The sequence below is a fragment of the Stenotrophomonas sp. TWI1149 genome (assembly GCF_039673155.1).
GTDB lineage: Bacteria > Pseudomonadota > Gammaproteobacteria > Xanthomonadales > Xanthomonadaceae > Stenotrophomonas > Stenotrophomonas maltophilia_AA.
In genome coordinates, this window is sequence record NZ_JBDJLB010000005.1 from 56,175 (window position 1) to 285,691 (window position 229,517).

General features: G+C 67.3%; 196 protein-coding genes (2 of these 196 cut by a window edge). 82 read left to right on the forward strand and 114 right to left on the reverse strand.

The window, feature by feature from the left end; translation table 11 throughout:
• From ABE424_RS07255 to gdhA, 6 genes are all read left to right on the forward strand, one after another.
• Positions 1–183 carry the 3' portion of a threonine dehydratase gene (locus ABE424_RS07255; protein WP_176988490.1) on the forward strand. Its footprint begins 915 nt before the window's first position, so only the last 183 of its 1,098 coding nucleotides appear in the window; the start codon falls outside the window, past its left edge; it ends in the stop codon at positions 181–183.
• 2 nt (positions 184–185) lie between these two features.
• A complete protein-coding gene (locus ABE424_RS07260) occupies positions 186–1,733 on the forward strand; it encodes a 2-isopropylmalate synthase (RefSeq protein ID WP_176988269.1) in 1,548 nt (515 codons plus the stop codon).
• A 39-nt stretch (positions 1,734–1,772) separates the two neighbouring features.
• Positions 1,773–3,194: a 3-isopropylmalate dehydratase large subunit gene (leuC, locus tag ABE424_RS07265; RefSeq protein ID WP_346491636.1), complete on the forward strand. Its 1,422-nt coding sequence runs from the start codon at positions 1,773–1,775 to the stop codon at positions 3,192–3,194.
• Positions 3,194–3,772, forward strand: coding sequence for a 3-isopropylmalate dehydratase small subunit (gene leuD, locus ABE424_RS07270; RefSeq protein WP_346478899.1), 579 nt, complete (start codon positions 3,194–3,196; stop codon positions 3,770–3,772). The genes leuC and leuD overlap by 1 nt, the downstream gene beginning before the upstream one ends.
• The gene (leuB, locus tag ABE424_RS07275) at positions 3,762–4,823 is read left to right on the forward strand and encodes a 3-isopropylmalate dehydrogenase (protein WP_346491635.1); all 1,062 of its coding nucleotides are present in this window, start codon (positions 3,762–3,764) and stop codon (positions 4,821–4,823) included. The genes leuD and leuB overlap by 11 nt, the downstream gene beginning before the upstream one ends.
• Positions 4,824–4,934: 111 nt before the next feature.
• A complete protein-coding gene (gdhA, locus tag ABE424_RS07280) occupies positions 4,935–6,278 on the forward strand; it encodes an NADP-specific glutamate dehydrogenase (RefSeq protein ID WP_346491634.1) in 1,344 nt (447 codons plus the stop codon).
• 27 nt (positions 6,279–6,305) lie between these two features.
• On the opposite strand, the gene ABE424_RS07285 is transcribed toward gdhA, so the two are convergent.
• From ABE424_RS07285 to ABE424_RS07295, 3 genes are all read right to left on the reverse strand, one after another.
• Positions 6,306–7,346 carry a hypothetical protein gene (locus tag ABE424_RS07285; RefSeq protein WP_346491633.1) on the reverse strand — a complete coding sequence of 347 codons (1,041 nt, stop codon included), beginning with the start codon at positions 7,344–7,346 and terminating at the stop codon, positions 6,306–6,308.
• 114 nt (positions 7,347–7,460) lie between these two features.
• Positions 7,461–10,631, reverse strand: coding sequence for an efflux RND transporter permease subunit (locus ABE424_RS07290; protein WP_346491632.1), 3,171 nt, complete (start codon positions 10,629–10,631; stop codon positions 7,461–7,463).
• Between the two features lie 4 nt (positions 10,632–10,635).
• The gene (locus ABE424_RS07295; RefSeq protein WP_346491631.1) at positions 10,636–11,772 is read right to left on the reverse strand and encodes an efflux RND transporter periplasmic adaptor subunit; all 1,137 of its coding nucleotides are present in this window, start codon (positions 11,770–11,772) and stop codon (positions 10,636–10,638) included.
• A gap of 122 nt (positions 11,773–11,894) precedes the next feature.
• On the opposite strand from ABE424_RS07295, the gene ABE424_RS07300 reads away from it, so the two are divergent.
• The 5 genes from ABE424_RS07300 (at position 11,895) to mgtE (ending at position 17,323) form a co-directional block, all read left to right on the forward strand.
• Positions 11,895–12,560: a TetR/AcrR family transcriptional regulator gene (locus tag ABE424_RS07300; RefSeq protein ID WP_346491630.1), complete on the forward strand. Its 666-nt coding sequence runs from the start codon at positions 11,895–11,897 to the stop codon at positions 12,558–12,560.
• Between the two features lie 131 nt (positions 12,561–12,691).
• Positions 12,692–13,339, forward strand: coding sequence for a protein-L-isoaspartate O-methyltransferase (locus ABE424_RS07305; protein WP_179460114.1), 648 nt, complete (start codon positions 12,692–12,694; stop codon positions 13,337–13,339).
• Positions 13,340–13,355: 16 nt separating this feature from the next.
• Positions 13,356–14,714 (forward strand): TolC family outer membrane protein, encoded by a 1,359-nt coding sequence (locus ABE424_RS07310; protein ID WP_176988260.1) that lies wholly within the window; start codon positions 13,356–13,358, stop codon positions 14,712–14,714.
• A 462-nt stretch (positions 14,715–15,176) separates the two neighbouring features.
• Positions 15,177–15,845 carry a hypothetical protein gene (locus ABE424_RS07315; RefSeq protein ID WP_346491629.1) on the forward strand — a complete coding sequence of 223 codons (669 nt, stop codon included), beginning with the start codon at positions 15,177–15,179 and terminating at the stop codon, positions 15,843–15,845.
• Positions 15,846–15,940: 95 nt separating this feature from the next.
• Positions 15,941–17,323 carry a magnesium transporter gene (mgtE, locus tag ABE424_RS07320; RefSeq protein WP_346491628.1) on the forward strand — a complete coding sequence of 461 codons (1,383 nt, stop codon included), beginning with the start codon at positions 15,941–15,943 and terminating at the stop codon, positions 17,321–17,323.
• A 48-nt stretch (positions 17,324–17,371) separates the two neighbouring features.
• Here the strand turns inward: mgtE and waaA are convergent, their stop codons facing one another.
• Complete coding sequence (gene waaA, locus ABE424_RS07325) at positions 17,372–18,670, reverse strand: lipid IV(A) 3-deoxy-D-manno-octulosonic acid transferase (RefSeq protein WP_346489634.1); 1,299 nt, start codon at positions 18,668–18,670, stop codon at positions 17,372–17,374.
• Positions 18,671–18,765: 95 nt separating this feature from the next.
• Between waaA and ABE424_RS07330 the strand changes: the two genes are divergently transcribed.
• Complete coding sequence (locus ABE424_RS07330; protein WP_346478890.1) at positions 18,766–19,686, forward strand: LpxL/LpxP family Kdo(2)-lipid IV(A) lauroyl/palmitoleoyl acyltransferase; 921 nt, start codon at positions 18,766–18,768, stop codon at positions 19,684–19,686.
• A 214-nt stretch (positions 19,687–19,900) separates the two neighbouring features.
• On the opposite strand, the gene ABE424_RS07335 is transcribed toward ABE424_RS07330, so the two are convergent.
• The 3 genes from ABE424_RS07335 to ABE424_RS07345 are packed head-to-tail and all read right to left on the reverse strand — an operon-like array spanning position 19,901 to position 22,529.
• Positions 19,901–21,223: an O-antigen ligase family protein gene (locus tag ABE424_RS07335; protein WP_346491694.1), complete on the reverse strand. Its 1,323-nt coding sequence runs from the start codon at positions 21,221–21,223 to the stop codon at positions 19,901–19,903.
• Positions 21,204–22,316, reverse strand: a complete 1,113-nt coding sequence (locus ABE424_RS07340; RefSeq protein ID WP_346491627.1) for a glycosyltransferase — start codon at positions 22,314–22,316, stop codon at positions 21,204–21,206. The genes ABE424_RS07335 and ABE424_RS07340 overlap by 20 nt, the downstream gene beginning before the upstream one ends.
• 15 nt (positions 22,317–22,331) lie before the next feature.
• Complete coding sequence (locus ABE424_RS07345) at positions 22,332–22,529, reverse strand: zinc-finger domain-containing protein (protein ID WP_019183790.1); 198 nt, start codon at positions 22,527–22,529, stop codon at positions 22,332–22,334.
• A 388-nt stretch (positions 22,530–22,917) separates the two neighbouring features.
• On the opposite strand from ABE424_RS07345, the gene ABE424_RS07350 reads away from it, so the two are divergent.
• Both ABE424_RS07350 and ABE424_RS07355 read left to right on the forward strand, forming a co-directional pair.
• Complete coding sequence (locus tag ABE424_RS07350; protein ID WP_346491626.1) at positions 22,918–26,268, forward strand: GH92 family glycosyl hydrolase; 3,351 nt, start codon at positions 22,918–22,920, stop codon at positions 26,266–26,268.
• Complete coding sequence (locus ABE424_RS07355; protein WP_346491625.1) at positions 26,265–26,963, forward strand: basic secretory protein-like protein; 699 nt, start codon at positions 26,265–26,267, stop codon at positions 26,961–26,963. The genes ABE424_RS07350 and ABE424_RS07355 overlap by 4 nt, the downstream gene beginning before the upstream one ends.
• A gap of 541 nt (positions 26,964–27,504) precedes the next feature.
• On the opposite strand, the gene ABE424_RS07360 is transcribed toward ABE424_RS07355, so the two are convergent.
• Together ABE424_RS07360 and ABE424_RS07365 are read right to left on the reverse strand one after the other, a co-directional pair.
• Positions 27,505–29,796, reverse strand: coding sequence for an NADP-dependent malic enzyme (locus ABE424_RS07360; RefSeq protein ID WP_346478886.1), 2,292 nt, complete (start codon positions 29,794–29,796; stop codon positions 27,505–27,507).
• Between the two features lie 199 nt (positions 29,797–29,995).
• Complete coding sequence (locus tag ABE424_RS07365; protein ID WP_346478885.1) at positions 29,996–31,345, reverse strand: dicarboxylate/amino acid:cation symporter; 1,350 nt, start codon at positions 31,343–31,345, stop codon at positions 29,996–29,998.
• A 263-nt stretch (positions 31,346–31,608) separates the two neighbouring features.
• Between ABE424_RS07365 and ABE424_RS07370 the strand changes: the two genes are divergently transcribed.
• A complete protein-coding gene (locus ABE424_RS07370) occupies positions 31,609–32,775 on the forward strand; it encodes a porin (protein ID WP_346491624.1) in 1,167 nt (388 codons plus the stop codon).
• 75 nt (positions 32,776–32,850) lie between these two features.
• Positions 32,851–35,496, forward strand: a complete 2,646-nt coding sequence (locus ABE424_RS07375; protein WP_346492797.1) for a PAS-domain containing protein — start codon at positions 32,851–32,853, stop codon at positions 35,494–35,496.
• A 10-nt stretch (positions 35,497–35,506) separates the two neighbouring features.
• Here ABE424_RS07375 and ABE424_RS07380 read toward each other — a convergent pair whose 3' ends face one another.
• The 4 genes from ABE424_RS07380 to ABE424_RS07395 all read right to left on the reverse strand — a co-directional run bounded on the left by ABE424_RS07380 (position 35,507) and on the right by ABE424_RS07395 (position 39,382).
• The gene (locus ABE424_RS07380) at positions 35,507–36,157 is read right to left on the reverse strand and encodes a response regulator transcription factor (RefSeq protein WP_176988249.1); all 651 of its coding nucleotides are present in this window, start codon (positions 36,155–36,157) and stop codon (positions 35,507–35,509) included.
• A gap of 105 nt (positions 36,158–36,262) precedes the next feature.
• Positions 36,263–37,315: an ABC transporter substrate-binding protein gene (locus tag ABE424_RS07385; protein WP_346478882.1), complete on the reverse strand. Its 1,053-nt coding sequence runs from the start codon at positions 37,313–37,315 to the stop codon at positions 36,263–36,265.
• A complete protein-coding gene (locus ABE424_RS07390) occupies positions 37,312–38,694 on the reverse strand; it encodes a sensor histidine kinase (RefSeq protein WP_346492799.1) in 1,383 nt (460 codons plus the stop codon). Before ABE424_RS07390 ends, ABE424_RS07385 begins: the two co-directional genes overlap by 4 nt.
• Entirely contained in the window at positions 38,684–39,382 is a 699-nt protein-coding gene (locus ABE424_RS07395; protein WP_346492796.1) for a response regulator transcription factor, read from the reverse strand. The genes ABE424_RS07390 and ABE424_RS07395 overlap by 11 nt, the downstream gene beginning before the upstream one ends.
• Before the next feature lie 156 nt (positions 39,383–39,538).
• On the opposite strand from ABE424_RS07395, the gene ABE424_RS07400 reads away from it, so the two are divergent.
• The 3 genes from ABE424_RS07400 to phbB are packed head-to-tail and all read left to right on the forward strand — an operon-like array spanning position 39,539 to position 42,855.
• Entirely contained in the window at positions 39,539–40,720 is a 1,182-nt protein-coding gene (locus ABE424_RS07400) for a porin (protein WP_346492795.1), read from the forward strand.
• 40 nt (positions 40,721–40,760) lie between these two features.
• Positions 40,761–42,089 carry a CitMHS family transporter gene (locus tag ABE424_RS07405; protein WP_070473693.1) on the forward strand — a complete coding sequence of 443 codons (1,329 nt, stop codon included), beginning with the start codon at positions 40,761–40,763 and terminating at the stop codon, positions 42,087–42,089.
• 25 nt (positions 42,090–42,114) lie between these two features.
• Positions 42,115–42,855 (forward strand): acetoacetyl-CoA reductase, encoded by a 741-nt coding sequence (phbB, locus tag ABE424_RS07410; protein ID WP_088432597.1) that lies wholly within the window; start codon positions 42,115–42,117, stop codon positions 42,853–42,855.
• Between the two features lie 671 nt (positions 42,856–43,526).
• Here phbB and ABE424_RS07415 read toward each other — a convergent pair.
• The 3 genes from ABE424_RS07415 to rsgA form a co-directional block, all read right to left on the reverse strand.
• Positions 43,527–45,818: a TonB-dependent receptor gene (locus ABE424_RS07415; protein WP_346492794.1), complete on the reverse strand. Its 2,292-nt coding sequence runs from the start codon at positions 45,816–45,818 to the stop codon at positions 43,527–43,529.
• 177 nt (positions 45,819–45,995) lie between these two features.
• A complete protein-coding gene (locus ABE424_RS07420; protein WP_346492793.1) occupies positions 45,996–47,249 on the reverse strand; it encodes a flavohemoglobin expression-modulating QEGLA motif protein in 1,254 nt (417 codons plus the stop codon).
• 19 nt (positions 47,250–47,268) lie between these two features.
• On the reverse strand, positions 47,269–48,375 hold the full coding sequence (gene rsgA, locus ABE424_RS07425; protein WP_176988242.1) for a ribosome small subunit-dependent GTPase A: 1,107 nt from the start codon (positions 48,373–48,375) through the stop codon (positions 47,269–47,271).
• 175 nt (positions 48,376–48,550) lie between these two features.
• On the opposite strand from rsgA, the gene ABE424_RS07430 reads away from it, so the two are divergent.
• The 5 genes from ABE424_RS07430 (at position 48,551) to ABE424_RS07450 (ending at position 51,939) form a co-directional block, all read left to right on the forward strand.
• Positions 48,551–49,825, forward strand: a complete 1,275-nt coding sequence (locus ABE424_RS07430) for a pyridoxal phosphate-dependent aminotransferase (protein WP_346478876.1) — start codon at positions 48,551–48,553, stop codon at positions 49,823–49,825.
• Positions 49,825–50,445: a GDSL-type esterase/lipase family protein gene (locus tag ABE424_RS07435; protein ID WP_346492792.1), complete on the forward strand. Its 621-nt coding sequence runs from the start codon at positions 49,825–49,827 to the stop codon at positions 50,443–50,445. Before ABE424_RS07430 ends, ABE424_RS07435 begins: the two co-directional genes overlap by 1 nt.
• Positions 50,446–50,462: 17 nt before the next feature.
• Positions 50,463–51,146 (forward strand): class I SAM-dependent methyltransferase, encoded by a 684-nt coding sequence (locus ABE424_RS07440; RefSeq protein WP_346492798.1) that lies wholly within the window; start codon positions 50,463–50,465, stop codon positions 51,144–51,146.
• Positions 51,147–51,215: 69 nt separating this feature from the next.
• On the forward strand, positions 51,216–51,581 hold the full coding sequence (locus tag ABE424_RS07445) for a hypothetical protein (RefSeq protein ID WP_346492791.1): 366 nt from the start codon (positions 51,216–51,218) through the stop codon (positions 51,579–51,581).
• Positions 51,582–51,615: 34 nt separating this feature from the next.
• Complete coding sequence (locus ABE424_RS07450; RefSeq protein WP_346492790.1) at positions 51,616–51,939, forward strand: hypothetical protein; 324 nt, start codon at positions 51,616–51,618, stop codon at positions 51,937–51,939.
• Positions 51,940–51,969: 30 nt separating this feature from the next.
• Here the strand turns inward: ABE424_RS07450 and ABE424_RS07455 are convergent, their stop codons facing one another.
• A complete protein-coding gene (locus tag ABE424_RS07455; protein ID WP_346492789.1) occupies positions 51,970–52,746 on the reverse strand; it encodes a polysaccharide deacetylase family protein in 777 nt (258 codons plus the stop codon).
• Between the two features lie 58 nt (positions 52,747–52,804).
• Between ABE424_RS07455 and grxD the strand changes: the two genes are divergently transcribed.
• Entirely contained in the window at positions 52,805–53,731 is a 927-nt protein-coding gene (gene grxD / locus ABE424_RS07460; protein WP_176988236.1) for a Grx4 family monothiol glutaredoxin, read from the forward strand.
• Between the two features lie 72 nt (positions 53,732–53,803).
• On the opposite strand, the gene ABE424_RS07465 is transcribed toward grxD, so the two are convergent.
• The 3 genes from ABE424_RS07465 to ABE424_RS07475 all read right to left on the reverse strand — a co-directional run bounded on the left by ABE424_RS07465 (position 53,804) and on the right by ABE424_RS07475 (position 58,878).
• Entirely contained in the window at positions 53,804–54,343 is a 540-nt protein-coding gene (locus ABE424_RS07465) for a DUF924 family protein (RefSeq protein WP_176988235.1), read from the reverse strand.
• A 52-nt stretch (positions 54,344–54,395) separates the two neighbouring features.
• Positions 54,396–55,172 (reverse strand): AMP nucleosidase, encoded by a 777-nt coding sequence (locus ABE424_RS07470; protein ID WP_088432404.1) that lies wholly within the window; start codon positions 55,170–55,172, stop codon positions 54,396–54,398.
• A gap of 109 nt (positions 55,173–55,281) precedes the next feature.
• The gene (locus ABE424_RS07475) at positions 55,282–58,878 is read right to left on the reverse strand and encodes an autotransporter domain-containing protein (protein WP_346492788.1); all 3,597 of its coding nucleotides are present in this window, start codon (positions 58,876–58,878) and stop codon (positions 55,282–55,284) included.
• Positions 58,879–59,128: 250 nt separating this feature from the next.
• Here ABE424_RS07475 and ABE424_RS07480 point away from each other — a divergent pair, with 250 nt between their 5' ends.
• From ABE424_RS07480 to ABE424_RS07500, 5 genes are all read left to right on the forward strand, one after another.
• Positions 59,129–60,535, forward strand: coding sequence for an amidohydrolase (locus tag ABE424_RS07480; protein WP_346492787.1), 1,407 nt, complete (start codon positions 59,129–59,131; stop codon positions 60,533–60,535).
• Entirely contained in the window at positions 60,532–61,812 is a 1,281-nt protein-coding gene (locus tag ABE424_RS07485; RefSeq protein ID WP_346492786.1) for an amidohydrolase family protein, read from the forward strand. The genes ABE424_RS07480 and ABE424_RS07485 overlap by 4 nt, the downstream gene beginning before the upstream one ends.
• 76 nt (positions 61,813–61,888) lie before the next feature.
• Positions 61,889–62,518, forward strand: coding sequence for a DsbA family protein (locus ABE424_RS07490; protein ID WP_346492785.1), 630 nt, complete (start codon positions 61,889–61,891; stop codon positions 62,516–62,518).
• Between the two features lie 89 nt (positions 62,519–62,607).
• Complete coding sequence (locus ABE424_RS07495; RefSeq protein WP_346478867.1) at positions 62,608–63,552, forward strand: DegV family protein; 945 nt, start codon at positions 62,608–62,610, stop codon at positions 63,550–63,552.
• Between the two features lie 112 nt (positions 63,553–63,664).
• Positions 63,665–64,003, forward strand: a complete 339-nt coding sequence (locus tag ABE424_RS07500; RefSeq protein ID WP_176988228.1) for a hypothetical protein — start codon at positions 63,665–63,667, stop codon at positions 64,001–64,003.
• Positions 64,004–64,066: 63 nt separating this feature from the next.
• Here ABE424_RS07500 and ABE424_RS07505 read toward each other — a convergent pair whose 3' ends face one another.
• Both ABE424_RS07505 and ABE424_RS07510 read right to left on the reverse strand, forming a co-directional pair.
• Positions 64,067–65,488, reverse strand: a complete 1,422-nt coding sequence (locus tag ABE424_RS07505) for a diguanylate cyclase (RefSeq protein ID WP_346492784.1) — start codon at positions 65,486–65,488, stop codon at positions 64,067–64,069.
• 114 nt (positions 65,489–65,602) lie between these two features.
• Positions 65,603–66,508, reverse strand: coding sequence for a LysR family transcriptional regulator (locus ABE424_RS07510; protein ID WP_346492783.1), 906 nt, complete (start codon positions 66,506–66,508; stop codon positions 65,603–65,605).
• Between the two features lie 119 nt (positions 66,509–66,627).
• Between ABE424_RS07510 and ABE424_RS07515 the strand changes: the two genes are divergently transcribed.
• The 3 genes from ABE424_RS07515 to ABE424_RS07525 all read left to right on the forward strand — a co-directional run bounded on the left by ABE424_RS07515 (position 66,628) and on the right by ABE424_RS07525 (position 68,967).
• Positions 66,628–67,497: a pirin family protein gene (locus ABE424_RS07515; RefSeq protein WP_346492782.1), complete on the forward strand. Its 870-nt coding sequence runs from the start codon at positions 66,628–66,630 to the stop codon at positions 67,495–67,497.
• A gap of 64 nt (positions 67,498–67,561) precedes the next feature.
• Positions 67,562–68,242 carry an isochorismatase family protein gene (locus tag ABE424_RS07520; protein ID WP_346478863.1) on the forward strand — a complete coding sequence of 227 codons (681 nt, stop codon included), beginning with the start codon at positions 67,562–67,564 and terminating at the stop codon, positions 68,240–68,242.
• An 86-nt stretch (positions 68,243–68,328) separates the two neighbouring features.
• Complete coding sequence (locus ABE424_RS07525; protein WP_346478862.1) at positions 68,329–68,967, forward strand: hydrolase; 639 nt, start codon at positions 68,329–68,331, stop codon at positions 68,965–68,967.
• A 42-nt stretch (positions 68,968–69,009) separates the two neighbouring features.
• Here the strand turns inward: ABE424_RS07525 and fghA are convergent, their stop codons facing one another.
• The 5 genes from fghA to ABE424_RS07550 form a co-directional block, all read right to left on the reverse strand.
• Positions 69,010–69,840: an S-formylglutathione hydrolase gene (fghA, locus tag ABE424_RS07530; RefSeq protein WP_346492781.1), complete on the reverse strand. Its 831-nt coding sequence runs from the start codon at positions 69,838–69,840 to the stop codon at positions 69,010–69,012.
• Positions 69,841–69,888: 48 nt separating this feature from the next.
• Complete coding sequence (locus ABE424_RS07535) at positions 69,889–70,998, reverse strand: S-(hydroxymethyl)glutathione dehydrogenase/class III alcohol dehydrogenase (protein WP_346492780.1); 1,110 nt, start codon at positions 70,996–70,998, stop codon at positions 69,889–69,891.
• Between the two features lie 55 nt (positions 70,999–71,053).
• A complete protein-coding gene (locus tag ABE424_RS07540; RefSeq protein WP_179460080.1) occupies positions 71,054–71,329 on the reverse strand; it encodes a metal/formaldehyde-sensitive transcriptional repressor in 276 nt (91 codons plus the stop codon).
• Between the two features lie 194 nt (positions 71,330–71,523).
• The gene (locus ABE424_RS07545; protein ID WP_346492779.1) at positions 71,524–71,910 is read right to left on the reverse strand and encodes a hypothetical protein; all 387 of its coding nucleotides are present in this window, start codon (positions 71,908–71,910) and stop codon (positions 71,524–71,526) included.
• Positions 71,911–72,033: 123 nt separating this feature from the next.
• On the reverse strand, positions 72,034–72,918 hold the full coding sequence (locus tag ABE424_RS07550; protein WP_121039764.1) for a LysR family transcriptional regulator: 885 nt from the start codon (positions 72,916–72,918) through the stop codon (positions 72,034–72,036).
• 106 nt (positions 72,919–73,024) lie between these two features.
• On the opposite strand from ABE424_RS07550, the gene ABE424_RS07555 reads away from it, so the two are divergent.
• Positions 73,025–74,083 carry an NAD(P)-dependent alcohol dehydrogenase gene (locus ABE424_RS07555; protein ID WP_346489664.1) on the forward strand — a complete coding sequence of 353 codons (1,059 nt, stop codon included), beginning with the start codon at positions 73,025–73,027 and terminating at the stop codon, positions 74,081–74,083.
• A 415-nt stretch (positions 74,084–74,498) separates the two neighbouring features.
• On the opposite strand, the gene ABE424_RS07560 is transcribed toward ABE424_RS07555, so the two are convergent.
• Entirely contained in the window at positions 74,499–75,863 is a 1,365-nt protein-coding gene (locus ABE424_RS07560) for a glutamate--cysteine ligase (RefSeq protein WP_176988216.1), read from the reverse strand.
• Between the two features lie 164 nt (positions 75,864–76,027).
• Between ABE424_RS07560 and ABE424_RS07565 the strand changes: the two genes are divergently transcribed.
• The 3 genes from ABE424_RS07565 (at position 76,028) to ABE424_RS07575 (ending at position 78,637) form a co-directional block, all read left to right on the forward strand.
• The gene (locus ABE424_RS07565; RefSeq protein WP_346492891.1) at positions 76,028–76,726 is read left to right on the forward strand and encodes a VIT family protein; all 699 of its coding nucleotides are present in this window, start codon (positions 76,028–76,030) and stop codon (positions 76,724–76,726) included.
• Between the two features lie 3 nt (positions 76,727–76,729).
• Complete coding sequence (locus ABE424_RS07570) at positions 76,730–77,563, forward strand: helix-turn-helix domain-containing protein (protein ID WP_346492890.1); 834 nt, start codon at positions 76,730–76,732, stop codon at positions 77,561–77,563.
• Between the two features lie 96 nt (positions 77,564–77,659).
• A complete protein-coding gene (locus tag ABE424_RS07575) occupies positions 77,660–78,637 on the forward strand; it encodes an MBL fold metallo-hydrolase (RefSeq protein ID WP_346492889.1) in 978 nt (325 codons plus the stop codon).
• Between the two features lie 153 nt (positions 78,638–78,790).
• Here the strand turns inward: ABE424_RS07575 and yihA are convergent, their stop codons facing one another.
• Positions 78,791–79,414 (reverse strand): ribosome biogenesis GTP-binding protein YihA/YsxC, encoded by a 624-nt coding sequence (gene yihA / locus ABE424_RS07580; protein WP_176988212.1) that lies wholly within the window; start codon positions 79,412–79,414, stop codon positions 78,791–78,793.
• A 156-nt stretch (positions 79,415–79,570) separates the two neighbouring features.
• On the opposite strand from yihA, the gene ABE424_RS07585 reads away from it, so the two are divergent.
• From ABE424_RS07585 to betA, 7 genes are all read left to right on the forward strand, one after another.
• Positions 79,571–80,368 carry a c-type cytochrome gene (locus tag ABE424_RS07585; protein WP_346492888.1) on the forward strand — a complete coding sequence of 266 codons (798 nt, stop codon included), beginning with the start codon at positions 79,571–79,573 and terminating at the stop codon, positions 80,366–80,368.
• Positions 80,369–80,497: 129 nt separating this feature from the next.
• Positions 80,498–81,142, forward strand: a complete 645-nt coding sequence (locus tag ABE424_RS07590; RefSeq protein ID WP_346492887.1) for a thiol:disulfide interchange protein DsbA/DsbL — start codon at positions 80,498–80,500, stop codon at positions 81,140–81,142.
• Positions 81,143–81,264: 122 nt separating this feature from the next.
• Positions 81,265–82,092: a thiol:disulfide interchange protein DsbA/DsbL gene (locus tag ABE424_RS07595; RefSeq protein WP_346490495.1), complete on the forward strand. Its 828-nt coding sequence runs from the start codon at positions 81,265–81,267 to the stop codon at positions 82,090–82,092.
• Positions 82,093–82,142: 50 nt separating this feature from the next.
• On the forward strand, positions 82,143–82,880 hold the full coding sequence (locus tag ABE424_RS07600; RefSeq protein WP_346478937.1) for an endonuclease/exonuclease/phosphatase family protein: 738 nt from the start codon (positions 82,143–82,145) through the stop codon (positions 82,878–82,880).
• Between the two features lie 121 nt (positions 82,881–83,001).
• The gene (betT, locus tag ABE424_RS07605) at positions 83,002–84,981 is read left to right on the forward strand and encodes a choline BCCT transporter BetT (protein ID WP_179460069.1); all 1,980 of its coding nucleotides are present in this window, start codon (positions 83,002–83,004) and stop codon (positions 84,979–84,981) included.
• Between the two features lie 34 nt (positions 84,982–85,015).
• Positions 85,016–86,488, forward strand: coding sequence for a betaine-aldehyde dehydrogenase (gene betB / locus ABE424_RS07610; RefSeq protein WP_346492886.1), 1,473 nt, complete (start codon positions 85,016–85,018; stop codon positions 86,486–86,488).
• 26 nt (positions 86,489–86,514) lie between these two features.
• Positions 86,515–88,185, forward strand: a complete 1,671-nt coding sequence (gene betA / locus ABE424_RS07615) for a choline dehydrogenase (protein ID WP_346492885.1) — start codon at positions 86,515–86,517, stop codon at positions 88,183–88,185.
• A gap of 62 nt (positions 88,186–88,247) precedes the next feature.
• On the opposite strand, the gene ABE424_RS07620 is transcribed toward betA, so the two are convergent.
• From ABE424_RS07620 to ABE424_RS07635, 4 genes are all read right to left on the reverse strand, one after another.
• The gene (locus ABE424_RS07620; protein ID WP_346492884.1) at positions 88,248–89,126 is read right to left on the reverse strand and encodes an EamA family transporter; all 879 of its coding nucleotides are present in this window, start codon (positions 89,124–89,126) and stop codon (positions 88,248–88,250) included.
• A 55-nt stretch (positions 89,127–89,181) separates the two neighbouring features.
• On the reverse strand, positions 89,182–90,270 hold the full coding sequence (locus ABE424_RS07625; protein WP_346492883.1) for an alpha/beta hydrolase: 1,089 nt from the start codon (positions 90,268–90,270) through the stop codon (positions 89,182–89,184).
• Positions 90,261–91,112, reverse strand: coding sequence for an AraC family transcriptional regulator (locus ABE424_RS07630; protein WP_346492882.1), 852 nt, complete (start codon positions 91,110–91,112; stop codon positions 90,261–90,263). Before ABE424_RS07630 ends, ABE424_RS07625 begins: the two co-directional genes overlap by 10 nt.
• Before the next feature lie 103 nt (positions 91,113–91,215).
• A complete protein-coding gene (locus tag ABE424_RS07635) occupies positions 91,216–91,695 on the reverse strand; it encodes a VOC family protein (protein ID WP_346490522.1) in 480 nt (159 codons plus the stop codon).
• A 444-nt stretch (positions 91,696–92,139) separates the two neighbouring features.
• Between ABE424_RS07635 and fhuE the strand changes: the two genes are divergently transcribed.
• Positions 92,140–94,305 carry a ferric-rhodotorulic acid/ferric-coprogen receptor FhuE gene (fhuE, locus tag ABE424_RS07640; RefSeq protein WP_346492880.1) on the forward strand — a complete coding sequence of 722 codons (2,166 nt, stop codon included), beginning with the start codon at positions 92,140–92,142 and terminating at the stop codon, positions 94,303–94,305.
• 144 nt (positions 94,306–94,449) lie between these two features.
• Here fhuE and ABE424_RS07645 read toward each other — a convergent pair whose 3' ends face one another.
• From ABE424_RS07645 to ABE424_RS07655, 3 genes are all read right to left on the reverse strand, one after another.
• Positions 94,450–95,076: a LysE family translocator gene (locus ABE424_RS07645; RefSeq protein WP_176988199.1), complete on the reverse strand. Its 627-nt coding sequence runs from the start codon at positions 95,074–95,076 to the stop codon at positions 94,450–94,452.
• Positions 95,077–95,293: 217 nt separating this feature from the next.
• The gene (locus ABE424_RS07650; protein WP_346492879.1) at positions 95,294–98,167 is read right to left on the reverse strand and encodes a TonB-dependent receptor; all 2,874 of its coding nucleotides are present in this window, start codon (positions 98,165–98,167) and stop codon (positions 95,294–95,296) included.
• A 241-nt stretch (positions 98,168–98,408) separates the two neighbouring features.
• Positions 98,409–98,813 (reverse strand): biopolymer transporter ExbD, encoded by a 405-nt coding sequence (locus ABE424_RS07655; RefSeq protein WP_346492878.1) that lies wholly within the window; start codon positions 98,811–98,813, stop codon positions 98,409–98,411.
• Positions 98,814–98,957: 144 nt separating this feature from the next.
• On the opposite strand from ABE424_RS07655, the gene ABE424_RS07660 reads away from it, so the two are divergent.
• Positions 98,958–100,934 (forward strand): transglycosylase SLT domain-containing protein, encoded by a 1,977-nt coding sequence (locus ABE424_RS07660; protein ID WP_346492877.1) that lies wholly within the window; start codon positions 98,958–98,960, stop codon positions 100,932–100,934.
• A 13-nt stretch (positions 100,935–100,947) separates the two neighbouring features.
• A complete protein-coding gene (locus tag ABE424_RS07665; RefSeq protein WP_346492876.1) occupies positions 100,948–102,174 on the forward strand; it encodes a multifunctional CCA addition/repair protein in 1,227 nt (408 codons plus the stop codon).
• A 57-nt stretch (positions 102,175–102,231) separates the two neighbouring features.
• On the opposite strand, the gene ABE424_RS07670 is transcribed toward ABE424_RS07665, so the two are convergent.
• From ABE424_RS07670 to ABE424_RS07700, 7 genes are all read right to left on the reverse strand, one after another.
• Positions 102,232–103,320 (reverse strand): S41 family peptidase, encoded by a 1,089-nt coding sequence (locus tag ABE424_RS07670; protein ID WP_346492875.1) that lies wholly within the window; start codon positions 103,318–103,320, stop codon positions 102,232–102,234.
• A 156-nt stretch (positions 103,321–103,476) separates the two neighbouring features.
• Positions 103,477–106,470, reverse strand: a complete 2,994-nt coding sequence (locus tag ABE424_RS07675) for an autotransporter domain-containing protein (RefSeq protein WP_346492874.1) — start codon at positions 106,468–106,470, stop codon at positions 103,477–103,479.
• A 154-nt stretch (positions 106,471–106,624) separates the two neighbouring features.
• Complete coding sequence (locus tag ABE424_RS07680; RefSeq protein WP_346492873.1) at positions 106,625–107,692, reverse strand: heparan-alpha-glucosaminide N-acetyltransferase domain-containing protein; 1,068 nt, start codon at positions 107,690–107,692, stop codon at positions 106,625–106,627.
• Positions 107,689–108,837, reverse strand: a complete 1,149-nt coding sequence (gene nagA / locus ABE424_RS07685) for an N-acetylglucosamine-6-phosphate deacetylase (protein ID WP_346479260.1) — start codon at positions 108,835–108,837, stop codon at positions 107,689–107,691. The genes ABE424_RS07680 and nagA overlap by 4 nt, the downstream gene beginning before the upstream one ends.
• Entirely contained in the window at positions 108,837–109,865 is a 1,029-nt protein-coding gene (locus ABE424_RS07690; RefSeq protein ID WP_346492872.1) for an SIS domain-containing protein, read from the reverse strand. The genes nagA and ABE424_RS07690 overlap by 1 nt, the downstream gene beginning before the upstream one ends.
• A gap of 6 nt (positions 109,866–109,871) precedes the next feature.
• Positions 109,872–110,939: a LacI family DNA-binding transcriptional regulator gene (locus ABE424_RS07695; protein WP_176988192.1), complete on the reverse strand. Its 1,068-nt coding sequence runs from the start codon at positions 110,937–110,939 to the stop codon at positions 109,872–109,874.
• 42 nt (positions 110,940–110,981) lie between these two features.
• Positions 110,982–112,274 (reverse strand): sugar MFS transporter, encoded by a 1,293-nt coding sequence (locus ABE424_RS07700; RefSeq protein ID WP_346492870.1) that lies wholly within the window; start codon positions 112,272–112,274, stop codon positions 110,982–110,984.
• A gap of 413 nt (positions 112,275–112,687) precedes the next feature.
• Here ABE424_RS07700 and ABE424_RS07705 point away from each other — a divergent pair, with 413 nt between their 5' ends.
• The 3 genes from ABE424_RS07705 to ABE424_RS07715 all read left to right on the forward strand — a co-directional run bounded on the left by ABE424_RS07705 (position 112,688) and on the right by ABE424_RS07715 (position 118,958).
• Positions 112,688–113,659 (forward strand): glucokinase family protein, encoded by a 972-nt coding sequence (locus ABE424_RS07705; protein WP_176988483.1) that lies wholly within the window; start codon positions 112,688–112,690, stop codon positions 113,657–113,659.
• A 154-nt stretch (positions 113,660–113,813) separates the two neighbouring features.
• Positions 113,814–116,528 carry a TonB-dependent receptor gene (locus tag ABE424_RS07710; protein WP_346492869.1) on the forward strand — a complete coding sequence of 905 codons (2,715 nt, stop codon included), beginning with the start codon at positions 113,814–113,816 and terminating at the stop codon, positions 116,526–116,528.
• Positions 116,529–116,621: 93 nt separating this feature from the next.
• A complete protein-coding gene (locus ABE424_RS07715) occupies positions 116,622–118,958 on the forward strand; it encodes a family 20 glycosylhydrolase (protein ID WP_346492868.1) in 2,337 nt (778 codons plus the stop codon).
• 156 nt (positions 118,959–119,114) lie between these two features.
• On the opposite strand, the gene ABE424_RS07720 is transcribed toward ABE424_RS07715, so the two are convergent.
• Together ABE424_RS07720 and ABE424_RS07725 are read right to left on the reverse strand one after the other, a co-directional pair.
• On the reverse strand, positions 119,115–119,504 hold the full coding sequence (locus tag ABE424_RS07720; RefSeq protein WP_346492366.1) for a VanZ family protein: 390 nt from the start codon (positions 119,502–119,504) through the stop codon (positions 119,115–119,117).
• Between the two features lies 1 nt (position 119,505).
• A complete protein-coding gene (locus tag ABE424_RS07725) occupies positions 119,506–120,690 on the reverse strand; it encodes a class I SAM-dependent methyltransferase (protein ID WP_241696369.1) in 1,185 nt (394 codons plus the stop codon).
• A gap of 56 nt (positions 120,691–120,746) precedes the next feature.
• On the opposite strand from ABE424_RS07725, the gene ABE424_RS07730 reads away from it, so the two are divergent.
• Positions 120,747–121,484, forward strand: coding sequence for a pteridine reductase (locus tag ABE424_RS07730; protein ID WP_176988186.1), 738 nt, complete (start codon positions 120,747–120,749; stop codon positions 121,482–121,484).
• Positions 121,485–121,610: 126 nt separating this feature from the next.
• Here ABE424_RS07730 and folK read toward each other — a convergent pair whose 3' ends face one another.
• Positions 121,611–122,102, reverse strand: a complete 492-nt coding sequence (folK, locus tag ABE424_RS07735) for a 2-amino-4-hydroxy-6-hydroxymethyldihydropteridine diphosphokinase (protein WP_176988185.1) — start codon at positions 122,100–122,102, stop codon at positions 121,611–121,613.
• 84 nt (positions 122,103–122,186) lie between these two features.
• On the opposite strand from folK, the gene ABE424_RS07740 reads away from it, so the two are divergent.
• Positions 122,187–122,921, forward strand: coding sequence for a 20S proteasome subunit A/B (locus ABE424_RS07740; protein WP_179460048.1), 735 nt, complete (start codon positions 122,187–122,189; stop codon positions 122,919–122,921).
• On the opposite strand, the gene ABE424_RS07745 is transcribed toward ABE424_RS07740, so the two are convergent.
• The 4 genes from ABE424_RS07745 to ABE424_RS07760 all read right to left on the reverse strand — a co-directional run bounded on the left by ABE424_RS07745 (position 122,922) and on the right by ABE424_RS07760 (position 127,324).
• A complete protein-coding gene (locus ABE424_RS07745; RefSeq protein ID WP_346492367.1) occupies positions 122,922–124,436 on the reverse strand; it encodes an ATP-binding protein in 1,515 nt (504 codons plus the stop codon). It lies immediately after the preceding gene.
• Between the two features lie 4 nt (positions 124,437–124,440).
• The gene (locus tag ABE424_RS07750; protein ID WP_346477703.1) at positions 124,441–124,881 is read right to left on the reverse strand and encodes a response regulator; all 441 of its coding nucleotides are present in this window, start codon (positions 124,879–124,881) and stop codon (positions 124,441–124,443) included.
• Positions 124,878–126,698 (reverse strand): ATP-binding protein, encoded by a 1,821-nt coding sequence (locus ABE424_RS07755; RefSeq protein ID WP_346492368.1) that lies wholly within the window; start codon positions 126,696–126,698, stop codon positions 124,878–124,880. The genes ABE424_RS07750 and ABE424_RS07755 overlap by 4 nt, the downstream gene beginning before the upstream one ends.
• A 248-nt stretch (positions 126,699–126,946) precedes the next feature.
• Complete coding sequence (locus tag ABE424_RS07760; RefSeq protein WP_346492369.1) at positions 126,947–127,324, reverse strand: BON domain-containing protein; 378 nt, start codon at positions 127,322–127,324, stop codon at positions 126,947–126,949.
• Between the two features lie 170 nt (positions 127,325–127,494).
• On the opposite strand from ABE424_RS07760, the gene ABE424_RS07765 reads away from it, so the two are divergent.
• Positions 127,495–128,535 carry an oxidoreductase gene (locus tag ABE424_RS07765; RefSeq protein WP_346492370.1) on the forward strand — a complete coding sequence of 347 codons (1,041 nt, stop codon included), beginning with the start codon at positions 127,495–127,497 and terminating at the stop codon, positions 128,533–128,535.
• An 85-nt stretch (positions 128,536–128,620) separates the two neighbouring features.
• Here ABE424_RS07765 and gnd read toward each other — a convergent pair whose 3' ends face one another.
• The 7 genes from gnd to ABE424_RS07800 all read right to left on the reverse strand — a co-directional run bounded on the left by gnd (position 128,621) and on the right by ABE424_RS07800 (position 136,016).
• Complete coding sequence (gene gnd, locus ABE424_RS07770; RefSeq protein ID WP_179460043.1) at positions 128,621–129,523, reverse strand: phosphogluconate dehydrogenase (NAD(+)-dependent, decarboxylating); 903 nt, start codon at positions 129,521–129,523, stop codon at positions 128,621–128,623.
• Between the two features lie 3 nt (positions 129,524–129,526).
• On the reverse strand, positions 129,527–130,825 hold the full coding sequence (locus ABE424_RS07775; RefSeq protein WP_346492371.1) for a hypothetical protein: 1,299 nt from the start codon (positions 130,823–130,825) through the stop codon (positions 129,527–129,529).
• Positions 130,826–130,847: 22 nt separating this feature from the next.
• Positions 130,848–131,465 (reverse strand): DUF2242 domain-containing protein, encoded by a 618-nt coding sequence (locus ABE424_RS07780; RefSeq protein WP_346492372.1) that lies wholly within the window; start codon positions 131,463–131,465, stop codon positions 130,848–130,850.
• 130 nt (positions 131,466–131,595) lie between these two features.
• Complete coding sequence (locus ABE424_RS07785) at positions 131,596–133,773, reverse strand: carboxy terminal-processing peptidase (RefSeq protein ID WP_346492373.1); 2,178 nt, start codon at positions 133,771–133,773, stop codon at positions 131,596–131,598.
• A 237-nt stretch (positions 133,774–134,010) separates the two neighbouring features.
• On the reverse strand, positions 134,011–135,024 hold the full coding sequence (gene lipA, locus ABE424_RS07790) for a lipoyl synthase (RefSeq protein ID WP_176988175.1): 1,014 nt from the start codon (positions 135,022–135,024) through the stop codon (positions 134,011–134,013).
• An 18-nt stretch (positions 135,025–135,042) separates the two neighbouring features.
• The gene (gene lipB / locus ABE424_RS07795; protein WP_176988174.1) at positions 135,043–135,750 is read right to left on the reverse strand and encodes a lipoyl(octanoyl) transferase LipB; all 708 of its coding nucleotides are present in this window, start codon (positions 135,748–135,750) and stop codon (positions 135,043–135,045) included.
• Positions 135,738–136,016 (reverse strand): DUF493 family protein, encoded by a 279-nt coding sequence (locus tag ABE424_RS07800; protein WP_121041243.1) that lies wholly within the window; start codon positions 136,014–136,016, stop codon positions 135,738–135,740. The genes lipB and ABE424_RS07800 overlap by 13 nt, the downstream gene beginning before the upstream one ends.
• 193 nt (positions 136,017–136,209) lie before the next feature.
• On the opposite strand from ABE424_RS07800, the gene ABE424_RS07805 reads away from it, so the two are divergent.
• Positions 136,210–137,274, forward strand: coding sequence for a lipid A deacylase LpxR family protein (locus ABE424_RS07805; RefSeq protein ID WP_179460039.1), 1,065 nt, complete (start codon positions 136,210–136,212; stop codon positions 137,272–137,274).
• A 111-nt stretch (positions 137,275–137,385) separates the two neighbouring features.
• On the opposite strand, the gene ABE424_RS07810 is transcribed toward ABE424_RS07805, so the two are convergent.
• The 9 genes from ABE424_RS07810 to ABE424_RS07850 form a co-directional block, all read right to left on the reverse strand.
• Positions 137,386–138,603, reverse strand: coding sequence for a D-alanyl-D-alanine carboxypeptidase family protein (locus tag ABE424_RS07810; RefSeq protein ID WP_179460038.1), 1,218 nt, complete (start codon positions 138,601–138,603; stop codon positions 137,386–137,388).
• 105 nt (positions 138,604–138,708) lie between these two features.
• A complete protein-coding gene (locus ABE424_RS07815) occupies positions 138,709–140,031 on the reverse strand; it encodes a septal ring lytic transglycosylase RlpA family protein (protein ID WP_346492374.1) in 1,323 nt (440 codons plus the stop codon).
• Positions 140,028–141,227 (reverse strand): lytic murein transglycosylase B, encoded by a 1,200-nt coding sequence (mltB, locus tag ABE424_RS07820; RefSeq protein WP_346492375.1) that lies wholly within the window; start codon positions 141,225–141,227, stop codon positions 140,028–140,030. Before mltB ends, ABE424_RS07815 begins: the two co-directional genes overlap by 4 nt.
• 599 nt (positions 141,228–141,826) lie before the next feature.
• A complete protein-coding gene (gene rodA, locus ABE424_RS07825; protein WP_176988169.1) occupies positions 141,827–142,927 on the reverse strand; it encodes a rod shape-determining protein RodA in 1,101 nt (366 codons plus the stop codon).
• Positions 142,928–143,092: 165 nt separating this feature from the next.
• Entirely contained in the window at positions 143,093–144,205 is a 1,113-nt protein-coding gene (gene rodA, locus ABE424_RS07830) for a rod shape-determining protein RodA (protein ID WP_019186040.1), read from the reverse strand.
• On the reverse strand, positions 144,202–146,271 hold the full coding sequence (gene mrdA, locus ABE424_RS07835; RefSeq protein ID WP_346492376.1) for a penicillin-binding protein 2: 2,070 nt from the start codon (positions 146,269–146,271) through the stop codon (positions 144,202–144,204). Before mrdA ends, rodA (ABE424_RS07830) begins: the two co-directional genes overlap by 4 nt.
• 1 nt (position 146,272) lies before the next feature.
• On the reverse strand, positions 146,273–146,758 hold the full coding sequence (mreD, locus tag ABE424_RS07840; RefSeq protein WP_019186042.1) for a rod shape-determining protein MreD: 486 nt from the start codon (positions 146,756–146,758) through the stop codon (positions 146,273–146,275).
• Positions 146,755–147,849 carry a rod shape-determining protein MreC gene (mreC, locus tag ABE424_RS07845; RefSeq protein ID WP_346492377.1) on the reverse strand — a complete coding sequence of 365 codons (1,095 nt, stop codon included), beginning with the start codon at positions 147,847–147,849 and terminating at the stop codon, positions 146,755–146,757. Before mreC ends, mreD begins: the two co-directional genes overlap by 4 nt.
• Positions 147,850–148,005: 156 nt before the next feature.
• Entirely contained in the window at positions 148,006–149,052 is a 1,047-nt protein-coding gene (locus ABE424_RS07850) for a rod shape-determining protein (protein WP_019186044.1), read from the reverse strand.
• 275 nt (positions 149,053–149,327) lie between these two features.
• Here ABE424_RS07850 and ABE424_RS07855 point away from each other — a divergent pair, with 275 nt between their 5' ends.
• Entirely contained in the window at positions 149,328–150,266 is a 939-nt protein-coding gene (locus ABE424_RS07855) for a carbohydrate kinase family protein (RefSeq protein ID WP_346492378.1), read from the forward strand.
• Positions 150,267–150,478: 212 nt separating this feature from the next.
• On the opposite strand, the gene ABE424_RS07860 is transcribed toward ABE424_RS07855, so the two are convergent.
• The 3 genes from ABE424_RS07860 to ABE424_RS07870 form a co-directional block, all read right to left on the reverse strand.
• Positions 150,479–151,051 carry an HAD family hydrolase gene (locus tag ABE424_RS07860; RefSeq protein ID WP_346492409.1) on the reverse strand — a complete coding sequence of 191 codons (573 nt, stop codon included), beginning with the start codon at positions 151,049–151,051 and terminating at the stop codon, positions 150,479–150,481.
• 35 nt (positions 151,052–151,086) lie between these two features.
• Positions 151,087–151,818 carry a hypothetical protein gene (locus ABE424_RS07865; RefSeq protein WP_346492379.1) on the reverse strand — a complete coding sequence of 244 codons (732 nt, stop codon included), beginning with the start codon at positions 151,816–151,818 and terminating at the stop codon, positions 151,087–151,089.
• A gap of 94 nt (positions 151,819–151,912) precedes the next feature.
• Positions 151,913–152,959: an MBL fold metallo-hydrolase gene (locus tag ABE424_RS07870; protein WP_346492380.1), complete on the reverse strand. Its 1,047-nt coding sequence runs from the start codon at positions 152,957–152,959 to the stop codon at positions 151,913–151,915.
• Positions 152,960–153,089: 130 nt separating this feature from the next.
• Here ABE424_RS07870 and ABE424_RS07875 point away from each other — a divergent pair, with 130 nt between their 5' ends.
• Complete coding sequence (locus ABE424_RS07875; RefSeq protein ID WP_346492381.1) at positions 153,090–153,710, forward strand: TetR/AcrR family transcriptional regulator; 621 nt, start codon at positions 153,090–153,092, stop codon at positions 153,708–153,710.
• A gap of 71 nt (positions 153,711–153,781) precedes the next feature.
• Here the strand turns inward: ABE424_RS07875 and ABE424_RS07880 are convergent, their stop codons facing one another.
• Together ABE424_RS07880 and ubiE are read right to left on the reverse strand one after the other, a co-directional pair.
• Positions 153,782–155,722 (reverse strand): M1 family metallopeptidase, encoded by a 1,941-nt coding sequence (locus ABE424_RS07880; protein WP_346492382.1) that lies wholly within the window; start codon positions 155,720–155,722, stop codon positions 153,782–153,784.
• A 101-nt stretch (positions 155,723–155,823) separates the two neighbouring features.
• A complete protein-coding gene (gene ubiE, locus ABE424_RS07885) occupies positions 155,824–156,585 on the reverse strand; it encodes a bifunctional demethylmenaquinone methyltransferase/2-methoxy-6-polyprenyl-1,4-benzoquinol methylase UbiE (RefSeq protein WP_019186052.1) in 762 nt (253 codons plus the stop codon).
• 78 nt (positions 156,586–156,663) lie between these two features.
• On the opposite strand from ubiE, the gene ABE424_RS07890 reads away from it, so the two are divergent.
• From ABE424_RS07890 to ABE424_RS07905, 4 genes are all read left to right on the forward strand, one after another.
• The gene (locus tag ABE424_RS07890; RefSeq protein WP_176988159.1) at positions 156,664–157,116 is read left to right on the forward strand and encodes a nucleoside deaminase; all 453 of its coding nucleotides are present in this window, start codon (positions 156,664–156,666) and stop codon (positions 157,114–157,116) included.
• Positions 157,117–157,370: 254 nt separating this feature from the next.
• On the forward strand, positions 157,371–157,649 hold the full coding sequence (locus tag ABE424_RS07895) for a hypothetical protein (RefSeq protein WP_346492383.1): 279 nt from the start codon (positions 157,371–157,373) through the stop codon (positions 157,647–157,649).
• A gap of 62 nt (positions 157,650–157,711) precedes the next feature.
• The gene (locus ABE424_RS07900) at positions 157,712–158,044 is read left to right on the forward strand and encodes a hypothetical protein (RefSeq protein WP_346492384.1); all 333 of its coding nucleotides are present in this window, start codon (positions 157,712–157,714) and stop codon (positions 158,042–158,044) included.
• A gap of 76 nt (positions 158,045–158,120) precedes the next feature.
• A complete protein-coding gene (locus ABE424_RS07905; RefSeq protein ID WP_346477721.1) occupies positions 158,121–158,540 on the forward strand; it encodes a low affinity iron permease family protein in 420 nt (139 codons plus the stop codon).
• Between the two features lie 39 nt (positions 158,541–158,579).
• On the opposite strand, the gene ABE424_RS07910 is transcribed toward ABE424_RS07905, so the two are convergent.
• From ABE424_RS07910 to smeD, 3 genes are read right to left on the reverse strand one after another with little or no spacing between them, the layout of a single operon-like run.
• Positions 158,580–159,977, reverse strand: a complete 1,398-nt coding sequence (locus tag ABE424_RS07910; protein WP_176988156.1) for an efflux transporter outer membrane subunit — start codon at positions 159,975–159,977, stop codon at positions 158,580–158,582.
• Positions 159,970–163,116 carry a multidrug efflux RND transporter permease subunit SmeE gene (gene smeE, locus ABE424_RS07915; RefSeq protein WP_346492385.1) on the reverse strand — a complete coding sequence of 1,049 codons (3,147 nt, stop codon included), beginning with the start codon at positions 163,114–163,116 and terminating at the stop codon, positions 159,970–159,972. The genes ABE424_RS07910 and smeE overlap by 8 nt, the downstream gene beginning before the upstream one ends.
• 12 nt (positions 163,117–163,128) lie before the next feature.
• Positions 163,129–164,307, reverse strand: coding sequence for a multidrug efflux RND transporter periplasmic adaptor subunit SmeD (gene smeD, locus ABE424_RS07920; RefSeq protein ID WP_070425967.1), 1,179 nt, complete (start codon positions 164,305–164,307; stop codon positions 163,129–163,131).
• A gap of 231 nt (positions 164,308–164,538) precedes the next feature.
• Here smeD and ABE424_RS07925 point away from each other — a divergent pair, with 231 nt between their 5' ends.
• Positions 164,539–165,207: a TetR family transcriptional regulator gene (locus ABE424_RS07925; protein ID WP_346477724.1), complete on the forward strand. Its 669-nt coding sequence runs from the start codon at positions 164,539–164,541 to the stop codon at positions 165,205–165,207.
• Positions 165,208–165,967: 760 nt separating this feature from the next.
• On the opposite strand, the gene ABE424_RS07930 is transcribed toward ABE424_RS07925, so the two are convergent.
• The 11 genes from ABE424_RS07930 to ABE424_RS07980 form a co-directional block, all read right to left on the reverse strand.
• On the reverse strand, positions 165,968–166,516 hold the full coding sequence (locus ABE424_RS07930; protein WP_346492386.1) for a hypothetical protein: 549 nt from the start codon (positions 166,514–166,516) through the stop codon (positions 165,968–165,970).
• Positions 166,517–166,937: 421 nt separating this feature from the next.
• Positions 166,938–167,447, reverse strand: a complete 510-nt coding sequence (locus ABE424_RS07935) for a hypothetical protein (protein ID WP_346492387.1) — start codon at positions 167,445–167,447, stop codon at positions 166,938–166,940.
• Complete coding sequence (locus ABE424_RS07940) at positions 167,444–167,764, reverse strand: hypothetical protein (protein ID WP_346492388.1); 321 nt, start codon at positions 167,762–167,764, stop codon at positions 167,444–167,446. The genes ABE424_RS07935 and ABE424_RS07940 overlap by 4 nt, the downstream gene beginning before the upstream one ends.
• Before the next feature lie 223 nt (positions 167,765–167,987).
• Positions 167,988–169,361, reverse strand: a complete 1,374-nt coding sequence (gene hslU / locus ABE424_RS07945) for an ATP-dependent protease ATPase subunit HslU (protein ID WP_346477728.1) — start codon at positions 169,359–169,361, stop codon at positions 167,988–167,990.
• A gap of 148 nt (positions 169,362–169,509) precedes the next feature.
• Positions 169,510–170,061, reverse strand: a complete 552-nt coding sequence (hslV, locus tag ABE424_RS07950; protein ID WP_019183676.1) for an ATP-dependent protease subunit HslV — start codon at positions 170,059–170,061, stop codon at positions 169,510–169,512.
• A gap of 91 nt (positions 170,062–170,152) precedes the next feature.
• Positions 170,153–171,043, reverse strand: a complete 891-nt coding sequence (xerC, locus tag ABE424_RS07955) for a tyrosine recombinase XerC (protein ID WP_346492389.1) — start codon at positions 171,041–171,043, stop codon at positions 170,153–170,155.
• A 22-nt stretch (positions 171,044–171,065) separates the two neighbouring features.
• Positions 171,066–171,743: a DUF484 family protein gene (locus tag ABE424_RS07960; protein WP_176988152.1), complete on the reverse strand. Its 678-nt coding sequence runs from the start codon at positions 171,741–171,743 to the stop codon at positions 171,066–171,068.
• Positions 171,740–172,594: a diaminopimelate epimerase gene (dapF, locus tag ABE424_RS07965; protein ID WP_176988151.1), complete on the reverse strand. Its 855-nt coding sequence runs from the start codon at positions 172,592–172,594 to the stop codon at positions 171,740–171,742. The genes ABE424_RS07960 and dapF overlap by 4 nt, the downstream gene beginning before the upstream one ends.
• Complete coding sequence (locus ABE424_RS07970) at positions 172,587–172,832, reverse strand: lipoprotein (protein ID WP_346492390.1); 246 nt, start codon at positions 172,830–172,832, stop codon at positions 172,587–172,589. Before ABE424_RS07970 ends, dapF begins: the two co-directional genes overlap by 8 nt.
• Before the next feature lie 156 nt (positions 172,833–172,988).
• Positions 172,989–173,372, reverse strand: a complete 384-nt coding sequence (locus tag ABE424_RS07975; RefSeq protein WP_346492391.1) for a YbaN family protein — start codon at positions 173,370–173,372, stop codon at positions 172,989–172,991.
• A gap of 97 nt (positions 173,373–173,469) precedes the next feature.
• Positions 173,470–175,587: a S9 family peptidase gene (locus ABE424_RS07980; protein WP_346492392.1), complete on the reverse strand. Its 2,118-nt coding sequence runs from the start codon at positions 175,585–175,587 to the stop codon at positions 173,470–173,472.
• Positions 175,588–175,698: 111 nt separating this feature from the next.
• Here ABE424_RS07980 and ABE424_RS07985 point away from each other — a divergent pair, with 111 nt between their 5' ends.
• The gene (locus ABE424_RS07985; protein WP_346492393.1) at positions 175,699–176,895 is read left to right on the forward strand and encodes a pyridoxal phosphate-dependent aminotransferase; all 1,197 of its coding nucleotides are present in this window, start codon (positions 175,699–175,701) and stop codon (positions 176,893–176,895) included.
• 84 nt (positions 176,896–176,979) lie between these two features.
• Here ABE424_RS07985 and ABE424_RS07990 read toward each other — a convergent pair whose 3' ends face one another.
• Entirely contained in the window at positions 176,980–179,076 is a 2,097-nt protein-coding gene (locus tag ABE424_RS07990; protein ID WP_346492394.1) for a prolyl oligopeptidase family serine peptidase, read from the reverse strand.
• 34 nt (positions 179,077–179,110) lie between these two features.
• Positions 179,111–179,437, reverse strand: coding sequence for a hypothetical protein (locus ABE424_RS07995; RefSeq protein WP_319211450.1), 327 nt, complete (start codon positions 179,435–179,437; stop codon positions 179,111–179,113).
• A gap of 203 nt (positions 179,438–179,640) precedes the next feature.
• Here ABE424_RS07995 and ABE424_RS08000 point away from each other — a divergent pair, with 203 nt between their 5' ends.
• A complete protein-coding gene (locus ABE424_RS08000) occupies positions 179,641–180,252 on the forward strand; it encodes a lipocalin family protein (protein WP_176988144.1) in 612 nt (203 codons plus the stop codon).
• Between the two features lie 59 nt (positions 180,253–180,311).
• Here the strand turns inward: ABE424_RS08000 and ABE424_RS08005 are convergent, their stop codons facing one another.
• The 3 genes from ABE424_RS08005 to ABE424_RS08015 all read right to left on the reverse strand — a co-directional run bounded on the left by ABE424_RS08005 (position 180,312) and on the right by ABE424_RS08015 (position 183,044).
• Entirely contained in the window at positions 180,312–181,001 is a 690-nt protein-coding gene (locus ABE424_RS08005) for a methionine ABC transporter permease (RefSeq protein ID WP_179460011.1), read from the reverse strand.
• Entirely contained in the window at positions 180,998–182,005 is a 1,008-nt protein-coding gene (locus ABE424_RS08010) for a methionine ABC transporter ATP-binding protein (protein ID WP_346492395.1), read from the reverse strand. The genes ABE424_RS08005 and ABE424_RS08010 overlap by 4 nt, the downstream gene beginning before the upstream one ends.
• Before the next feature lie 142 nt (positions 182,006–182,147).
• Positions 182,148–183,044, reverse strand: coding sequence for a DMT family transporter (locus ABE424_RS08015; protein WP_346492396.1), 897 nt, complete (start codon positions 183,042–183,044; stop codon positions 182,148–182,150).
• 78 nt (positions 183,045–183,122) lie between these two features.
• Here ABE424_RS08015 and ABE424_RS08020 point away from each other — a divergent pair, with 78 nt between their 5' ends.
• Positions 183,123–183,605 carry a YajQ family cyclic di-GMP-binding protein gene (locus ABE424_RS08020; protein WP_176988139.1) on the forward strand — a complete coding sequence of 161 codons (483 nt, stop codon included), beginning with the start codon at positions 183,123–183,125 and terminating at the stop codon, positions 183,603–183,605.
• Positions 183,606–183,962: 357 nt separating this feature from the next.
• On the opposite strand, the gene ABE424_RS08025 is transcribed toward ABE424_RS08020, so the two are convergent.
• The 3 genes from ABE424_RS08025 to ABE424_RS08035 form a co-directional block, all read right to left on the reverse strand.
• Entirely contained in the window at positions 183,963–185,063 is a 1,101-nt protein-coding gene (locus tag ABE424_RS08025; RefSeq protein WP_346492397.1) for a helix-turn-helix domain-containing protein, read from the reverse strand.
• 88 nt (positions 185,064–185,151) lie between these two features.
• Positions 185,152–186,279: an NAD(P)-dependent alcohol dehydrogenase gene (locus ABE424_RS08030; RefSeq protein WP_346492398.1), complete on the reverse strand. Its 1,128-nt coding sequence runs from the start codon at positions 186,277–186,279 to the stop codon at positions 185,152–185,154.
• Between the two features lie 14 nt (positions 186,280–186,293).
• Positions 186,294–187,757, reverse strand: a complete 1,464-nt coding sequence (locus ABE424_RS08035; protein WP_346492399.1) for a benzaldehyde dehydrogenase — start codon at positions 187,755–187,757, stop codon at positions 186,294–186,296.
• A 212-nt stretch (positions 187,758–187,969) separates the two neighbouring features.
• Between ABE424_RS08035 and ABE424_RS08040 the strand changes: the two genes are divergently transcribed.
• A complete protein-coding gene (locus ABE424_RS08040; protein ID WP_123730129.1) occupies positions 187,970–188,548 on the forward strand; it encodes a DUF1415 domain-containing protein in 579 nt (192 codons plus the stop codon).
• Complete coding sequence (locus tag ABE424_RS08045; protein WP_179460006.1) at positions 188,539–189,339, forward strand: SDR family oxidoreductase; 801 nt, start codon at positions 188,539–188,541, stop codon at positions 189,337–189,339. Before ABE424_RS08040 ends, ABE424_RS08045 begins: the two co-directional genes overlap by 10 nt.
• Positions 189,340–189,467: 128 nt before the next feature.
• Here the strand turns inward: ABE424_RS08045 and ABE424_RS08050 are convergent, their stop codons facing one another.
• Positions 189,468–191,501 (reverse strand): M3 family metallopeptidase, encoded by a 2,034-nt coding sequence (locus tag ABE424_RS08050; RefSeq protein WP_346492400.1) that lies wholly within the window; start codon positions 191,499–191,501, stop codon positions 189,468–189,470.
• A gap of 118 nt (positions 191,502–191,619) precedes the next feature.
• Complete coding sequence (locus ABE424_RS08055) at positions 191,620–192,732, reverse strand: PLP-dependent cysteine synthase family protein (RefSeq protein WP_346492401.1); 1,113 nt, start codon at positions 192,730–192,732, stop codon at positions 191,620–191,622.
• A 109-nt stretch (positions 192,733–192,841) separates the two neighbouring features.
• On the opposite strand from ABE424_RS08055, the gene gloA reads away from it, so the two are divergent.
• Entirely contained in the window at positions 192,842–193,369 is a 528-nt protein-coding gene (gene gloA, locus ABE424_RS08060) for a lactoylglutathione lyase (RefSeq protein ID WP_179460004.1), read from the forward strand.
• A 46-nt stretch (positions 193,370–193,415) separates the two neighbouring features.
• On the opposite strand, the gene ABE424_RS08065 is transcribed toward gloA, so the two are convergent.
• A complete protein-coding gene (locus tag ABE424_RS08065) occupies positions 193,416–193,892 on the reverse strand; it encodes a hypothetical protein (protein WP_346492402.1) in 477 nt (158 codons plus the stop codon).
• A gap of 68 nt (positions 193,893–193,960) precedes the next feature.
• On the opposite strand from ABE424_RS08065, the gene ABE424_RS08070 reads away from it, so the two are divergent.
• The 3 genes from ABE424_RS08070 (at position 193,961) to ABE424_RS08080 (ending at position 197,239) form a co-directional block, all read left to right on the forward strand.
• On the forward strand, positions 193,961–194,395 hold the full coding sequence (locus ABE424_RS08070) for a VOC family protein (protein WP_319211429.1): 435 nt from the start codon (positions 193,961–193,963) through the stop codon (positions 194,393–194,395).
• Between the two features lie 74 nt (positions 194,396–194,469).
• A complete protein-coding gene (locus ABE424_RS08075) occupies positions 194,470–195,789 on the forward strand; it encodes a putative DNA modification/repair radical SAM protein (RefSeq protein ID WP_346492403.1) in 1,320 nt (439 codons plus the stop codon).
• Between the two features lies 1 nt (position 195,790).
• Positions 195,791–197,239, forward strand: a complete 1,449-nt coding sequence (locus ABE424_RS08080) for a UdgX family uracil-DNA binding protein (protein WP_346492404.1) — start codon at positions 195,791–195,793, stop codon at positions 197,237–197,239.
• Between the two features lie 59 nt (positions 197,240–197,298).
• On the opposite strand, the gene ABE424_RS08085 is transcribed toward ABE424_RS08080, so the two are convergent.
• Positions 197,299–197,730: a CBS domain-containing protein gene (locus ABE424_RS08085; protein ID WP_176988126.1), complete on the reverse strand. Its 432-nt coding sequence runs from the start codon at positions 197,728–197,730 to the stop codon at positions 197,299–197,301.
• A 329-nt stretch (positions 197,731–198,059) separates the two neighbouring features.
• A complete protein-coding gene (glmS, locus tag ABE424_RS08090) occupies positions 198,060–199,901 on the reverse strand; it encodes a glutamine--fructose-6-phosphate transaminase (isomerizing) (protein ID WP_346492405.1) in 1,842 nt (613 codons plus the stop codon).
• Between the two features lie 203 nt (positions 199,902–200,104).
• Here glmS and ABE424_RS08095 point away from each other — a divergent pair, with 203 nt between their 5' ends.
• From ABE424_RS08095 to ABE424_RS08120, 6 genes are all read left to right on the forward strand, one after another.
• Entirely contained in the window at positions 200,105–201,370 is a 1,266-nt protein-coding gene (locus tag ABE424_RS08095; RefSeq protein ID WP_346481605.1) for an efflux RND transporter periplasmic adaptor subunit, read from the forward strand.
• 43 nt (positions 201,371–201,413) lie between these two features.
• On the forward strand, positions 201,414–202,139 hold the full coding sequence (locus ABE424_RS08100; RefSeq protein WP_176988123.1) for an ABC transporter ATP-binding protein: 726 nt from the start codon (positions 201,414–201,416) through the stop codon (positions 202,137–202,139).
• An 8-nt stretch (positions 202,140–202,147) separates the two neighbouring features.
• The gene (locus ABE424_RS08105) at positions 202,148–203,452 is read left to right on the forward strand and encodes an ABC transporter permease (RefSeq protein ID WP_313209108.1); all 1,305 of its coding nucleotides are present in this window, start codon (positions 202,148–202,150) and stop codon (positions 203,450–203,452) included.
• Between the two features lie 16 nt (positions 203,453–203,468).
• Entirely contained in the window at positions 203,469–204,689 is a 1,221-nt protein-coding gene (locus ABE424_RS08110) for an FtsX-like permease family protein (RefSeq protein WP_346492406.1), read from the forward strand.
• A gap of 129 nt (positions 204,690–204,818) precedes the next feature.
• Entirely contained in the window at positions 204,819–206,159 is a 1,341-nt protein-coding gene (locus ABE424_RS08115) for a sigma-54 dependent transcriptional regulator (protein ID WP_346492407.1), read from the forward strand.
• Complete coding sequence (locus ABE424_RS08120; protein ID WP_176988119.1) at positions 206,156–207,523, forward strand: ATP-binding protein; 1,368 nt, start codon at positions 206,156–206,158, stop codon at positions 207,521–207,523. The genes ABE424_RS08115 and ABE424_RS08120 overlap by 4 nt, the downstream gene beginning before the upstream one ends.
• Before the next feature lie 64 nt (positions 207,524–207,587).
• Here the strand turns inward: ABE424_RS08120 and glmU are convergent, their stop codons facing one another.
• The gene (glmU, locus tag ABE424_RS08125; RefSeq protein ID WP_346492408.1) at positions 207,588–208,952 is read right to left on the reverse strand and encodes a bifunctional UDP-N-acetylglucosamine diphosphorylase/glucosamine-1-phosphate N-acetyltransferase GlmU; all 1,365 of its coding nucleotides are present in this window, start codon (positions 208,950–208,952) and stop codon (positions 207,588–207,590) included.
• Positions 208,953–209,037: 85 nt separating this feature from the next.
• Between glmU and ABE424_RS08130 the strand changes: the two genes are divergently transcribed.
• Complete coding sequence (locus tag ABE424_RS08130; protein WP_179459987.1) at positions 209,038–209,421, forward strand: GtrA family protein; 384 nt, start codon at positions 209,038–209,040, stop codon at positions 209,419–209,421.
• A gap of 85 nt (positions 209,422–209,506) precedes the next feature.
• Here the strand turns inward: ABE424_RS08130 and ABE424_RS08135 are convergent, their stop codons facing one another.
• From ABE424_RS08135 to ABE424_RS08175, 9 genes are all read right to left on the reverse strand, one after another.
• Positions 209,507–209,929: a F0F1 ATP synthase subunit epsilon gene (locus ABE424_RS08135; protein ID WP_019183637.1), complete on the reverse strand. Its 423-nt coding sequence runs from the start codon at positions 209,927–209,929 to the stop codon at positions 209,507–209,509.
• A 115-nt stretch (positions 209,930–210,044) separates the two neighbouring features.
• Positions 210,045–211,451 (reverse strand): F0F1 ATP synthase subunit beta, encoded by a 1,407-nt coding sequence (atpD, locus tag ABE424_RS08140; protein ID WP_121040078.1) that lies wholly within the window; start codon positions 211,449–211,451, stop codon positions 210,045–210,047.
• A gap of 37 nt (positions 211,452–211,488) precedes the next feature.
• Positions 211,489–212,352 carry a F0F1 ATP synthase subunit gamma gene (gene atpG, locus ABE424_RS08145; protein WP_176988116.1) on the reverse strand — a complete coding sequence of 288 codons (864 nt, stop codon included), beginning with the start codon at positions 212,350–212,352 and terminating at the stop codon, positions 211,489–211,491.
• Positions 212,353–212,434: 82 nt separating this feature from the next.
• Positions 212,435–213,982, reverse strand: a complete 1,548-nt coding sequence (gene atpA, locus ABE424_RS08150) for a F0F1 ATP synthase subunit alpha (protein ID WP_176988115.1) — start codon at positions 213,980–213,982, stop codon at positions 212,435–212,437.
• Between the two features lie 44 nt (positions 213,983–214,026).
• Positions 214,027–214,554 carry a F0F1 ATP synthase subunit delta gene (locus ABE424_RS08155; protein WP_346477757.1) on the reverse strand — a complete coding sequence of 176 codons (528 nt, stop codon included), beginning with the start codon at positions 214,552–214,554 and terminating at the stop codon, positions 214,027–214,029.
• Between the two features lie 3 nt (positions 214,555–214,557).
• Positions 214,558–215,028 (reverse strand): F0F1 ATP synthase subunit B, encoded by a 471-nt coding sequence (locus tag ABE424_RS08160; protein ID WP_176988113.1) that lies wholly within the window; start codon positions 215,026–215,028, stop codon positions 214,558–214,560.
• A 111-nt stretch (positions 215,029–215,139) separates the two neighbouring features.
• The gene (atpE, locus tag ABE424_RS08165) at positions 215,140–215,442 is read right to left on the reverse strand and encodes a F0F1 ATP synthase subunit C (protein ID WP_088433762.1); all 303 of its coding nucleotides are present in this window, start codon (positions 215,440–215,442) and stop codon (positions 215,140–215,142) included.
• A 66-nt stretch (positions 215,443–215,508) separates the two neighbouring features.
• Positions 215,509–216,303 carry a F0F1 ATP synthase subunit A gene (gene atpB / locus ABE424_RS08170; RefSeq protein WP_176988112.1) on the reverse strand — a complete coding sequence of 265 codons (795 nt, stop codon included), beginning with the start codon at positions 216,301–216,303 and terminating at the stop codon, positions 215,509–215,511.
• 31 nt (positions 216,304–216,334) lie between these two features.
• On the reverse strand, positions 216,335–216,703 hold the full coding sequence (locus tag ABE424_RS08175) for a hypothetical protein (protein ID WP_172407534.1): 369 nt from the start codon (positions 216,701–216,703) through the stop codon (positions 216,335–216,337).
• Between the two features lie 537 nt (positions 216,704–217,240).
• Between ABE424_RS08175 and ABE424_RS08180 the strand changes: the two genes are divergently transcribed.
• Positions 217,241–218,059 carry a hypothetical protein gene (locus tag ABE424_RS08180; protein ID WP_346477758.1) on the forward strand — a complete coding sequence of 273 codons (819 nt, stop codon included), beginning with the start codon at positions 217,241–217,243 and terminating at the stop codon, positions 218,057–218,059.
• A gap of 494 nt (positions 218,060–218,553) precedes the next feature.
• On the opposite strand, the gene lpdA is transcribed toward ABE424_RS08180, so the two are convergent.
• The 4 genes from lpdA to ABE424_RS08200 all read right to left on the reverse strand — a co-directional run bounded on the left by lpdA (position 218,554) and on the right by ABE424_RS08200 (position 223,155).
• Positions 218,554–220,368: a dihydrolipoyl dehydrogenase gene (gene lpdA, locus ABE424_RS08185; protein WP_346492918.1), complete on the reverse strand. Its 1,815-nt coding sequence runs from the start codon at positions 220,366–220,368 to the stop codon at positions 218,554–218,556.
• A gap of 17 nt (positions 220,369–220,385) precedes the next feature.
• Entirely contained in the window at positions 220,386–221,000 is a 615-nt protein-coding gene (locus ABE424_RS08190) for a hypothetical protein (protein WP_346492919.1), read from the reverse strand.
• A 29-nt stretch (positions 221,001–221,029) separates the two neighbouring features.
• Positions 221,030–222,433 (reverse strand): dihydrolipoyllysine-residue acetyltransferase, encoded by a 1,404-nt coding sequence (gene aceF / locus ABE424_RS08195; protein ID WP_346492917.1) that lies wholly within the window; start codon positions 222,431–222,433, stop codon positions 221,030–221,032.
• Between the two features lie 200 nt (positions 222,434–222,633).
• Complete coding sequence (locus tag ABE424_RS08200; protein ID WP_346492916.1) at positions 222,634–223,155, reverse strand: DNA-deoxyinosine glycosylase; 522 nt, start codon at positions 223,153–223,155, stop codon at positions 222,634–222,636.
• A gap of 192 nt (positions 223,156–223,347) precedes the next feature.
• Here ABE424_RS08200 and ABE424_RS08205 point away from each other — a divergent pair, with 192 nt between their 5' ends.
• The 3 genes from ABE424_RS08205 (at position 223,348) to glpK (ending at position 227,168) form a co-directional block, all read left to right on the forward strand.
• A complete protein-coding gene (locus ABE424_RS08205) occupies positions 223,348–223,980 on the forward strand; it encodes an OmpW family outer membrane protein (protein ID WP_019183623.1) in 633 nt (210 codons plus the stop codon).
• Between the two features lie 147 nt (positions 223,981–224,127).
• A complete protein-coding gene (gene glpD / locus ABE424_RS08210; protein WP_346492915.1) occupies positions 224,128–225,621 on the forward strand; it encodes a glycerol-3-phosphate dehydrogenase in 1,494 nt (497 codons plus the stop codon).
• Between the two features lie 47 nt (positions 225,622–225,668).
• Positions 225,669–227,168, forward strand: a complete 1,500-nt coding sequence (glpK, locus tag ABE424_RS08215) for a glycerol kinase GlpK (protein WP_346492914.1) — start codon at positions 225,669–225,671, stop codon at positions 227,166–227,168.
• Between the two features lie 85 nt (positions 227,169–227,253).
• On the opposite strand, the gene ABE424_RS08220 is transcribed toward glpK, so the two are convergent.
• Positions 227,254–228,048, reverse strand: coding sequence for a MetQ/NlpA family ABC transporter substrate-binding protein (locus ABE424_RS08220; protein ID WP_176988106.1), 795 nt, complete (start codon positions 228,046–228,048; stop codon positions 227,254–227,256).
• A 113-nt stretch (positions 228,049–228,161) separates the two neighbouring features.
• The gene (locus ABE424_RS08225) at positions 228,162–229,127 is read right to left on the reverse strand and encodes a YafY family protein (RefSeq protein ID WP_346471288.1); all 966 of its coding nucleotides are present in this window, start codon (positions 229,125–229,127) and stop codon (positions 228,162–228,164) included.
• Between the two features lie 90 nt (positions 229,128–229,217).
• On the opposite strand from ABE424_RS08225, the gene ABE424_RS08230 reads away from it, so the two are divergent.
• Positions 229,218–229,517, forward strand: the beginning of a protein-coding gene (locus ABE424_RS08230) for a hypothetical protein (RefSeq protein WP_346492913.1). The gene runs 312 nt beyond the window's last position; only the first 300 of its 612 coding nucleotides appear in the window; it begins with the start codon at positions 229,218–229,220; the stop codon falls past the right edge of the window.

Genomic DNA, 229,517 nt, shown 5'->3' on the forward strand with positions numbered 1-229,517 from the left:
GCGCTGGTGCTGGCCCAGCTGCTGGCCGACATCCGTCCCCGTCCCCCGCGCAAACCGCGCCGCCGCGCCAGCGAGCGAACACGCCCGCCCCTACCAACCGTGCTCGCGACACCCCCGATATCCGTTTCGATTCCTACCTCTGCCATTCCATCCGACATTGCTGTCGAGGAGACCTCCTGGTGACCATGCCCAACTCCCCCCGCATTAGAATTTTCGACACCACCCTGCGCGATGGCGAGCAATCGCCCGGCTGCAGCATGAGCCCGCAGCAGAAGCTGGTGATGGCCCGCGCACTGGACGAACTGGGCGTGGATGTCATGGAAACCGGCTTCCCGGCCAGCTCCCAGTCCGACCGCGAAGCCATGGCGATGATCGCCCGCGAAGTGCGCCGCCCGACCCTGGCCGTGCTGTCGCGCTGCCTGGCCGCCGACATCGAAACCTCGGCCAAGGCGCTGGAGGCCGCGGCGAACGCGCGCCTGCATGTCTTCCTGTCGACCAGCCCGCTGCATCGCGAGCACAAGCTGCGCATGAGCCGCGAGCAGGTGCTGGAATCGGTGCACAGGCACGTCAGCCTGGCCCGTGGCTATGTGGATGACGTCGAGTTTTCCGCAGAAGACGCCACCCGCACCGAGGAGGACTTCCTGATCGAGGTCGCCCGCGTGGCCGTGGCCGCCGGCGCGACCACCATCAACCTGCCCGACACCGTGGGCTTCACCACGCCGGAAGAGATCCGCGGGATGTTCCAGCGCGTGATCGCCGGCGTGCCGGACAGCGACCGCATCATCTTCAGCGCACACTGCCACAACGATCTGGGCCTGGCCGTGGCCAACTCGCTGGCCGCCATCGAAGGCGGCGCGCGCCAGGTCGAATGCACCATCAACGGCATCGGCGAGCGCGCGGGCAACTGCTCGCTGGAAGAGATCGCCATGGTGCTGAAGGTACGCAACGCCTTCTACGAAGAAGACACGCGGATCAATACGCCGCGCATCGTCGGCACCTCGCAGCTGCTGCAGCGCCTGGTCGGCATGCCGGTCCAGCGCAACAAGGCGATCGTCGGCGCCAACGCCTTCGCGCATGAATCGGGCATCCACCAGCACGGCATGCTGCGCCACCGTGGCACCTACGAAATCATGCGCCCGGAAGACGTGGGCTGGGAGTCCTCGCAGATGGTGCTGGGCCGCCACAGTGGCCGCGCTGCGGTCGACCAGCGCCTGCGTGCGCTGGGCTTCTGGCTGGAAGAGGAAGAACTGAAGCTGGTCTTCGAGCAGTTCAAGGCGCTGTGCGAGCAGCAGCGCGTGGTGACCGATGCCGACCTGCAGACCCTGATGCAGGGCAGCGCCACCCAGAACGGCTACCGCCTGGCCTCGATGACGATCAGCGATGTCGGCAGCCGCGCCAATGCGCTGGTCGAGCTGTCCGACCCGGAGGGCAACCGCGTCGCCGAGACGGCGCAGGGCGATGGTCCGGTGGATGCGTTGTTCGGTGCACTGTCGGCCGCCACCGGCGTGCAGTTGATGCTGGACAGCTACCACGTGCACAGTGTGGGCATCGGCGCCGATGCGCGCGGCGAAGCCAACCTGAGCGTGCGCCACGAGGGCGTGGAGTACGAAGGCACCGGCACCAGCCGCGACATCATCGAAGCCTCCGCGCTGGCGTGGCTGGAAGTGGCCAACCGCCTGCTGCGCCAGCGCAACGCGACGACCGAACAGCCCGCGGCGACCGCCGCGGCCTGAGCACCCATGAAGCACCCCGAACCGCAGCAAGGCCAGTCCATGACCCCAGCTCCCCGCACCCTGTACGACAAACTGTGGGATGCCCACGTCGTCGTTCCCGAGACCGACAGCGCGCCCGCCGTGCTGTACATCGACCTGCACCTGATCCATGAAGTGACCTCCCCGCAGGCCTTCACCGAACTGCGCGAGCGCGGCCTCTCCCCGCGCCGGCCGGACCGGACCAAGGCGACGATGGACCACTCCACCCCGACCCTGCCGGCCGGTGCCGACGGCAAGCTGCCCTACGCCAGCGCCGCCTCCGAAGCACAGGTGGCGATGCTGGCCGCCAACTGCGCGGAACATGGCATCGAGCTGTTCGACCTGCAGTCGGCCAGCCGCGGCATCGTGCACGTGATCGCCCCCGAGCAGGGCTTCACCCAGCCGGGCATGACCATCGTCTGCGGCGACAGCCACACCTCCACGCATGGGGCGTTCGGCGCACTGGCCTTCGGTATCGGCACCAGCGAGGTCGGCCATGTGCTGGCCACCCAGTGCCTGCTGCAACGCAAAGCCAGGACCATGGCGATCACCGTGGATGGCGTGCTGGCCCAGGGCGTCGGCGCCAAGGACGTGGTGCTGCACATCATCGGCGTGATCGGCGTCAACGGTGGCACCGGTCATGTGCTGGAGTTCCGCGGCAGCGCGATCGAAGCGATGGACATGGAACAGCGCATGACGTTGTGCAACATGTCCATCGAAGCTGGCGCGCGAGCCGGCATGGTCGCCCCCGACCAGATCACCTTCGACTGGGTGGCCGCCACCCCGCGTGGTCCCAAGGGCGCCGACTTCGATGCCGCCGTCAACGCGTGGTCGCGGCTGCGCAGCGATGCCGGTGCGCGCTTCGACGTGGAGGTCCACATCGATGCCGCCGACATCCGCCCGACCCTGACCTGGGGCACCCACCCCGGCACCGCCATCGCCGTGGACCAGCCGATTCCGGCGGCCAACGACGCTGCCGCGCAGAAGGGACTGGACTACATGCACTTCCACGCCGGGCAGACCCTGGCCGGCACGCCGGTGGATGTGGTCTTCGTCGGCTCCTGCACCAACGGCCGCCTGAGCGACATGCGCGAAGTGGCGCAGGTGCTGCAGGGCCGCCGCGTCGCTCCGAGCGTACGCATGCTGGTGGTGCCGGGCTCGGAAATCGTCAAGCGCCAGGCCGAAGCCGAAGGCATCGATGTGGTCGTGCGCGCGGCCGGTGCCGAATGGCGCGAGCCGGGCTGCTCGATGTGCATCGCCATGAACGGCGATCTGGTCGCGCCGGGGCAACTGGCGGTCAGCACCAGCAACCGCAATTTCGAAGGCCGCCAAGGGCCCGGCTCGCGCACCCTGCTGGCCTCGCCGATGACGGCCGCCTGGGCCGCGGTGAACGGCCGCGTGGCCGACCCACGCGAACTGTATGCCACGCTGGAGGTGGCCTGATGAGCGGCTTCCGTACCCTGACCTCGACCAGCGTGGTGCTGCGCGAGACCAACATCGATACCGACCAGATCATTCCGGCGCGCTTTCTGTCCACCACCGAGCGCGTCGGCCTGGGCAAGTACGCCTTCAATGATTGGCGCTGGCAGAGCGAGGGCGTGCCGAACCCGGCGTTCGCCTTCAACCAGCCGCACAACGCCGGCCGCAGCATCCTGCTGGCCGGGCGAAACTTCGGCTGCGGCTCCTCGCGCGAGCATGCACCGTGGGCACTGACCGACCTGGGCCTGCGCGCCATCGTCAGCAGCGAGATCGCCGACATCTTCCGCGGCAATTCGCTGAAGAACGGCCTGCTGCCGATCGTGCTGGACGAAGCCGATGTGCAGACGCTGATGCAGCGCCCGGATGACGCACTGACCATCGATGTGGCCGCGCGCGAACTGCGCACGCCCGATGGACGCGTGTATGCCTTCCCGCTGGACGGCTTCTCGCAGACCTGCCTGCTGGAAGGCGTGGACCAATTGGGGTATCTGTTGGGCCGTACCCCTGACATTGAACGTTACGAGAGTGAACATGCACGCTGAGATTGTCGTATTGCCGGGTGACGGCATCGGTCCGGAAGTCGCCGCCGCCGCCGTGGCGGTGCTGGAGGCCGTCGCCACCCGTTTCGGGCACACCTTCGGGTTCCAGGAACACGACATCGGTGGCATCGCCATCGATCGCCACGGCGAGCCGCTGCCGGCCACCACGCTGGAGGCCTGCCGCAAGGCGGACGCCATCCTGCTCGGTGCGGTGGGCGGGCCGAAGTGGTCCGATCCCAACGCCAAGGTCCGGCCGGAACAAGGCCTGCTGGCGATCCGCAAGGCGCTGGGGCTGTACGCCAACCTGCGCCCGGTGCGCACGCACGCGGCCGCGCTCGGCGCCTCGCCGATCAAGGCCGAACTGCTGGAAGGCGTGGACTTCGTCGTCGTGCGCGAACTGACCGGCGGCATCTATTTCGGTGAGAAGACCCGCACCGCCGACACCGCCAGCGACCTGTGCAGCTACAGCGTGGGCGAGATCGAGCGCGTCATGCGCACCGCGTTCCGGCTGGCACAGACCCGCCGCGGCAAGCTCACCTCGGTGGACAAGGCCAACGTGCTGGAAACCTCGCGCCTGTGGCGCGACGTCGCCGCGCGGATCGGCCGCGAGGAATTCCCGGAGATCGCGCTGGAGCACCAGCTGGTCGATTCAATGGCCATGCACCTGCTGGCCAAGCCGCGCGAGTACGACGTGATCGTGACCGAGAACATGTTCGGCGACATCCTCACCGATGAAGCCTCGATGCTGGCCGGCTCGCTCGGTCTGCTGCCCTCGGCCTCGCTGGGCGAGCCCGGTGCGGTCGGCATCTACGAACCGATCCACGGCTCGGCGCCGGACATCGCCGGCAAGGGCATCGCCAATCCGTATGCCACGATCTTCAGCGCGGCGATGCTGCTGCGCCATTCACTGGGGCTGGACGAAGAGGCTGCTACGGTCGAGGCAGCGGTATATGCCGTGCTGGATGACGGCGTGTTCACCGCCGATCTCGCCGCCAAGGGTTTTGCGGTGAGTACCGCCGCAGCCACCGACGCGGTCCTTGCCAAGCTGCAATGACCGTACGAACGCGGCCTGAGGCCGCGTTCCTGTCTGTACAACATCCCGCACGGCCTCCCTGTCCCGTCGGCCACGTCGCTGCCAGCGGCTGGCCCCCAACAAGGAAAGCCTTTGAACCCTCGTTCCGCTGCCGAATTTCTCAACCACGTGGCCCAGCGCGATCCGCATCAGCCGGAATTCCTGCAGGCCGTGAAAGAAGTGATCCAGAGCCTGTGGCCGTTCCTGGAGCGTCATCCCCGCTACCTGGACCACGGCCTGCTGGAGCGGCTGGTGGAGCCGGAGCGGGTGATCCAGTTCCGCGTGGCCTGGGCTGATGACGCTGGCAGGACCCATGTGAATCGCGGCTGGCGCGTGCAGCACAGTTCGGCGATCGGCCCGTTCAAGGGCGGCATGCGCTTCCATCCGTCGGTCAACCAATCGATCCTGAAGTTCCTTGCCTTCGAGCAGACCCTGAAGAACGCGCTGACGACCCTGCCGATGGGCGGTGGCAAGGGCGGCGCGGATTTCAATCCGAAGGGCCGCAGCGATGCCGAAGTGATGCGCTTCTGCCAGGCCCTGATGCTGGAACTGCACCGCCACCTCGGTGCCGATACCGACGTGCCGGCCGGCGACATCGGCGTCGGCGCGCGCGAGGTCGGCTACATGACCGGCATGATGAAGAAGATCACCAACGATGCCTCCTGCGTGTTCACCGGCAAGGGCCTCTCCTACGGTGGCAGTCTGATGCGTCCGGAGGCGACCGGCTTCGGCACCGTCTACTTCGTCGAGCAGATGCTGCACCATGCCCGTCGCGATACCGATGGCGCGAAGGTGCTGATTTCCGGCGCCGGCAACGTCGCCCAGCATGCCGCGATCAAGGCCATCGAGCTGGGCGCGTCAGTGCTCACGCTCTCCGATTCCGGCGGCACGCTGTACGCCCGCGATGGCTTCGATGAAGCGGCCCTGCAGGAGGTGGTGGAACTGCGCAACGAGCGCCGTGGTTGCTTGGCCGAGCTGGCCGACGACAAACGCTTCGAGTACCTGGACGGCAAGCGTCCCTGGCACATCCCGGCCGAGATCGCCCTGCCCTGCGCCACCCAGAATGAACTGGACGAAGATGATGCCCGCGCCCTGGTCGACAACGGTGTGCTGTGCGTGGCCGAAGGCGCCAACATGCCCGCCACGCTGGAGGCGGTGGACGTCTTCCTCGCGTCCGGCACCCTGTACGCACCGGGCAAGGCCAGCAATGCCGGCGGCGTGGCCACATCGGGGCTGGAAATGAGCCAGAACGCGCAGCGCCTGTCCTGGCATCACGCCGATGTCGACGAGCGCCTGCACGGGATCATGAAGGACATCCACGCCAACTGCGTGCGCCACGGCAAGCGCGCCGACGGCAGCGTGAACTATGTGGACGGCGCCAACATCGCGGGTTTCGTCAAAGTGGCCGATGCGATGCTGGCCCAGGGCGTGTACTGAGGGCAGACCGATGAACGGGCGCAGCGATCAGTCCGCCGAGCGGACCTCGCTCGTCATGCAGCCGGCCAGCACGGCACCGCTGTCGGTGGGTATCACGCTGAATGCCCGCACGCGCGCGTATCCGGAGGATGCCTCCCGCGTTCCTTCGCGCATCCAGTACCCTTCCGCCTGACGATCCGCCGCGCCCAGGCCAGTGGCATCGAGCACCGCCTTCAGCGGCGCATCGCCCATGTCCGCGAAATAACCCCCTTGGGCGATGCCGAGCGACTGCACGGGCAGCCCCTGCAGCATCACAGGATGGTCCAGCGTGACGGCGAGGAGAGACATTGTCTGCCCGCCGACAGCGTAGTCACGCGAGGCCACCGCGCTGACATTGGCCGGCCACGCCAGCGGCGACAGTTCGGAAACACGCTCCCACATGTTCGCGATGCGCTGCATGGCAGCGTCGTCCGCCCGACATTCGAGCGCCGCGCCAACATCACTTGCCGAGGCCGTCTCGCGCAGTCGGGGTGGAACACGCGCCTCGCGCATCGGACCGGGATAGTCACATCCCACCCGATAGCCCTTTCCATCGCTGCGCACCACGAGTGCGGCAGGCAATGACGCATCGCCGGATGCCTCGGGTGGCGACCAGACCTGGAACGGCTCACGCAGGCTGCTTGACCGCAGCCGCAGCCCATTCCCGCTGACGATGCGCACACGCTGACCGGCATCGACGGGAATCGAGAAGCCCATGTCATCGGCCACCACGCGGTGCGTTGTGATGCCGTGCACCGTCAACGCGTCCGGCATGTCGATGAACGTCGTCGTGTCGTCCCCGTCACCGCTGCGCGTGAAATCCCAACCCTGCAGATGGGCCGGACGCTCCCGCGGCGTGCCGTACCGTGCGCCACGCAGCGCCGTCGTCACCGCCTGCATTGCCGCCGGTGAGGCGCGGCATTCGAGCAGCTCGATGAGATCGCGCTGGAAGCTGGCAGCGGTGTTCGCCTGCGCCGGCGGCGCACCGGCCATCAACATGGCGACGGCCGCGGCAGCAGCGAGCGGAGAGAAAAAACGTAGCAGCATCATGCGCGACCGAAGAGAATCCGATGTGCATTTTACGCTTGCAACTATCGCGAAGACGGCAGGCAGTCACGTCGCGCCGAAAGAATGAAGCCGGCCATCGGCCGGCTTCATCGTCCCTCAGCCTTCGCTGGTCTTCGCCTCGTCCGGCCTCACCCGGAACCACGCGGCATACAGCGCCGGCAGGAACACCAGGGTCAGCACGGTGCCGACGATCAGGCCGCCCATGATCGAGATCGCCATCGAGCCGTAGAACGCACTGCGCGACAGCGGGATCATCGCCAGCACCGCGGCCAGCGCGGTCAGCACGATCGGGCGGAAGCGGCGCACGGTGGCATCGATGATCGCGTGCCAGCGGTCATGCCCGGCATCGATGTCCTGCTGGATCTGATCGATCAGGATCACCGAGTTGCGCATGATCATGCCGGCCAGCGCGATCGTCCCCAGCAGCGCTACGAAGCCGAACGGCGCGCGGAACAGCAGCAGGAACAGGGTCGCGCCGATGATGCCCAGCGGCGCGGTGACCAGCACCATCGCCGCACGCGAGAAGCTGCGCAGCTGCAGCATCAGCAAGGTCGCCACCACGATCAGGAACAGCGGCATGCCGGCCTTGATCGAATCCTGGCCACGGGTGGAATCCTCCACCGTGCCGCCGGTTTCAAGCAGGTAGCCGGACGGCAGCTCGGCACGGATGCCCTCCAGTGTCGGCAGGATCTGCTGCACCACGTCCAGCGGCTGCTTCGCGTCGGCAATGTCGGCGCGCACGGTCACCGTCGGCAGGCGGTTGCGGTGCCAGATGATGCCGTCCTCGAACACGTACTCCAGGCGCGCCACCTGCGACAGCGTTACCGAGGTGCCGCTGGCGGTCGGAATGGCCAGACTGCCCAGCATGTCCAGCCGCACGCGTTCGTTGTCCGGGCCACGCAGCAGCATCTCGATCAGGCGGTTGCCCTCCCGGTAGGTGCTCACGCTCATGCCCGACAACGAGGTGCCCAGCAACTGGCTCACCTGCGCACTGCTCACGCCCAGTGCGCGTGCACGGTCCTGGTCGATCACCAGCCGTACCACTTTGCTCGGCTCGCTCCAGTCCAGGTTGACGTTCATCACGTGCGGGTTTGCGCGCACCTTGGCTTCCACCTGCCGGGCAATAGCCTGCACCTGCGCGATATGCTCGCCGGAGATGCGCATCTGCACCGGGTAGCCGACCGGAGGGCCGTTCTCCAGACGGGTCACGCGCATCTGCACGTCCGGGAACTGCGGAATCACGTCCTTGAGCAGCCAGTCGCGGGTCGCCTCACGTGCTGTTGCATTCTCGGTCAGCACCACGAACTGCGAGAAGTTGGTGGCCGGCAGCTGCTGGTCCAACGGCAGGTAGAAACGCGGCGAGCCGGTGCCGACGTAGGCCACATAGTTGCTGATGCCCGCGCGGTCCTTGAGCAGCTTTTCCAGCTTGGTCGCCTGCGCCTGGGTCGCCTGCAACGAGGCACCCTCGGCCAGTTCGATGTCCACCATCAGTTCCGGGCGGGTCGAATCCGGGAAGAACTGCTGGGGCACGAAGCGGAAGATCAGCAGCGAGAACACGAACAGCGCGGCCGTGGCAGCGATCACCCACCAGCGATGGCGCAGGCAGACATCGAGGAACCCGCGGAAGCGCACGTAGAACGGACGCTGGTACGGATCGTGGTCGTGCGCATGCACCTTCGGCGCGATCCAGCGCGCGAACGCGGGATGGCGGTCGGCCCACCGGAGGCGACGGGCATGCCAGCGCCCCGCCAGGCTGTCCGGCTTGGGCGGCTGCGGGTTGAACAGGTCCGGCAACATCTTGTCGCCCAGGTACGGGATGAACAGCACCGCGGCGATCCACGACACCACCAGCGCGATGGTCACCACCTGGAACAACGAGCGGGTGTATTCGCCGGTGCTGGAGGCGGCCGTGGCGATCGGCAGGAAGCCGGCCGCGGTGATCAGCGTACCGGTCAGCATCGGGAAGGCGGTCGACTCCCACGCGAAGCTGGCCGCGCGCAGGCGGTCGTAGCCCTGCTCCATCTTGGTGGCCATCATCTCCACCGCGATGATCGCATCGTCCACCAGCAGGCCCAGCGCCAGCACCAGCGCGCCGAGGGAAATCTTGTGCAGGCCGATGCCGAAGTAATGCATGACGAAGAACGTCATCGCCAGCACCAGCGGAATGGTCACGCCCACCACCAGGCCGGTGCGCAGGCCGAGCGAGAAGAAGCTCACCAGCAGCACGATCACCACCGCTTCGGTCAGCACCTGCACGAACTCGCCGACGGACTCCTCCACCGCATGCGGCTGGTCGGAGACCTTGCGCAGCTGCATGCCGGCCGGCAGTGTCTTCTGCAGTCGTTCGAACTCGGCATCCAGGGTACTGCCCAGTTTGAGGATGTCGCCGCCGTCCTTCATCGCCACGGCGATGCCGATCGCGTCCTCACCCATGAAGCGCATCTTCGGCGACGCCGGATCGGCGAAACCGCGTTTGATCTCGGCGATGTCGCCCAGGTGCACGGTGCGGTCGCCGGCCTGGATCGGGAAGCTGCGGATGTCCTCCACGCTCTGGAACTGGCCGGTGACGCGCAGCTGCACCCGGTCGGTCGGGGTTTCAAAGAAGCTGGTGGCGGCAATGGCATTCTGGTCGGCCAATGCCTGCTGCACCTGCTGCAGCGACACGCCCAGGGTGGCCAGCTTGGTGTTGGACAGCTCGATCCAGACCTTCTCGTCCTGCAGGCCTTCCAGCTCGATCTTGCCCACGTCGGGCACGCGCTGCAGTTCCAGCTGGATGCGATCGGCGTAGTCGCGCATCACCGCGTAGTCGAAGCCCTGCCCGGTCAACGCGTAGATGTTGCCGAAGGTGTCGCCGAACTCGTCGTTGAAGAACGGTCCGACGATTTCGCGCGGCAGGGTCGGCTTGATGTCGCCCACGCGTTTGCGCACCTGGTACCACAGGTCGGGAATCGCCTTGGAACGCAGGCTGTCGCGCGCCACGAAGATCACCTGCGATTCGCCCGGGCGCGAGTAGGAACGGATGAACTCGTACTGCCCGGTGTTCAGCAGTGCCTTCTCGATCGGTTCGGTGACCTGGCGTGAGACCTGTTCGGCGGTCGCGCCGGGCCAATTCGTGCGCACCACCATCACTTTGAAGGTGAACGGTGGATCCTCGGACTGGCCCAGGTGCTTGTACGACCACGCGCCGATGATCGCGAAGGCCAGCATCGCAAACAGCACCAGTGGCCGGTTGCCCAGCGCCCATTCGGAGAGATTGAAGCGGCGCACGGGATCAGTTCCCCTTGCCAGCGGCAGGCGCGGCAGGCTTGGCCGCCGGTGCCAGCACCGGGCGGTTCTGACGGTCCACCGCCGTCACCGGCTGGCCCTCGCGCAGCAGATGACCGCCGGCCGCCACCACCCAGTCGTTCGCGTTCACCCCGCTCAGCACCGGAACGGATTCCACGGCGTACGCCCCGACCGTCACCGGCGTGGCTTTCAAGGTGCGCTTGGCCGGATCGACCACCCACACGCTGCTGCGTCCATCGGCGCCGCGCTGCACCGCCGCCAGCGGCAGCTGCAGCGTGCCCTGGCGGCCGGCCGCGGCGAACACGCGTGCGCTCTGGCCCAGCTCTACTTCGGTCAATGCTTCCGGCGCCAGGCTGACGCGGGTGGCGTAGGTCCGCGCCTGCGCATCGGCGGCCGGGGCGATCTCACGGATCGTGCCGGCCAGCAGCTGGCCCGGGCGGTTCCACAGTTCCACCTGCACAGGCTGGCCGACCTCGTAATCGCGGATGGTACTTTCCGGCAGCGCGATCACGACTTCGCGGCCGCCATCAGCGGCCAGGGTGAACACGGTCTGCCCGGCACTGACCACCTGCCCGGCTTCGGCCTGGCGGCTGGCGATCACGCCGTCGGCCGGCGCACGCAGCTGCGCGTACTCGGCCTGGTTGCGGGCCACGGCCAGATTGGCGCGGGCGGCATTGGCCTGGCCCTGCGCGGCCTTGAACGCGGCGGTCTGGCTGTCCAGCGCGGACTGGCTGACCAGCTGCTGCTCGGCAAGTGTCGCGTAACGCTTCTGATCATCGCGGGCGCGGATCAGATCGGCTTCGGCGGCAGCGAGCTGGGCCTGCGAGGCACTGGCCTGGGAGGCGTAGTCGGCGGCATCCAGCTCGGCCAGCAGCTGCCCCTTGCGCACGCGCTGGCCGGCATCGACATGGCGCTTGATCAGGTTGCCCCCGACCCGGAACGACAGCGGGCTCTCCTGGCGGGCCCGGATCTCACCGGGATACGCGGCCAGTTCCTGCCCGGCCACGGTCCCGGGGTGGACCACCAGCACCGGGATCGGCGCCACCGGCTCGGCGTCCTGCTTGCCACATGCTGCCAGCGCGATCGCCAGCAACCCACCACCCATCCATCGCATGTTGTTCATGAGGTCCTGGACCTGAAAAGTAACCCGGGAAAAGCGGCTGGAAACGCTCTGTTCCAAACGCTTCAATATTGAACCAGCCGGTATAGTATAAATATCGAACCGATTGGTCTAGTATTGATTGGATGACTGATCCGACCTCCTCCACATCGCCCTCCAAGCCGGCCGCCAAGGCCGCCGGACCGGGGCGCCCGAAGGATCTGGGCAAGCGTGCGGCCATCCTCGAGGCGGCGAAATCCCTGTTCGTCGACCAGGGCTACAACGGCGTGAGCATGGACAGCATCGCGGCCCAGGCTGGCGTCTCCAAACTGACCGTTTACAGCCATTTCGGCGACAAAGAGACCTTGTTCACCGAAGCTGTGCAGTCCAAGTGCGCCGAGATGCTGCCTGACGAGCTGTTCGTCACCGACATCGAAGGCCCCCTGCGCGACCAGCTGATGGGCATCGGCCACGCCTTTTTCGGCCTGATCACCTCCGATGCGGCGGTGGCCGTGCAGCGGGTGATGATGTCGCCCGATACCGACGACCGGATCCGCGAGATGTTCTGGCTGGCCGGCCCGCAGCGGACCACCGATGCGCTGGCCGAGTTCCTGCGTGCCCGTACCGCCCGCGGCGAGCTGGAGATCACCGACTTCCCGACCGCCGCGATCCAGTTCCTGACCTTGATCAAGGGCGAGCTGCATACGCATATGATGTGCGGGTTGCGGCCGGCCCCGGCCGAGTGCGATGCCGACGCCCACGTGAGCGCCAGCGTCGACTTTTTCCTGCGGGCGTATGCCCGGCGGCACTAAACTGAATGGACCGGAGGTCGCGGTGACTTCCGGCACTGCGACCCCGGCGCGACGGCAGCGATGCTCTCAGCGCGCCGCCGGCTCCCGGCACCGGTAAAATGGCCGGCCCACTGCGCTGGATATAGAACCTCATGACGATCGATTACTCCCACGCCCGCGAACTGATGGTCGAACAGCAGATCCGCCCCTGGGATGTGCTGGAAATCCGCGTGCTCGATGTACTGGCACGCTTGCCGCGGGAGGCGTTCGTCGCTGAATCGCACCGGGCCTTGGCCTACGCCGATATCGAGCTGCCGCTGGGCAACGGCCAGAAGATGATGAAGCCGGTCATCGAAGGCCGCACCCTGCAGGCGCTGGATCTGCAGCCGGGTGATGAAGTGCTGGAAATCGGCACCGGCAGTGGCTACCTGAGCGCCTGCATGGGCGAGCTGGCCCGCGAAGTGCTGAGTCTGGAAATCGACGCCGACCTGGCCACGACCGCGCGCGCGCGCCTGGACGCGGCCGGCCTGGGCAACAACGTCCGCATCGAAACCGCCGACGCCCTGACCTGGGACACCGAGCGACGCTTCGATGCGATCTGCGTCACCGGCGCGGTGGATGTCATCCCGTCACGTTTCACCCAGTGGCTGCGTCCCGGCGGTCGACTGTTCGTGATCCGTGGCCTGTCGCCGGTCATGGAAGCGGTGCTGGTCAAGGCGGACGGCACCACTGAATCGCTGTTCGAAACCGATATCGATTACCTGCGCGGTGCCGCCCCGGCACCCCAGTTCCAACTCTGAGTCCAAGGAAGCCGCAATGATCCGCCGATCCCTCGCCCTTGCGCTGGCCGCCGCCCTGCTGCCGATGACCGCCTCTGCCGCCGACCTGCTGCAGGTCTACGAAATGGCGCGCAATGGCGATCCGCAGCTCTCGGCTGCCGAGTCGACCCGCCTGTACGACAAGGAAGGCGCCGTGCAGGCGCGTGCCGCCCTGCTGCCGCAGCTCAACGGCGAGGCCTCGCTCAACCGCACCCGCACCAACCCGAACCATGATCTGACCTCCAGCTCGTTCACCACCAAGAGCCGGAACTACACGATCAACGGCAGCCAGACGGTCTTCAACTTCACCCAGTTCGCCAACCTGCGTTCGCAGCGCGAGCTGAGCCAGGCGGCCGACTTCACCCTGGATTCGGCCAACGACGACCTGATCGTGCGCACCTCGGCGGCGTACTTCAACGTGCTGGTGGGCATCGAATCGCTGTCGGCCGCGCAGACCAACGAAGCGGCGGCGAAGAAGCAGTTCGACTTCGCCGACAAGCGCCTGGAAGTGGGCCTGGCCCCGATCACCGACGTGCACGAAGCCCGCGCCCAGTACGACCAGGCACGCGCCAACACGATCATCGCGCAGAACACGCTGGCCGACGCCTACCAGGCGCTGACCGAGCTGACCGGCCAGCCGGTCACCGACCTGCGCGCCCTGCCCGCCGATTTCCGTCCGGAGCTGCCGGCCAAGTACGCCACCATCGATACGCTGGTGTCCGAAGCCGTCGCGCAGAACCCGGCGCTGAAGGCGCAGGAACTGAAGGTCAACGCCGCCGAATCCGGCGTCTCGGCCGCCCGCGGCGCGCACTACCCGACCCTGTCGCTCGGTGCCACCGCCGGCAAGTCGGCCAGCTGGGGTGATGTGGTCGGCGCTGACAGCTTCAGCCCGGACCGTCGCACCAACAGCGTCGGCCTGACCTTGAACGTGCCGATCTTCTCCGGTGGCGCCACCCAGTCGGGCGTGCGCCAGGCCCTGGCCCAGCGCGACATCGCCCAGGACGGTTACGAGCAGCAGAAGCGTGCCCTGGACCGCAACACCCGCAATGCCTACCAGACCCTGGTCGCGGGCATCAGCGAAGTGGAAGCGCGTCGCCTGGCGGTGGTCTCGGCGCAGAGCGCCTATGACGCTTCGCAGGTCGGCCTGGAAGTCGGTACGCGTACCGTGCTCGACGTGATCCAGAACCAGCGCATCCTGTTCTCCGCGCAGCTGGACTACGCCAACGCCCGCTACACCTTCCTGCAGAACCGCCTGCAGCTGGGCCAGGCCGTCGGCACGCTGGACATCGCCGAACTGCAGGACATCAACCGCCTGCTGACGCAGAAGGCGGCCACGCCGAGCACCACCGTCAACTGATCGACGGCGCACGGCGAGACAGAAAAACCACCCGCTTGCGGGTGGTTTTTTTTTGCGTGCAATATGCCGATCGCGACACACTGCACGCGGCGCACACGCGGTCACTGCCACGCAGGACGCCGCGTGCAACGCCTGCCCGTGCACACTCTCCACCGTGAACCGGTCCACCGTCCGGCACCTGTCGTGGAAAATGGCTTGACCCTTCGGCGGGGGACGACTATGGTCCGCCCCGCACCACCTTCCCTTTCCCTCCAGAGGCTCCCTCCTTGGACAGTCATAGTCGATCTCGTTGCTGCTCCTGAGCCGACGGACCCACTGACCCCAAGGTCGGTTCCGTCCGCACAGGACGGGGCCTTCCGGCGCAGCTGACACGCTCGCCCGCCTCGCATCATCCGCACCGCAGTTCCATCCGACCCCAAGAGAGGGGTGCCGCTGGCGTTTCCGATTGCCTGGAGATTGCCCATGCACGCTTCCCGTCTGTTCGCCCTGCCGCTCGTGGTCGTGGCGATGCTTCCGTTCGACACCCGCGCCGCCGCCAGCCTGATGGTGGACGACGCCTCCATCACCGATGCCGGTCGTTGCCAGCTGGAAAGCTGGGGCCGTCATACCCATGCCGGGGCCGAGTGGACCGCCGTACCGGCCTGCACCTTCGCCGATACCGAGTGGTCGCTCGGCCTGAGCCATCAACATGCTGCTTCGTCCACGCAATGGGCGCTGGGTGCCAAGCGCGTGCTGCGCGACATCGACCAGCGCCGTTGGGGCCTGGCGCTGAGTGCCGGTGTCGGCAGCGACTGGCGCCACCTGCGTGGCGATGACTGGGGCATCAACGCGCCCCTGACCATCGCCCTTGGCGCCAGCGATCGCACACTGCTGCACCTCAACCTGGGCTGGGCCCGCACCGCCGGCGCACGCGGCCGTACCGATGGCATCGGCCTGGAAATCGTCACCGCGCCGCACTGGTCGCTGCTGGCCGAAACCGCGCGTGACGCCACACGCCAGCGCAGCAGTCAGTTCGGTGTGCGCCACGCGCTCTGGCGGGGCGCCAGCGTGGACCTGCTCGCTGGACGCGTCCATCACCAGCGCGATGGCCACTGGATCACGCTTGGCATCACTCTCGCCGCTGCGCCGTGACGCCGTGCCTGCCGGCTGACCTCATCGACTGACACAACCGCATCCGTGTTTACCGCGCATCGCTACTGCACTGCGCCGCCTGTAGGAGCACCACCATGAACCGCGAAGACCTCCTGTTCTCGATCCGCACTTTCTCGCTGTCGCTCGACGCGGCTGGCTTCGTCAGCATCGCCGCGACCACGCACCCCTCCGATCTGGTCGATGCATTCGATGCACTGAGCGTGGAGAAGACACTGCCATTGCTGATGCTGCTCGACCCGCAGCCGCGCGCCGAGCTGTTCGCGCACTTCGCCGAGATCCGCCAGGATCAGCTGCTGGCCGCGATGACGCGCGAGGCGGTGGTGCAGTTGTTCGAGCACATGCCATCGGATGATCGCGCCGATCTGTTCAACCGGCTGGGGGATGACGCCAAGCAGAAACTGCTGCCCGCGCTGACCAAGGCGGAACGCGATGACATCCTCAAGATGGCGTCCTATCCCGAAGGCACGGTCGGCTCGGCGACCACCTCCGACTATGTCTGGGTATCTCCGGAAATGACCGTGGCGCAGGCTCTCACGCATATCCGCGCCACCGCGCTGCACAGCGAAACGGTGAACACCCTGTTCGTGCTCGACCGCACGCTGCGCCTGCGTGGTACCGTGGCGCTGCGCGACCTGGTACTGGCCAACGAGAACAGTACGGTCGCCTCGATCATGCAGAAGCAGCCGGTGTCCGCGCAGGCGCACTGGCCACGGCTGCAGGCCGCCGAGCTGATCCGCCGCTACGATCTGTTGGCCCTGCCGGTGACCAACGGCGGCGATCGCATGATCGGCATCGTCACCGTCGACGATGCGATGGACATCGAGAAGGAACAGGATGCTTCGCAGCTGGCCCGCTTCGGCGGCACGGTGAGTGCGCATGGCAATGATCTGGATGTGCGCAGCACGCCGCTGAAGCAGATGTTCCGCGTGCGTGTGTTCTGGCTGGCGATCCTGACCTGCTTCGGCATCGTCACCAGCACCTTTGTCGCCGCGCAGGAGGAACTGCTGTCGCAGGTGATCGTGCTCGCCGCCTTCATCGCCCCGATCGTGGACATGGGCGGCAACACCGGCAGCCAGTCGGCGACGCTGGTGATTCGCAGCATGGCGCTGGGCGAGCTGAAACTGCGCTGGCGCGACGTGGGCGTCGTCATCAAGCGCGAACTGCCGGTGGCCGCGACGCTGGGCATCACCATCGCCCTGCTCGAAGCGATCCTGGCGTACTTCAGCAAAGGCGTGGGCATGGACGTTCTGCTGGTGGTGGGCTCGAGCATGCTGGTGTGCACCGCGCTGGGCGGCCTCATCGGCGCGCTGCTGCCGTTCGCCGCACGCCGCATCGGCGCGGACCCGGCCACGCTGTCGGCACCGATGATCACCTCGGTCATGGATCTGATCGGGGTGTTCATCTACTTCGGCTTTGCGTACGCCTTCCTGGGCGACCTGCTGGTCGCGGCGGGCTGAGGCGTGGTCAGGCGGGGTCGCCCGGCAGGGCGATCAGGCCTGCGCCGGTCAGGCCACCGGCGGCGGCAGCTGCGGCGCGATCAGGGCCACGGTGCGCTTCAACGCGCCGCGGCCGTTGCTTACCAGGGCACAGCCGGCGCGGGCCATGTCTTCGCGCGCCTGGGGATCGCGCAGCAGGGTCAGCAACGCGTCGCCGACACCGTTGGCATCCTCCGCGATCACCACGGCCCCTGCTTCGCGCATGCGCCGGGAAATCTCGGCGAAGTTGTGCAGGTGCGGCCCGGTGACCGCAGCGGTGCCCATCGCCGCCGGTTCCAGCAGGTTGTGCCCGCCGATGGCCTGCAGGCTGCCACCGACGAAGGCCACCTGTGCGCAGCCATAGAACGACATCAGCTCACCGAGCGTATCGATCACGAATACATCGGTATCGGCCTGCGGCCACTGCTGCTGGCGGCGTGTGGCGACCTTCCAGCCCTGCTCGCGGGCCAGCGCTTCCACCCGCGGGAAGCGCTCGGGATGCCGTGGCGCCCACAACAGCAGCAGCCCCGGCACCGCCTCGCGCAGGCGGCGATGCAGATCGATGGTGGCCTGCTCCTCGCCCTCGTGCGTGCTGGCGGCAATCCAGACCGGGCGCTCGGCGGGCACCAGGTCGTGGAAGCGCGCGATGAACTCCTGCACGTTCGGCGTGGCGATATCGAATTTCAGATTGCCCAGCGGCTGCACCTGATCCGGACGGGCGCCGAGCTGGATGAAGCGATCGGCATCGTCGGCCGACTGCGCGGCCACGCAGGTCACGGTGCGCAGCGCGCGACCGATCAACGGCCGCAGCAGGCGATAGCCGCGCAGCGAACGCGCCGACAGCCGGGCGTTGAGGATGTAGACCGGAATCCGGCGGTCGCGGCAGCCGAACAGCAGGTTCGGCCACAGTTCGGTTTCCAGGATCAGGGCCAGGCTGGGCTTGAAGTGGCCCAGGAAACGACCGACGCTGCCCGGCACGTCGTAAGGCAGATACACGTGGTCGACCGCATCGCCCCACAGCGCGCGGACGCGCTCGGAGCCGGTCGGGGTGATGGTGGTGATCACCCAGCGGATGTCCGGACGCAGCGCGCGCAGGGCGTTCACCAGTGGCGCAGCGGCGTTCACCTCGCCCACCGAGACCGCGTGCAGCCATACCCGCGGCTGGCCGCTGGAGTGCGGATAGGAGGCATAGCGCTCATCCCAGCGCTGGAAGTACTCGCGCACCCGGAAGCCCCGCCAGACCAGGTGGTACACGGTGATCGGCAACAGCAGGTACAGCACGGCCGAGTACAGGCCGCGCAGGATCCATTCGACAGGGCTTTTACGCATGCGCAAAGGATACGGGAGCGGCGCGGGGAAGACACGCCGCGCCGCCGTGAGGGCCCCGCCGGGACGCATCCGGGCGCATCCATTAGAATCGAGGCATGTCCGATAACGCTTCCACCGCCACCCGGCCGTCCCTGCGCAACCCGCGCCACTGGCCGACCTTCGCCTTCATGCTGTTCGCCTTCGCGATCGCCCGCCTGCCGTGGATGCTGCAGCGCGCGCTCGGCCGGGGTGTCGGCACGGTCGCCTACCGGCTGGCCAGCAGCCGCCGGCGCGCCGCCGAGGTCAACCTGAAGCTGTGCTTCCCGGAGAAGGACGACGCCTGGCGCCAGCGCCTGCTGCGCGACTCCTTCGACGCCCTGGGCGTGGGCATCTTCGAGTTCGCGCGGGCCTGGTGGGGCAGCATCGACAGCATCCGCCCGCAGGTGCAGATCGAAGGGCTGGAGCACCTGCACCGCATGCAGGCCGAGGGCCGCGGCGTCCTGCTGGTGTCCGGCCACTTCATGACGCTGGAGATGTGTGGCCGCCTGCTGTGCGACCACGTCGAGTTGTCCGGCATGTACCGCAAGCACCGCAACCCGGTGTACGAGTGGGCGGTGAAGTTCGGCCGCCTGCGCTATGCCAAGGCGATGTACGCCAACGAGGACATCCGCGCGACGGTGCGGCACCTCAAGAAGGGCGGCTTCCTCTGGTATGCGCCGGACCAGGACATGCGCGGCAAGGACACCGTGTTCGTGCCGTTCTTCGGCCACACCGCTTCGACCATCACGGCCACGCACCAGCTCGCCCGGATGACCGGCTGTGCGGTGATCCCGTATTTCCACCGTCGCGAAGGCGGGAAGTATTTCCTGAAGATCGGCGCACCGCTGGAGAATTTCCCCAGCGAGGATGTCGAGGCCGATACCGCGCGCGTCAACCAGGCCATCGAAGCGATGGTGCGCGAGGCGCCGGACCAGTACCTGTGGATCCACCGCCGGTTCAAGCGCCAGCCCGGTGGGCGGAGCGATTACTACCGGTAAAGCCACCCCATGGGTGGCTGCACGCCCCCCCTCGGTAGAGCCACCCCATGGGTGGCTGCAGGGTTGCCAGACCGCGAACAGCCACCCATGGGGTGGCTCTACGCTTCCGCACGAGAGTGCGTTGACCGGGGCGCGGAGCCCATCGGTGGATGGCGCGCATGTGCGTCGGTATGTCCCCATACCCGGGCCACAAGCAGCCACGCATGGCGTGGCTCTACCCGTCGTCGCGTGCCAACAGACTGCCCGCGTACAGCGCGGCCAGCAGCAGCGTGAGGCCGCCCCAGAAGGTGGAGTAGAACGCCAGATGGGTGTTGAGCGGGAATACGGTCACCGCCAGCGCCAGCATCGCCGGGCGCGCACGTTCGCGGGCCTCGGGCGGTGCGAAGCGCCACGCACGCCATGCCTGGGCCACGGCTGCCAACCACAGCAGCAGGCCGAGGATGCCGGTTTCGGAGAGGATCTCGAGCAGAATCTGGTGCGCATGCAATGCCGGCCCGGCGCCCCAGACTTCCTGCGCGGCCGGGTCCGGGTTGCAGCCCGGGTAGGCATCGCGGAACCCACGCGCGCCGACACCGTTGATCGGGTGCGCCTCGATCATGCAGGTGGCCGCCGACCAGATCTGCGCGCGCCCGGACAGCGCCTGGTTGACGCCATCGCTCTCGCCTTCCCAGGCCATGGCAGTCCGCGCCACGCGGTCCCCGACCTGCGGCACGCTCACGGTCAGCACGACCGCCGCCACCGCACCGACGGCGAGGCAGGCCAACAGCCCGCGCACGCCGATCAGGCGCCAACCGGAGAACACCAGCACCAGCGCATAGGTCAGCCACGCCGCGCGTGAGCCGGCCAACACCAGCACCACACCGACCGCGGCCGCCACCAGCGACCAGCCGAGGATGCCGGCGCGGCGTGAGGCGGCGAACAGCAGGAACGGCGACAGACTGGCCAGCACCTGGCCGAACTTGAGATTGCACGGGCCGAGGACGCCGCTGAGGCGATCGACCAACGCCATCTCTTCGGGCGCGCACAGGCCGTGCCCGCTGAACGCCCACTTGAGCTGGTCCATCGACCAGAACAAGGGGCTGGTGCCGACGATTGCCTGGGCCAGTGCATCCACTGTCCACAGCCCGGTGATCAGCGCCAGACCGCCCAGTGTCAGCGCACGCCGCTGCGGGGTCGCCACGGCAATCGCGACCAGCCACATGAAGGGCAGATAGCGCAGGCCGGCGGCCGCTTTGCGCCATGCGGTGCCGGGATCGATCGCATCGAAGGTGGAAAATGCCTGCGGCAGCCAGTAGCCCAGGAACAGGATGCTGGTCAGGGCCCACGCGGGGCTGCTGAGCAGACGCTGTTTACCCTGCAGGCGGAGCTGCACCATGCGTACCGCCGCGTACAGCGCGCCTAGCACGAGCACGCCCTCGGCGATGCCGGGCAGCGGCCACAACGCGACAAACGCAATCACCCACCACGGGGCCCAGCGGCCCGCGCGGGAGCCCGGCGAACCCGGTGCGAGGGTGGGCTCAGCCGATGAGGGAGGTATAGAGCTGGAGCGTGTCACGCTGCATTGCCTGCAAGGTAAACGGGATCCGCGTCGGCAGTGAGGGCGGCTGCAGCAGCAACTGCTGCGCGCGCGCCAGCAGTGCATCGGCGTCGCCCAAGGGTACCGCGCCGGAGGGTTGCAGCTGAGTCAACAACTCGCCGACGCCGCCATGGTTCCAGCCCAGCACGGGGCGGCCCACCGACAGCGCTTCGACCACGGTGCGGCCAAAGGCTTCGGCCTTGTCCGAGAGCTGCAGCACCAGATCACTGGCCGCATAGGCCTGCGCGATGCGCGAGGTCGGCGCGGTCATCAGCACCGCATCGAACACGCCAAGGGTGCGCGCCTGCGCTTCCAGCTCGGCCACATAGGATTCGCGGCCCGGCTCGCGCGTGCCCGGCATCCACAGCCTGGCCGGCACACCGGCGGCGTGCAGCCCGGCGAGCAGCGTCAGCGCGTGGCGATGCCCTTTCAGGCGGGTGCCACGGCCAGGCAACAACAGCAACGGTGCGTCGCCCGCCAGTGCGGGGTGCTGCTCGGCCACGGCCAGGCGCGCACGCCGATCCTGCCGACCCACGCGCGGGAACTGCGCGACATCGACACCGCGCGGTATCACCTGCAGGCGCTCGGCCGGAACGCCGGGGTAATGCGTCTGCACGAACTCACGCACGCTGTTGGACACGCAGATCACGCGCTCGCCACTGGTCATCACCGCGCTGTAGCGGCCGGGCGAGTTGAGCCCGTGCACGGTAGTGACCCAGTGCGGGCGGGTGGCGGCCGGCAGGTTGCGCACGGCATACAGCCCCAGCCAGGCCGGCAGCCGCGAGCGCGCATGCACGATGTCCGCGCCCACCTCGTTGAACAGATTGCGCAGGGTCAGCACGTGACGCAGCGTCAGCAGCGATTTGCGGCCGATGTCCAAGGTCAGGTGCTCGGCGCCACTGGCGAGCAGCGGCTCGACCAGGCGCCCACCGGCGGACACGACAATGGCCCGGTGGCCGGCGGCAACCAGGGCGGAGGCGATCTCAAGGGTGGAGCGTTCGACCCCGCCGGAGTGCAGCGCCGGCAGCAGCTGCACCACGGTCAGTCGGCGCACAGTGTGGTCCGCAGATCAGTCGGCGAGCACGAACACGGCGCCGCAGTACGGGCACGCGGCCTCGCAGTTGGGCTCGTCTTCGATCGGCAGGTACACGCGCGGGTGCGAGTTCCACAGCGCCATTTCCGGCGTCGGGCAGCTCAGCGGCAGGTCGCTGCGGTGCACGGTGTAACGCTTCTCGGCATTGGCGGGCGCGGTGGCGGTATGGCTCATGGCGTGGACACACAAAGGGGGTTGCGAGACCGCCGATTCTAGCATCTGGCGGCCGGGGAAGGCCGCCGGACCCGGCATGCCGCGGTGCAGGACCGGGCGCAGCGCCCGCACGGACCACCGTTGTTTTTAAATCGATCCAAATCCATTGTCAACAATTCGATATGAAACGAATTTGCCGGATTTAGATCGAACTAATTGCACTTGTCAGGGCCAGTTGTCGTGATGCAGGATCAGCCGGGTACCGATCATCGACCCGATCGCCTGCCCGACCCCCACCGGACATGCATCGCCTCTTTCCTGCCGTCTGCCGATGGCTGGGGCGACGCCGTCCGCCGTGGCCATCGATGCGGGTCCTGCCTGCCGCCTGCCCTTCCCGGGAGACCCTTGCATGACCCTGTCCGACCTGCGCCCCGCCCGCCGCGCCCTTCCCCTCGCCCTGGCGCTGGCCTGCGCATCGATCGCCCTGCCGGCCGCCGCGCAGGGCCTGCAGACCTCCTTCGAGCCGGGCCAACCGGCTCCGGCCGCCAGCGACGGCGCGCTGCAGGTGCGGATCGGCAATGGCCCCACCTCCCCCTACGCCGCCAAGCCCGGCGTCGGCTACAGCGGGCTGCACGCGCTGCACTACGCCAGTGCCGGGGGCGCGGCGCGTCGCGCGCTGTTCCAGACCGACCTGACCATCGACGCCGATACCACCCTCTCCTGGCTGGTGCTGCCCGAGATCGTCGGCAAGGACACCGTGGCCTCCACCTACGTCTCGCTCGACCTGGTGCTCGATGACGGCACCCGCGTCTCGGCCAGTGCCGCGCGCGATCACCACGGCGTCGCGCTGGGTGCGCGCGCACAGGGCGACTCGAAGACGCTGTACCCGCAGCAGTGGGCACGCAAAGCCGTCCGTCTGGGCGATGTCCCGGCCCTGCGCGGTCGCCGCGTGGTCGCGCTGGAGCTGGAGGTCGCCAGCGCCGACGGCGCACCGGTGGCCGGCTGGATCGACGATGTCCGCCTGGAAGCGCAGCCGCGCAGCACGCCACAGCGGCCCTCGGACTGGGTGCTGACCACCCGCGGCACGCAGGCCAACGGTACCTTCTCGCGCGGCAACAATTTCCCGGCCACGGCCGTGCCGCACGGCTTCAATTTCTGGACGCCGGTGACCGATGCCGGCTCACTGACCTGGCTGTACCGCTGGAACGAACAGAATGATGCCGCCAACCGCCCTCGCCTGCAGGCGCTGGCGCTGAGCCACCAGCCCAGTCCGTGGATGGGCGACCGCCAGACCTTCCAGGTGATGCCGTCGGCTAGCCGCGGCGTGCCCGAGGCCGACCGCAGCAAGCGCGCCCTCACGTTTTCCCGCGACAACGAGCAGGCCCGCCCGTACCGCTATGACGTGCGCTTCGACAACGGCATCGCCGCCGCGATCGCACCGACCGACCACGCCGCGATCTTCCGCTTCGAGTTCCCCGAAGGCGGTGATGCCAACCTGCTGTTCGACAACGTCGACGCACGCGGCGGGCTGACCCTCGATGCGGCGACGCAGACGCTCTCCGGCTACACCGACACGCGCAGCGGCCTGTCCACCGGCGCCACCCGCATGTACGTGGTGGCCAGCTTCGACCGCCCGTGGCGCAGCAGCGGGACGGTGAAGACCGGCCGCCCGACCGGCTACATCAAGTTCGACGCCGGCACCGACCGCCGCGTCGCGATGCGCATCGCCACCTCGCTGATCTCGGTCGAGCAGGCCCGCCACAACCTCGCGCTGGAACTGGCCGCCACCGACGATGTGGATCGCGTGGCGGCGCGCGCGCAGGATGCCTGGGACCAGCGCCTGGCCCGCTTCGACGTGGGCGATGCCACCGACGACCAGAAAACCACCCTGTACTCCAACCTGTACCGCCTCTACCTCTACCCGAACTCCGGGCACGAGAACGCCGGCACCGCGGCGGCGCCTGACTGGCGCTACGCCAGCCAGGCCAGTGCCTCGGATGAAAACACCGACGGCAGCGCCACGCGCAGCTTCGCGCCGGTGCGCGATGGCAAGGTCTACGTCAACAACGGCTTCTGGGACACCTTCCGTACCACCTGGCCGGCCTACGCACTGTTCACCAAGGACGATGCCGGCGCACTGGTGCAGGGTTTCCTGGAGCAGTACCGCGCCGGCGGCTGGGTTGCCCGCTGGTCCTCGCCCGGCTATGCCGACCTGATGGTGGGCACCAGTTCGGACGTGGCCTTCGCCGATGCGTGGCTTAAGGGCATCGGCGGCTTCGACGCGCAGGAGGCCTATGCGGCCGCACTGAAGAACGCGACCGTGGTCCCGCCCGACCGCCATGTCGGGCGCAAGGGCATGGACCGCTCCACGTTCCGCGGCTACGCCACCGCCGATGTGCATGAAGGCATGTCGTGGACGATGGAAGGTGCGCTCAACGATTTCGGCGTGGCCAACATGGCCGAGGCGCTGGCCAGGCAGGCCGATGCGCCGGCCGCGCGCGAGCGCTATGCGACCGAGGCGGATTATTTCCGTCACCGCGCCGGCACCTACGCCACGCTGTTCGACCCCGACGCCGGTTTCTTCCAGGGCCGCAAGCCGGATGGCAGCTGGCGGCTGGCGGCCAAGGACTACGACCCGCGCGTGTGGGGCCATGACTACACCGAATCCAACGGCTGGACGTTTGCCTTCACCGCCGCGCACGACGGCGAAGGCCTGGCGGCGCTGTACGGCGGCCGCGATCAGCTGGCGGCCAAGCTGGACACGTTCTTCGCTACGCCGGAAACCGCAGACGCTGCGTTCTCCGGTTCCTACGGCGGCACCATCCATGAAATGACCGAAGCGCGCGATGTGCGCATGGGCATGTACGCGCACAGCAACCAGCCGGCGCACCACATCCCGTGGATGTACCTGTATGCCGGGCAGCCGTGGAAGACCCAGCAGCATGTGCGCGAGATCCTGTCGCGCCTGTACCTGGGCAGCGAGATCGGCCAGGGCTACCCGGGCGATGAGGACAACGGCGAGACTTCGGCGTGGTATCTGTTCGCCTCGCTGGGTATCTACCCGCTGCGCATGGGCGCGCCGGAGTACGTGATCGGTTCGCCGCTGTTCCGCCACGCCCGCGTCGAGCTGCAGGGCGGCGCGGTGTTGACCGTGAACGCACCGGAGAACTCGGACCGCAACATCTACGTGCAGTCGCTGAAGGTCAACGGTAAACCGTGGACCAGGACCTGGCTGCCGCACGACCTGCTCGCCAAGGGCGCCACGCTGGACTTCGTCATGGGCCCGGAACCCTCGCGTTGGGGCACCGGTCCCGACGATGCGCCGCGCTCGCTCACCGCGCGCGGCCAGCAGCCGGCCCTGCTGCATGATCTGCTGGGCAGTGGTGCCACCGCCCAGCTCGGCGATGGCCGCGCGGCGGAGGCCCTGATCGATGACGATGCCGCCACGGCGCTGCCGCTGGGCGGAGCAAGCACGATCACCTTCAGCAACGTCGCCGCGGGTACGCCGTCGATGTACACGCTGACCAGCGGCAATGGCCCGGTCCGTGGCGGTGAATGGACCCTGGAGGCGCGCACCGCCGGTGGCCGCTGGGTGCAGGTCGACCAGCGCCGCGGCGAGGCGTTCGCGTGGGCGATGCAGACCCGTCCGTTCCGCATCGCCCAGCCGGGACGCTACGCCGAGTACCGGCTGCGCATCGGCGCACCGGGGCGCCTGCAACTGGCGGAAGTCGAGCTGCTCGCGCCGGTGCCGGCACGATGAGGACCGCCCTGCCGATCACCCGTGGCCTGCTGGCCGCCCTGCTCGTCACCGCCGGGGTCGCCGATGCGCAGGCATTCGAGACCACGCAGACCCGCGACGGCGTGACCCTGCACTACCGCGACGCCAGCGATGCGCTGGCTGCGCCGGTGCGGGAGCGCATCATCGAGACCTTCTTCGGCGCGTATCTGCGCGAACGTGCCGACTTCCATCCGGCCGCGCCGACGCAGGTCGGCATCGTCATCGATCCGGCGTACGACGGCATCGCTTTTGTCGGTGAGAAGGCGCAGGCGGCGACGATCACGATCAACCCGGCCTGGTTGCACACGCACCCGGGCGACATCGATCTGGTCACCCACGAGGCGATGCACATCGTGCAGGGCTACCCGGAATACGCCAATGCGCGCGTGCCGGGTTGGCTGGTCGAAGGCATCGCCGATTACGCCCGCGACCGCTACGGCAAGGACAACGCCGGGGCGGGCTGGGCGCTGCCGACGCAGGTCAAGCCGGACCAGAACTTCGATACCGGCTATCGGGTGACCGGTGCGTTCCTGGCCTGGAGCGAGGCGCAGCATCCCGGGCTGGTAATGGCGCTTGATGGCGCGCTGCGCGAGGGGCGCTATACGCCGGCGCTGTGGGAAACACTCAGCGGCGTGGCGTTGCCGGCGTTGTGGGAACAGTACGTGCGGGCACGCTGATTGCAGGTGGTGGTCCGGCATCCGGGAGGAGCCGGCCAGCGGCCGGCACTACCGGTGCCATCGGTGCCCACGGTGCCCACGGTGCCCACGGTGCCCACGGGGCGATGGCAGGTACCGATCGTGGGTCGGTACGCTTTCGTGGGTCAGCGCGCGCCGACCAAGCCGGCGTACAACGCGAACAACTGCTGGAAGTACCGCTTCGTGCGTGGATCGCGCATGACACCGTTCCCGTGGCTGACCGTGGAGGATATGGTCGGGCCCAGGGTGGCGACGCCCCCACCGGAGCGTCGCCACGGCCGGGCCGCGTGGGGGTATTGGGCGCTTGGGAGGTTGCAGGGTGGTGACGGCTGCGCGGCGCGCGTGTGGCAGATGCAGGTGCCACAACGGCCGCACGGCAAAGGCAAAAATGGACCGGCGCGTCGCGCCGGTCCATTTCACTGATGCCTGCCGACCAACGGTCGGCAGCTACCCGTTTCGCTGCGCGAAACGAGAACGCGCCCCGAAGGGCGCGTTCTGGCGACTGAGAGGGGGAAAGAACGCCTTACGCGTTCTTTTCCGCCTCCAGTTGCTTGCGGATCTGCGCATCCACGGCCGCGATGGCGGTCATGTTAAGCACGCGGCGCGAGGTCGCGCTGGTGGTCAGGATGTGCACCGGCTTGGCCACGCCCATCAGGATCGGACCGATCGCCACGCCGTCGGTGAACACGCGCACCAGGTTGTAGGCGATGTTGGCCGCTTCCAGGTTCGGCAGCACGAACAGGTTGGCGCGGCCCTTCAGCGTGCTGTTGGGCAGCAGCTTCTGGCGCAGGGCTTCATCCCATGCGGTATCACCCTGCATCTCGCCATCCACGTTCAAGCGCGGGTTGCGCTTGAGCAGCATCTCGCGGACCGCACGCATCTTCAGCGCGTCACGGGAATCGTGGCTGCCGAAGTTGGAGTGCGACAGCAGGGCCACCTTCGGCTCGATGCCGAACAGCTTCATGCGGTACGCCGCCTGCAGCGTGGCTTCGGTGATCTGCTCGGCGGTCGGATCTTCCTGCACGTGGGTATCCACGAAGAAGAACACGCCCTGCTGGTTGATCACGCCGGTCATCGCCGAGGTGGAGGTCACCTTCGCTTCCAGCGGCAGCACGCTGCGCACGTAGCCGAGCTTCTTGTGGAAGCGGCCGACCACGCCGGTCAGCATGGCGTCGGCTTCGCCGCGCGCCACCATCACCGCCGCGATCAGCGTCGGGCGCGAGCGCATCAGGTTCTTGGCGGCGGCCACGGTCACGCCGCGACGGCCGGTGAGGTTGTGGTAGTACTGCCAGTACTCGTTGAAGCGCGGGTCGTCGTTGATGTTGGTGATGTCGAAGTCGACACCGGCCTTCATGCGCAGGCCCAGGCGCTCGATACGCGATTCGATCACGTCCGGGCGGCCGATCAGGATCGGCTGCGCCAGGCCCTCGTCGACCACGTTCTGCACCGCGCGCAGCACCACTTCTTCCTCGCCTTCGGCGTACACCACGCGCTGCTTGTCCGACCGCGCGCGGTCGTAGACCGGCTTCATCATCAGGCTGGTGCGGTAGACGAACTGGGCCAGTTTCTCGCGGTACGCGCCCATGTCGGCGACCGGACGGGTGGCCACGCCGGAATCCATCGCGGCCTGCGCCACGGCGGCCGACAGCTCCACCAGCAGGCGGCGGTCGAACGGACGCGGAATCAGGTAATCGCGGCCGAAGCTCGGCGTCTCATCGCCATAGGCCGAGCCCAGATCGCTGGCTTCGCGGCGCGCCATCGCGGCGATCGCGTGCACGCAGGCGATCTTCATTTCTTCGTTGATCGCGGTCGCGCCGACGTCCAGCGCACCACGGAACAGGTACGGGAAGCACAGCACGTTGTTGATCTGGTTCGGATAGTCCGAACGACCGGTACCGATCAGCGCATCCGGGCGGACCGAACGGGCCACTTCCGGCATGATCTCCGGCGTCGGGTTGGCCAGCGCGAAGATCACCGGATCCTTGGCCATGGTCTTGACCATGTCCGCGGTCAGGATGCCCGGTGCCGACAGGCCCAGGAAGATGTCCGCGCCGTCGACGATCTCGGCCAGCGTGCGCTTGTCGGTATCACGCGCGTAACGCGCCTTCTCCGGGTCCAGGTCGGTGCGGCCGGTGTGGATCACACCATCGCGGTCGAAGGCGAGGATGTTCTCTTTCTTCAGGCCCAGCGAGACCAGCATGTTGACGCAGGAAATACCCGCGGCGCCCATGCCGGTGGTGGCCAGCTTCACGTCTTCGATCTTCTTGCCGGTGACCAGCATGGCGTTGAGCACGGCCGCGCCCACGATGATCGCGGTGCCGTGCTGGTCGTCATGGAACACCGGGATGTTCATCCGCTCGCGCAGCTTGCGCTCCACGATGAAGCACTCCGGTGCCTTGATGTCTTCCAGGTTGATGCCACCGAACGTCGGTTCCAGCGAGGCGATGATGTCGACCAGCTTGTCCGGGTCGTTCTCATCGATCTCGATGTCGAACACATCGATGCCGGCGAACTTCTGGAACAGCACGCCCTTGCCTTCCATCACCGGCTTGCCGGCCAGCGGGCCGATGTTGCCCAGGCCTAGCACGGCGGTGCCGTTGGAGATCACGGCGACCAGGTTGCCGCGGGCGGTCAGTTCACTGGCCTGCTGCGGGTCGGCCATGATCGCCTCGCAGGCGTGTGCCACGCCCGGGGAGTACGCCAACGACAGATCGCGCTGGGTCAACATCGGCTTGGTCGCGGTGACCTTGATCTTGCCGGGCGGCGAGAGCCGGTGATAGTCGAGGGCTGCCTGTTTGAAATCTTCGTTGGACATCGCTTTCTGCAGATGAATGGGCGAGAGGAACAGGGGATCATACCCCCGTTGGCGTGGACGGACCTGTCGCTACGCTGTCGCGGTCATGCTGCAACCGCACATAATCCAGCACCGCGTACCGGGCCTTCAAAACAAAACATGGCCGTCCCGCCCCGGCAGGAACGGCACGACCATGCACCACACAATCAGGCCATCGGGCTCAGTGCGCCGGGGCCGGCAGGCTCGACGGCAGGTCGTCGACGACCAGCGGCGGCAGCTCGGCTTCGCGGCCGTCGAGCACCATCGCCAGGCGGTCGCGATCCAGCGCGTTTTCCCAGCGCGAGACCACCACGGTGGCCACGGCATTGCCGATGAAGTTGGTCAGCGAGCGGCATTCGCTCATGAAACGGTCCACGCCCAGGATCAGTGCCATGCCGGCCACCGGCACTTCCGGCACCACGGCCAGGGTGGCGGCCAGGGTGATGAAGCCGGCCCCGGTGACGCCGGCCGCGCCCTTGGAGCTGAGCATCGCCACCAGCAGCAGGGCGATCTGGTGGCCCAGGGTCAGCTCGGTATTGGTCGCCTGGGCGATGAACAGCGCCGCCAGGGTCATGTAGATGTTGGTGCCGTCCAGGTTGAACGAGTAGCCGGTCGGGACCACCAGGCCCACCACGGACTTGCTGCAGCCGGCCTTTTCCATCTTCTCCATCAGCGAGGGCAGCGCCGATTCGGAAGACGAAGTACCCAGCACCAGCAGCAGCTCGGCCTTGAGGTAGCGGGCCAGCTTGAACACCGAGAACCCGCACAGGCGGCAGACCACGCCCAGGATCACCGCCACGAACAGGAAGGCGGTCAGGTAGAACGAGCCGACCAGCCAGGCCAGGTTGACCAGCGAGCCGACCCCGTACTTGCCGATGGTGAAGGCGATCGCGCCGAACGCACCGATCGGGGCGGCCTTCATCAGGAGGTGGACCAGACGGAACACCGGCGCGGTCAGCGCCTCCAGGAAGGTCAGCACCGGGCGGCCCTTCTCGCCGGTCAGGGCCAGCGAGATGCCGAACAGCACCGCCACGAACAGCACCTGCAGGATGTTGCCCTCGACGAAGGCACTGACCAGCGTGGCCGGGATGATGTCCATCGCGAAGCCGACCAGGGTCAGCTCATGCGATTTCTGCACGTAGCCGTTGACCGCGGTCTGGTCCAGGTCGGCCGGGTTGATGTTCATGCCCGCGCCCGGCTGCACCACGTGCGCCACCACCATGCCGACCACCAGGGCCAGCGTGGAGAAGAACAGGAAGTAGGCCATCGACTTGGCGAACACCCGGCCCACGGTGCGCAGGTGGGTCATGCCGGCGATGCCGGTGACGATGGTCAGGAAGATCACCGGGGCGATGATCATCTTCACCAGCTTGATGAAGGCGTCGCCGAGCGGCTTGAGCGATTCGGCGAAGGCCGGCTCGTAATGGCCGAGGATGGCACCGAGGACGATCGCCACCACCACCTGGAAATACAGTTGGCGGTAGAACGGCAGCGGCTTGGCCGCCAGCGGGGCGGTGGTGGGAACGTGCATGGGAAGCTCCGGCAGTGTCACGATGGATGCCGGCCGCGCTGGGCGGCATCTGGCGTGGCCTTTTTACGCCCGCATCTCGCCAACGCAGATAACCTATTGGTACTAGCCCCCCGGTTCAGCTGGCCGGACTGCCTACACTGGCCCGGCACCGCGCCCCCACGGCGGCGGGTGGCCCAGCGGCGGATCAGGGGACGACAGCCCCTCAGATTTGCCGTCCGCGGCCGTTGTTGTTCTGCCCCACCCTTATCTAGCAGCTACCGCCCATGCGCCCTACGCCCCTGTTCATCGCCCTGGCCCTGACCACCGCCCCGCTCGCCGCCACCGCGGCCGACTGGGACAACTGGCCGACCAAGACCACCTTCAGTGACGGTACCGAGCTGGCAGCGACTGCCAACATCGCCTACGACCTCAACGACTTCTCCGGCAACAGCGGCATCGAAGACGCCGACGCCGTGCGCCGCAAGGAATTCGGCGCCACCCTGAAGAAGAAGGGCGTGTACGACGCCATGGTCTATTACGACTTCCAGGCCGACACCTGGCTGGACGTGTTCGTCCGCTTCGAAAGCAAGGCCTTCTTCGGCAGCGACATCGGCCGCTTCCGCTTCGGCTACATGAAGACCCCGGTCGGCCTGGACGCGGGCACCTCCTCGCGCGCCGGCAGCTTCCTGGAGACCGCCCTGCCCGTGCAGGCGTTCTACGAAGGCCGCCGCACCGGTGCCGAATGGGTGCTGGAGCGTCCGCAGTACCTCCTGCAGGCCGGCGCCTATGGCGGCAAGGACCTGCAGGGCGACAATCCCGGCACCACGCAGGCCGTGCGTGCCGTGTGGACCCCGGTCAAGGCCGCAGGCGACGTGATCCACCTGGGCCTGGCCTATTCGCAGGAAAATCCGCGCGGGTACCGCGATGGCCGCGATGTCTCGCACCCGGCCAGCGCCCGCCTGCGCGCACGCCCGGAAGCCGGCCTGACCGACATCCGCCTTGTCGACTCCGGTGCGCTGACCACCGCCGACAAGATCGTGCGCACCGGCCTGGAAGGCATCTGGATCCGCGGCCCGTTCTCGCTGCAGGGCGAAGCGCTGCAGACCACGGTCAGCCGGGACGGCAAGCCGGACTACACCGGCAACGGCCAGTACGCGATGGCCAGCTGGATCCTGACCGGGGAATCGCGCCCGTACACCGCCGGCGCCGTAGCCAACGTCAAGCCGGCCCACGACTACGGTGCGGTCGAGCTGGTCACCCGCTACAGCCGCATCGATCTGGATGATGCCGACGTGTTCGGCGGTCGCCAGCACGACTGGACCCTCGGCGCCAACTGGTACCTGACCTCGCACTTCAAGTTCCAGGCGAACTACGTCAAGGTCGATGCCAGCCGTCGTGGCGTGCGCAGCCAGCCGGAAATCTTCGAACTGCGCGCGCAGATGCACTTCTGAGCCCTGCGCCGCCGACCGCAACCGGCGCGTCGGGCGTGCACACCACGCCCGACGCGCGATCGTAGACTGCCGCCCATGTACTGGCTCGGCCGCCACCGCACCCTGCTGTTGACCCTGCTGGTGATGATCGGCGGTACCGTGCTGTGCGCGGCCGCGGCCGGCCACTACGCCTGGCGCCGCGCGCTGGCCACCGAGAGCGGCCAGGTGCAGCGTCAGCTGGAGCTGTACGCCCAGGGCCTGCAGCAGCGCATCGACCGCTTCGGCACGCTGCCGCAGGTGCTGGCGCTGGACCCGGACCTGCGTGGGGCGCTGCAGCGGCGCCCCGATGCCGCCGCCCGCCAGCGGCTGAACCTGAAACTGCAGCGCGCCAACCAGGTCACCCGCGCCTCCACCCTGACCCTGGTCGGGCGTGACGGCGTGGCCGTGGCCGCCAGCAACTGGGACCAGCCCAGCAGCAACGTCGGCGAGGACTACAGCTACCGTCCCTACTACCGCCAAGCGCTGGCCAGCGGCCACGGCCGCTTCTACGGCATCGGCATGACCACCGGCGTGCCCGGCTACTACCTGTCGCAGGCGATCGAGGAAGACGGCGCGCGCATCGGCGTGGTGGTGATCAAGATCGAACTGGCCGCGCTGGAGCAGGAATGGCTGACCAGCCCCGACGTGGTGCTGGCCAGCGACGAGCACGATGTGGTGTTCCTGGCCAACCGCGACGCCTGGCGCTACCGGTTGCTGCGCCCGCTGGGCGCCGCCGAACGCAGCGAGATGCTCGACAGCCGCCAGTACGCCGACCGCTCGCTGCAACCGCTGCGGGTACGCACCGGCAGCGTGCTCGACGATGGCGGCCGCATGGTCCACCTGCTCGATCCGGTGCTGCCGGGCGAGATGCTCTGGCAGACCCTGGCGCTGCCCGAGGAGCAGTGGAACCTGCACCTGCTGCACGATGCCGGCGCTGCCACCAGCGCCGGGCGCAGTGCCGCCATCGGAGGCGGTGCGGCGTGGCTGGCACTGGGCTTCCTGGTGTTGTTCATCCAGCAGCGGCGGCGCCTGGCCGCCCATCGCCAGCGCAGCCGGCGCGAGCTGGAAAGCGTGCTCAAACAGCATGCACAGGAGCTGCGTACCGCGCAGGACGGCGTGCTGCAGGCCGCCCAGCAGGCCGACAGCGGCCTAAGCCGCAGCCTGGCGCACCTGCCGCAGGGCGTGGTGGTGATCGACAACGAGCAGAAGCTGGTGGCGTGGAACGCGCGCTATCTGGAGCTGTTCCGGTTTCCGTCCGGCCTGATCCAGGTCGGGCGGCCGATCGAAGAGATTTTCCGCTTCAACGCGCGCCGTGGCCTGCTCGGGCCCGGGCCGATCGAAGAAGCGATCGAGCGTCGCCTCAACCATCTGCGCAGCGGCCGCCCGCACATGCGCGAGAGCGAGAAGGACGACGGCACCGTGCTGGAAATACGCGGCAATCCCCTGCCCGACGGCGGCTTCGTGACCAGCTACGCAGACATCACCAGCTACAAGAACACCGCGCGCGAGCTGCGCTCGCTGGCCGATGCCCTGGAGCATCGCGTGGCCGAGCGCACCCGCGATCTGGACGAAGCACGGCGCGAGGCCGAGCGCGCCAACCGCTACAAATCACGGTTCGTGGCCTCGGCGGTGCACGACCTGCTGCAGCCGCTCAATGCGGCGCGCATGTTCGTCTCGGTGCTGCGCGGCAAGCTGGGCGGCGATGCGCGGGAACTGACCGAGCATGTCGACGCCGCGCTGGCCGCGCAGGATTCCATTCTCAACAGCCTGCTGGACATCTCGCGGCTGGAGTCCGGCACGTTGCAGACCCAGGTGCATGCATTCGCACTGTCGCCACTGCTGGAAACGCTGGCGCGCGAGTTCGGCATTGCCGCCGAAGGCCGTGGTCTGAAGCTGGACTGGGTGGACACCCGCGCGGTGGTGGTGAGCGACGAAGCCCTGCTGCGCCGCATCCTGCAGAACTTCCTGTCCAATGCGCTGCGATATACCCCGCGCGGGCGCGTGCTCATTGGCTGTCGGCGCGTGGGCGATCAGCTGCGCATCGAAGTGCACGACCAGGGCCCGGGCATTCCCGAGAGCCTGCAGGGCGAAATCTTCGAAGAGTTCCGCCGCCTGGATGACGGCGTGGACCAGGAGCGCGGCGCCGGGCTGGGCCTGGCGATTGTCGAGCGCATCGGCCGCCTGCTGGGGCACCGCATCCACCTGCGTTCCACCCTGGGCAGCGGCAGCGTGTTCGCGGTCGACGTACCGCTGGGCGCCGCCGGCGACGTCCCCCTGCCCGCCGCCGCCCCGGTGCCGAACGCCGAGCCGGGCGACGACAGCCCGCTGCGCGGCTGCCGGGTATGGAGCATCGACGACGACCCGCGCGTCTGCGCGGCTACCCGTGCGCTGCTGGAACGCTGGGGCTGCGTGGTGGAGCTGGCCGATGGCCCGCAGCCGGCGCTGGAGATCGCCTCGGCCTTCAACCCGCCGCAGTTGCTGCTGCTGGACGTGCGCATGGGCCAGTGGCACGGCCCGGACCTGTACGAAGCACTGTGCACGCTGTGGCAGGCACGTCCACCGGTGATCCTGGTCACCGCCGAGCGCGACGATGCGCTCAAGGCGCAGGCGATGGAGAATGGCTGGGGCTTCCTGTCCAAGCCGGTACGCCCACCGGCGTTGCGGGCGTTGATGACACAGCTGCTGGTGCGGCATCGCAGCTGAGGGTGCGCCTCTACAGCCCTGCGCCGGCATCTCCTTCCGGCTCCAGCGCTTTCACCAGCACTGCCGCCTGGGTGCGGCTGTGGCACTCGAGCTTCTTCAGGATCGCGGTGACGTGCACCTTGACCGTGTTCTCGGCCAGGCCCAGCTCGTAGGCGATCTGCTTGTTGAGCAGGCCGTCGGCCAGGCTCAGCAGCACCCGGAACTGCTGCGGGGTGAGCTGGGCCAGGCGCGCGGCCAGCAGGGCATCGGACTCGGAGCGTTCCGCAGCCATGGCCGGGAACCACACGCCGCCGTCAAGCACGGCGGCCACGGCCTGGCCGATGGTCTCGGCGGGCGCCGATTTGGGGATGAAGCCGGCGGCGCCGAACTGCTGCGCGCGGCGGATCACGCGCGGGTGGTCGTTGGACGAGACGATCACGACCGGGATGTCCGGGTGCGATCCGCGCACATGCAGCAGCGAGGAGAACCCGCGTGCGCCGGGCATGGTCAGGTCCAGCAGGACCAGCTCGATCTCCGGGTGCTGGCCCAGCGCGCTTTCCAGCGTCGCGGCACTGGCCACTTCGATCACATTGACCTGCGGCAGCGCCTGGCGCAGCGAATGCACGACAGCGGCACGCAGCAGGGGATGGTCGTCGGCGACCAGAACGGTGATGTCACTCATGGGGTCGATTGTAATGAGGTTGACGGCCAGCGGCCGTCACTACCGGCATCCTGGCAGCGCAGATGGAATGCGCGGGCAGCAGGAGCGGTGAGGCCGCTGGCAGCCTCACCGCTCCTGCTGCATGCTGCCGCGCCACGCTTCCAGGAACTGGCGGCGCTTGAGTCCGTCCAGGTACACCAGCAGGCCCGGGCCGAGCTGGATCGGACGGTAGCTGCGCTCCGGCGAAGCGCCACGGCGCTGGCCCGCCGCCGGCAGGATCGGCATCAGCCGCGCCTCGCGGGAGAGCACCTGCTGCCCGCGCGGTGACAGCAGATAGTCGAGGAAGCGGCGGGCTTCTTCCGGATGCCGGCCACCGCGCGGAATTACCGCGGTGCGCAGCATCACCAGCGTGTAGTCCTCCGGTTCGATGATGCCCAGCGGCGCACCCGCATCGATCCGGGCCTGCGCATAGGAGCCGAGCACGTTGTAGACCAGCGAGAGCTGGCCGCTGCTGACCTTGTCGAGCAGCACGCCGGTGCGCTCCTCCAGCTGCACCCGGTTGTCGCCCAGCGCTCCGAGCAGGGCGCCGGCCATGCTGCCGCGTTGGCCGTCCTGGGTCGCCAACAGATAGCCGACGCTGCTGCGCTGCACATCGTAGGTTCCCACCCGGCCCAACAATGGCGCATCGGGCGCCCGCAGCAGCTCCAGCAGCTGCCGGCGCGTATGCGGCACCCGGGCCGCCGGCAGCGTACGGGTGTTGTAGACCATCGCGACCGGCTCATAGCTGATCCCGAATGCTTCGTGCCGCCACTGTGCCCAGCCGGGCAGCGCATCCGTCTGCGCCGAGCGGTGCGCCAGCGCATGGCCATCGTTGACCAGCTTGGCCTGCAGATCCATGCCACTGCTGATCAGCATGTCCGGTGAAGCCGGACCGCTGCGATCCCGCAGGTAGCGCGCATACATGTCCTGCGTGATGATGTCTTCGTAGACGATCTCCGTGCCGGGATGCAGCCGCTGGTAATCGGCGATCACCGTGGCGAAGACTTCGATGTCGGTCGAGCCGTGGATGCGCAGCTGCGCGGTGGGAGCGCCCTGCGCCGGGAAGCGCTGCACATCGCCCGGATCAGCGAAGACCGTGGTGGTGAACAGCAACAGCAACAGGCCATGCCAGCGTTTCATGCGTGCCTCCTCGGCATCCGGATGGTGGCGACCAGCCCGCCACCCACACGGTTGGCCAGATCGATGTGGCCGCCATGACTGTCGACCACGCGCTTGACGATCGCCAGACCCAGTCCGGCACCGCCGGCCGCGGCGCCTTCGCCACGTGCGAAGCGCTCGAACACGCGTTCGGCATCGGCCGGTGCGATGCCCGGGCCGTGGTCGGCGATGGTCAGCACGCAGTGGCTGTCATCGGTGGTCAGCGCCAGCTGCAGTACGCCGTCGCCGCCGTATTTGAGCGCATTGTCGATCAGGTTCTTGATCGCTTCGCGCAGCAGCAGTGCATCCCCGTTGACCCAGGCCGGATCGCTGGTCACCGCCAGCTGTACGCGAGGTGCGGGCAATGCCTGCGGCAAGGCCTCGTGCAGGGCCTGGTGCACGATCTCGGCCAGGTCGACCAGGGCGAAGCGCTGCAGGTTCGCGCGATGGATCACGCTGGCATCGCTGAGCAGCTGGTTGAGCAGGCGGCTCATGTGGGTGGCATTGCGCTCGATCGCCTGCAGGCTGCGCCGCATGTCTTCCGGATCTTCATCGTCCAGCGCCAGCTGGGCCTGCGCACGCAGTGCCGCCAAGGGGGTGCGCATCTGGTGCGCGGCCTCGGCCATGAAGGCACGCAGGGTTTCATTGCTGCTCGAGAGTCGGCCCATGAAGTGGTTCAGCGCGCCGACCATCTGGTCCATCTCCTGCGGCGTGGCGGCGTCCAGTGGCCGCAGGTCGGACGGTTCGCGCCGGGACAGCTCGCGTTCGACCCGCACCAGCGGCCGCAGCGCGCGGTGCACGCCGAGCGCGACCAGTGCCAGCGACAACAGCGAGAGCACCACGATCGCGACCAGCGCGCGGGTCACCATGTCCTGCGCGAGCGCCTCGCGCGCCCGTCGCGTCTGCCCCACCTGCACGCGCACTTCGGCCTGGGCGGACGGCGAGGAGACCCGGCGCGACACCACCACGAAGCGCACCGTCTCCCCGCTGTAGGGCGCGTCGAACAACTGCGGGCGATCGCTCGGCGCGCGCGGCGGCGCGGGCAGATCGCCGTAGCCGGTCACGGTCTGGTTGCGCGCATCGGAGACGCGGTAGAACACGCGGTCCTCCGGCGCCATCGCCAGCAGGTCCAGCGAGGCGTACGGCAGATCGACCTGCCACTGCGCATCCACCAGCGCCACCGAATCGATGATCGACAGCGCCGAGGACACCAGCAGGTGATCGTAGGAACGGTTGGCGGCGCGCTGGCCGTAGTCGCGCGCGCCGAAGAACAACGCCACGGCGAACAGCGCCATCAGGCCGCCCAGGTACAGCCACAGCGTGCGCCGGATCGACGTCGGCGTGCGGGCCTCAGCCGCCATCGGCGCCGCCGTCGGGCGTGGCGTCATGCGCTTCGAGCAGGTAGCCGCTGCCACGCACGGTGACGATCCGCAGCGGCGCGTCGGCCAGCTTGCGGCGCAGGCGGCCGACATAGAGCTCGATCGCGTTGGGACCGGCCTCGTCATCGAAGCCGAACAGGCCATTGCCGATCTCGTCCTTGCCGACCACCTGCCCCAGCCGCCCCATCAGAATCTCGAGCAGGCGGTACTCACGGTTGGGCAGCTCGATCGGCTGGCCGTCCAGGCTGACCCGGTGCGCGGCGTTGTCGAACTGGAACCCACCGATCTGCACCACCTCGCTGGCCTGGCCCCGGGTACGCCGCAGCAGCACGCGGCAGCGCGCTTCGAATTCGCGGAAATCGAATGGTTTTCCCAGGTAATCGTCCGCGCCGACATCCAGCGCCTGCACGCGGTCCTCGATCCCGTCGCGCGCGGTCAGCATCAGCACCGGGGTGCTGTCACCGCGCTCGCGCATGCCGGCCAGCACGCGCAGCCCATCCAGTTTGGGCAGGCCGATATCGAGCACGACCAGATCGAAGCTCTGGTAGCGCAGCACGCTCGCCGCGGCCAGCCCGTCACTCTGCCAGTCCACGGCGTGGCCGCTGCGGCGCATGCGACGGACGATCGCGTCGGCCAGGTCCGGGTTGTCTTCCACCAGCAGGATGCGCATCGGTCGGGATCGGGAAAGGTGCGGGAATGCTAGCGCGTGCAGCCGCATCCGTGCGTTTCGCTGCGGCGCAGCAATGGCTGACAGGTGGATGACAGCATCCCGGCACTAGGCTGCGCCATCGCGTCACCCCCGAACATCCGGTACCTGGGAGGGTCCATGGAACTGAACGCCTTGCGCTGGTGCATGCCTGCCGCCTGCACCCTGTTGTTGGCCGCGCCGGCCTGGGCCGCCGACGACGGTGATGAGGACCGCCCGGTCACGGCCAGCCTCGGCGGCCGCCTGCACCTGGACTTCGCCGATTTCCACAACGACAGCCGCGGCACCCCGAACAAGGACGACACTGAGATCCGCCGCGCGTGGCTTGACGTGTCCGGCAAGTTCTTTGCCGTCGACTACAAGCTGGAAGCAGATTTTTCCGGCGACCGCGTCGAAGCCAAGGATGTCTTCGTCAGCCGCAGCTTCGGCGAGGCCGGCAAGCTGACCGTGGGCCAGTTCAAGCAGTTCTTCTCGCTGGATGACCGCACCAGTTCCAACTACGGCACCTTCCTGGAGCGCGGCAATGCCGGCACCACGCTGGCCCCGCTGTACCGCCTCGGCGCCTCCTGGCAGGCTGCACGCGGTGACATGACCTGGGCCGCCAGCGCCTACAGCCTGGAAAGCATCGATGCGTGGCAGGTCAAGGGCCGCGCCGCCGGTGGCCGCGCGACCTGGGCCCCGGGCGCCACCGCCGGTGATGTGCTGCACCTGGGCGTGTCGCTGGCGCATGAGCGCTACGACAACCCCGGCGCCAGCGGCGTGCCCGGGCTGAAGATCCGCCCGCGCCCGGCCGGTCACCTCTCCGACAACAGCCGCCTGACCCTGGTGGACTTCTCGGCCGGCCGCGATACCGACGTCAACAAGTGGTCGCTGGAGTACGCCCAGGTCCGTGGGCCACTGTCGTGGCAGGGCGAATTCAGCGGCGCCACCTTCGACGACGGCAGCCAGCGCGGCAAGGTGCTGGCCGGCTACGGCCTGCTCAGCTGGTTCGTCACCGGCGAATCGCGCGTGTACGACGGCAAGACCGGCCGCTTCGGGCGGGTCAAGGATTTCCAGCACAGGGCCGGCGCGTTCGAACTGGCGCTGCGCTATGACCAGATGCGCGGCGACCAGCACCTGATCGGCCAGCCCGATCTGCGCGATGGCCAGACCGAGGCGTGGACGCTGGGCGGCAACTGGTACATGCGCCCGAACCTGCGCTTCATGCTCAACCTGATCGAAAGCCGCAACCGCGACCGCCTGGCCGACGCCACCGTGGATCGCACCCGCGCGGTCACCGGCCGCCTGCAGTACGACTTCTGACCCCCTCTTTCCGCCCCGTTGCTTCTGGAGAATGCAGATGATGCTGAGCATCCTCGGCTTTGGCATGGTCATTACATTCATGTACTTGATCATGAGCAAGCGGCTCTCGCCGCTGGTCGCCCTCATCACCATTCCGATCCTGTTCGCGCTGATCGGCGGCTTCGCGGCCGGCATCGACGACATGATGCTGGAAGGCATCAAGAAGATCGCGCCGACCGGCGTGATGCTGATGTTCGCCATCCTGTACTTCGGGGTGATGATCGATGCCGGGCTGTTCGATCCGCTGGTGCGGATCATCCTGCGCTTCGTCAAGGGCGACCCGATGAAGATCGTGCTCGGCACCGCCATCCTGGCGATGCTGATCTCGCTCGACGGCGACGGCTCGACCACCTACATGATCACCGTCTCGGCGATGCTGCCGTTGTATCAGCGGCTGGGCATGAACGCGTTGAACATGACCTGCGTGACCATCCTCGCCGGCGGCGTGATGAACCTGACCCCGTGGGGCGGCCCGACCGCACGCGCCGCCACGGCACTGCATGTGGACCCGGCCGACGTGTTCGTGCCGCTGATTCCCTCGATGGTGATCGCCTGTGCGGGCGTGCTGGTGCTGGCCTGGTACCTGGGCATGAAGGAGCGCCGTCGCCTGGGCGTGGTGACCCTGCCGCAGGGCGGCAGCTGGATGGACAACAGCGTCTCCGATGACGGCAACACGCTGCCGACCGTGGAAGATGCCGAGGACACCAAGCGTCCGAAGCTGCTGTGGGTGAATCTCGGCCTGACCATCGCGCTGATGACCGCACTGATTCTGGGCGTGCTGCCGATGCCGGTGCTGTTCATGGTCGGCTTCGCGATCGCCCTGGTGATCAACTACCCGAACCTGGCCGAGCAGCGCCGCCGCGTGGTCAACCATGCCGGCAACGTTCTTTCGGTGGTGTCGCTGATCTTCGCGGCCGGCATCTTCACCGGCATCCTCAACAACACCGGCATGGTCGAGGCGATGTCGCACAGCTTCCTGGCGATCATCCCGGACAGCTGGGGCCCGTACCTGGCGGTGATCACCGCCCTGGCCTCGATGCCGTTCACCTTCTTCATGTCCAACGATGCCTTCTACTTCGGCGTGCTGCCGATCCTGTCCGAGGCGGCCGGCAACTACGGCATCACCCCGGTGGAAATGGCACGCGCCTCGCTGGCAGGCCAGCCCGTGCATCTGCTCAGCCCACTGGTGCCCTCGACCTATCTGCTGGTCGGCCTGGCGAAGGTGGAATTCGCCGACCACCAGAAGTTCACCCTGAAGTGGGCCATCGCCATTTCGATGTTGCTGATGTTCGGCGGGCTGCTGTTCGGCCTGTACCCGCTTGCGTCCTGATCCGTCTCCCAAGGAGCGTTCCGCCATGACTCTTCGCATCGCCTACGTCACCAGCGCCATGGGCAGTGTCGGCACTGCCATCTGCCAGAAGCTGGCCCGCAACGGCCATACCGTGGTCGCCGGCTGCGCCCCGAATTCACCGCGCAAGGCCGCCTGGCTGCGCGAGCAGCGCGAGCTCGGCTTTGATTTCATCGCCTCGGAAGGCAACGCCGCGGACTGGTCTTCGACGGTGGCCGCATTCGCCAAGGTGAAGGCCGAGGTCGGCGAGATCGATGTGCTGGTGAACAATGCCGGCGGCAGCCGCGATGTGTTGTTCCGACAGATGAGTCCGGACGACTGGAACGCGGTGATGGGCTCGAATCTGCATGCGCTGTTCAACATCACCAAGCAGGTGATCGATGGGATGAGCACGCGCGGCTGGGGCCGGATCGTGAACATCGGTTCGGTCAGTGCGCACAAGGGCCAGATCGGCCAGGTGAACTTCGCGACGGCGAAGGCGGCGATGCATGGGTTCAGCCGGGCGCTGGCCAATGAGGTGGCGACACGGGGCGTGACGGTCAATACGATTTCGCCGGGGTATATCGCGAGTCAGTCGATCAGCAGTTTCCCGCCGGATGTGCTGGATCGTCTGGCGGGGTCGGTGCCGATCCGTCGTCTGGGCAAGCCGGAGGAGGTGGCGAGTCTGTGTGCGTGGTTGGCGTCGGACGATGCGGCGTATGTGACGGGTGCGGATTATGCGGTGAATGGTGGTCTGCACATGTTCTGATGTTTTTGCGCATCCCGTTTGATGCGTGACCTCCCCCACGGGGTGAGCCGCGATGCTGAGAGGCGTCGCGGCTTTTTTTTGGCTTTTTTAGCGCAACAGCAACGGCGACAGCAGGTCAAAAGCTGGTGGGCAGGTTCGTGTCGCGCTGGGCAGGCACGGGTGGGTTGGCGGGACCCGCTGCAAGTACGTCCATGTAAGCTCATGTGTTGCCATCCATGGCAACACATGGTCCCGCCAACCCACCCGTGCCCACCCTTTGACAGGGGGCTGGTGCGCAACGAAAGAGCTGGCTCTTGGTGACGCCGTCGCTTTGGCGTGCCTTGGCGTGCTTTAGCGTGCTTGTTTGCCGGTGTGCTTCGCTTGCTTTGACTTGCCTGCTTGCCTCGTCTGCTCTGGCGTGGCTTGTTCGGCTTGGAGCGTTCAGCCCACCACGGATCCGCTCCGCTCGGCACCGGCTCTTCATTTCCATGGCCACCAGCCAACTGTCAGAGGCGTGGGGTGTGTGGGTTGGCGGGACCGTTGTGCCGCATGGATGCGGCTCACGAGCCCCCATGGATGGGTTTACGGCGCGTCCCGCGAACCCACACACCCCGCGCCTGGCCCAGCCATCTGGGAGGCGTTGCGCCCACCGACCAACGGTCGGTGGCTACCCTTGCCCTTGCAGGTGGCGGTCAGAACTCCGCAGCGACCGTCATGAACAGCTGGCGCGGCGCGCTGGCGTGGATCGCGTAGCGGGTGCCGGTCGGATCGGTCGGGGCGAACGAACTGAGCTGGCCGGCGTAGCGCTTGTTGGTCAGGTTGGTCGCGTTGAGCGACACCTTGATGTCGCGCAGGCCCATCCCGGGCCCGAACGAATACCCCATGCCCGCATCGAACGTCGTCACGCCCGGCACCGACTGGTCGTTGGTGTAGGTGTAGTAACGCTTGCCCGTGTACTTCGCGCGCAGGCTGGCGAAGAAGCCATCACGGTTCCAGCTGATCTCACTGGAGGCCATGCGCTCGGGCGTGTCCACCGTGATCTTGCCGGCCACCGGCACGATCGCACCGCCCGAGGTGTAGTTGTCCTCGTAGGTGGTCTTGTTCCAGGAGAGCGCGTTGTACCACTGCAGGCCATCGATCGGCTTGAGGATGAAGGTCAGCTCCGCACCACGGCTCTTCACCGAACCCACGTTGATGAAGCGCGTGATGCACTCCGGGCGCGTGCCCACTTCGATGCTGGTGCAGGGATTGAGCGAGAGCAGGCGGTTGTCGAACGTCACATGGTAGGCCGCGATCGACGCCTGGTATTTCTCGCCGAAGGTGCGGAAGCCGGCTTCCAGCGTCTTCGACTTCTCCGGCTCCAGCCCGGCGCTGGCCGCGAAGGATTCCGGCGAGACCTGCAGCGGGCCGCCGCTGCCGCCGCCGACGAAGGCTGCGATGTTCTCCGAGTACGAGGCGAACACTTCCTGGTTCGGGCTCAGCTTGAAGCCGATACCGGCCTGCGGCAGCACCGATTCCTTGGCGGTCAGCGTGCCCGAGGCGTAGCTGGCTTCGGTACCCGGCTTGGCGTTGGCGGTCATGCGGGTGTTCGGGCTCTTGATGCCCACGTCCACAGTCAGGCGGTCGTCCAGGAAGCGCATGCGGTCCTGCACGTAGAACTGGCGCGTGCGGATGTCGAAGTCCTGATCGAACAGACGACGGTCCGGATGGTTGAGATAGCCATCATCGAGGAACGGACCGGTGATGTAGTAGAAGTTGCGCTCGACGTTGTGGTCGTTGCGCTCGTACCACAGGCCGGCTTCCAGCGAATGGATGCCCCACTGCCAGCTCAGCGCGGCGGTGATGCCCTGGCGGTTGATGGTGTAGTTGGTGCTGCGGATCGAGATCGGCAGCATCTCCGGGGTGCCGGGATTGGACGGCTGGCCCGGTGCCCACCAGTGGCCCTGGCCACGGTTCTCGTGGTGGTAGCCGAGCAGCTTCAGGCGGGCGTTGTCGCCCAGCGCGAGGTCGGCATCCAGCGAGTACAGGTTGTCGTCGCGCAGTGCGCGGCTCTGGTAGTACGCATCGTCGATGCTGTTGACGCCACCGGTGAACGCACACTTCTGCGCGTTGTAGGTGCCCGGTGCACAGTACGCTGCGGCGACCGCGCGGTCCCAGTCCGGCGCGTAGATGTTCCAGTCCCAGCCCAGGCCACGCGCGAGCATGCTCTTGGAGAGATAGGCGTAGTTGGCCTGGCTCACGCGCGAGGTGGCGGCAAAGGCACCGAAACGATTGTCGCCGACGTTCCAGATCGCCTTGGCATTGAACTGGCGGGTGGTCTGGTTCTGGTTCGGCTCGGCCCACATGTCCGAATCCTGGTGCACGCCGGAGACATACGCCGAGAAGCCGTTGAGGTCGCCGGTGTCCACCCGCAGGTAGCCGCGGCGCTGATTGTCATCGCCGACGGTGACGCTGGCCTTGCCGCCGAACTCGGTGGACGGGTCCTGCGAGAAGTACTGGATGGTGCCGCCGAGGTTGCTGGTGGACGCCACGCCCAGCGAGCCGATGCCCTGCGACAGCTCGGCACCGGCCAGGTTTTCGGCGATCAGCGCGCGGGCGATGCTCAGGCCGTTGTAGTTGCCGTAGCTGTTGTCGCCCAGCGGGATGCCGTCCAGCGTATAGCCCAGTCGGCTCTTGTCGAAGCCGCGCAGGCTGATCGTCTGCGATTCTTCATTGGCGCCGAAGGCATCGTTGGACTGCACGGACACGCCGGGCAGGCGATCAAGAATCTTCTGGCCACTGGTACCCGGCGGCAGCACCTCCTTGTCCACTGCCGTGATGCGCTGCACCTGGCGGGTCTCGCCCTGGCCGATCACCGAAACGGTATCGAGTGTCTGCGCGCTGAGCGCGACATTGGCAGCGGCGGTGGCGTCTACATCGGCGGCGTGGGCGTTGGCGGCGCACAGCGCGAGCGCCACCGCGATCGTCAGGGGTCGGGTAAGCATGGTCGTCCGTTACATGGGGGAAGATGACCTGCGCAATGCAGGTGCATGACCAGCATGCGAGCGGAACATGAAAGGATGTTGACGGTGAGAGTAATCGCAGATGAAATGCGATGCAGTGCTCACGAACGCACTGGGCGCACGTGGAAGGTGCGCGAGCTTGCCGGCCAGCGGCCGGCACTACTCGGGGGCGAGCTGATCCATGCGGATGCGGTTGGCGAACAGCGAGAACGCCAGCATGCCGGCCAACCCATTCGCGCGGCTGACCCAGTGCGGCAGCCAGCGTGGTGGCCGCAGGATGCCCTCTTCGAACAGGGGCGCGAAGGCGATCGCATCGGTCAGCGACATCTTGCCGGCGAACAGCCAGCGGCAGACCTGCAGGCGGTCTTCGGCCAACATGTGCCGGAAGAAGGTGTGCACCGAGACCAGCCCGCGCAGATACACGGTGTCCTTGGTGAAGGCGGCGCCGCCGCTCGGCGGCACGCCGCGGAACACGCGCTGGGCGGAGGCGAAGCTCTCTTCGTTGTTCTGCCCGGCTTCGCAGAAATAGCGGAACACCGCGATGAAATCGGCGCCCTCGCGTGCCATCGCGATCGCTTCGGTGCGCAGGCTGATGCGCTTGAGGCGCTCGATGTCGATGCTGCCGGTGATCTGCTCGGCGAACGTGGCCAGCCCTTCCTGGGTCGCGGTGACCCGCGGCGAGGACAGCGCCAGGCTGGGCAGGTGGGGCTGTTCGCGGCCGTTGAGTGCGGTCAGTGAGTGGACCAGCGCCTCGTGGTGGAACAGCTGCGCGCGATCGTAGGCGCTGAAGCGGGCGCTGGTGCGCAGGCGGATCCGGTTGGGGCCGGCGGCGGCCTTGGAGATCAGCTCCGGATCCAGCTGCACGGTGATGATGCGCGACTCGAAGAAGGCATCCAGATCGCTCTGCAGCTGCAGCTGCAGGGCCGTGGCCGAGACCGGCACCTGTTCTTCGGGCGCGAGCAGTTCGTGGTCCAGCTCCTGCGCGATCTGGATGAAGTGGCGGGCCGCATCGCGGGTGCTGGGGCCGTTGCCGGGCAGCGGCTGCTCGGGCGCGCCGAACAGCTCCACCGAGTAGCGGTCCACGTCGGCCGTTCCCAGCGATTCGAGCAGACCGGCGGCCTGGTCCCAGCTGTGCGCCGAGCGCTGCACATACAGGCCGATGGGATGGTCGGGATCGCATTGGGCGCTGATCGCGGCCAGCCGATGGCGGGTATCGGCGAAATCGAGCCGGGGGTAGTCGACCTGCGGCAGGACCGGCTGGCCCCGGGCGACGCTGGCCAGGAACGGCGCCTGCAACGCGGCCGGCCAACTGGTCAGCCCGAGCAGTTTGATCCCGCCCACCGCCTCGACCAGTTGGGCATCGAGCGCGGTGTGGTGGGCAACGTCACGATCCACGGTCATTGGCGTGTCCATGGACGGACAGTAGCAAAAGCTATCGCCGGCCGCCCTTCCCGCCCGGGCGCCACTGGGCGCCCTTGCCGACGTGCTTGCGCTCGATGGCCTGCTGCGCCTGGCGCACGGCCAGCTTGGCGGCGGCGGCGGCGACTTCTTCCTTCAGCTTGAAGTAGTTGAGCAGGCGCTCTTCATCCAGCGTGCCGTCATCGATGGCCGCGCGGATCGCACAGCCCGGCTCACGCTGGTGCGCGCAGTCGCGGAAACGGCATTGCGCCGACAGCGCTTCCACGTCGGAGAAACCGCCTTCGCTCAGGGCCTCTTCACCGGTCGGCTTCAGCTCGCGCATGCCGGGGGTGTCGATCAGGCAGGCGCCGGCCGGCAGCGGAATCAAGGCACGATGGGTGGTGGTGTGGCGGCCACGCGAGTCGTTGACGCGCACATCGGCGGTCTTCATGCGCTCGTGGCCGAGCAGCGTATTGGTCAGGGTCGACTTGCCGGCACCGGACGAGCCGACCAGCACCACGGTCTGGCCGGCGGCGAGCCACGGCAGCAGGGCCGAGGCGCTGGCCGGGTCCTTGCCGTTGATGGCCAGCAGCGGGATGTTCTGCGCGGCCAGTTCTTCCAGCACATCCAGGGCATCCTGGCTGTACTCGGTCTGGTCGGCCTTGGTCAGCACCACCACCGGCTGTGCACCGCCCCCGCCGACCAGCAGCAGGTAGCGCTCGATCCGGCGCGGGTTGAAGTCGGCGTCCAGGCCACACACGATGAACACCGTATCGATGTTGGCCGCGATCACCTGCTGGTGGTAATGCTCGCCGGCGGCGCCACGCTTGATGGCGGTGCGCCGCGGCAGCAGGGCGACGATCTTGATGCCGTCCAGCAGCACCCAGTCGCCGACCGCCGCGCGCTCGTGGCTGGGGAAGCGCGGCCGCTGCCACTCCGGCGGGGATTCGGTCTTGATCGCCGCTTCCGGTGCATCGGAGACGATGTACCCGGTGCGATGCTGCTCGATCACCCGGCCGGGGCGCGCCTGCGGGAACTGTTCGAACAGGGCCTGCCAGGCCGGCAGCTCCGGGCCGCCTGGCCAAGGCCAGCCAATGGTCTGCAGGGCAAGGTAATCAGTGGGTTCGCTCATCGTGCCCATTCTAAAGGGTGTGGCGACCGGCCGTCGCCGCAAGGGCGCGGCAGGGTTCTGGACACGCGGAAATCCTTTCATCTGCAACTGCCTTGCAGGGCCGGGCATGGGGCCGGAAACGCTTGCCCTGCAACGCAACAATTCCGCTACCATGCGGTTTCCATGCCTGAATGACGGCCCGTTCATGTCCACGCCCCCGCTGAAGCCGCTCGCCACCCGCGAGCGCCTGTCCGAAGTCCGCTACGAGATCCGGGGCGAACTGGCGCGACGAGCGCGGGAGCTGGAGGCCCAGGGCCGCAAGCTGATCAAGCTCAACATCGGCAACCCGGGCAACTTCGGGTTCCGTGCGCCCGAGCACCTGCAGCGCGCGATCGCCGACGACATGGGCCGCACCGATCCCTATACCCACCAGCAGGGCCTGCCGGAGGCGCGCGAAGCCATCGCCGCCGCCTACGCCCGGCGCGGCGCACCCGATGCGCACCCGGACCGGGTATTCATCGGCAATGGCGTGAGCGAGCTGATCGACCTGTCGCTGCGCGCCCTGCTCAACCCGGGCGACGAAGTGCTGGTGCCGTCGCCGGATTACCCGCTGTGGTCCGCCGCGACCATCCTCAACGACGGTCGCCCGGTGTATTACCGCTGCGCGCCGGAAAACGGCTTCCAGCCCGACCCGGTCGAGATCGAGGCCCTGGTCTCCTCGCGCACCCGCGCGATCGTGCTGATCAACCCGAACAATCCCAGCGGCGCCAGCTACTCGCGCGAGCTGCTGGAACGCATCGTCGCCATCGCAGCCAAGCACAACCTGCTGCTGATGGTGGATGAGATCTACGACCAGATCCTCTACGACGACGCGCAGTTCCATGCCGTCGCGCCGCTGGCCGGCGAGCATCCGTGCATTACCTTCAGCGGCCTGAGCAAGGTGCATCGCGCCTGCGGCTGGCGCGTGGGCTGGGCGATGCTGTCCGGCGCGGGCGAGCGGCTGGGCGAGTTCCGCGCGGCGATGGACCTGCTCAGTGCGTTGCGCCTGTGCGCCAACGTGCCGGGCCAGTACGCCATCGATGCCGCCGTGAACGGGCCGGACACCATCTCGCCGCTGTGCGCACCCGGTGGCCGCCTGTATGAAACCCGCCGCGCGGTGATCGAGGCCTGCAACGCCAGCGAGCATCTGTCGCTGGTGGCACCGGCCGGCGCGCTGTACGCGTTCCCGGCGGTGGTCGGGGCCGCTGCGCGCAGCTTCGATGACCATGATTTCGCGCTGGAGCTGATGAACGAGGAAGGCGTGCTGGTAGTGCCGGGCTCGAGCTTCAACGTGCCTTACCGCCACCACTTCCGCGTGACCCTGCTGCCCGAGCCGGAGGTCATGCGCGATGTGTTCGCGCGCATCGACCGTGCCCTGGCACGCCGCGCCGAAGCCAATACCAAGGTGGTCCCGATCAAGCCGCGCAGCGCGGTCGCCTGATGGGCCTGCCGTATCTGGCCCTGGGCGATTCCTACACGATCGGCGAAGGCGTTGACCCCGCCGGGCGCTGGCCGATGCAACTGGCTGCGGCCCTGCGCGATATCGGCGTGGCGCTGGACGATCCAACGATCATCGCCACCACCGGCTGGACCACCGATGAGCTCGAGGCCGGCATCGATGCGGACGCACCACAGGGTCCGTTCGACCTGGTGAGCCTGCTGATCGGGGTCAACGATCAATACCGTGGGCGCAGCGTGGACGAGTACCGCCCGCGCTTCACCGCCCTGCTGCAGCGCGCGCTGGCCTTCGCCGGCGACCGTGCACCGCGCGTGCTGGTGCTGTCGATCCCGGATTGGGGCGTGACCCCGTACGCCGTGGCGTCCGGCCGCGACCGCGTGCAGATCGGTCATGAGCTGGATGCCTACAATGCCGCCGCCGCGGCGATCTGCGCCGAGCACGACGTGGCCTTCGTCGACATCACCGACCTGAGCCGCCAGTGGGGCGGTGAGACCGTCATGCTGGCCGAGGATGGCCTGCATCCGTCCGCGGCGATGTACACGCTGTGGCACCAGCGCGCGTTCGACGTGACGCGCGTGCTGTGTGCGGAGCCGACCCGCTGAGCGAGGCCACGCTGCCGCTGGCCAGGGAGCAGGCCCGCCGGATCGCCACGGCGTTCCTGCCGGCGCAGCGGCTCGGCAACCGTCGCGACTATTACTACAGCCGCGGCAAACTCGGCAGCGATCCGCTGTATCCCGGCGTGCTCGCCGCGCTGGACGAGGCGCCTGCCCTCCCGTTGCTGGATATCGGCTGCGGCCTGGGCCTGCTGGCCCACGTGCTGCGCCAGCACGGCAGCGCACTGGCCTACCACGGGCTGGACATCGACGCCGACAAGATCGCGCGGGCCGAGCGCGCCAGCACACGCGCCGGGTTGCCGCAGGCTACCTTCTCCTGCGTGGATGCCAGCGCCACCCTGCCCGCCCACCATGGCAACGTCGCCCTGCTCGACGTGCTGCAGTACCTGCCCGCAGCCGCACAGACGCAGTTGCTGCACGCTGCCGCCACACGCGTGGCCCCCGGCGCGCGGCTGGTGATCCGTACCACGCTTGCCGACCAGAGCGGTCGCGACCGCACCACGCGGATCACCGACATGCTTGCGCACCTGGTCGGCTGGATGGGCACGCGCCCCTGCCACTACCCGGACGCCGCGAGCCTGCGCGCGCCACTGGACGCCGCCGGCCTGCACCTGCGGATGACGCCGCTGTATGGCAACACGCCCTTCAACAACTGGCTGATCGTCGGCGTGCGCCCCGTGGCCGCCTAGGCGCCACGACTCGCGCCACCGGCCGCACGCGCGCATACTCGCGCCCCCCTTTCCGGCAAGGAGCCGCCCATGCCCCGACAGACCCGACATTCCGCGCTGGGCATCGCCGCGCTGATCGTCAGTGCCTGTGGCCTGGTGATGCTGCTGCTGAGCATGCATTACGCGCATGCGCCCGAACATGCGGCCATGCGCGAGCTGCCGTGGTCGCTGGCCGCCCTGCTCGGCAGCAGTATCGGACTGGCCATCCTGGCCCTGCTGCTCGGCCTGGGCAGCGTGCTGCAGCCGCGCCGGCGGCGCCTGTTCGGGATCATCGCGCTGCTGGTGACGCTGGGCGTGTTGATCGCGCAGCTGTCGCTCGGCGGCTGGATCCGCGACCAATGGCATGCCTCGCATCCGCCGTCGGACGCCGCGGTCGCGCAGCCCCTCGCCCCCTGATTCCTCCGTTTCACCGCATCGACAAGGAGCCCTGATGCACACCCCTCATTCCGGCATGGGTATTGCCGCGTTCATCACCGCCCTGTGCGGCGCCCTGCTGATGCTGGGCCTGATCGTCATCGCCGGCATCATCGAGACCACCACGCCGGGCGGCATGGAGGAGACCTCGATGTCGGCGATCCTGGTCGGGCTTGGCCTGATGTGCACCGCCCTGATGCAGCTGGTGGCCTTCGGCCTGGGCGTAGCCGGCGCATTTCAGACGGACCGCCGCCGCGTGTTCGCGATCCTCGGCCTGGTGATCTCGGTCGGCAGCATGCTCGGCGTGGTCCTGCTGATGATCATCGGTGCCCTGAGCTGAGCCCGGCCTGCGCCGGCCGACGGCCCGGCGTCAGTCCGGCAGACCTGCGTGCAGCCCGCGTGCCTGCACCGCCTGCAGTACCGCTTCGATGATGGCGAGGTTGTGGCCATGCGCCGCGCCCTCATGCAGCAGCACGATGCTGCCTGGCGCCAGGTCACGCGTGATCCGCTCGACCACCTGCTCGGGTCTGCACTCCACCCCGTCGAAGCCACGCGCGCTCCAGCCGACCCGGGTCAGCTGCCACTGCTTCAACGCGGGGGCCACGAACGGGTTGGTCATCCCGACCACCGAGCGGTACCAGCGTGGCGGGGTGCCGGCGATCGCGGTGAGGGCCTGCTGGCACTGTGTGATTTCGGCCGCCATCGCCTGCCGCCCGAGCCGCCAGAAGCGGGTCTGCGGGTGACGGTGGCTGTGGTTGCCCAGGCTGTGCCCGCGGGCCAGCATCGCCTGCACCAGCTCCGGCCGCGCCTGCGCGCGTTCACCCACCAGGAAAAAGGTTGCCTTGGCCTCATAGCGGTCCAGCAGGTCGAGCACCGCCGGGGTTTCTGCCGAGGGGCCGTCATCGATGGTCAGCCAGACCTTGCGGGCATCGCCGGGCAGGCGGCTGAGCACCGGGGCATAGAAGCGGCTGTTGGGCAGGAATACCGGGACCATGAACAGGGCGTGGGTCGCCACCATCAGCGGCAGGCCGTAGCGCCAGCCCCAGGCGGCCCAGACCAGCACCACCAGCAGCTGCGACAGCACCAGCCACGGCAGCCAGCGCCAGGGGCGCCGGGGAATGCGATACAACGTTTCCGGTACGGTCATGCCCCATGATGCCATGCCGCGTAGAATACGCGGTTCGCATATCCGGACCCCGACCGCCATGTCCCTTGAACCCGCCCTGCGCTCGCGCATCGAATCCATTCTCAACGCCAACCGCGTCGTGCTGTTCATGAAGGGTCAGCCGAGCATGCCGCAGTGCGGTTTCTCGGCCAAGGCCGTCGGCGCCCTGCAGGACCTCGGCGTGGAATTCGACCACGTCAACGTGCTGGCCGACGCGGAAATCCGCGAAGGCATCAAGGCCTACGGCGAGTGGCCGACCATCCCGCAGCTGTACATCGACGGCGAGCTGGTCGGCGGCAGCGACATCATCCTGCAGATGGCCGGCAACGGTGAACTGAGCAGCGTGCTCGGCCTGGCCGCGCCGGACCGCACCCCGCCGCGCATCACCGTGACCCCGGCCGCCGTGGAAATGCTGCGTGGCGCGCTGGCCGATTCCCCGGGTGCCTCGCTGCAGCTGGGCATCGACGCGCGCTTCCAGCCGAACTTCCAGCTCGCCCCGCACGACGACAACGCGATCGCCGCCGAGTCCAACGGCCTGCGCGTGCAGTTCGACCTGGCCAGCGCCCGCCGCGCCGAAGGCATCACCATCGACTGGGTCGACGACATCCGCGGCAAGGGCCTGGCGATCGACAACCCGAACGCGCCGAAGGCCGTGCAGGAACTGAGCGTGCGCGACGCCGACGACCAGCTGCGTGCCGGCAGCATCACCGTGGTCGACGTGCGCCCGGCCGACGAGCGTGCGATCGCGGCGATCAACGCCCCGTTCGAGACCTTCGACGGCGACAACCGCGCCCGTCTGGAAGCCCTGCCGAAGGACACCGCGCTGGCCTTCCTGTGCCACCACGGCGGCCGCAGCGCGCAGGCCGCCGAGCAGTTCCGCGCCCTGGGCTTCACCAAGGTCTCCAACATCACCGGCGGCATCGATGCCTGGTCGAACGAGGTGGACAACGGCGTGCCGAAGTACTGATCTTCAGCACGTTGCGCGATACAAAAAACGCCGGCATTGCCGGCGTTTTTTTGTTGGTGGCAGCGGGGGCGTTCATCCCGCAAACCCACCTTCGGCCAGGTAATCCAGCTCTTCCGGCGTCGGCATCCGCCCCAGCACCGCGTTGCGGTGCGGGAAGCGGCCGAAGCGCCGGATGATGTCGCGGTGCAGTTCGGCGTACTGCAGGTATTCCTTGTCACCCAGCGCATCGAACATCGCCACCGAGCGCTCCTGGTCCTGCGGATCCTCGGAGTGCTCGAACGGCAGGTAGATGAAGGCCCGCAGCTTGGGGACCAGCTGCAGGTCCAGGCCCTCCTCCACCGCACGCATGGCGTAGTGACGCGCCAGGCCATCGGTGGCGTAGGAATGCGCCGTCTCGCGGAAGCAGTTGCGCGGGAACTGGTCGAGCAGGATCATCAGCGCCAGCGCGCCATCGGCACTGCCGAGCCAGTGCTCGCGCGCGCGGCGGGCGGCGGCGAAATGCTCTTCCTGGAACTGCTGGCGAAACCGCGCATCGAACGCGTCATCGCGCGCGAACCACTGCTGCGGTCCGGCGTCGCGCCAGAAGTCCACTACTTGTGCCGCCACGTCCATTCACTACCCCTGTGGATGGCACGCCCCAAGACGTCCATCCGTTCCATTGCCGTTACTCGTCAAAACGCAGGTGGCGGACCGACTTGCCGTTGCGCCGTATCAGCTTAAGCGCCTCGATACCAATCTGGATATGGTTCTCGACGAACTGGGAGCTGACCTTGGCATCGGAGACCTCGGTCTTCACGCCGTCGGGAATCATCGGCTGGTCGGACACCAACAGCAAGGCCCCGATCGGGATGTGGTTCGCGAAACCGGCCGCGAACAGGGTCGCCGTCTCCATGTCGATGGCCATGCAGCGCATCACCCGCAGCTTTTCCTTGAAGGCCTCGTCGTGCTCCCAGACCCGCCGGTTGGTGGTGTAGACGGTGCCGGTCCAGTAGTCGTGGCCGAGGTCGCGGACCATGGTCGAGACCGCCCGCTGCAGGGCAAAAGCCGGCAGGGCCGGGACTTCCGGCGGCAGGTAGTCGCTGGAGGTGCCCTCGCCGCGGATCGCGGCGATCGGCAGGATCAGGTCGCCCAGCTGGTTCTTGCGCTTGAGCCCCCCGCACTTGCCCAGGAACAGCACCGCCTTGGGCATCACCGCCGACAGCAGGTCCATGATGATCGCCGCGTTCGGGCTGCCCATGCCGAAGTTGATCAGGGTGATGTCATCGCTGGTGACGCTGGCCATCGGCCGGTCCGCGCCCTGGATGGGGGCCCCGGTGAGTTGGGAAAACGTATGCAGGTAGCCACCGAAATTGGTCAGCAGGATGTGCTGGCCGAACTGCTCCAGGGGCACGCCGGTGTAACGCGGCAGCCAGTTTTCTACGATGTCCTGTTTGGTTTTCATGGGGGATTGCCTGCGGTCGTGCTGAGGCTGCAATTTTGAGCGAGATCAACGAATACGCAAGAAAAAGGCGGCCAGTGGCCGCCTTTTTCGGTTTACCGGTACCGCTGGATCAGAACTGCACGGACCAGCGCGCGGTGACGCTGCGGTCGCGGGCGTCATCACCGAAGGTGCCGTTGTAGCCCAGCTCCAGCTGGTTGCGCGGGCTCAACCAGGCCGACAGGCCCAGCTCGGCGACCACGGCGTTGTCGGCGATCGCCGCGCCGCTGACCGCGAAGCTGCTGCCACCGGTCCAGGCCAGCTCGGCGACCTGGCTGCGGTCGCCCGAGGCACGGCGGTAGCCGACGCCACCGCGGACATGCAGCCAGCTTTCCTGCTGCCACGAGGTCTTCAGGCCCTTGTCGAACCGAACGCCGGCGGTCGCCACGTTGGTGCGGGTGTCGGCGACCTGGCCGTTCAGTGCAGCAGCGCCGCCCTGTTCGGTGATGCCGTCCACGTCCACTTCAACACGCGCGAACTGCAGGTACGGCTCCAGGCCACCTTCGCGACCACCGAAGCGGTACGCGCCTTCGATGAAGCCCTGGCGGGTGGTGGCGTCGTACGTGGCCGACAGCGCGTCCTGGTAACCGGCAAACGTCAGCTGACGCTTGCTGTCCACGTCATGACGGGAATAACCCAGACCGGCGCGCAGACCGAACGCCCCCCACTGGTTGCCCACGTAGGCACCGAAGTGGGTGTTGTCGATCTCCGAACGGGCGCCGCGACCGGCCGCCTGCTTGATGTCGGTCCGGCCGGTACCGACCAGCCCACCGACCTGCCAACCACCGCCGAACACATGATCGGCACCGACCAGCAGACCATTGCTGTTGGAATCGGTGCGCGCGGCATTGGCATCGCCGTCGAGCTTGCCGCTGCCACCGATCGCCTGCACCCACGCGCCGCCACCGGCCGCCTCATCCGCGGCCCCCGGCGAACGCACGCCCACGGCACGGCTCAGCGCCGCATCACGCAGGTAACGGCTGCTTTCCACCAGCGCCATCGGCGTGGCGGCATGGATCTCACCACTCAGCGCATCCAGCGCCGCACCGACCTGGGCCGGGAACAGCTGGGTCAGCGGCCTGGGCAGGCCCTGGTTGATGGCCAGGCCGTCGGCGCTGGTGGCCACGGCGATCTGGTTCGGCGTGACCGCGGCGCTGGCCAGCGCGTTGCCGCGGGCGACGTCGATGCGCACGCCATTGGCGCTGTAGCCCAGGCTGAACGTCAGGAACGGCGAGAAGGCCGAGAAGTCGGTGGTGGCGAACTGCCCGTTGACGCCACCGGCAGCCTGCAGGAAGTTGAACTGCTCACCAAGGTAGTACACGCCGGCTTCCGGCAGTGCCTTCAGGGCGCCATCCAGCGTGGCCGTACCGGTGACGCGCAGCAGATCGCTGCGGCTGCCCGGGGCCAGCTCGGCCTGGTAGATGCCGCTGGCGGTCTGCACGTAATCGCCGTTGATGGTCAGCGTGCCGATCGAGTTGCCCGGCGCGATGATGCCCTCGACGCGGGTGCTGCCCAGCGTGCCTACGCCTTTCAGCGTGCCCTTGGCGCCTACCACGGTCGAGCCGCCCTGCTGCACGCCGTTGAACGACACGGTGCCGGCGGTGACGAACAGGTCCGACCCGTCCAGCAGCGCACCGGCATTGACGCCGGTGGTGCCGGCCGAGGTCAGCGTGCTGTCGACCAGACGGCCATTGAGCACGAAGCTGCCGCCACTGCCGACGGTCGTGTCAGCGTCCTGCTGCAGGCCGTTGAAGGTGACCGAACCGCCGGTCACGTTGAGTGCCGAACCTTCGAGCACGCCGGTGGTGGAGATCAGGCTGCTGCCACCCAGGCTGTTGAGCGTGGTGGACACCAGGCTGCCGTTGAGCAGGAACTGACCGCCCTGCACGTCGACCGAGGCGGTCAGTGCGTTGGCGCCGTCCAGCTCCAGCACACCCTCGCGCACGATGGCACCGTTGAAGCTGTTGTCGCCGCTCAGGCGCAGCCAGCCGATGCCCGACTTGGTCAGCTTGCCCGGGCCGCCGATGTCATTGGTCCAGTCGTCCCACGCATCGCCCTCCCACACCTTCAGGCCACCGGCCTTCTGGTTCATGACCACGTCGGTGTCGACCCGCAGCAGGCCGTAGCCTTCGATGGCCTTGCGCAGGTCGAGCAGGCCCCAGCCGTAGATCTCATCGATGCCAGGCGCACCGAGATCACGCGCCGTGGTCAGCATGACGTCGCGCACCTGGGCGTTGGTCAGGTACGGGAAGCGCTCGAACAGCAGGCCGAGCGCGCCGGTCACATGCGGCGCCGCCATCGAGGTACCACTGTTGAGGCCGTAGGCGTACGTCGGGACCCGGGAAATGACGTCAAGCAACAGGTTGCCGTCCGCATCAACGAGCAGCTCGGCGTTGATCTGGGAATCATCACCGTAGACGGTGGAGGCGATATTGGTCCCCGGCGCCGCCAGGCACCAGTTGGCACTCAGCCCACACTTGTTGGAGCGGTTGCTGAGCAACGCATTCTGGTCGACGTTGACCACGCTCACCCAGTACTGCTCGATATCGGCAAACGCGCGCGGCAGCGTGGCGTACAGACCGGCAATCGGGCTGGCCTGGGGACTGGCGTTCGGGCCGCTGTTGCCCGCCGCCCACACCTGGATCATGCCGTTGGCGCGCGAGCCGTCCGCGAAGGTACTCAGGTACTCCAGGGTTTCCTCATCACCGTAGTACAGGTCGATCAGTGCGGCGCCCGGCTCGGTGGCCAGGCCCCAACTGTGGTTGACGGCGCGGACACCCTGGGCGTTCATCTGGTCATACATGTCGGCGAAGGCCGTCGAATCCGGACCGACGCCCGCCAGCGATACCACGGAATAGCCCGTGGCCGTCCGCTGCCACTCACTGGCCGAGTTGAAGAACAGCTTGGCCGCGGTCAGGTCCGCACCGAACGCAACGCCATGCATGCCATTGCCATCGCGGTTGGCGACCATGGTCCCGCCCACGTGCGTGCCGTGGGTGCCATAGGAAATGCCGGGCTGTACGTACGGACCATTGCGGATGACGTCGCGGATGTTCTCGGGAACGTTGTCGTTGAACCCGACGTAGGTGATCTGGACCTCGTCGCCGTCGCTGGCAAAGCAGGCGCCTGCGCCGTCGATGGCCGTGGTGTTCGTGCATCGGGTGCCATCCGGCAGCAGATCGGCGATGCGGATGCTCCGGTGATCCTTGCCGGCAAATTCAGGGTGGTCCAGCCCGGTACCGGAATCGAACACGCCGAGGCGGATTCCCTGGCCGGTCAGGCCGCGCGCATAGGCGTAGTCGGCATTGATCGCCGCCAGACCCCAGTCACCAGCGAACTCGTCACTGCGCCAGCTTTCCAGATCGCCCGGCTCGCCCATGGTCGGGCCATCGGGACCGGCGCTGACGCGCGGGCTGGTGAGGGAAACGGTCTGGCCAAAGGAGGCGGTCGGCGCGGCGAATGCCGTCGCCAGCGAGACGCTCTGCAGATCACGGCCGAATGCGGCGGACTGCTCGGCGCGCTGCTGCTGGTAGCGCTGGAGGGCATCGCTGGTGGGGCTGGCCAAGGCCGGGACGGCAATGGCGGCGAGCAGGGTGCCGGTGATGGCAGAAGCCAACAGGGTTGGCGACAGGCGGCGGGCGGCCGCGCGGGACGTCGATTTCTGGTTCATGTACTCAGAACTTCCTTGATCGGGTTCGAAATTCGGCAAGGGGCGAGCTGACATAACGCATTTCGATCAGCTATCGGTGGCGCCAACTAGCCCGCACTCAGCCTATCGCAAAATTCATGGAAAGTTCACAATTGTTTCGCATAAGGATGCTAGGTCCCATTTGATAAAAATAGGTAAAAGGTCACTTGGCAACCCGCCCCTCTCCCGGATAGCGTCGAGGAATTGTGTCCATGCGGCATCGGGGAGAACCATGCAGAAGTTGTTGAGCGTCGGCGTTGGCCTGGCGTTGATGTCGATCGTGTCCGGGCCGGCGCCTGCGGCCTCCCGCTTCGTCCAGGATCCCTATCCCAGCACGTACGCGCCGATCCGCTCGGCCCCGGTGCTGATCCGCAATGCCACGGTGCTCACCGGCACCGGCGTGCGCATGGACAACGCCGATGTCCTGCTGCAGGACGGCCGCATCGCGGCCGTGGGTACCGGACTGAGTGCGCCGGCCGATGCGGTCCGCGTCGACGGCCAGGGCAAGTGGGTCACCCCCGGCATCATCGACGTGCACTCGCACCTGGGCGTGTATCCCAGCCCGGGCGTGAGCGCGCACAGCGACGGCAACGAGATGACCGCGCCGGTCACCGCCAACGTCTGGGCCGAACACTCGGTGTGGCCGCAGGACCCGGGCTTCGCCGCGGCGCTGGCCGGTGGCGTGACCTCGATGCAGGTGCTGCCCGGCTCGGCCAACCTGGTCGGCGGCCGCGGCGTGACGTTGAAGAACGTGCCCGCCACCACCTACCAGGCGATGAAGTTCCCCGGCGCGCCGTGGGGCCTGAAGATGGCCTGCGGCGAGAATCCCAAGCGCGTCTACGGCGGCAAGGGCACCGCGCCGGGCACGCGCATGGGCAACGTCGCCGGCTACCGCGCGGCCTTCATCGATGCCAGCGAATACATCGCCAAGAACACCCCGAAGCAGCCGAAGAAGAAGCGCTGGTTCAGTGGCGACGACAAGGGCGACAGCGCCGGTGACAGCGGCGGCAAGCGCGATCTGAAGCTGGATACGCTGGCCGGCGCGATCCAGGGCGACATCCGCGTGCACATCCACTGCTACCGCGCCGATGAAATGGCCACGATGCTGGATCTGTCCAGGGAATTCGGCTTCAAGATCGCCGCCTTCCACCACGCAGTGGAGGCCTACAAGCTGGCCGACCGGCTCGCCGAGGAAGGCGTGTGCGGGGCGCTGTGGGCGGACTGGTGGGGCTTCAAGATGGAGGCTTTCGATGGCATCCAGGAGAACATCGCCCTGGTCGACCGCCCGGCCAACAGCTGCGCGATCGTGCATTCGGATTCGCCCGAAGGCATCCAGCGCTTGAACCAGGAAGCGGCCAAGGTGATCGCCAACGCACGCCGCGCCGGGATCGAGATCGCCCCGGAGCGCGCCATGATGTGGCTGACCTCCAACGCGGCGCGCTCCCTGGGCGTGGAGAAGCAGACCGGCAGCCTGGAGGCGGGCAAGATGGGTGACGTGGTGGTCTGGAACGGCAGCCCCTTCAGTTCGTACGCGCTGGCCGAAAAGGTCTATGTCGACGGCCACCAGGTCTATGACCGCCAGGACGTGAGGCGGCAGCCGCTGTCGGACTTCATGCTCGGCCAGGAGGCACGCCCATGAGCCGCCGCGTCGCGATGCGCCTGCTTCCGCGGGCCCTGCTGTTGATCGCCGGTGCCTGCGTGGCACCGGCGTTGTTCGCGCAGGATCTGCTGATCCGAAATGCCACCGTGCACACCGCCGCCGCACGCGGCAGCCTGGAACACAGCGATGTGCTGATCCAGGGCGGCGTGATCCGCGCGGTCGGCCCGGGCCTGTCGGCGCCAGCCGGTGTGCCCGTGGTCGACGCCGCAGGCAAGCCGCTGACCCCGGCGCTGTTCGGCGGCATCACCGACATCGGCATCGAAGAAGTCTCCGGGGAGTCGGCCACGGTGGACAGCACGCTCAAGCTGGAAGACCAGCCGCTGCGCCCGGAGTTCGACGTCACCCTGGCCTTCAATCCGGACTCGGTGCTGATCCCGGTCGCGCGGCTGGATGGCATCGGTTTCACCCTGCTCGGGGCCAACACGGGCGGCGGTTTCATCGCCGGCCAAGGGGGCGTGATGCGGCTGGACGGCAGCGCCGATCCGATCGGCCCGCAGGCGTTGTTCATCCGTCTCGGCGCATCCGGCGCGGAGCTCACCGGCACCTCGCGCGCCGCGCAGTGGATGCTGCTGGAACAGATGGTCAGCGAGGCGCGCGGGCGCGTCCCGGCCGACTCGCCGCATGCCCTGCTGACGCCCGCCGGACGCGCCACGCTGGCGCGTTACCTGGCTGGCCAGGGCCGGATCGTGGTGCAGGTCGATCGCGCCGCCGACATCCGCCAGCTGCTGCGCTGGGCGGCGCGTGAGAAGGTCAGGATTGCCATCGCCGGCGGTGCCGAGGCCTGGCGCCTGGCCCCGCAACTGGCCCAGGCCGGCGTACCGGTGTTCGTCGATGGGCTGGGCAACCTGCCGAGCAGCTTCGACCAGCTCGGCGCGACCCTGCAGAACGCCGCGCGACTGAAGGCGGCCGGCGTCCCGGTCAGCTTCGCCCAGCGCGACGATGCCTCGCACAACGCGCGCAAGATGCGCCAGCTGGCCGGCAATGCGGTGGCCAACGGGTTGCCCTGGGATGATGGCCTGGCTGGCCTGACCCGGGTCCCGGCCCAGGCGCTGGGCGTCGGCGACCGTCTCGGCACCATCGAGCCGGGCAAGCTGGCCGACCTGGTGCTGTGGGAGGGTGATCCGCTGGATGTCGGTCACTACGCCGAGCAGGTCTGGCTGGGCGGCCGCGCGATGCCGATGCGCTCGCGCCAGACCGACCTGCGCGACCGCTACCAGGCGCCAGCCTCCGCCGAACCGCGCGCATACTCGCGCTGAGCCCCTGCACAGGGCCGCTGCCTGCGGCGGCCCCGCGTTCGGCGACCCTGTCGCCCTGCCCCGTGAGCATCCGACCATGGCCCTGCGCTGGTATTTCGATTTCGTCTCACCGTTCGCCTATCTGCACTGGCAGCAGCTCAAGGCCTTGCCGCAGTTCAAGACCATCGTGCCGGTGCCGATCGCCTTCGGTGCGGTGCTCCATCACCTCGGCAACCTCGGCCCGGCCGAGATTCCGGCCAAGCGGCTTTTCACCTATCGGCAGGCGTTGTGGCAGGCGCGCAGTGCCGGGGTGACGCTGCGTTTTCCGCCGGGCCATCCGTTCAATCCGCTGGCAGCGCTGCGCCTGTGCCTGGCCGCCGGGGCCACTCACGAGACGGTCGACCTCCTGTTCAACTGGATCTGGCGCGACGGCCATGCCGGCGACAGCGCCGCGGCCCTCGCCCTGCCCGGTGCGATGCTGGACATCGCCGATGTCGCCGCGGCGATCAGCGCGCCCTCGGTCAAGGAGGACCTGCGGCGCAACACCGACGCCGCATTGGCCGCCGGGGTGTTCGGCGTCCCGACGCTGGCGATCGGGAGCGAGCTGTTCTGGGGCAACGACGCGCACCCGCTGATGCAGGCCGTACTGGCCGATCCCAGCCTGCTCGAGCAGGGCGAATGGGCCCGGATCGTGGACCTGCCGGTGGCCGTCGAGCGCAGCCGCTGAGGTCGTTCCGCCTCCCCGGTCAGGCAAAGCATCTCGTTTTGAGATAGCGTTCACGTTTCCGAACCTACAACCTGCCGGAGGGGCACAGGATGCGCATCGGAATCGTGGTCGACTCTGCGTGCGATCTGCCGCAGGATTTCATTGAACAACACAACATCGTGCTGCTGCCGATCACCGTCCGCATTGGCGAGGCCGTGCTGGCCGACCATCGCGACGAACAGGCCACACTGAGTTTCCTGCATGCCCACGTCGCCGAGCATGGCGCCGAGGCCGAGACCATTCCCTTCAGCGTCAACCAGATCCGGGATCTGTTCCTGGGCAAGCTGGTGATCGATTACGACCATGTGTTCTGCATGACGATCACCAAGACCCGCAGCCCGATCCACGACAACGCGATGCAGGCCAGCTTCGCGATCCTCAACGACTACAAGCCGGTGCGACAGGCGGCAGGCTTCAACTCGCCGTTCGCGCTGCGCGTGCTCGATACCCAGAACCTGTTCGCCGCCCAGGGCGTGACCGCGGTCGAAGCGGTCCGGCTGCGCGACAGCGGCGCGAGCGTGCAGCAGATCCGTGAGCGGCTGGAACTGCTGGCGCACAACGTGCACGGTTACATGATCACCCGCGATCTGTACTACATGCGCGCCCGGGCACGGCACAAGGGCGACCGCAGCGTCGGCCTGATCAGCGCCGCGCTGGGCAGTGCGCTGGACATCAAGCCGGTGCTGCATGGCTACCGTGGCGAGACCGGGCCGGTGGCCAAGATCAAGGGCTTCGACAACGCGGTGCAGAAGCTGTTCGATTTCGTCGGGCAGCGGGTCAAGGCCGGCCTGATGACGCCGACGGTGTGCATCAGTTACGGCGGTGAGCTGGCCGACCTGCAGGCCCTGCCCGGTTATAGCGCGCTGCGCGAGACGTGCCAGGCGCATGGCGTGGATGTATTCGAGGCGGTGATGAGCCTCACCGGCATGGTCAACGTGGGCAAGGGCGCGGTGACGATAGGCTTTGCCGACGGCCCCCACACCTTCAGCGGCTGACCACACTGGTCAGCATCGCAGCAGCCATGCCACGATCCCGGCACGGCCGCCGGCTCTGCACGCGGATTGCACCGCCTCTCTGCCAGCCTTGCCGCATTCAATGGAGGTAACCATGCCCGTAAGTTATGACATCAGCCTGCCGGACCCGGCCAAGGCACGCGGCAACGACCCGGACCTGTCCTTCCACGCCCAGGGCGCGGCGGGACTGGCCGAAGAACTTCAGAACGCCCTGCGCACCACGGTCCTGTTCGACCGCTGGCGCGCCAAGCAGGACGATCCCGACGCAGTCGATCCGCAGTGGGGCGCGACCGATCCGGCCGCCACCGTCACCGGTGTGCAGGACGATCTGCGGATCAACCTCGTCGCCACCACCAGCATCGACAGCGACGTGTTCAAGCAGCGCCTACGCATGCTGGCCGGCAGTCACTGGGAACTGCGCAACGTCCGCTGAGTGAGGTTGCCCGCGCTGGCGGCGGCCACAGTGGCTGCCGCCAGCGACGGGCGCGAGTGTCACTCAGCCCGGTTCGCCGCTCGCTTCCACCCGATTGCGCCCACCCCGCTTGGCGGCGTACAACGCCGCATCTGCCGCTGCAAGCAACGCCTCAGGGTCGGCGTCCAGCACCAGGCTCACGGTCCCGACGCCGATGCTGATCGTCACCGGTCGTCCCGACTCGGCGGACGGCAACTGCAGCTGTTCCACCGCATGGCGCATGCGCTCGGCCAGGGCCGGCGCGCCGTCCAGTGGCGACGACGCCACCACCACCGCGAACTCCTCACCGCCATACCGGGCGACCAGATCGGTGCTGCGCACCGCGCAGCCGGCCAGCGTCGCGGCGACCAGGCGCAGGCACTGGTCGCCGGCCGGGTGACCGTAGCGGTCATTGAAGTCCTTGAAGCAGTCGATATCCACCATCAGCAATGCGATGCCCTGCCCGCTGCGTCGCGCCCGCTCCCACGCATCACGCAGGCTCTGGTCAAACTGCCGGCGGTTGGCCAGCCCGGTCAGGCTGTCGATCCGCGACAGCGCGTCGAGCTGGTCCTGGCGCGCGAACGAATGCATCTGCATCAGCACGCTGCGCAGGCCCGAGCCCAGCGTGGCCAGCACGAACCCCGCCACGGCCAGGTACGGATGGTCGCGGACCATCAGGGCCGACACCACCATCAGCGACACCGCCAGGATCAGCGGGCTGCCGGCACGCACGGCCATCACCAGCGTGCGCGGTACGCGTACGTCGCCGCGTCGCGAAGGTCGCAACGCCATCACCGCCAGCAACAGGAACGGCACATCGATCAGCAGATCGACCCGCCCGCCGTAGCTGCCCGCCGTGTCGACATGGTTGATGTACGCGGCCACGCCCAGGTACACCCAGGCGAACACGCACAGCGTGCGGAAGAACACGCGCCGCGACGCGTCCTCGCTGGCCTGCCAGCGCAGCAGCGCGAAGCCGGCGATGAAGAGGTTCTCCACGTCGAACATCAGCCGCAGGTGCTCGATGCCCTCCTCGCCCGCATCGTTGAGCGTGGCGAAGGAGAACGTGTAGACGAAGAACAGATAGCCGAGCAGCAGTGCGAGCAGCGCATCGATCAGGCTGAGATACCACGGCTCGTGCCGCGGATGGGCCATCGCGAAGGTGAGCGGCACGCCATACAGCACGTACAGCAGCATACTCAGCCCCGGCGTCGCATCGGCGTTGCCGCGGCCGACCTCCTGGTACATGTTCAACGCCATGCCCGCGGCCCAGAGCCCCATGCCCAGCGCCATCGCGTACCAGCCGACGATCGACGCGCTGCGGCGGCCCCGCCACACACAGGCCAGCGCGGCCAGCACGGGTGCCCCGATCAGGAACGCATAGGACACCGGCAGCGCATGCGCGGGCAGCAGCACCAGCGCGATGCCGTGGCACAGCAGGTACAGCACCGACAGCCAGACCACCATGCGGCTTCCATCCCGATGCGGCGTTGCGACCAACATACAAGGTTGCCCGGCACCTGGGGATCAATTCATCCCGCGTTGACGGGGCGGGTGCGGCAAGGCGGCGGGTCGCGCCGGTTACTCTTCCTCGAGCTGCTGGAAGCGTTCCGCCAGGAAATCGATCAGCGCGCGCACCGAGGGCAGCAGCCCGCGCCGCGAGGGGAACACCGCGTGGATGATTTCCCGCCGTGGCGCCCACGCGGGCAGCACATGCACCAGCGTGCCGGCGGCGATCTGGTCGCACACCATCATCCTTGGTAGCTGCACCACGCCCACGCCCGCCACCGCGGCTGCGCGCAGGGTCAGCATGCCGCGGGTGACCAGGCGCGGCCGATGATGGATGTCCGCGCGCGTGCCGTCGGGGCCGAACAGATTCCAGACGTGCTCGTTCTGCGGCAGGCCCAGCTCCATGCTTGGCAACGCGGCGAGATCGGCCGGCACCTGTGGCAGGCCCAGCCGCTCAATCAACGCCGGGCTGGCGACCAGGCACTGGCTGCGCTCGGCCAGCACCCGCATCACCAGCTCGGTGTCCTGCAGCGGCGGCGGCCGCACCCGGATCGCGATATCGATGCCTTCGGCAATCAGATCGACCCGGCGGTTGGTGGCGTCCAGCTGTATCTCCACCCCCGGGCACTGCGCCAGGAAGGCGGCAATCATCTCGCCGACGCGCGTGTCCAGCAGCGCGACCGGGCATGCCACGCGGACGATGCCGCGCGGCTCGCTGCGGGTGAGTTCGATCGCTTCCTGCGCGGCCTCGGCTTCGACCAGCATCGCCTTGCAGTGCGCGTGGAAGGTCTGGCCGACCTCGGTGACCGAGAAATGCCGCGTCGAGCGTTGGATCAACCGTACCCCCAGCCGCTCTTCGAGCAACGCCACCCGGCGGCTGAGCTTGGACTTGGGCATGCCCAGCGCCCGTCCCGCCGGCGCGAAACCCCCGTGATCCACCACTTGGGCGAAATAGAAGAGGTCATTGAGATCCTGCATGGCGCCTCCATCGTTCACAAAATAGGACTATGAGGATAGATTCTGCCGACTACCGGCGCCAGCGTCCTGAATCCATCATCTCCTCCATCAGACAGGGGCGTGCCCCGGAGGAGTTCGACATGAAGAAGATTCTCGGCATCTACAGCGCCCCGAAGGCGCATTGGGTGGGCGACGGCTTCCCGGCCCGGACCCTGTTCTCCTATTCCAGCCACGGCCAGCAGGTCAGCCCGTTCCTGCTGCTGGACTACGCCGGTCCGATGGCGTTCACGCCGGCCGCGCAGCCCCGCGGCGTTGGCCAGCATCCGCACCGTGGCTTCGAGACCGTCACCATCGTCTATGAGGGCGAGGTCGAGCATCGCGACTCCACCGGCGCCGGCGGCACCATCGGCCCCGGCGACGTGCAGTGGATGACCGCCGCCTCCGGCATCCTGCATGAAGAGTTCCATTCCCACGCCTTCACCCGCACCGGCGGCACGCTGGAGATGGTGCAGCTCTGGGTGAATCTTCCGGCCAAGGACAAGATGGCCGCGCCCGGCTACCAGACCCTGCTGGACGCGCAGATTCCGTCGGTGGCCTTGCCGGACCAGGCGGGACGCGTACGCGTGATCGCCGGTGAGTTCGACGGCCAGCATGGCCCCGCGCGCACCTTCACACCGATGGATGTGTGGGACCTGCGCCTGCTCCAGGGGCACAGCGCCCGGCTGCCGGTACCGGAGGGACGCCACGTCGTCCTGGTCGTGCTGCGCGGCAGCGTGCAGGTCAATGGCAGCCAGGCCGTGCACGAGGCACAGCTGGTGATGCTCGATCGCGATGGCGGCGCGCTTCAGATCGAGGCCAACAACGATGCCACGGTGCTGGTGCTCAGCGGCGAACCGATCGATGAGCCCATCGTGGGCCACGGACCCTTCGTGATGAACAGCCAGGACGAAATCAGCCAGGCCTTCGCCGATTTCAAGAGTGGCCGCTTCGGCCAGATCGCCCAGGCGTGATGTCCCCGTGCCGGTGCTTCCCACCGGCACGTCCTTTCCCTGCACGTACCAAGGATCCCCCGCAATGACGACTCCAGCCAACTTCAACGGCGCCGCACCGGTCATCGACCCCGACCAGGCCGCCATGCTCCTGATCGACCACCAGAGCGGCCTGTTCCAGACCATCGGCGACCTTCCCTTCACCACGGTGCGTGCGCATGCCGCGGCCCTGGCGAAGATGGCCAGCCTGGCCGGGTTGCCGGTGATCACCACCGCCTCGGTTCCGCAGGGCCCCAACGGCCCGCTGATTCCGGAGATCCATGCCAACGCCCCACACGCGCAGTACGTGGCACGGCGCGGCGAGATCAACGCGTGGCACAACCCGGATTTCGTCGCCGCGGTGAAGGCCACCGGGCGCCGCCAGCTGATCATCGCCGGCACCATCACCAGTGTCTGCATGGCCTTCCCGGCGATCGCGGCAGTGGCCGACGGGTACCAGGTATTCGCGGTGGTCGACGCCTCGGGCACGTACTCCAAGATGGCGCAGGAGATCACCCTGGCCCGCGTCGCGCAGGCCGGCGTGGTGCCGATGGACACCGCCGCGGTCGCCTCCGAGCTGCAGCGCACCTGGCATCGCGAAGATGCCGCGCAGTGGGCGGAGATCTACGGCCACATCTTCCCCGCCTACCAGCTGCTCAGCGAGAGCTATGCCAAGGCGCGCGACGTGGAGCAGCACGGCGAAGTGCTGGATTCCCAGCGAGATTGACGCACCCCTGACCTCCGTGGCGGTGGTCGTTGCCATCGCCATGACCCGGCCGCCCGGCGGCCTCCCCATGCCCAGGAGTATTTCCCATGGCAAGCGAACCCATCCGTGATCCTGTCACCGATCACCTGCTGACCCCGCAGAACGCCGCCTTCATCATCATCGACTACCAGCCGGTGCAGGTGAACTCGATCGCCTCGATGGACCGGCAGTTGCTGGTCAACAACATCGTCGGCACCGCCAAGGCCGCCGTCGCCTACGGGCTGCCGATCGTGCATTCCACGGTCAATGTGCGCAGCGGCCTCAACAAACCGCCGATTCCGCAGCTGCGCAAGGTGCTGGCCGACCATCCCACCTACGACCGCACCACGATCAATTCATGGGAAGACACCGCATTCCGCGAAGCGGTGCAGGCCACCGGGCGCCGCAAGCTGATCATGACCGCCCTGTGGACCGAAGCCTGTCTGACCTTCCCCGCCCTGGATGCCCTGAAGGAGGGCTACGAGGTGTACGTCGTGGTCGATGCCGTTGGCGGCACGTCCCTGGCCGCGCATGACGCGGGCCTGCGCCGCATAGAACAGGCCGGCGGCAGGATGATCAGCGTCCCGCAGCTGTTCTGTGAGCTGCAGCGCGATTGGCAGCGCCAGGACACGGTGCCGGCGTTCATGGATCTTTTCATCCAGACGGGCGGCACTGCCGGTATCCAGTTCTCCTACGATCGCGAATGAGCGACGCAACGGCCACGCTCCCGCGTGGCCGTTGGGCGGGCATCAATCGTGCAACGCCTTGGCGTGATGCGCGATGTGCTCGCCGATGAAGCTGCTGATGAAGTAATAGCTGTGGTCGTAACCGGGCTGCAGGCGCAGCGTCAGCGGGTGACCGGACGCGGTGCAGGCGGCCTGCAGCCACTGCGGCTGCAGCTGGCTGTCCAGGAACTCATCGCCACCGCCCTGGTCGACCAGCAACGGCAGGCGCTCGGTGGCCGTGGCGACCAGCTCGCTGGCATCCCACGCTGCCCAGCGGGCGCGGTCCTCGCCGAGGTACGCGGCAAAGGCCTTCTGGCCCCACGGCACACGGGTCGGCGCGACGATCGGCGAGAACGCCGAGACGCTCCTGTAGCGACCGGGATTCTTCAACGCGATCACCAGTGCCCCATGGCCGCCCATCGAGTGACCACTGATGCTGCGCGCGCCCGTCGTCGGGAAATGCGCCTCGATCCATGCCGGCAGTTCCTCCGCCACATAGTCGTACATGCGGTAGTGCGCGGCCCACGGCTGCTCGGTGGCGTTGAGATAGAAGCCGGCGCCCTTGCCCAGGTCATAGCCCTCGGCATCGGCGACGTCATCGCCGCGCGGGCTGGTATCCGGCGCGACCAGGATCACGCCATGCTCGGCGGCGTAGCGCTGCGCACCCGCCTTGGTGATGAAGTTCTGTTCGTTGCAGGTCAGTCCGCTGAGCCAGTACAGCACCGGCAGCTTCTGCGTTGCGGCCTGCGGCGGCAGATACACGGCGACGTTCATGTCGCAGCCCAGCACCTGCGAAGTGTGGCGGTACACGTCCTGCCAACCGCCGGACGCGGCGCGGTGTTCGATGCGTTCCATGGTGATTCTCCGTAGGGGCGGCGCGGATCACGCGCCGCCCTCAGTGATTCAGAAATGCACGACCGAGCGGATCGACTTGCCTTCATGCATCAGGTCGAACGCGTCGTTGATTTCGTCCAGGCCCATCGTGTGGGTCACGAACGGGGCCAGTTCGATGTCGCCCTTCATGGCATCTTCGACCATGCCCGGCAGCTGGCTGCGGCCCTTGACGCCACCGAAGGCGGTGCCCTTCCACGAGCGGCCGGTGACCAGCTGGAACGGACGGGTCGAGATTTCCTGGCCCGAGCCGGCCACGCCGATCACCACCGATTGGCCCCAGCCACGGTGCGCGCATTCCAGCGCCGCACGCATCACGTTGACGTTGCCGATGCACTCGAAGGTATGGTCCACGCCCCACGTGGTCATCTCGACGATGACCTGCTGGATCGGCTTGTCATGGTCCTTCGGGTTGATGCAGTCGGTCGCGCCGAACTGCCTGGCGAGTTCGAACTTGTTCGGGTTGGTATCGATCGCGAAGATGCGGCCGGCCTTGGCCTGGCGCGCGCCCTGGATCACCGCCAGGCCGATGCCACCCAGGCCGAACACCGCCACCGAATCGCCTTCCTGCACCTTGGCGGTGTTGTGCACTGCGCCGATGCCGGTGGTCACGCCGCAGCCGAGCAGGCACACGTGCTCCGGGTTGGCGTCGGGGTTGATCTTGGCCAGCGAGACTTCGGCCACCACGGTGTACTCGCTGAAGGTCGAGCAGCCCATGTAGTGGTAGATCGGCTCGCCGTTGTAGCTGAAGCGGGTGGTGCCATCGGGCATCACGCCCTTGCCCTGGGTAGCGCGCACGGCCACGCACAGGTTGGTCTTGCCCGAGGTGCAGAACAGGCACTCGCCACACTCGGCGGTGTACAGCGGGATCACATGATCGCCCGGCTTGACGCTGGTGACGCCCTCGCCGACCTCGACCACGATGCCGGCGCCTTCGTGGCCGAGCACGGCCGGGAACAGGCCTTCCGGATCATCGCCGGACAGCGTGAACGCGTCGGTGTGGCAGACACCGGTGTGGGTGATTTTTACCAGCACTTCGCCTTTCTGCGGCGGAGCGACATCGATCTCGACGATCTTGAGCGGTTCGCCAGCGGCGAAGGCAACGGCGGCACGGGATTTCATGGGGAGCACTCCAAGGCAGGGAACAAGGATGGGCAGTACGCGGTCGCCCGCATACTCATTTCAGATAGGACCGGATCAGCATGCTCATCTCGCGCACGCGCTCGTCGCGCTGCGCATCGGATTGAGCGGGCTGCCCGAACTCTTCGCGCAGATGGGCTTCCATCACTTCGGACATCAGCCCGTTGACGGCACCGCGGATCGCGGCGATCTGCTGCAGCACCGGCCCGCACTCGGCGCCGGCGTCCAGCGCGCGGTCGAGCGCATCGCACTGGCCGCGGATCCGACGGACCCGGGCGAGCACGCGCTTTTTTTCCTGCGGCGAATGGGGCATGGGAGCGAGGCCGGTTAACTATACTGGGGGTGAGTATACAGGACCGGCGGAATCGGGATCATTGACAGGCTGCCCCCCCCCCGGGCACGGAAGCATCCACGCATGGCGTGGATCTACCCGTGATTGCGGTGGTTCAACGAAGGGTTCATGGCATCGCGTGCAGCGCAGCGGAATGCGTCAGAACGCCGCCTTCCTCAGTGCTGCCGGGCCTTGCGGTCGTTTCGCCAGGCCAGGCACAACCGGACCCCCAGCAGGGCGGCGAACGCCACGACCACGCCCTTGACCAGCGGCACCGACGCTGCGCCGGGCTGCGGCCAGAACGCCAGCCACACAAAGGCGGCGGCCAGGCCGCTGTAGGCCAGCAGCAGCAACCACTTGGCGGCACGCGCGGAGAACGGCAAGGCAACGGCGGGCGCCGCCGCCAACAGAGCGGCCGCTACGGTGACCGTCCAACGGGCGCCGATCATCATGGCGATAGTGACCGCGACGCAGACCAGAACCAGTGCGCCGATGATGACGAAATACGCCAGCAGCCAGGAAACAAGCAGGTCGAACAGCTTCCGATTGTGCATCCCTTCCATGTGCCATCTCCTTCTGGTCATACCGCGATGTGATCGCTGCGGGGCGCCCACGAGGCCTCCGCTCGCGAAACCAGCCTACCCAACGGGGACGCGTGCGACCAGTGCAGGCCTCTCCCGCCGGTGTTACCCCCGCAGCAGATCAATGAACGCCCGCAGCGCGGACGACATCTGCCGCTGCCGCGGGTAATACACCGCGAAACCGGCAAACGGCTCACTCCAGTCCTCCAGTACCGCAACCAGCCGACCATCATCCAGATACGGACGCGCGGAATCCTCAAGCACATAGGCGAGGCCAAGTCCGTCCACCACCGCCTGCAGGATGGTGTTCTGATCGCCGAGGGTGAGTCGCCCCGGCACATCGATTTCCAGCGCCTGGCCATCGCGTTCGAACTGCCACTTGTACAGATGGCCGCTGGCGAAGCGGAACCGCACGCACTCGTGGCGGATCAGATCGCGCGGATGCCGGGGTATCTCGCGTCCTTCAAGATAAGCCGGCGCACCGACGATCAAGCCGCGCAGCGCAGGGCCCAGCGGCACGGCGACCATGTCTTCGGGGACCGATTCGTGCAGGCGCACACCGGCGTCGTAACCGCCGGCGACGATATCGACCAGACCGTCATCCTGGGCCAGCTCCAGACGCACATCCGGATGGGCCAGCAGGAACTTCGCCAGGCGCGGGCCGAGCTGGGTCTGGACCGCAGCGCGGGTGGCATTGATGCGCAGCAGACCGGCCGGTGCGGCACGGAAATGGTTCATCTCCTCCAGCGCGTCATGCACCTGCCCCAGCGCAGGCTGCAGGCGCTCGAGCAGGCGCTGGCCGGCTTCGGTGAGGGCGACGCTGCGGGTGGTGCGATGGAACAGGCCCACGCCCAGGCGCTCTTCCAGCGCGCGGATCGCGTAGCTGACCGCCGAGGTGGACAGCGCCAGCTCGGCGCCGGCCTTGCGGAAGCTGCGGTGGCGCGCCACGGCGGCGAAGGCGGCCAGATGGGTCAGGTTGTCAGTGGCCATGATTATCCCGTTTCACTTGATGAATCATGCCGATATCCTGACTGTCTGTGCACGGGATCGGGGCGTATTGTAAAGCGCCTTTCTACAAACCTGCCAAGGATTCCCCATGTCCCTCGCCCATGGCTATGCGGTGCACGACCAGACCGCGCCGCTGGTGCCGTTCTCCTTCGAACGTCGCCCGGCCGGTCCCGATGACGTCCGCATCGAGATTCTCTTCAGCGGCATCTGCCACTCCGATCTGCACCAGGCCCGCGACGACTGGGGCGGCGCCATGTTCCCGATGGTGCCCGGCCACGAGATCATCGGCCGCGTGACCGAGGTCGGTGCCAATGTGACCCGCTTCAAGGTCGGCGACTTCGCCGGCGTCGGCTGCATGGTCGATTCGTGCCGCCACTGCGCGGCCTGCGATGAAGACCTGGAGCAGTACTGCGAGAAGGGTGCCACCTACACCTACAACAGCACCGAGCGTGACAGCGGCCAGCCGACCTTCGGTGGCTACTCCGACCACATCGTGGTCGAACAGCGTTTCGTGGTGAAGGTGTCCGAGACGCTGGACCTGAAGGCCGCCGCGCCCCTGCTGTGCGCCGGCATCACCACCTATTCGCCGCTGCGCCACTGGAAGGTGGGCCCTGGCCAGAAGGTCGGCGTGATCGGTCTGGGTGGCCTGGGCCACATGGGCGTGAAGTTCGCCAAGGCGATGGGCGCCACCGTGGTGATGATCACCACCACCCCGGAAAAGGGTGCCGATGCCAAGCGTCTGGGCGCCGATGAGGTGCTGGTCTCGCGCGATCCGGCGCAGATGAAGGCGCATGCCGGCAGCTTCGATTTCCTGCTCAACACGATCCCGGTCGGGCACGACACCAACCCGTACATGGCGCTGCTCAAGCGCGATGCGACGATGTGTCTGGTCGGCGTGCTGACCGAGCTGGACCCGCCGCCGACCGGCGTGAGCGTGATCTTCGGCCGCAAGCACATCACCGGCTCGGCGATCGGCGGCATGGCCGAGACGCAGGAAATGATGGACTTCTGTGCCGAGCACAACATCGTCAGCGATGTGGAAGTGATCGACATCAAGACCGTCAACGAGGCCTGGGAGCGCATGGCGAAGAATGACGTGCGCTACCGCTTCGTGATCGACATGGGCACGCTGGAAAAAGCGGCCTGATCCTTCCGCACAGGCATGAAAAAACCCCGGTAATGCCGGGGTTTTTTTTCAGCTGTACGCGTGTGGTCGAGCAGTCCAGGCGCCGCATGGATCCTGCTGTGTATTCGCCCGGGTCTGTCGCGACCGTGAGGGTCCCGTAGCAGCCGGTAGCCCCCTGGCGCAAATGTCCCCCGGCCGCGGGCGGCCTCCTCCTTTATTTTGCCCAGGAGCCTACCGGCTGCTACGGGGCTCGGCTTGCGGTAAGGAGGGGAAGCCAGTTTTTTCTGGCGCTGTCGGTGGGCCGGGCGCTGGGCGCCCATGCCCTTGGAGGCGAAATACAGGAGGAGGGGGCGGCCGCAGGCCGACGCCGGAGGACATTCGCCGGAAAGGGCATGGGCGCCCAGTGCCCGACCCACCGACTACCGCTTTCGCCCACTCAGTACGCGAATTCCTTGAACACCGGATCGATGTTGCCGTTCCATTCGCCATGGAACAGCGCCAGCTTGCGATCGGCCGGGGTCAGCCCGGAATCGACGATCTCCTGCAGCACCTCCAGGAACTTGCTTTCATCCTGGCCATCGGCGTTGCGCGCGGCGCGGCGCTTGAGGCCGGCCACGGCGATCTTGAGTGCCTCGCGCGACAGATCGAGCACCGTGCCATTGCGGAACGGCAGCTTCAGCCCATGGCGCGGCACGCCATCACGCAGGACGTTGCGCTCGACCAGGCTGAAATCGCGGACCAGGTCCCACGCGGCGTCGAGCGCGGCATCGTCATACAGCAGGCCCACCCAGAATGCCGGCAGCGCGCACAGACGGCTCCACGGGCCCGCATCGGCGCCGCGCATTTCCAGGTACTTCTTCAAGCGCACTTCCGGGAAGGCAGTGGTCATGTGATCGGACCAGTCGCGCAGCGTGGGCAGCTGGCCCGGCAGCACCGGCAGCTTGCCGACCATGAAATCGCGGAAGCTCTGGCCGCTGGCATCGTGGTACTTGCCGTCGCGGTAGGAGAAGTACATCGGCACGTCGAGCAGGTAATCGACGTACCGCTCGTAACCGAAGCCGTCTTCGAAGACGAAGTCGAGCATGCCGGTGCGGTCGTTGTCGGTGTCGGTCCAGATGTGCGAGCGGTAGCTCTGGTAGCCGTTGGGCTTGCCCTCGGTGAACGGCGAATCGGCGAACAGCGCGGTGGCGATCGGCTGCAGCGCCAGCGACACGCGGAACTTCTTCACCATGTCCGCTTCGGTGGCGTAGTCCAGGTTGACCTGCACCGTGCAGGTGCGGGTCATCATGTCCAGGCCGAGCGTGCCGACCTTGGGCATGTACTCGCGCATGATCTTGTAGCGGCCCTTGGGCATCCACGGCATCTCATCGCGCGTCCACTTCGGCTGGAAGCCCATGCCGAGGAAGCCGAGCTGCAGTTCGCCGGCGACCTGCGCCACCTCGTTGAGGTGGGTGCCGGTTTCCACGCAGGTCTGGTGGATGGTTTCCACCGCCGCGCCGGACAACTCCAGCTGGCCGGCCGGTTCCAGGGTCACCGAGGCGTTGTCGCGCAGCAGCGCGATGGTGCGTCCGTCTTCCTGCACCGGATCCCAGCCGAAGCGGGTCAGGCCGTTGAGCAGCGCTTCGATGCCGCGGTCGCCGTCGAAGGTGGGCGGCCGCAGGTCATCCAGGCGGAAGCCGAACTTCTCGTGCTCGGTGCCGATGCGCCACTGCGCCTTGGGCTTTTCGCCGGAGGCCAACGTGGCGACCAGTTCATTACGGTCGGTGATCGGCGTCTCGGCGACGTGGCTGGGGCTCGACAAGGGGAGGCTCGCAGAATTCTGGTCAGGGCGGGGATGTGGGGTTCGCGCCCCCGCATCGCAAGGGCGCACTATATCGTGGCGTCCCCTGCCGTCGTGTCACCGTGACGGTTTTCAGCATCCTACTGGCATGGGCTTGACGCTGCCCTGGCCCTAAACTGAGCCCCATGAGCAGATCCCGACACCCGGAAGTCCACCGCTCCGACCGTGTCGGCTGGCTGCGTGCCGCCGTGCTCGGCGCCAATGACGGCATCGTCTCGGTGGCCGGCCTGGTGGTCGGCATCGCCGCCAGCGGCACCTCGGCCTCGACGATTCTGGCCACCGGCATCGCCGGGACCGTGGCCGGCGCGATGTCAATGGCGGCCGGTGAGTATGTCTCGGTGCAGTCCCAGGCCGATACCGAGCTGGCCGACCTGGCGGTGGAAAAGCGCGAACTGCACGAAGACCCGCACAGCGAGCTGGAGGAGCTGGCGGCGATCTACCGCCACCGCGGACTGAGTCCCGCGCTGGCGCATGAAGTCGCCACCCAGCTCACCGCGCACGACGCGCTCGGCGCCCACGCCCGCGATGAGCTGGGCATCACCGAGGAGCTGCGCGCGCGCCCGATGCAGGCGGCGCTGGCTTCGGCGGGCGCGTTCGTCAGTGGTGCGGCGTTGCCGGTGCTGACCGCCCTGCTCGCCCCGCATGCCATCGTCGGCCAGGCGACCACCGTCGTCACGCTGCTGGGACTGTGCCTGACCGGCACCCTGGCCGCGCATGCCGGCGGCGCCTCGCGCCTGCGGGGCGCGCTGCGCGTGACCTTCTGGGGCGCGATCGCGATGGCGGCGGCCGCCTTGGTCGGCCAACTGTTCAACGTGGCGGGCTGAGCGATGTCCGTCCCGATCGATACCACCACCTCCCTGCTGGCGACCCTGGCCAGCCTGGCGGACTGCCAGCGTGCGGACGGCTACGCCTGCATCACCGCGCGCCGCGAGCATGGCGCCTCGTCGGTGGAGATTCCACAGCCGCAGTTCGCGATCCTGCTGCAGGGGCGCAAACAGGTGCGCACCGCGCAGCAGTCCCTGGAATTCGCGCCGGGCGATCTGTTCCTGATCACCCGCCGCTGCCGCATCGATGTGGTCAACATTCCCGATCCGCACAGCGGCCTCTACCTCAGTGCGATCGTGCCGATGTGCGCCGAAGCGCTCACGGCCGCGCGGGCGCTGTGGAACGAGCCGCTGCCCGAGGCCGGCGACGCACTGGCCCGGCTGCCGCTCGCCGAACATGGCGCGACCCTGCTGCAGTGGCGGCAGGCACTGGAACACGGCCGGTACACCGAAGCACGGCTGGCCCTCGCGTCACTTGCGGTGGCGTTCTGCCGGCGCGGGCACGGCAGCCTGCTGGTTCCCCCCGAGCCCAGCCTGGGTGAGCGCATCCGCGATCTGATCGCCGCCCAGCCCGAGCGCGACTGGCAGTCGCGCGATTTCGAAGCGCAGCTCGGCCTCAGCGGTGCGACGCTGCGCCGGCGGTTGGCCAGCGAGCAGTCCAGCGTGCGCGAACTGATCACCGATGCACGGCTGGCGCATGCCATGGGCCTGCTCTACACCACCCGCCTGCCGTTGAAGACGGTGGCCGCGCGCGTCGGCTACCGCTCGCTGGGCAGCTTCAGCAAGCGCTTCGTCGAGCGCTACGGGTTGGAACCGGCGGCGATCGGCAACAGCTGAGCACGAGCGGATCGCGCGGCATTCTGAGCGGAACGCAGTCCGCAGGACGCGCAGCATGGGGACACCGCGGCGCCGCCGCCCTGTACGGAATCCGTCATGTCCTTCCCCCGCGTTCGTATGCTCGCCACGGCCCTGCTGCTGGCCGCTGTCGCCGGCCCCGCACTGGCCACCACCACGCACGCCCCGCGCGAGCAGGTGCCTGGCGTGTATCACCAGCAGATCGGCACACTGCAGGTCACGGCGTTGTTCGATGGCACCGTCGCACTGGGCCGACAGGCGCTGGTCGGGATCGCGCCCGGCGCGGTCACCCGGCTGCTCGATCACCGCTATGTGCCCGAAGATGGCAAGGGCCTGCAGACCGCCGTCAACGCGTACCTGGTGCAGCAGGGCGATCACCTGACCCTTGTCGATACCGGCACCGCGCAATGCTTCGGGCCCGGGCTGGGCCAGGTGCTGGGCAACCTGCGCAAGGCCGGCTACGACCCGGCCGAGGTGGATGATGTCGTCCTGACCCACGCCCATCCCGACCACCTGTGTGGCCTGCTCGATGCGCAGGACAGGCTCGCCTACCCCAATGCCACGGTGTGGCTCTCGGCCGCCGATGCCGCGTATTGGCTCGACCCGGCCAGCGAAGCGACCGCGCCGCAGGGCGTGCGCTTTGCCTTCGCGTTGGCGCGCAAGGCAGTGGCGCCGTATGCGGCGAGCGGGAAATTGAAGCGCTTTGCGCCTGGCGACCACTTGCCGGCCGGCATCACCGCATTGGACAGCCATGGGCATACGGTCGGCCATGTGTCCTATCGCATCGATGGCGGCGCCGGCCAGCAACTGCTGGTCTGGGGCGACCTCGTGCATTTCCACGCGGTGCAATTCGCGCAGCCGCAGGCGTCGTTTGAAGCGGACAGCGACCGCGCGGCCGCGATCGCCAGCCGGCGCCGGATGATGGCGCAGGCAGCGGATCAGGGCTGGTGGGTGGCGGGCGCGCACCTGCCGTTCCCCGGGCTGGGGCATGTGCGTCGCGAAGGTGAGGCGTTTGCCTGGGTGCCGGGCGAATTCGCGCCGTTGCCGGCGGAATGAGGGAACACGACCGCGCCCTACAACGGGCGGCAGGCGCATTCCGGTAGTGCCGGCCGCTGGCCGGCACCCGATACATCTGATGGAAAGAGCAGCCGGCCAGCGGCCGGCACTACCGGCGCCGTGCGGCCCATTGGACCGCAGCAACGCCGGGGGTCAGGTGGCTTCCGGCGCCGGCTTGTTCAGGCCCAGCCAGCCGCCGATGATCCCACGGGCTTCATCCACGCCCTGGCGGGCGGGGCCGGAGAAGGTCTGCACGCTGACGGTATCGCCGAAGGACGACTGCAGCTCCTTGCGCACCTTCTGCAGGGCGATGCCCTGCTGGCCACGGCCGAGCTTGTCGGCCTTGGTCAGCAGCGCGTGCGCCGGCAGGCCGCGCTGCACCGCATAGGCGAGCATCTGGCGGTCGTAGTCCTTCAGCGGGTGACGGATGTCCATCACCACCACCAGGCCACGCAGGGCCTCGCGGGTACGGAAGTACTGGTCGATGAAGGCCTGCCAGTGCGCCTGCAGGTCCAGCGGGACCTTGGCGTAGCCGTACCCGGGCAGATCGACCAGCTTGGCCCCCGGGGTGACCTCGAAGAACACCAGCTGCTGGGTGCGGCCGGGGGTCTTGGAGACCCGGGCCAGGCTGTTCTGGCGGGTCAGGGCGTTGAGGGCACTGGATTTGCCGGCGTTTGAGCGACCGGCAAAGGCGACTTCCGCGCCCACGTCGTCCGGCAATTGCCGGGTGTTGTGGGCCGAAAGCAGGTATTGGGCGCGTTCGAGGAGCAATGACATGGGTATAGGATCGCATGTCCGGGCCCGATCCGCGCTGCCCGCGCTCGGTTTTGCTGCACCCTGCGTTGACCGTGGCGTGAAACGGCGTTGATAATCGGGCGATCCCCCGTGGTTGCGGTCCCGCAACCGCCAGGCCGGTCCACACGGAGCTTCCGCATGCGCCATGCTCGCGTTCTTGCCGTTTCCGCACTTGCTGTCTCGCTGCTCGCCGCCGTTGCCGTTGCCCAGACCTCGATCACCCCGTTGCCGGACAACGGGCCGATCAAGACCGCCTCGCTGGAGGTCGATTTCAGCAAAACCACCTGGGGCGACCCCAAGGCCGGGCAGACCAAGGCCGCAGCCTGCGCGGCCTGCCATTCGGCCGATGGCAACTCCACCGTGGAGATGTACCCGAGCATCGCCGGCCAGAGCGAGCGCTACAGCGCCCAGCAGATGGCCCTGATCGCCAATGGCCAGCGCACCTCCGGGGCCTCGGCGGCGATGGTGCCGTTCGTGCAGGACCTCACCCCGCAGGACATGCGCGACATCGGTGCCTACTTCGCCACGCAGAAGGCCACCGCCGGCATCGCCGACGATGGCGCCGTGACCGACGGCCCGTACGCGGGCAAGAAGTTCTTCGAGATCGGCCAGCAGCTGTACCGCGGCGGCGATGCCGAGCGCGGCATCCCGGCCTGCATGGCCTGTCACGGCCCGACCGGCGCCGGCAATCCGGGCCCCGCCTACCCGCACATCAGCGGCCAGCACTCGGCCTACGTTGCCCGTCGGCTGCAGGAGTACCAGGCCGGGACCACCCAGGAAACCGACAAGGCGCACTTCCAGATCATGGCCACGATCGCCAAGTCGCTGACCGAGCAGGAGATCCAGGCCCTGGCCAGCTACCTGCAGGGCCTGCACAACCGGGCCGATGATGTCGCCGCTGCGGCCACCGTTGCCGGGGGCACGCAGGCACCATAACCACCGCCCGCACCGCAGCGCATCCCCTTGGTCGGATGACAGATGCGACCGCCGTGGCTGGCGGGGTATGTTCACTGCCACGCCGGCGACTGGGCCGGCGTCGTTTTTTCTGTATGGAGATGGATGTAGATGACGTTGATGCCCCGCCTGATGTTGTTGCTGCTGGCCCTGAGCCCGTTGAGCACCCTCGCCGCCACCCCGACCCCACTGGTGGAAGGCAAGGATTACGAACGCATCGCCGATGCCGGCCCGTTCGCGCCGCTGGCCGGCAAGGTCGAAGTCGTGGAGATGTTCGGCTACACCTGCCCGCATTGCGCGCACTTCGAGCCGCAGCTGGAAGCCTGGGCTGCCAAGCTGCCCAAGGATGTCCGCTTCACCCCGGTGCCGGCCGCTTTCGGGGGCGTATGGGATTCGTTCGCCCGCGCCTACTACGCCGCCGATCAGCTGGGCGTCGCCAAGCGCAGCCACCGCGCCATGTTCGATGCCCTGCATGAGAAGGGCTCGCTGCCGATGCAGAACGTCTCGCCGGATGAACTGGCTGCGTTCTACCAGGGCTTCGGCGTGGCCCCGCCGCAGTACATCGCCGCGCTCAAGAGCGATGCGGTGGACGCCAGGGTGAAGGCTGCCCGTGCCTTCGCCCTGCGCACCAAGGTGCCCGGCACGCCGACGCTGATCATCAATGGCGTGTACCTGGTCAAGGGCGACTCGTTCGAGGCCATGCTGCGCAACGCAGATGCCCTGATCGCCCGTGTGCGCAGCGGCAAGGCGCTCTGACAGCGCTCGCTGAACCATCACGCACCGTGCACGCGGGACGCTCGTTTCCGCGTGTCATCATGCTTCCCTGGCCGATGCTCCCAGCATCGGCCCCAACATGCTCATCCGCTGGAGATGCTTCGATGAAGACCCGTTTCGCCATTACGCTCATGGCCCTGCTGCCGATCCTGGCCGCCTGCAAGGCCCAGGACGGTACCGCCAACACCACCGCCCCGGCCGAACCGGCCGCGCCGAGCAGCACCCCGGCCACCGAAACGGCCACCCCGACCGAGCAGGCCCCGGCCGCCAGCGGTGAAACCGCCGCCGCCGAGACCGCCGCTGCCGAAGCCACCACCCCGGCGCCCGCCCCGGCCTCCTCGCGCCCGACCGGCCCGGAGCCGGTTGCCGGCACCGACTATGTGGTGATCGAAAACGGCCAGCCGTTCCAGCCGGCCACCGGCAAGATCGAAGTCGCCGAAATCTTCGGTTACGTGTGCCCGGCCTGCGCGGCGTTCCAGCCGCTGATCGGGCCGTGGAAGGCCGGCCTGCCGAGCGATGTCAATTTCGTCTACGTGCCGGCGATGTTCGGCGGCACCTGGGATGACTACGGCCGTGCGTTCTACGCCGCGCAGGCGATGGGCCTGCAGGAAAAGACCCACGAAGCCATGTACGCCGCGATCCACGCCGAGCAGAGCCTGAAGGGCGAGCGCGGCCGTGATTCGGTCGAGGACATCGCCAACTTCTACGGCAAGCACGGCGCCGACCCGAAGCAGTTCGCCGCGATGATGGGCAGCTTCGCCGTCAATGCAAAGACCAACTCGGCCAAGCAGTTCGCCCAGCGCAGCAAGATCTCCGGCACCCCGTCGGTGATCGTCAACGGCAAGTACCTGGTCAAGGGCAAGGGCTTCCCGGACATGCTGCGCATCGCCGATCACCTGATCGCGCGCGAACGCGCCGGCAAGGCCAACTGATCCAGCACCAGCGAACCGTCGTGAATTCCCCCCACACGCGGACCCTGCGCCTGCTGACGGCCAACATCCAGGCCGGTTCGAGCACCCGCCGCTACAGTGACTACGTGACCCGCAGCTGGTCGCATGCACTGCCGGCCGGGCGCAAGCGAACCAGCCTGGATGCCATCGCGCAGATGGCCCGTGAGCACGACATCGTCGGCCTGCAGGAGGCCGACCCCGGCAGCCTGCGCTCGGGCTTCACCAACCAGACCCACTATCTGGCCGAGCGCGCCGGCTTCAATTACTGGAGCCACCAGCCCAACCGCCGCATGGGCGGGGTCGCGTCCAGCGCCAACGGCCTGCTCAGCAAGCTCGAGCCGGTCGAGGTCCAGGACCACGCCCTGCCCGGCCGGATCGGCGGGCGCGGCGTGCTGCTGGCCAAGTTCGGTGAAGGCAGCCAGGGCCTGGCCGTCGCGGTGGCGCATCTGTCGCTGGGGACCAATTCGCGCATGTCGCAGTTGGCCTTCATCGCCGATCTGCTCTCCGAGCATCCCAACGCGGTGCTGATGGGCGATTTCAACTGCCTGGCCGAACGTCCGGAAATGCAGGTGCTGTACCAGAAGACGACACTGCAGCCGCCGGGCTGCGTGGTGCCGACCTTCCCCAGCTGGCGCCCGGACCGGGCGATCGACCACATCCTGCTGAGCAACGGCCTGCAGCAACGCAGTGCCGAGGCGGTGCCGGCCGCGTTCTCCGATCACCTCGCCCTGGCGATGTCGATCGACGTGCCGAGCAGCGCGCTGCGCTGACCCCTGTGCACCCGCCGCCCTTGCGCGGCGGGCCTCGCAGCGGCGTAAACAGGCTGTCCACAGCGCCTGTGCGATAAATCCCGCCGTCTGCCGCTCCGGCACCGGGAGTATCCCCCACCCCATGAGTACCGTGGAGCCGCCTCTGTCCGAGGTGCGCACGCTTCGACCCGTGTTCCTGCTTGCCGCCACGATCGTGGCGGCATTCGCCATTCTGGTCACCGTGTTTCCGATCGATGCCGGCGTGATGCTGCTCGATGCCCAGACTTGGGCGTCGCGCAATGTCGGCTGGTATTACCTGCTGGCGATGACCGTGTACCTGGTCTTCGTGGTCGGCGTGGCGCTGTCCGGCTATGGCAACGTCAAGCTGGGCGCGGACCATGACGAACCGGAATTCAGCTATCTGTCCTGGGCCGGCATGCTGTTCGCCGCAGGCATCAGCATCACCCTGTTCTTCTTCTGCGTCTCCGAGCCGCTGACCCACTACCTGCTGCCGCCGCAGGGCGGCACCGGCAGCGGCGAGGCCAGCGCGCGCCAGGCGATGCAGCTGCTGTTCCTGCACTGGGGCCTGCATGGCTGGGGCGTGTTCGCGCTGGCGGCGATGGCGCTGGCCTACTTCGCGTACCGCCACAACCTGCCCCTCGCGCTGCGCTCGGCGCTGTATCCGCTGATCGGCAAACGCATCAACGGGCCGATCGGCTACACCGTGGATGCGCTGGGCATCGTGGCCACCGTGTTCGGCCTCGGCGCGGACATGGGCTTTGGCGTGCTGCATCTCAACGCCGGCCTGAACACCCTGTTCCCGGTGCCGCACGCGGCCTGGGTGCAGGTCGGGCTGATCGTGCTGATGATGGGTGCGGCGATCACCGTGGCCGTCTCCGGGGTCGAGAAGGGCGTGCGCTGGATGTCCAACATCAACATGCTGCTGGCGATCTCGCTGCTGCTGTTCATGCTGTTCGCCGGGCCCACCCAGTACCTGCTCAACGCCTTCATGCAGAACATGGGCGACTACCTGGGCAACGTGGTCGGCAAGAGTTTCGATGTGTACGCCTATGGCGGGCGCCCGGACTGGCTGGGCAACTGGACGGTGTTCTACTGGGCCTGGTGGATCGGCTGGGCGCCGTTCGTGGGCCTGTTCATCGCGCGCATCTCGCGCGGCCGCACCATCCGCGAGTTCGTGCTCGGCGTGCTGCTGATTCCGCTGGGTTTCACCCTGGCGTGGCTGTCGATCTTCGGCAACAGCGCGCTGGACCAGATCCTGCATCACGACCAGGTGCATCTGGCGCAGATGGCGGTGGAGAACCCACCGACCGTGCTGTACGCGCTGCTGGAAAGCTACCCCTGGAGCCGCACCGTGATCGCGGTCACGGTGATCGTCAGCTTCATCTTCTTCGTCACCTCGGCCGACTCGGGCACGGTGGTGCTGTCCACGCTGTCCTCGCAGGGCGGCAATCCGGAAGACGACGGCCCGCGCTGGCTGCGCGTGTTCTGGGGCGTGATGACCGGCCTGGTCACCGCCGGGCTGCTGCTGGCCGGCAGCATGGACGCGCTCAAATCCGCGGTGGTGCTGGCCTCGCTGCCGTTCTCGGTGGTGCTGCTGCTGATGCTGTGGGGGCTGACCCGTGCGCTGGGCGAAGAGTCGCAGCGCAAGAAGGCCTCGCAGTACTCGCCGATCCCGTTGATCGGGCAATCGCGGCATCAGCGCGGCTGGCGCCAGCGCATCACCCAGGCGGTGCATTTCCCGGTACGCGACGAGGTGTACCGGTTCATGGACACCGATGTGAAGCCGGCGATCGAAGCCGTCGCCGCGCAGCTGCTCGAACAGGGCCTGGACGTGCAGACCAAGTTCGAGCCGGGTCACATGGAGCTGCTGGTGGACCATGGCGAACAACAGGTCTTCACCTACCAGGTGATCATGCGCGGCTACCTCACGCCTTCGTTCGCCGCGCAGCGCTTCCGCAACCAGCGTTACTACCGCGCCGAAGTGCACCTCTATGAGGGTGGACAGGACTACGAGCTGTTCGGCTACAGCCGCCAGCAGATCATCAACGACATCATCGATCAGTACGAGCGTCACCTGCAGTTCCTGCATCTCACGCGTTGACGCACTGATCTCCCGCTGCAAAGGAGTCATCGACATGCCTACCCTCCCCGACCAGCTGCTGTACATCGGCGGCCGCTACGTTCCTTCCCAGGGCGGAAAGACCTTCGAGGTCATCAACCCCGCCAACGGCGAGCTGCTCGCCAACGTCCACAGCGCCAACAGCGACGATCTCGACGCTGCGGTGGAGAGCGCCCAGGCCGGCCAGAAAGTGTGGGCCGCGCTGACCACCGTGGAGCGCTCGCGCATCCTGCTGCGCGCGGTCGAACTGCTGCGCGAGCGCAACGACGCACTGGCCGAGCTGGAATCGCGCAACACCGGCAAGGCGTTGAGTGAAACGCTGAGCGTGGACGTGGTCACCGGCGCGGACGTGCTGGAGTACTACGCTGGGGTCATGCACGGGCTGGAAGGCAGCCAGGTGCCGCTGCGCGAGAGCAGCTTCTTCTACACCCGGCAGGAACCGCTGGGCGTGGTCGGTGCGATCGGCGCCTGGAACTACCCGATCCAGATCGCGCTGTGGAAGGCCGCCCCGGCGCTGGCCGCCGGCAACGCGATGATCTTCAAGCCCAGCGAGGTCACCCCGCTGACCGCGCTGAAGCTGGCGGAAATCTTCACCGAGGCCGGCCTGCCCGATGGCGTGTTCAACGTGCTGCCCGGCGATGGCGCCGGCGTCGGCTCGGCGCTGACCGAGCACCCGCTGATCGAGAAGATCTCCTTCACCGGCGGCACCGCCACCGGCCGCAAGGTGATGGCCAGTGCGTCCAGCTCCACGCTCAAGGACGTCACCATGGAGCTGGGTGGCAAGTCGCCGCTGATCATCTGCGACGACGCCGATCTGGACCTGGCCGCCGACGTGGCCATGATGGCCAACTTCTACAGCTCCGGCCAGGTCTGCACCAACGGCACCCGCGTGTTCGTGCCGCGCGGCAGGCTGGCCGCGTTCGAAGCCAAACTGCTGGAGCGGGTCAAGCGCATCCGCATCGGCGATCCGCTGGCCAAGGACACCAACTTCGGCCCGCTGGTCAGCGCCGCGCACATGCAGCGCGTGCTCGAGCACATCGCCAGCGGCAAGGCCGACGGCGCGCGCCTGGTCTGCGGCGGCGAACGGCTGACCGAAGGCGCGCTGGGCAAGGGCTGCTACGTGGCGCCGACCATCTTCAGCGATTGCCGTGACGACATGCGCATCGTGCGCGAGGAAATCTTCGGGCCAGTGATGAGCCTGCTGGCCTACGACGACGAGGACGAGGCAGTGCGCCGCGCCAACGATACCGATTACGGCCTGGCCGCCGGTGTGGTGACGCCCGACCTGGCGCGCGCACATCGGGTGATCCACCAGCTCGAGGCCGGCATCTGCTGGGTCAACAGCTGGGGCGAGTCGCCTGCGCAGATGCCGGTGGGTGGCTACAAGCAGTCCGGTGTCGGCCGCGAGAACGGGCTGGCCACGCTGCGCGCCTACACCCGCACCAAATCCATCCAGATCGAGCTGGACCGCTACGCGTCGGTGTTCTGAACCGGCCTTACCCAGGAGACACCGCGATGAAGCGCGAATACGACTACATCATCATCGGCGCCGGTTCGGCCGGCAACACGCTGGCCGCGCGACTCACTGAAGACGCCGGCGTCAGCGTACTGCTGCTGGAAGCCGGCGGCCCGGACTACCGGCTGGACTTCCGCACCCAGATGCCGGCCGCGCTGGCCTATCCGCTGCAGGGCCGCCGCTACAACTGGGCGTATGAAACCGAACCGGAACCGTACATGGACAACCGGCGCATGGAGTGCGGCCGCGGCAAGGGCCTGGGGGGCTCCTCGCTGATCAACGGCATGTGCTACATCCGCGGCAACGCGATGGACTTCGACCAATGGGCCAGCTTCGACGGCCTGGAAGACTGGAGCTACCACGACGTGCTGCCCTACTTCCGCAAGGCGGAAACCCGCGACATCGGTGCCAACGATTACCACGGCGGCGACGGTCCGGTCAGCGTGGCCACCCCGAAGAACGGCAACAACGTGCTGTTCCACGCGATGGTCGAGGCCGGCGTGCAGGCGGGCTACCCGCGCACCGACGACCTCAACGGCTACCAGCAGGAAGGCTTCGGCCCGATGGACCGTACCGTGACCCCGCGCGGGCGACGCTCCAGCACCGCGCGCGGTTACCTGGACATGGCCAAGGACCGCGAGGGGCTGGAGATCGTGGTGCATGCCACCACCGACCGCATCCTGTTCGCCGGCAAGCGCGCCGTGGGCGTGCGCTACCTGGCCGGCAACAGCGCCGAGCCGATCGATGCCACCGCGCGCCGCGAAGTGCTGCTGTGCGCCGGTGCGATCGCCTCGCCGCAGATCCTGCAGCGCTCCGGCGTGGGCGCGCCGGCGCTGCTGGCCGCACTCGGCGTCCCGCTGGTGCACGACCTGCCCGGCGTCGGCGAGAACCTGCAGGACCACCTGGAGGTGTACATGCAGTACGCCTGCAAGAAGCCGGTCTCGCTGTATCCCGCACTGCAGTGGTGGAACCAGCCGGCGATCGGCGCGGAGTGGCTGTTCAACGGGACCGGCATCGGTGCCAGCAACCAGTTCGAAGCCGGTGGTTTCATCCGTACCCGCGAGGACTTCGACTGGCCGAACATCCAGTATCACTTCCTGCCGGTGGCGATCAATTACAACGGCACCAACGCGGTCAAGGAACACGGTTTCCAGGCACACGTCGGCTCGATGCGCACGCCCAGCCGCGGCCGCGTGCACGCGAAGTCGCTGGACCCGCGCGAGCACCCTTCCATCCTGTTCAATTACCAGTCCACCGACCAGGACTGGCAGGAATTCCGCGATGCGATCCGCATCACCCGCGAGATCATCGCCCAGCCCGCGCTGGACGAGTACCGCGGGCGCGAAATCAGCCCGAGTGCCGAGTGCCAGACCGATGCGGAACTGGATGCGTTCGTGCGCGCGCATGCCGAGACGGCGTATCACCCGTCGTGCTCATGCGCGATGGGCACCGACGCGATGAGCGTGGTCGACGGCCAGGGCCGCGTGCATGGCATGGAAAGCCTGCGCGTGGTCGATGCCTCGATCATGCCGCGGATCATCACCGGCAACCTCAACGCCACCACGATCATGATCGCCGAGAAGATCGCCGACCGGATCCGCGGGCGTGCCCCGCTGCCGCGCAGCACCGCGGCGTACTACGTGGCCGGGGACACCCCGGCACGGCGCTGAGACCGCAGCGATCCACCGGTAGGCGCCGACCGTTGGTCGGCGCGCTGGCTACGGCATCGCGATCACGCCGGCGCGCCCGGCACCGCGGGCACCGCCCGTTTCGCGGTCACCGTGCTGCCCACCGACGCCACCACCGTGCAGCCGATCGCCGCCCACTGCAGCGGGGTCAGGTGTTCGGCCAGCAACCCCATCGCCAGCAGCGCCGCGACCGCCGGCTCCATGCTGATCAGGATGCCGAAGGTCTCTTTCGGCAACCGCTTGAGCGCCATCATCTCCAGTGACATCGGAATCGCGCTGGACACGATCGCCACCCCGAGGCCGAACAGCAGGATCTTCGGATCCAGCAGCGCCATGCCCGCGTGCGCCACGCCCACCGGCACCACCACCACTGCCGCCGCGCACAGACCCAGCGACACGGTATGCCCGGCCGGCAGATGCCCGGCGCGCTTGCCGAAGATGATGTACATCGCCCAGCACACGGCCGCGCCGAGGGCGAACATCACCCCGGCCGGATCCAGCGGCTCGCCATGGCCCAACGGCAGCAGCAGCAACAGCCCGACCAGCGCACAGCCGACCCACACAAAGTCGACCGGCCGCCGCGAGGACCACATCGCCACCGCCAACGGCCCGCAGAATTCGATCGCCACCGCGATGCCGAACGGGATCGTGCGCAGGGCCATGTAGAACAGCAGGTTCATCACGCCGAGCGTGATGCCGTAGCGGATGATCGCGCCGGCATCGGCACGCGAGGTGGTCCAGCGCCACGGCCGGAACACCATCAGCAGCACCAGCGCCGAGAACCCCACGCGCAGTGCGCTGGTGCCCTGCGCGCCGATCACCGGGAACAGCTGCTTGGCATACGAGGTGCCCACGGCCAGCGAGGTGACCGAGCCGAGCACGGCCAGGGCGGGAAAGAAGGACGAGAGGCGGGAGGTCGACATCCGCACAGGATATGGCGGATCGTCGCCAGAGATTCCCCTGGCGGGCGGATCCGCGTCAGCGCGTTGCCGACAACGCCGCGTCGAACAAGGCCGTCGCTTCCTTGATCGCGGCCGCGTGCGTGGCCTGCTTGGCCGCCGTGACCTGGCAGAGTGCGCCGACGCGTGTCTGGCCCAAGGCGGTGCAGCTGGACAGAAAATCGTAGTGCCCGACGGCTGGCAAGGTGGTCAGCCTCGCCTTCGGAAGTGTCGTGGCCACGATGTCGCTGTTGGTCGCAGGCGACGCCACCGCATCCGCCGCACCGACGACGATCGACACCGGCTGCGTTACCTTCTCCAGTTCTTCAGGTGCGAAGGCCTGCACCATCGCCGGCGCGATGAGGAACACTGCGCCCACGCCTGCGATGGCGCGATCGTCCCCGGCCCGGGCAACCCACGGCGCCAGTTCCGGCGTCGCTGCGGCGGTCAACCGGCGCGCCAGCGTCAGCGTCGGGTTCTCCGCCTGGGGCGCGCAGACCCCGTCGGCGGGATGCGCGCGGCAGAACGCCAGCAGCCGCTGCACATCCGGGCGTGCACCCCCGGCGACCAGGGCAGTGAACCCACCCGCCGAATAGCCCGCGATGCCCAGCCGCGTGCTGTCGATGTCCGTCGCCAGCGCGGGGTCGGCCTGTACGGCGGCCAGTGCGGCCGCGAGGTCATCCACGCGATTCCACATCAGGATGCTGCCCGCCTCGGTCATCGGGTCCACGCCGTTGTTGCCGGGATGATCCACCGCGATCACCACATACCCTGCGCGCGCCATCGCGGTGCCAAACCAGCCCATCATCCGTGCGCTGCCGCCGTTGCCGTGCGAGAGCAGCAGGACCGGCCAGCGTCCTTTGGCCATGGCGGCATCGGCGGCGGCCGTGCCCACCTCGAACAACGGCGCGCCCGGCGGGCCGATCGTCAGCGCGGTTTCCTGCGTACCGGACCGGGCCGGGTACCACACGGTATAGCGCACGCTGTCGCGGTGGTCGGCATCGCGCACGGCCGCACTCGGCGTATGCGCGATGCCGTGGCGCTCTCCGACCGGCGGCGCGGCGGCCGAGGCGAACGTGGGCAGGCAGAGCCACAACAGCGCGGCGCAGCAACGGGCGGTCATTCGCATGGGTCGATCTCCTTGGGGGGCAGCGTGTCGGCCAGGGGCAGCCATATCTCCACCCCGCCGTGGCCGCTGCGGTCATCGAAGCGCGCGTCATAGCGCTCCAGGTCCGGTGCATCGGCGAGGGTCAGGCCGGAGCCCGGCAGATAGTCGTTCAACAACCAGAACCAGGTGGAACGGATCGCCGAGATGTGCCCGGCGTGCCAGGCGACCAGGTAATCGCGGGGCGCGATCGAGATCGCCTGCCAGCCTGCGGGCACGGGTGCGTCGGCACGGACCTCCACCCCGGCGATGTAGTCGAAGCCGCCATCGGCATCATTGTTGCCGCACACCCCATAGGCGATCTCCGCGCCCAGGCCATGCGCTTCTTCCAAGCGCTGCCACTGCGAGGGAATCGATGCGACGGTCGCGGACGTATGGCGTGCACCGATACCGGCGACGCGCAGGGCACCGCGGTACGCGCGATGCGGCTCGATCATGCAGGGGGTGGCGGCGTCGTCCAGCTTCAAGGCCTCCACCAGCGTCAGACCACCCAGCCCCTGCTCGCGGACCTGCTCGGGCGAGCGCCCGAACTGCTCGGAGAACGCGCGGGTAAATGCCGCGTGCGAGCCGTACCCGGCGACCATCGCGACACCGAGGATGTCACCGGCGCCGGCCGCCAGCTGGCGTGCGGCCTCGGTCAGCCGGCGCCCACGCAGATAGCGCACCACCGAGGTGCCGGTGCCGAGCTGGAACAGGCGCGAGAGATGGAACGGGGACAGCCCGACCACGCCGGCGATATCGGCCAGCGACGGGTTTTCAGCGAAGTGGCTTTCGATGTACCACAGGGCCCTGCGTGCCGCACCCATGCCGCCAGATCCATGCCGATGAACGGGTCCGCAGCGTAACCCAGCGCGCGGCGTGTCATTTGATCGTTCTTGCTGCCGGCTGCCGCTCGCCGCGCAGGCCGCCTCAGCCCTTCACCGCCGCCTCGATGGCCGCCACGTCGATCCTGCGCATCGTCATCATCGCCTCGAACGCGCGCCGGGCCACGGCGGGGTCCGTGCTGGTCACCGCATCGGTCAGTACCCGCGGAGTGATCTGCCAGGACAGGCCCCACTTGTCGCGGCACCAGCCGCAGGCGCTTTCCTCGCCGCCGTTGCCGACGATCGCGTTCCAGAGCCGGTCGGTCTCGGCCTGGTCATCGGTCGCGATCTGGAAGGAGAAGGCTTCGCTGTGCTTGAACGCCGGGCCGCCGTTGAGCCCGAGGCAGGGAATGCCGGCGACGGTGAAATCGACGGTGAGTACGTCCCCCTGCTTGCCGGAGGGGAAGTCGCCCGGTGCGTGATGCACCGCGTGCACCGCACTGTCCGGGAAGGTGGCGGCGTAGAACGTGGCGGCCTCCAGAGCGGTGCCGTCGAACCAGAGGCAGATCGTATTCTTGCTGACCATGGGCATCTCCTGCAGCGGAGGAAGGCGGCCTGGCATGCGCGGGGCCGCCGGATCGCGCGGAGGCTCAGGTTGTGCACCCAGCGCAGGCTCAGGGTAGCGACGCAGCCGTTAACCCAGCGCGCGGGTATCTCCGGCGAGCCACTAGGCGCGCCTGCGCCTGCGGAGGCTCGGCAGCGGAGGCTCGGCAGCGGGAAGTATGAATACGAGTGCGCCTGGAGTCGCCAGCCCTGCGCTGCGGTGCCGAGGTCCGATGCGGTTGATGATGCGAATCATTGCTATTACCATAGTGTGATCCGGGTCGCGTAAGGGATGCGCGCCCGCGAACAGTTATCGAGCCCGCGTCGGGTCCACGCCCCCCGCCAGCCGCTGCCTGCCCCCACTCCGCTCCGCCGCAGGCCACCCAGGACGCCGGCCATGCGCGTTGCCGACTTTCTGGAAACGCCGATGACCCGCTCCGCCCACGTGCTGTCCCGCCCGTCGATGCACCGCCGCCCGCTGCCGCAGGCCTTGGTGGTGGCCCTGTGCACCTTCGCTGTCGCGCCTGCCTTCGCGCAGGACGCTGCCGCTGATGCCACCACCCTGGACAGGATCGTGGTCAAGGGCGAGCGCGCCGAAGGCTATTCGGTCCGCAGGACCTCGGCCGGTACCCGCTTCGATCTCGCCCCGCGCGAGATCCCGCAGTCGGTCAGCATCATCAGCCACCAGCGCATCGAGGACCAGAACCTCGATGACATCATCGACGTCCTCGCCAACACCACCGGCGTCAGCAGCACCCAGTCCGATACCGAGCGCACCGAGTTCTACGCGCGCGGCTTCTACATCGACAGCTACCAGTTCGACGGCCTGCCGACGCAGATGGTGCAGAACTGGAGCTACGGCGATTCCGGCCTGGACCTGGCCCTGTACGACCGCGTGGAAGTGGTGCGTGGCGCCACCGGCCTGCTGTCCGGCGCCGGCAATCCGTCCGCCTCGGTGAACCTGATCCGCAAGCATGCCGACAGCGCCGAGCTGACCGGCAATGTGTCGGTCAACGTCGGCAGCTGGGGCCGCACCCGCAGCACGGTGGACGTGACCACCCCGCTGAATGCCAGCGGCTCGGTGCGCGCGCGCGTCATCGGCAGCTACCTGGACACCGAATCGCAGATGGACCGCTACGACCAGCACAAGACGCTGGGCTATGCGGTGATCGACGCCGACCTGACCCCGGACACCCAGCTGAGCGTGGGCTACGACTACCAGCAGAAGCGCGCCAACGGCGCGACCTGGGGTGGCTTCCCGATGCTGTTCTCCGACGGCAGCCCGACCCCGTTCGATGAGTCTTTCAGCGCCAACCCGCGCTGGACCTACTGGGACACCACCAGCAAGCGCCTGTTCGCCACGCTGGAACATGCCTTCGCCAACGACTGGAAGGTCAAGCTCGGCGCAACCCACGACACCACCAAGGCCGACGACAAGCTGTTCTACCCGGCCTACAACGACTGGACCTCGGGCGCATCGCTGCTGGACAAGACCACCGGCGCGGGCGTCTCGCCCTCGGCCGGCTTCTACAACACCGAGCGCAAGGTCAATGCGGTGGACGGCTTCGTGGAAGGTCCGTTCCAGCTGTTCGGCCGCGAGCATCAGTTCATGGCCGGCCTGAGCTACAACAAGCGTGAGTTCGCCAACTATGGCGACTACCAGGTCGGCTGGGCGCCGCTGGACAACTACCTGGCCGGCGTGGGCGATTTCCCGGAACCGAACTGGGTCGGCACCCTGCCGCTGCAGAGCGAAGGCACCATCACCCAGAAGGCTGGCTACGTTGCCACCCGCCTGTCGCTGGCCGATCCGCTCAAGCTGATCCTGGGCGCGCGTTACACCGACTGGAAGAGCGAAGGTGAAGGCGATGACCGTTCGCACAAGGTCACCACCCCTTACGCCGGCCTGGTGTTCGACATCAACGACACCTACTCCACCTACGCCAGCTACACCGAGATCTTCCAGCCGCAGACAGCGCGCGACCGCAGCGGCAGCTACCTCGATCCGGTGGACGGCAAGAGCTACGAAATCGGCGTCAAGGGCGCATGGTTCGACAACCGCCTGAACGCCTCCGTCGCTGCGTTCCGCATCGAGCAGGACAATGTCGCGCAGATCACCAGCGAGCCGATCGCCAGCCGTCCGGGTGAGTTCGCCTACATCGCTGCGCGCGGCACGGTGAGCCGTGGGTTCGAGTTCGAGCTCAATGGTGAACTGGCGCCGGGCTGGAACGCGACCTTTGGCGCCTCGCGCTACGTGGCCAAGGACATCAACGACGCGGACATCAACACCAACCTGCCGCAGACCACGATCAAGCTGTTCACCAGCTACACCCCGCAGTCGCTGACCGCGTTGACGATCGGCGGCGGTGCCAACTGGCAGAACGGGATCTACTATCCGGTGCCGGCGTATGGCCGCATCGAACAGGGCGGCTATGCGCTGGTCAGTGCCTTCGTGCGCTACCGCATCTCGCCGGAGTTCAGCGTGCAGGCCAACCTCAACAATCTGCTGGACAAGACGTACTTCTCGCAGATCAACGGGTACGGTGCGTACGGTGATGGGCGCAATGGCGGCCTGACGTTCACCTGGTCGTTCTGATCGATCATTGATCGCAACGCGTCAACAAGGAGAGCCGGGCATTGCCCGGCTCTCTGCGTTTGGGGACCCGGGCAGATGGGTCGAGAGCCGGCCAGCGGCCGGCACTACCATCAACGTCGTGCGCGCAGCACCAGCGCCAGACCATCACGGCCGCGCGCGCAGCAGCGCCAATCCAAACCCGATGAAGATCGTGCCGACCACGCGGTCGAACACCTTGCGCAGCCCCGGCTTGGCCAGATGACCGGCCAGGCCGCGACCGCCGGCGGCGTACACCGCGTACCAGAACATCTCCATCACCGCGAAGGTGCCCACCAGGATCACGAACTGCGGCAGCTGCGGCTGGGCGAGATCGACGAACTGCGGCAGGAACGCGGAGGCGAACAGCAGCAGCTTCGGGTTGCTGATGCCGATGATGAAGCCGTCGCGGAACAGTACGGTGCGCGAACTCGGCACCAGCGCCGTGGTGCTGCCCACGTCGATCGGCGCATCACCGCCGCGCCACGCCTTGATCCCCAGGTAGACCAGATACGCCACGCCCGCATAGCGCAGCACGTCGAACACCATCGGTGACGCCTTGAGCACGGCACCCAGCCCGGCGGCGGAGATTGCCAGGGCCAGCACCAGCGCGGTCAGGCAGCCGGCCATCGCAGCGATGCTGCGGCGGAAGCCGACCCGCACGCTGCGGGTCATCACGTGCAGCATGTTCGGGCCGGGCGTGCCGCACAGGACGAACACGGTGACGGCGAAGATCCACCAGGTATGCAGATTCATGGCAATACAGTTCAGGAGAGGGGGAGTGCCGGCCGCTGGCCGGCTCCCCATGATGCCTGACGCAGAATGCGCCAGCATGCCAGGCACCCGCGATGGCCGGTGTGCGCAACGCATTTGTCCGGTGCTGCACGCAGCGGGGCCTGACCGGTACTGCTGCAGGCCGCCACCGGGGCGCCGTGAAGGCGCCCCGGTCTATCACCTCCGCATCAGCCCGCGATCAGAACCGCAGGTCCGCGCGCACGTACCAGTAGCGACCGCGCGGGATGTCGTAGGTCGAGGCGTCGTAGCCGTTGAGCGAGCATGACAGGCAGATCGGCGGATCCTTGTCGAACACGTTGTTCAGGCCGGCGCTGAGCTGCAGTCCCTTCATCCAGTCGACCTTGTAGCCCACCTGCATGTCGTGGAAGGTGGTCGCCGCCAGTTCGTTGGTGCCCTCGGCCTGGTTGCCGCAGATCGGGAAGGCGGCCACATCGCCGCACTCTTCGGTGAGCTTGGAGATATGGCGCACCGTCCAGGAGGCGTTCCAGTTGGACAGGTTCCAGCTCAGCGTGGCATTGCTGGTCCATTCCGGAATCGAGCTGTCGGCCACTTCCACGCCCGGCTCCTGCGGCTGCTTCTGTCCCGCCGCCCCCAGGGCCTCGTAACGCCCGACGAAGGTGTTCTGCCAGCCCAGCTTGAACTGGCCGATCTCCGTCTGCGGCAGGGTCCAGAACAGGTCCACATCCCAGCCATCGGTCTTGATCGAGCCCAGGTTGGTCAGCCGGTTGTTGAAGCTGCTGACCGCGCCGGTGGAGGCCCGCGTGATGCCGGCGCAGTACAGCGGGTCCAGCGTATCCACGCACAGGTCGAGCTGGGTCTGGGCGTTGATCGCCTGGATCGCGCCTTCGATGTGGTGGCGGTAGAACGTCACCTCGACATCGAAGCGCTCCGACCAGGACGCATTGCTGCCGAACCACGGGCTCCACACGAAGCCGGCACTGAAGCTGCGCGAGCGCTCCGGATCCAGCTCGGCGTTGCCGCCGGTGGTGACCGAAATCTGCGAGTTGGCCTGCTGGAAGCCGCCGGGCACGCCGAGGGCGGCGCAATTGGCCGCGTTGCCGCGGGGTGGCGTGCCGCCGAGCCCGACCGAGCAGGGATCGAACAGCTGCAGGTCGGCACGTGCGGCCGAGCCGTACAGTTCGCCGATCGACGGCGCACGGAAGCCTTCGGCATAGCTGGTGCGCAACACGAAGTCGTTGGTCACCTGCCAGCGCAGGCCGTACTTCGGCGTGAACTCGCCACCGAAGGTCGAGTAGTCCGAGTAGCGCCCAGCCAGGCTCAGGTCGAGCTTCTCGCCGAGCGCGCTCTTGGCGAAGATCGGCACGCTCAACTCCAGGTAGGCCTCGTTGACGTCGTAGGAGCCGGACGTGGGCAGCGAGGGCACGCCGTTGTAGTGGCCGATCACGGTCAGCGGATCCGGATCGTAGCGGCCCTCGTACTTGCGGTACTCATAGCCGGTGGCAAACGAGACCGGGCCGGCCGGCAGGGTGAACAGTTCGCTGCTGAGGTTGGCGGTGAACAGGCTCAACTCGTTCTGGCTGCGGTCGCGCACCACCGGCTGGATCCAGCGCAGCATGTCCGGCGTGATCGAGCCGACGCCACCGAAGATGTTCAGCGGCACGCAGCCGGGCGTGGCCGCGCACACGGCCGGATCACCCAGCGCCATGTTGACCTTGTAGATGTCGTAGCTGCCGTAGTTGGTCTGCTCGGCCTTGTTCTTGCTGTACATCCCGTTGAGGTCCCAGAACCAGCTGCGGTCCGCCGCCTGGAACTGGCCGACCAGACCGGTGGCGAAGTACTGGGTGTTGACCTCCTGCTCGAATACGCGCGCGCCACCTTCCACCGGGCGGCGGCCGATCAGGCTCATGTTGCCCGAGGCGACAAGATCGAAGCCGAACGGGTTGTACGGGTTGAGCCCCGAGACCACGATGTTGTCGGCCAGCGGGTTGCCGGTGGCGCCATCGGGACCGAAGAACAGCGGCTCGGGTGCGGCCTGGTTGGTGGATTCGCGGCGGTTGCCCAGGGCCTTGATGTACCACTGGATGTCATCGGTGAGATCGAAGCGGAACTGGCCGAAGATGCCCTTCCGCTCGGACGGCGTGAGCACCATGTTGTACTCGGCGAAGTTGAAGCGGTCGGCGGAAGTGAAGCAGTGGTAATCATCGCTGCGGGTGCAGCCGGCACTGCCGTCGTAACGTGGGTTGCTCACCCCGGTATTGGGCACGATGTCCTGGTCGGCACCGGTATTGGGATCCACGAAGGAGAAGCGTCCCTGCGGAATGCCGCCACTGCCGAACGCCAGTCCGGTACCCGGGATCGGGAGGCGCGACTGCTCGCGGTCGCGCGCATACACCGGGTCCTGCTTGGTCCAGCTGGCGCCCAGGAACAGGCTGTAGCGGTCGCCGCGGGTGCCCCACGCCAGGTCCACGCCCTTCTGGGTGCCGTCGCCCTTGCCGTACTCGCCGTAGTTCATCGTCACCTGCGCGCCATCGAATTCGCGGCGGGTGATGATGTTCACCACACCGGCGATGGCGTCGGAGCCGTACAGCGAGGAGGCGCCGTCTTCGAGCACTTCGATGCGCTCGACGATGGCCAGCGGAATGGTGTTCAGATCGGTCGCTGCGCCCACGCCGGATGCGGAGGACTCATTGACCCACCGGATGCCGTCGACCAGCACCAGTACCCGCTTCGCGCCCAGGTGCCGCAGATCGACCTGGGCCGAGCCCGCACCCACGCCGCTGCCATCCGGCGGAAAGCCGAAGTTTCCCGAGGAATTGAACTTCGCATTGAGCGCCGAACCGGAACCGGTCAGCTGCTGCAGCACATCGCCGATCGAGGTCAGGCCGGTGCGCTCGATCTCGGTGCGGGTCAGGGTCTGGATCGGTACCTGCCCTTCCACCTCGGCCCGCTTGATGCGGCTGCCGGTCACTTCCACCCGGTCCAGGTCGGTAGTACTGCGTGGCGCGTCCTGCGCACTGGCCAGGGCCGGCGCAGCCAGCAGCAGGCACAGCGATACAGCAACCGCCAGCGGGCGGTGATGCAGGTTGTTCATTCGCTCTCTCTCCAAAGGAATGGTGGGCGGGACTGCCGCGCCCCCCTGCATGGCGGCAGTGTCTCCTTTGTAAACAACCTGTAAATGTGAAGGAGTGACGCACGCCACTGTTTCACGCGGAATCGACAAAGCCGACTACGTGCGCGCGTGGCTTCCTGCGCTTCCCTGGACGGAATCACGCAATGAAGAACGCCCTTGTTTCCAAGGGCGTTCGAGGCCATGCAGGCGGGCCGTCGGGCCGCTACTGGACGAACGCGATCCGGTCCATCCCGGCGTTGTTGGCCGCCGCCAGAACCTTGGCCATCACGTCATAGTGCGCGTCGGGATCAGCCGCAATGCGCAGCGTCGGCAGGTTGCCCGCGTGGTCATGCGCCTGTTCCTGCAGCCGCGGCTCGAGCGTCTCCACGGCGATCGGCTGGCCGTTCCAGTAGGCCTGGTTGCCGGCGTCGACCCGCACCTCGATCGGGGACTGTGGCAACGTCGGTGGCATCACGGTGGTGGGCTGGGGAAGATGGACCGGAATCGGCAACGCCACCATCGGGGCGGTCACGATGAAGATGATCAACAACACCAGCATGACGTCGACCAACGGGGTCACGTTGATCTCGGCCAACGGTCCTGCATGTCCTGCTGCGCGGAAGGCCATGGTCTGCTCCTTGACAGGGGGCCGGCTGCCCCAAGGCCGAGACTACGCCCGCGCCCCCCTGCTTCCGCGTCCTGGCAGGGATCCGTTCATCCTCGAGTCGGCTTGCCCTCACCGCCTTTCACCCGCCCCCGTTATGCTTTCGGCATGACACGACTTCCCCTCTATTTCTTCAGCGCGACCGTCCTGCTGGCCTGCACCGGCGTCAGCCCGGTGGCCGATGCCCAGAACCTGGATGCGCAGCGCGCGCAGCTCAAAGCCGTCATCGACAACGCCGAACGCGGCCAGTTCGACCCTGCCCAGGCGGCCGCATTGAGCCGGCACCCGCTGTATGGCTGGGTGGAGTTCGCCAACCTGCGTCGCAACATCGATACCGTCAGCAACGCGCAGGCCCAGGATTTCCTCAAGCGCTACAGCGGCCAGGCCGTCGCGACCAGCTTCCGCAACGTGTGGCTGCCGGCCGTGGCCCGCCGCCAGGACTGGCCGACGCTGCTGGCCAACTGGACCGACACCGCCAATGTCGGCCTGCGCTGCGCCCAGCTCAATGCGCGCCAGGCCACCGGCAAGGCCGATGCGCAATGGGTCAGCGAGGCCCAGGCGCTCTGGCGCAGTACCGGTAAATCGCTGCCCGATGCCTGCGACCCGGTGTTCGCGGTCCTGGATGCCAAGGGCGGCCTGAACGCCGAACTGCGCTGGGCACGTATCGACGCAGCGGCCGATGAGCAGCAGCCTGCCGTGATGCGCAGCGCCGCACGCGGCCTGCCGGCCGCCGATCTGGCGCTGGCCAACACGTATGCCGCGTTCGTCGACAAGCCCAACGCCAGCGCACTGAACTGGCCGCGCAACGAACGCAGCCGGCGCATCGCCACCGATGGCCTGGCCAAGCTGGCCAAGGCCGACCCGGGCGCTACCGAACAGCAGTTGCCGCAGTACGCCGATGCGCTGCAGCTGAGCGCCGCGCAGCGCGCGCAGGTGCTGTACCAGATCGCGTTGTGGACGGTCGCCTCGTACGGTCCCGAATCCGCCCGCCGCCTCAACGCCGTGCCCGAATCGGCGTACGACGAGCGCCTGCACGAATGGCGCGCACGCGAAGCACTGTCGCGCGGCGACTGGCCGGCCGCGCTGACCGCGATCCGCAAGATGGGCCCGACCCAGCGCGCCGACTCGCGCTGGCGCTATTTCGAAGCGCGCATGCTGGACAAGACCGGCAAGCGCAGTGAAGCGCAGGCCGCCTTCCGTGAGGCGGCCCGTGCGGCCACCTTCCATGGCTTCCTCGCCGCCGACCAGCTCGGCCAGAACTACACGCTGTGCCCGTGGGAACCCAACGACAGCGCCCAGGCGCAGGCAGCGGTCGCGCGTGACCCGGCGATCGTGCGTGCGATGGAACTGTTCAAGATCGAACGGGCAGGCTGGGCCGTGGCCGAATGGAACGACGCCCTCAGCCGCTACGACACCACGCAGCGTCGCCTCGCCGTCGAAGTCGCCCGCGACAACGGCTGGTTCGATCGTGCGGTGTTCTCGCTGGGCAAGACCCCGGACGAGCAGCGCCTGTATTCGCTGCGCTTCCCGCTGCACCACGACGACAGCATCCGCCGCGAGTCCGCGCGCAACGCCATCGACCCGGCCTGGGTCGCCGCGGAAATCCGCGCCGAGAGCATCTTCAATCCGAAGGCGCGCTCGCCGGCCAACGCCATGGGCCTGATGCAGGTTCTGCCGGCCACCGGTGCGGCCGTGGCCAAGTCCATCGGCCTGACCAACTACGGGGGTGCGGCCAGCCTGTACGACGCGGATACCAACATCGCGATCGGCACGGCCTACCTGCGCCAGCTGATGAACAAGTACGACGGCCTGCCCTACGTCACCATCGCCGCCTACAACGCCGGCCCGACCCCGACTGCCCGCTGGCAGTCGCAGCGCCCGGGCTTCGATCCGGACATCTGGATCGAGACCATCAGCTACAAGGAAACCCGCGAGTACGTCGCGCGCATCCTGGCCTTCAGCGTGATCTACGACTGGCGCTTGAACGGCGATGCGCTGCCGGTGACCGACCGCATGAACGGCCGCCTTCAGGTCAAGCGCAAGACCTTCGCCTGCGCGGCCAACGCCGACAAGGGCGGCGACTGAGCAGCATGTCGGCATGAAAATCTATCTTGTCGGCGGCGCCGTGCGCGACCGCCTGATGCAGCAGACCCCCGGTGACCGCGACTGGGTCGTCGTCGGCGCCACCCAGACGCAGATGGAAGCGCAGGGGTACAAAGCCGTGGGCCGGGATTTTCCGGTGTTCCTGCACCCCGACACCGGTGAGGAATATGCGCTGGCCCGCACCGAGCGCAAGTCCGGCCGCGGTTATCGCGGCTTCGTGGTCGATGCCGATCCCTCGGTGACGCTGGAAGAAGACCTGCAGCGCCGCGATTTCACCATCAACGCCGTCGCCTGCGATGAGGCCACCGGTGCCCTGGTGGATCCCTATGGCGGCGTGCGCGATATCGAACAGCGCGTGCTGCGTCATGTCGGCCCGGCCTTCGTAGAGGATCCGCTGCGCGTGCTGCGTGCGGCCCGCTTCATGGCGCGCTTCGCCCCGCTCGGCTTCACCGTGGCCGCCGAGACGATGGCCCTGATGCGCGAGATCGCCGCCAGCGGCGAACTCGAGGCGCTGGTGCCCGAGCGCGTCTGGCAGGAACTGCGCCGCGCGCTGGCCTCCGCCCGGCCGTCCGCCTTCCTGCGCACCCTGCACGATGCGCATGCGCTGGGCGCGATCCTGCCCGAGCTGGAGGCGCTGTACGGCGTGCCGCAGCGCGCGGAGTTCCATCCGGAAGTCGATACCGGCCTGCACCAGGAAATGGTCAGCGACATGGCCGCACAGCTGGCGCCCGGCGACGATCTGATCGGCTTCGCCGCGCTGACCCATGACCTCGGCAAGGGCCTCACGCCGCCCGACGAGTGGCCGCGCCACATCATGCACGAGCAGCGCGGTGTCGCCCCGCTGCGCGCGCTGGCCGAACGCCTGAAGGTACCGGTCGATCACCGCCAGCTGGCCGAAGCGGTCTGCCGCGATCATCTCAACGTGCACCGCATCGACGAACTGCGCGACGCCACCGTGCTCGAGCTGCTGGCCCGGTGCGACGGCTTCCGTCGCCCCGAGCGGATCGCGCAGATCGCGCTGTGCTGCGAAGCCGACAAGCGCGGCCGGCTGGGCTTCGAGGACAGCGACTACCCGCAGGGTGAAACGCTGAAACGCCTGCACCAGGCCGCGCTGGCAGTGCAGGCGCGCGATCTGGATCTGGGCGGATTGAAGGGCCCGGCAGTAGGTGAAGCGCTGGCCAAGGCACGGGTAAAGGCGATCAGCGCAGTGCGTACGCGCTGATCGATGCCTGGGCGGCAGACCCCGGCCCCGCCTGATCCAGGCGAACCGGACGCCGTCTCAGCTGGCGCTGGCCGCACACGCGGGCTGTGCCAGCAGCCAATCGCGCGCCGCTGCCGCCGCGTCCTCGCCTTCACCGACGACCACATCCGGGGCGATCCTGCCGCCATTGCCCTGGCCGTTGCGGTCGACCATGACGTTGCCGGTGACCAGCAGTGCGCTTCCGTCGGGCAGACGCTCGGTACGGTTGCCGGTCGAGAAGCCCGCCGTGGGCTGGCCGAAACTCCGGGTATTGGCACGCCCACGGAAGGCCAGCGCCGTCGCCTCCCCTGAGCTGGCGGTGCGCGGACCGAACAGCACCGCCACCGGTGCGCCGGGATGGCGCAGCCGATACACCGCCGCGCCGCCGTCGAGCAGTTTCTTCTGCTCCAGCCAGACGGCGCCATCGTGCGACGACCATGACCGCTCCGCATCGGCCGTGGCGAACGCACCGATCCGCGGCGCTTCACCATCGGCCTCTTCCAGCAGGGGCGCCAGGCCCAGCAGCATCGGCCACATGTTGCCGCCGCTGTTGCCCCGCAAATCCACGACCCAGCCGCATCGCTCCGCCCGATCCTTGCTGCGGATCGCGTTCTGCAGCCTGCCGGCAAACGCCAGGCTCGCCTGCTGCCAGGCCGGACTGTCGCCCGCGCCGCTCGCGTTGAAGGCGCCCACCGTCATCCATCCAATGCGGCGGCCCACTGTATCCATATCGCGCTGCAGATCCGTGCGTTGCGGCGTGGCGCTGATCTCGTCTGTCTGCCGGCTTGCCGGCGCACGCTGGGCTGCCGCCGCCGTGCCGCGAGTCGAAGGCGACTGCAGCGCCGGGTGCGTCGCCGGCATCCACCGCCCATGCCCGCCGCTGCTCACGGCAATGGCGTCGCGCAGCAGCGTCCAAGTCTGCGCCGGATCGGTATCAGGGGCCTGCAGGCGGGACCGCAGTGCCTGCCAGTCAACCTTGTCGCGATACAGCGCCTCGCGTTCCAGCACCTCGACGATCCGTGCCTGCACCGCCGGCGTCGGCATGTCCTGTCCGTTCGCCATCGGTGCAAACAGCAGACCGGCCAGCAGCCCAAGAAGCGAAGAACGAAATCCTCTGGACGTCACCATCGCGCTACATCCGTGTAGTTGAGTGGGCCGCAGCATAGCGCTGCATGTGGCCCAGGAACAGCAGGCACTCCGCAATTTCAGCGACACGTCAGCCCGAAATGAAGAGCACCTCATTCCGGGCAGCGTGCCGGCAATCAACCCGTGCCCACAACAGGCTCACCAATCGAACCGCAGCCCGATGTTGCCTTCGATGCTCTTGCGCTCCTTCTGCTCGCTGCTTTCCAGGTCGCGGGTGTAGTCGGCCACCGCAAACGCACTGACGTTGGCGTTGAAGCGCGCGACCACGCCGACGCCCACTTCCAGTGCGCGCGAACCCTGCTGGTTGGTCAACTGATTGGTGCCGAAGGTGATGCGATCCTCGCCATCGAAGGTCTGCCAGTAGTTCACTTTGAAGTAGGGCTGCCAGCCATTGCCCGCGAGGGTGTAGTCGGCCGCCAGACGCAGGCCGACGCGGCCGGTCCATGCGTTGTCGTTGTCGTAGCCCACGGTGGAAATGCGGTCGGCGCCGTCATCCAGTGCGGTGCGCTGCCAGATCACCTGCGCCTGCGGCTCCAGCCACCAGGCGGACTGCCCGAGCTGCAGCAGCGGCTTGCCGACTTCCAGCGAGGCGGTAGTGCCGTCACCGCGCAGATCGATGCCGAGCCCGCGTGCCGACCATGCATTGCCGTCGTAGCGGCTCTGCATGACCACCGTGTCCAGGTAGCCCCCGGCGCTGCCCACGCGGGTCCAGTACAGGCCGACGTGCTTGTCGTCCAGGCGGGTACGGCCGACGGCCACGTTGTCCCAACCGATCGCGAAACCGTTGACGTTGCCCTGCGCACGGGTGCGCCCGACAAACACACCGACCTGGTCGCGGTGGCGGTCATCGGCGGTGGCGAACAGATCCACGCCGGCCTGGATGCCCTGGATGTCACCGTCGAAGCTGGGTCTGGCGTCGCCTTCCCAGTGCTGCTCATGGCTCTGGCCGATCATCCGCGCCCACGCCGCGCGGAAGCCACCCTGCCCGGCCAGCAGGCGCTGTTCGCCCTGGCGCTCGTGGAACGTGCCCAGGCTCAGGAGGCTGGTCTCGCGCAGCAGCGGCGGCACCACGGCATACGTGGCTGCCTCAACCCGGTACAGCGGAATCATGTCGCCGTCGGCGGGCACGGCGCCGGGCGTCGGCGGCACCGCCAATGGACCGGGTACTGCGGCGGGGGTCGTCGGTACCGGCGGCGGGGTATCGGCCTGCGGGGGCGCCACCGGTGCCGGTTCGGGCGGCGGCGGTGGCGGTGCCGGTTCGGGGGCGAGCGGGTCCGGGTTCTCCGGCAGATCCGGCGACGGCGGCGGGGTCAGGGGCGGCGGGGGGGTGCCTGCATCCTCCGGCGGCGGCGGCGGCGGGGTGACCGTGGATACACCCGGCGGCGCGGGCGCCGGGGCCGCCAGGACACCCGTTACCAGCGTCGATCGCAGATACCAGTTCTCGCTGCTGCCGGCACTGACGCCGCCCTTGAACAGGAAGTACTCGAACGCACCGGCCGCGACCGGGTTGTACAGCGCGAATGCGTTCGGCGCGGTGCTGGCGCCATTGATCGACTGCACCACCAGGATGCCGTCGGCCAGCGTCGCCGCGCCACTGCCACCCGCGTTGAGGATGCCCAGGCCGGTGCTGCCGCTGGCCACGCCATTGGAGATCACCAGGCGGTCCGAGGGCGCGCCGTCACCCGCCAGCACCGAGTGCAGGTACACACCGCCGTTGTTGCCGACGTAGTTGCCCGCGATGGTGAACGCATCCGCCGGACCATTGCTGCCGTTGCTCAGGTCGATGCGACCGGCATTGATGACGTTGACCTGCTGGCCTGCGGTAAAGCTGCGCACGCTGGCGTTGAAGCCGCCGGCGAACACCGTGCTGGTGCGGTCGATATCCAGGGTGCCACCGCCGGTGGTGGCGTCGGCCAGCACCAGATCGGCATCGACGGTCAGCTGGCTGTCCTGGCGCAGGTTGATCTGCTCCCAAGCGGTGAAACGCGCCACGCCATTGGTCTTGACGTTGTTCAGGGTCAGCAGGTCGGTGCCCGCGCCACCGGTGAACAGCGGCAATGCGCCGAGATGGCTGTTGTTGAGGTTGCTGAGCGTGCTGACGTCATCGCCCTCGCCCATGTCCACGGCGCCGTAGACCACGCCGCCACCGGACCAGGTGAGCCGGTCCGTGCCGGTGCTGGCACGGATTTCGCCGCGCACGGTGCCCCCGGTGATGGTGATCGCATCGTCGCCACCGCTGACGCTGATGTTGCCGCCGATATAGCCGTCGGACAGGAGGATGGTGTCATTGCCGAAGCCGGTGACGAGATTGCCGTCGATGGTGCCGCCGGACATGTCGAAAGTGTTGTTTTCCAGTTTCATGTTGACCCGGCCGATGCGGCCGCCGGTCATCTCGGCGTAGTCACCGTCGTCGAAGCCGCCGATGATCTGCCCGCCGGTCATGCGGAAGCGATCGGTGCCGTCGCCCTGCAGCAGCGCGCCGACGGTGCCACCGGTCATCAGGAATACGTCCTGGCCACTGCCCTGCTGCACCGTGCCGGTGATGGTGCCGCCGCTGACCTCCAGCGTATCCACCCCATCACCCTGGTCGACGCTGTCGATGACCCCATCGCGCATCAGCAGCGTATCGTTGCCTGCGCCCTGCACCACGCCGCCGCGGATGCTGCCGGCCAGCATCTCCAGCCGATCATTGCCGGCACCAGAGAAGACACCACCGGTGCTGCCGCTGATCACCCCGCGATTGATCACGGTGGAAGCGGCATCCAGCTGCAGGCCACGCCCGGCGCCGGCAAGGATGCTTCCGTCATTGATGATCAGGTGCCCACCGCCACCGGCCTGCAGCGTGATGGCGTTGCCGGTGGCAGGCGCGAGTTGGGCGTTGCTCAGCACATTGAGGGTGATGGTGCTGCTGCCTGCCGCGCCGGTGACCGGGACAGTGTCCGGATTGGGCAGCTGGCTGGAGCAGGTCACGGTCTGACCGGTGGTGGGCGCAGGGTTGTCGCAGCCCGCCCAGGCCGGGAATGCCCCGGCCATCAGTGCGGTGCCGAGGGCGCCATAACGGCCAACATGCAGCAGGCGGGCTATCTGGACGGACAGCAGCGGCCGAGCCGCCCGAGCAAGCATCTGGTGCATGTACCTTTCCTGTTCAGCAGAAGGGGGACAGCAACGGCCCAGTGCTTTTACGGATGACCGGCGTAGGTACTTTTACTGCGCAAACGTGATGCGAAGGTAAAGAATCCGGACGGATGCCGGCGCCGACGGCATGTGCGCCCGCATGCCCTCGCATTCAGATTTTCAGGTAGACGCGCCGGCTATCCAGCACCCACACCACGCCCCACCAGATCGCCACGAAACCCACGGCGCAGCCGAGCGAGGCCAGCTTCGGCGCCTCCGGCAATGCCCGCTCCAGCGCATGGAACATCCAGGCCCATGCACCGGTGGCCCCCAGCACGAGGGCCATCGCCGAGGAACCGAGATAGGCCGCTATCGCGTTCACGCCGAAGCGCCGGCCCAGCGCGGGCGCGCCCCAGCGATCGATCAGCAGATGCGCCAGCAGCAGTGCCGCCACGGAGAGACCGCCCGTCCACAGCACGAAGCTCGGCGTCCACAGCTGCTTGTTCAGCGGCAGCCACAGGGTGGCCAGGCCGCCGATGGCCAGACACACCGCTGCGAGCATCGCCAGCTGCGGCGCTCGGCCGGCCCGCAGCCACGCACCGGCGCGCAGGCCGAGCAGCGTACTGGCGATCGCGCCCAGGCTGCTCAGCAGCCCTTCCGGGTCATGCCCCAGGCCGGTGAGCGCGGAATACTTGTACAGGAAGGGAGCGAACAGCGCGGTATCCAGCCGGCTGGCCGGATTCAACCAAGGCTCCAGCGAATCGGCAGACAGCAGGATCGCGGCATAGGCCACCAGCAGGCCCACGATCACCGCCCATTGCGTCCGCGCCTGCGTGTAGACCGCCAGCACGCCGACCACCGCCACGCACAACGCTATCCGCTGCAGCACACCCCACAGGCGATACGCCGGCAGCTCGAACAACCACCACGCCAGCAGGTGCAGCAGTGCGCCGGCGATCAGGATGCGCAGCGCGCGTTGCAGGACCCCACGCACCAGCGCCGGACGCGTGGCCGGGTCGCCCGCGCGCGGGGCCAGACTGAAGGCCATCGAGACGCCGGCAATGAACAGGAACAACGGGAAGATCAGGTCGGTCGGGGTGAAGCCGTGCCAGTCCGCGTGCAGCAGCGGCGCGTAGACATGGCTCCAGTCGCCCGGGTTGTTGACCAGCAGCATCGCTGCGACGGTCAGGCCGCGCAGCGCGTCGATCGAGCCCATCCGTCCTGACGGCGTGGCGCTCATACGTCTTCGCGCTGCCCGGCGATCCAGGTGCTGCGCACCTGCAGGGCGTCATCGAGCAGCACCAGATCGGCGTGATGCCCTTCGGCGATGTGCCCGTAGCGGTCATCCAGATTCAGGAACTGCGCGGGATAGGTCGAGGCCATGCGCGCCGCCTCGGCCAGCGATACGCCCAGCAGCTGCACGCTGTTGCGCACCGCGGTGGCCATGTCCAGCGCCGAGCCGGCCAGTGAGCCGGCCGCATTGCGCACCACGCCGTCCACCGCGGTGATGACCTCGCCGTACAGCTCGTAGCTGGGGTCTTCCGCACCGACCGGCGGCATCGCATCGGTCACCAGCATGACCTTGCCACGCGGCTTGGTCGCCAGCGCCACGCGCAGGCTGGCCGGGTGCACGTGCACGCCGTCGGCGATGATGCCGACCCAGCTGTCGCGGTCTTCCAGCGCCGCCCCGACCGCGCCCGGCTCGCGCCCGGTCAGCGGCGACATCGCGTTGTACAGATGGGTGAAGCCACGGATGCCCGCCTCCAGGCCGGCACGCGCCTCTTCATAGCTGGCGGCGGTGTGACCGGCCGCCACCACCACGCCCCGTTCGACCAGCGCGCGGATGCTCTCCAGCGGCACCCGTTCGGGGGCCAGCGTGAGCAGGGTGACGCCGTTGTCCAGCGAGGCCGCCAGGGCGATCTCGGCGGCGTCGGGGACGCGGAACTTGTTGGCGTCGTGGGTGCCCTTGCGCGCCGGCGCGATGTACGGGCCTTCCAGATGGATGCCCAGCACGCCGGGCACGCCTTCGCTGATCGCCTGGCGGGTCGCGGCGATGGCCGCGCGCATCACCTGCACGTCGTCGCTGATCAGGGTCGGCAGCAGCCCGGTGGTGCCGAAGCGGCGGTGCGCCTGCGCCAGCGTGCGCAGCGTGGCGACATCCGGACTGTTGTTGAACAGCACCCCGCCGCCACCGTTGACCTGCGCATCGATGAAGCCCGGCAGCAGCCAGCCGCCGCCCAGGTCCACCTGCTCATCGGCCTGGCCGAGCATCGGTGCGGCATCGGAAACCAGCGCGGTGATCCGCCCGCTTTCGATCACCACCGCCAGGTCATCGCGGAAGTCGTCGCCGGCCAGGATGCGGGCGTTGCGCAGGACAGTTTTCATCAGACGGTTTCCGTCACCTTGTTCAGATGCGGCGGCAGATCGGGGTTGTGGCCGCGACGCAGCGCCAGCGCGTTGATCGCGCGGTAGAAGCTCTGGATGGTCAGCAGCGGCGCGCAGGCCGGGTGCGGTGCGACCGGCAGCGGCAGGTCGCCATCGACATCGGCCAGCCAGACCTGGGCATCGCGCGCGGCGAACTCGGCCAGCACCGCGCGGGTGCCGGCGCCGGTTTCATCCGGCTGGGCGAACGCCAGCACCGGGAAGCCGGGGCCGACCAGCGCCATCGGGCCGTGCTTGACCTCGGCCGAGCTGTAGGCCTCGGCGTGCAGGCCGCAGGTTTCCTTGAATTTCAGCGCCGCTTCCTGCGCGGCGGCCAGGCCGAGGCCACGGCCAAGCACGAACAGGTTGTGCGCCGGCACCAGGCCCTCGGTCAGCGACGACCAGTCGCTGTTCCAGGCCGCGCGCAGGGCATCGGGCAGCGTGCGCAGCGAAGCGATCAACCCGACGTCCTGCGTCCAGTACGCCACCAGCTGCAGGATCGCCGACAGCGAGGCCAGGTAGCTTTTGGTCGCCGCGACGCTGCGCTCGGCGCCCGCGCCCAGCGGGATCACCGTTTCGGCCAGCTGCGCCAGCGGCGAATCCTCGACATTGACCAGCGCCACCACGCGCGCGCCGGCCGCACGGGCAGCCTCGGCGTTGCGCAGCAGGTCGGGGCTCTTGCCCGACTGCGAGATCACGATGTACAGCGCGCCACGCAGCTTCAGCGGCGCTTCGTAGACCGAGCCCACCGACGGCGAGGCCGAGGCGGTCACCAGCCCCAGCCGCGTTTCCAGCAGGTACTTGGCGTAGGTGGCGGCATGATCGGAACTGCCCCGCGCGCAGGTCACCACGAACGGCGGCGGCGCCGCGCGCAGGCTGGCCGCCAGCGTCTCCACGGCCACCTGGTTGCGCGCGAACTGCGCGGCGATCACATCGGCGGCCTCGGCGGCTTCGCGGTACATCAGGGTGTCGTGGGGAGCAGGCAGGGACATGGGGACTCAGGTCGTTTCAGGAGAAGGAAGCCGTGCACCCTGCGGGCGCATCGGCGCGGTGGAACCACGCACCACCAGCTGCGGCACGAAGCCCTGGTTGCGCAGCTGCAGCGGAGCTTCGTCGTAGGCATCGCTGCGCAGCTGCGCGATCAGCAGGCGCGCGGCATGCCGGGCGATGTCCTCGGTGGCCTGCTTGGCGGTGGTCAGCGGCGGCCAGGACTGGCGCGAGAACGGACTGTCCTCGAAGCCGGCGATGGAGAGGTCGTAGGGCACGTTCATGCCCGCCGATTTGGCCGCAGCCAGCACGCCAGCGGCGATTTCATCGTTGGAACCGAAGATCGCCGTGGGTGGCTCGCGCAGCGCCAACAGGCGGCGCGCACCACGGAAACCGTCGTCGAAGGTGTAGTCGCCCTGCACCACCAGGTGCTTGTCCACGCTCATGCCGTAATCGCGCAGCGCCGCCTCGTAGCCGGCATGGCGCTCCACGCTGGAGCCGTGCGAACTGCTGCCCCACAGGAAGCCGATGCGCTGGTGGCCGAGCTGGATCAGGTGCTCGGTGACCTCGTAGGCGGCCTCGCGGTCGTCGACGAACACGCAGGCACCATCTTCCGGGTCGGCGGTGCCGGCGATGATGCGCGCCAGCTTGATCCCTCGCCCGGTCAGCGCCGCCACCAGGTCGCGGCGCTCGGACATCGGCGCGGTCAGCACCAGCCCGGCCAGGCGCGAACGCTGCACCCAGTCGGCGAGTTCCTCGGCCAGCATCGGCGAGCTGGAATCGCAGGGATGGATCTGCAGCCCGAACCCGGTCTCGCGACAGGCAGCGAGGACGCCATTCTGCATGCCGATGATGTGGTACGGATTGGGGTTGTCGTAGACCAGCCCGATCACCAGGGTGGTCCCGGTGCGCAGATTGCGCGCGGCCGGATCGGGCTCGTAGTCCAGTTCGGCAATCGCGCGCAGGACGCGCGCGCGGGTGGCCTGCATCACCGAGGGCTCATTGTTGATGACGCGCGAGACGGTCTTCAATGACACCTTGGCCCGTTCGGCGACATCCTTGATGGTCGCTCTGCGCATGGCTTTGTCCTGCGGGTTCCGTGGAGCGTCCATGATCGCCGATCACTGCCCGTCGCGGGGCAGGCCGATCCGGTGGCCGCGCACTGAATAGAACAGGATGTAGAGGTAGCAGGGAATCATCAGCCCGGCGAACACCCACTGGAAATCGAAGTGCTGCTTGAGCACGGCGAACAGCTGCGGAATGATCGCGCCACCGGCGATGGCCATCACCAGCAGGGCCGAGCCGGTTTCGGTGAAACGGCCCAGGCCGCGGATCGCCAGCGGGAAGATCGCCGGCCACATCATCGCGTTGGCAAAGCCGAGCGCCGCCACGAAGCCCACCGAGACATAGCCGTGGGTGAGCAGCGCGCCCGTGCAGAACACCACCCCCAGCACCGCGGAGATGCTCAGGTAGCGCGACTGCGAGACCAGGTGCGGAATCATCGCCAGGCCGGCCAGGTAGCCCAGCAGCATGCCGCCCAGGGTGATCGAGGTGAACATCTTGGTCTGGTCCAGCGGCAGGTTGAAGCTGTGGCCGTAGGTGCCGATCGCATCACCGGCCATCACTTCCGCGCCGACATAGACGAACAGGCACAGCACGCCCAGCCACAGGTGCGGGAACTGGAAGATGCTGGTGCGCTCGGCCACCCCCGGCGCGCGGGCCGGCGTGGCGTTGGCTTCGGACGTCTTCAGTTCGGGCAGCGGCGAGAACAGCACACCCACCGCCAGTACCACCAGCACCCCCGCCATCACCATGTACGGCAACTGGATCTTGCTGGCGAAGGTATCCAGCAGCGCACTGCGCACGACCGGGTCGGCCGCGGCCACCTGCTCGGTCAGATCGCCGATGCCGTGCAGCACCAGCGTGCCGATCAGCACCGGGGCGAGCATGCCGGCGATTTTGTTGCAGATGCCCATTACCGCGATACGGCGCGCGGCCGTCTCGATCGGGCCGAGGATGCTGATGTACGGGTTGACCGCCGTCTGCAGCAGGGCCAGCCCGCTGCCGATGATGAACAGGCCGCTGAGCGCGCCCGGGTACCAGCGCTGCTGGGCGAAGTGGGCGAACACCACCGCGCCGGCCGCCATCACCAGCAGGCTCAGGCTCAGGCCTTTCTTCATGCCGGTGCGCTTGAGGATCCACGAGGCCGGCAGCGCCAGGAAGAAATACGACAGGTAGAAGACCATCAGCACCAGGAAGGCGCCGACCTCGTCCAGCTCGAAGGCGAGCTTGACGAAGGTGATCAACGGGCCGTTGAGCCAGGTGAAGAAGCCGATCAGGAAGAACAGCACGCCGATGATCAGGATCGAGGTGAGCACGCTCGAACGCGCGGAGGCAGCAGGCACGGCAGACATCAGGGAGGCTCCTGCATCGACGGCGCCGGAGCGGCGTCGGAAGAGTGGCTGGGAACAACGTTGTCACATTTATTCGTTGCGGCCGCCGGGTTTGTCAACAACTGGTTCACGCCGCCCCCGCGCATTTTCCTTTGCTGCACCTGCGCAATCTGGCGGCAGCGCTCGCGGCGGGTGGAGCGGAGCCCGTATTCACGGGAGTTTGCAAAACATGACGGCGCCGTGATGAAAACGTTTTCGCGCGCAAACCCACGTTGCGACGCAACATCGAAAGTCTGAGGTTATCGTTGACATCGTTGTCAGAACGATTACAGACTCCGCCTCAATCGCCGGGTCCGCCCTGGCCACGCCCAACCGATGGAGTCCGTGTGACCAACGCCGCCCACGCTGTTCCGGCCCATGCCCCGCCCGCCGCGATGCCGCCGTTCCTGGCGGCCGACGTGGGTGGTACGCATGTCCGGGTTGGCCGGGTCCAGGCCAGTGCCGATCCGGCCCATCCGGTCGAACTGCTGGACTACCGCAAGTTCCGCAATGCGGATTACGCCGGCCTCAGCGCGATCCTGTCCGACTTCCTGGCCGATGGACCGCGCCCGACGCATTGCGTGGTCGCCACCGCCGGCTATGCCCGCGACGACGGCACGGTGATCACCGCCAACCTGCCCTGGCCGCTGTCGGCGCGGCAGATCGAGCGGGAGGTCGGCCTGGACCAGGTCTACATCGTCAATGACTTCGAGGCCGTGGCCTATGCCGCCGCCCAGGTCGATGCCAGCGGCGTGCTCCAGCTGACCGGCCCGGCCACCGCCCCGCGCGGCCCGACCCTGGTGGTCGGCCCGGGCACCGGGCTCGGTGCGGCCGTGTGGATCCCGACCGCACATGGCGCGGTGGTCCTGGCCACCGAAGCCGGCCAGCCGACCCTGGCCACCACCACCGAACTGGAGATGGCGATCGTGCGGCAGATGCTGCGCGAGCGCTCGCATGTCTCGGTCGAGCAGGCGCTGTCCGGCCCCGGCCTGATGAATCTGTATCGCGCCCTGTGCGCGTTGAACGGCCAGGCGCCGACGCTGACCACCCCCGATGCGGTCACCGCCGCCGCGATGGCCGGCCACGACCCGCTCGCGCGGCAGAGCCTGGACGTGTTCTGCGGCCTGCTCGGCAGCACGATCGGCGACATGGCACTGCAGTACGGCGTCACCGGCGGTGTCTACCTGGCCGGCGGCATCCTGCCGCAGATCCGCGACTTCCTGTTGAACAGCACGTTCGTCGAGCGGTACCTCAACAAGGGGCCGATGCGCGAGGCGCTGGAACGCATTCCCGTGAAGGTGGTCGAGCACGGGCAGCTGGGCGTCATCGGCGCCGCCAGCTGGTACCTCGGCCGCTCGGACACCTGATCTGCCGCGGCGCCGGGATCGGCGCTGCGGACAACGCACCACGCAGTACGTAGCACCCAAGGCGCACCGGACAACAGGCGCGCGGCACAGTCGTACCAGACGCAAGCAAACAGACGCCGTCGCCGGCGACCATCGAGTGATGAGGAGAGACATCATGAACACCCGCAAGACCCTGCTTTCCGCAGCCATCGTCAGCTGCCTGGCCTTCAGCGCCCACGCGCAGCAAGCCCCCGCCTCCACGCCGGCCGCAACCGACCTGGACACCATCCAGGTCACCGGCATCCGCGGTTCGATGGAGAAGTCGCTCGATACCAAGCGCGAAGCGAATGCGCGCCTGGAAGTGGTCACCGCCGAAGACGTGGGCAAGCTGCCCGCGCACAACGTCGCCGATACCCTGCAGCGCGTGCCCGGCGTGAACATCAGCTCGTCCAGCGCCGATGAAGGCGGCTTCGATGAAGCCGACCGTGTCAGCCTGCGCGGCACCAGCCCGAGCCTGACCCAGACCCTCATCAACGGCCACAGCGTCGGCTCGGCCGACTGGTTCGTGCTCAGCCAGGGCAACAACGTCGGCCGCAGCGTCAGCTACTCGCTGCTGCCGTCCGAGCTGGTCAGCTCGGTGGAAGTGAACAAGTCCTCGCAGGCCAAGCTGCAGGACGGCGGCACCACCGGTACCGTCAACATCATCACCCGCACCCCGCTGCAGTTCGCCAAGCAGTTCACGGCTGAAGCATCGATCGGCGCCGTGCGCTCGGACCAGGCCGACTCGACCGATCCGCAGTACTCGGCCCTGTTCAACTACAAGAACGACGCCAACACCTTCGGCGTGCTGGTGCAGGGCTTCTACCAGGAGCGCGAACTGCGCCGTGAAGCGCAGGAAATCCCGGGCGGCTTCTTCGCGCTCAAGGCGACCGATCCGGTCGTGGCCGGCATTCCCGATCCGGCCAATCCGGGCCAGTTCCTGCAGGCGCCGCGTCCGGACCTGGAAGGGCTGTCCATTCCCGGCCTGCTGGGTTCGACCCTGTTCGAGCAGACCCGCAAGCGCAAGGGTGGCATGGTCACCGTGCAGTGGAAGCCGATCGACACGCTGACCCTGGGCCTGAGCGGCTTCACCTCCGAACTGGAAGCGAACAACTACAACCGCAACTTCATGATGTTCGGCAGCGGCTTCGGCCGCACCCAGGCCCCGGACCCGGGTTACACCGTGGTGGATGGCGTGATCACCAACGCGACGTACACCGGCGTTCCCGGTACGAACTACGGCGTGTACGACATGATCTACCGCGAGGCCACCGCCAAGAGCAGCTACGTCACCTTCGACGCGGACTGGCAGATCAACGACAACCTCAACGCGAAGTTCCAGGCCGGCACCACCAAGGGCACCGGCGAAACCCCGCGTCAGTTCATCGCCGAAGTCACCGTCGGCCAGGGTGGCGGCGCGTCTTACGCCAGCCACGGCGCCGGCTCCCCGGTCGACTGGAACATCGGTGGCGACATCAGCGAAGCAGGCGTCAGCAGCTTCGGCACCTGGGGCAACCAGCTGGTCAAGGCAGAGGACAAGGAAGACTGGGCGTCGCTGGATTTCAACCAGTACTTCAGCAACGGTGGCACGCTGAGCTCGATCGACTTCGGCCTGCGCTTCGCCGACCACGAACGTGAAGCCCTGTCGCCGGAAGGCGCCAGCCCGGGCGACATCTGGTCCGCACTGCGCGGCAGCGCCACCGGGCAGTACCCGGGCAACTTCGCCAGCGGAGTGGGCGGCACCTTCCCGCGCAACATCTGGTACTACACCCCGGATGCGCTGCAGAACGCCATCGTCAACAACTCGACCTGGCTGGCCGGCAACGACGGTCCCGACGGCCGCCACAACTACGGTGCCGAGTGGAAGGTGAAGGAAAAGAACTTCGCCGGCTACGTGCAGGCCAACTTCACCGGTGACTGGTGGAGCGGCAACATCGGCCTGCGCTACGTCAACATCAAGCAGGACATCGACACCTACCTGGCCGTCAGCGATCCGGCCCGCGCCGACGTGCGCAGCCTGTTCGGCATGTGGCAGCGCCAGGCCTTCGAGAACAAGCACGACCGCGTGCTGCCGAGCGCCAACATCAAGTTCGACCTGGACGATGACCTGGTGCTGCGCGTGGCCGCGTCGCAGACCCAGACGCTGCCGGACTACTCGGCACTGGGTGCGTCCTCGTGGGGTTCGGATCTGAACAAGACCGGCGGCGGCGGCAACCCCGATCTGAAGCCGACCCTGTCCAGCAACCTGGATGCCAACCTCGAGTGGTACTTCATGCCGCGCGGCCTGTTGTCGCTGGGCGCCTACCATATGCGCCTGAAGGACTACATCGCCTTCGACGTGGTCCAGCGCCAGCTCTTCAGCGAACTGACCAACCAGCTTGAAACCTACGACATCTCCACCCCGATCAATGCCGATGGGCAGGTCACCGGCGTGGAAGTGGCCTACGAGCAGCCGATCGGTGAGTACTTCGGCGTCAATGCCAACTACACCTACGCCAATGGCAAGACCAACCACACCTGGGCCGACGGCACCAACAACCTGCTGGGCACCTCGAAGAACACCTACAACGTGGGTGCCTACTTCGAGAACGAACGCTTCGGCGCCCGCGTCAGCTACACCCGCCGTTCCTCGTTCCTGATCAGCCTGTCCGGTACCAACCCGTACTACCAGGACGACTTCGGCACCCTGTCGGCGTCGCTGAGCTACAAGGCGACCGACTGGCTGAGCATCAGCCTGGATGGCCTGAACCTCAACAACCCGACCTACAAGTACTACCAGAGCGCGTTGATCCCGACCTCGTTCTACTCCAACGGCCGCCAGTACTATCTGAACTTCCGCTTCAAGTACTGATCGCCGCGGTAACACGCTGCACACCTGAAACGGGCCCGGATTTCCGGGCCCGTTTCACAGGTGGAACCCGATTCGCTACAAAGGAATGACCCGATGCACACCCGCACCCGTCGTACCTCGCTGTCGCTGCTGTCCTTCGCACTGGCACTCTCCCTCGCACCGCTGGCCCAGGCCGCCGACGCACGTGCACCAGATGGCCCGAAGGCCCTGCCCGGTTCACTGATGCTGATCCCCGCACCGGCGAAGGCCGAGCGCCTCGACGGCGCCGGCTACGCGGTGACGGCGGCCACGCCGGTACGTGCACAGGGCCCGGTCGCCCAGCGCGTCGCCACGCAGTTCGCCACCCTGCTGCGCGACAGCGGTGGCCCGGCGGTAACGGTAGGCGAGGGACGCGGCAAAGACGGGATCCGCTTCGTGCTGGACGCCACGCTCAAGACCGGTCCCGAAGGCTACCAGCTGCGTTCGGACGCGCGCGGCGCGACCGTGCAGGCCGCCACCGAGGCCGGCCTGTTCTACGGTGCGGCCACGCTCTCGCAGCTGCTTACCGGCGGCAGCGATGGGATGCTTCCGGCGCTGCGCATCGATGATGCCCCCCGTTTCAGCTGGCGCGGCCTGATGCTCGATTCGGCCCGCCACTTCCAGAGCCTCGACGAGATCAAGCAGGTCCTCGATGCGATGGCCGAGCAGAAGCTCAACACCTTCCATTGGCATCTCACCGATGATCAGGGCTGGCGCATGGAGATCAAGCGCTACCCGAAACTGACCGGCGTCGGCAGCTGCCGCATTCCGGCCGGTGACGGTGGCCGCGATCCAGTCACCGGCGCCGAGCGTCCCTACTGCGGGTTCTACACCCAGGAACAGATCCGCGAGGTGATCGCGTATGCGGCCGCGCGCCATATCCAGGTGATCCCCGAGATCGACGTGCCCGGCCATGCCACCGCAGCGATCGCGGCCTATCCGGCGCTCGGCACGATCGACACCCCGCTCAAGCCGCTGAGCGAATGGGGCGTGTTCCCCAACCTGTTCAACACCGACGACAGCACCCTCGAATTCCTTGAGAACGTGTTGGAAGAAGTCATCGCGTTGTTCCCGGCCAGGTACGTGCACGTGGGGGGCGACGAAGCAGTCAAGGACCAGTGGGAGGCTTCCGCGCGGGTGCAGGCACGCATGCGCGAGGTGGGCGCCGGCGATGAGATGGAAATGCAGAGCCACATCATCAAGCGCCTGGAAACGTTCCTGGAACAACACGACCGGCGCCTGATCGGCTGGGACGAAATCCTCGAAGGCGGGTTGCCGCCGGAAGCCACGGTGATGTCGTGGCGCGGCACGGAAGGCGGCCTGAAGGCCGCCAGCGAAGGTCACGACGTGGTGATGTCGCCGGTGACCGACATGTACATGGATTACCTGCAGACGAACTCGGAGAACGAGCCGCCGGGCCGTCCGGCGACGATTCCGCTGGCGCGCGTGTACGGCTTCGAGCCGGTGCCGGACGCGCTGGCCAAGGACAGGCAGCACCACATCCTCGGCCTGCAGGCCAACATGTTCACCGAGCACACGCGCAGCTACGCGCGCCTGCAGCACAACCTGTTCCCGCGCCTGGCTGCCGTGGCCGAGACCGGCTGGTCGCCGCGCGAGCGTCGTGATTACGCCGATTTCCTGGCACGCCTGCCGGCGCAGCTGCAGCGATACCAGGCGATGGGCATCGCGTATGCACAGACCCCGTTCCAGGTGGAACTGGACAGCCATGACGATCGCGCTGCCGGCACCGCGACGCTCGCACTGCGCAATCCGCTCGGCTACGACATCCACTACAGCGTGGATGGTAGTGCGGTCACCGCCCGGTCGCCGCGCTACACCGCCCCGCTGCAGCAGCCGCTGCCGGTGGCGTTGCAGGCCGCGACGTTCTTCAACGGCCAGGCATTGGCCAAGGCCGCCAGCCGCTTCGATGTCACCGCCACCTCGCTGCTGTCGCGGACCGACGAGCATCTGGCGCAGTGCCCGGGCGAAGGCCAGCTGCTGCTGCGCCTGGAAGATGATGGCCCGGCCGACGGCGAGCGTGCGATCTTCAACGTCGACATCTTCAACCCGTGCTGGCTGTGGAAGGACGCCAGTGTGGACGGCATTGCCAGCGTCCGCATCCGCGCCGGACAGATCCCGTATTACTTCCAGCTGGCCCACGACGAGCCCAGCCGTCGCTTCGCCCCCAAGCGCAGCGCACACGGGGAAATGGACATCCTCGGCGGGCAGTGCGATGGCAAGCCACTGGCCAGCGTGACGCTGCCGGCCGCACCGGGTGCCGATGGGTTCATCACACTGGAGGCGGCGCTGCCGCGTTCGCTCAAGGGCACGCAGAATCTGTGCGTGCGCTTCACCGGCGACACCCGGCCGACGATGTGGGTGCTGGATGAGATGACGCTGCAGCCGCGGTAACGCCGCAGCCACAAACGAAACGGAGGAGGTAGTGCCGGCCGCGGGCCGGCACCTCATGAATCCGACATCGCCGGGGTTGCCGGCCCGCGGCCGGCACTACCTGTCATGCATCGTCCGGGTGGCAGTACCCGTCATGCGTCACCCGCGTCGCCAGCGTCACCCGCGCAGGCGAAGCAGCAGGTCGCGCAGCGGGGTGAACATGATCGCCATGCCGGCCAGCACGCCGACGCTGTTGGCCAGCGCATCCATCGGGTCGGCCATGCGATTGACGGTCAAAGCGCCCTGCGCGAACTCGATGCCGATGCCCAGCGCGACCAGACCGACCGCAGCCCAGACCAGGGCCGCGCGGCGCTGGTAGATCTGCACGGCCGATGCGGCCAGCAGGAAATACGCGAGGAAGTGCTCGACCTTGTCGCTGTTCTCCGGCAACGGAATCGGCGGCGGCGGGATCAGGCAGACCACGACAGTGCCCAGCACCGCCAGCCACCACAGCGCCAGCCATGCCCGCGGCCAGCGCAGCGGCTTCAGCAGTTGGGTCGCGGCCACCTTACAGGCGCCAGGTCAGATCGCCGAGCTCGAAGGCGGCTTCGAAATCGACATCACGCTGGAAGCCCATCACCTGGAAGCGCTCGCCCATCCCGGTCGGCAGCGTCAGCTTTTTCACCTGATCGCGCAGCCGCACGCGGCCGATCTCGTCGGTACGCGCGTCGGCCTTTTCCAGCAGCGCATCAAGCCCGTTGCCGAGCAGGAAACTGGCCTGGGTGCAGTATCCGGCCAGCTCGAAACCGGCGCCGGTGCCCGACTCGGCCAACGCGGTGAAATCCACCGACGCGGTCAGGTCCTGCAGGCCCGGCCAACGGTACAGGTCGTTGTGCACGTGGTGGCGATAGAACGCACGCACGGTGCCCTCGTCGCGGTCGTCCTGGTAATACTCGTTGCGCGGGTAGCCGTAGTCGACGAACAGCATCGCACCGCGCTGCAGGCCGCCGGCGATCGCCTGGATCCAGTACGGCAGCTGCGGCAGCAGTTCGGAGCGGTAACCATCGGCGAAGGGCTTCTCGCGGTAATGCTCGACGTGGCGGACCGCTGCCGTGAGCATCGCATCGGCCGGCTGCGCGCCGCGCACGAAGGCACCGTCGGCATCCAGCTCCACGGTTTCTTCATAGACCATGCCGTCGCGGGCGAGGAAGCGCGGCGTCGGCAGCGCGTCGATCACTTCGTTGGCGAAGACCATGCCGTCCCAGTCGTCATCGAAAGGGCGGTCCAGCCATTCCACCAGGGCAAATACCGGCGGGATCAGCGCCTTCTCCAGGCGCTCGCGCTGGCGCTCGCGCAGGTCCGCGCTGGGCTCCAGGATCGCGTAGCGCTCAGGCAGCGCGTCCAGTTCCAGCATGCGCTTGAGCAGCACTTCGGCGAAGGCGCCGCTGCCGCCCCCCACTTCCATGAACCGCGCTTCGGGGCCGAGCTGCTGCATCACCGGGGCGATCGCGTTGGCCAGGGTCGCGGCGAACAGCGCGCCGATTTCCGGCGACGTGGTGAAATCGCCGGCCGCGCCGAACTTGCTGGCACCGGCGCTGTAGTAGCCCCAACCGGGCGCGTACAGGCTCAGCTCCATGAAGCGGGAGAACGGCATCGCGCCGCCGTTGGCGAGGATTTCAGCGCGCAGCGCCGCAGCCAGCTCGTCGCTGTGGGCCAGGGCGTCGGATTCGGGGAGGGGCAGTGGGGAATGCATGGCGCGGGCGATTGCGGTGACAATGCACAGCATAGCCTGAGCAGGGAGTACCCCCGATGACCGATACCGCGCCCGTGGCGCTGATCACCGGCAGTGCGCGCCGGATCGGCGCGGCCATCGCCCGCCAGTTCCACGCCTGTGGCTGGTCGGTGGTGCTGCACGCCCACACCTCGACCGCCGAGCTGCAGCAGATGGCCTTCGACATGGACATGCTGCGCCCGGGCAGCGTGCTGGCCCTGCAGGCCGATCTGCGCGATGCCGAGGCCCTGCCCGACCTGGTCGACCAGACCGTGGCCCAGTTCGGCCGGCTGGACACGCTGGTCAACAACGCCTCGAACTTCTACCCCACCCTGCTCGGCCAGATCACCGCCGCGCAGTGGGACGACCTGTTCGCGGTCAACGCACGCGCGCCCCTGCTGCTGGCCCAGGCCGCGGCGCCGCACCTGCGCCGCCAGCAGGGCAGCATCGTCAACCTGACCGACCTGCACGGCACCCAGCCGATGCGCGACCACCCGGTGTACGCCGCGGCCAAGGCAGCGCTGGAGATGGTCACCCGCTCGCTGGCGCTCGAGCTGGCGCCCAAGGTCCGGGTCAATGCGGTCGCGCCCGGGGCGATCCTGTGGCCGGAACAGGGCAAGGATGACTTCGCGCAGCAGGCGCTGCTGGCACGCACGCCGCTGGCACGCACCGGCACGGTGGAGGAGATCGCCGAGGCGGTGTACTGGCTGGCCACCGATGCCGCGTTCGTCACCGGGCACACCCTGCGCGTGGATGGTGGGCGGACGTTGTCGTAAACGCCGGTTGGACCGCACGCTGGGTCGCGTGCAGGCCCCGTACCGACCAACGGTCGGTACCTACCGCATCGATCAGCCGGGCAGTGTCGGAGTGCCGGCCAGCGGCCGGCACCACCCGTGCATCGATCAGCCGGGCAGCAGGTCCATCGTGTCGAACGGCTCGCCGAACTGCCGATGCGCGCGCCACAGCGCATCCAGGGTCAGCCCGCTGACCGGATCGCGGAAGTCCGGCGCGATGTCGGCCAGCGGCTTGAGCACGAAAGCGTGCTTGAGCTCCGGGCGCGGGATGCGCAGGTGGCCGGGGCCTTCCACGATCAGATCGCCGTAGAACACCACGTCGATGTCCAGGGTGCGGTCGCTGAAGCGCGGGCCGCTGCGGTCGCGGCCGTGGGCATCCTCCAGCGCATGCAGCCAGTCATCCAGCGTCTGCAGCGGCAGATCGGTCTGGATCGCCACCGCGTTGTTGAGGAAATCCGGGCCATCAAAGCCCACCGCGGCGGTGCGGTAGGCCGGCGAGACCGCGATCGCGCCGAAGCGCGCGCGCAGGGCCTCCACCGCGGCGTGAAGATGCTGTTGCGGCTGCAGGTTGCTGCCCAGGCTCAGGAGCGCAGTGATCATGGTATTCAGCGTACGTGGGGCGACTCCACACGGGGGCAACGGGGCCAGCGCATAGAATCGGGGTGCACATCATAGGACACCGACATGACCTATTGCGTCGGCATCGAGGTGGACGAAGGCCTGGTCTTCGCCGCCGACACCCGTACCAACGCGTCGCTGGACGACGTGCGCGTGCACCGCAAGCTGCACGAGTTCGAGTTTCCCGGTGAAGCGGCCTTCGTCATCATGGCCGCCGGCAACCTGGCGACGACCCAGCTGCTGATCTCGCGGCTGCGGCGCGACGTGGAGGAGCAGCGGCCTGAGAACCTGCGCGCTTACCGCCATCTGTTCGAAGTGGCCGAGTACGTGGGCCGCGTGCTGCTCGACAGCCAGGTCAAATCCAGCACCCATGAGGCCGGGCAGGATGGCATCGTGACCCAGGCCACGCTGATCCTGGGCGGCCAGATCAGCGGCGAGCACCCCGGCCTGTACATGATCTACCCGCTCGGCAATGCCATCGCGGCATCGCCGGAAACCCCCTTCCTGCAGATCGGCGAGTCCAAGTACGGCAAGCCCATCCTGGACCGGATCCTGCGCCCGCAGACCCGGCTGGAAGACGCTGCGCGCACGGCGATCGTGTCGCTGGACTCGACCATCCGCTCCAATCTGTCGGTCGGGCTGCCGGTGGACCTGGTGCTGATCCGCAGGGATGACCTGCGTATCACCCAGCGCATGCGCCTGGCCGGCGACAGCCCGCTGTACGCGGAGATCCACGGCAATTGGTCTTTCAGGCTCGAACAGGCCGTGGCCAGCCTGCCCCGGTTTCCGTGGGAGACCTGATCAGGCGGTTTCCAGCGCCTCGGCGACCGAACGGAACACCTGCTGCATTTCCAGTGGTTTGCGCAGCACGTGCACGTTGATGCCCGGCGGGAACACCGCCAGCGGCACGGTGACGTCGGCTTCTTCCAGCACCAGCGCCGGGCCCCGATAGCCCAGCGAGGCCATTTCGCCGAGCAGATGGCTGGCCGAGAGCAGCTTGGAGCCCGCATCGGCGATCACCAGCGCGGGCATGCTCTCCTGCTGCATCCAGCGCAGCGCGGCAGCGCCATCGGAGGCCAGCTGCAGGTGATAGCCCTGGCTGGAAAGCGCATTGCCCAGCAACGACAGCCGCGTGGCCTCGCCATCGACCACCAGGATCGACTGCCCCGTACCGGCGGTGATCGGCCCATCGACCGCCTCGGCCGCATCGACGATCACCTGCATCGGCAGCAGGACATCGAAGCGCGTCCCGACGCCCGGGGTGCTGTCGACCTGGATGGTCCCGTGCGCGCCTTCGATGATGCGCTTGCAGGAAATCAGGCCGAGCCCGGTGCCGGTCGCCTTGGTCGTGAAGAACGGATTGAACAGGTTCGACAGCGTCTGCGCGTCCATGCCGATGCCTTCGTCGGACACGGTGATGCGCAGCCAGTCATCGCCATGGGTATCGGCGGCCGCGGCAGCGCGCAGGGTCAGCCGGCCACCGTCGGGCATCGCCTGGATGGCATTCAGGGACAGATTGAGCAGCACCTGCTGCAGCTCGGTGTAATTGGCATCCACCGCCAGCCCGTCGGCCACCTCCAGGTGCAGGGTGACCTTGGCCGGCAGGTTGCTGCGCAGGAGCAGCTCCACGCCTTCGAACAGGTGGGCCAGGCAGATGTGCTCGCTCGGCTTGCGCGAACCGCGGACGAAGGACAGCATCGACTCGGCCATCTCGTGGCCGCGGCGGCCGCACTCGGCGATGATGTCGGCCAGATGGTGCAGCTGCGGATCGTCGGTACGTGCCTTGAGCAGGTCCGGCATGATCAGCAGCGGCTGCAGGATGTTGCGCAGGTCATGGCTCAGCCCGGCCGCCAGCAGCGACAGGCTTTCCAGCCGTTGCGCGCGCATCAGCTCGGCTTCCACCCGCTGGCGGTCGATCGCGCTGCGCGCTTCGCGCACGGCGCGCGCCACCGCCGAGGGCAGGCGCGCCGGCTGGTGCTTGATGATGTAGTCGTTGGCGCCCTGGTGCAGGGCGGCCACGGCGTTTTCCTCACCCATCGTGCCGGACACGAAGATGAAGGGCACGTCCGGCAAGGCGGCGCGCACGATCTGCAGCGCTTCATTGCCGGAGAAGCCGGGCATGCTCAGGTCCGACAGCACGATGTCCGGCGCGGCGCGCTCCAGCGCTTCGCGCAGTTCCTGCGCGCTCTCGACCCGCTCGAAACTGGCCTCCAGGCCAGCATCGAGCATCTGCTCGCACATCAGTTCGGCGTCTTCCGGCGAATCCTCGATCAGCAGGATCCGCAGGGCACCCAACGCAGGGCCGGTGAGCGGCATGGGCTTACTCGACCTCCGGTGCCTGGTTGATCAGACCCCAGAACTTGCCCAGGGTCTGCACCGCACCAAAGAACTGGTCCACGTCCACCGGCTTGACCACGTAGGCGTTCACGCCCATGTCCCAGCTGCGCGCCAGGTCGCTTTCTTCGCGCGAGGAAGACAGGATCACCACCGGCAGCCGCTTGAGCTCTTCGGTGTTGCGGATTTCCTTGAGCACTTCCAGGCCATCCATGCGCGGCATCTTGATGTCCAGCAGCAGCACCGCCGGCAGGCCTTCCTCGCGGTTGGCGAAGGCGCCACGGCGCAGCAGGTAGTCCATCGTTTCCACGCCGTCTTCGACGTGCACGATCGGATTGGCCAGGCGGGCCTCCTTCAGGGCGTCGATGGCCATCTCGGCATCGGCGGGGCTGTCCTCGGCGAGGAGGATGGTGCGGAGAGCGGTCATGCGGCGGAGCCCTTGTTGATTGCGTCGAGCGCGGGTGGAAGAACGAAGTGGAACGTGGCGCCCTGATCGACCGCCGACTCGGCCCAGATGCGGCCGCCGTGGCGGGTCAGCACCCGGCGGACGCTGGCCAGGCCGATGCCCGTGCCCGGGTAGTCGCTGGCCTTGTGCAGCCGTTGGAACACCCCGAACAGCTTGCCGGCGTAGGCCATGTCGAACCCGGCGCCGTTGTCGCGCACGGTGAACAGATGGCTGCCGTCAGGCTGGAGTTTGTAGTCGACCTCGATCCGGGCCGGCTCGCGGTTGGAAGAATACTTGATCGCATTGCCGAGCAGATTCAGCCAGACCTGCCGCATCATGTTTTCATCGGAAACAATGATCGGCAGCGGTGCGATCTTCCAGTCGATATGGTGCGGTACGCCGGTACTTTCCGACTCGCTCTGCTGGTTGGCATCGAGCATCGCGCGGGTGTCGGCGACCAGCGACTGCATGTCCACGGCCTGCAGGCGCATCGCCGCCCGGCCCAGGCGCGAATAGACCAGCAGATCGTCGATCAGGGCGGCCATGCGCTTGGCCGAATTGGAGATCACGCCCAGGTAGTGCAGCGATTTTTCATCCGCGCCCTCGCCCAGGTGGCGGGTCAGCTTGTCCGAGAAACCGGCCACGTGGCGCAGCGGCGCGCGCAGATCATGCGATACCGAATAACTGAACGCTTCCAGCTCGCGGTTGACCTCGGAGACCTGCTCGACCTTGCCTTCCAGCTGGCGGTTCAGTTCTTCCACGCGCAGCTGCACGGCGCGCTGGACGGTGACATCGCTGACGGTCATCAGCACCACTTCATCGTCCTTGTCCGGCAGTGGCATGCGCCGCGCGTTGATCAGCATGATCCGCACCACGTCATCGGCGGTGCGCTGCTCGTGCTCGTAATCCCACAGCTCGCGGCCGCGCAGCAGCACGTCGGTCAGGCGCTGGCGGACCACCGCATCGGCCCAGGCGCCGTCGCCGATGCTGTCCAGCGGCAGCCCTTCGGCCGGGGCCTCTTCGTCCAGGCCGTACAGCTCGCCGAAGGCCGGGTTGTGCATCTGCACGCGCAACGCGCGGTCGAGCAGCACGATTGGCTCGCGCACCGTGTGCAGCACCGAGGCCGCACGCTCGGCCGCACGCAGCGAGGCACGTTCCGCGCTGAGGCGGTGGCGGATCTGCCGCTGCAGCAGCCACAGCACCAGGCCAAGCAGCAGCAGCTGCACGATCAGTGCCGACCAGGAGACGAGCTCGCCCTGGCGCTGCTGCGCGGCGAACAGCGCCGAGCGTTTGGCGAGCAGTTGTTCTTCGGTAGCCTGCAGTTCCTCGACCAGGCGGCGGATCGGATAGCGGGTGGTCAGGTCGGCCACCAGCTGCCGCTGATCGGCATCGGGCGCGGAACGGGCCAACTGCTTGGCCAGTTCCATGCGGCGTTCAAGCATCGACTGGATGCGACCGATCCGGATCAGCTGATCGGGATTGTCGCGGGTCAGTTCGGCCAGCCGGGCCAACCGCCCGGGAATATCATCGGCCTGCGCCAACCGCTCGCGCAGGCCCGGCGCGTCGATGCCCTTGGACATCGTCAACGCAGCGGATTCAACATCGCGCACGTCAGCCTGCAGCTGATAGACGGCCACGCCGACATCCTGGGTGTGGGTGACCCAGTTCATCGCATCGATGTTGTCGTTGGCCAATTTGCGCAGGGTGAGCCACGGCACCACGATGATGGCTACCGCCGCCAGGGCCAGGGCCGGCAGGCGCCAGCGGTCCCAGATTTGATCACTGAACACCAGCGCCATAGTCCCTCTTCAGCTCGATGCCAAGACCGGCCGTGCCCAGGCACCGGGAATACCCGGGCCTTGCGGCGCACCGACGATGGCGAAGCGCTGAATATACTCCACCCCTTTGTGAATACGCAGGCAATCACCTGTCTGAACGGGATGGGGGGGGCGCTCGGAGGGCGCTCGACGCGTGCCAGGCGGAGGGGAAAAGCCCTATAAAAAAAAGCGCGCCCGAAGGCGCGCCCTGTTCAACATTACGGCCGGACTCAGCGCTTGGCAGCGGATGCGGCAACCTTCAGACCAGCGGCGTCGACGCGCTTGACGCCCTTGATCTGCTGGGTCACCCGGACGGCCTTGTCATGCTCGGCCTGGCTGGCCACGGTGCCGGTGAGGGTGACCACGCCATTGACGGTCTCCACCTTCACTTCGGTACCCGGGACGTTCTTGCTGGTCAGCAGGTCGGTCTTGACCTTGGTGGTGATCCAGCTGTCGGTGACCGGCTCGGCCGAATCGTGCGTATCGGCATGGGTCATCGCGGCATGATCGGTGCTCTTCGGCGGATCCTTGGCCATCGCGGACGAGGTGCCCAGCACCATGCCCAAGGCCAGCGAAGCAGCAAGCAGATTACGGGTCGTGTTGGTCATGTTCGAATTCCTTTGCGGATGTGGGACCAGTGTCCGTGCAGGGCCGTGGACGGGACGTGCGCACCACATAACGTCGCCGTGAACCGCTCAGCTTGCTGCCGAACCGTTCAGATTTCCGCCCCGCGCGCGCAGCCGTTACCCTGTCCTGCCCCGTTATGTTGGAGTGCACCATGGCCGCCATACTTCAGGTGGGACTGATCGGCTACGGCCTGGCGGGCAGCGTGTTCCATGCACCATTGATCCTGCACACGCCCGGGCTGGCCCTGCACAGCATCGTCAGTTCGCAGCGTGATCGGTTGCTGCGCAGCTTCACCGATGTGCGCCTCTGCGACGACCCGCAGCAGCTGTTCGATGATCCCGCAGTCGACGCCGTCGTCATCGCCACGCCCAACGATGCGCACGCACCGCTGGCGCGCGCCGCGCTGGCCGCGGGCAAACACGTGCTGGTGGACAAGCCGTTCGCGCTCTCGGTGGCGGAGGCCGAGGCAGTGGTGCAGGCCGCGCGGGAGGCCGACCGTGTCGTCACCGTCTTCCAGAACCGTCGCCATGATGCCGACTTCCTCACCCTGAAGCAGGTGCTCGCCGAAGGCCGCGTCGGCCGCGTCGCCGAATGCCATTCCCACTTCGACCGGTTCCGCCCGCAGGTGCGTGACCGCTGGCGCGAGAGCGATGCCCCCGGCAGCGGCCTGTGGATGGATCTCGGCCCCCATCTGCTCGACCAGATGCTGCAGCTGTTCGGCTGGCCCGGCGCGATCAGCGCGGACCTGATGGCGCAGCGCGAGCACGCGCTCGGCAACGACTACTTCCACGCGGTGCTGCACTACCCGCGCCACCGCGCGATCCTGCATGCCGGTTCGCTGGTCGCCGCCTCCAGCCCACGCTTCATCGTGCATGGCGATGCCGGCAGCTACCTCAAGGACGGGCTGGACGTGCAGGAAGATCAACTGCGCCGCGGTGTCGCACCGGGCGCGCCGGGCTGGGGGCTGGACCCGCAGCATGGCCACCTGGTGCGGGTCGATGCGGACGGACACACCCAGCGCAGCACCGTGGACAACGTGCCCGGCGATTACCGCGCGTTCTACGCGGCCTTCCGCGATGCGATGCTGGGTACGGGCGAAGCGCCGGTCAGCACCGCGCAGGCACTGCAGCTGATGCGCCTGCTGGAAGCGGGCGCAGAGAGCGCACGCAGCGGGCGGCGGGTAACCCTGTGAGTCGGTCACGCCACGCCATATAGATCCACGCCCTGCGTGGATGCGGGCCGGACGATCACGTCCCGTCGGCCCGCATCGGTCGGCCTCAGGTCGACTTGATCGCGTGGCCGCCGAACTCGTTGCGCATCGCCGCCAGCAGGCGATCGCTGAAGGAGTTCTTCTCGCGCGAGCGCAGCCGCTCAAGCAGTGACAGGGTGATCACCGGAGCCGACACGTCCAGGTCGATCGCTTCGGCGACGGTCCAGCGGCCTTCGCCGGAGTCATCGACATGGGGCGCGATGCCGTCCAGCTGCGGGTTGCGGCCCAGCGCATCGGCACTGAGATCGAGCAGCCACGAACGCACTACGCTGCCGTGCTGCCAGGCCTTGGCCACCTGCGCCAGATCGAGGTTGAACCCGGTCTTGTGCTGCATCAGCGCGAAGCCTTCCGCGTAGGCCTGCATCATCCCGTACTCGATGCCGTTGTGGACCATCTTGCAGAAGTGCCCTGCCCCGCTCGGGCCGACATGCGCCCAGCCGCGGTCTTCACCCGGTGCCAGCGTGCGGAAGATCGCGCCGATCCGTTCGACCGCGGCCTTGTCCCCGCCGATCATCAGGCTGTAGCCCTCCTGCAACCCCCACACGCCGCCGCTGGTGCCGCAGTCGATATAGGTCACGTCTTCGCCCTGCAGCTGTTCGCTGCGGCGCATGGAGTCCTTGTAGTACGAGTTGCCGCCGTCGATCACCACATCGCCTTCGGACAGATGCGGCGAGAGCGAGGCCAGCGTCTGGTCGACCACGCCGGCCGGCACCATCAACCACACCACGCGCGGCACCGGCAGCGCGGCAAGCGTATCGGCAATCGAGGCGCTGACCTCGAAACCACGCGCGGCCGCCGCGGTGCGTGCGGCCTCACCGGGATCGACCCCGATCACGCGATGACCGCCGCGGTGCAGGCGCTCGGCCATGTTGGCGCCCATGCGGCCCAGTCCAATCATTGCAATATCCATGACTCACCTTTGCTCAGCTTGCGAATACGGTTGTGTAACGGGAGAGACCGGCGCGGCCGCGCACTGCTGCAGCTGTGCGTCGATCCAGCGCCGGTACAACGTGGTGTGCAGATTGTGCAGCCCCAGCTCGATCGCGAACGGCGTCCGCGGATTGCGGTCGAGCAGGCGCGCGATGTGATATCCGATAGGACGTATACCGCGTGGATGCACGTAAATCAGGAACCCCTGGTAGAACGGATCGTCCAGCAACGCGTCCAGTTCCTTCAGCAGCGGCTGCTGCGCGGCCGGCACTTCGCGCCGCCAGATCGGATCACGCTCGATCAGCAGGCGCTCGAAACGGCGCGGGCCCGGGCCCGGCATGCGTTGGGCCAATGACCAGATGCGCCGGTTGATCCGGTCGTAGTACGCGAAGCCGTCGTGCTCGCGCAGCACGCGCGCCGCCGCATCACTGACATCGACCACCACGAAGTTCTCGGCCTGGTTGTTGATGTCGTCCAGGTAAGCGCGGTCGAACACGTGCTCGATGAAGCCGGGCGTCCCCACGAACGCCTGTCGCCCGCGCTGGGCGGTCTTCGTTGCCTTCCCATCGGCGAGGAACTCGCCGGCATGCCGGCCGAGCAGGATGCTGTCGGTCTCGTGCAGAGTCAGGAAGGTGCCGATGGACAGCTCTTCAGCCGAGAACGCGCGATCGAACGCGGCATCGCCGTACAGCTCGCGCTGGGTCGCCAGCTGCGCGACCTGGCGGCCGACCCCGCATTCCGCGCGCACGCGGCCGTCGTAGAAGGTCTGCAGTGCCGCGCTGTTGGCCTCGGCCGGCTGATAGCCGCGGCCGAAGCTGCGGAAGCGCTCCCAGCCCTTGGTCTGGGCGCCACCGGCACCGAAGCCGATCCAGCCCAGCTGAAGCGCCGAGAAGCGGAACCCCTCGTTGTCCTGCAGGGCGGTGGTGGCACGGCGGGTGGCGGCGCCGAGCTTGAACGCGTAGGCGCAGACCGTGGCCGGATCATCGAACAACGTGGGCAGCCAGGCCTGCCGCTGCGCCTCCGACCACTGCCGCGGCAGCTGCACGCGCAGGTCGCCGGCCGCCTGCGCCTGATGCAGGTCGGTGCGCTCGCAGACCGGTCCGCCCTGCACCATCGGTGCCTCGATGTCCGGTGCCTCGATGTCGGCGGCGCTGATCCGCCAGCCCAGCTCCTCCAGCACGCTCTGCGCGCAGGACGCCGCACTCCACGCGCTGGCCGCGGGGATCAGTCCCAGCAGCGCGCCAAGCACGCAGCGGTGCCAGCGCCGCGATCCTGCTGCCATGGCCTGCCGCACCCCTGCCCGCTCAGCGCAGCGATGCCGGGGTATCGCTCACCACCGTGGTGGGCGGCGTCTCCACCGCTGCAGCGGGCGGGGCGGCGGCCGGCGTCGGCTCGGGCGCGGCGGCGGCCGGCAGGTACTGCTGCAGACGCTCGAAGAAGCGGCGGTAGAAGGTGGCGTCCTGCACGGTGCTGCTGGCCACTTTCACCAGCGAGTCGTCGTTGCTGCCGAACGGCAGCGAGACCGAGCCCAGCGCACCCACGCCGACACTGGCCGAGGTCGGGCTCTTCTTCAATGCGTAGCGGTCCTGCACGGCGCTGACGAAGACCAGCGCCTGGTCGCCGCGCGGCGCACAGGAAATCCGCAGCACCAGCTGCTCGTGCTCCTCATCCTTCGGCTGGAAGTTCTTGTTGCCCTCCACCGCGTCATCGCCGGCGCGGGCGATCGCATAGCCCTGGCTGAGCAGGGTGCGTCGGGCGGCTTCGCAGGCCTGGGCCGGCGGGCCGGGGACGGTGCGCGAATAGGTATCGCCGGAGTCGAAGGACTCCCGGATCAGGGTACTGTCGGCGGCGCGGCCGCCACAGGCGGTCAACGCGGCGAACACCGCCAGCAGCGGGATCGAACGTACACGACGAAAGCGCATGGCCGCTCCTGCGGAAATCCAGCCTCCAAGGATAGACCTGTGCGCGTTGGCAGGAGGTGGATACGCACAGGCCGCCCCGGAGGGCGGCCTGTGGAGTTGTCACCTGTTCAGCTGGCGGCCGCCGAAGCGGTCAGTCCGCCCAGCGGCCGACGCCGGTCGACTGCGGCAGGACCTGCGCCGACAGCGGACGGTCGGCCTCCAGCAGGTTCACCGCATCGGCCAGGATCGCGGCCGACTCACGCAGCAGCGGATCCGGGCGCTTCTCGGCCGCCTTCTCGCGGGCGGCATCCTTGACGATGTCGCGCTCGTTGCCGGTCAGCCCGTCGTCATTGCTGTCATCGGCCAGCGGATCCAGATCCAGGCCCAGCTGCTTGCGGATGGCCTGGCGATCGGTGCGCTGCTTGTCCTGCTTCTCACGCTCGGCGCGGCGCTCGGCCTCGTTGAGCGAGATGTACTTCTTGGCCTTCTCGGCGCGGAACTGCTCGACATCCTCGTTCCACCACTGGAACTCCTTGTCGGCGGCGATGCGCGTGTCGTGGCGGCTTTCCAGCTTGGGCAGCAGCGGACCGAAATTGCCGTACTGGGTGTGCGGCACGGCAGCGATGCGGGTCCACGGCAGGGCGTTGTCGTAGGTGCTTTCGCCGTACTCGCTGGCGTCCACGCTGGCCGGGAAAGCCAGATCGGGCACCACGCCCTTGTGCTGGGTGCTGCTGCCGCTGACGCGGAAGAACTGGGCGATGGTCAGCTTGACCTGGCCGAAGCGCTGGGTCTCGCCACTCGGCCAACGGTCGAGGTCGACGATGTTCTGCACGGTGCCCTTGCCGAAGGTGGTCTCACCGATTACCAGGCCACGGCCGTAATCCTGGATGGCGCCGGCGAAGATTTCCGACGCCGAGGCCGAGCCGCGGTTGATCAGCACGGCCAGCGGACCGTCCCACGCCACCACTTCACTGCGGTCGCTGTTGACGGTGACGCGGCCACCGGACTCGCGCACCTGGACCACCGGGCCCTGTTCGATGAACAGACCGGTCAGTTCGATCGCTTCATCCAGCGAACCACCGCCGTTGTTGCGCAGGTCCAGCACCACGCCGTCCAGCTTGTCGGCCTTGAAGCCGGCCAGCAGCTTGGCCACGTCGCGCGTCGCCGACGCGTAGTCCGCGGCATTGCGGCGGCGGCCTTCGAAGTCCTGGTAGAACGTCGGCAGCTTGATCACGCCGACCTTGCGCGCCGGCTCCCCATCCTTGGCCGGGATGGTCAGGGTTTCGCCCTTGGCGGCCTGTTCGGCCAGGCGCACCTTCTGGCGGGTCAGCACCAGGGTGTGGTGCTTGCCGTCGACGCCTTCCTCGGCCGGAATGAATTCCAGGCGGACCTGGGTATCGCTCTTGCCGCGGATCTTGGCCACCACGTCATCGATGCGCCAGCCGATCACGTCTTCCAGCGGACCGGACTTGCCCTGGCCGACGCCGACGATGCGGTCGCCCGGCTTGAGCGTGCCATTGACCGCGGCCGGGCCGCCGGCGATGACCTCGCGGATCACGACCATGTCGTCCTGGCGCTGCAGCTGCGCGCCGATGCCTTCCAGCGACAGCGACATCGCCTGGTTGAAGTTCTCGGCGGTGCGCGGGGTGAAGTAATCGGTATGCGGGTCGACGGCGCTGGTGTAGGCGTTGAGGAAGAACTGGAACACGTCCTCGCCCTTGAGCTCATTGACCGACTTTTCCAGCGTGGCGTAACGCTTGTCCAGCGTCTTGCGGATCTCGGCCGGCTGCTTGCCGGCCAGCTTCAGGCGCAGCCAATCGTTCTTGACCGACTTGCGCCACAGATCGTCCAGTTCGGCGCTGCCCGCGGCCCACGGCACGTCCTTGCGGTCGTACTCGAACTTTTCGTCGGTGCTGAAATCGAAGTCCTGCTTGAGCAGCTTGCGCGCATAGCCGACGCGCTCGCCCACGCGCTGCTTGTAGACCGCGAACACCTGGAACGCCGGCTCCAGCTCACCTCCGCGGATGGCGGTGGCGATGTTGGCCTCGAACGGCGCGAAGCGGGTGATGTCGGCCTGGGTGAAGAACTGCTTGCTGCTGTCGAGCGACTCCAGGTAGCGCTTGAAGACGTCCTTGGAGGTCGCCGCATCAAGTGCGCGCGGCCGGTAGGCGTATCGGCTGTCCGAGAGCAGTCCGTAGACCAGCTTGGAGGTGGTCACCTGGTCGGCCGTGGCGGCCGAGGGCAGCGCGGGCGAATCGGCGTAGGCGGCCAGTGCCATCGGCGCGGTGAGCGCCAGGGCCATCAGGAATGCGGGGGCTTTGAATTTCATGGACTAGCTCGTGGCACCTTGCCAAGGGAGAGACTGCGTGCATTACAGACACCACGACAGTGCCGAAAGTTGCCGCGTTTGTCACCGGGGCCTTCAGCCTACCGAGGCCGTTGGAGAAATTTGTGAATACCGGCGGGATCGGCAGGCAGGCACAGGCCTGCGGCCATCCGCGGTTCAGGGCCGCGGCCGGGGGATGACAGGGGGAATGACGGAACGGGCCCCGAAGGGCCCGTTGGATCAACCGGCGACGCCGGCGTCGGCCGCCTGGCGGTCGGCGTGGTAGGACGAGCGCACCATCGGACCGGAGGCGACGTGGCTGAAGCCCAGCGCGTTGCCGTACTCCTCCAGCGCCTTGTATTCCTCGGGCGTCCAGTAACGCAGCACCGGGTGGTGGTGGGCGGTCGGCTGCAGGTACTGGCCGATCGTGATCATGTCCACGTCGTGCTCGCGCAGGTCGCGCAGCGTGGCCTGGACCTGCTCCAGGGTCTCACCGAGGCCGAGCATGATGCCGGACTTGGTGGCGATCTCCGGATGCTGGGCCTTGAACTTCTTGAGCAGGGTCAGCGACCACTGGTAATCCGCGCCCGGGCGCACGTTGCGGTACAGGTCCGGCACGGTTTCGATGTTGTGGTTGAACACATCCGGCGGATTGGTCGCCAGGATCTCCAGCGCGCGCTCCATGCGGCCCTTGCCACGGAAGTCCGGGGTCAGCACTTCGATCTTGGTGTTCGGCGACTTGGCACGGATGGCGCCGATGCAGTCGGCGAAGTGCTGGGCACCGCCGTCGCGCAGGTCGTCGCGGTCCACGCTGGTCACCACGACGTACTTCAGGCCCATGTCGGCCACGGTCTGGGACAGGCTGGCCGGTTCATTGGCGTCCGGCGGCTTGGGCCGGCCGTGGGCGACGTCGCAGAACGAGCAACGGCGGGTGCAGACCTCGCCGAGGATCATGAAGGTCGCGGTGCCGTGGCTGAAGCACTCGTGGATGTTGGGGCAGCTGGCTTCCTCGCAGACCGTGACCAGCCGGTTCTCGCGCAGCTTGGCCTTGAGGTTCTGCACGGCGTTGCCGGACGGAATCCGCACGCGGATCCACGACGGCTTGCGCAGCACCGGCGCGTCGGCGAACTGCACCGGCGAGCGGCCGATCTTGTCACCGCCGATCTGTTTGACGCCCGTCTGCAACGGGGCGGCGGACGGCGTGTCGCCCTGCACAACCTGCAGGGGAATGAGGCGAGCGGTGGTTTCAGTCATGGCCTTGGTCGGCGGCGTTCACGCCGCGTCAGTCAAATCGGGTAATTCAGCGGCCGGCTCGAGGGCCAGGCCGAACTGGCGGGCCAGATGGCCCAGCAGCACCGGCGTGACGGCCGCCATGCCGGACGGTCCCCCCAAGTCTACCACCGAGGTCACCTGCAGCCCTTGATAGCCACAGGGGTTGATCCGCCGGAACGGTTCCAGGTCCATGGACACATTGAAGGCCAGGCCGTGGAAGGTGCAGCCGCGGCGCACGCGGATGCCGAGGGCGGCGACCTTGGCCCCGCCCACGTAGACGCCGGGGGCGCCGTCGAGGCGCTCGGCGCCGATGTTCCATTCGTCCAAGGTGTCGATGATGGCCTGCTCGATCCGGCAGACGTAGTCGCGCACCCCGATGCCCAGCCGCCGCAGCTGCAGCAGCGGGTAGATCACCAGCTGGCCGGGGCCGTGGTAGGTCACCTGGCCGCCACGGTCGACATGCAGAACGGGAATATCGCCGGGGGCGAGCACGTGCTCGTCCTTGCCGGCCTGGCCCAGGGTGAACACCGGGTCGTGCTCGACCACCCACAGTTCGTCGCGGGTGGCATCGGTGCGGGCATCGGTGAAACGCTGCATGGCGTGCCAGACCGGGGCATAGGGCTGGCGGCCGAGGTCACGCACGAGGGCCGGTTGCGGCGCCCGGTCGCCCGGGGCCGCGGCGGTGGCGCAGCTGGCTACAGCGTCCACTTCACTTCCGGGTGGTCGCGCAGCGCGTTGTGGGCGGCATCGTACTGTTCGCGGTTGTCGGCCTTGAACACCAGTCGCACGGACACGTACTTGCCGTTGGACGAGTGTTTCCAGCTGACCCGTTCGGTCAGTACTTCCAGGCCGGCGAGCTCCAGCAGGCGCGGCAGTTCGCGTTCCAGGTCGTTGCCGGCCGCGCCCATGGCGCTGAGTTCGAACTGGCCGGGGAACTGGAAGCCGTGGTCGGGGTTGTCAGACTTGATCTCCATGTCCGGGATTATGGGGATGCCCGCGCCCGAACCCAAGCATTGCTTGATCGTGCGCACAGCGGTACCGAACGGCACGTGAAAACGCCTGTATCGCCACTGATACGCAGCAGTGCGTGCGCAGTGCTGTTCACAGGATCACGCTCTGACTACGCTGTACCAGCTTAAGAAAGAATAAATCCCTGTCTGGTATCCCATGTCCTTGAAGCCCTTCGCGCTGCCGGCCGCGCTTGCCGGTGTCCTCGCCCTGGCGGCGCCTGCCGCCCAGGCCGCCTCCCAATGCGGGCCCGATGCGATGCGCGAGCATCCGCCGCAGGTCAACTTCCGCGTCGACAACGATCTGTTCGGCGGCAAGGACCAGGATCAGGGCTATACCAACGGTGCCCAGATCACCTTCGTGTCCCCGAACCTGGTCGACTACACCGACGATCCGTGCCTGCCGCGCCTGGCGCGCTGGGTCAACAGCCACCTGGAGCGGCTGCACCCGGGCGAGTTCGAACAGCAGAACATGATCTTCAGCCTGGCCCAGGGGATTTTCACCCCGACCGATTTCACCCGGAAGGACCTGATCGAAGATGACCGCCCGTATGCGGGCGTGCTGATCGGCAGCTTCGGGTACAACGCGCGCCGCGGCGACCGGCTGCAGACGACGCAGCTGGCGTTGGGCGTGGTCGGGCCCTGGGCGCAGGGCGAAGAAGTGCAGAACGCGGTGCACGAGCTGCTGGGCGATGAGAAGTTCCAGGGCTGGGACAACCAGCTGCACAACGAGCCGGTGTTCATGCTGACCCACGAGCGGATGCGCCGGTGGCCGGCCGATGCCACGGAGAACCTCGGCGGCTGGGGCTGGGATGCGATCAGCCATTACGGCGGCGCGGTGGGCAACCTGGCCACGCACCTCAATGCCGGTGGCGAAGTGCGCTTCGGCTGGAAGCTGCCGGACGATTTCGGCAGTACCCCCCTGCGCCCGGCCGGTGAGAACACGGCGCCGACGCGCGGGGGCAAGCCGAGCGGCTGGTCGTGGCATCTGTTCGCGACGACCGATGCGGCGTGGGTGATCCGCGATATCACGCTGGATGGCAACACGTTCCGCACCAGCCACAGTGTCGACAAGCGCCATGTGGTCGGCCAGGCCGGGTACGGGCTGGCGGTGATGCGCGGGCGCTGGAAGTTCGCGCTGGCGCGCTACCACAGCACGCGCGAGTTCGATGGGCAGCGCGAGGCACCGGTGTTCGGCAGCTTCACGATCAGCCGGTCGCTGTAACGCCGCCAGTACGAGACGCCGGCCAGCGGCCGGCACTACCGGACAGCCAAAAGGGACGCGCAAAAAAAAGACCGGCTTTCGCCGGTCTTTTTTTACTGCGGTCGGGCCGGATTACTCCGATTCCCACCACATCCAGAAGCTGTCCCACAGGCGCTTGAAGAAGCCGGCTTCTTCGACGGCGGCCACGGCGACCAGCGGCGCCTGGGCGACGACCTGGTTGTCCAGCATCACCTTCAGCGTGCCGACCTGCTGGCCAGCGGTGAACGGGGCTTCGAGGGTCTTGGGAACGTCGATGCTCGGCTTGAGATCGTTGTAGCGGCCGCGCGGGACGCTGACCAGCATCGGCTGGGCGACGCCCAGCTGCAGCGTGGCGGTCTTGCCCTTCCACACCTTGTGCTCGGCCACGACCTTGCCCGGCTCGTACATGCGGTGGGTTTCGAAGAAGCGGAAGCCCCAGTTGAGCAGGGCCAGGCTGTCATCGGCGCGCTGCTTTTCCGAACCGCCCCCGAGGATCACCGCGACCAGGCGCTGGTCGCCGCGCTGGGCCGAGCTCATCAGGCAGTAGCCGGCTTCGGAGGTATGGCCGGTCTTGATGCCGTCCACGCTCTGGTCGCGCCACAGCAGCAGGTTGCGGTTCGGCTGGGTGATGTTGCCGACGGTGAATTCCTTCACCTTGTTGTAGGCGTAGGTTTCCGGGTAGTCACGCACCATCGCGCGGCCCAGCAGGGCCAGGTCGTAGGCGGTGGTGTGGTGGCCCGGGGCGCTGAGGCCGTGCGCGTTGACGAAGTGCGAGTCCTTCATGCCGATCTTGGCGGCGTAGCTGTTCATCAACGAGGCGAAGGCTTCTTCGCTGCCGGCGACGTGCTCGGCCAGGGCGATCGCGGCATCGTTGCCGGACTGGATCGCCATGCCCTTTTCCATGTCTTCCAGGCGTGCGGTCTGGTTGACCGGGAAGCCGCTGTAGCTGCCGTCGGTGCCGGCACCGCCCTCGCGCCAGGCGCGCTCGCTCATCATCACCTGGTCGTCGGTACGGACCTTGCCGTTCTTGACCTCGGCGGCGACGACGTACGAGGTCATCACCTTGGTGATGCTGGCCGGGGCCAGCTGTTCGTGCACGTTTTCACCGGCCAGGACCTGCCCGGTGGCGAAATCCATCAGGATCCAGGCCTTGGAGATGCTGGGCGCGGGTGCCGGCGGGGTGGCCACGGTGGCCGGAGCGGCGGCGGCGGGAGCAGGCGCCGGTGCCGGGGTCGGCAGGGGGGTCTGGGCGGAGACCATGCCCACGAACAGGGTCGTGGCCATGGCAGCGGCGGCAAAGCGGAATTTCATCGGACAGCAAGCTCCTGGAGGGCGCCAAGGGGGGATGAGGGATAACGGCCATTGTAGGACCAAGGAGCGGCGGCACGCGCTGGCGTGCCGCGGGCAGTGGAAGGCTCAGTCCTTCACGATCTGCGGCGCCCCGAAGCCCAGACCGGCAATCCGGCCGGCAAGTTCCGAGGCACTGGCATGGTCGGGGGCCGGCACGCGCAGGCGCCACAGGGTGCGCCCGCCACTGACGATGTCGCTGATGCTGGCCCCGGCGATGCCGGCCGAGGACAGCTGGCCGAGCGCGCGGGTCGCATTGTCGCGGCTGGCGAAACTGGCGACCTGCAGCAGCACGCTGCCGAGCACCTGCTGGGACAGGCTGGCGCTGGGGGCCGGGGCCGGGCGCGCGGCGGGCGCGGCGGCGGGCAGTGCGGCGACCGCCACCGGGGCGCTGTTCACGCTGGCGGCCTGGGTGGTGGCCGGCTTGCCGGTGGCCACGCGTACCCCGTTGTCGCGCATCCAGTGATCGAAGTTGTCGGCGTTGCCCGGCTTGGCCGAGTCGGCCACGCGGTAGCGGTACTGCTCGCCGGCCGGTTTGGCCGCGGTGCCCGTGGCCGTGGCGGCCGGCAGCTTGCCGACCAGGGCATCCATGTCGCTGGCGCGGCGTGCCGCGGTGGCGCTGGCCGTCGTCGCGGCAGCCGCAGCGGCGGCGACCTCGCGGCGTTCGCGGCGGCTGGGCTTGTCGACCATGAGGTTGTCGTCGCCCGGGGCCAGTGCGCGGACTTCCACGTTGCCGGTACCGCGCTGGGTGATGCCCAGACGCACGGCGGCCGCGTAACTGAGATCGACCACGCGGCCGTCATGGAACGGGCCACGATCATTGACCCGCACGATCACCGATTCGCCGTTGTCCAGGTTGGTGACCCGGGCGAAGCTCGGCAGTGGCAGCGTCTTGTGCGCGGCGGTGAAGGCGTACATGTCGTACACCTCGCGGTTGGAGGTCAGCCGGCCATGGAACTTGGCGCCGTAATACGAGGCCGTGCCCTTCTCGGCATAGCCGCGGGTCTTGTCCATCACCTGGTACTGCTTGCCCAGCACCACGTACGGCGATTTGTTGCCGACCGGCGACCGCGGCAGATCCACGACCTCCGGCTCGGGGATGCAGGCTACGTTCGGAATGTAGGTGGGGGTGCTGTCATTCACGCCCGGCTTGTACAGCCCGCCGGCGCGATAATCGCCGCGCGTGCTCGGGTCTTCAGACGCGGCTTTGTACGGCGAGCCATCAGGACAATGCGCCGGACGCCCGCCTTTGCCCTGCACCACCGCGCCGGACGGCTTGCTGCTGCCGGAAGCGGTGCCGCCCCCGGGCTTCTTCGGCGCACTGCTGCAGGCGGCCAGTGCCAGTATCAACAGACCCGGGATCAGCCATCTGGAGCGTGCGATCGTGTTCATGCCGGCGGCAACTCCTGTCCGGCGATGGCCTGGGACAACTGGTACACGGCCATCGCATACATTTTCGAGAGGTTGTAGCGGGTAATGGCGTAGTAGTTCTGGAAGCCCAGCCAGTACTGCTTGCCGGTGCTGCCTTCCAGCGTGATCGGGGTGGCGGTCAGGCCGGCCGCGACCGGAACGCTGGGCTGGTAACCGCGCTGGGCCAGCTCGGAGAGGCTCCAGGTCGGCGCCCACTCGGTCGGATTGAACGGTTCGCGACCCGCCTGCAGCGTGGCCGGCACGGCGACCGGGCCACCGCGGACCCAACCGCCCTTCTTGACGAAGTAGTTGGCGATCGAGGAGAAGACGTCGTCATAGCTGTTGAACAGATCGCGACGACCATCGCCGTTGCCGTCCACCGCGTAATCGAGATAGCTGGAGGGCATGAACTGGCCCATGCCCATCGCGCCGGCGTAGCTGCCCTTGATCGCGGTGATGTCGAGCTTCTCATCGCGGGTCAGCGCGAACAGGCGCGCCAGTTCGTCGCGGAAGAACAGCTCGCGGCGCACTTCGCGTTCGAGCTTGGCCGGATCGCCGCTGCGCGGGTACTTGAAGGCCAGCGTGTACAGCGCATCCAGTACGCGGTAGTTGCCGGTGTTGCCGCCGTAACTGGTTTCCACGCCGATGATCGCCACGATCACCTCGGCCGGAACCCCGGTGCGCTGCTGCACGCGCATCAGCTCATCGCGATGCTGGGCGAGGAACTTCCTGCCGCCTTCGATCCGCGCCTGGCTGATGAACATCGGCCGGTATTCGTTCCACGGTTTGACCCGCTCGGCCGGGCGCGACATCGCCGCGATGATCGGGTCGCGGATCTGCGCCTGGGCCAGGGTCGCCTCGATGTGCGCGGCGGGAATGCCGTAGCGGGCCGCGGTATCGCGCACGAAGTTGGCGCGCGCCACCTCGAACGGGACCGGGGTCAGATCGACCGGGGCCGCGTTGGCGCCCGCTGCCTCGGGGGCGGCTTCGGCCGGCCCTTTGTTCCCCGCAGCGGGTTTGTTCCCCGCAGCGGGTTTGTTCCCCGCAGCGGGTTTGTTCCCCGCAGCGGGAGTGACGGGAACCCCCGAGGCCTGCGGCGACGGTGAAGGAGTCTGCGGCTGGGTCGCACAAGCGACCAAACCGAGCGTGAGCATGCAGGCCAGGGAGCGTCGAATCATCGCGGCAGGTTAGCAGGTCATGGATGAATTAAAACCCCTAACACCATGAATCTCAACGGATTGCCTGAGTTCCACCGATGCCGTTAAGGCCGCGTGTAGGACGCGCCGGCTCACTTCCCCATTCATGTTGAGCCGCACGCAGGACGACCGTGCGGTGGAACGGGACGCGCTCGCGCCTCCGGCAAGGCTGCCTGGCACACGCCACGACCGGCAGGGGCGGCAACGCACGTCTCACTTTGTGCGCTGGCAACACCGGGCGAAGAGGTCTGCCGGCTGCGTCCCCATCCCCGCGGACGCAACCGGCCAAACCGGACCCGATCGGCAGCGGCGCGGCGCGCATCTCCCCAGCGCGCGCCTCGCCCTCTCTACCTGTGAGGTCAACTACTCCCCGCCAGACTCCCCCTTCGCGATGCTTGGCTCAGCGCGTCGTTGTTGGCGGGCCGCCATTGTGCAGGCCGTTTGCGACAAGTCCATTGATCGAGATCAAGTCACTTCATATCTGTGCGCCACTTCTCACTTTTGCGGCGACAGCTTGACGATGCCTGCACGTGGAAGCGTTTTCGCCTGGGCGCGTGCGCAATGCATCGCGGATGCCGGCATCATGTCGAATGCACCGGCTGATGCTGCCGCGCGGCCATCACCAGCCCGAAGCTGGCCAGCAGCGATACCGCCGAGGTGCCGCCATAGCTGATCAGTGGCATCGGCACGCCCACCACCGGCAGCAACCCGGAGATCATGCCGCCGTTGACCAGCACGTAGACGAAGAACACCAGGCCGGTGGTGCCGACCAGCAGCCGCGAGTATCCACAGCGCGACTGGCTGGCGATCCACAGGCAGCGCGCGGTGACGAACAGGAACAGACTGAGCACCACCGCCACCCCGACCCAGCCGAACTCCTCGGCCAGCACCGAGAAGGCGAAGTCGGTGGTGTACTCGGGCAGGAAATCCAGCGTGGCCTGGGTGCCCTGCCCCCAGCCTTTGCCGTGCATGCCACCCGAACCGATCGCGATCTTGGACTGGATGATGTTCCAGCCGGTGCCCAGCGGATCGTTCTCCGGATACAGGAAGGTCAGCACGCGATCCTTCTGGTACTGCCGCAGCAATCCGAACCACGCCAGCGGCGCCGCCACCGACAAGCCCCCCAGCGCCACCGCCATCCACCACCAGCGCAGCCCGGCCAGCAGCAGCGCGAACACGCCACTGGCGGTCACCAGCGTCGCGGTGCCCAGGTTGGGCTGCAGCAGGATCAGCACCGCAGGGCCACCGATCAGCACGGCGGCGGTCAGCACCGCGCGCGGCCGCGGCGGCAAGGGCTGTTTGTGCAGGTACCAGGCCATCATCATCGGCAGGCTGAGCTTGAGCAGCTCGGAAGGCTGCAGATAGAACACGCCCAGGTTCAACCAGCGCTGGCCGTACTTGCCGGTGCCGACCACATACACCGCCAGCAGCGGCAGCAGGGAGAGCGTGTAGATCCACGGCGACCACACGCGCAGTTCCACCACCGGCAGCCGCGATAGTCCCCACAGCGCGGCAAGGCCGGCCCCGTAGCGCATCGCCTGGGCATGCACCGGACCATCCACGCTGTGAAGCACGGCCAGGCCGGCCACCATCAGCAGGCACAACGCGCCCAGCAGCGGCAGGTCCAGCGTGCGGAAAAAGAAATGGAACACGGCGCGTGCGCGCTGCAGTAGTTCGACCATGCGGACGACTCCTGTGGATGACGCGACGCACAGCAGGAGGCGACACGGCGAACAGAAAGCGGGCCCGACAGGCGGGCCGGCGCGAGCGCAGGACCGTAACACGCGTGGGCACCGCAAACCTTAGCCGACACGTACCGCCGATCACGGCGTACGCATCGCGTGCGCTCAGCCGTAGCCGCCGTGCACCGGGTTGTGGCGACGTACCGCCATCACCAGGCCGAAGCCGGCCAGCAGCGATACCGCCGAGGTACCGCCGTAACTGATCAAGGGCATCGGCACCCCGACCACCGGCAGCAGGCCGGAAATCATGCCGCCGTTGACCAGCACGTAGACGAAGAACGCCAGGCCGGTCGCGCCCGCCAGCAGGCGCGAATAGGTATCGCGCGACTGCGAGGCGATCCACAGGCAGCGCCCGATCACCACCAGGTACAGCGCGAGTACGATGGCCACGCCGATCCAGCCGAACTCCTCGCTGAGCACGGAGAAGGCGAAGTCGGTGGTCTGCTCGGGAATGAAGTTCAGGTGCGACTGCGAGCCCTGCCCCCAACCCTTGCCGTCGAAGCCCCCCGAGCCGATCGCGATCTTGGACTGGATGATGTTCCAGCCGGCGCCGAGCGCATCGCTCTCCGGGTCCATGAACATCATGATGCGGTCCTTCTGGTACGGCCGCAGCAACCAGAACCAAGCCACCGGGGCGGCCGCGGCGACACCGCCGACCGCCACCCCGACCCACCACCACGGCAGGCCGGCCAGCAGCAGCACGAAGGCGCCGCTGGCGGCGATCAGCACGCCGGTGCCGAAGTCCGGCTGCAGCATCACCAGCCCGGTCGGTACGCCGATGATCACCGCGCTGGTCAGCACCGTGGAGAAACGCGGCGGCAGCGGCATGCGATGCAGATACCAGGCCACCATCATCGGCAGGCTGACCTTGAGCAGTTCGGCCGGCTGCAGGTAGAACAGTTTCAGATCCAGCCACTGCCGGCCGTACTTGCCGGTGCCGAGCACGAACACGGCCAGCAGCGGAATCATCGAGACCGCGTAGATCAACGGCGTGGCCGAGCGGATGCGCAGGATCGACACGCGCGAGATCGCCCACATCGCGGCCAGGCCGACCGCGAAGCGCGCGCCCTGCGCGAACACCAGGCCGTCGCCGCCGGCGCTCTTGAGCACTGCCAGGCCGATCAGCATCAGCGCACCCAGGGCCAGGCACAGGACCCAGTCCAGCGAGCTGCTGAAGCGGACGGCCATATCGACCGCCCAGCGCAGGAAGACCTTCATCGTGTCCGCTCCGGTGCGGTCGGCGGCGCGGTGGCACTCGGCACGGGGGCGCCGGGCAGCGGCGCCGGCGCGGGCTCGGGCGCGGCAGGCACACCGACCATGACCGGCAGCAGCTCCAGCGCGGCCACGGCGGCATCGCCCGCTTCGCGTGCCGCACCATCGCCCCCGTCGAACGCCGTGATGCCGATCGCGGTGGTGCCGCGCTCACTGTCCAGCGGTTCCAGGCCATCGGGCATCTTGCCGAGCAGCCAGGCGTCGAAGATCTTGCGGGCGATCGGTGCTGCCGCCGAGCCACCGTAACCACCGCCCTCCACCGCGATCGCCACCGCGATCACCGGGTGGTCGGCCGGTGCGAAGCCCACGAACAGCGCGCGGTGGCGCAGATGCAGCGGCAGGCTGCGCGGGTTGACCGCCGCGGTACCGCGGCGGCTGATCACCTGCGCGGTGCCGGTCTTGCCGGCCATGACATACGGTGCTCCGGCGGCAGCACGCGCACCGCTGCCGCCCGGCTGCATGGTGCCCATCATGCCTTCGCGCACGGCCTGCAGATTGCCCGGCGTCGGGCTGATCGGCTTGCTCTCGCCCGGCGGCGTGGCGGTCCAGTCCGCATCGAAACCGGCGCGCTGCTGCATTACTAGGTGCGGCTGCCGCAGCTGGCCATCGGCGATGCCGGCCACCCCATGCACCAGCTGCAGCGGCGTGACCTTCCAGTCACCCTGGCCGATGCTGACGTTGACGGTGTCGCCGGGATACCAGCGCTCTTTGCGCGCCTTGAACTTGGCCGCCGGCGACGGCAGGATGCCGCCGATCTCGCCGGTCAGGTCGATGCCGGTCGGCGCACCGAACCCGTAGTAGCCCATGTAGTGGTCGAAGCGGTCGATGCCCAGATCCAGCGCCAGCTTGTAGTAATACGTATTGACCGACTGGGTGATCGACTTGCGCAGATCGGTCCAGCCATGGCCGCCACGGTTGGCATCGCCCCAGCCGCGCGAGGTACCGGGCAGATAGAACATGCCGGTGGAGAGGATCTTGTCTTCCGGCCTGCGCACGCCGCTGTCCAGGCCAGCCAGCCCGATCAGTGGCTTGATGGTGGAACCGGGCGCGACACCGCCCAGCACCAGGCGGTTGAACTGCGGCCGCGAGGGGTTGTCGTTGAGCGCTTTGAAGTCGGCGTGCGAGATGCCGTTGACGAACAGGTTGGGGTCGTAGGACGGCAGGCTGACCATCGCCAGCACTTCGCCGGTGCGCGGGTCCATCGCGACCGCCGCGCCCTCGAACTCGCCGAAGGCGGCGACCATCGCGCGCTGCAGGTCGGCATCGATCGACAGCCGCAGATCGCTGCCCGACTGCGCCGCGACCCGACCGATGGTGCGGATCGCCCGGCCCTGTACGTTGGTCTCGACCTGCTCGTAACCGACCTTGCCACGCAGCTGCTGCTCGTAATAGCGCTCCAGCCCGGACTTGCCGATGTGGGTCAGCGCGGCATTGCCCTCGCCCAGCATCTCCAGGTCCTTGTCATCGACCCGGCCGACGTAGCCGATGATGTGCGCGAACAGATCGCCATACGGATAGCGACGGGTCAGGTACGGCTCCAGCTCCACGCCGGGGAAACGCCAGCGGTCCACCGCGAAACGCGCCATCTCCTCATCGGTGACGCGCAGCTTGAGCGTGACCGGCAGGAAACTGCGGCGTGCCTTGCGCGACCGGTTGAAGGTCTCGATGTCTTCCGGGCTGAGGGCGAGGATCTTCGACAGGCCCGCCAGCGTGGCGTCCATGTCCTTGACCTTGTCCGGGGTGATGTCCAGGCGGAACGCCGGCACGTTCTCGGCCAGCAGCCGGCCGTTGCGGTCGTAGATCATCCCGCGCCCCGGCACCACCGGCCGCGGCTTGATCCGGTTGGCCTCCGAGCGCGTGGCGTAGATGTCGTGGTCCATCACCTGCAGCTTGAAGTACCAGCCGCCCAGGCCGAGCAGGCTCACCAGCACGCCGAGGAAGCCCAGCGCGGCGCGGCGCCGGAACTGTTCTGCCTCGGCATGCGGATTCTTGGCCTGGCGGCGCATGTACATGTCAGCGCCCGCGTCGCCCGAAACGCAGGGCGTCCAGCAGTACGAACACCAGCGGCCACAGCGCCATGCCCAGCAGCGGCGCCCACCAGTACGACCACGGCAGGGTCGGCTCGCCGACCACGATGTGCACCACCGCGCTGACGATGCGATCGTTGAACAGCAGGCCGCCGATCGCCAGGATCTGCTGCGACATCGGGAAGAAGCGGATGCGCGCGCGGAAGCGCTGGAGGATGAAGGTCAGAATCACCAGCCGCAGCGCCTGCTCGCCGAGCACGCCGCCATAGAGCAGATCGGCGATCACGCCGCTGGCGAAGGCGATGCCCAGCCCGACCCGGTCCGGTGTTTCGATCACCCAGTAGGCCAGCACCAGCGCCAGCCAGTACGGGCGCAGCGGCTGCAGCAGGGCCGGCAGTGGCAGCAGGCCGAGCAGCAGGGCCACCACCAGGCTGACCGGCAGCACCCAGGGTTTGTCGCGCAGGCGGCTCATCGTTGCGGTACCTGCGGTTGGCTTGGCTGCGGCTGCCGGCCAGCGGCCGGCACTACCGGTGTCCCGGCTGGAGGAGAGCCCCCTTGTTGTTCAAGGGGGCGCGCCGAAGGCGCGGGGATAAGGTCAGATGCCCCCCCGGCAGCCGGATTCGTCGCAGACGCATCTGGCTGAGTCCGTTCGTGCGCCGCAGGCTCACGAACGGCCGGTCCACCGGCTTCGCTGGCATCACGGCGCAGGTTCGGCGGGATGCGGATCGCCTCGCCCGGGCGCAGCAGCAGCACATCGCGGCCGCGGTCGAGCTGGGCGGCCGGCTTCAGCTCGCCGACCAGGAAGGCATGGGTGTCATCCGGGCGCAGCGCGGTGATGCTGCCGACCGGGAATCCGGCCGGGAAGCGCCCGCCGAGACCGGAGGTCACGATCTCATCGCCCACTTCCACCCCGGCACTGAGCGGAATGTCGCGCAGTTCGAGCGTGTCGCCACGGCCGTAGACGATCAGGCGCACGCCGTTGCGGGCCACGGTGACCGGCACCGCGTGGTCGGGGTCGGTGAGCAGCAGCACGGTCGCGCTGTTGCCGGTGGTGGCGATCACCTGGCCCATCAGGCCACCGGCATCGATCACCGCCTGGCCGACATGCACGCCATCACGGGTGCCGGCGGCGAGCACCAGGCGCTGCCGCACCGGGTCCAGGTCGATATCCAGGATCGGGGCGAGCTGCACGTCCAGGCCACTGCGTTCGGCCACGTTGAGCAGCTCGCGCAGCTGGGCATTGTCCAGCGCGGCGGTCTGCAGGCGGGTCAGCCGCGCATTGGCGATCAGCAGCTGGTTGCGCAGTTCGCGGTTCTCGGTGACGAGCTGGCCGTGGCTGGCCGCGTTGTCCTTGACCTGGGTGCCCAGGCGACCCGGCAGACCGGCCAGCGCCCACACCGGCTGCACCAGCACGTTGGCCTGCGCGCGCAGGCGCGACAGCCAGCCGGCCTGGTCATCGAGCACGATCAGGGTGATGGCCAACGCCAGGTAAGCGAGCAGGCGCAGCGGACTGGCGGCATCGCCCTGGCGGGAGGCTACGGGAGGACCGGCGTAAGGCGGCACAGGCGTCGACTGGGAAAAGTGTGGATGAAGCGCGCGGAACGAGAGCGCAGCGGGAACAGCATGCGACAACGCCCCGGCGGGGTGACGCCCGGTGAGCGGGGCTCACCGGAGGCATCACGCCGCAGAGGCGTGTCTACGATACACGGCCGGTACGGCTCACTCCGGCGCAAAGAACTCGTTGCCGTGCATGTCCACCAGCTCCAGCGCACGACCACCACCGCGGGCCACGCAGGTCAGCGGGTCATCGGCCACCTGCACGTGCAGGCCGGTTTCCTCGGAGATGAGGCGGTCCATGTCGCGCAGCAGGGCGCCACCACCGGTCAGCACGATGCCGCGCTCGGCGACGTCGGCGCACAGTTCCGGCGGGGTCTGCTCCAGCGCCAGCTTGACCGCGCTGACGATGCCCGACAGCGGCTCGTGCAGGGCTTCAAGCACCTCGTTGGAGTTGATCTTGATCATCTTCGGCACGCCCTCGGCGAGGTTTCGGCCGGAGATTTCCATCTCGATCACTTCCGCCTGCGGGTAGGCGCAGCCGAGCTCGACCTTGATCCGCTCGGCGGTGGCTTCACCGATCAGCATGCCGTGGTTGCGGCGCACGTAGTTGGTGATCGATTCGTCGAAGCGGTCGCCGCCGATGCGCACGGAGGCCGAGTAGACGATGCCGTTCAGCGAGATCACCGCCACTTCGGTGGTGCCGCCGCCGATGTCGATGACCATCGAGCCGCGCGCTTCGGTCACCGGCATGCCGGCGCCGATCGCAGCGGCCATGGGCTCTTCGATCAGGAACACATCGCGCGCGCCGGCCTCCTCGGCCGATTCCTTGATCGCGCGGCGCTCGACCTGGGTCGAGCCGGCCGGCACGCAGACCAGCACGCGCGGGCTCGGGCGCAGGAAGCGCGACTTGTGGACCTTCTTGATGAAGTGCTTGAGCATCGCCTCGGTGTAGGTGAAGTCGGCGATGACGCCATCCTTCATCGGGCGGATGGTGGTGATATGCCCCGGGGTACGGCCGAGCATCTGCTTGGCCTCGGCGCCCACGGCAGCCACGGAACGGGTACCACCGATGGCACGGTCCTGGCGCACGGCCACGACCGACGGCTCGTTCAGCACGATCCCCTGCCCACGCACGTAGATGAGGGTGTTGGCCGTGCCCAGGTCGATGGACAGGTCATTGGAGAACATGCCACGCAGTTTCTTGAACATCTGGGAGTTGATCCTGAGGGGTGTCGCGCCCAACGCGGGATGGCGAAAAAATGGGCAGAATTCGAGGTCGACAAGCCTAGCAATCCCCCTGTGCGCGAGCAAGGACAAATCTGGCCGAAAGCCAGCCTTCACGGCCATTCAGGCCAATCCGGACAGCCCGGGTTCTGGCCCAAAGCCGCCTCACCCGTTAACCTTTGCGCCGCAGGGCGCCGCGAGGCGCCGTTTCGTTGCCCGCCAGACGGGCCTCAAACTCCCTTCCGCATAGGCCTTACTCGATGTCCGCTTTGATCTGTGGTTCTCTTGCCTTCGACACCATCATGGTGTTTCCGGACCAGTTCAAGAATCACATCCTTCCGGACAAGGTGCACATCCTGAATGTGTCGTTCCTGGTGCCGCGCATGCGTCGTGAATTCGGCGGTTGCGCAGGCAACATCGCCTACAACCTGTACCTGCTGGGCGGCGAGCCGATCCCGATGGGCACCGTGGGCTCGGACTTCGGCCCGTACCGCGAGTACTTCCAGGGCCTGGGCATCGACCTGAGCCGGGTCAAGGTGATCGACGAGCTGTTCACCCCGCAGGCGTTCATCACCACCGACCACGACAACAACCAGATCACCGCCTTCCACCCGGGCGCGATGATGCGGTCCTACGAGAACCACGTGAAGGACGTGCCGGGCGTGACCCTGGGCCTGGTCGGCCCGGACGGGCGCGAGGGCATGATCCAGAACTCGCAGGAATTCTTCGAAGGCGGCGTGCCGTTCATCTTCGACCCGGGCCAGGCCATGCCGCTGTTCAACGGCCCGGAGCTGCGCACCTTCATCGAACAGGCCGACTACGTGGTGGTCAACGACTACGAGTCCAACCTGCTGCAGGAGCGCACCGGCTGGGATGAAAAGGAGATCGTGAGCCGGGTCAAGGCCTACATCACCACCCGTGGCCCGAAGGGCGCGGTCATCCACACCCCGGAAAAGACCTATGACATCCCGCCGGCGCACGAGCGCCGCGTGGTCGACCCGACCGGTTGTGGCGACGCCTTCCGCGCCGGCCTGATCTACGGCATCGAGAAGGGCTACGACTGGCTGACCATCGGCCGCATGGGCAACCTGATGGGCGCGCTGAAGGTCGAGCACCCGGGCACCCAGAACCAGCGCTTCACGTTTGATGAGTTCAATGAGCAGTTCAAGCAGCAATTCGGCTACGCGCTGACCGTTTGATCGCAATGCGATCAAACGCTGCCCACGATTCGCCGTAGCGAATCGCGGGCCCCAATTGCATGCCACCTCATCCCCGCGCCTGTCGGCGCGCCCCCTTGAACATCAAGGGGGCTCCCCACCAGAGGAGACTCGAGGGGTGATGCGGGTAGAGCCAGGCCATGCCTGGCTGCTTCTGGCACCCACGTAAGGTTGCGTGGCGACTCTTGGGGCGATCAGGCCGAAACCCGCTTCCCTTCCCACGCCGCCAGCACCTCGCCGCAGTCGGCCAGATGCCAGCACGCCAGGCCCGGCCACGGGTTGTCCGGCGTGTTGACGAGCAGGGTGCGGGTACCGGCGGCGCGGCCGCATTCGAGGTCGAAACGGTGATCGCCGACTATCACCATCCGGGCGGGCGCTGCCTGCCAGCGCTCGGCGAAATACTGCAGCCCGGCCGGTGACGGTTTGGGCTGGGCTTCGTCGCGGCCGATGATGTCGTCGGTGGCGAACACATCCCCCACTCCGATCGCCTGCAATGTCACCTGGGCCAGTTCGCGCGCGTTGCGGGTCAGGATGCCCAGCCGGCAACCCCCATCGTGCAGCGCGCGTACCAGGGCCACGGCACCGGGAGCGGCCTGCGCCTGCTCTGCCAGCGCGCGTTCGTGTGCCAGCAGCCAGTCATGCTTCTCCGCCGCCACCTCGGCCGGCAGCGCGGCGAGATGGGTGAGGATGTCGTCTTCCTGCGGGATCGCGAGCTCGCGTTTGATGTGCTGGAAATCATGCACCGCCACGGTCAGCGTGCCGTCCATGTCGAACACCCAGTGACGGAGGGCCGGCAGGCCGCTCACTGCCACCACTGCGGCATCTGGCTGGCGTCCACGCCGCCGGTCTCGAATACGGCTGTTCGCGTGCCGCCGGCCTTGACCGGGAATTCGATGCTGATCACCTTGGCCTTGCGGGCCAGGTTCCACAGCGCCTTCTGGTCGGTGATGAACATCGCGATCGCCTCATCGGTATCCGGGCGCCAGGCCGCCATCGCCACCGGCTTGCCGTCGTCGACGGTCACCTTGACCTGGCACTTCGGGCAGCGGAAATCGCCGGCCTGCAGCACGAGGTAGGCGTGGCGCTTCCACTCGGGATGATCGCGGAAGACCAGCTGCACCGGTTTGGCACCGCTGCCGTCCACATCCACCCGCTCCTTGCTGTAGATCTGCGCGGAGGCCTGGATGCCCTTGGTTCCGACCGGGATCTTGTTGTACTGCCACAGCGCCTGCAGGCGGCGCGTCTCGCGCGCGGCTTCAGCCTTGGCCTTGACCTCGGCGTAGCCCGGTTCGATCCGGGCAGCCACGTCGGTGTCCTTGTACTGATCCAGCAGCGAGCCGCCGTGGATGCGCGCGCGCTCCCAATCCTGGGCCGCAACGGCCATGTCGTACTGCTTGGCCACGCCTTCAGCCTTCTCTTCCTGCTGCGCCTTGGCGGCGGCCGCGGCGGCCTGCTGCGCCTGGCGCTCGGCGTCGGGGTTGCTGCAGGCGGCCAGCGCGAAGGCGCAGGCCGCTACCAGGATCAGTCGCTTCATTGGGTGCTCCGTGTTGGACGATGGCGCGCCAGGCGCCTGCGCCTACTTTATCGCCAAGCGCGTCATGCCGGCACAACGCCGTTCGGCGCCACCGTCACGGCGTGGCCGGCTGCCCTTCGCGCCACCACTGGGTGGACGGTGCCGGTGCGCGGATATCCAGGCGCTCGCCCATGTGCGGCGCGGTCAGCGCCACGCCCTGTTCCTGCGCCAGCGTGGTGATGCGTTCGAACGGTTCGGTCCACGGGTGCAGCGCGAGGTCGAAGGTGCCGTTGTGGATCGGCATCATCACCTTGCCACGCACGTCCAGGTGCGCCTGCAGGCTCTGTTCGGGCTGCATGTGCACGTCCGGCCACTGCGCATCGTAGGCGCCGGTCTCGATCATGGTCAGGTCGAACGGGCCGTAGCGCTCGCCGATGCGGGCAAAGCCATCGAAGTAGCCAGTGTCACCGCTGAAGAAGATCCGGGTATGCCCGGTGTCGATCACCCACGAGGCCCACAACGTGCGGTTGCCGTCGGCCAGGGTGCGCCCGGAAAAATGCTGGGCCGGGGTCGCGACGATCTTCAGGCCCTCCACGCGGGTGTCCTGCCACCAGTCCAGCTGCACCACCTTCGCCGCCGGCACGCCCCACCCGATCAAACGGTCACCCACGCCGAGCGCGGTGACGAAGTGCTGCACCTTCGGCGCGAGCGCGAGGATGGCCGCGTGGTCGAGGTGATCGTAGTGGTCGTGGGAGATGATCACGCCGGTGATGGGCGGCAGTTCGTCGATGCTCAACGGCGGGGCGTGGAAGCGCTTCGGGCCCATGAACGACATCGGCGAGGCGCGCTCGGCGAACACCGGGTCGGTCAGCCAGAAATGGCCGTCCAGCTTCATCAGCATCGTCGAGTGCCCCAGCCGCCACAGGCTGTCATCGGGCGCATCGAGCAGGGCCTGGCGGGTCAGCGCCTGCACCGGGATCGGCGCCAGCGGGCTGGCATCGGCCGGCTTGTCGAACAGGAACTTCCACATCACGCCCAGCGTGCCGACGAAGCCGAGCGCGCTCTTGCCGACGGGATTGTGGAAGCGCCCGTCGCCGAACTGCGGCGACTGGTCATAGGCGGCAGCCGGGCGGGCACCGCAGGTCAACAGGCCAATGGACATGGCGATCAACACCGTAAGAAGGAGGAGGAATCGAGGCAGGCGACGCGTCATCGGGGCTTGCCCTGGAAAGTACACCGGCGAGTGTACTTGCCTTTTCCGAAAAGTAAACTGAACGGTGTAAAATGGCGGCATGAGTCCCTCCGACCGCCCTACCCGCCTGACCGACCGCAAGCGCGCGGCCATCCTCGAGGCGGCGGTAGCCGAGTTCCGCACCTTCGGCTTCGCCGGCACCAGCATGGACCGCATCGCGGCCACGGCCGAGGTATCCAAGCGCACCGTCTACAACCACTTCGCCAGCAAGGACGAACTGTTCACCGCGATCCTGTGGCAGCTGTTCGAGGCCAGCCAGGCGCTGGATGTCGTGCCGTACGATCCGGCACGGCCGCTGCGCGATCAGTTGCTGGTGTTCGCGGCGCGGAAGATGCGCCTGCTCGACGACCCCGGCTTCATCGATCTGTCCCGGGTGGCCATGGCCGAGCTGGTGCACACGCCCGAACGGGCGCGCGAGATGATGGACAAGCTGGCCGAGAAGGAAGAAGGCCTGACCGGCTGGATCCGCGCCGCCCAGGCCGATGGCCGGCTGCGCGCGGAGATGCCGCCCGCCGAGGCGGCCCACCAGTTGCAGGCGATGCTCAAGGCATTTGCGTTCTGGCCGCAGATCACCTTCGGCCAGCCACCGCTGGCACCGGCGCAGCAGCAGCAGGTGATGCACGACTGCGTGGACATGTTCCTGGCGGTGCGCGCGGTGTGAGCGCTGGCGCCGAGGCATGAAAAAACGGCGGGTTTCCCCGCCGTTTTTCGTTCAACCGATACGTCTGGCGATTACGGCTTGGCCGTGCCCGCCTCGGCCTTGTCCAGCATGTCCTGGACCGAGCCGGTGGTGATCGGGTGATACCCCGGCTTCGCCTTGGCGAAGGCCGCCTTGGCAAAGGCCAGGCCTTCCGGCGTCTTCACCAGTTCGGCGTAGATCGGCAGGATCAGCTTGCGGCGGCCAACGCGCTCGATGAACGCACCGGCGGCCTCGTTCGCGTCGCTGTAGCCGCTGCGGATCGTCAGCGGGTACCAGCGCATCGCGATCTCGCCATTGGCCGTGCCGGTGAAGTGGTACGCCTTGTCCAGCGCAGCCAGTTTCTCGACCGGCAGGGTCTTGCCCAGGCCGTCGATGAAGTGAACCCATTCCTGGGTGCCCCACTCGCCGGTGATCTGCGCGTTCGGCAGCGTGTTGCTGCCCTGCCACGCGATGCGTGCGGTATCCACGATGGAGAAGTTGCGCGAGCGGGCCTTGGTCGCGAACGACGGGATGCCCGGCTCGTCCAGCCATGCCTTCAGCTCGGCATCGGTGACAGCGCCGGGCTTCTTGGACAGCAGATTCTTCTTCAGGTACTCGACGAACTGGTCGGTGTTGGCGCTCTGGAAGGCGTGGTCATCGAACCAGCCGCGCAGGAACGGATCGAAGGTCTCGCGGCCGAAGCGCTGCTCCAGGAACTGCAGGAACCACGAACCCTTGACGTAGGCGACCTGGCTCAGCGCCTCGTCCGGATCACGCTCGCTCAGCGGCGGCAGCGCCAGGGCCTGGTCGGCCTCGCTCATGCCCTTCACTTCGGCGAGCAGATCGTTCTGGTCGATCTCGCGCTCCATCTCGGCCATTTCCTGGCCGTACAGCGCCTCGGTGATGCGGCCCTGCACGTAGGTGGTGAAGCCTTCGTTGAGCCAGATGTCCTTCCAGCTGGCGTTGGTCACCAGGTTGCCCGACCAGCTGTGCGCCAGTTCGTGGGCGACCAGCGAGACCAGCGACTTGTCGCCGACGATCACGGTCGGGGTGGCGAAGGTCAGGCGCGGGTTTTCCATGCCACCGAACGGGAACGACGGCGGCAGCACCAGCATGTCGTAGCGGCCCCAGCGGTACTCACCGTAGAGCTTCTCGGCGGCGCCGATCATCTTCTCGGTGTCTTCGAACTCCTTGGCGGCCTTGCCGACCATGGTCGGTTCGGCCCACACGCCGGAGCGGCCGGAGATCGGCTCGAACACCAGGTCGCCGGCGGCGATGGCCAGCAGGTAGGACGGAATCGGCTGCGGCATCTTGAAGGTGTAATCACCATCACGCGCGGCCTTGGGATCGTTGTCGGCGCTCATCAGCACCATCACGTCCGGGCGCGAGACCACATGCACGCTGTAGGTGAAGCGCACGCTCGGGGTGTCCTGCAGCGGCACCCAGGAACGGGCGTGGATCGCCTGCGACTGGCTGAACATGAAGGGCAGCTTCTTGCCCTCCGTCATCGACGGCTCCAGCCACTGCAGGCCCGAGGCGGTCGGTGCGGTGTGATACGTGATCACGACCTTGGCCGGCTGGTCCGGGGTCTCGATGCTCAGCTTGCTGCCGAACACCTTGTCGGCCGGTGCCAGCACGAAGGGCAGCGGCGCGGTCTTGCCGTCGGCGGCGATCGCCTCGACCTTCTCCACGCTCAGCTCGCGGGTGTCCAGCACCAGCTGCCTGGCGGCTTTGTCCTTCCATTCCAGGGTGTAGGTCGCGGTGCCACCGATCTGCTTGCTGTCGAAATCCAGCTTCAGATCCAGCGCGAGGTCCTTGACGACCACCTTGTCCGGCTCGGCGTACGAGCTTTCATCGTGGCTGCGGCTGTCCGCTTTCATGGCAGTGCCCGCCGGCGCGTTGGCAGTGGGATCGACGGTCGGAGCCGCCGGTTCTTTGGAGCAGCCGGACGCCAGGGCGACGGCCAGGGGAATCAACAGGAACGGAGATCGCATGAACGGGACCGATCGGGGTGAAACGACCAGTTTACCCCTGTCCAGGGACCTCGCGCAGGCCGTACGTGGCGGTCTGCGCATTCAGTTGGCTGCGCGAAGCGTCAGAGCTTGTAGCCGGAGTGGATCGAGACGATCCCGCCGGTCAGGTTCTTGTAATGGCACCGCTCGAAACCGGCCTCGGCCATCATCGCCTTGAGCTGCTCCTGCGGCGGATGCTTGCGGATGCTCTCGGCCAGGTACTGGTAGCTGTCGCCATCGCGCGCGAACAGCTGGCCCAGCTTCGGCAGGATCTTGAACGAGTGGAAATCGTAGATCGGCTTGAACCAGTCCGCGGTGACCTCGGAGAATTCCAGCACCCGTGCCTGGCCGCCCACCTTGAGGACGCGGTGCATCTCGCGCAGGCCGGCTTCCTTGTCGGTGACGTTGCGCAGGCCGAAGGCGATCGTGACCAGGTCGAAGCTCGCATCCGGGAACGGCAGTGCTTCGGCGTTGCACTGGACGTAGTTCAGGCCCGCGACCAGGCCGCGGTTGGTCAGCCGGTCGCGGCCCACCGAGAGCATGCCGGCGTTGATGTCGCCCAGCACCACTTCACCCTCGTCCCCGACCCGCTCCTTGATCAGCGCGGCGATGTCACCGGTGCCGCCGGCCAGGTCGAGCACGCGGTCGCCCGGCTTCACCTGCGCGGTTGCTACGTAGTAGCGCTTCCACGCCCGGTGGATGCCCAGGCTCATCAGATCGTTCATCAGGTCGTAGCTGCGCGCGACCGAGGTGAACACTTCGCCCACCAGCTTCTGCTTGTCCTTCGCAGCGACATCGCGGAAGCCGAAATGGGTGGTGCCAGTCTTGTAGGGGGATTCGCTCATGGGACGATTATCGCACCGCCGGCGCCGTTGCGGCAGGCCGCCCACTATCATGAAGGCCTTCACGTCCCTGGAATGCGCATGATCACCACCCCCGACTACGCCGCCCTGCTCGAGACCGCCATCGCCGAAGCCCGCCAGGGCCTGGCCGAAGGCGGCATCCCGATCGGCGCCGCGCTGTACCACAACGATGGCCGCCTGCTCGGCTGCGGCCACAACCGCCGCGTGCAGGAAGGCGACCCGTCCGTGCACGGCGAGACCGATGCGTTCCGCAAGGCGGGCCGCCAACGCCGGTACCAGGACACCATCATGGTCACCACCCTGGCCCCCTGCTGGTACTGCAGCGGGCTGGTCCGCCAGTTCAACATCGGCACCGTGGTGGTCGGCGAATCGGTCACCTTCCAGGGCGGCATCGACTGGCTGCGCGAGAACGGCGTCACCGTGATCGACATGCAGAGCCAGGCCTGCATCGACCTGCTCGGCGGCTTCATCAACGCCCATCCCGAGGTCTGGAACGAAGACATCGGCGAGTAAGTACGCCCGCTTCTGCGCGGATCCGCGCGAAAGAGCCCCGCGCGCTCCCGTTGCGGCGCGCGCGGGCGCTGCAACGTTCTGAATGCTTCAGTGACACGGCCAGGGTGCAGGCCCCTGTGCCGCGGGTGTCTGCGCGTGGCGCCGTCACGCGCCGTCGACCGCTGCCGGACACTGCGAACACACGGTGCTAACAACGCTGCTGCATGAACGTCTTAAGGTGGTTGCACAGGGGGCACCATCGTCGAGGAGACGTCATGCATGCCCAAACCCGCCGCACCTCCTCCGTCGAACCTGCGTTGATGGACGCGTGGGAAAGACTGCAGGTGCATTACGCACGCCACCACAACGCCGCGCCTTTCTGGGATGCCTACCAGGCGATCCAGGATGAGTTGACGCGGCGCCATCCCCATCACCGCGTCGCGGTCTGCAACCGGCTGGCCACCCTGGCCGAACGCCTCGGCGTGGTCCACCACGCGCATCTGCTGGGCGAACACCGCAGCCAACGCCGCCACACAGGCTCCACATCGCCATGACATCGCTTGCACCGCGCCCTACGCCATCATCCAGATTCCCTTCTTCCCAGACTGAAGTGACCATGTCTTCCGCCCAGATCTCCATCCCTGCCGTCATCGATGTCGACGCCGAAGTCAGCCACTGGCGCCAGCTTCATGCCGACGGCAACCTCGGGACGGGCTCGTTCGGCCATTACGTGCCGTGGATCAAATTCGCCTGCGATTCGCTGATCACGCAACCGCGTGCCAGCGATGAGCAGCGCGATGAAATGTTCCAGACCCATTACGCGCTGCAGATCATGCCGCGCCTGTCCGAAGAACAGGCACGCCAGTTCGTCGACCAGTGCTGGGAACACGTCTACCATGCCGGCCGCCATGACCTGTCCTCGCGCCCGCGGCTGCACGCCCGCGCCTGACCCGCGCCGGCTGCACAGCGCCTGCACGGCGCGCCACCAATGATGCAGGCACCTCGGCTCCCACCTGTCGTGCCTCATGAAACTGCGCAGTCTCTTCAATCTTGTCGCCAAGAAGGCGTCCTATGCGGCGGGAACGCCGTGGACCTTCCTGGCGGCGGTGACGATCGTGGTCATCTGGGCCCTGAGCGGCCCGGTCTTCAAGTTCAATGACACCTGGCAGCTGGTGATCAACACCGGTACCACCATCATCACCTTCCTGATGGTGTTCCTGATCCAGCACAGCCAGAACGCGGACACCGCCGCGATCCAGATCAAGCTCGATGAACTGATCCGCGCCACCAAGGACGCCAACAACGAACTGCTCGATCTCGAGGAGCTCGATGAAGAGCGGCTGGAAGAAATCCGTCGCGAGTACGAACGGATGGCACGCGAAGCCGGCAATGCGCTGGACCGCGCGCGGCGCTGCCACGGCGATGGCCGGGCCGATGATCCGTGACCGGCACGGGTGCGACCGCGTGGCCGCACCCGTGATCCCTCAGCCGCGCTCGTGCCAACCGCCGCCGAGCACCTTGTACAACGCCACCTGATTGGACTGCTGCGCCAGCTGCGTGCTGACCAGCGACTGGCGTGCGGTGTACGCGGTACGCCGCGCATCCAGCAAGGTCAGGAAGCTGTCGAGGCCGGCGTCATAGCGGGCCTGCGACAACTGCTGCGCCTGCTCCGCCGCGGCCACCAGCGCCTGCTGCGAAGACAGCTGCGCATCCAGGCTCTCGTTCAATGCCAGCGCATCGGCGGCCTCGCGGAAGCCGGACTGGATCGCCTTTTCGTACTGCGCCAGCGCGATGTCGCGATCGGCGGTGGCCATGCCCAGGTTCGCGCGCAGCTTGCCGCCCTGGAAGATCGGCAGATTGAGCTTCGGAATGAAGCTCCACACCCGCGTGCCGCTGTCGAACAGACCCGACAGCTCCGACGAGGCCGAACCGATGTTGCCGGTCAGGCTGATCGACGGGAAGAACGCCGCGCGCGCCGCGCCGATGTTGGCGTTGGCCGACAGCAGCACGTGCTCGGCGGCCATCACGTCCGGTCGCCGCAGCAGCACGTCGCCCGGCACGCCGGCCGGCAGCGGACGCACGCTGGCCACGTCGGTCACCTCGGCCTGCGGCAGCAGGGACGCATCGATCGGCCCACCGGCCAGCAGCACCAGCGCATTGCGATCCTGCGCGACCTGCCCGGCGAAGCGCGCCACATCCGTGCGCGCGGTCTCCACCAGGGTACGGGTCTGGCTCAGTTCCAGCGCCGAGGCGCCGCCGAGCTGACGACGCGCCTCGGTCAGGCGCAGCGAGTCCTCATAGGTTGCCAGCGTCGCCTGGGCGATCCGCAGCTGTTCGCTGTCGGCGCCCAGGGTCAGCCATGCGTTGGCCACCTCGGCGACCAGCGACAGCTGCGCACTGCGGCGGTTGGCCGCTTCGGCGAAGTACTGCTGCAGCGCAGCCTGGCTCAGATTGCGCACGCGCCCGAACAGGTCCAGTTCGAACTCGACCACGCCGAGGTTGGCACTGAACTGCTCGGTCACCGGGGCATCGCCGCCACTGCGGGTCATCTGCCCCTGCACGCCGATGGCCGGCACGCGATCGGCGCGCTGGATCCGGTACTGCGCCCGGGCGCGCTCGACATTGAGCACGGCCACGCGCAGGTCGCGGTTGTTGTCCAGCGACTGGGTGATCACCGCCTGCAGGCGCGGATCGACGAAGAAGTCGCGCCAGCCGATGTCGGCGACGTCGGCCGTTGCGGTCTGTGCTCCTGCGGTGGCGGTGGCAGGCCACTGCGAGGGAATCGCCGGGGCGACTTCGGTGCTGCGCGGCTCCAGGGTCGAGCAGCCGGACAGCACCAGGCTCACGGCCAGCGCCAGGCTGGCCATCAAGGGCTTACGCATCGGAACCTCCTGCGTTCTTGCCATATTTCCTGCGATTGAACACGCGCTGCACCACCACGAAGAACAGCGGGATGAAGAACACACCCAGCACCGTGCCGACCAGCATGCCGCCGAGCACGCCGGTACCGATGGCCTGCTGTGCGCCGGAACCGGCACCCGAGGCGATCGCCAGCGGCAGCACGCCCAGGCCGAAGGCCAGCGAGGTCATGATGATCGGGCGCAGACGGTCGCGCACGGCGTGCATCGTCGCCTCGATCAGGCCGGCGCCCTTCTCCAGGTTTTCCTTGGCGAACTCCACGATCAGGATCGCGTTCTTGCTGGTCAGGCCGACCGTGGTGAGCATCGCCACCTGGAAGTAGATGTCGCGCTCCATGCCACGCATGGTGTTGGCCAGCACCGCGCCGAGGATGCCCAGCGGGGCCACCAGCAGCACCGAGGTCGGCACGCTCCAGCTTTCATACAGTGCGGCCAGGCACAGGAACACGATCAGCAGCGACAGCGTGTACAGCAGCGGCGTCTGCGAACCGGCCTGGCGTTCCTGGTAGGACAGCGCGGTCCACTCGATGTCGAAACCGGCCGGCAGCTGCTTGGCGAGCTTCTCCACTTCGTTCATCGCATCGCCCGAGGCCACGCCCGCGGCCGGCTCGCCCTGGATCTCCATCGCGGACACGCCGTTGTAGCGTTCCAGGCGCGGCGAACCGTAGTCCCAGCGCTGGCTGGCGAAGGCCGAGAACGGCACCATCTCACCGGCGGTGTTCTTGACCGACCACAGGTTGAAGTCTTCCGGGTTCATGCGGAACGGCGCATCGGACTGCACATACACGCGCTTGACCCGGCCGCGGTCGATGAAGTCATCGATGTAGCTGCTGCCCCAGGCCGCCGCCAGCGTCGTGTTGACCGCCTCCAGCGACAGGCCCAGCGCGCTCGCCTTGCCGACGTCGATGTCGATGCGCAGCTGCGGCGTGTCTTCCTGGCCGTTCGGGCGCACGTTGGCCAGCAGCTTGCTCTGCCCGGCCATGCCGAGCAGCTGGTTGCGTGCGTCCAGCAGCGCCTGGTGACCGGCACCGCTGGTGTCCTTCAGGAAGAAGGTGTAGCCCGAGCCGATACCCAGCTCCGGCATCGCCGGCGGCGGGAAGGCGAAGATGAAGGCATCCTTGATCCCGCCCAGCGCGGCCATCGCGCGACCGGTCACCGGCATCGCGCCCTGGTCCGCATCACGGTCCTTCCAGTCCTTGAGCTTGACGAAGGCCATGCCCGCGTTCTGGCCCATGCCGGCGAAGCTGAAGCCCTGCACCGAGAAGATCGACTCGATCGCGTCGGCCTCGTTCTCCATGAAGTGCTTTTCGAGCTTGTCGATCGATTCCAGCGTGCGTTCCTGGGTTGCACCGACCGGGGTCTGCACCAGCGCCATCAGGATGCCCTGGTCTTCATTGGGCAGGAACGAGCTGGGCAGGCGCATGAACAGCAGGCCCATCACCAGCGCCAGGGCGGCGAACACGCCCATGAAGCGCCACGGACGGCCGAGGATGCCGCGCACGCCACGCTGGTAGCCGGTACTGGAACGGTCGAAACCGCGGTTGAATGCATTGAAGAAGCGGCCCGACCAGCCCTTGTGGGCCACGTGGTGTTCGCCCTTCTTGAGCGGCTTGAGCATGGTCGCGCACAGCGCCGGGGTCAGCACGATCGCGACCAGCACCGACAGCGCCATCGCCGAAACGATCGTGGCCGAGAACTGGCGGTAGATGACGCCGGTGGCACCGCTCATGAACGCCATCGGCACGAACACCGCCGACAGCACCAGGCCGATGCCGACCAGCGCGCCGGTGATCTGGCTCATGGATTTGCGCGTGGCTTCCAGCGGCGACAGTCCTTCCTCGGACATGATCCGCTCGACGTTCTCCACCACCACGATCGCGTCATCGACCAGCAGGCCGATCGCCAGCACCATCGCGAACATGGTCAGCATGTTCACCGAGAAGCCCAGCGCGGCCAGGATGCCGAACGTGCCCAGCAGCACCACCGGCACCGCGATCGTCGGGATCAGGGTCGCGCGGAAGTTCTGCAGGAACAGGTACATCACCAGGAACACCAGCACGATGGCTTCGATCAGGGTCTTGATGACCCCCTTGATCGAGACCTGCACGAACGGCGTGGTGTCATACGGCACCACCGCCTTCAGGCCGGCCGGGAAGTTCGGGGCCATTTCATCCAGGGTGGCGCGCACGCCGTTGGCGGTGGCCAGCGCGTTGGCGCCGGTGGCCAGGGTGATCGCGATACCCGAGGACGGCTTGCCGTTGTAACGGGTCACGAAGTCGTACGATTCCGCACCGAGCTCGACCCGGGCCACGTCGGCCAGGCGCAGTTCGGCACCGTCCTGCGCACTGCGCACGATGATGTTGCGGAACTGCTCCGGGGTCTGCAGGCGGTCCTGCGCGTTGATGGTCGCGTTGAGCTGCTGGCCCTTGATCGACGGCGCGCCGCCGAGCTGGCCGATGGCGACCTGCGCGTTCTGCGCGGTGATCGCGGCGATCACTTCGGCGGTGGACAGCTTGTAGGTGTGCAGCTTGTTGGGGTCCAGCCAGATGCGCATGGCGTACTTGCCACCAAACACCTGGATGTTGCCCACGCCCGGCACGCGGCTCAGCGGATCGACGATGTTGGAACCGACGTAATCGGAGATGTCGTTGGCATCCATGCTGCCGTCTTCAGACACGAAGCCGAGCACCTGCAGGAAGCCGCTGCTCGACTTGGCCACGTTGATGCCCTGGCGCTGCACTTCCTGCGGCAGCAGCGGCATCGCCAGCTGCAGCTTGTTCTGCACCTGCACCTGGGCGATGTCCGGGTCGGTGCCGCTCTGGAAGGTCAGCGTGATCGTGGCCTGGCCATTGGAGGAGCTGTTGGAGGAGAAGTAGATCAGGCCATCCAGGCCTTTCATGTTCTGCTCGATGATCTGCGTCACCGAGTCCTCGACCACCTTGGCCGATGCACCCGGATAGTTGGCGCTGATCTCGACGGCCGGCGGTGCCACTTCCGGGTACATCGACACCGGCAGCTTGAGCACCGCCAGGCCACCGGCGAGCATGATGATGATCGCAATCACCCACGCGAAGATGGGGCGATCAATGAAAAAACGTGCCATGGAATTCTCCGGTTACTGCTGGGCGGCGGGAGCCGCCGGCGCGGCGGCCGGCTTGGCCGGGGCCGCGCCCATTTCGGTGGCCTGCACGGGCATGCCCGGCTGGATCTTCTGCAGGCCTTCGACGATGACCTTGTCACCGGCCTTGAGCCCGTCTTCCACCAGCCACTTGTCGCCGAGCGAACGGCTGACCTTGACCTGCCGCACTTCGACCTTGTCGTCCTTGCCGACCACCATGGCGCTGGTATCGCCCTTGGGATCGCGGGCGATGCCCTGCATCGGCACCAGGATCGCGTTCTCGCGCACGCCGCTGCCGACCTGGGCACGCACGTACATGCCCGGCATCAGCACCTGATCCGGGTTCTCGACCTTGACCCGCAGCGCGTAGCTGCCGGTGGTCGGGTCGACGCTGACTTCGGAGAATTCCAGCGTGCCCTTGTGGTCGAACTCGGTGCCGTCGTCGAGCAGGATCGTCACCGGCAGGGTCTGGTTGTCCTGCAGGCGGCCGCTGGCCAGTTCGCGGCGCAGCTGCAGCAACTCGCTCGCGGACTGGGTCAGATCGACATAGATCGGGTTCAACTGCTGCACGGTCGCCAGCGCTTCAGCCTGCCCGGCGCTGACCAGCGCGCCCTGGGTGACCGAGGACTTGCCGATCCGGCCGCTGATCGGCGCGGTGATGCGGGCATAACCCAGCGTCACGTTGGCGGCGTCCAGCGAGGCACGTGCGGCCCCGACATCGGCCTCGGCCTGCTTCAGCGCGGCGATCGCGTTCTCGTTGTCCTGGGTGCTGACCGCCTCGACCTTGGCCAGCTCGCCGATGCGCCTGGCGCTCAGGCGTGCGGCATTCGCGGTCGCTTCGGCGCGGGCCAGCTGGGCACGGGCGCTGTTGGCCTGGGCGCGATAGCTGGCGTCATCGAGCTGATACAGCGGCTGCCCCGCAGTGACCAGGCCGCCTTCGGTGAACAGCCGCTTGGCCACGATGCCGTTGACCTGGGGGCGCACTTCAGCGACCAGGAAGGCATTGGTGCGGCCCGGCAGCTCACGGGTCAGGCCGACCTGCTCGGCCTTCAGGGTGGCCACGGTGACCTGGCCGGGGCCGCCCTGCGGACCCTCCTGCTCACCGCCGCCACAGGCGGACACAGTCAGGGCGATCGCGAGGGACAGCGCGAGAAGACGGTACGGGGTTCTGGACATGGCGGTAGGGGCTCGCAGACGGAAAAGGGCGCGCCTGCAGCCCAACTTCCGATAAAAGCGAAGAATGACGACAAACAGGCAGCAAATAACGGCAAATATCCGGGACGAGACCCGCCGGCATCTGCAGGCAGTCCTCGCTGAGGATCAGTGGGGCGCAAATATACATACATGCATGTTTGTTTGTAAAGCGGTACAATTCAGGCCGGTTTCATCCAGCAACTGCACAGCGCAATGGCCAGAAAAACCAAAGAAGAGGCCCAGGCCACCCGCGAGGGCATCCTCGACGCGGCCCAGGTCTGTTTCCATGAATACGGGGTCGCCGGCACCAGCCTGGCGATGATCGGCGCGCGCGCCGGATTTACCCGCGGCGCGGTGTACTGGCACTTCAAGAACAAAGCCGAAGTGCTGACCGCGATGATCGACCGCGAGCGCGTGCCCTTCATCGAGCGGATGCGCCGCACCACCTCGGCCAAGCGCAGCACGCCGATCCTGGACCTGCGTTCGGCGCTGCTGGTGTCGTTCCGGGAGCTGGCCGAGGACGAGCGGCTGCGCAACATGATGGAAATCATGCTGCGCAACGATCTGTCGGTGGAAAGCCAGGCGATGCAGGAACTGCAGCGCGAGGCATCCCGCGAGGAGCTGGCGATCATCGCCGCCGCGCTCGAGCGCGCGCGCGAGCTGGGCCAGCTGCGCGACCACGTGGATGCCGAAACCGTGGCGCGGATCGTCAGCACCAGCCTGACCGGCGTGCTGTACAGCGCCATGCTGGAGCCTGAGCTGTTCGAGATCCAGCGCGACGGCATGCAGACGCTGGATGCGATCTTCAGCGCCTTCGTCAAACCGGGTGTATTCACGCCGGGCGCCCCGCCGACGGCGCTGCCGACCGACGACGAGGCGTAGTGCCGGCCGCTGGCCGGCTCCTCGGATTGCATGGGTTCCCTGGGTGCCGGGCTCTGCCCGGCAGCCTCATGCATTCAGGCGAACAGCCGGTGGGCATCGGTTCCGTGGGTTTGGCCGTCCGCTGCAGGGTGTGCGGGACACGCCGTGAACCCGTCCATGGAGGATCGTCAAAAACATCCATGTTTTAGACGGCCCGCAAACCCGCCCCGGCCGGCCTTCGATAGGTGGTCGGTGACCACGGAAGATCAAAGGCACCGAATTGCAGCGGTAGAGTCGGTCGCAAGACGACTGCAGTGAAGCCCTCAGCGCCCGATAACGCATGACCCCGGAACCGCCGAATCCGATATCAATGGTCACTGCACTCCCTGCGTGCCGCCTCAATCATGACCTAGCTGCATTTCTCCAATCCCACGATGCAGGTTCCCGAAGACAGCTGCCGGTTCTCCGAATCGGACAGTGGGGGTGAGTCCGGAATTCCAATGCTTCTGCCTGCTCATGTGCCGCATGCCCCCCCCTCTGAGTTTCCGAACGGTGTACTTGGATACCCTCCATCCCCGGGTCTCCTCGATGTAACGCTTGACGATTGACCGGCAGGTGTCGGGCTCCCTGACGCTGTCATTCCGTTGGCATGGCAGTCAGTTCGCATTAGACGATGTCCGTGTCAACATCCCGGAGATCGCAGCTGATGCGGCTGTTTCAATCATGATCTGCACCTTGTAGGGACCAGTATCGAGTCCCTCATGGAAGGCGGGAGCATTTCTCATTTATGCAGCTGGACAACAGAAACATCTGAGACTTCCGCTCCGGTAAGTTCTGCTGAGCAGGTTCTTCGACGGTCAGAAAGGCTAACCGTCCCCACAACGGTGGCGAAGTAAACTCCATGTTCAGGCCCCGGCGTGGACCAGTCAATATTTGAATTATCTGACCACACTACGATGCAGCTATATGCGTCGGTTCTGTTGGGCAAGGAATCAGATGGATAGAAGACAACTCCTTTCACGCCTTCATAGAGCATGAATCCGCTGGTCTCTACCCTCAATCCTTCAAAATCGCCAGGGGCGACGATCAGCCTTGTCAAAGGTGTGCCGCAGACAGCTTTCCCAGCCCGCTGCTCCTCAATGTTGCACTGGTTGTGCTTTACCGGGGTCGACGCGTATCCACATGCAAAGCCGACTGCAAGAGTAGCAACAGCGACCGCGGAAGCAGCGCTAAAGCACTTTCTCGAAATGACCTGCATAAACCTTCTCCCCGCCTGATGAAACGCCGGCCTTTCTCCAGCCTTTTTGGTCAAACCATACAACTTTTCCATCAGGCCTGGCCACGTAGCTGTCTATCTTTGCGCCGAATGCGCGCGCAATATCGTGATCGTCAGTGATACCGACATAGTAAAATTTTCCTCCCGTCGCGTATGCGCCGTTTCCACTATGAAGATTTGCCTCCGAGTGCGTGTGTAGCATCGCCTTCCAAGTGTAATTCCCAGTATATCTAACAAAAGGAGCGGAGTTCGGGCTGTCACCGCCGGTCCAATCAACCACTCGAAAGTCGGTTGAGTGCCGCTCTTCCATGTTGGCGAAGACCTCTCGCCCAGACGCTTTCTGCAGGGGGATTGCTTTCTCGGCGAAGTAGCTGGCGGCTATGGCTGGGCGTGTGCTTTGAGCTTCGATGCTGCATCCAGCTTTTTCAGCTCCGATTTCAGATGCGTGTCGTTCATACGGCCCCGATCAAGATACCTACTTCGAGGCCGCGGAATCGTCAGATCCAAACCCTCGCCCGTCTACAGACCAGTACACCTCGGAGATAGGCTGGTTGACGAACCTAAACATCACAAGCCCGCGTTCAGGGCTATAGAAGTACTCGGTCCCATGGCGTGAAATCACGAAGGTGTGGATCTCGTCGCCAAGTATGCGCAACGTACGCTCGCCCTCTAGCTCGAAAATGAGATCCCCATCTCCGCACTCCCATTCCTTCGCGCGCATCTCCGGATCGGTCGGTGCGCAGAAACTCATCCGCGTTGTCTTGAAGCACCGGCTGCGATTGGCAGGACACGCTTCCATTTCGGTCACTGTCGCGGGGTAAACAAGCGTCTTCTTGTCCAGATCAATTGTGATCACGGAGGTTTCGAAGGATAGATCTGAGACGCTTTCATAGCGATATTGACCTGCGACCCCACCATGCTGTGGGAGAACGGACTGGGCGTTAGCCACCGCAAAGAGGGTTGCGAGCACTGTAGGAAATGTCATCTTTCGATCCTTGGCTTGACCAGCAGCTCTTCGTCTTTGGAAAGTATCTCTACGGCACGATCACTTGCCATGCTCTCGGCACCTGCGGCGGAGTCCATCCTAAGGTTTTCTGCGTTTCCATGGCCAGCGAATCCATGGACGCCGAATGCGGCCTTTGCAGTGTCTCCGTCTTGGGCAACCAGGCGGCCGTTCATTTTCAGTTCGCCCGGTGACTCTAGAGCCTGAATAACGCCGTTGACGTTGCCCCCGCTTCTCCCGTGGCAACGCCACACTATGAAAGGCGGGTCGGGACCAGTTTGCGGGGATATGATCAGCATCGATGCTGCGACCAAGCCCCCAAGGACGGGTTCACGGCGTCCCCCGCAAACCCGCATCGTCCCGCCAAAGCCAGGTAACCGCCGGCAAAGGGCTGTTCGCCGAAATGCATGAGGCTACCGGGCAACGGCCGGTACCCGTGGATTGCCCGCAACCTCACCCACGCCGAGCCAACAAAAAAAGGCGGCACCGAAGTGCCGCCCTTTCAGTTCATACCACCCACCGTTACAGGATGTAGCGGCTCAGGTCCGGATCCTGCACCAGCTCACCCAGATGCGCATCGACATACGCCTGGTCGATGCTGATGGTCTCGCCATCGCGGTCCGGGGCCTCATAGCTCAGCGTATCCAGCAGGCGCTCCAGCACGGTGTGCAGGCGACGCGCGCCGATGTTTTCCTGGCGCTCGTTGACCTGGAAGGCGATCTCGGCCAGACGGTCCACCGCGTCGACGGTGAACTTCATCGAGACGCCTTCGGTCTGCAGCAGCGCTTCGTACTGCTTGGTCAGCGCGGCCTTCGGCTCGGTCAGGATGCGCACGAAGTCCTGCTTGCTCAGCGCCCCCAGCTCCACCCGGATCGGGAAACGACCCTGCAGTTCCGGGATCAGATCGCTGGGCTTGGCCAGGTGGAACGCACCGGAGGCGATGAACAGGATGTGGTCGGTCTTGATCGTGCCGTACTTGGTGGACACGTTGGAGCCTTCCACCAGCGGCAGCAGATCGCGCTGCACGCCTTCGCGCGAGACATCGCCACCGCCGACGTTGTCGCCGCGCTTGGCGACCTTGTCGATCTCATCGATGAACACGATGCCGTGCTGCTCGCAGGCCTCGATCGCCGCACTGCGGATGTCGTCTTCGTTGACCAGCTTGCCGGCCTCTTCCTCGATCAGCAGCGGGCGCGCGGCCTTGATCGACAGCGTGCGCTTCTGCGCCTTCGCGCCGCCCATGCTGGAGAACATCTGGCGCAGCTGCTGGCCCATTTCTTCCATGCCCGGCGGGGTCATGATGTCCATGCTGACGTTGGCCGACACTTCCAGTTCGATCTCGCGCTCGTCCAGCTCACCGTTGCGCAGCATGCGGCGGAACTTGATGCGGGTCTCGTTGTCCTGCGCGGACGGCTCATTGCGCGCGGCGTCGGCATCGAAGCCGATACCGGTGCTGCGCCGCGGCAGCAGCGCATCGAGGATGCGGTCTTCGGCGCGCTCTTCGGCCTGGGTGCGCACGCGCACCTTGGCCTGCTCGCGATACAGCTTGACCGCGGTATCGGCAAGGTCGCGGATGATCTGCTCCACGTCCTTGCCGACGTAGCCGACCTCGGTGAAACGGGTGGCCTCGACCTTGACGAACGGCGCATTGGCCAACGTGGCCAGGCGACGCGCGATCTCGGTCTTGCCGACGCCGGTCGGGCCGATCATGAGGATGTTCTTGGGCATGACTTCGTTGCGCAGCTCGGCCGGCAGCTGCATGCGGCGCCAGCGGTTGCGCAGCGCGATGGCGACCGCGCGCTTGGCGTCGTGCTGGCCGACGATGTGCCGGTCCAGTTCCTGCACGATCTCGCGCGGGGTCATGGTGGCGGAAGAAACTTCAATCTTGTGCGGCATGGGTGTGCTCACGAGGATATGGGGTGGAATGTCGTATCACCGGCCTGCCTGGCAGCGACGTAACGCTGCGGTAGAGCCACGCCATGCGTGGCTGACCGGATACCGCAGCCACGCATGGCGTGGCTCTACCGAGCGTTGACCCGTCGGGTCAAAGCTCCTCGACCACCACGTTGCGATTGGTGTAGATGCAGATGTCGCCGGCGATGTTGATCGACTCGGTGGCGATCGTGCGGGCGTCCAGTTCGGTGTGCGCCATCAGCGCGCGGGCGGCCGACAGGGCATAGGAGCCCCCGGAACCGATCGCGATGATGCCGTCTTCCGGCTCGATCACATCACCGGTGCCGCTGATGATCAGCGAAGTGTCCTTGTCGGCGACGGCAAGCAGCGCTTCGAGCTTGCCCAGGCGGCGCTCGGTGCGCCAGTCCTTGGCCAGTTCCACCGCGGCACGCTGCAGCTGGCCATGCTTTTCCAGCTTGGCCTCGAACAGCTCGAACAGGGTGAAGGCATCGGCGGCGGCACCGGCGAAACCGGCCAGCACCTGGCCCTCGCGACCCAGACGGCGCACCTTGCGGGCGTTGCCCTTCATCACCGTGTGGCCGAGCGTGACCTGGCCATCGCCGGCGACGGCGACATGTCCGTTGCGCCGCACCGAGATGATGGTGGTGGCATGAAATACGTTGGGGTTCTGACTGGGGTCCATGGAGCCTCCGGGGTGACAAAGACTGAGGTGGGGTCTCTGCCCGACGCTTCAACCCGCCCCGCCCTGCGCCCGGATGCCGCAGCGGATCGATTCAGCTTTCGTTGCCGCTCTTGCGGCGCTTGGCACGCGGGTGCGCGGCGTCGTAGACCTTGGCCAGGTGCTGGAAGTCCAGATGGGTGTAGATCTGCGTGGTGGCGATATCGGCATGGCCGAGCAGCTCCTGCACGCCGCGCAGGTCACCGGAGGATTCCAGGATGTGGCTGGCGAAACTGTGCCGCAGCATGTGCGGGTGCACGTGCTTGAACAGGCCCTGGCGCTGGGCCAGTTGGCGGATGCGGATCTGCACGGCGCGCTGGGTGATGGGGCCTCCCTTGCGCCCGGGGAATACCGGTGCGGTCGCCGCGCCGCCGCTTTCGGCCCGCCAGCCCTGCAGCGCGGTGCGCGCGTGCGAGCCGAACGGCACGCGGCGTTCGCGGTTGCCTTTGCCCAGCACGTTGACCAGGCCGGTATCGAAATCCAGGTCGCGCCAGATCAGCGCGCACAGCTCGCTCAGGCGCAGTCCGGAGGAATAGAAAAGTTCCAGCAGCGCGCGGTCACGCAGGCCGAGCGGGGCGTCGGTCGGCAGTTCGACCAGCTGCACGGCTTCATCGGCATCGAGCACCTGCGGCAGTTTGCGCGGTGCCTTGGGCGCTTTCAGGCCCGTGGCCGGATTGGCGGCGATGCGGTGGTGCTTGAGCAGCCACGCATAGAAACTGCGGCACGCCGAAAGCCGACGCTGCAGCGAGGTGGGCGACAACCCACGGCGGTGTTCGGCGGCGATGAACTGGCGCAAGTGCGCGCTGTCCAGCGTGTCGATGACGGTCCCCTGCCCGTCCGACCACGCCGCGAGGGCGTCCAGGTCACGGCGATAGGCATCCAGGGTGTGCGCCGACATGCGGCGCTCCACCTGCAGATGCGACAGGAAGTCCTGCGCGGTACTCACGACGACTCCGCTCGATGGGCGATCAGGGCGACGGGAAACGCTGCAGGGCAACGACCAGCGACTCGCCCATCATGCGCAGGAACAGCGTGCCCATGCCCGGGTAGAACCGATTGCCGTCATGACTGCCGACCGCGATCAGGCCGACACCCGGCAGCGGCAGCAACGCACTGGACTGCACTTCTTCCGCGCGGCCGGCATACAGCACGGTGTTCTTTTCCGGCTGCAGGCGGCCGCAGATCGGTTCGCCGTCTTTCAGGCAATCGCGGAACACGCCCAGCAACGGGCTGCTCTCCTCGATCACCTGCAGCCACGGCGCCTGTTCCAGCCCGGCGATCGGATGCAGCACGATCAGCCGGACCAGATCACCGGCGAAATCCTCTTCCAGCGAGGCGGCCATCGCCCGCAGGGTGTCCGCCGCCGAGTCCTGTTTCATCAATGCCAGGGTCAGCTGGTGCGTGCGCACGGCCAAGCGCTCGTTGATCTGCGCGTTGGTGGCCAGATCGGCCAGCCGCCGCGACAGCTCACGGTTCTTGTCGCGCAGCACTTCCAGCTGGTAGCTGGCCAGCGACGCGGTGGGGCCGTCATCGCGCGGCACCACCAGGGTCAGGGCCAGGTCCGGGAACTGCTTCAGGAAGGTCGGATGCCGACGCAGCCAGGCGGCTACTTCATGCGATCCGATTTTCTCGGCGGTCTCGCTCATGCGTTCCACTCCCCATCAAAGACGAAGGCTGCGGGTCCGGACATCACGATCTGTGCATCATCGGCCGGCCAGCGGATGCGCAGGTCACCGCCGGGCAGCGACATCGTCGCATCGCGCTGCAGGCGACCGCGCTGCATCATCACCACGGCCGCGGCGCAGGCGCCACTGCCGCAGGCCAGGGTTTCGCCGGCACCGCGCTCGTACACGCGAAGGCGCGCGTGCTGCGGGCCGAGCACCTGCACGAAACCGACGTTGACCGATTTCGGGAACGAGGCGTGCTGCTGCAGCAACGGGCCCAGGCGCTCGACCGGGGCGGCATCGACCAGGCCCACTTCGATCACGGCGTGCGGGTTGCCCATCGACACCGCACCGAAGCGCACCGTGTCGCCCTGCAACGGCAACAGGTACTCCTCGCGGGCGCGGGCGAAGCCGATCAGCGGCACGTTCTCCGGCTCGAAACGCGGCACGCCCATGGCCACCGCGTACTGGTCGTCGCCCAGGCGTTCGACCGCATGCGTGGTGACCGGGCTGTCGATCGCGAAGGTGCTGCCGGTCGCTGCGCCATCACGCACCAGCCAGGCCGCCACGCAGCGCGCGCCGTTGCCACACTGCTCGGAACTGCTGCCATCGGCATTCCAGATCCGATACGAGGCGACCGAGCCTTCCGCCTTGGGCGGCTCGATGGTCAGGATCTGGTCGCAGCCCACGCCGGTGTGGCGATCGGCCAGACGCGCGGCCAGCGCAGCGTCCGGCGGCGCGCTGCCATCGCGCAGGTCCAACACCACGAAATCATTGCCGGCCCCATGCATCTTGGTGAAGCGCAGCGCCGCGGAGGTGTTCGACTTACTCATTCCCGTCATTGGCCTTCAGCGCCGGGGCGTCGACGGGATCGGGAACCACCGGGGAATCGGTATCGGCATTGGCGGCCGGCGGCGTGGCATCGTCGGCAGCCGGTTCGACCAGCTGTTCTTCGACCGGGACCGGCTTCTGCGGCAGGACCAGCGGGCCCTTGTTGCCACAGGCCGACAGCACCAGCAGCGCCGAGGCGGCCAGCGTCAGGGAGATGAGGGTACGGGGGGATGTCTTCATCCTCCGAGTATAGCCGCGGTGTTTGAGCGCTTGGGTGCTGGCTGGATGAACGGGCAGCGCGGAAATCACACCCGTGGAGGCACCCCGGTAGTGCCGGCCGCTGGCCGGCTCCCCGCACATCCTGACGGGCTCATGGGGGCCGGCCAGCGGCCGGCACTACCGGGGTCGGTGCGTGTCTCCTGGCGGCAGCGGCCGGGTCCACAGCCACAGCGCCACGCAGGCCATGCTGCCGATGGAGAGCCATTTCACCCACGCGACCGGCACGCACCACAGCATGATGCCCGCGCACACGGCCATGGTCAGGCTCGCCATCCATTTGCCGCGGCGGCTGACCGCGCCATGCGCCTGCCAGTTGCGGATCGCCGGACCGAACTGCGGGTGCGCCAGCAGGCGGTTGTGCAGGCGCTCGGAACCGCGCGAGGCGGCCCAGGCCGAGATCAGGATGAACACCGTGGTGGGCAGGCCCGGCACGAAGATGCCGACGATGCCGGTGCCCAGGCTGACATAGGCCAGCAGCCACCACGCCCAGCGGAAACGCACCCGTCCCCGCTCAGCCGGCGCTTCGGAAACCACGCACCCGCCTGCGGCAGCCGACGACACGGGGTCGTCGGCGTACAGCGTGCAGCAGCAGCCGGCGTTACGGGGTCTGGGTGACGCCGAGCTGGTCGAGCACGAACGCGTACGACTCGGCCAACTCGTGGTAACGCTGGAAGCGACCGGACTTGCCGCCGTGGCCGGCTTCCATGTTGGTGCGGAACACGATCGGGAAATGACCGGTGTTGTCATCGCGCAGCTTGGCCACCCACTTGGCCGGCTCCCAGTACTGGACCTGCGAATCCCACAGGCCGGTGCCGACGAACAGGGCCGGATACGCCTGCTTGCTGACGTTGTCGTACGGCGAGTACGTGAGCATGTAGTCGTAGTACTCGCGCTGCTCCGGATTGCCCCACTCGTCGTACTCGTTGGTGGTCAACGGGATGCTGGCGTCGAGCATGGTGGTGACCACATCGACGAACGGCACCTGGGCGACCATCACGCGATAGTCCTGCGGGGCCTGGTTGGCGACCGCGCCCATCAGCAGTCCACCGGCGCTGCCACCGGAGGCGGCGACACGATCCTTGGCGGCATAGCCCTGGCGGACCAGCTCACGGGTGACATCGACGAAATCGTTGAACGTGTTCTGCTTCTTGAGCAGCTTGCCGTCCTCGTACCACGCACGGCCCATTTCCTGGCCGCCGCGGATGTGGGCGATGGCATACACCACGCCGCGATCCAGCAGGCTGACCACGGTCTGGTTGAAGCCCGGGTCCATCGACATACCGTAACTGCCGTAGGCGTACTGGTACAGCGCGCCGGTGCCGTCCTTCTTGAAGCCGTTGCGGTAGACCAGCGACACCGGCACCTTGACGCCATCGCGGGCGGTGACCCACACGCGTTCGGTCGTGTACTTCGACGGGTCGTAACCGATCACCGGCTGCTGCTTCAGCTGGCGGCGTTCGCCGGTGACGGTGTTGAGCTCGTAGGTGGTGGTCGGCGTGGTCAGCGAGGTGTAGGCGTAACGCAGCCACGGAGTGTCGTGCTCGCTGTTGGCGGCCAGCCCCATCGAGTAGGCCGGCTCGTCTGCCTTGACGTAGTCCTGGCGACCGTCCGGGAACAGCAGGCGTACGCGCTCCAGGCCGTTGGAGCGCTCGGCGATCGCGGTGAAGCCGTCGAACAGTTCGAAGCCCTCGATCAGCACGGCGTCATCGTGCGCGACCCAGTCCTTCCATTGGCTGCGCGCGGTGGCATCGCTGGGCGCGGTGACGAGCTTGAAGTTCTTCGCGTCCGCATCGTTGGTGCGGATCACCCAGCGGCCATTGAAGTGGTCGGCGTCGTATTCGACGTCACGCGCACGCGGCGCCAGCACCGTGAACGCCTGCGGATCGGCGGCCGGGGCGTAGCGCGTTTCCGAGCTGACCGTGCTGTGCAGTTCGATGGTCAGGAAGCGGTCATCGCGGGTGCGGCCGACGCCCATGTAGAAGCTGTCGTCCTTTTCTTCATACACGAGCACGTCGCTGCTGGCCGGGGTGCCCAGTACGTGCTTCTTGACGCGCACGGTGAGCAGCGTTTCCGGATCATTCTCGACATAGAACAGGGTGCGGTTGTCGTCGGCCCAGACCACGTTGGGCGAGACGTTCTCGATGCGGTCCGGCAGCACTTCGCCGGTGCGCAGGTCCTTGAAGCGGATCACGTACTGGCGGCGGCCGACATCGTCCTCGGCCCAGGCCAGCAGGTGATTGTCCTGGCTGACATCGGCATCGCCCACGTTGAAGTAGCCCTTGCCTTCGGCCATCGTGTTGATGTCGAGCAGGATTTCCTCCGGCGCCTCCATGCTGCCCTTGCGGCGCGCCTGGATCGGGTAGTCCTTGCCGGTTTCGAAGCGGGTGTAATACCAGTAGCCGCGGTCACGCGAGGGCACGCTGGCGTCGTCCTGCTTGATGCGGGCGACGATCTCCTGGTACAGGGTGTCTTCGAGCGGCTTGAGCGGGGCGACGACCTGATCGGTGTAGGCGTTTTCCGCGTTCAGGTAGGCCAGCATCTTCGTGTTTTCGCGTTTGTCGTCGCGCAGCCAGTAGTACTCATCGCTGCGGGTCGCGCCAAAGGGAGCCTTCACCGTGTGCGGGTGCTTCTCGGCGTCAGGCGGGGTCAGCGCGGGGGCGGCGTGCACGTTGGAGGTCATGAGGCTGGCAACCAGTAAACAAAGGGCGGGTTTCACGAGATAGGGCTCCTGGCGGGGGAATGCAATGGCGTCCGTGTTCCTGCAGTCTGTGCCGGCGGGTGGGCCAGCAGCAAGCCTGTCGTTGGTCACTGCGCCTATCATCAGGCCATGGACACTTCCCGCACGCCCCCCACCGGCACCGGCTACAGCCGCCGCAGCCAGGAAATCGAACCCTTCCACGTGATGTCGCTGCTGGCCCGCGCGCAGGCGCTGGAGCAGGCCGGCCACGACGTGATCCATCTGGAGATCGGCGAGCCGGACTTCACCACCGCCGCCCCGATCGTACGCGCCGGCCAGGCAGCGCTGGCGGCCGGCCATACGCGCTACACGGCGGCCCGCGGCCTGCCCGCGCTGCGCGAGGCGATCGCCGGGTTCTACCGGGATCGCTACCAGGTGCAGATCGACCCGGAGCGCATCCTGGTGACCCCGGGTGGGTCAGGCGCCCTGTTGCTGGCCAGCAGCCTGCTGGTGGATCCGGGCAAGCACTGGTTGCTGGCCGATCCGGGGTATCCGTGCAACCGGCACTTCCTGCGGCTGGTGGAGGGCGCCGCGCAGCTGGTGCCGGTCGGCCCGGAGACGGCCTACCAGCTGACGCCGGAGCTGGTGGCACGGCAGTGGAACGCCGACAGTGTCGGTGCGCTGGTCGCCTCCCCGGCCAACCCCACCGGCACCGTGCTCTCCGCGGCGCAGCTGGCAGCGCTGTCGCAGTCGTTGAAGGCGCGCGGCGGGCACCTGGTGGTGGATGAGATCTACCACGGCCTTACCTACGGCATGGGCGCGGCCAGCGTACTGCAGGTGGATGACGAAGCCTTCGTGCTCAACAGTTTCTCGAAGTACTACGGGATGACCGGTTGGCGCCTGGGCTGGCTGGTCGCGCCACCGCAGGCGGTGCGTGAGCTGGAGAAGCTGGCGCAGAATCTGTACATCAGCGCCTCGAGCATCGCCCAGCATGCGGCGCTGGCCTGTTTCGAGCCGGACTCGATCGCGATCTTCGAGCAGCGTCGTGCGGCGTTCCGCGAGCGTCGCGATTACCTGCTGCCGGCGCTGCGCGCGCTCGGCTTCCGCATCGAAGTGGAACCGGAAGGCGCGTTCTATCTGTACGCCGACGTGAGTGCGTTCACCGATGATGCGCAGGCGTTCTGCGCGCATTTCCTCGAGACCGAGCATGTGGCGTTCACGCCGGGCCTGGACTTCGGGCACCACCGTGCGAACGAGCATGTGCGCCTGGCGTACACGCAGGAAGTTCCGCGGCTGGAAGAAGCCGTGCGGCGGATCGCCCATGGGCTGGAAACGTGGGTGCGTTGATCGGCCAAAAAAAACGCCGCGCATTGCTGCGCGGCGCATAAATGGGGTGAGGCCAACTCGACGCCCCACCACCCGGAGGCGTCGTTACTTGCTCAGCTGCTCCCACAGGAAGCTGTAGGCCAGCGCCTGCATGTGCGCGGCCTGCGCGTTGTTCGCCGCGCCGCCATGACCGCCTTCGATGTTCTCGTAGTAGGTCACGTCCTTGCCGGCGTCGATCATCTTCGCGGCCATCTTGCGCGCATGCGCCGGATGCACGCGGTCATCGCGCGTGGAGGTGGTGAACAGCACCGGCGGGTAGGTCTTGCTGGCGTCGAAGAGGTGGTACGGCGAGAAGGTCTTGATGAAGTCCCAGTCGGCCGTGTCCGGATTGCCGTATTCGGCCATCCACGAGGCGCCGGCCAGCAGGTGGCTGTAGCGCTTCATGTCCAGCAGCGGGACCTGCACCACGACCGCACCGAACAGCTCCGGGTACTGGGTCAGCATGTTGCCGGTGAGCAGGCCACCGTTGCTGCCGCCCTGCACGCCCAGGTGCTTGGCCGAGGTGATCTTGCGGCTGACCAGGTCACGGGCGACCGCGGCCATGTCTTCATAGGCCTTGTGACGGCTCTGCTTCAGCGCCGCCTGGTGCCAGCGCGGGCCGTACTCGCCACCCCCACGGATGTTGGCGACCACGTACACGCCGCCCTTTTCCAGCCATGCGCGGCCCATGCCACCGGAGTAGGACGGGGTCAGCGAGATTTCGAAGCCGCCGTAACCGTACAGCAGGGTCGGATTGGAGCCGTCCAGCTTCATGTCCTTGCCGTGCACCACGAAGTACGGCACGCGGGTGCCATCCTTGCTGGTGGCGAAGTGCTGCTCGATCACCTTGCCGTCGGCGTTGAAGAATGTCGGCATGGTCTTGAGCACTTCAGGCTGCTTGCCGATCTCGGCAATGGCCAGGGTGGTCGGGGTCAGGTAGTCGGTGACGGTCATCCACACCGCATCGCTGTCATCGGCATCGACCGCACTGACAGCCACGGTGCCGAACGACGGCGCGCCGGTGAAGGCACTCGTCTTCCAGCCGCTGTCGCCCGGGGTCAGCACGCTCAGGCGGCTCTTGACGTCGTCCAGCACGTTCAGGACCAGGTGGTTCCGGGTCCAGCTGGTGCCCGCGAGCGAGGTGGTGTCGGTCGGGGCGAACAGCACGTCGAAGTCACGCTTGCCGGCGAGATAGTCGTCCAGCTTGGTGGCCAGCAGCGAGCCGGCGGCGTAGGTCTTGCCGCCCACGGTCCACGGTTCGCGCAGTTCCAGGGTCAGCCACTGCTTGCGCAGGCCCTTCTCCGCCGAGTTCGGCGCATCGATCCTGGTCAGCGTGCCGTCGTCGGCGCGCAGGTAGAGCTCGTTGTTGTAGAAGGCCAGCGTGCGGCTGACCAGGTTGCGCTCGTAGCCGGGGGTATCGTCGTGCATGGCCGCGATGTACATGTCATCGGGCTTGCCTTCGTAGACCACCGAGGCCGAGGCCATCGGGGTGCCGCGCTTCCACAGCTTGGCCACGCGCGGATAACCGGACGTAGTCATCGTGCCGGTGCCGAAATCGGTGTAGACGAATACGGTGTCGCGGTCGATCCAGTTCAGGCCACCCTTGGATTCCGGGCGGAAGAAACCGTCCTTGATCCAGGTCTTGTTGGCCAGGTCGAACTCGCGGGTGACGTCGGCATCGGCGCCGCCGCGCGACAGCGCGATCAGGCAGCGCGAATAGTCCGGACGCAGGCAGTCGGCGCCGTGCCAGACCCAGTTCTCGCCTTCGGCCTTGTTCAGCGCATCCAGGTCCAGCACGGTTTCCCACTGCGGCGAGGCCTTGCGGTACTCGGCCAGCGTGGTGCGGCGCCACAGGCCGCGCTCGTGCTGCTTGTCCTTCCAGAAGTTGTAGTAGTAGTCGCCGATCTTCTGCACGCCGGGAATCTTGGCGTCGGAGTCGAGCACCTCGCGGATGCTGGTCTCCATCTGCTTGAACGCCGGGGTCGTGGCCAGGCGACCCTCGGACTTGGCGTTCTGTTCCTTGACCCACGCCAGCGGCTTGTCGCCGGTGACGTCTTCAAGCCAGGCGTACGTGTCCGCCGGGGCGTCAGCAGCCATGGCGGTTCCCGCCGCACCGGCGGAGATCAGACCTGCCATCAGGCAGGCGGAAGCGAATCGTGACATTGCAGCTCCAGGCAGTCATAGCCTTGGGACGCTATCACACCGGCTGACCGCGGCTCACGTGTCGAAGGTCAGGCCGGGCCGGACGCGCCAGCGGGCGGCTGCGACGTCGTGCCTGCGGCCCCCGGCGACGGCGGGCGCTCCGGGCGAGCAGGCCGGCCAGCGGCAAACGGAAGCGATGCAGGCTCCACCAGGCCATCAGGGGCATGCCGGCCAGCCACAGCGGCAGCCAGCCGATCCACTCGCTGTGGCCCCGTGCGGCCGGCCACACCAGGACCAGGGCCAGCCCGGCCAGCGCCGCCTGCCTGACGCAACGCAGCACGCGGGGATCGGGACGGTCGGACGAACGCGGGGAAGACGACAGGGTCATGACACAGCTCCGTGCGAAAGTGATGCGTCACCTTGCCGCGCTGCCATCTCAAGGGCTGCGACCTCGTCGGGGACGTGGCAGGAAGGACGCCCGCCATCGTGATTGGATGAATCGGTCACCCAACCGCTGCGCCGCCATTGACGTTCTCCGCCGTCCCACCCACCATGCCCCTGCCAGCCACTGGAGCCTTCCGCCGCATGTCTTCGAACCGCCCGCTTCGCGCTGTCCTGTTGGTCTCCTCGCTGGCGTTGCTGTCAGCCTGTGCGTTCCGCCATGAGACCAAACCGGAACCCGCGCCGACGCCGGTCGCGGTCGACAGCGCCGGTGCGCCGATCGACCTGCAGCGCTTCATGGGCACCTGGTATGTGATCGGCCGCGTGCCGAACCCGATCGAGCGTGGCCACGTCGCCAGCGTCAACGAGTTCCAGCTGCGCGGCGACCAGAAGGTGTCGATCAGATACCGCTACCGCGATGGATTCTCCGAGCCGCAGCAGGAGCTGACCGTCCGCGCCTCGGTGGACGAGAAGAGTGGCAACCACAACTGGCGCACCTGGTTCTACAAGATCGTGCCGACCCACACCCGCGTGCTGGAAGTCGCGCCGGACTATTCGTGGGCGATGCTGGGCTACCCGGGCCGTGAGATGGCCTGGATCTTCGCGCGCCAGCCGGACATGGACAAAGAGCTCTACAAGGAACTCGCGACCCGCCTGCGTGACGATTACGGGGTCAACACCGACAAGCTCAAGCGCGTGCCGCAGCATCCCGAACAGGTGGACCGGCTGGGCTTTGAAGTGCCGAACGTCCGCTAAGGGCGGCGGTCAGGCCGCAACACAGGGCGGCGCACCGACCCACGGTCGGTACCGGCCGGTTACTTCCGGCTGTAGTGTTCCACCAGGCGGTCGCCGATCATCTGCAGGATCTGCACCAGCACCAGCAGCAGCACCACGGTGACCAGGGCCACGTCGGTGTGCGAACGCTGGTAGCCATCGCGGAAGGCCAGATCGCCCAGCCCCCCCGAGCCGATCGCACCGCCCATGGCGGTGAAGCCGATCAGGGCGATCACGGTGACGGTGGCGCCGGCGATCAGGCCCGGCCGCGCTTCGGGCAGCAGCACCCGGGTGACCAGCTGCCAGGTGGTGGCGCCCATCGCCTGGGTTGCTTCGATCACGCCACGGTCCACCTCACGCAGCGCAGTCTCGACCAGGCGGGCGTAGAACGGCGCGGCGCCGATCACCAGCGGCACGATCGCGCCGCGTACCCCCAGCGAAGTGCCCATCATCCACAGCGTCAGCGGGATCAGCACGATCATCAGGATGATGAACGGCACCGAGCGCAGCAGGTTCACCAGCAATGCGAGCGAGCCGTACAGGACCGGCTTGCGGTGCAGCTGCGGCGAGCCGGTCAGGAACAGCAGCACGCCCAGCGGCAGGCCGATGAGCAGCGTCAGCGGCAGCGAACCGCCGAGCATCAGCAGGGTGTCCAGCGTGGCCTGGCCGATATCGGCCCATTTGCCGGCGTCGAGATGGCGGAAGAACCCGCCTGCGGTAGCCAGGATCATCGGCGCAGCTCCTCAAGGTGGACACCGGCGGCGACGAAGCCCGCCTGCGCGGCCTGTACGTCGCCTCCGACCAGCGACACGGTCAGCTGGCCATACGGCGTGTCCTTGATCCGGTCGATACGGCCGGACAGGATGTTGTAGTCCACGCCGGTCTCGCGCGCGATGCGCCCCAGCAGCGGTTCGTAGGTGTCCGCGCCGAGGAAGGTCAGGCGCACGATACGCCCGGCCACGGCCTCGAAATCCTTGTGCAGCTCGCCCTCGTCGACCTGTTCGGACTCGTTGACGAAGCGGCGGGTGGTCGGGTGCTGCGGGTGCAGGAACACCTCGGTGACCGGGCCGGTTTCGACCAGGTGGCCGGCATCGAGCACGGCGACGCGGTCGCAGACACGCCGGATCACATCCATCTCGTGGGTGATCAGGACGATGGTCAGGCCCAGCTCGCGGTTGATCCTGCCGAGCAGCTTGAGCACCGAGGCGGTGGTCTGCGGGTCCAGCGCGCTGGTGGCCTCATCGCACAGCAGGATCTGCGGGCGTGTGGCCAGGGCGCGGGCGATGCCGACGCGCTGCTTCTGGCCACCGGACAGCTGCGCCGGGTACTTGCTGGCGTGCGCTTCCAGGCCGACGGTATGCAGCAGTTCGTCGACGCGCGCATCGATCTCCGCGCGCGGCGCACCGGCCAGCTCCAGCGGAAAAGCGACGTTGGCCGCGACGGTGCGCGAGGACAGCAGGTTGAAGTGCTGGAAGATCATGCCGATCTTCCGGCGCAGCACGCGCAGGCCCTCGGCATCGAGCGCGGTGACATCCTCGCCGTGGATCAGCAGGCGGCCGCCGGTCGGTTCCTCCAGCCGGTTGATCAGCCGGATCAGGGTCGATTTGCCCGCGCCGGAATGGCCGATGATGCCGAAGACTTCGCCGGCCTCGATGGTCAGGTCGAGCGGCCGCAGCGCGGCAATCGCGCGGCCGCCGACGGCATAGGATTTGTGCAGGCGCTGGAACTCGATCACTTCGCGGTCAACCGGGGCATCGACGGGAGGGGGCGTGCAGCCTACCAGCGCGGGGCGGCCCTGGCCCGTGCGGTTGCGCGGAATGATATTCCGTTTGGTTCTAAGGGAACGTGATCCGGCCGGCCCGGGTCATCGGCCGGCCTCAGGGATGGTCCAGCGGCCCGGGCGGCTGGACCCGGCGGATCCGCTCGCGGTGCAGCAGGTACAGGCCCGAGGCGACGATGATCGCCGCGCCCAGCCAGGTCACCTGGTCGGGCAGGACGCCCCAGAACAGCAGGTCCCAGCCGATCACCCAGACCAGCCCGGTGTACTCCAGCGGCGCGATCATCGACGCTTCGCCCAGCTGGAAGGCGCGGGTCAGTGCGACCTGGCCCCCTGCCCCGGCCAGGCCCATGCCGGCGATCAGCGCCGCGTGGCCGAGCTGCAGCGGCTGCCAGTCCGGGATCGCGAGCAGGCCGGCGCCGACCGCCATGATCACCAGGAACCACACCACCATCGACTGCGGGGTGTCGGTCCGGGTCAGCATGCTGACCGTGATCGCGGCCAGGGCGTAGGCGGTGGCGGCGAGCAGCACCATCAGGCCGGGGAAGGAGATGATGCCGCCGACGCCGGGGCGCAGCACCACCAGTACGCCGATCAGGCCGATCCCGATGGCGATCCAGCGGCGTGGGCCGACGTGCTCGCCGAGCAGGGGCACGGAGAGTGCGGCGATCAGCAGCGGGGCGACGAAGTAGATGGTGTAGGCGGTGGAGAGCGGCAGGCTGCGCAGGGCGTAGACGAAGCAGCCGATCATCACCATGCCCAGCACGCCGCGCAGCAGGTGCAGGACCCAGCGTTTGGGCACCAGCGAGCGCGGGCCCGCGGTGGCCAGGACCCAGACCAGCACGAACGGCAGCGAGGCCGCGCCGCGCAGGAAGGTGACCTGCAGGGTCGGATAGCTGGCCGACAGCTGCTTCATGCCGGCATCCATCAGCGAAAAGCAGGCGACGGCGATCAGCATCCAGGCGACAGCGCGGGTGGGGGATTTCTGCGTGTTCATGGCCCATTATCGCCGGCTTGGCCGGCCCGTCCATGGTGGCTTGGTAGAATGGGGGCATTCACCCGTTGGAGTTTGCCCATGCCCTCTTTTGACGTTGTTTCCGAAGTCGACATCCACGAGTTGACCAACGCGGTCGACCAGGCCAACCGCGAGCTGTCCACGCGCTTCGATTTCAAGGGGGTGGACGCGAAGTTCGTGCTGGAAGACAGCGTGATCAGCCAGTCCGCGCCGAGCGATTTCCAGCTGCAGCAGATGACGGACATCCTGCGCCAGCGGCTGATCGCGCGGAAGATCGATGCGGCGTGCCTGGAGTTCGGCGATATCGAGACCAATCTGGCCGGTGCGCGGCAGAAGATCACGGTCAAGCAGGGCATCGAGCAGAAGGTGGCCAAGAAGATCGCGGCGAAGATCAAGGAGGCCAAGTTGAAGGTGGACAGCCAGATCAATGGCGACAAGCTGCGGGTGACGGGCAAGAAGCGTGATGATCTGCAGGATGCGATGGCGCTGCTGAGGAAGGAGACGTTCGAGGTTCCGCTGCAGTTCGACAATTTCCGCGATTGATTTTGGCGGAACGGTTGTAGCGAAGAGCGTCAGCGAAGAGCGCTGCTGTTTGTTGCTGATGGGCTGTTGTTGGCTTTAGCGCTGGCAGTTCATCGCAAAAGGCTGGCGATTCACTGCCGAGGGGTGCGTCGGGTAGGGCCAGGCCTTGCCCGGACACGCCGTGAACCCATCCATGGGGGCTCATGTCGCGGCATCCATGCCGCTCATGGTCCGGGCAAGGCCTGGCCCTACCCGACGCCCCGACGATTCCTCGGCGGATGGGCGAGCGAAGCGGTAGTGCCGGCCGCTGGCCGGCAACCTCGTTGCCCAGATCGAAAAGATGCGGCTTCCGGCGTGTTTACCACCGGGCGTTGGTCGTTACGCGCGAATCAGCTTGTACAGCGTCGTGCGTGAGATGCCGAGCTGACGTGCGGCGGCGCTGATGTTGCCTTGATGAGCGGCCACGGCATCACGCACGTGCTGCGTGGTGTGCGTGCGCAGCGATGCACTTGCGGTGTTGGCGCCGGCCGCGTCGATCTTCAGGCTCGCATGCGGTGCGCGCGGTCCACGCAGGTACTGCACGTGCACGGCGGTGTCGTCGTCCAGGCGGACGCGATGGGCGGGGCCGGCCTGCAGCAGGCGGCGGCGCTGGTGGGTGCTGGCGCCGGCAAACAGGCCGTCCAGGGTGAGGACGGGCAAGGGGCCGCGACGCGGCAGTCCGAACAGGCGCCGGGCCACACGGTTGGCGGCGCGCACGCGTCCGTCTTCTTCGATGGCCAACAGGCCCTGCAGCGGTGAGTGCAGCCAGCGCGCGTCGTGCTGGACGGCCAGCAGATGGCAGGGGCGGTGATCCTGCATGAGGCGGTTCTCGGCCGACAGGGCCGCTTGCCGGAAGTAGCCGTGCAGCAGCTCTGCGTCGCGTTCGCCGGTGCCAGTGATGTCCAGTGCGCCCAGTACTTCGCCGTCCAGGCCGTGCAGTGGCACGCTCAGGCAGAACACGGTGGCGAAGCGGTCGAGATAGTGTTCATTGCCGCGCACCAGGGCGGGCGCGTCTTCGGCCAGGCTGCAGGCCGGTGCGGTGGTGCCGATGTCGATCTCGCGCAGGCGGCGACCGATCTGGATCGGGCGCAGCACCGGCACGTCGGCCAGGCCATGTTCGCGCTGGGCGATGACCAGGCCCTCGGCGTTGACGCAGAACAGGGTCCACTGGCGACCCCCGAAGGCGGCCCACAGATGGTCCATGTCCTCGCGCACGCAGCGTGCGAGGCGGCGGTCGCCAGGCTCATCCAAGCGCGTGGCCGCCGGGGCAAGGGGCGCGTAATACGGCTCCTGCCGCGGCTGCACGCCGGCCTGGCGCGAGCGCTCCCAGGAGCGCAGTACCGGCGGGCTGACCACGCTGTCCATCAGCGCGCCGCCCTCGGCGAAACGCTGACGGGCGGCGGCCAGTACCTGCTGCTGTTCCAGAACCATCGCGGCCATCGGTCGATCTCCACCTCGGACCGACAGCCTACTCCCGCAAAGCTGACTGATACGTCGTCGCAGGCATGCATGCCCGCGACGGACCGTTTCACCCGCCGATGGTCAGGATCGGCTTGAGGGTGACACCACGGGTGCTGTCCTCGGCGGCCTGGTTGATCTGGTCCAGCGGGTAGAACTTGACCAGCTTGTCGAACGGGAAGCGGCCCTGCTGGTACAGCTGCACCAGCTGCGGGATGAACACCTTGGGCACGCTGTCGCCTTCCACGATGCCGCGGATGCTGCGTCCGCCGAGCAGCAGGTTGTTGACGTCGAACTCGGCCTTGGTCCCCAGCTTCGGAGCGCCGACCACGCCGATCACACCCAACCCGCCGAGCGCCTCGATGCCCTGCGCCAGCACCTCCGGACGACCGGTGGATTCCAGTGCGAAGTTGGCGCCGCCGCCGGTGATCCCGCGCACCGCGTCGACCACATCAACCTCGCGGCTGTTGATCACGTGCGTGGCCCCCAGCTCCTTGGCCAGTTCCAGGCGCGAAGGCACCACGTCGATGGCGATGATGGTGGTCGCACCGGCTACGCGCGCGGCCATCACGGCACTGAGCCCGACCGCGCCCGCACCGAAGCTGGCGAAGCTGCTGCCGGCGGTCACCTTGAGCGAGTTGATCACCGCCCCGGCGCCGGTCTGGATGCCGCAGCCAAGCGGGCCGAGCAGTTCGATCGGCGCATCGTCGGGCACCTTGATCGCATTGTTCTCGCGGCTCAGTGCGTAAGTGGCGAACGAGGACTGCGCGAAGAAGTGATCGTGCAGCGGGTTGCCGTCCGGATCCTGGATCGCGGTGGAGCCGTCCAGCGCACCGCCACCGAAGTTGAGCCCGAAGAAGTCCTTGCAGTACGCGCCGTGGCCGCCGCTGCACGGATTGCAGTGGCCGCAGGCGCCGTAGGTCAGCACGACGTGGTCGCCCACCTTGAGGTCTTTCACGCCCGGGCCGAGCGCTTCCACGATACCCGCGCCCTCGTGGCCGAGCACCGCCGGCAGCGGCACGGGGTAGTACTGGTCCCGCACGATCAGGTCGGTATGGCACAGGCCGGTGGCGACCACGCGGACCAGGACTTCATCGTCCTGCGGGCCGCGGATGCGCGCCTTCTCGATCGTGAAGGGCTGTTCTTTTTCGCGCACCACGGCCACGGTGATGTCGCGCAGTTCTGCTGTTGCGGTCATGAGGGTCTCCTGGTTCAGATCGGATACGCGGGCGCTTCGCCCTTGACGGTCATCCACTGCCACTGGGTGAACTCGTCGATGTTGGACGGGCCACCGATGCTGGTGCCGTTGCCCGAGGCGCCGACGCCACCGAACGGATTGATCACCTCATCGTTCACCGTCTGGTCGTTGATGTGCAGCAGGCCGGTGCGCAGTCGTTCGCCTAGCTTCAGTGCGCGGCCGACATTGCTGGACACGATCGCCATCGACAGGCCGTACTCGCTGTCGTTGGCCAGCTCGACCGCCTCGTCATCGGTATCGAACGGCACCACCACCGCGACCGGCGCGAAGATTTCTTCGTGGAAGGCCGGGTTGTCGCGGCTCACATCGCTGAGCACGGTCGGCTCGAAGAACAGGTCCTTGTAGCCCCCGCCGGTCGCGAGCGTGGCACCGGCGGCCTGCGCCTCGGCGACGATGCGCGCGGCGTGGTCGCGCTGCTGGGCGTTGATCAGCGGCCCGATCGCCACCTCGCGATCGGCCGGATTGCCGACCTTGAGCGATTTCGCCTTGGCCACCAGCTTCTCCAGGAAGCGGGCATGGATGCTGCGCTGGACCAGCACGCGGCCGGTGGCCATGCAGATCTGGCCCTGGTGCAGGTAGACGCCCCACGCCGTGTTGGCGATGGCCAGCTCCATGTCCGCGTCGTCGAGCACGATCAGCGAGTTCTTGCCGCCCAGTTCCAGCGACACTTTCTTGAGATGCTTGCCGGCCGCTTCGCCGACCTTGCGCCCGGCGCCGGTGGAGCCGGTGAACTGGATCATCGCGATGTTCGGGTCGCTGGTCAGCGCCGCACCGGCCGCGCCATCACCGGGCAACACATGCAGGAGGCCGGCCGGCAACCCGGCCAGTTCGAACAGGCGCGCGATCACGAAGCCACCGCACACGGCGGTACGCGGATCGGGCTTGAGCACCACCGCGTTGCCCAGCGCCAGCGCCGGGGCGACCGCCCGCATGGCCAGGTACAGCGGGAAGTTGAAGGGCGCGATCACCCCGACCACGCCGAGCGGGCGGCGACGCGCCAGGTTCAACCGGCCCGGTTCGGACGGCAGCACTTCGCCGATGCTGCGCGAGGGCAGTGCCGCCGCTTCATGTAGCGCCTTGGTATTCACCTTGGCCTCGAAGCCCGCCTTGAGCTGGGTCGAGCCACTTTCGCGGACCAGCCACTGCACGATCTCATCGTTGTGTTCTTCGGCCAGCTGCGCGGCGCGGCGCAGGATCTGCGCGCGGGTGTCGTACGGGGCGCTGGCCCAGTCGCGCTGCGCCTTGGCGGCGGTGGCGGCGGCGCGCGCGATCTGCGCCGGGTCGGCCATCGCGATCTCGCCCAGGCGTTCGCCGGTGGCCGGTTCGACCACGTCCTGGGTGCCTGCACCCGAGGTCCACTGGCCATCGAAGAGCTTGCCGGACCAGGTGGCCGTCGGCAGGAATGCTTGTGTTGCCATCGCGGATAACTCCTTGCGTCGTGTACCCGGCCATTGGATACCTGCGGCGGGCCACTGCCTATTGGCCAGTGGCTCGCGTGCTGCAAGTACTTGCCGGATAAGGATTTATCAGCATGACGGGTGTCCAGTTAATGGACAGTGGACGCGTGCGTACACCGGTGCCCACACGCCGCGCCGTACAATCAACAGCCCAGCCAGCGACACCGCCCGCCATGAACGATGCGTCCCTCACCGCCACTCACGACCCGATCGCCGAGACCCGGAAATGGCTGGAGCAGATCGTCATCGGCCTGAACCTGTGCCCGTTCGCCAAAGCGGTGTACGTGAAGGACCAGGTGCGGTTCGTGCTCAGCGATGCCACCACCCCCGAAGCACTGGTCGAAGAACTGGCCGAAGAGCTGATCCTGCTGCGCGATACCCCGGCCGAGCAGATCGACACCACGCTGATCGTGCACCCGGACGTGCTGACCGATTTCCTGGACTACAACGATTTCCTCGACAACGCCGATGCGGCGATCGAAGCACTGGATCTGCAGGGCATCCTGCAGGTGGCCAGCTTCCATCCGCAGTACCAGTTCGCCGGCGCGGCGCCGGATGACGTGAGCAACTACACCAACCGCGCGCCCTACCCGACCCTGCACCTGCTGCGCGAAGACAGCGTCGAGCGTGCGGTGGCCGCGTTCCCGGATCCGGACGTGATCGTGGAACGCAACATCGAAACGCTGGACAAGCTCGGCATCGAAGGCTGGACGCGCCTGCTGGGCCGCAACGACATGCCGCCGTGTCACTGACGCCGCCGATCCTTGACTGGCCGGCACAGCCGCTGCGCGACCGCGTGGTGATGATCACCGGCGGTGCACAGGGCGTCGGCCGCGGCATCGCGCAGTCCGTGCTCGGCGCCGGCGGCAGCGTGATGATCGCCGATCTGGATGCCGATGCCGGCAAGGCCTGCCTGAAGGAATGGGCGCTGCCCGAACGCGCGGCGTTCCAGCGCGCGGACGTGGCCAGCGAGCGCAGCGTGCAGGCGTTGGTGAAGGCCACGCTCAAGCGCTTTGGCCGCATCGACGGCCTGGTCAACAATGCCGGCATCGCCAGCGCACATGGCACGCCGTTGGCGGACATGCCGGTGGCTGAGTGGCAACGCCGCCTCTCCAGCCTGCAGGGTGCCTTCCTGTGCAGCAAGCATGCGCTGCCGGCCCTGCGCGAACATACGGGCGCGATCGTCAACATCGCCTCGACGCGCGCGTGGCAGTCCGAACCGGACAGTGAAGCCTATGCCGCCGCCAAGGGCGGGCTGGTCGCCTTCACCCATGCGCTCGCGTTGAGCGAAGGGCCGGCGGTGCGAGTCAACAGCATCAGCCCCGGCTGGATCACCACCGATGCCTGGCAGGCACCGTCACGCCGGCGCACGCCCAAGCTCTCGCGCCGCGATCATGCGCAGCATCCGGTCGGCCGGGTCGGCCAGCCGCCCGACATCGGCGCGCTGGCCGTCTTCCTGCTCTCGGACCTGGCCGGCTTCATCACCGGCCAGGACCACATCGTCGACGGCGGCATGACCCGGAAGATGATCTACGCGGAGTGATCGAGGTACCGTCCGATCACGCTACGGGGTAGTGCCGGCCGCTGGCCGGCGCCTCAGGTTGCATGACACCCCGTTCCTGGCGGCATGGTGCCGAGCCGGCCAGCGGCCGGCACTACCGTAACTGGGAATTACGCCATCCCGTTATGGCGCAGCAGCGCATCCACGGTCGGCGCGCGCCCACGGAACGCGGCGAAGTTCTCGGCCGCACTACGGCTGCCGCCACGCGCCAGCACTTCATCGCGGAAGCGCTGGCCGGTTTCGGTCACCTTGTCCGGGGCTTCCTCGAACGCGGCATAGGCATCGGCGCTGAGCACTTCGGCCCATTTGTAGCTGTAATAGCCGGCCGCATAGCCACCGGCAAAAATGTGGCTGAACTGATTGGGGAAGCGATTCCAGGCGGGTGGGCGGTTGACCGCCACTTCATCGCGCACGCGTTCCAGCAACGCCTGCACGCTGTCCTGGGTCGGATCGAAATCGCTGTGCAGGTGCATGTCGAACAGGGCGAATTCCAGCTGGCGCACGGTGAACATGCCGCTCTGGAAATTGCGCGCGGCCAGCATGCGGTCGAACAGCGCGCGAGGCAGCGGCTCGCCGGTGCCCACGTGGGCGGTCATCGCCTGCACGCGCTCCCATTCCCAGCAGAAGTTCTCCATGAACTGGCTCGGCAGCTCTACCGCATCCCACTCCACGCCATTGATGCCGGCCACGCCGAGTTCGCCGATGCGGGTCAGCAACTGGTGCAGTCCATGGCCCATTTCATGGAACAGCGTGGTCACGTCGCTGTGGCTGAAGGTCGCCGGTTGGCCCGCGGCGCCCTTGCCGAAATTGCAGACCAGGTACACCAGCGGCGTCTGCACACCGGCGGCGGTCTCGCGGCGGTTGCGGCAATCGTCCATCCACGCGCCGCCACGCTTGCCTTCGCGTGCGTACATATCCAGATAGAACTGGCCGACCAGCGCCCCCTGTGCGTCGACCAGGCGGAAGAAGCGCACATCCGGGTGCCAGACCGGCGCGGTGTCCGGCTGGACCTCCAGGCCATACAGACTGCGGATCACGCTGAACAGGCCGTCCAGCACCTTCGGCTCGGTGAAGTACTGCTTCACCTCCTGCTCGGAATAGCTGTAACGCGCCTGCTTCAGTTTCTCCGCGGCGAATGCCAGGTCCCAGGCCTCCAGCGCGGGCATGCCCAGTTCGTCGCGGGCAAACGCCTCCAGCTCGGCGCGGTCGCGCTGTGCGAACGGCTTGGCACGCGCGGCCAGATCGCGCAGGAAACCCAGCACCTGCGGTGCATCCTCGGCCATCTTGGTCGCGATCGAATACTCGGCGTAGTTGGCGAAGCCCAGCAGCGTGGCCAGCTCCGCACGCAGCGCCAGCACGCGATCGATGTTGCCGCTGTTGTCCAGCGCGGTATCGCCGAACTCGGAGGCACGGATCGCGTTGGCGCGGTACAGCGCTTCACGCAACGGGCGATGCTCGGCATACGTCTGCACCGGCAGGTAGCACGGCATCTGCAGGGTCAGTTTCCAGCCAGGCAGGTCGTCCTTCTCCGCCGCCGCACGCGCGGCAGCGATCACGTCGTCCGGCAGGCCGGCCAGTTCGGCCGGGTCTTCCACGTGCAGCGACCAGGCATCGGTGGCGTCCAGCACATTCTGCGAGAACGTCGCCGACAGCGCGGACAGTTCTTCGCGGATCGCGCTGTAGCGCGCCTTGCCGGCGTCATCGAGTTCCGCACCGCCCAGGCGGAAATCGCGCAGCGCGTTCTCCAGCACCTTGCGGCGTGCCGGGTCGTACTGCGCCGCTTCCGGCGTGGCGGCCAGGGCACGGTACTGCTGGTAGAGCGCCAGGTTCTGGCCCAGTGCGCTGCCGAAGCGGGTCACCTTGGGCAGGTTCGCGTTGTAGGCCTCGCGCAGCGCCGGGGCATTCACCACGGCCTGCAGGTGGCCGACCTGGCCCCACGCGCGCCACAGGCGCTCGGTGGCATCGTCGAGCGGGTCGGCGAAGCTCGCCCAGGTCACCGGGGTGACGGTTTCGGCGGTCTTCACCGCCGCCTCGGCCTCGGCGAGCAGCGCGTCGATCGCCGGGGCGATGTGCTCGGGCCGGATCGCATCGAAGCGCGGCAGGCCGGAAAAATCGAGCAGGGGGTTGGTGGGGGTCACAGGCATCTCCAGACAACGGGGCCGCCGCAGCGGCATCACCCCACGATATGGCATTGCCCCCCACCCCGCACAAGGCCCCGGCGCGCGCCGATGGGCCAGGTTCACGCCAGATCCGGCGCCCCGCTCAGTACAGCGCTTCCAGCGAGACGCAGGGCAGCGCCGGCAGCCCCTGCCCGGCCACAGCAGCGGCGAGCAGCGCATCGGCGCCCTCCACGTCGATGCCCTGCTTCGGGTACCACTCAGGGTTGTAATAGCTGTGCGCGTAGCGCTCGCCGCTGTCGCACAGGATGGTCACGATCGAGCCGCTGCGGCCGGCATCGCGCATCAGCTGCGCGGCCTGCAGCACGCCGATGAAATTGGTCCCGGTGGAGCCGCCCACGCGGCGGCCCAGCTGGCGGCTGACGTGGCGCATCGCCGCCAGGCTCAGCGCATCGGGCACCTTGACCATCGCATCGACGCTGGTCGGAATGAAACTGGACTCCACCCGCGGCCGGCCGATCCCTTCCACCCGCGAGCCGCCACTGCAGGTCAGCTCGCGCCAGGGCTGACCGGCCAGCGCGGCGCAGTAGCCGTCATAGAACACCGAGACCTCCGGGTCCGCGCACAGGATGCGGGTGTCATGCCGGCGGTAGCTCACGTAGCGGCCAAGCGTCGCCGCGGTGCCGCCGGTGCCCGGGCTGCACACGATCCACTCGGGCACCGGATGCGGCTCCTCGGCCATCTGTTTGAAGATCGATTCCGCGATGTTGTTGTTCGCGCGCCAGTCGGTCGCACGCTCGGCATAGGTGAACTGGTCCATGAAGTGGCCGCCGGTTTCGCGGGCCAGCGTTTCCGAATCGCAGTTCAGGTCGCAGGCACGCTCGACCAGATGGCAACGCCCGCCATGGAACTCGATCGCCGCGATTTTCTCGGGCGAGGTCGTTGCCGGCATCACCGCGATGAACGGCAGGCCCAGCAGCCGCGCGAAATACGCCTCGGATACCGCCGTGGAGCCGCTGGAGGCTTCGATCACCGGACGTCCTTCGCGCAGCCAGCCGTTGGTCAGTGCGTACAGGAACAGCGAGCGCGCCAGGCGATGCTTCAGGCTGCCGGTGGGGTGGCTGGACTCGTCCTTGAAGTACAGGTCGATGCCCTCGAACCCCGGCAGGTCCATCGGAATCAGGTGGGTATCGGCCGAACGGTTGAAGTCGGCTTCGATCTTGCGGATGGCGGCGGCCACCCATTCACGCTGGGACATGGTGAACGCTGCTCAGGGAGACACACCATTCTACCCGTCACCCCGCCCAGCCGGGACCGCTAAAATGGTCTGTCCGCCGCGCCGATGCGGCCCCGCCCCAGGATCCCCCATGAGCCTTGCCGCCTTCCAGAACCAGCCGGGTGTCGCCGCCCAGGTGCCCGCCGAAACCACCGGCTTCGTGTTCAACCACACCATGCTGCGCGTCAAGGATGCCGCCGCATCGCTGGACTTCTACACCCGCGTGCTCGGCTTCCGCCTGATCGACCAGCGCGACTTCGCCGAGGCGCAGTTCAGCCTGTACTTCCTGGCCCTGCTGCCGGCCGGCACGCAGATTCCCGAGGGCGACGACGCGCGCCGCGTCTGGATGGCCGGCATCCCCGGCGTGCTCGAGCTGACCCACAACCATGGCACCGAGAACCAGGACGGCCCGGTCTACCACGACGGCAATACCGACCCGCGCGGCTTCGGCCACATCTGTGTCTCCGTGCCGGACATCCAGGCCGCCTGCAAGCGCTTCGATGACCTGCAGGTGCCCTACCAGAAGCGCCTGGAAGACGGCCGCATGAAGCACCTGGCCTTCATCAAGGATCCGGACGGCTACTGGGTGGAGATCATCTCCAATACCCCGATCGCCTGATCCCGCCTCTGTACGACGCGCCGGCCCCGCCGGCGCGTTGTCGAGGCTAGGGCTGGACCTGGAACTCGAAGGCCGCATGGAAAGGCGCCTTCGGCGGCACGAACAACGTTTTCCCGACGAACCCCGCATCAACGCAGCGCGCGACCGCCTCCTCGCCTTCGCGCCATGTCCGCACCACCCTGCCCTGCGCATCCAGCTGCAGCACCACGGTGAAGGGCGCCAGCGCCTGCGGCGCGGGCGTGGGCATGCAGCGCGTAAAGCTGGCCCCGCCGACCCGGCTCATGCTGTCCAGCATCTCCGCATACGCCGCCGGTACCAGGCTGGCCTCATCGCGCTGCGCCAGCGCCCGCACCTGTTCATAGCCCGCGTCGCCTGCGACCGCCTGGGCCATCATCACCATCCACAGCATCGTGCCTCCTCCGCCTGCGCGTTCATGACGCCAGCGCGCAGCGTAGGTCAGCGTGCGGGCCGGCGGAAGGGCCGTGGCCGACAGACCGCTGCGCTCAGTCAGCAAGGTCGACATCGCCGCGATGCGTCGCGCTGCGTCCGGTGGTATATCTGCGCCCCGTCCCACCACCCAACGGAGTCGGTATGGAAACGATGGAACTGCACCGCGGCCGCCTGATCGATCACCTGCAGCTGGTGGTCAGGGATCTCGCCGCCAGCCGCCGCTTTTACCAGGCCGTGTTCGACACGATCGGCATTCCGATCGCCGGCGAAGGCGACACCTACTTCTGGGCCGACGAACTGTTCATCTCCACGCCGGACAGCGACGCGGCGCTGGGCCAGCTCACCGGTCGCCACCACCTCGCCTTCCAGGCGCGCGACCGCGCCACGGTCGAGGCCTTCCACCAGGCGGCGCTGGCCAACGGTGGGAAGGACAACGGCGCCCCGGGCGAGCGCCCTTACCACCCGGGCTATTACGCGGCGTTCGCGCTGGATCCGGATGGCAACAACATCGAAGTGGTGTTCCATGGGCCGGCCACCTACAGCGCGGACTCGGTGAAAGTGACCTTCGAAGGCTGAGTCGGAACCTGAATTCTTCAGGGAGTATCTGATGCGTCTCACTGGATGAGATCGTGCCTCGGTACGGTCTTTCCATGGAGACGATCCGCAAACTGGCCATCCTTGCCGATGCCGCGAAGTACGACGCGTCCTGCGCCTCCAGTGGTGCGGGCAAGCGCGATTCGCGTGCATCCGGTGGCATCGGCAGTACCGAGGGGATGGGAATCTGCCACAGCTACACGCCCGATGGGCGGTGCGTGTCGCTGCTCAAGATCCTGCTCACCAACTTCTGCATCTACGACTGCGCGTACTGCGTCAACCGCGTATCGAGCAACGTGCAGCGGGCGCGTTTCAGCGTGGAGGAAGTGGTCGCGCTGACGATGGACTTCTACAAGCGCAACTACATCGAGGGGCTGTTTCTCTCCAGCGGGATCATCCGCAATGCCGACTACACCATGGAGCAGATGGTGGAGATCGCGCGCTTGCTGCGCGAAGAACGCCGGTTCAGCGGCTACATCCACCTCAAGACCATTCCGGAAGCCTCCCCGGAACTGCTTGCGCTTGCCGGACGCCATGCCGATCGGCTGTCGATCAACATCGAGCTGCCCACCGAGGCAGGGCTGGCCAGCTTCGCGCCGGAGAAATCCCTGCCGTCGATCCGCGGCGCGATGGGCGAGCTGCGCTGGCGCATCGAGGAAGCCAAGGAAGCGCGCACGTCACATCCGGACCCTGACGCGCCATCATCCTCGGCAGCCGCTGCAGCGCCCCCCGCGCCGGCCCTGCGCGGCCGCCGGGCCCGCGCGCCCCGCTTCGCGCCGGCCGGGCAGAGCACCCAGATGATCGTCGGCGCCGACGGTGCCAGCGACAACCAGATCCTCAGCGCGGCCGACAATCTGTACGGCAACTATCGGATGCGCCGCGTCTACTACTCCGCCTTCAGCCCCATTCCCGATGCCAGCAAGGCGCTGCCCCTGCAGGCACCGCCACTGGCACGCGAGCACCGCCTCTACCAGGCGGACTGGCTGCTGCGCTTCTACGGGTACGGCGTGGAGGAAATCACCGATACCACCCAGGGCGGCATGCTGGACCTGGACATCGACCCGAAGATGGCCTGGGCGATCCGTCACCCCGAGCGCTTCCCGGTCGATCTCAACATCGCGCCCAAGGAGCTGCTGCTGCGCGTGCCCGGGCTCGGCGTACGCAACGTCAAGCGCGTGCTGATGGCGCGGCGGCATGGACGCCTGCGCGTGGCCGATGTGGCCCGCCTGCGTGCACCGATGAGCAAGCTGCTGCCGTTCGTGCAGCTGGCCGACCATCATCCGCGGCGTGCACTGGATGATCCGGCGGCGCTGCGGGCCCGACTGGCACCACCGCCGCGACAGGGTGCGTTGTTCCCCGACGCGACCCCGAGCTGACATGGCGCGCTGGAGTGTGCGGGTCGACCCGGCGTGGTCTCTGGAAGCATGGCGCACCGCCGCGCGCCTGGCCCTGCGCCACGCGGTCGCGCCGGATCAGCTGGACTGGTTGTCTGGCAGCGAGACGTCGCTGCTGGAAGCGCCATCGCTGACCTCGGCGGAGGACAGCGCGCCACCGGCCGAGCCGCAGGTCCATGTCCCCAGGAGCTTTGTCGAGCTGGCTGCCATCTGCCTGTGCCATCGCGATCCGCAGCGGATGTCACTGCTCTATCGCATGCTGTGGCGCATCACCCATGGCGAACGCAGCCTGCTGTCCAATCCCGCCGATGCCGACGTGCTTCGCGCCATGGCCTTGAGCCAGGCGGTACGCCGCGATACGCACAAGATGAAGGCCTTCGTGCGCTTCCGGGAGGTGCCCGGCGAACAGGACGCGTTCATTGCCTGGTTCGAACCGGATCACCAGATCGTCGACCGCGTCGCACCGTTTTTCGCGCGACGATTCGCCGGCATGCGCTGGGCGATCCTGACGCCGTACCGCAGCGTGCACTGGGATGGGCAGCAGCTGTCGTTCGGTCCGGGCGGCCACCAGAGCGATGCGCCGCTGGAAGACGCACGCGAAGAACTGTGGCGCACCTACTACGCCAACATCTTCAATCCGGCCCGGCTCAACACGCGCATGATGCAGCAGGAGATGCCCGCCAGATACTGGAAGCACCTGCCCGAAGCCTCGTTGCTGCCACAGCTGGTGCGTGATGCCGGTGACCGGGTGCAGGAGATGCACGACCGTGAAGCGCAGGCCCCGCGGCGGCGCATTCCCCAGGCCATCGCGGCACCGGAGCCCGCCACAGAGACGACGCCTGCCACGCTCGACGCGCTGCGCGATGCCGCCGCGGCGTGCCGCCGCTGTCCGCTGTGGGAACCGGCCACGCAGACGGTGTTCGGTGAAGGTCCACCGAATGCATCGATCATGCTGGTCGGCGAACAACCCGGGGACAGCGAGGACCTCAGCGGGCATCCGTTCGTCGGCCCCGCCGGGCAGCTGCTGGATCGTGCGCTGCGCGAACTCGGCATCGAGCGCAGCGCACTCTACCTGACCAATGCGGTCAAGCACTTCCGTTTCGAGCGGCGCGGCAAGCGGCGCATCCACAGTAAACCGCAGATGACCCACATCAACGCGTGTCGGCCCTGGCTGATGGGCGAGATAGAGAACGTGCGACCGCAGGTGATCGTCTGCCTGGGGGCGAGCGCGGCCACGGCCGTGTTCGGGGCCGGCTTCAACCTGATGAAGAACCACGGACGCTGGCACGTGCTGGACGACGGCACGCGGGCGTTTGCCACGGTGCATCCGTCGTGGGTATTGCGGCAGACCGGCGATGCGGCGCGCGAGGACGCCTATCGGCTGCTGAAGGACGACCTCCAGCACCTGGTCGAGGTTCAACGCACACGTTGACCTCGCATGGGGTTGCCGGCCGATGGCCGGCAATGCCCGTCAACGCAGCTCGGGCAGCGTCAGTGCGCCGCCATGTAGATGTCCTGCAGGACCGCCTTTTCCAGCTCCAGCTCGCTGAGCAGATTCTTCACGATATCGCCCAGGCTCAGGATGCCGACCAGGGTGGCGCCCTCGGTCACCATCAGATGACGATGGCGGGAGTACGTCATCAGCGCCATCGCCTGCTTGAGGCTCGCGTCGGGACCGATGCCTTCCAGCCCTGCCGACGGCAGCGTGGAAATGACCCGCCTGCCCGCCTGGGGACCATCTTCCGCGAGGCTGCGCACGATGTCCTTCTCGGACACGATACGCACCGGTGCATCGTCTTTCATCACCACGAGGGCGGCGATCTTGTGCGCGCTCATCTTGTGGGCCGCGGCACCGATGGTGTCTTCCACATCGATGGTGACGATGGCTTCTTTCTTGGATTGCAGGAGTTCGCGGACGTTCATTCTTGTTTCCTGTTACAGGTTACTGAAGTCGAGAGATGCGCCTGGTTGCAGCGAGGTCGGTGGCATCGCCACGCGGTCCTCGGCCATTCGATTCTACGTCCGCACCCCGGCCCAGGAGTTTGCAAATCTGGGACGGTTCGTCGTGGAAGCGGGGGACGACCCTGAGAATGGCACCGCCGGTAAAACCGTCGCTGAATGCCGCCGCAGGGCACGAATAAAGTTCCAGTACCGGCGGCCGGGTAGAGCCACCCCATGGGTGGCGCACAAAAAAGGGTGGCCCCGCAGGACCACCCTCGATACGCGTCAGTGCCGCCTCGGCGGCGGACACATCACTCCACCGTCACGCTCTTGGCCAGGTTGCGCGGCTTGTCCACGTCTGTCCCGCGGGCCAGCGCGGTGTGATAAGCCAACAGCTGCACGGGAATCGTATGCACGATCGGGCTCAGCACACCCGCATGGCGCGGCGTGCGGATCACATGCACGCCTTCGGACTCGACGAAGTTGCTGTCCTGGTCGGCGAACACGAACAGCTCACCGCCGCGGGCACGCACTTCCTGCATGTTGGATTTGACCTTTTCCAGCAGGCTGTCGTTCGGGGCGATCACCACCACCGGCATCTCTTCATCCACCAACGCCAGCGGGCCATGCTTGAGCTCGCCGGCCGGATAGGCCTCGGCGTGGATGTACGAGATTTCCTTGAGCTTGAGCGCGCCTTCCAGCGCGATCGGGTAATGCAGCCCACGGCCCAGGAACAACGCGCTGTTCCTGCGCGCGAAGCGCTCGGCCCATGCGGCGATCTGCGGCTCCATGTTCAGCGCATGCTGCACGCTGCCCGGCAGGAAGCGCAGCTGCTCCAGGTAGTCCGCTTCCTGCGCGGCATCGATGCGGCCGTGCAGCTTGCCCAGCACCACGGTGAGCTGGAACAGCGCGGCCAGCTGGGTGGTGAAGGCCTTGGTCGACGCGACGCCGATCTCGGCACCGGCACGGGTGTAGCAGACCAGTTCACTGGCGCGCGGGATCGCGCTCTCGGGCACGTTGCAGATCGAGAGCGTATGCAGGTGGCCGAGCGACTTGGCGTACTTGAGCGCCTCCATCGTATCCAGCGTTTCGCCGGACTGGGAGATGGTGACGATCAGGTGCTTGGGATTCGCATAGGCCGCGCGATAGCGGTATTCGCTGGCGATCTCGACACTGCACGGCAGCCCGGCGATCGCTTCGATCCAGTAGCGCGCGGTCAGCCCGGCGTAATAGCTGGTACCGCAGGCAAGAATCTGCACGCCTTCGATACCCGACAGCACAGCCTCGGCATTCTTGCCGAACAGGGTGGCCGGGAAACCGCCGGCATCGATCGCCGCTTCGATGGTGTCGCCCAGTGCGCGCGGCTGCTCGTGGATTTCCTTCTGCATGAAGTGGCGGTACGGACCCAGCTCCAGCGACGCCAGCGACACATCGGACAGATGCACGTCGCGCACGATCGGCTGATTGTGTTCGTCGTACACCTGCACGCCATCGCGGCGGATATCGGCCGTGTCGCCCTCTTCCAGGAAGATCACCGTGCGGGTGGCCTGGAGGATCGCCGAGACGTCGGAGGCGACGAAGTTCTCGCCCTCGCCGACGCCGATCAGCAGCGGGCAGCCCATGCGCGCGCACACGAAGTGATCCGGCTCGGCACGGCTCATCACCGCCAGCGCGTAGGCACCGGTCAGTTCCTTGACCGTGCGCTGCAGCGCCGACAGCAGGCTGTCGCCTGCCTTCAGATGATGGTGCATCAGGTGCGCGATCACTTCGGTGTCGGTCTGCGACTCGAAGACGTAGCCCAGCGCGCGCAGCTTCTCGCGCTGTTCTTCATGGTTCTCGATGATGCCGTTGTGGACCAGCGCCACGCCGTGGCTGATGTGCGGGTGCGCATTGGCCTCGGTCACGCCACCGTGGGTCGCCCAGCGGGTGTGGCCGATGCCCAGCAGCGACTGGAAGCCTTCGCTCGCGGCGGCCTTCTCCATCTCGGCCACGCGGCCGGTACGGCGCACGCGGCGGACATCGGGTGCGGCGGCAGAGGCGTCGATCACGGCGATGCCGGAGGAGTCGTAGCCCCGGTATTCCAGCCGCTTCAATCCTTCGATGAGTACCGGTACCACGTCGCGATGGGCGATCGCTCCCACAATGCCGCACATAGATTCAGATCCCTGCTGGTAAGCCCCGCATTCTAGCGCGGCGGCCCCGGACGCTTGGGCGCTGTCCGCTTAACGAAAGTGTCCGGCCCGGTGTCCGCGGACACACGGACACACGCCCCAATTCGCAAGTCGTTGTTTTAAAAGGGCCAAAACTTGGCACGGGGTCTGCTTGGTACTCCGCAACCCAACCGCGAACGAGCCCGATGATCCGCGACACTTCCGCCCAGGACCAGACCCTTTCCTCGCATGCCGCGCCCGCCCCGTGGAAGCGCTGGCTGTGGCCGGCGGTCGCCGCGCTGGTCGTGCTGCTGGCGATCGGCTTCGCCGCCCGTGCCTGGCTCGGGGCCAGCCGCTCCTTCGACAGCGCCCGCGTCCGCATCGCCGAGGTCACCCGCGGCGACATGGTCCGCGACATCGCCGCGGACGGTCGCGTGATCGCGGCCAACAATCCGGTGCTGTATGCGATCTCCGCCGGCAACGTGAACCTGAAGGTGGTGGCCGGTGACGTGGTCAAGCAGGGCCAGGAACTGGCCGTGATCGACAGCCCCGAACTGCGCAGCAAGCTGGCCCAGGAACAGGCCACCCTGGCCGGCCTGCAGGCCGAGGCGAGCCGCGCCACCCTGGATGCGACCCTGGCGCGCGCCACGGCCCAGAAGGATACCGACCAGGCAGTGATCGAACGCCAGGCGGCCGTGCGCGATCTGGAACGCTACAAGCGTGGCTTCGATGGGGGCGCGGTGCCGCAGGTCGATGTCGCCAAGGCCGAAGACACGGTCAAGAAGAGCGACATCCAGCTCGAACATGCCCGCAAGGACGCCCTGCTCAAGGCCCAGGGCGCCGACCTCGATGCGCGCAACAAGCGCCTGCTCGCCGACCGCCAGCGTGCGGTGGTGACCGAGGTCGAGCGCCAGGTGGACGCCCTCACGCTGCGTGCGCCGTTCGATGGCCAGGTCGGCCAGGTGCAGGCGACCCAGCACACCAACGTGGTCGCCAATGCGCCGATCCTGGGCGTGGTCGACCTGTCGCGCTTCGAGATCGAGATCAAGGTGCCGGAGAGCTTCGCCCGCGAGCTGACGATCGGCATGCCTGCGCAGCTGACCGGCGGCAGCGGCCAGTTCGCCGGCGAGATTTCCGCCGTCTCCCCGGAAGTGGTCGCCGGCGAGGTCAATGCCCGCATCCGTTTCGCCGACAAGCAGCCGCAGGGCCTGCGCCAGAGCCAGCGGATGCAGGCCCGCGTGCTGCTCGATACCCGCCGCAACGCACTCAAGATCGAGCGCGGCCCGTTCGTCGAACAGGGCAACGGCTACGCCTACGTCATGGACGGCAGCAGTGCGGTCCGCCGCCCGGTCAAGCTCGGTGTGAGCAGCCTGGGCGAAGTGGAAATCCTCTCTGGCCTGCAGCCCGGCGACCGCGTCGTGGTCTCCGGCAGCGATCTGTTCGGCGATGCCGAGCGCGTCTCCATCAACTGATTCAGTCCCTTTCGATCCTCTCGACTTTCAAAGGAAAACAGCCATGCTTGAAATGCGCTCGGTCGCCAAAGTCTTCCGCACCGAACAGGTGGAAACCCACGCCCTGCGGTCGCTGGACCTGCATGTCCGCGAAGGCGAGTTCGTCGCCGTGACCGGTCCGTCCGGTTCGGGCAAGACCACCTTCCTCAACATCGCCGGCCTGCTGGAGACCTTCACCAGCGGCACCTACCTGCTCGATGGCCAGGACGTCAGCCAGCTGGGCGATGACGCGCGCAGCCGCCTGCGCAACCAGAAGATCGGCTTCATCTTCCAGGGCTTCAACCTGATCTCCGATCTGAACCTGTTCGACAACGTCGATGTGCCGCTGCGCTACCGCGGCATGCCCGCTGCCGAGCGCAAGGAGCGCATCGAGCACGCGCTGGCCCAGGTGGGCCTGGGCTCGCGCATGAAGCACTACCCGGCCGAACTCTCCGGTGGTCAGCAGCAGCGCGCCGCGATCGCGCGGGCGCTGGCGGGCAGCCCGCGCCTGCTGCTGGCCGATGAACCGACCGGCAACCTGGACAGCCAGATGGCCCGTGGCGTCATGGAACTGCTGGAAGAAATCAATGCCAAGGGCACCACGATCGTGATGGTGACCCACGATCCCGAACTGGCCGCCCGTGCCAAGCGCAACGTGCACATCGTCGACGGCCAGGTCACCGACCTGCTGCGCGACCCGGTGCTCTCCACGCCGCGCCCCGCGGTTGCCGCTGCCATCGCCAACGACTGAGGCCGGCCATGATCGCTTACTACTTCCGACTGGCCCTGCGCAGCTTCCGGCGCAACAAGGTGCTGACCGCGCTGATGGTGATCGCCATCGCGCTGGGCATAGGCGCGTCGATGACCACGCTGACCGTGTTCCACGTGCTGTCCGGTGATCCGATTCCGCAGAAGAGCGACCGGCTCTTCAGCGTGCAGATTGATCCACAATCGGCGCTTGGCTATCAGCCTGGCGAAGAACCGGCCGATCAGTTGACCCGCTTCGATGCCACCAGACTGCTGAGCGAGAAACATGCCAAGCGCCAGGCGATGATGACCGGTGGCGGCGTCACCATCGAGCCGGACAGCAGCACGCTGCGTCCGTTCGTCACGGATTCTCGCTACACCTCGGGCGACTTCTTCCCGATGTTCGATACCCCGTTCCAGTACGGCCAGGGCTGGAAGGAATCCGATGACGAGGGCCGCGGCAGGGTCGCGGTGATCACGAAGACACTCAACCAGAAGCTGTTCGATGGGGCCAACAGCGTCGGCAAGTCGCTGCGCATCAATGGCAACACGATGACCGTGGTGGGCGTGCTGGACGAGTGGCACCCCAACCCGCACTTCTACGATCTCAATACCGGTCGCTATGGCGACAGCGAAGATGTGTTCGTTCCCTTCACCACGGCCATCGAGCTGAAGTTCGACCGCAGCGGCAGCATGGACTGCTTCGGCCGCCGCAACGAACCCGATCCGACCGGCCCGACCGCCAGCTGCACCTGGATCCAGTACTGGGTGGAGCTGGAGAATGCCGGGCAGGCTGCGGAGTACCGCCGCTACCTGGAAAACTACTCCGACCAGCAGCGTGCGGCCGGCCGCTTCGAGCGTCCCAACAACGTCCGTCTGCGCAATGTCATGGAGTGGCTGGACTACAAGAAGGTGGTCCCCGGTGACGTACGCCTGCAGCTGTGGTTGGCGATGGGCTTCCTGCTGGTCTGCCTGATCAATACCGTGGGCCTGCTGCTGGCCAAGTTCCTGCGCCGCAGTGGCGAGATCGGCGTGCGCCGGGCGCTGGGTGCCAGCCGCGGCCAGATCTTCCTGCAGTCGCTCATCGAGGCTGGTACGGTCGGCCTGGCTGGCGGCCTGCTCGGCCTGGTGCTGGCGATGCTGGGGCTGTACGCGGTGCGCCAGCAACCGGTGGACTACGCCAAGCTGGCCACGCTGGATGGGCAGATGCTGCTGATGACCTTCGCGCTGACCCTGGTCGCCAGCCTGCTGGCCGGTTTCCTGCCGGCGCTGCGCGCCATGCAGGTCGCGCCCGCCATCCAACTCAAATCGCAGTAAGGATCCGGAGCACACCATGGATATCCGTCCCATCCTCTCCACGCTCCGCCGGCATAAAACCGCCGCATCGCTGATCGTGCTCGAGATCGCCCTGACCTGCGCCATCGTCTGCAATGCGCTGTTCCTGATCGGGCAGCGCATCGAGAAGATCAACCAGCCCAGCGGCATCGCCGAGACCGAGCTGATCGAAGTCCGCCTCGGCGGCATCGGCACCCAGGTCAATGCGGCCGCGCGCACCCGCGAAGACCTGGCGGCATTGCACGCCATTCCGGGCGTCAAGAGTGCAGTCACCCTGAACCAGATTCCGTTCCGCAACAGCTCCTGGAACACGGGCCTGGGGCTGACCCCCAACCAGGAACGCTCGACGCTGAGCACCTCCCAGTACTTCGCCCGCGAAGGCGCGCTGGAGACCCTGGGCGTGGAGCTGATCGCCGGCCGTGATTTCCAGAGCGACGAATACCGCGACGCAGCGGATGCCCTGACCGACGAGAACGCCGAAAAGACGGGCTCGGCGATCATCGTCACCAAGGCGATTGCGGACAAGATGTTCCCCGGCGGTGATGCCTTGGGCAAGACGGTCTACAGCGGTTCCATGCCATTGCGCATCGTCGGCATCGTCAAGGTTCTGGCCCGCCCGAATGCGGTAGGCGGCGACATCCAGTATTCGATCATGCTGCCGTTGCGGGCGACCTACGACGAAGGCTTCTACCTGATCCGTGTCACCGATCCCGCGCGTCGGGACGAGGTGATCAAGGCAGCGGTGACGGCACTGGAACGTGTCGATTCGAGCCGGCTGATCCGCGGCAAATCCACCTACGAGGAACAGCGCAGGAAGTACTTCGCCAACGACCGCGCCATGGTCGGCCTGCTGATCACCGTGTGCGTGGCGCTTCTGGTGGTGACCGCACTGGGCATCGTCGGCCTGGCCAGCTTCTGGGTGCAGCAGCGCACCAAGCAGATCGGCATCCGCCGTGCGCTGGGCGCCACCCGCAGCCAGATCCTGCGTTACTTCCAGACCGAGAACTTCCTGTTGGCCACGGTCGGCATCGTGCTGGGCATGTTGATGGCCTACACGATCAACCTGTGGCTGATGAACAACTACGAGCTGCCGCGCATGCCCATCAGCTACCTGCCGATCGGCGCGGTCCTGCTGTGGCTGCTCGGCCAGATCGCGGTCTTCGGCCCGGCCCGCCGCGCCGCGGCCGTGCCCCCCGCCGTCGCCACCCGGAGTGCCTGACGGCCCGTTCCGAAGGCGGTCCCCGCAAGGGCGGGGGCCGCAGCCGGGCAGCGGCCAGCAAGGCCCTGCCCTGCACCAGGGCCCACGGCTCCGGTACTCTCTGCCTACTTCCTGGTCCTTCGTTGCCGCATGCCCTCGATCCTGATCATTGACGACAACGCCAGCGTCGGCACCGCACTCGACGTGCTGTTCTCGCTGCACGACATCGACACCCTGCACGCGCTTTCGCCCGAACAGGGGCTGGCGCTGCTGGAACAACAGCCGGTGGACCTGGTGATCCAGGACATGAACTTCACCGAGGACACCACCTCCGGCGAGGAAGGCGAAGCGCTGTTCCAGCAGATCCGCGCCCGCCACCCGGACCTGCCGGTGATCCTGCTGACCGCCTGGACGCATCTCAGCAGCGCGGTCGATCTGGTCAAGGCCGGCGCCGCGGACTACCTGGCCAAGCCCTGGGACGACCGCAAGCTGCTGATCACGGTCAACAACCTGCTGGAGCTCTCCGAAACCCGCCGCGAACTCGATCGCCGCCGCGACCGCGAACAGCGCGACCGTTCGGCGCTGGAGGCGCGCTACGACCTGCGCGGCGCAGTGGTGGCCGATCCGGCGAGCGAGCGCGTGGTCAGCCTGGCCTGCCAGGTCGCACGCTCGGCACTGCCGGTGCTGATCACCGGTCCCAACGGTGCGGGCAAGGAGAAGATCGCCGAGATCATCCAGGCCAACTCGCTGGTCGCCAAGGGGCCTTTCGTCGCGCTCAACTGCGGGGCGATTCCCGCCGAGCTGATCGAAGCCGAGCTGTTCGGTGCCGAAGTCGGCGCCTACACCGGTGCCAACAAGGCACGCGAAGGCAAGTTCGAAGCGGCAGACGGCGGCACGCTGTTCCTGGACGAGATCGGCAACCTCTCCTCCAGCGGACAGATGAAGCTGCTGCGCATACTCGAGACCGGCCGCTTCGAACGGCTGGGCTCCAACCGCGAGCGCCAGGTCAAGGTACGTGTGATCAGCGCGACCAATGCCGACCTGCCGACGATGATCCGCGACGGCCAGTTCCGCGAGGATCTGTACTACCGCCTCAACACCGTCGAGCTGGCCCTGCCGCCGCTGGCCGAACGGCCCGGCGACATCCTGCCGCTGGCCGAACGCTTCCTGGGCAGTGGCAAGCCGCTGTCCACCGCCGCCGCCACCGCGCTGCAACGCCACCCCTGGCCCGGCAACGTGCGCGAACTGCGCAACGTGCTGCAGCGCGCCGACCTGCTGGCCACCGGCCCGCGCATCGAGGTCGCCGATCTCAACCTGCCGCGCACCGCCGCACCGCGCGCGGCCACCCCGACGGTGGACCCGGACCGCAGCCGGATCGAGACCGCACTGGCCCACAACCACGGCATCATCGCCCAGACCGCTGCCGAACTCGGGCTCAGCCGCCAGGCGCTGTACCGGCGCATGGACCGCTACGGCATTCCGCGCGAATGAAACGCCGCTCCTTCACCTTCCGGTTGTTCCTGCGCCTGCTGCCGGTGCTGGCACTGGCGGCCGCGTTCCCGTGGTACCTGGCGTACTGGCTGGACCATGGCTGGGCGGTCACGTGCATTTCGGTTGTCGTGCTGCTGGCGCTGATGTGGTGGAGCCTGCGCCGCGCGACGGCGCCGATCCGCTCGTTGCTGCGCGCCCTGTCCGGTACCACCAGCAGCTACCGCGACGGCGAATACAACTTCGGTATCTACTGGCCGTCCAATGATGAGCTGGGTGATCTGGTCCAGGCCCACCGCGAACTCGGCGACGTGCTGCGTGCGCAGCGCCAGGACCTGGTCCAGCGCGAGCTGCTGCTGGACACCATGGTGCAGAACACGCCGGTGTCGATGCTGTTGCTGGCGCACGGGGGCGACGGCGTGCAGCGCGTGGTGTTCTCCAACCTGGCCGCGCGCAAGCTGCTGCACAGCGGCTGGAAGCTGGAAGGCCAGCGCATGCACGACGTCATGGCGACGATGCCGATCGAACTGCGCGATGCCATCGCCCGCGGCGGCGACAGCCTGTTCGCCGTGCGCGGCGAAGGCCAGGACAGCGACGATGAGCACGATGAAGACGATGAGCAGATCTACCATCTGTCACGCCGCAACTTCCATCTCAACGGGCGCCCGCACGACCTGCTGCTGATCCGCCTGCTGACCGCCGAACTGCGCCGCCAGGAAGTGCAGACGTGGAAGAAGGTGATCCGGGTGATCAGCCACGAGTTGAACAACTCGCTGGCGCCGATCGCCTCGCTGGCGCATTCCGGTGGCGAGCTGGTCCGGCGCGGCAAGACCGAACGGCTGGAAGAAGTGTTCACCACCATCGAAGAGCGCGCCCGCCACCTGGAAGGGTTCATCCGCGGCTATGCGCGCTTCGCCAAGCTGCCGCAGCCGCAGTTGCAGACCGTACAGTGGAACCTGTTCCTGGGCGGGCTGCAGCACCAGATTCCGTTCCGGATGGCGGAGGTACCCGACGATCTGCAGAGCCGCGTGGACATCGCCCAGCTCGGGCAGGCGCTGCTGAACCTGCTCAAGAATGCCCATGAAGCGTGTGGCGAGGCCGAGCCGCCGAATGACGACGTCGAGGTCCGCCTGACCCGCCTGCCCCAGTGGCTGCGGCTGGAAGTACTGGATCGCGGCAAGGGCATGAACGAGGCGGTGCTGCAGAACGCGCTGATGCCGTTCTACTCGACCAAGCGCAACGGCACCGGTCTCGGCCTGGCGCTGACCCGTGAGATCGTCGAAGCGCATGGTGGCCGAATTTCGCTGCAGAACCGCCGCGAGGGCGGTCTGTGCGTGGCGGTGTTCCTGCCGGCCGACGCCCGGTAGTGCCGGCCGCTGGCCGGCACCGTGATGCTCTCGGGACTGCCTGGTTGCCGGCCAGCGGCCGGCACTACTTCTTGGTGGGGCGCTTCCAGCCGTCGATCGTTTCCTGACGGGCACGGGCGACGGTCAGCTTGTCCGCCGGCGCGCCGCGGGTGATCACCGACCCTGCCGCGACCGTGGCACCTTCCCCGATCACCACCGGCGCGACCAGCGAGCTGTTGGACCCGATGAAGGCGCGGTCGCCGATGGTGGTCTGCGACTTGTTCACGCCATCGTAGTTGCAGGTGATGGTGCCCGCGCCGATGTTGACCTTGCTGCCGATCACCGCATCGCCCAGATAGGTGAGATGGTTGGCCTTGCTGCCCGCCCCCAGCACCACCTTCTTGGTCTCCACGAAATTGCCCACGTGCGAACCTTCGGCCAGCACGGTGCCGGGGCGCAGCCGGGCGAACGGACCGATGTCCGCCGCGCCTTCGCTGACCACCCCGTCCAGATCGCAGTGCGGCTTGACCACGGTACCGGCGGCCAGGGTGACGTCCTTGAGCCGGGTGAACGCGCCGATGCTGACGCCGTCGCCCAGCACCACGCGCCCTTCCAGGATCACGTTGACATCGATCTGCACGTCGCTGCCGACGGTGACCGTGCCGCGGATATCCACCCGTGCCGGATCCAGCACGCGAGCGCCCTGCGCGCACAGCGCACGCACTTCACGCAGCTGCCAGGCACGCTCCAGCTGGGCCAGCTGCCAGGGATCGTTGGCGCCTTCGGCGTCCTGCGGCTCCTGCACGAAGGCCATCTCGGCCGGGGTGTAGTCGCTCGCCGCCGCGGCAAAGATGTCGGTCAGGTAGTACTCGCCCTGCGCATTGGCATTGGAGAGCTGCGACAGCCAACGACGCAGTGCGGTCGATTCGGCGGTGATGATGCCGGTATTGATGGTGCGGATGCTGCGCTGTTCGTCGCTGGCATCCTTCTGCTCGACGATCGCGCCGACCTTGCCCTCCGCATTGCGCACGATGCGGCCATAACCGGTCGGGTCGGCAACCTCGGCCACCAGCACGGCCAACCGGCCCGGCTGCGACAACAGGTGGCGCAGCGTCTCGGCGCGGATCAGCGGCACGTCGCCGTAGAGCACCAGCACGGTAGCCGCATCGGGCACCTCCGGCATCGCCTGCAGTACGGCGTGGCCGGTGCCCAGCTGCTGGCCCTGCTCGGCCCAGCGCAGGTCGGGCTGGTCGGCAAACGCCTGCCGGACCGCTTCGCCGCCATGGCCGTACACCACGTGGATCGCTGCCGGCTGCAGCTGGCGCGCGGTGTCGATGACATGGGCAAGCATCGGGCGCCCGGCGATGGGCTGCAGCACCTTCGGCAGGGCCGACTTCATGCGCTTGCCGGCACCGGCGGCCAGGATGATCACGTGCAGGGGTTGGGTCATGGGTAGATCACGTTCCGGGAATCGTTGATGGGAATTCTAGTGCGACGCTCGTTAACATGTGGGATTGTCCGCACCCGGATTTCCCGTGAGTCTCCTCCGCCAAGGTAGCAGCTACCTCGTCGTCGGCCTGGTCCAACTGGTCGTGGACTGGGCGGTGTTCGTGGCCGCCACCGCACTCGGCATGCCGGCCGCCCCGGGCAACCTGCTCGGGCGCGTGAGCGGGATGCTGCTCGGCTTCTGGCTCAACGGCCGCTACACCTTCGCCCGCGATGGCGAGCACCGTCTGGGCTGGCCGCGGTTCGTGCGCTTCCTGCTGCTCTGGGCGGTGCTGACCGCGATCAGCACGCTGCTGGTGACGCTGGCGGCCGAGCATCTGGGGCTGCGCTATGCGTGGCTGGCCAAGCCGCTGGTCGAAGGCGCACTGGCCGGTCTGTCGTTCCTGCTGATGCGGAGCCTGATCTTCCGCTGATCCGGCGTACCGGGAGGCAGGCAAAAAAAAACGCCGGCAAGCCGGCGTTTTCCCCTTCGCGGATGGCGCCGTCGCGCCGCGCCGCTTAGTGCTTGAGGTTCTTGCGCAGGCGCTCCAGCGCCTGCAGCTGGGCGGACACTTCCGCCAGGCGCTGCTGCGCTTCGGCCACTTCCATTGCTTCACCACGGTTGGCCAGGATGCGCTCGGCTTCTTCCTTGGCCTTGCGGACCGAGGCTTCGTCGATATCCTGCGCACGGATCGCGGTGTCGGCCAGCACGGTCACGACCTGCGGCTGCACTTCGAGAATGCCGCCGGAAATGGCGAAGTCGATCTGCTCGCCGCTCGGCGTGGTCACCACCACCTTGCCCGGCTTCAGCCGGGTGATCAGCGGGGCGTGCTTGGGCGCGATGCCCAGCTCACCCAGCTCACCGGTGGCCACGACCAGGGTCGCCTCACCACGGAAGATTTCCTGCTCGGCGCTGACGATGTCGCAACGGATGGTGCTCATGAAACTCTTCTCGCTTTAGGGCGGGCGTGGGCCCACCGCAGGATGTCCTCAGCGGTGGGCATGCGCCCACCCCGTGTGACGGGTCGGGACGGGCATGTCGCCCGTCCCCGCCGCATCAGGCCTTCTCAGCCATCTTCTTGGCCTTCTCGACGGCTTCTTCGATGCTGCCGACCATGTAGAACGCCTGTTCCGGCAGGTGGTCGTATTCGCCATCGACGATGGCCTTGAAGCCACGGATGGTGTCCTTCAGCGACACGTACTTGCCCGGCGAGCCGGTGAACACTTCGGCCACGTGGAACGGCTGGCTGAAGAAGCGCTCGATCTTGCGGGCGCGGGTCACGGCCTGCTTGTCTTCTTCGGACAGTTCGTCCATGCCCAGGATCGCGATGATGTCCTTCAGTTCCTTGTACTTCTGCAAGGTCTGCTGGACGCGCTGGGCGGTGTCGTAATGCTCGTGGCCGATGACCAGCGGATCCATCTGGCGGCTGGTCGAGTCGAGCGGATCCACGGCCGGGTAGATACCCAGCGAGGCGATCGAACGCGACAGGGTCACGGTCGAATCCAGGTGGGCGAACGTGGTGGCCGGCGACGGATCGGTCAAGTCATCGGCAGGCACGTAGACGGCCTGGATCGAGGTGATCGAGCCATTCTTGGTCGAGGTGATGCGCTCCTGCAGGACGCCCATTTCCTCGGCCAGGGTCGGCTGGTAACCCACGGCCGACGGCATGCGGCCCAGCAGCGCCGACACTTCGGTACCGGCCAGGGTGTAGCGGTAGATGTTGTCGACGAACAGCAGCACGTCCTTGCCCTTGCCGTTCTCGTCCTTCTCATCGCGGAAGTACTCGGCCATGGTCAGGCCGGTCAGCGCGACGCGCAGACGGTTGCCCGGCGGCTCGTTCATCTGGCCGTACACCATCGCGACCTTGTCCAGGACGTTGGAGTCCTTCATCTCGTGGTAGAAGTCGTTGCCCTCACGGGTACGCTCACCCACGCCGGCGAACACGGACAGACCGCTGTGCGCCTTGGCGATGTTGTTGATCAGTTCCATCATGTTGACGGTCTTGCCGACGCCGGCGCCGCCGAACAGGCCGACCTTGCCGCCCTTGGCGAACGGGCACATCAGGTCGATGACCTTGATGCCGGTTTCCAGCAGCTCGGTGGCCGGGGACTGGTCTTCGTACGACGGAGCGGCACGGTGGATTTCCCAGGTGTCGCTGGCGGTGACCGGACCGGCTTCGTCGATCGGGCGACCCAGCACGTCCATGATGCGGCCCAGCGTGCCCGCGCCGACCGGCACCGAGATGGCGCGTTCGGTGTTGGTGGCGACCAGGTTGCGCTTCAGGCCGTCGGTGGAGCCCAGCGCGATGCAACGGACCACGCCGTCACCGAGCTGCTGCTGCACTTCCAGCGTGATTTCGGTGTTGTCCACCTTCAGCGCGTGGTACACCTTCGGCACCGACTCGCGGGGGAATTCGACGTCGACGACGGCGCCGATGATCTGAACGATCTTGCCCTGACTCATTGCTGCAATCCTCTAATGTGTGCTTTGACTGTGCGCGTCAGACTGCTGCCGCGCCGCCGACGATTTCGGAGATTTCCTGGGTGATCGCTGCCTGGCGCGCCTTGTTGTAGACGAGCTGCAGGGTACCGATCAGCTTGTTCGCGTTGTCACTGGCCGACTTCATCGCGACCATGCGGGCTGCATGCTCGGACGCGACGTTTTCCAGCACGGCCTGGTACACCAGCGACTCGACGTAACGCGTCATCACGTGCTCGAGCACGGTCGCGGCGTCGGGTTCGTACAGGTAGTCCCAGTCGTGATGCGCGACCTGCTTCTCAGCGGCCGGCAACGGCAGCAGCTGATCGAAGCTGGCCTTCTGCGTCATCGTGTTGATGAAGCGGTTGTAGACCAGGTAGACGCGGTCGACCTTGCCATCGGTGAAGGCATCGAGCATGACCTTGATCACGCCGATCAGCTGTTCCAGGTGCGGCACATCGCCCATGTGGGTGACGGTGCCGACCATGTTGACCTTGACGCGGCGGAAGAAGGTCGAGGCCTTCTGGCCGACGGTGACCACGTCGATGTCGGCGCCCTTGTCCTGCCACTGGCGCATTTCGCCCAGCATCTTGCGGAACAGGTTGTTGTTCAGGCCGCCCGCCAGACCGCGGTCGGAAGAGACCACGATGTAACCGACGCGCTTGACCTCGTCACGCTGGACCAGGAACGGATGCTGGTAGTCGGTGCTGGCCTGGGCCAGGTGACCGATCACCTGCTTCATCGCCTGCGCATACGGACGCGACGTCTTCATCCGCTCCTGCGCCTTGCGGATTTTGGAGGCCGAGACCATTTCGAGCGCACGCGTCACCTTGCGGGTGTTCTGCACGCTCTTGATCTTGGTTTTGATTTCGCGTCCGCTTGCCATCTCTTCTTCCCGTAGAGCGGGGCTCTGCCCCGCTGCCATTCAACGGTGAAGCGAGGCCGTCAGGCCCCGCCACACATGCGGCTTACCAGCTGCCGGTGGTCTTGAACTCGGTGATGCCCTTCTTGAAGGCAGCTTCGATGTCGTTGTCCCAGCCGCCGGTCGCGTTGATCTTGCTGATCAGCTCGCCCTGGGTGTTGGCGAAGTGGGCATGCAGACCTTCTTCCAGCGCCAGCAGCTTGTTGACCGGCACGTCGTCGAGGTAACCCTCGTTGACGGCGTAGATCGACAGCGCCTGGTTGGCGATGGACATCGGGGCGTACTGCTTCTGCTTCATCAGCTCGGTGACGCGCTGACCGCGCTCGAGCTGCTTGCGGGTGGCTTCGTCCAGATCCGAGGCGAACTGCGCGAACGCCGCCAGCTCACGGTACTGGGCCAGCGAGATACGGATGCCGCCGGACAGCTTCTTGATGATCTTGGTCTGGGCCGCACCACCGACGCGCGACACCGAGATACCGGCGTTCACGGCCGGGCGGATGCCGGAGTTGAACAGATCGGTTTCGAGGAAGATCTGGCCATCGGTGATCGAGATCACGTTGGTCGGCACGAAGGCCGAGACGTCACCGGCCTGGGTTTCGATGATCGGCAGCGCGGTCAGCGAGCCGGTCTTGCCCTTGACGGCACCGTTGGTGAACTTCTCCACATACTCTTCCGACACGCGGGCAGCGCGCTCGAGCAGGCGGGAGTGCAGGTAGAACACGTCACCCGGGTAGGCTTCACGGCCCGGCGGACGCTTCAGCAGCAGCGAGATCTGGCGGTAGGCAACGGCCTGCTTGGACAGATCGTCGTACACGATCAGCGCGTCTTCGCCGCGGTCCATGAAGTACTCACCCATGGTGCAGCCCGAGTAGGCGCTGATGTACTGCATCGCGGCCGATTCGGACGCGGTCGCAGCGACCACCACGGTGTGCGCCAGGGCGCCGTTCTCTTCCAGCTTGCGCACGATGTTGGCCACGGTCGAGGCCTTCTGGCCGATCGCGACGTAGACGCACTTGATGCCGGTTTCTTTCTGGTTGATCACCGCATCGATGGCCAGGGCGGTCTTGCCGGTCTGGCGGTCACCGATGACCAGCTCGCGCTGGCCGCGGCCGATCGGGATCATCGAGTCGACGGACTTGTAACCGGTCTGCACCGGCTGGTCGACCGACTTGCGCCAGATCACGCCCGGGGCAACGCGCTCCACCGGCGCGGTGGCCTTGGCCGCGATCGGGCCCTTGCCGTCGATCGGCTCGCCGAGCGCGTTCACGACGCGGCCCAGCATTTCCGGGCCGACCGGCACTTCCAGGATGCGACCGGTGGTCTTGGCAACGTCGCCTTCGCGGAGGTTCTGGTAATCACCCAGCACCACGGCGCCGACCGAGTCGCGCTCCAGGTTCAGGGCCAGAGCGAAGGTGTTGTTCGGCAGTTCGATCATTTCGCCCTGCATCACGTCGGCCAGACCGAAGATGCGCACGATGCCGTCGGACACGCTGGTCACGGTGCCTTCGTTGCGCGATTCCGCGGCCAGCTTGACCTTCTCGATGCGGTTCTTGATCAGTTCGCTGATTTCGGAGGGGTTGAGCGTGGTTGCCATCGTCAAGTCCTAGTGCCGGCGATCACGCCGGACGTTAAATGAATTCAGTTAGCGAGCGCGGTCTGCAGGCGCGACAGCTTGCCCTTGAGCGAGCCATCGATGACCACATCGCCGGCGTCGATCACGGCACCGCCGATCAGCGACGCGTCGACCGCGGTCGTCACATCCACCTCGGCGCCGAAGCGCTTGCGCAGCGCGGCCTTGATGGCGTCCAGTTCGGCGCCGGACAGTTCGGTGGCCGAGGTCACCGTGGCCTTGACCACGTGTTCGGCTTCAGCGCGCAGCTGGTCGTACATGCCGGCGATTTCCGGCAGCAGCGGCAGACGGTGCGCATTGGCCAGGATGGCCAGGAAGCGACCGAAGGTCTCGCTGGACGATTCCGGCACCAGCAGCGCGACGGCATCGTCGCGGTCCAGTTCCGGGTTCGACAGCAAGGCCGCCACGCGCGGGTCGGCAGCTACGTGGGCGGAGAACGCAAGCGCGTCCGACCACGGCGCGAACGTGCCTTCGTCGCGCGCGGTCGCGAACGCGGCGCGGGCATACGGGCGTGCAAGCGTGAGGGCCTGGCTCATTGATCAGATCTCCGAGGCCAGCTCGTCGAGCAGCGCCTTGTGGGCGTTGGCGTCGATTTCGCGCTTGAGCAGCTTTTCGGCACCGCTCACGGCCAGCGCTGACACCTGCTTGCGCAGATCTTCACGGGCACGGTTGGCGGCAGCTTCGATCTCGGCGTGGGCCAGATCTTTCTGGCGGTTGGCTTCGACGATGGCTTCATTCTTGGCGGCATCAACGATCTGGTTGGCGCGTGCATGGGCCTGATCGATGATCTCGTTGGCCTTGGTGCGCGCATCCTTCAGTGCATCGTTGACCTTTTCCTGCGCCTGGGCCAGATCTTTCTGGCTGCGGTCGGCAGCGGCGAGGCCTTCAGCGATCTTCTGCTGACGCTCTTCGATGGCGTTCATCAACGGCGGCCAGATCTTGGTCGCGATGATCCAGATCAGACCGGCAAACGCCAGTGCCTGGGCAACGAGGGTAAAACCGATATCCATGGGGTTCGCTCAATCTGGGGTGATGGGGTGGTTGCGCCGCCCGAAGCGGCGCAGCCGTCCTTCATCCGCGATCAGGCGCACAAGGCGCCTGATCGTTTCGCTTTCGCTGGATCAGCCCGCAACGGCCGGCAGACGTGCAACGAACTCGCCGATGGTCGGGTTGGCGAAGGCCAGCAGCAGGCCGACGGCGACCGAGATGATGAACGCGGCATCGATCAGGCCGGCGGTGATGAACATGCGGACCTGCAGCACCGGAATCAGTTCCGGCTGGCGCGCGGCCGATTCCAGGAACTTACCGGACATGATGGCCAGACCGAGACCGGCACCCAGCGCGGCCAGGCCGATCATGATGCCGACGGCGAGGACGGTGGAGCTCTGGACTTGGGCGAGGTTGGTCAGGACGGCGAAGTACATGGTTTTCTCCTGGAACTTTGGATAACTAAGGGTTTAGAAACAAACGGATGAAGGGTGAAGCGAAACTCAGTGAGCGTCTTCCGACAGGCTCAGGTACACGATGGACAACATCATGAAGATGAACGCCTGCAGCGGAATCACCAGCAGGTGGAACAGCATCCAGCCCAGGCCGAATGCACCGCCCGCGATGGCACCGGCGATACCCGCACCGCCCAGCACCCAGATCAGCAGGAAGACGATCTCACCGCCGAACATGTTGCCGAACAGTCGCATCGCCAGCGAAATCGGCTTGCTCAGCCACTCGACGATGTTGAGGATCAGGTTGAACGGGAGCATCCACTTGCCGAACGGCGCGGTCAGGAATTCCTTGGTGAAGCCACCCAGGCCCTTGGAGCGCAGCGCGAAGAACAGCATCAGGAAGAACACGCTGATCGACATGCCCAGCGTGGCATTGACGTCGGCGGTGGGAACCGGCTTCCAGTACGGCACGCCCATCATCTCAAGCGGCTTGGCGATGAAGTCGGCCGGGATCATCTTGATGAGATTCATCATGAGGATCCAGAAGAACAGGGTGATCGCGATCGGGGTCACCAGCTTGCTGGTGCCGTGATAGGTGTCCTTGGCCTGGCGGTCAACGAACTCCAGGCAGATCTCGACGAACGCCTGCCACTTGCCCGGGACGCCGGCAGTCGCCTTGCGGGTTGCCATCCAGAAGCCAAACACCATCAACAAACCCATCAGGACCGAAGTCACAATGGTGTCGACGTGAATCGCCCAGAAACCACCTTCCTGCATATGGAACGTCAGGTTGTGCAGGTGATGTTGGATGTAGGAGGTGGGTGTCAGCGCCTCGCCTGCCATGTGTCCGGAACCTTGAGTTAAATAAATTGGATCAGCGCCTGGCCAGAGCCAGGACCTGGAACATCAATCCGACGGCGATACCGGCCAGCAGCGCCAGTGCAGGCAGCTTGAAGACCAGGAACCCCACCATCAGGACGCCGAATACGAGCACCCACTTTGCCACCACCGCCAGGATCAGGCGGGTCATCGCCGAGCCTGCCGCCTGCACCCCGCCGCCGAGCGCCATCCGCGCGGCGACCCAGCCGGCTGCAGACACCGCCACGCCGGAGAGCAGCGCCCCCAGAGCGGCCTTCGGGCCTCCCCACAGAAGCAGGGCAAGAGCCAGGACAGCCACTGCAGCGAGCGGGTAAACCGCTGCGCGCAGCATCAGTCGCCGACCCGCGTCAACGGAGTTCAGCACGTGAATGTCCTGCATGGTTGTGAGTAGAAAGGCCGAGGCCGCAAGCAAACGCCTCGTTGAGCCGCCAAATTATAGCAATGGGACAATTTGAGAGACAACCGCTGCCTGTTCATCCCGGATGTAAGCCCGCCGTTGGGGCCTCCTGCGCACCTGTGCCACCTGCGGTCCAATCGGTTTGCGCGGGAGCAGCGCGATGCGGCAGTGCAACATGTTGAACTTTGGGCCCTTGCCCCGGTCGGATCCATGAGCCTGCCGTTGAATCCTCGTCGGCGTCCCGCGAGCGGGCTGGTACAGGGTGGCCCCGAAGCCCTCTCCGGGGCCACCCTCTTTTTTCGGGCCGGCGCGGCGTCGCGGCCGAACAGGGTCGCCGTGGCCCGCGGGGAACGGTAATCCGCCCCGAAAACGGCCACCGCACGGACCTGCGGTCCGGCCGCGCGCATGAACGGTACACACAGCCTCCACCATACCTTCACGAATGGTGGACGTCGCAGTGGGCAATGTGACGCCACATCACTAGAACCACCGCAAGGACCCCCGATGCGCCCGATGCTCTCCCTGCTTGCCGTGCCAGTCGCTCTGGCCGCACTTTCCTACGCCGCTCCGTCCCATGCTGCCGAAGGCGACGACCGCTTCGCGCTTCGCCTGGGTGCGATGCAGATCGATTCGGACAACACGATCCGCGGCAACACCAACATCGCTGGCCAGGATGTGGGCTTCTCCGAAGATTTCGGCCTGGGTGGCAAGGAATGGGAGCCGCGCGTGGACGGCATGTTCCGCATCAGCAACCGCCAGCGCCTGCTGTTCAACTACTTCAAGTACGACAAGGATCGCCGCGAGACTCTCGACCAGGGCGTGAGCTTCGGCGACACCAACGTGCCGGCCGGCAGCTTCATCAAGGGTGAGCTGAAGTATCAGGTCGCCAGCCTGGTGTACGACTACTCGGTGGTGGACACCGAGAAGTTCGACCTCGGCCTGCAGCTGGGTGCGGAGTACGCGAAGGTCAGCACCAAGGCCTACGCCGATGTCGGCGATCTGTACCAGGGCGAGTTCCTGGACGAGAAGGCCGACGGTGTTGCGCCGGTGGTCGGTGCCCGCCTGAGCTTCACCCCGTCCGAGAAGTGGATGATCACGTTCCAGGGCCAGTACCTGAACACCAAGTGGGGCAACTTCGATGACTACGACGGTGATCTGAGCCGCGCCAATGCGATCGTCGATTACCGCTTCACCAAGAACTTCGGCGTGTTCGCCGGCTACGACTGGTTCAAGCTGGACGTCGACCAGAGCGGCCGCGATGGCACGATCGGTCTGAAGCAGGAGTTCAAGGGTCCGGTGGCAGGCGTCAGCTTCGTCTTCTAAGCCCTTCGCACTACCTCTCTCCAAGCGCGGCCTCCGATGTAATCGGGGGCCGCGTTTTTTGTGCGCTTCGGCTTTAAGGGCGGCTTGGTCGAGTGGCGGGCACGGATACCCTGTCGGGCGAATGTCCCCCGGCGACGACCTGTGGCCGTCACCTCCTCCTTGATTTCGCCCCACAGGGTATCCATGCCCGCCCGGCGAAAATTACGCTGGCCGCTCGCAGCAGAGCATCAGGCGCTCGCTGCGCAGGCCGGGGCCCGCCGCGGCCGGTAGGCCGTTGGGCAAGATCAAGGAGGAGGCAGCCGCCGTGAGGCGGATGCCGGGGGACATTTGCCGAACGGCCTGCCGGCCGCGGCGGGCCCCGGCCTGTGCAGCGAAGCGGCTCCAAGAGATGCTGCTTCGCCAGCCTCAGCTTCAGCGTCAGCGACAAAAAACCCCGGCTTTCGCCGGGGTTTTTCGTTGAACCGGAGCCACCACCCAGGGCGGTGATCGACCGATTATTTCTTCTTCGGCATGTACAGATCGGTGATCGTGCCGTCGTAGATTTCCGCGGCCATCGCCACCGATTCGCTCAGCGTCGGATGCGCGTGGATGGTGTGGCCGATGTCTTCGGCCTCCGCACCCATCTCGATCGCCAGGCCGATCTCGGCCAGCAGATCGCCGGCGTGCACGCCCACGATCGCGCCACCGATGATGCGGTGGGTTTCTTCGTCGAAGATCAGCTTGGTGAAGCCCTCGGTACGACCGATGCCGATCGCACGGCCGCTGGCGGCCCACGGGAACTTGGCCACGCCGACCTTCAGGCCCTTGGCCTTGGCTTCGGTTTCGGTCACGCCGACCCACGCGATTTCCGGATTGGTGTAGGCCACCGACGGAATCACGCGCGCCACCCATTCCTTCTTCTCGCCGGAAGCCACTTCCGCGGCCAGCTTGCCCTCGTGCGTGGCCTTGTGGGCCAGCATCGGGTTGCCGACGATGTCGCCGATCGCAAAGATGTGCGGCACGTTGGTGCGCATCTGGCGGTCGGCCGGGATGAAGCCACGGTCGGTGACCTGCACGCCGGCCTTCTCGGCATCGATCTTTTTGCCGTTCGGCGAGCGGCCCACCGCGACCAGCACGCGGTCGAAGGTGCTGGCGTCCAGACCCGGCTTTTCGCCTTCCACCGCGGCTTCGAAGGACACGGTGATGCCGGCCTTGTCGGCCTTGACGTCGGTCGCCTTGGTCTTCAGGTGGACCTCCACGCCCTGCTTCTTCAGGCGATCGGCCAGCGGCTTGACCAGGTCCTTGTCGGCGCCCGGCATCAGCTGGTCCATGAACTCGACCACGGTCACCCTGCTGCCCAGCGCCGCATACACCGTCGCCATTTCCAGGCCGATGATGCCACCACCGACCACCAGCAGCGAACCCGGCACTTCGGCCAGCTCCAGCGCATCGGTGGAGTCCATGACGCGCTCGTCGTCCCACGGGAAGTTCGGCAGCTTCACTGCCTGCGAACCGGCGGCGATGATGCACTGCTCGAAACGCAGCAGCTGGGTCTTGCCGTCGTCGCCGACGATCTCCAGCTCGTTGGCCGAGACGAACTTCGCCAGGCCCTGCACGGTGCGCACCTTGCGCTGCTTGGCCATGCCGGCCAGGCCCTTGGTCAGCTGGGTGACCACCTTTTCCTTGTAGCTGCGCAGCTTGTCCAGGGTGATGGTCGGCTTGCCGAACTCGACGCCGAAATCACCGGCGTGGGCGACTTCGTCGATCACCGCGGCCGCGTGCAGCAGCGCCTTGGACGGGATGCAGCCCACGTTGAGGCAGACGCCGCCGAGGCTGGCGTAACGCTCGACCAGCACGGTGTCCACGCCCAGGTCGGCCGAGCGGAAGGCGGCGGTGTAGCCGCCCGGGCCTGCGCCCAGCACCACCATCCTGCATTCGATGTCGGCCGGCTTGCCCGAGGACAGCGCCGGCTGCGGTGCGGCCGGTTCGGCCGGGGCGCGGTGCGACGGAGTCACCGGCGGCTTGCTGGCCGGAGCGGCCTCGGCCTTCGGCGCTTCCGCCTTGGCCGGCGCGGCAGGCGCGGCGGCCTCGCCTTCGGCGTCCAGCACCAGCACCACGTCGCCTTCGGAGAGGTTGTCGCCGAGCTTGACCTTGATTTCCTTGACCACGCCGGCGGCCGACGACGGCACTTCCAGCGTTGCCTTGTCCGATTCCAGCGTGACCAGACCCTGGTCCTTCTTCACCGTGTCACCCACGGCGACCAGCAGTTCGATCACCGGGACACCGCTGTAATCGCCGATGTCGGGAACCTTGATTTCAATTGCGGCCATTCGTGTTCTCCTGGTGCTCAGCCGGCCTTGCCGCCGAGCAGTTGCTGCAGTTCGTCGAGCGACTCGTCCAGATCTTTCCAGCGACGGTCGAGCTTCTTTTCCTTGGTGTCGCTGGCTTCGATCAGCAGCGCCACCTGTTTCATCATCAGCCGGCCCGCACCGCACTCCGGCCGGGTGCCGCTGTAACGCTGGCCATCCACGGTGAAGGACAGCACGTCACCGTCCAGCACCGGCGCCTTGCGGTCGCCCGGCACCTGCGCGGCCAGCGCGGCCTGCCAGCTGTGCAGCAGCCGCTGCGCCAACGGCGCCGGGATGCTGACCTGGTACTGGTCCGGCTGCTGGTCCACGCGCAGTTCCACGCCGCCCTGGCGGGTGCCGCTGTTCCAGCTGTAGACGCGCTTGTCGGCCCGGCTGTAGCGCAGGGTCCATGCCTGGTCCCCGGGACCGGGCAGCAGCGCCACGCCGGTCTCCACGCCACTCTTGGGCAGGCTGACCAGCGACAACGCCCGCTGCGCTTTGCCGTCGAACAGGGTTTCCACTGCCTGGCCGTAGTTGCCGACCGCCGGTGGCCAGCCATGGCCCAGGTCGGACGCGCATTCGCGCGCGCCCGCCTGCGCCATCGGCAGCGCCATCAGCAGCCCGGCCAGGACCAGGCCCTGCTTCACAGCAGGACGCGCCGCATGTCGGCCAGCACCTGCGAGAGGTAGGTGGTGAAGCGGGCGGCCAGTGCGCCGTCGATGACGCGATGGTCGTAGCTCAGCGACAGCGGCAGCATCAGCTTCGGGGCGAATTCCTTGCCGTTCCAGACGGGCTGGATCGACGACTTGGACACGCCCAGGATCGCTACTTCCGGTGCATTGACGATCGGAGTGAACGCGGTGCCACCGATGCCGCCCAGCGAGCTGATCGAGAAGCAGCCGCCGCTCATGTCGGCCGGGCCGAGCTTGCCGTCACGGGCCTTCTTGGCCAGTTCGCCGGATTCCTGCGCGATCTGCACCACACCCTTCTTGTCGACGTCGCGGATCACCGGCACGACCAGGCCGCTCGGCGTATCGGCCGCGAAACCGATGTTGAAGTACTTCTTCAGGGTCAGGTTCTCGCCGCTGGCATCCAGCGAGGCGTTGAACTCCGGGAACTTCTTCAGCGCCGCGGCGCTGGCCTTGACCAGGAAGGCGAGCATGGTCAGCTTGATGCCGGCCTTCTCGTTTTCCTTGTTCAGCGCAACGCGCAGGGCTTCCAGCTCGGTGATGTCAGCCTGTTCGAACTGGGTGACATGCGGAATCATCGCCCAGTTGCGGGCAAGGTTCGCACCGGAGATCTTCTTGATCCGGGACAGCGGCTGGACCTCGACCTCACCGAACTTGCTGAAGTCGACCTTCGGCCAAGGCAGCAGGTTGAGACCGCCACCGGCCGCCACGGTACCGCCGGCCGCCGCGCCGCCGCCGGCCAGGGCCGACTTGACGAACTTCTGCACGTCGGACTTGGTGATGCGGCCACCCTTTTCGGTGCCGCTCAGCTGGTTCAGGTCCACGCCCAGCTCGCGGGCGAACACGCGCACGGCCGGCGACGCGTAGGGCACCTTCTGCGGCAGCACGCTGTCGGCGTTGAAGGCGACCGGCGGGCTGGTCGGCGAGCCACCCGACGGGGCAGCGGCGGCCGGGGCCGGCTGGGTCGGCTTGGCGGCCGACTGCTCGATATCACGGGCGGCCAGCTTGTCCGGCTCAGCCTGGGTGGCGACCGGCTCGACCTTGGTCGCGGTCTCGGCGGCTTCCGCCTTGGCGGCCGGGGCCGGCGCAGCAGCGGCGGCCGGCGCGGCGGCCTCTTCGCTGACTTCGATCAGGGCCACGAGCTTGCCCTCGGAGAGGTTGTCGCCGATCTTGACCTTGATTTCCTTGACGATACCGGCCACCGAGGACGGCACTTCCATCGTGGCCTTGTCCGATTCCAGCGTCACCAGACCCTGGTCTTTCTTGACGGTATCTCCAACGGCGACCAGCACCTCGATTACCGGGATATCGCTGTAGTCACCGATATCGGGGACAAGTGCTTCCTTGATTTCGGCCATGGGGAAAACTCCGGCAATCTGGTGTAGGGAATCGCCTATTGTGGGGGCTTCGCGCGCCAGCGCCAACCGGCTTGGCGAATTTTCAGCGCCGCTGTCCCGGGACAGGCTGTTGCAGGCATCTGCTTTGGCCGGATTCGGCTTCGCGCAGCGCAAAGCGGAATTTTCCAGTCGGTACCGTATTGTCTGCGGCTGTCCCCGCCTCAGCGCCGCACGGCATCGGCCAGCGGTTGCCATGCCTGCGTCAGCCGGGGCAACGGCCAGGCCGCGTTGGCCGGGCTGGTGGAGGGCAGCGACCAGACCGGCAGCGCCTGCGCCGGGCCGATCAGCGCCGGGGCAATGAACCGCTGAAACGCGCGGTATGCGGTTCCGCCATTGCAGGCGATCGCACGCAGCGCGGGCAACGCCGCGATCAGTGCACCCAACGCATTGGACACTTCACTGCCGCGCACGATCGACGCATCCAGGCTGCCGCGCCGCTCACACTGCCCGATCACATCCCACACGCCCACGCCGGCCGCGTTCAGTGCGCGCACGCGCTCCGGGTAAGGAAGTGTCGCGTCGATCCCGCACACCACGCCCATCAGCGGCCAGAACCGATTGCGCGGATGTGCGTAGTACTGCGCGGCCTGCAGCGATGCCACGCCCGGCATCGAACCGAGGACCAGCACGCGGCAGTCGGTGTTCAGCTGCGCAGGGAAGCCGACGCACGTTGTTGTTTCCATCACACCGTCACCAGATGCATGAATGCCAAGCGTTGCATGATCGCCCGTAGATACAGCGGTTTCGTACTGATCGCTGAATGGAAACAACTAAATTTTAACGTGCGTCGGATGCGATTCATATTGCGGGGACTACGGTTGCCTCGCCCCACAACACCGGGGCCCAGAACAAAAACATCCTGAGGAGATTCCCCCATGCGCTCCATCCGTACCCTGACCCTGGCTACCCTGACTGCTCTTGCTTTTGCGCCGGCTGCTTTCGCGCAGGACAGCACTGTTGATACCGCGTCCGGCAAGCACTTCGCCGTGGTCGGCGGCGTTTCGCTGCTGCAGCCGAAGAACGATCCGCTTGACGGCGTGCGCAAGGTGGACGGCGGCCCGGCCCCGACCCTGAGCTTCAGCTACTACATCAACGACAACTGGGCCGTGGAACTGTGGGGCGCAGCCGACAAGTTCGACCACCGCGTGCGCGGCACCGATGGCGCCCGCCTGGGCACCGTCGAGCAGCAGCCGATCGCGCTGAGCGGCCAGTACCACTTCGGCCAGGCCGACAACGTGTTCCGTCCGTTCGTGGGCGCCGGTTACTACGAGTCCAACTTCAGCAATGAAGACCTCGCCAGCGACATCGGCCACATCGGCGTCAAGACCGCCAAGGGCGCGATCGGCACCGTCGGCGTGGACATGAACATCAACAGCACCTGGTTCGCCCGCGCCGATGCCCGCTACATGCATTCGCGCCCGGAGCTGACCGTCAACGGCGAAGGCACCGGCGACAAGGCCAAGCTGGATCCGTGGACCGTCGGCTTCGGCATCGGCGCGCGCTTCTAAGCACGCCGTTCCGCACCACGCAGTACGCACAACGGGCCCCTCGCGGGCCCGTTGTCGTTGTGGGGCCGCGACCTTCATCGGGCGTTGCCGGCCGCTGGCCGAGACTGGCCCTCACGACGGACCCCGCCGGTCCGCCCCGGGGAGCCGATGCGCGAATCCTTCGACATGCTGGTGGTGGGCGGCGGCATCAACGGCGCCGGTATCGCGCGGGATGCCGCCGGGCGCGGCCTCTCGGTATGCCTGTGCGAGCAGGATGATCTGGCCGCCCACACCTCCAGCGCCAGCACCAAGCTGATCCATGGCGGCCTGCGTTATCTGCAGCAGGGCGAGTTCGCCCTGGTGCGCAAGGCGCTCAACGAGCGCGAAACACTGCGCCGGCTGGCACCCCATCTCATCGCGCCCACCACGTTCGTGCTGCCGCATGCGCGCCATCTGCGCCCAGCCTGGATGCTGCGTGCCGGCCTGTGGCTGTATGACCACCTCGGGCAGGCCAATCCTCATTTCCCGCCGTCGCAGCGCATCGACCTGCAGCACGACCCGCGTGGTGCGGCGCTGCAGGCGAACTACCGGACCGGTTTCACCTATGCCGATGCGCGCGTCAACGACGCGCGGCTGGTGCTGCTCAACGCCCTCGATGCACATGAGCGCGGCGCTGACATCCGCACACGCACCCGTTGCGAACAACTGATCCGCCACCGCGACCATTGGTGGGCTGTGCTGCGCCGTACCAATGGCGATGTACAGCGGATCCGTGCCCGCTGCGTGGTCAACGCGAGTGGCCCGTGGGCCGGCACGGTGCTGGAACGCGCGGGGCTGGATGCGCCGCTGGGGCTGCGCCTCGTGCAGGGCAGCCACCTGGTGGTGCCGCGGCTGTTCGCACACGACAGCGCCTACGTGTTCCAGCAACCCGACCAGCGCGTAGTGTTCGCGATCCCCTTCGAACAGGATTTCACGCTGATCGGCACCACCGATACCGATTACGACGGCGACCCGGCGCAGGTGCGGCCGCGTGCGGACGAGGAAACGTATCTGCTCGATGCGGTGAACCGCTTCGTCCGCCGCCCGGTGCGCGCCGAGGACATCGTCTGGCGCTACAGCGGGGTGCGCCCGCTGCTGGCCGACCATCACCGGGATGCCTCTCGGGTCACCCGCGACTACCGGCTGGAACTGGACATCGCCGGCGCGCCGCTGCTGAGCGTACTCGGCGGCAAGCTCACCACCTACCGCGCATTGGCCGAGGAAGCACTTGGGCGCCTTTTGCCTTCGCTGCCGGAGATGGGGCCGGCGTGGACGGCCGGTGGACCGCCGCTGCCGGGTGGCGATGGCGGTGATGCCGCCCAGGTGGCGGGCACGTTGCAGCACGACCACCCTCGCCTGCCGCCTGCCCTGCTGCAGCGCCTGGCCAGCAGCTATGGCACCCGTGCGCGTGGGCTGCTCGCGGGTGCACAGACGCTCGAGGCGCTGGGCCAGGACCACGGCGGCGGCCTTCACGACCGCGAACTGGACTACCTCATCGCGCACGAATGGGCGTGCACCGCCGACGACGTGCTGTGGCGCCGCAGCCATCTCGGCCTGCGCCTGGATGCCGGCCAGCACGCGGCATTGGCGGCCACCCTGCAGGCGCGTGTTTCGATGCCGTAGGCTGTATGCATGCACGCCGCAAGGCATCGGTTTCCACGGAGCAGACCATGGACAAGCACTACGTGCTCGCCATCGACCAGGGCACGACCAGCTCGCGCGCCATCCTGTTCGACCGCGCCGGGCGCATCGCCGGCAGCGCGCAACGCGAGTTCACCCAGATTTTTCCGCAGCCGGGCTGGGTCGAACATGACCCGCGCGACATCCTGACCAGCGTCTACACCACGATCACCGAGCTGCTGAACCGGTACCAGGTCGACCCGCGCACGATCGCCGGCATCGGCATCACCAACCAGCGCGAGACCACCGTGGTCTGGGACAAGGCCACCGGCCAGCCCATCCACAACGCGGTGGTATGGCAGTCACGGCAGAGCCACGCGATCTGCGAACAGCTCAAGGCCGCCGGCCACGAGCCGCTGATCCGGCGCAGGACCGGGCTGTTGATCGATGCGTATTTCTCGGCGACCAAGATCCGCTGGATCCTCGATCATGTCGAGGGCGCGCAGTCGCGGGCCGAACGCGGCGAACTGCTGTTCGGCACCATCGACAGCTGGTTGATCTGGAACCTCAGTGGTCGCCAGGCGCACGTCACCGACGTCACCAATGCCGCGCGCACGCTGCTGTTCGACATCCATGCACTGCAGTGGGACGACGAGCTGCTGGCGCTGTTCAACATCCCGCGCGCGATGCTGCCGCAGGTGCGCAGCTCCAGCGAGGTGTACGCCACCACCCAGGCGCAGTTCTTCTTCGATCAGCACCTGCCGATCGCCGGCATCGCCGGCGACCAGCAGGCCGCGCTGTTCGGCCAGGCCTGCTTCGAACCGGGCATGGCCAAGAACACCTATGGCACCGGCTGTTTCATGCTGATGAACACCGGCGACAAGGCGGTTACTTCCGAGAATGGCCTGCTCACCACCATCGCCTGGGGTATCGATGGGCACGTGGAGTACGCGCTGGAAGGGTCGATCTTCGTCGCCGGCTCGGTCGTGCAGTGGCTGCGCGACGGGCTGCGCATGTTCGGCAAATCCAGCGACTGCCAGGCCTACGCCGAGCGCGCTGCCGACAACGGCGGTGTGTACCTGGTGCCGGCCTTCGTCGGGCTGGGTGCACCGTACTGGCGCAGTGATGTCCGCGGCGCGATGTTCGGCCTGACCCGCGGCACCACCAAGGAGCATTTCATCCGCGCCGCGGTGGAATCGATGGCCTACCAGACCCGCGATGTGCTGGCGGCGATGCAGGCCGACGCCGGGATCGAGCTGAAGGAACTGCGCGCCGACGGCGGTGCGATCGCCAATGACTTCATGGCGCAGTTCCAGAGCGACATCCTCGGCGTGCCCGTGCTGCGCCCGCAGGTGGCCGAGACCACCGCGCTGGGCGCAGCGTACCTGGCCGGGCTGGCCACCGGGTTCTGGAGCAGCCGGGCCGAGATCGCCGACCAATGGGCGGTGGACCGACGCTTCACCCCGCAGATGCCGGCGGACCAGCGCGAGGCGCTGTACGCCGGCTGGCAGCAGGCGGTAGACGCGACGATGGGGTTCCGCGTGGGGTGACGCCCGCGTCGGCGGTCATTGCCGCGCGGGGCGTGGCTCTACCCCCGGTAGGAGCCGACCGTTGGTCGGCTCGCCCGGGCGCCGGTCAGAATGCCGGGAGGACCGCGCCCTTGTACTTCTCGGCGATGAAAGCCTTCACTTCCGGACCGGTCAGGGCCTTGGCCAGCTGCTGCACGCGGGCGTCGTCCTTGTTGTCAGGACGCGCGACCAGGAAGTTCACGTACGGCGAATCCTTGCTTTCGATCGCCAGCGCGTCCTCGGTCGGGTTGAGCCCGGCATCGAGCGCGTAATTGGTATTGATCAGGGCCAGGTCGACCTGGTCCAGCACGCGCGGCAGCATCGCCGAATCCAGCTCGCGGAACTTGAGCTGCTTCGGGTTGGCGATGATGTCGCGCTGGGTGGCCAGTGCGTTGGTCGGATCCTTCAGCGTGATCACACCCGCCTTGTGCAGCAGGATCAGCGCGCGGCTGTTGTTGCTCGGGTCGTTGGGGATCACCACATCGGCACCGTTGGGCAGCGCATCCAGTGATTTGAAACGACGCGAGTACGCACCGAAGGGCTCGATGTGCACGCCGATCACCTTGACCAGGTCGGTCTTGCGGTCGCGGTTGTACGCGTCCAGGTAGGGCTCGGTCTGGAAGTAGTTCACGTCGACCTGCTTCTGCACCAGCTGGTCGTTGGGCTGCACGTAGTCATTGAACACGCGCACGTCCAGGGTCAGGCCTTCCTTCTCCAGGATCGGTTTGACCACGGCGAGGATCTCGGCGTGCGGCACGGCGGTCGCGGCCACCACCAGCTTCTTGGAGTCATTGGCCGGCTTGCCGCAGGCGGCCAGGGCCAGCGAGGCGGCGAGCAACGGGAGCAGCAGGTACTTTTTCATGGGGGCAGCGGAATCCGTAGGGGCAGCAACGCCCCACGATACCGCACGCCCCGGCCCTTGCGGAATCCGGGGCATATGACCCCACGGCATGAGCCGATGCCGGCCCGGCCGGCTTACTCGTAGCTGGTCAGCGCCAGCGCCAGCAGCGCCTTGGCCTGTTCGCGCAGCATCACCGGCTCGACGATTTCCGCGTCCGAGCCGTAGTGCAGGACATCCATCAACAGCTCGCGCGAAACGCTGTAAGGCAGTTTGAGTTCGTACCGGCCATCGGACAGGAAGCGGCCCTGCTGCTTGGAATGCCAATGCTCATCGGCCACCCAGCGCGCGGCCTTGGCACTGAACACGATCGTGGCCCAGCCCTTGGGCGGACCGGAGAAGATGCCGTAGCTGGCGCCGAGCTGCTCGTCCAGCTCGGTCTCGTCCACGTCGCGCGCGGTGGTATCGATCACGCGTGCCTTGTAGATGCGGTCCACCGCGAAGCTGCGCAGGCCCTCGCGGCCGTGGTCCCAGGCATCCAGGTACCAGTTGTCGCGGTAATGCGTCATCCGCTGCGGCGACACGGTGCGCTGGGTCGCCTCGTCGGTGGAGCGGGCCCGGTACTCGAACGCCAGCTGCTTGCGTTCCAGCACCGCCGAGGCCACCGCGCGGAAACTGGCTTCATCGAACTTGCGGCCGCGGTGCGGGATGACCCGGACCCGGTCGACCGGCCAGGTCGAGACGCCGGCCTGTGCCGCCAGCAGGCCTTCGATGCGCTGCTGCAGCGGGGCCAGCACCGAAGACAGCACGCCCCCACCGGTGCGCGAGAGCAGGTGCTGGGAGGCCAGCAGCGCGTGCAGTTCTTCCGAGCTGAGCCACAGCCCCGGCAGCTCGAAGCGGTCGCTTTCGTCGGCCTGGTAGCGGAATCCCGCCTCGCCATCGCCTTCCACCGGGGCCATCAGCGCATCGCGCAGGAAGGCCAGGTCGCGGTAGACAGTCGCGCGGGAACACTCCAGTTTTTCCTGCAGTGCCGCCACCGTTACCGGATAACGGGCGGACTTGAGCAGGCGGTGCAGGGCGTTGATGCGTTCATATCGGTCCATGACCCGATTATGTCCGAGTCGCCGTCGTTGTGGCGGCTTCGGCGGCATCTTCGGCTATCGTGGGGCCCCCATCGCCTGCTGCTGCCCGTCATGCGCCTGTTGCCCGCCCTTGCCCTGTCCGCCGCCGCCCTGCTGTCGGGGGGCTGTGAGCGCACTGAAACGCCCGCGGCCAGCGTACCTGCCGCGACGTCACCGGCCGCCGACCCGGTCGGCACCGTGCTGGCCGCCAGCCAGCGCTTCGGCCAGCTGCGCAGCTTCCACGCGGTGATGAAGATGCAGGGCCCGCGCGCGCTGGAAGCGCAGATGGACTACGTGGCCCCGGACCGCTACCGTCTGATCACCGACGATGGCCCACAGACGATCATCGGCGGCACCTTCTTCCTCCAGCGC

Excerpts from the sequence above, each read along its gene's own strand:
- ABE424_RS07260 (WP_176988269.1), top strand. The coding sequence starts at position 186 with ATGCCCAACTCCCCCCGCATTAGAATTTTCGACACCACCCTGCGCGAT.
- leuC (WP_346491636.1), top strand. The coding sequence starts at position 1,773 with ATGACCCCAGCTCCCCGCACCCTGTACGACAAACTGTGGGATGCCCAC.
- leuD (WP_346478899.1), top strand. The coding sequence starts at position 3,194 with ATGAGCGGCTTCCGTACCCTGACCTCGACCAGCGTGGTGCTGCGCGAG.
- leuB (WP_346491635.1), top strand. The coding sequence starts at position 3,762 with ATGCACGCTGAGATTGTCGTATTGCCGGGTGACGGCATCGGTCCGGAA.
- ABE424_RS07285 (WP_346491633.1), bottom strand. The coding sequence starts at position 7,346 with ATGATGCTGCTACGTTTTTTCTCTCCGCTCGCTGCTGCCGCGGCCGTC.
- ABE424_RS07295 (WP_346491631.1), bottom strand. The coding sequence starts at position 11,772 with ATGAACAACATGCGATGGATGGGTGGTGGGTTGCTGGCGATCGCGCTG.
- ABE424_RS07300 (WP_346491630.1), top strand. The coding sequence starts at position 11,895 with ATGACTGATCCGACCTCCTCCACATCGCCCTCCAAGCCGGCCGCCAAG.
- ABE424_RS07305 (WP_179460114.1), top strand. The coding sequence starts at position 12,692 with ATGACGATCGATTACTCCCACGCCCGCGAACTGATGGTCGAACAGCAG.
- ABE424_RS07310 (WP_176988260.1), top strand. The coding sequence starts at position 13,356 with ATGATCCGCCGATCCCTCGCCCTTGCGCTGGCCGCCGCCCTGCTGCCG.
- ABE424_RS07315 (WP_346491629.1), top strand. The coding sequence starts at position 15,177 with ATGCACGCTTCCCGTCTGTTCGCCCTGCCGCTCGTGGTCGTGGCGATG.
- mgtE (WP_346491628.1), top strand. The coding sequence starts at position 15,941 with ATGAACCGCGAAGACCTCCTGTTCTCGATCCGCACTTTCTCGCTGTCG.
- waaA (WP_346489634.1), bottom strand. The coding sequence starts at position 18,670 with ATGCGTAAAAGCCCTGTCGAATGGATCCTGCGCGGCCTGTACTCGGCC.
- ABE424_RS07330 (WP_346478890.1), top strand. The coding sequence starts at position 18,766 with ATGTCCGATAACGCTTCCACCGCCACCCGGCCGTCCCTGCGCAACCCG.
- ABE424_RS07345 (WP_019183790.1), bottom strand. The coding sequence starts at position 22,529 with ATGAGCCATACCGCCACCGCGCCCGCCAATGCCGAGAAGCGTTACACC.
- ABE424_RS07350 (WP_346491626.1), top strand. The coding sequence starts at position 22,918 with ATGACCCTGTCCGACCTGCGCCCCGCCCGCCGCGCCCTTCCCCTCGCC.
- ABE424_RS07355 (WP_346491625.1), top strand. The coding sequence starts at position 26,265 with ATGAGGACCGCCCTGCCGATCACCCGTGGCCTGCTGGCCGCCCTGCTC.
- ABE424_RS07360 (WP_346478886.1), bottom strand. The coding sequence starts at position 29,796 with ATGTCCAACGAAGATTTCAAACAGGCAGCCCTCGACTATCACCGGCTC.
- ABE424_RS07365 (WP_346478885.1), bottom strand. The coding sequence starts at position 31,345 with ATGCACGTTCCCACCACCGCCCCGCTGGCGGCCAAGCCGCTGCCGTTC.
- ABE424_RS07370 (WP_346491624.1), top strand. The coding sequence starts at position 31,609 with ATGCGCCCTACGCCCCTGTTCATCGCCCTGGCCCTGACCACCGCCCCG.
- ABE424_RS07375 (WP_346492797.1), top strand. The coding sequence starts at position 32,851 with ATGTACTGGCTCGGCCGCCACCGCACCCTGCTGTTGACCCTGCTGGTG.
- ABE424_RS07380 (WP_176988249.1), bottom strand. The coding sequence starts at position 36,157 with ATGAGTGACATCACCGTTCTGGTCGCCGACGACCATCCCCTGCTGCGT.
- ABE424_RS07385 (WP_346478882.1), bottom strand. The coding sequence starts at position 37,315 with ATGAAACGCTGGCATGGCCTGTTGCTGTTGCTGTTCACCACCACGGTC.
- ABE424_RS07390 (WP_346492799.1), bottom strand. The coding sequence starts at position 38,694 with ATGGCGGCTGAGGCCCGCACGCCGACGTCGATCCGGCGCACGCTGTGG.
- ABE424_RS07395 (WP_346492796.1), bottom strand. The coding sequence starts at position 39,382 with ATGCGCATCCTGCTGGTGGAAGACAACCCGGACCTGGCCGACGCGATC.
- ABE424_RS07400 (WP_346492795.1), top strand. The coding sequence starts at position 39,539 with ATGGAACTGAACGCCTTGCGCTGGTGCATGCCTGCCGCCTGCACCCTG.
- ABE424_RS07405 (WP_070473693.1), top strand. The coding sequence starts at position 40,761 with ATGCTGAGCATCCTCGGCTTTGGCATGGTCATTACATTCATGTACTTG.
- phbB (WP_088432597.1), top strand. The coding sequence starts at position 42,115 with ATGACTCTTCGCATCGCCTACGTCACCAGCGCCATGGGCAGTGTCGGC.
- ABE424_RS07415 (WP_346492794.1), bottom strand. The coding sequence starts at position 45,818 with ATGCTTACCCGACCCCTGACGATCGCGGTGGCGCTCGCGCTGTGCGCC.
- ABE424_RS07420 (WP_346492793.1), bottom strand. The coding sequence starts at position 47,249 with ATGGACACGCCAATGACCGTGGATCGTGACGTTGCCCACCACACCGCG.
- rsgA (WP_176988242.1), bottom strand. The coding sequence starts at position 48,375 with ATGGGCACGATGAGCGAACCCACTGATTACCTTGCCCTGCAGACCATT.
- ABE424_RS07430 (WP_346478876.1), top strand. The coding sequence starts at position 48,551 with ATGTCCACGCCCCCGCTGAAGCCGCTCGCCACCCGCGAGCGCCTGTCC.
- ABE424_RS07435 (WP_346492792.1), top strand. The coding sequence starts at position 49,825 with ATGGGCCTGCCGTATCTGGCCCTGGGCGATTCCTACACGATCGGCGAA.
- ABE424_RS07445 (WP_346492791.1), top strand. The coding sequence starts at position 51,216 with ATGCCCCGACAGACCCGACATTCCGCGCTGGGCATCGCCGCGCTGATC.
- ABE424_RS07450 (WP_346492790.1), top strand. The coding sequence starts at position 51,616 with ATGCACACCCCTCATTCCGGCATGGGTATTGCCGCGTTCATCACCGCC.
- ABE424_RS07455 (WP_346492789.1), bottom strand. The coding sequence starts at position 52,746 with ATGACCGTACCGGAAACGTTGTATCGCATTCCCCGGCGCCCCTGGCGC.
- grxD (WP_176988236.1), top strand. The coding sequence starts at position 52,805 with ATGTCCCTTGAACCCGCCCTGCGCTCGCGCATCGAATCCATTCTCAAC.
- ABE424_RS07465 (WP_176988235.1), bottom strand. The coding sequence starts at position 54,343 with ATGGACGTGGCGGCACAAGTAGTGGACTTCTGGCGCGACGCCGGACCG.
- ABE424_RS07470 (WP_088432404.1), bottom strand. The coding sequence starts at position 55,172 with ATGAAAACCAAACAGGACATCGTAGAAAACTGGCTGCCGCGTTACACC.
- ABE424_RS07475 (WP_346492788.1), bottom strand. The coding sequence starts at position 58,878 with ATGAACCAGAAATCGACGTCCCGCGCGGCCGCCCGCCGCCTGTCGCCA.
- ABE424_RS07480 (WP_346492787.1), top strand. The coding sequence starts at position 59,129 with ATGCAGAAGTTGTTGAGCGTCGGCGTTGGCCTGGCGTTGATGTCGATC.
- ABE424_RS07485 (WP_346492786.1), top strand. The coding sequence starts at position 60,532 with ATGAGCCGCCGCGTCGCGATGCGCCTGCTTCCGCGGGCCCTGCTGTTG.
- ABE424_RS07490 (WP_346492785.1), top strand. The coding sequence starts at position 61,889 with ATGGCCCTGCGCTGGTATTTCGATTTCGTCTCACCGTTCGCCTATCTG.
- ABE424_RS07495 (WP_346478867.1), top strand. The coding sequence starts at position 62,608 with ATGCGCATCGGAATCGTGGTCGACTCTGCGTGCGATCTGCCGCAGGAT.
- ABE424_RS07500 (WP_176988228.1), top strand. The coding sequence starts at position 63,665 with ATGCCCGTAAGTTATGACATCAGCCTGCCGGACCCGGCCAAGGCACGC.
- ABE424_RS07505 (WP_346492784.1), bottom strand. The coding sequence starts at position 65,488 with ATGGTGGTCTGGCTGTCGGTGCTGTACCTGCTGTGCCACGGCATCGCG.
- ABE424_RS07510 (WP_346492783.1), bottom strand. The coding sequence starts at position 66,508 with ATGCAGGATCTCAATGACCTCTTCTATTTCGCCCAAGTGGTGGATCAC.
- ABE424_RS07515 (WP_346492782.1), top strand. The coding sequence starts at position 66,628 with ATGAAGAAGATTCTCGGCATCTACAGCGCCCCGAAGGCGCATTGGGTG.
- ABE424_RS07520 (WP_346478863.1), top strand. The coding sequence starts at position 67,562 with ATGACGACTCCAGCCAACTTCAACGGCGCCGCACCGGTCATCGACCCC.
- ABE424_RS07525 (WP_346478862.1), top strand. The coding sequence starts at position 68,329 with ATGGCAAGCGAACCCATCCGTGATCCTGTCACCGATCACCTGCTGACC.
- fghA (WP_346492781.1), bottom strand. The coding sequence starts at position 69,840 with ATGGAACGCATCGAACACCGCGCCGCGTCCGGCGGTTGGCAGGACGTG.
- ABE424_RS07535 (WP_346492780.1), bottom strand. The coding sequence starts at position 70,998 with ATGAAATCCCGTGCCGCCGTTGCCTTCGCCGCTGGCGAACCGCTCAAG.
- ABE424_RS07540 (WP_179460080.1), bottom strand. The coding sequence starts at position 71,329 with ATGCCCCATTCGCCGCAGGAAAAAAAGCGCGTGCTCGCCCGGGTCCGT.
- ABE424_RS07545 (WP_346492779.1), bottom strand. The coding sequence starts at position 71,910 with ATGGAAGGGATGCACAATCGGAAGCTGTTCGACCTGCTTGTTTCCTGG.
- ABE424_RS07550 (WP_121039764.1), bottom strand. The coding sequence starts at position 72,918 with ATGGCCACTGACAACCTGACCCATCTGGCCGCCTTCGCCGCCGTGGCG.
- ABE424_RS07555 (WP_346489664.1), top strand. The coding sequence starts at position 73,025 with ATGTCCCTCGCCCATGGCTATGCGGTGCACGACCAGACCGCGCCGCTG.
- ABE424_RS07565 (WP_346492891.1), top strand. The coding sequence starts at position 76,028 with ATGAGCAGATCCCGACACCCGGAAGTCCACCGCTCCGACCGTGTCGGC.
- ABE424_RS07570 (WP_346492890.1), top strand. The coding sequence starts at position 76,730 with ATGTCCGTCCCGATCGATACCACCACCTCCCTGCTGGCGACCCTGGCC.
- ABE424_RS07575 (WP_346492889.1), top strand. The coding sequence starts at position 77,660 with ATGTCCTTCCCCCGCGTTCGTATGCTCGCCACGGCCCTGCTGCTGGCC.
- yihA (WP_176988212.1), bottom strand. The coding sequence starts at position 79,414 with ATGTCATTGCTCCTCGAACGCGCCCAATACCTGCTTTCGGCCCACAAC.
- ABE424_RS07585 (WP_346492888.1), top strand. The coding sequence starts at position 79,571 with ATGCGCCATGCTCGCGTTCTTGCCGTTTCCGCACTTGCTGTCTCGCTG.
- ABE424_RS07590 (WP_346492887.1), top strand. The coding sequence starts at position 80,498 with ATGACGTTGATGCCCCGCCTGATGTTGTTGCTGCTGGCCCTGAGCCCG.
- ABE424_RS07595 (WP_346490495.1), top strand. The coding sequence starts at position 81,265 with ATGAAGACCCGTTTCGCCATTACGCTCATGGCCCTGCTGCCGATCCTG.
- betT (WP_179460069.1), top strand. The coding sequence starts at position 83,002 with ATGAGTACCGTGGAGCCGCCTCTGTCCGAGGTGCGCACGCTTCGACCC.
- betB (WP_346492886.1), top strand. The coding sequence starts at position 85,016 with ATGCCTACCCTCCCCGACCAGCTGCTGTACATCGGCGGCCGCTACGTT.
- betA (WP_346492885.1), top strand. The coding sequence starts at position 86,515 with ATGAAGCGCGAATACGACTACATCATCATCGGCGCCGGTTCGGCCGGC.
- ABE424_RS07620 (WP_346492884.1), bottom strand. The coding sequence starts at position 89,126 with ATGTCGACCTCCCGCCTCTCGTCCTTCTTTCCCGCCCTGGCCGTGCTC.
- ABE424_RS07625 (WP_346492883.1), bottom strand. The coding sequence starts at position 90,270 with ATGCGAATGACCGCCCGTTGCTGCGCCGCGCTGTTGTGGCTCTGCCTG.
- ABE424_RS07630 (WP_346492882.1), bottom strand. The coding sequence starts at position 91,112 with ATGGGTGCGGCACGCAGGGCCCTGTGGTACATCGAAAGCCACTTCGCT.
- ABE424_RS07635 (WP_346490522.1), bottom strand. The coding sequence starts at position 91,695 with ATGGTCAGCAAGAATACGATCTGCCTCTGGTTCGACGGCACCGCTCTG.
- fhuE (WP_346492880.1), top strand. The coding sequence starts at position 92,140 with ATGACCCGCTCCGCCCACGTGCTGTCCCGCCCGTCGATGCACCGCCGC.
- ABE424_RS07645 (WP_176988199.1), bottom strand. The coding sequence starts at position 95,076 with ATGAATCTGCATACCTGGTGGATCTTCGCCGTCACCGTGTTCGTCCTG.
- ABE424_RS07650 (WP_346492879.1), bottom strand. The coding sequence starts at position 98,167 with ATGAACAACCTGCATCACCGCCCGCTGGCGGTTGCTGTATCGCTGTGC.
- ABE424_RS07655 (WP_346492878.1), bottom strand. The coding sequence starts at position 98,813 with ATGGCCTTCCGCGCAGCAGGACATGCAGGACCGTTGGCCGAGATCAAC.
- ABE424_RS07660 (WP_346492877.1), top strand. The coding sequence starts at position 98,958 with ATGACACGACTTCCCCTCTATTTCTTCAGCGCGACCGTCCTGCTGGCC.
- ABE424_RS07665 (WP_346492876.1), top strand. The coding sequence starts at position 100,948 with ATGAAAATCTATCTTGTCGGCGGCGCCGTGCGCGACCGCCTGATGCAG.
- ABE424_RS07670 (WP_346492875.1), bottom strand. The coding sequence starts at position 103,320 with ATGGTGACGTCCAGAGGATTTCGTTCTTCGCTTCTTGGGCTGCTGGCC.
- ABE424_RS07675 (WP_346492874.1), bottom strand. The coding sequence starts at position 106,470 with ATGCACCAGATGCTTGCTCGGGCGGCTCGGCCGCTGCTGTCCGTCCAG.
- ABE424_RS07680 (WP_346492873.1), bottom strand. The coding sequence starts at position 107,692 with ATGAGCGCCACGCCGTCAGGACGGATGGGCTCGATCGACGCGCTGCGC.
- nagA (WP_346479260.1), bottom strand. The coding sequence starts at position 108,837 with ATGAAAACTGTCCTGCGCAACGCCCGCATCCTGGCCGGCGACGACTTC.
- ABE424_RS07690 (WP_346492872.1), bottom strand. The coding sequence starts at position 109,865 with ATGTCCCTGCCTGCTCCCCACGACACCCTGATGTACCGCGAAGCCGCC.
- ABE424_RS07695 (WP_176988192.1), bottom strand. The coding sequence starts at position 110,939 with ATGCGCAGAGCGACCATCAAGGATGTCGCCGAACGGGCCAAGGTGTCA.
- ABE424_RS07700 (WP_346492870.1), bottom strand. The coding sequence starts at position 112,274 with ATGTCTGCCGTGCCTGCTGCCTCCGCGCGTTCGAGCGTGCTCACCTCG.
- ABE424_RS07705 (WP_176988483.1), top strand. The coding sequence starts at position 112,688 with ATGCCGCCGTTCCTGGCGGCCGACGTGGGTGGTACGCATGTCCGGGTT.
- ABE424_RS07710 (WP_346492869.1), top strand. The coding sequence starts at position 113,814 with ATGAACACCCGCAAGACCCTGCTTTCCGCAGCCATCGTCAGCTGCCTG.
- ABE424_RS07715 (WP_346492868.1), top strand. The coding sequence starts at position 116,622 with ATGCACACCCGCACCCGTCGTACCTCGCTGTCGCTGCTGTCCTTCGCA.
- ABE424_RS07725 (WP_241696369.1), bottom strand. The coding sequence starts at position 120,690 with ATGCATTCCCCACTGCCCCTCCCCGAATCCGACGCCCTGGCCCACAGC.
- ABE424_RS07730 (WP_176988186.1), top strand. The coding sequence starts at position 120,747 with ATGACCGATACCGCGCCCGTGGCGCTGATCACCGGCAGTGCGCGCCGG.
- folK (WP_176988185.1), bottom strand. The coding sequence starts at position 122,102 with ATGATCACTGCGCTCCTGAGCCTGGGCAGCAACCTGCAGCCGCAACAG.
- ABE424_RS07740 (WP_179460048.1), top strand. The coding sequence starts at position 122,187 with ATGACCTATTGCGTCGGCATCGAGGTGGACGAAGGCCTGGTCTTCGCC.
- ABE424_RS07745 (WP_346492367.1), bottom strand. The coding sequence starts at position 124,436 with ATGCCGCTCACCGGCCCTGCGTTGGGTGCCCTGCGGATCCTGCTGATC.
- ABE424_RS07750 (WP_346477703.1), bottom strand. The coding sequence starts at position 124,881 with ATGACCGCTCTCCGCACCATCCTCCTCGCCGAGGACAGCCCCGCCGAT.
- ABE424_RS07755 (WP_346492368.1), bottom strand. The coding sequence starts at position 126,698 with ATGGCGCTGGTGTTCAGTGATCAAATCTGGGACCGCTGGCGCCTGCCG.
- ABE424_RS07760 (WP_346492369.1), bottom strand. The coding sequence starts at position 127,324 with ATGACCAACACGACCCGTAATCTGCTTGCTGCTTCGCTGGCCTTGGGC.
- ABE424_RS07765 (WP_346492370.1), top strand. The coding sequence starts at position 127,495 with ATGGCCGCCATACTTCAGGTGGGACTGATCGGCTACGGCCTGGCGGGC.
- gnd (WP_179460043.1), bottom strand. The coding sequence starts at position 129,523 with ATGGATATTGCAATGATTGGACTGGGCCGCATGGGCGCCAACATGGCC.
- ABE424_RS07775 (WP_346492371.1), bottom strand. The coding sequence starts at position 130,825 with ATGGCAGCAGGATCGCGGCGCTGGCACCGCTGCGTGCTTGGCGCGCTG.
- ABE424_RS07780 (WP_346492372.1), bottom strand. The coding sequence starts at position 131,465 with ATGCGCTTTCGTCGTGTACGTTCGATCCCGCTGCTGGCGGTGTTCGCC.
- ABE424_RS07785 (WP_346492373.1), bottom strand. The coding sequence starts at position 133,773 with ATGAAATTCAAAGCCCCCGCATTCCTGATGGCCCTGGCGCTCACCGCG.
- lipA (WP_176988175.1), bottom strand. The coding sequence starts at position 135,024 with ATGACTGAAACCACCGCTCGCCTCATTCCCCTGCAGGTTGTGCAGGGC.
- ABE424_RS07800 (WP_121041243.1), bottom strand. The coding sequence starts at position 136,016 with ATGGAGATCAAGTCTGACAACCCCGACCACGGCTTCCAGTTCCCCGGC.
- ABE424_RS07805 (WP_179460039.1), top strand. The coding sequence starts at position 136,210 with ATGTCCTTGAAGCCCTTCGCGCTGCCGGCCGCGCTTGCCGGTGTCCTC.
- ABE424_RS07810 (WP_179460038.1), bottom strand. The coding sequence starts at position 138,603 with ATGAAATTCCGCTTTGCCGCCGCTGCCATGGCCACGACCCTGTTCGTG.
- ABE424_RS07815 (WP_346492374.1), bottom strand. The coding sequence starts at position 140,031 with ATGAACACGATCGCACGCTCCAGATGGCTGATCCCGGGTCTGTTGATA.
- mltB (WP_346492375.1), bottom strand. The coding sequence starts at position 141,227 with ATGATTCGACGCTCCCTGGCCTGCATGCTCACGCTCGGTTTGGTCGCT.
- rodA (WP_176988169.1), bottom strand. The coding sequence starts at position 142,927 with ATGGTCGAACTACTGCAGCGCGCACGCGCCGTGTTCCATTTCTTTTTC.
- rodA (WP_019186040.1), bottom strand. The coding sequence starts at position 144,205 with ATGAAGGTCTTCCTGCGCTGGGCGGTCGATATGGCCGTCCGCTTCAGC.
- mrdA (WP_346492376.1), bottom strand. The coding sequence starts at position 146,271 with ATGTACATGCGCCGCCAGGCCAAGAATCCGCATGCCGAGGCAGAACAG.
- mreD (WP_019186042.1), bottom strand. The coding sequence starts at position 146,758 with ATGAGCCGCCTGCGCGACAAACCCTGGGTGCTGCCGGTCAGCCTGGTG.
- ABE424_RS07850 (WP_019186044.1), bottom strand. The coding sequence starts at position 149,052 with ATGTTCAAGAAACTGCGTGGCATGTTCTCCAATGACCTGTCCATCGAC.
- ABE424_RS07855 (WP_346492378.1), top strand. The coding sequence starts at position 149,328 with ATGTCCGCTTTGATCTGTGGTTCTCTTGCCTTCGACACCATCATGGTG.
- ABE424_RS07860 (WP_346492409.1), bottom strand. The coding sequence starts at position 151,051 with ATGGACGGCACGCTGACCGTGGCGGTGCATGATTTCCAGCACATCAAA.
- ABE424_RS07865 (WP_346492379.1), bottom strand. The coding sequence starts at position 151,818 with ATGAAGCGACTGATCCTGGTAGCGGCCTGCGCCTTCGCGCTGGCCGCC.
- ABE424_RS07870 (WP_346492380.1), bottom strand. The coding sequence starts at position 152,959 with ATGTCCATTGGCCTGTTGACCTGCGGTGCCCGCCCGGCTGCCGCCTAT.
- ABE424_RS07875 (WP_346492381.1), top strand. The coding sequence starts at position 153,090 with ATGAGTCCCTCCGACCGCCCTACCCGCCTGACCGACCGCAAGCGCGCG.
- ABE424_RS07880 (WP_346492382.1), bottom strand. The coding sequence starts at position 155,722 with ATGCGATCTCCGTTCCTGTTGATTCCCCTGGCCGTCGCCCTGGCGTCC.
- ubiE (WP_019186052.1), bottom strand. The coding sequence starts at position 156,585 with ATGAGCGAATCCCCCTACAAGACTGGCACCACCCATTTCGGCTTCCGC.
- ABE424_RS07890 (WP_176988159.1), top strand. The coding sequence starts at position 156,664 with ATGATCACCACCCCCGACTACGCCGCCCTGCTCGAGACCGCCATCGCC.
- ABE424_RS07895 (WP_346492383.1), top strand. The coding sequence starts at position 157,371 with ATGCATGCCCAAACCCGCCGCACCTCCTCCGTCGAACCTGCGTTGATG.
- ABE424_RS07900 (WP_346492384.1), top strand. The coding sequence starts at position 157,712 with ATGTCTTCCGCCCAGATCTCCATCCCTGCCGTCATCGATGTCGACGCC.
- ABE424_RS07905 (WP_346477721.1), top strand. The coding sequence starts at position 158,121 with ATGAAACTGCGCAGTCTCTTCAATCTTGTCGCCAAGAAGGCGTCCTAT.
- ABE424_RS07910 (WP_176988156.1), bottom strand. The coding sequence starts at position 159,977 with ATGCGTAAGCCCTTGATGGCCAGCCTGGCGCTGGCCGTGAGCCTGGTG.
- smeE (WP_346492385.1), bottom strand. The coding sequence starts at position 163,116 with ATGGCACGTTTTTTCATTGATCGCCCCATCTTCGCGTGGGTGATTGCG.
- smeD (WP_070425967.1), bottom strand. The coding sequence starts at position 164,307 with ATGTCCAGAACCCCGTACCGTCTTCTCGCGCTGTCCCTCGCGATCGCC.
- ABE424_RS07925 (WP_346477724.1), top strand. The coding sequence starts at position 164,539 with ATGGCCAGAAAAACCAAAGAAGAGGCCCAGGCCACCCGCGAGGGCATC.
- ABE424_RS07930 (WP_346492386.1), bottom strand. The coding sequence starts at position 166,516 with ATGGAAAAGTTGTATGGTTTGACCAAAAAGGCTGGAGAAAGGCCGGCG.
- ABE424_RS07935 (WP_346492387.1), bottom strand. The coding sequence starts at position 167,447 with ATGACATTTCCTACAGTGCTCGCAACCCTCTTTGCGGTGGCTAACGCC.
- ABE424_RS07940 (WP_346492388.1), bottom strand. The coding sequence starts at position 167,764 with ATGCTGATCATATCCCCGCAAACTGGTCCCGACCCGCCTTTCATAGTG.
- hslU (WP_346477728.1), bottom strand. The coding sequence starts at position 169,361 with ATGCCGCACAAGATTGAAGTTTCTTCCGCCACCATGACCCCGCGCGAG.
- hslV (WP_019183676.1), bottom strand. The coding sequence starts at position 170,061 with ATGGACCCCAGTCAGAACCCCAACGTATTTCATGCCACCACCATCATC.
- ABE424_RS07960 (WP_176988152.1), bottom strand. The coding sequence starts at position 171,743 with ATGAGCGAGACCGCCGAGAAAATCGGATCGCATGAAGTAGCCGCCTGG.
- dapF (WP_176988151.1), bottom strand. The coding sequence starts at position 172,594 with ATGAGTAAGTCGAACACCTCCGCGGCGCTGCGCTTCACCAAGATGCAT.
- ABE424_RS07970 (WP_346492390.1), bottom strand. The coding sequence starts at position 172,832 with ATGAAGACATCCCCCCGTACCCTCATCTCCCTGACGCTGGCCGCCTCG.
- ABE424_RS07985 (WP_346492393.1), top strand. The coding sequence starts at position 175,699 with ATGGACACTTCCCGCACGCCCCCCACCGGCACCGGCTACAGCCGCCGC.
- ABE424_RS07990 (WP_346492394.1), bottom strand. The coding sequence starts at position 179,076 with ATGTCACGATTCGCTTCCGCCTGCCTGATGGCAGGTCTGATCTCCGCC.
- ABE424_RS08000 (WP_176988144.1), top strand. The coding sequence starts at position 179,641 with ATGTCTTCGAACCGCCCGCTTCGCGCTGTCCTGTTGGTCTCCTCGCTG.
- ABE424_RS08005 (WP_179460011.1), bottom strand. The coding sequence starts at position 181,001 with ATGATCCTGGCTACCGCAGGCGGGTTCTTCCGCCATCTCGACGCCGGC.
- ABE424_RS08015 (WP_346492396.1), bottom strand. The coding sequence starts at position 183,044 with ATGAACACGCAGAAATCCCCCACCCGCGCTGTCGCCTGGATGCTGATC.
- ABE424_RS08020 (WP_176988139.1), top strand. The coding sequence starts at position 183,123 with ATGCCCTCTTTTGACGTTGTTTCCGAAGTCGACATCCACGAGTTGACC.
- ABE424_RS08025 (WP_346492397.1), bottom strand. The coding sequence starts at position 185,063 with ATGGCCGCGATGGTTCTGGAACAGCAGCAGGTACTGGCCGCCGCCCGT.
- ABE424_RS08030 (WP_346492398.1), bottom strand. The coding sequence starts at position 186,279 with ATGACCGCAACAGCAGAACTGCGCGACATCACCGTGGCCGTGGTGCGC.
- ABE424_RS08035 (WP_346492399.1), bottom strand. The coding sequence starts at position 187,757 with ATGGCAACACAAGCATTCCTGCCGACGGCCACCTGGTCCGGCAAGCTC.
- ABE424_RS08040 (WP_123730129.1), top strand. The coding sequence starts at position 187,970 with ATGAACGATGCGTCCCTCACCGCCACTCACGACCCGATCGCCGAGACC.
- ABE424_RS08050 (WP_346492400.1), bottom strand. The coding sequence starts at position 191,501 with ATGCCTGTGACCCCCACCAACCCCCTGCTCGATTTTTCCGGCCTGCCG.
- ABE424_RS08055 (WP_346492401.1), bottom strand. The coding sequence starts at position 192,732 with ATGTCCCAGCGTGAATGGGTGGCCGCCGCCATCCGCAAGATCGAAGCC.
- gloA (WP_179460004.1), top strand. The coding sequence starts at position 192,842 with ATGAGCCTTGCCGCCTTCCAGAACCAGCCGGGTGTCGCCGCCCAGGTG.
- ABE424_RS08065 (WP_346492402.1), bottom strand. The coding sequence starts at position 193,892 with ATGTCGACCTTGCTGACTGAGCGCAGCGGTCTGTCGGCCACGGCCCTT.
- ABE424_RS08070 (WP_319211429.1), top strand. The coding sequence starts at position 193,961 with ATGGAAACGATGGAACTGCACCGCGGCCGCCTGATCGATCACCTGCAG.
- ABE424_RS08075 (WP_346492403.1), top strand. The coding sequence starts at position 194,470 with ATGGAGACGATCCGCAAACTGGCCATCCTTGCCGATGCCGCGAAGTAC.
- ABE424_RS08080 (WP_346492404.1), top strand. The coding sequence starts at position 195,791 with ATGGCGCGCTGGAGTGTGCGGGTCGACCCGGCGTGGTCTCTGGAAGCA.
- ABE424_RS08085 (WP_176988126.1), bottom strand. The coding sequence starts at position 197,730 with ATGAACGTCCGCGAACTCCTGCAATCCAAGAAAGAAGCCATCGTCACC.
- glmS (WP_346492405.1), bottom strand. The coding sequence starts at position 199,901 with ATGTGCGGCATTGTGGGAGCGATCGCCCATCGCGACGTGGTACCGGTA.
- ABE424_RS08095 (WP_346481605.1), top strand. The coding sequence starts at position 200,105 with ATGATCCGCGACACTTCCGCCCAGGACCAGACCCTTTCCTCGCATGCC.
- ABE424_RS08100 (WP_176988123.1), top strand. The coding sequence starts at position 201,414 with ATGCTTGAAATGCGCTCGGTCGCCAAAGTCTTCCGCACCGAACAGGTG.
- ABE424_RS08105 (WP_313209108.1), top strand. The coding sequence starts at position 202,148 with ATGATCGCTTACTACTTCCGACTGGCCCTGCGCAGCTTCCGGCGCAAC.
- ABE424_RS08110 (WP_346492406.1), top strand. The coding sequence starts at position 203,469 with ATGGATATCCGTCCCATCCTCTCCACGCTCCGCCGGCATAAAACCGCC.
- ABE424_RS08115 (WP_346492407.1), top strand. The coding sequence starts at position 204,819 with ATGCCCTCGATCCTGATCATTGACGACAACGCCAGCGTCGGCACCGCA.
- ABE424_RS08120 (WP_176988119.1), top strand. The coding sequence starts at position 206,156 with ATGAAACGCCGCTCCTTCACCTTCCGGTTGTTCCTGCGCCTGCTGCCG.
- glmU (WP_346492408.1), bottom strand. The coding sequence starts at position 208,952 with ATGACCCAACCCCTGCACGTGATCATCCTGGCCGCCGGTGCCGGCAAG.
- ABE424_RS08135 (WP_019183637.1), bottom strand. The coding sequence starts at position 209,929 with ATGAGCACCATCCGTTGCGACATCGTCAGCGCCGAGCAGGAAATCTTC.
- atpD (WP_121040078.1), bottom strand. The coding sequence starts at position 211,451 with ATGAGTCAGGGCAAGATCGTTCAGATCATCGGCGCCGTCGTCGACGTC.
- atpG (WP_176988116.1), bottom strand. The coding sequence starts at position 212,352 with ATGGCAAGCGGACGCGAAATCAAAACCAAGATCAAGAGCGTGCAGAAC.
- atpA (WP_176988115.1), bottom strand. The coding sequence starts at position 213,982 with ATGGCAACCACGCTCAACCCCTCCGAAATCAGCGAACTGATCAAGAAC.
- ABE424_RS08155 (WP_346477757.1), bottom strand. The coding sequence starts at position 214,554 with ATGAGCCAGGCCCTCACGCTTGCACGCCCGTATGCCCGCGCCGCGTTC.
- ABE424_RS08160 (WP_176988113.1), bottom strand. The coding sequence starts at position 215,028 with ATGGATATCGGTTTTACCCTCGTTGCCCAGGCACTGGCGTTTGCCGGT.
- atpE (WP_088433762.1), bottom strand. The coding sequence starts at position 215,442 with ATGTACTTCGCCGTCCTGACCAACCTCGCCCAAGTCCAGAGCTCCACC.
- atpB (WP_176988112.1), bottom strand. The coding sequence starts at position 216,303 with ATGGCAGGCGAGGCGCTGACACCCACCTCCTACATCCAACATCACCTG.
- ABE424_RS08180 (WP_346477758.1), top strand. The coding sequence starts at position 217,241 with ATGCGCCCGATGCTCTCCCTGCTTGCCGTGCCAGTCGCTCTGGCCGCA.
- lpdA (WP_346492918.1), bottom strand. The coding sequence starts at position 220,368 with ATGGCCGCAATTGAAATCAAGGTTCCCGACATCGGCGATTACAGCGGT.
- ABE424_RS08190 (WP_346492919.1), bottom strand. The coding sequence starts at position 221,000 with ATGGCGCTGCCGATGGCGCAGGCGGGCGCGCGCGAATGCGCGTCCGAC.
- aceF (WP_346492917.1), bottom strand. The coding sequence starts at position 222,433 with ATGGCCGAAATCAAGGAAGCACTTGTCCCCGATATCGGTGACTACAGC.
- ABE424_RS08200 (WP_346492916.1), bottom strand. The coding sequence starts at position 223,155 with ATGGAAACAACAACGTGCGTCGGCTTCCCTGCGCAGCTGAACACCGAC.
- ABE424_RS08205 (WP_019183623.1), top strand. The coding sequence starts at position 223,348 with ATGCGCTCCATCCGTACCCTGACCCTGGCTACCCTGACTGCTCTTGCT.
- glpD (WP_346492915.1), top strand. The coding sequence starts at position 224,128 with ATGCGCGAATCCTTCGACATGCTGGTGGTGGGCGGCGGCATCAACGGC.
- glpK (WP_346492914.1), top strand. The coding sequence starts at position 225,669 with ATGGACAAGCACTACGTGCTCGCCATCGACCAGGGCACGACCAGCTCG.
- ABE424_RS08220 (WP_176988106.1), bottom strand. The coding sequence starts at position 228,048 with ATGAAAAAGTACCTGCTGCTCCCGTTGCTCGCCGCCTCGCTGGCCCTG.
- ABE424_RS08225 (WP_346471288.1), bottom strand. The coding sequence starts at position 229,127 with ATGGACCGATATGAACGCATCAACGCCCTGCACCGCCTGCTCAAGTCC.